At 46.0% G+C, this 230,686-nt stretch carries 186 protein-coding genes and 15 pseudogenes (1 of these 201 only partly in view); 35 read left to right on the forward strand and 166 right to left on the reverse strand.

The genetic code is table 11. The annotated features are described in order from the left end of the window. From QFZ77_RS30835 to QFZ77_RS30910, 16 genes and pseudogenes are all read right to left on the reverse strand, one after another. A protein-coding gene (locus QFZ77_RS30835; RefSeq protein WP_307445745.1) for an AraC family transcriptional regulator crosses the window boundary here: on the reverse strand, positions 1–1,790 show its 5' portion. The gene continues 472 nt to the left of window position 1, outside the view; 1,790 of the gene's 2,262 nt are visible here — the first part of the coding sequence; the start codon lies at positions 1,788–1,790; its stop codon lies off the left edge, out of view. 285 nt (positions 1,791–2,075) lie between these two features. Further along, positions 2,076–2,321, reverse strand: a complete 246-nt coding sequence (locus tag QFZ77_RS30840) for an ATP-binding cassette domain-containing protein (RefSeq protein WP_307445747.1) — start codon at positions 2,319–2,321, stop codon at positions 2,076–2,078. Continuing rightward, positions 2,314–2,649, reverse strand: a complete 336-nt coding sequence (locus QFZ77_RS30845) for an ATP-binding cassette domain-containing protein (RefSeq protein ID WP_307445749.1) — start codon at positions 2,647–2,649, stop codon at positions 2,314–2,316. Before QFZ77_RS30845 ends, QFZ77_RS30840 begins: the two co-directional genes overlap by 8 nt. Before the next feature lie 95 nt (positions 2,650–2,744). Then, positions 2,745–3,836: a GerAB/ArcD/ProY family transporter gene (locus QFZ77_RS30850; protein ID WP_307445751.1), complete on the reverse strand. Its 1,092-nt coding sequence runs from the start codon at positions 3,834–3,836 to the stop codon at positions 2,745–2,747. 13 nt (positions 3,837–3,849) lie between these two features. Further along, positions 3,850–4,995, reverse strand: a complete 1,146-nt coding sequence (locus tag QFZ77_RS30855; RefSeq protein ID WP_307445754.1) for a Ger(x)C family spore germination protein — start codon at positions 4,993–4,995, stop codon at positions 3,850–3,852. A gap of 36 nt (positions 4,996–5,031) precedes the next feature. After that, complete coding sequence (locus QFZ77_RS30860) at positions 5,032–6,477, reverse strand: spore germination protein (protein ID WP_307445756.1); 1,446 nt, start codon at positions 6,475–6,477, stop codon at positions 5,032–5,034. 216 nt (positions 6,478–6,693) lie between these two features. Further along, positions 6,694–7,140 (reverse strand): Dps family protein, encoded by a 447-nt coding sequence (locus tag QFZ77_RS30865; protein WP_307445758.1) that lies wholly within the window; start codon positions 7,138–7,140, stop codon positions 6,694–6,696. Between the two features lie 198 nt (positions 7,141–7,338). Next, entirely contained in the window at positions 7,339–10,419 is a 3,081-nt protein-coding gene (gene ileS, locus QFZ77_RS30870) for an isoleucine--tRNA ligase (RefSeq protein ID WP_307445760.1), read from the reverse strand. Between the two features lie 52 nt (positions 10,420–10,471). Next, a complete protein-coding gene (locus QFZ77_RS30875) occupies positions 10,472–11,560 on the reverse strand; it encodes a low temperature requirement protein A (RefSeq protein ID WP_307445762.1) in 1,089 nt (362 codons plus the stop codon). Positions 11,561–11,682: 122 nt separating this feature from the next. Next, positions 11,683–12,681, reverse strand: coding sequence for a type I glyceraldehyde-3-phosphate dehydrogenase (locus QFZ77_RS30880; RefSeq protein ID WP_307445764.1), 999 nt, complete (start codon positions 12,679–12,681; stop codon positions 11,683–11,685). Positions 12,682–12,730: 49 nt separating this feature from the next. Continuing rightward, positions 12,731–13,057, reverse strand: coding sequence for a hypothetical protein (locus QFZ77_RS30885; protein WP_307445766.1), 327 nt, complete (start codon positions 13,055–13,057; stop codon positions 12,731–12,733). Positions 13,058–13,076: 19 nt separating this feature from the next. Beyond that, a complete protein-coding gene (locus QFZ77_RS30890) occupies positions 13,077–13,775 on the reverse strand; it encodes a pirin family protein (protein ID WP_047675115.1) in 699 nt (232 codons plus the stop codon). A 20-nt stretch (positions 13,776–13,795) separates the two neighbouring features. Then, complete coding sequence (locus QFZ77_RS30895) at positions 13,796–14,071, reverse strand: GNAT family N-acetyltransferase (protein WP_157036601.1); 276 nt, start codon at positions 14,069–14,071, stop codon at positions 13,796–13,798. Then, on the reverse strand, positions 14,064–14,294 hold the full coding sequence (locus tag QFZ77_RS30900) for a (4Fe-4S)-binding protein (RefSeq protein WP_047675116.1): 231 nt from the start codon (positions 14,292–14,294) through the stop codon (positions 14,064–14,066). The genes QFZ77_RS30895 and QFZ77_RS30900 overlap by 8 nt, the downstream gene beginning before the upstream one ends. 177 nt (positions 14,295–14,471) lie before the next feature. Further along, positions 14,472–14,612: pseudogene (locus QFZ77_RS30905) on the reverse strand (flavin reductase family protein); the annotation flags it as partial. A 13-nt stretch (positions 14,613–14,625) separates the two neighbouring features. Continuing rightward, complete coding sequence (locus tag QFZ77_RS30910; protein ID WP_307445772.1) at positions 14,626–15,567, reverse strand: ring-cleaving dioxygenase; 942 nt, start codon at positions 15,565–15,567, stop codon at positions 14,626–14,628. A gap of 294 nt (positions 15,568–15,861) precedes the next feature. Here QFZ77_RS30910 and QFZ77_RS30915 point away from each other — a divergent pair, with 294 nt between their 5' ends. Genes QFZ77_RS30915 through QFZ77_RS30925 form a run of 3 tightly spaced genes read left to right on the forward strand, consistent with a single transcriptional unit; the run spans position 15,862 to position 17,890 of the window. Continuing rightward, positions 15,862–16,272 carry a heme-copper oxidase family protein gene (locus tag QFZ77_RS30915; protein ID WP_307445774.1) on the forward strand — a complete coding sequence of 137 codons (411 nt, stop codon included), beginning with the start codon at positions 15,862–15,864 and terminating at the stop codon, positions 16,270–16,272. Positions 16,273–16,309: 37 nt separating this feature from the next. Continuing rightward, the gene (gene cccB / locus QFZ77_RS30920; RefSeq protein ID WP_307445777.1) at positions 16,310–16,648 is read left to right on the forward strand and encodes a cytochrome c551; all 339 of its coding nucleotides are present in this window, start codon (positions 16,310–16,312) and stop codon (positions 16,646–16,648) included. A gap of 60 nt (positions 16,649–16,708) precedes the next feature. Then, positions 16,709–17,890, forward strand: a complete 1,182-nt coding sequence (locus tag QFZ77_RS30925) for an MFS transporter (RefSeq protein ID WP_047685738.1) — start codon at positions 16,709–16,711, stop codon at positions 17,888–17,890. Between the two features lie 113 nt (positions 17,891–18,003). Here the strand turns inward: QFZ77_RS30925 and QFZ77_RS30930 are convergent, their stop codons facing one another. Continuing rightward, positions 18,004–18,882 carry a LysR family transcriptional regulator gene (locus QFZ77_RS30930; RefSeq protein WP_307445780.1) on the reverse strand — a complete coding sequence of 293 codons (879 nt, stop codon included), beginning with the start codon at positions 18,880–18,882 and terminating at the stop codon, positions 18,004–18,006. Between the two features lie 85 nt (positions 18,883–18,967). Between QFZ77_RS30930 and QFZ77_RS30935 the strand changes: the two genes are divergently transcribed. Both QFZ77_RS30935 and QFZ77_RS30940 read left to right on the forward strand, forming a co-directional pair. Next, on the forward strand, positions 18,968–19,855 hold the full coding sequence (locus QFZ77_RS30935; protein WP_307445782.1) for a transposase: 888 nt from the start codon (positions 18,968–18,970) through the stop codon (positions 19,853–19,855). A 305-nt stretch (positions 19,856–20,160) separates the two neighbouring features. Next, complete coding sequence (locus QFZ77_RS30940; protein ID WP_307445784.1) at positions 20,161–21,045, forward strand: LysR family transcriptional regulator; 885 nt, start codon at positions 20,161–20,163, stop codon at positions 21,043–21,045. A 118-nt stretch (positions 21,046–21,163) separates the two neighbouring features. Here QFZ77_RS30940 and QFZ77_RS30945 read toward each other — a convergent pair whose 3' ends face one another. The 3 genes from QFZ77_RS30945 to QFZ77_RS30955 are packed head-to-tail and all read right to left on the reverse strand — an operon-like array spanning position 21,164 to position 23,459. Further along, entirely contained in the window at positions 21,164–21,358 is a 195-nt protein-coding gene (locus tag QFZ77_RS30945; protein WP_047685744.1) for a CDGSH iron-sulfur domain-containing protein, read from the reverse strand. 52 nt (positions 21,359–21,410) lie between these two features. Further along, complete coding sequence (locus QFZ77_RS30950; protein ID WP_307445787.1) at positions 21,411–23,243, reverse strand: amidohydrolase; 1,833 nt, start codon at positions 23,241–23,243, stop codon at positions 21,411–21,413. Positions 23,244–23,288: 45 nt separating this feature from the next. Next, entirely contained in the window at positions 23,289–23,459 is a 171-nt protein-coding gene (locus QFZ77_RS30955) for a DUF1427 family protein (RefSeq protein WP_084595459.1), read from the reverse strand. Positions 23,460–23,725: 266 nt separating this feature from the next. Between QFZ77_RS30955 and QFZ77_RS30960 the strand changes: the two genes are divergently transcribed. The 8 genes from QFZ77_RS30960 to QFZ77_RS30995 all read left to right on the forward strand — a co-directional run bounded on the left by QFZ77_RS30960 (position 23,726) and on the right by QFZ77_RS30995 (position 30,248). Continuing rightward, on the forward strand, positions 23,726–24,367 hold the full coding sequence (locus QFZ77_RS30960; RefSeq protein ID WP_307445790.1) for a hydrolase: 642 nt from the start codon (positions 23,726–23,728) through the stop codon (positions 24,365–24,367). Positions 24,368–24,634: 267 nt separating this feature from the next. After that, entirely contained in the window at positions 24,635–25,225 is a 591-nt protein-coding gene (locus tag QFZ77_RS30965) for a hydrolase (RefSeq protein ID WP_307449985.1), read from the forward strand. 303 nt (positions 25,226–25,528) lie between these two features. Beyond that, entirely contained in the window at positions 25,529–26,119 is a 591-nt protein-coding gene (locus QFZ77_RS30970; RefSeq protein ID WP_307449985.1) for a hydrolase, read from the forward strand. 116 nt (positions 26,120–26,235) lie between these two features. Then, the gene (locus tag QFZ77_RS30975; protein ID WP_307445792.1) at positions 26,236–27,129 is read left to right on the forward strand and encodes an S-layer homology domain-containing protein; all 894 of its coding nucleotides are present in this window, start codon (positions 26,236–26,238) and stop codon (positions 27,127–27,129) included. A gap of 12 nt (positions 27,130–27,141) precedes the next feature. Beyond that, positions 27,142–28,461, forward strand: coding sequence for a multicopper oxidase family protein (locus QFZ77_RS30980; protein ID WP_307445795.1), 1,320 nt, complete (start codon positions 27,142–27,144; stop codon positions 28,459–28,461). Positions 28,462–28,509: 48 nt separating this feature from the next. After that, positions 28,510–28,680, forward strand: a complete 171-nt coding sequence (locus QFZ77_RS30985) for a hypothetical protein (RefSeq protein ID WP_307445797.1) — start codon at positions 28,510–28,512, stop codon at positions 28,678–28,680. Positions 28,681–28,692: 12 nt separating this feature from the next. Then, the gene (locus tag QFZ77_RS30990) at positions 28,693–29,643 is read left to right on the forward strand and encodes a ring-cleaving dioxygenase (protein ID WP_047685668.1); all 951 of its coding nucleotides are present in this window, start codon (positions 28,693–28,695) and stop codon (positions 29,641–29,643) included. Further along, on the forward strand, positions 29,640–30,248 hold the full coding sequence (locus QFZ77_RS30995) for an alpha/beta hydrolase (protein WP_307445800.1): 609 nt from the start codon (positions 29,640–29,642) through the stop codon (positions 30,246–30,248). The genes QFZ77_RS30990 and QFZ77_RS30995 overlap by 4 nt, the downstream gene beginning before the upstream one ends. Before the next feature lie 331 nt (positions 30,249–30,579). Here QFZ77_RS30995 and QFZ77_RS31000 read toward each other — a convergent pair whose 3' ends face one another. From QFZ77_RS31000 to QFZ77_RS31010, 3 genes and pseudogenes are all read right to left on the reverse strand, one after another. Further along, a complete protein-coding gene (locus QFZ77_RS31000) occupies positions 30,580–31,503 on the reverse strand; it encodes a LysR family transcriptional regulator (RefSeq protein ID WP_307445802.1) in 924 nt (307 codons plus the stop codon). A 216-nt stretch (positions 31,504–31,719) separates the two neighbouring features. Continuing rightward, positions 31,720–31,992 (reverse strand): hypothetical protein, encoded by a 273-nt coding sequence (locus tag QFZ77_RS31005; RefSeq protein WP_307445804.1) that lies wholly within the window; start codon positions 31,990–31,992, stop codon positions 31,720–31,722. After that, positions 31,979–32,263: pseudogene (locus QFZ77_RS31010) on the reverse strand (fibronectin type III-like domain-contianing protein); the annotation flags it as partial. The pseudogene QFZ77_RS31010 and the gene QFZ77_RS31005, both read right to left, overlap by 14 nt. Positions 32,264–32,417: 154 nt before the next feature. Here QFZ77_RS31010 and QFZ77_RS31015 point away from each other — a divergent pair. Next, positions 32,418–32,693, forward strand: a pseudogene (locus tag QFZ77_RS31015) (IS5/IS1182 family transposase); the annotation flags it as partial. Positions 32,694–32,851: 158 nt separating this feature from the next. Here the strand turns inward: QFZ77_RS31015 and rbsB are convergent. The 9 genes from rbsB to QFZ77_RS31060 all read right to left on the reverse strand — a co-directional run bounded on the left by rbsB (position 32,852) and on the right by QFZ77_RS31060 (position 40,168). Then, positions 32,852–33,805 carry a ribose ABC transporter substrate-binding protein RbsB gene (rbsB, locus tag QFZ77_RS31020; protein ID WP_307445806.1) on the reverse strand — a complete coding sequence of 318 codons (954 nt, stop codon included), beginning with the start codon at positions 33,803–33,805 and terminating at the stop codon, positions 32,852–32,854. Between the two features lie 23 nt (positions 33,806–33,828). Further along, on the reverse strand, positions 33,829–34,785 hold the full coding sequence (locus tag QFZ77_RS31025) for an ABC transporter permease subunit (RefSeq protein WP_307445808.1): 957 nt from the start codon (positions 34,783–34,785) through the stop codon (positions 33,829–33,831). Continuing rightward, positions 34,775–36,283 carry a sugar ABC transporter ATP-binding protein gene (locus tag QFZ77_RS31030; protein ID WP_307445812.1) on the reverse strand — a complete coding sequence of 503 codons (1,509 nt, stop codon included), beginning with the start codon at positions 36,281–36,283 and terminating at the stop codon, positions 34,775–34,777. The genes QFZ77_RS31025 and QFZ77_RS31030 overlap by 11 nt, the downstream gene beginning before the upstream one ends. A gap of 14 nt (positions 36,284–36,297) precedes the next feature. Next, positions 36,298–36,693, reverse strand: a complete 396-nt coding sequence (gene rbsD, locus QFZ77_RS31035; RefSeq protein WP_056839153.1) for a D-ribose pyranase — start codon at positions 36,691–36,693, stop codon at positions 36,298–36,300. Continuing rightward, positions 36,690–37,355: a ribokinase gene (locus QFZ77_RS31040; RefSeq protein WP_307445815.1), complete on the reverse strand. Its 666-nt coding sequence runs from the start codon at positions 37,353–37,355 to the stop codon at positions 36,690–36,692. The genes rbsD and QFZ77_RS31040 overlap by 4 nt, the downstream gene beginning before the upstream one ends. Then, positions 37,306–37,623, reverse strand: coding sequence for a PfkB family carbohydrate kinase (locus QFZ77_RS31045; RefSeq protein ID WP_307445817.1), 318 nt, complete (start codon positions 37,621–37,623; stop codon positions 37,306–37,308). Before QFZ77_RS31045 ends, QFZ77_RS31040 begins: the two co-directional genes overlap by 50 nt. A gap of 1 nt (position 37,624) precedes the next feature. After that, positions 37,625–38,623: a LacI family DNA-binding transcriptional regulator gene (locus tag QFZ77_RS31050; protein ID WP_307445819.1), complete on the reverse strand. Its 999-nt coding sequence runs from the start codon at positions 38,621–38,623 to the stop codon at positions 37,625–37,627. 283 nt (positions 38,624–38,906) lie between these two features. Further along, positions 38,907–39,383, reverse strand: a complete 477-nt coding sequence (locus QFZ77_RS31055) for an extracellular solute-binding protein (protein WP_307445821.1) — start codon at positions 39,381–39,383, stop codon at positions 38,907–38,909. 104 nt (positions 39,384–39,487) lie between these two features. Next, positions 39,488–40,168, reverse strand: coding sequence for an alpha-L-rhamnosidase-related protein (locus QFZ77_RS31060; protein ID WP_307445823.1), 681 nt, complete (start codon positions 40,166–40,168; stop codon positions 39,488–39,490). Between the two features lie 162 nt (positions 40,169–40,330). On the opposite strand from QFZ77_RS31060, the gene QFZ77_RS31065 reads away from it, so the two are divergent. After that, the gene (locus QFZ77_RS31065) at positions 40,331–40,720 is read left to right on the forward strand and encodes a helix-turn-helix domain-containing protein (RefSeq protein WP_307445826.1); all 390 of its coding nucleotides are present in this window, start codon (positions 40,331–40,333) and stop codon (positions 40,718–40,720) included. Here QFZ77_RS31065 and QFZ77_RS31070 read toward each other — a convergent pair. The 4 genes from QFZ77_RS31070 to QFZ77_RS31085 form a co-directional block, all read right to left on the reverse strand. Continuing rightward, positions 40,686–41,054 (reverse strand): carbohydrate ABC transporter permease, encoded by a 369-nt coding sequence (locus QFZ77_RS31070; protein WP_307445828.1) that lies wholly within the window; start codon positions 41,052–41,054, stop codon positions 40,686–40,688. The genes QFZ77_RS31065 and QFZ77_RS31070 overlap by 35 nt on opposite strands. 271 nt (positions 41,055–41,325) lie before the next feature. Beyond that, positions 41,326–42,006 (reverse strand): DUF4405 domain-containing protein, encoded by a 681-nt coding sequence (locus QFZ77_RS31075; RefSeq protein WP_307445830.1) that lies wholly within the window; start codon positions 42,004–42,006, stop codon positions 41,326–41,328. A gap of 25 nt (positions 42,007–42,031) precedes the next feature. Then, positions 42,032–42,712: a cytochrome P460 family protein gene (locus QFZ77_RS31080; RefSeq protein ID WP_307445833.1), complete on the reverse strand. Its 681-nt coding sequence runs from the start codon at positions 42,710–42,712 to the stop codon at positions 42,032–42,034. 479 nt (positions 42,713–43,191) lie between these two features. Continuing rightward, a complete protein-coding gene (locus tag QFZ77_RS31085) occupies positions 43,192–44,130 on the reverse strand; it encodes an AraC family transcriptional regulator (RefSeq protein WP_307445835.1) in 939 nt (312 codons plus the stop codon). Positions 44,131–44,294: 164 nt separating this feature from the next. Here QFZ77_RS31085 and QFZ77_RS31090 point away from each other — a divergent pair. Next, positions 44,295–44,525: pseudogene (locus QFZ77_RS31090) on the forward strand (MFS transporter); the annotation flags it as partial. Positions 44,526–44,589: 64 nt separating this feature from the next. Continuing rightward, positions 44,590–45,438, forward strand: a complete 849-nt coding sequence (locus QFZ77_RS31095) for an aldo/keto reductase (RefSeq protein WP_307445837.1) — start codon at positions 44,590–44,592, stop codon at positions 45,436–45,438. 77 nt (positions 45,439–45,515) lie between these two features. Here the strand turns inward: QFZ77_RS31095 and QFZ77_RS31100 are convergent. The 3 genes and pseudogenes from QFZ77_RS31100 to QFZ77_RS31110 form a co-directional block, all read right to left on the reverse strand. Then, a pseudogene (locus QFZ77_RS31100) lies at positions 45,516–45,605 on the reverse strand (NUDIX hydrolase); the annotation flags it as partial. 103 nt (positions 45,606–45,708) lie between these two features. Beyond that, positions 45,709–45,918 (reverse strand): hypothetical protein, encoded by a 210-nt coding sequence (locus QFZ77_RS31105; protein WP_307445839.1) that lies wholly within the window; start codon positions 45,916–45,918, stop codon positions 45,709–45,711. Positions 45,919–46,451: 533 nt separating this feature from the next. Next, the gene (locus QFZ77_RS31110; RefSeq protein ID WP_307445841.1) at positions 46,452–47,030 is read right to left on the reverse strand and encodes a DJ-1/PfpI family protein; all 579 of its coding nucleotides are present in this window, start codon (positions 47,028–47,030) and stop codon (positions 46,452–46,454) included. Positions 47,031–47,417: 387 nt separating this feature from the next. Here QFZ77_RS31110 and QFZ77_RS31115 point away from each other — a divergent pair, with 387 nt between their 5' ends. Beyond that, the gene (locus tag QFZ77_RS31115; protein ID WP_307445843.1) at positions 47,418–48,329 is read left to right on the forward strand and encodes a LysR family transcriptional regulator; all 912 of its coding nucleotides are present in this window, start codon (positions 47,418–47,420) and stop codon (positions 48,327–48,329) included. A 173-nt stretch (positions 48,330–48,502) separates the two neighbouring features. On the opposite strand, the gene QFZ77_RS31120 is transcribed toward QFZ77_RS31115, so the two are convergent. Together QFZ77_RS31120 and QFZ77_RS31125 are read right to left on the reverse strand one after the other, a co-directional pair. Next, complete coding sequence (locus tag QFZ77_RS31120) at positions 48,503–48,982, reverse strand: hypothetical protein (protein WP_307445845.1); 480 nt, start codon at positions 48,980–48,982, stop codon at positions 48,503–48,505. 1,033 nt (positions 48,983–50,015) lie between these two features. After that, positions 50,016–50,153 carry a hypothetical protein gene (locus QFZ77_RS31125; RefSeq protein WP_307445847.1) on the reverse strand — a complete coding sequence of 46 codons (138 nt, stop codon included), beginning with the start codon at positions 50,151–50,153 and terminating at the stop codon, positions 50,016–50,018. Positions 50,154–50,641: 488 nt separating this feature from the next. Between QFZ77_RS31125 and QFZ77_RS31130 the strand changes: the two genes are divergently transcribed. From QFZ77_RS31130 to QFZ77_RS31140, 3 genes and pseudogenes are all read left to right on the forward strand, one after another. Next, positions 50,642–52,996 (forward strand): outer membrane protein assembly factor BamB family protein, encoded by a 2,355-nt coding sequence (locus QFZ77_RS31130; protein ID WP_307445849.1) that lies wholly within the window; start codon positions 50,642–50,644, stop codon positions 52,994–52,996. 137 nt (positions 52,997–53,133) lie between these two features. Then, a pseudogene (locus QFZ77_RS31135) lies at positions 53,134–53,259 on the forward strand (oxidoreductase); the annotation flags it as partial. 199 nt (positions 53,260–53,458) lie between these two features. Next, positions 53,459–53,806, forward strand: a pseudogene (locus tag QFZ77_RS31140) (AAA family ATPase); the annotation flags it as partial. Between the two features lie 599 nt (positions 53,807–54,405). On the opposite strand, the gene QFZ77_RS31145 reads toward QFZ77_RS31140, so the two are convergent. From QFZ77_RS31145 to QFZ77_RS31175, 7 genes are all read right to left on the reverse strand, one after another. Then, complete coding sequence (locus tag QFZ77_RS31145) at positions 54,406–55,308, reverse strand: hypothetical protein (protein ID WP_307445853.1); 903 nt, start codon at positions 55,306–55,308, stop codon at positions 54,406–54,408. Between the two features lie 287 nt (positions 55,309–55,595). Beyond that, positions 55,596–56,129, reverse strand: a complete 534-nt coding sequence (locus QFZ77_RS31150; RefSeq protein WP_307445855.1) for a DUF1572 family protein — start codon at positions 56,127–56,129, stop codon at positions 55,596–55,598. Positions 56,130–56,237: 108 nt separating this feature from the next. Further along, positions 56,238–56,774, reverse strand: coding sequence for a GNAT family N-acetyltransferase (locus QFZ77_RS31155; protein WP_307445857.1), 537 nt, complete (start codon positions 56,772–56,774; stop codon positions 56,238–56,240). Positions 56,775–57,201: 427 nt separating this feature from the next. Continuing rightward, positions 57,202–58,224 (reverse strand): aldo/keto reductase, encoded by a 1,023-nt coding sequence (locus QFZ77_RS31160; protein ID WP_307445858.1) that lies wholly within the window; start codon positions 58,222–58,224, stop codon positions 57,202–57,204. Positions 58,225–58,545: 321 nt separating this feature from the next. Continuing rightward, positions 58,546–58,938: a hypothetical protein gene (locus tag QFZ77_RS31165; protein ID WP_307445860.1), complete on the reverse strand. Its 393-nt coding sequence runs from the start codon at positions 58,936–58,938 to the stop codon at positions 58,546–58,548. 53 nt (positions 58,939–58,991) lie between these two features. Further along, entirely contained in the window at positions 58,992–59,501 is a 510-nt protein-coding gene (locus QFZ77_RS31170; RefSeq protein WP_307445863.1) for a GNAT family N-acetyltransferase, read from the reverse strand. Positions 59,502–59,840: 339 nt separating this feature from the next. After that, entirely contained in the window at positions 59,841–60,245 is a 405-nt protein-coding gene (locus QFZ77_RS31175; protein WP_307445865.1) for a hypothetical protein, read from the reverse strand. A 444-nt stretch (positions 60,246–60,689) separates the two neighbouring features. On the opposite strand from QFZ77_RS31175, the gene QFZ77_RS31180 reads away from it, so the two are divergent. The 3 genes and pseudogenes from QFZ77_RS31180 (at position 60,690) to QFZ77_RS31190 (ending at position 61,883) form a co-directional block, all read left to right on the forward strand. After that, positions 60,690–61,097, forward strand: coding sequence for a VOC family protein (locus QFZ77_RS31180; protein WP_307445867.1), 408 nt, complete (start codon positions 60,690–60,692; stop codon positions 61,095–61,097). A gap of 50 nt (positions 61,098–61,147) precedes the next feature. After that, positions 61,148–61,356 (forward strand): annotated as a pseudogene (locus QFZ77_RS31185) (SDR family NAD(P)-dependent oxidoreductase); the annotation flags it as partial. A gap of 377 nt (positions 61,357–61,733) precedes the next feature. Beyond that, a complete protein-coding gene (locus QFZ77_RS31190; RefSeq protein ID WP_307445869.1) occupies positions 61,734–61,883 on the forward strand; it encodes a hypothetical protein in 150 nt (49 codons plus the stop codon). Positions 61,884–61,895: 12 nt separating this feature from the next. Here the strand turns inward: QFZ77_RS31190 and QFZ77_RS31195 are convergent, their stop codons facing one another. From QFZ77_RS31195 to QFZ77_RS31205, 3 genes are all read right to left on the reverse strand, one after another. Beyond that, positions 61,896–62,366, reverse strand: a complete 471-nt coding sequence (locus tag QFZ77_RS31195; RefSeq protein WP_307445871.1) for a DinB family protein — start codon at positions 62,364–62,366, stop codon at positions 61,896–61,898. A gap of 169 nt (positions 62,367–62,535) precedes the next feature. Further along, positions 62,536–62,877 carry a hypothetical protein gene (locus tag QFZ77_RS31200; protein ID WP_307445873.1) on the reverse strand — a complete coding sequence of 114 codons (342 nt, stop codon included), beginning with the start codon at positions 62,875–62,877 and terminating at the stop codon, positions 62,536–62,538. A 43-nt stretch (positions 62,878–62,920) separates the two neighbouring features. Beyond that, positions 62,921–63,091 (reverse strand): hypothetical protein, encoded by a 171-nt coding sequence (locus tag QFZ77_RS31205; RefSeq protein WP_307445875.1) that lies wholly within the window; start codon positions 63,089–63,091, stop codon positions 62,921–62,923. Positions 63,092–63,703: 612 nt separating this feature from the next. Between QFZ77_RS31205 and QFZ77_RS31210 the strand changes: the two genes are divergently transcribed. Next, positions 63,704–64,597, forward strand: a complete 894-nt coding sequence (locus tag QFZ77_RS31210) for an SMP-30/gluconolactonase/LRE family protein (protein WP_307445876.1) — start codon at positions 63,704–63,706, stop codon at positions 64,595–64,597. A gap of 652 nt (positions 64,598–65,249) precedes the next feature. On the opposite strand, the gene QFZ77_RS31215 is transcribed toward QFZ77_RS31210, so the two are convergent. The 3 genes from QFZ77_RS31215 to QFZ77_RS31225 all read right to left on the reverse strand — a co-directional run bounded on the left by QFZ77_RS31215 (position 65,250) and on the right by QFZ77_RS31225 (position 70,493). Beyond that, positions 65,250–66,413: a serine hydrolase domain-containing protein gene (locus QFZ77_RS31215; protein WP_307445877.1), complete on the reverse strand. Its 1,164-nt coding sequence runs from the start codon at positions 66,411–66,413 to the stop codon at positions 65,250–65,252. A 1,411-nt stretch (positions 66,414–67,824) separates the two neighbouring features. After that, on the reverse strand, positions 67,825–68,502 hold the full coding sequence (locus QFZ77_RS31220) for a hypothetical protein (protein ID WP_307445878.1): 678 nt from the start codon (positions 68,500–68,502) through the stop codon (positions 67,825–67,827). 278 nt (positions 68,503–68,780) lie between these two features. After that, positions 68,781–70,493 carry a peptidase G2 autoproteolytic cleavage domain-containing protein gene (locus tag QFZ77_RS31225; protein ID WP_307445880.1) on the reverse strand — a complete coding sequence of 571 codons (1,713 nt, stop codon included), beginning with the start codon at positions 70,491–70,493 and terminating at the stop codon, positions 68,781–68,783. A 769-nt stretch (positions 70,494–71,262) separates the two neighbouring features. Here QFZ77_RS31225 and QFZ77_RS31230 point away from each other — a divergent pair. Further along, a complete protein-coding gene (locus tag QFZ77_RS31230) occupies positions 71,263–72,078 on the forward strand; it encodes a transposase (RefSeq protein ID WP_307445882.1) in 816 nt (271 codons plus the stop codon). A gap of 1,189 nt (positions 72,079–73,267) precedes the next feature. Here QFZ77_RS31230 and QFZ77_RS31235 read toward each other — a convergent pair. The 3 genes from QFZ77_RS31235 to QFZ77_RS31245 form a co-directional block, all read right to left on the reverse strand. After that, entirely contained in the window at positions 73,268–73,858 is a 591-nt protein-coding gene (locus tag QFZ77_RS31235; RefSeq protein WP_307445884.1) for a TetR/AcrR family transcriptional regulator, read from the reverse strand. A gap of 122 nt (positions 73,859–73,980) precedes the next feature. Continuing rightward, complete coding sequence (locus tag QFZ77_RS31240; protein ID WP_307445886.1) at positions 73,981–74,802, reverse strand: SDR family oxidoreductase; 822 nt, start codon at positions 74,800–74,802, stop codon at positions 73,981–73,983. Positions 74,803–74,909: 107 nt separating this feature from the next. After that, entirely contained in the window at positions 74,910–75,101 is a 192-nt protein-coding gene (locus QFZ77_RS31245; protein ID WP_307445887.1) for a hypothetical protein, read from the reverse strand. 342 nt (positions 75,102–75,443) lie between these two features. Here QFZ77_RS31245 and QFZ77_RS31250 point away from each other — a divergent pair. Continuing rightward, positions 75,444–76,646, forward strand: a pseudogene (locus QFZ77_RS31250) (IS110 family RNA-guided transposase). Positions 76,647–76,944: 298 nt separating this feature from the next. On the opposite strand, the gene QFZ77_RS31255 reads toward QFZ77_RS31250, so the two are convergent. From QFZ77_RS31255 to QFZ77_RS31290, 8 genes are all read right to left on the reverse strand, one after another. Beyond that, complete coding sequence (locus QFZ77_RS31255) at positions 76,945–77,604, reverse strand: methionine ABC transporter permease (RefSeq protein WP_307445889.1); 660 nt, start codon at positions 77,602–77,604, stop codon at positions 76,945–76,947. Further along, positions 77,594–78,622, reverse strand: coding sequence for a methionine ABC transporter ATP-binding protein (locus QFZ77_RS31260; RefSeq protein WP_307445891.1), 1,029 nt, complete (start codon positions 78,620–78,622; stop codon positions 77,594–77,596). Before QFZ77_RS31260 ends, QFZ77_RS31255 begins: the two co-directional genes overlap by 11 nt. A gap of 88 nt (positions 78,623–78,710) precedes the next feature. Next, on the reverse strand, positions 78,711–79,598 hold the full coding sequence (locus QFZ77_RS31265) for a MetQ/NlpA family ABC transporter substrate-binding protein (RefSeq protein WP_307445893.1): 888 nt from the start codon (positions 79,596–79,598) through the stop codon (positions 78,711–78,713). Between the two features lie 127 nt (positions 79,599–79,725). Next, entirely contained in the window at positions 79,726–80,940 is a 1,215-nt protein-coding gene (locus QFZ77_RS31270) for a threonine synthase (RefSeq protein ID WP_307445895.1), read from the reverse strand. Between the two features lie 77 nt (positions 80,941–81,017). Further along, on the reverse strand, positions 81,018–82,073 hold the full coding sequence (locus tag QFZ77_RS31275; protein ID WP_307445897.1) for an aliphatic sulfonate ABC transporter substrate-binding protein: 1,056 nt from the start codon (positions 82,071–82,073) through the stop codon (positions 81,018–81,020). 42 nt (positions 82,074–82,115) lie between these two features. Beyond that, on the reverse strand, positions 82,116–83,117 hold the full coding sequence (locus tag QFZ77_RS31280) for an aldo/keto reductase (RefSeq protein ID WP_307445899.1): 1,002 nt from the start codon (positions 83,115–83,117) through the stop codon (positions 82,116–82,118). Positions 83,118–83,129: 12 nt separating this feature from the next. Then, complete coding sequence (locus QFZ77_RS31285) at positions 83,130–84,005, reverse strand: ABC transporter permease (protein WP_307445901.1); 876 nt, start codon at positions 84,003–84,005, stop codon at positions 83,130–83,132. A gap of 29 nt (positions 84,006–84,034) precedes the next feature. Then, entirely contained in the window at positions 84,035–84,814 is a 780-nt protein-coding gene (locus tag QFZ77_RS31290) for an ABC transporter ATP-binding protein (protein ID WP_307445903.1), read from the reverse strand. A 419-nt stretch (positions 84,815–85,233) separates the two neighbouring features. Here QFZ77_RS31290 and QFZ77_RS31295 point away from each other — a divergent pair, with 419 nt between their 5' ends. Genes QFZ77_RS31295 through QFZ77_RS31310 form a run of 4 tightly spaced genes read left to right on the forward strand, consistent with a single transcriptional unit; the run spans position 85,234 to position 90,476 of the window. Then, positions 85,234–86,577, forward strand: a complete 1,344-nt coding sequence (locus QFZ77_RS31295) for an LLM class flavin-dependent oxidoreductase (protein WP_307449989.1) — start codon at positions 85,234–85,236, stop codon at positions 86,575–86,577. A 34-nt stretch (positions 86,578–86,611) separates the two neighbouring features. Continuing rightward, on the forward strand, positions 86,612–87,970 hold the full coding sequence (locus QFZ77_RS31300) for an LLM class flavin-dependent oxidoreductase (RefSeq protein ID WP_307445905.1): 1,359 nt from the start codon (positions 86,612–86,614) through the stop codon (positions 87,968–87,970). A 26-nt stretch (positions 87,971–87,996) separates the two neighbouring features. After that, entirely contained in the window at positions 87,997–89,349 is a 1,353-nt protein-coding gene (locus tag QFZ77_RS31305) for an LLM class flavin-dependent oxidoreductase (protein WP_307445907.1), read from the forward strand. Between the two features lie 38 nt (positions 89,350–89,387). Beyond that, the gene (locus QFZ77_RS31310) at positions 89,388–90,476 is read left to right on the forward strand and encodes an aliphatic sulfonate ABC transporter substrate-binding protein (RefSeq protein ID WP_307445909.1); all 1,089 of its coding nucleotides are present in this window, start codon (positions 89,388–89,390) and stop codon (positions 90,474–90,476) included. Positions 90,477–90,605: 129 nt separating this feature from the next. On the opposite strand, the pseudogene QFZ77_RS31315 reads toward QFZ77_RS31310, so the two are convergent. The 35 genes and pseudogenes from QFZ77_RS31315 to QFZ77_RS31480 form a co-directional block, all read right to left on the reverse strand. After that, positions 90,606–91,130: pseudogene (locus tag QFZ77_RS31315) on the reverse strand (nitroreductase family protein); the annotation flags it as partial. Positions 91,131–91,283: 153 nt separating this feature from the next. After that, positions 91,284–91,490 (reverse strand): hypothetical protein, encoded by a 207-nt coding sequence (locus QFZ77_RS31320; protein ID WP_307445913.1) that lies wholly within the window; start codon positions 91,488–91,490, stop codon positions 91,284–91,286. Positions 91,491–91,534: 44 nt separating this feature from the next. After that, positions 91,535–91,888, reverse strand: a complete 354-nt coding sequence (locus QFZ77_RS31325; RefSeq protein WP_373462782.1) for a sulfatase/phosphatase domain-containing protein — start codon at positions 91,886–91,888, stop codon at positions 91,535–91,537. Further along, the gene (locus QFZ77_RS31330; RefSeq protein ID WP_307445917.1) at positions 91,888–92,100 is read right to left on the reverse strand and encodes an ATP-binding cassette domain-containing protein; all 213 of its coding nucleotides are present in this window, start codon (positions 92,098–92,100) and stop codon (positions 91,888–91,890) included. Before QFZ77_RS31330 ends, QFZ77_RS31325 begins: the two co-directional genes overlap by 1 nt. Then, positions 92,085–92,384, reverse strand: a complete 300-nt coding sequence (locus QFZ77_RS31335; protein WP_307445919.1) for an ATP-binding cassette domain-containing protein — start codon at positions 92,382–92,384, stop codon at positions 92,085–92,087. Before QFZ77_RS31335 ends, QFZ77_RS31330 begins: the two co-directional genes overlap by 16 nt. Positions 92,385–92,444: 60 nt before the next feature. Beyond that, positions 92,445–92,810 (reverse strand): annotated as a pseudogene (locus QFZ77_RS31340) (sigma-70 family RNA polymerase sigma factor); the annotation flags it as partial. 818 nt (positions 92,811–93,628) lie between these two features. Then, a complete protein-coding gene (locus tag QFZ77_RS31345; protein ID WP_307445922.1) occupies positions 93,629–101,356 on the reverse strand; it encodes an InlB B-repeat-containing protein in 7,728 nt (2,575 codons plus the stop codon). A gap of 187 nt (positions 101,357–101,543) precedes the next feature. Further along, positions 101,544–101,900, reverse strand: coding sequence for a bacterial transcriptional activator domain-containing protein (locus QFZ77_RS31350; protein ID WP_307445924.1), 357 nt, complete (start codon positions 101,898–101,900; stop codon positions 101,544–101,546). Further along, positions 101,807–102,676, reverse strand: coding sequence for a response regulator (locus tag QFZ77_RS31355; protein WP_307445926.1), 870 nt, complete (start codon positions 102,674–102,676; stop codon positions 101,807–101,809). The genes QFZ77_RS31350 and QFZ77_RS31355 overlap by 94 nt, the downstream gene beginning before the upstream one ends. Continuing rightward, on the reverse strand, positions 102,649–103,494 hold the full coding sequence (locus QFZ77_RS31360; RefSeq protein ID WP_307445928.1) for a sensor histidine kinase: 846 nt from the start codon (positions 103,492–103,494) through the stop codon (positions 102,649–102,651). Before QFZ77_RS31360 ends, QFZ77_RS31355 begins: the two co-directional genes overlap by 28 nt. A gap of 130 nt (positions 103,495–103,624) precedes the next feature. After that, on the reverse strand, positions 103,625–103,843 hold the full coding sequence (locus QFZ77_RS31365; RefSeq protein ID WP_307445930.1) for a PAS domain-containing protein: 219 nt from the start codon (positions 103,841–103,843) through the stop codon (positions 103,625–103,627). A gap of 77 nt (positions 103,844–103,920) precedes the next feature. Further along, entirely contained in the window at positions 103,921–104,631 is a 711-nt protein-coding gene (locus QFZ77_RS31370; RefSeq protein ID WP_307445932.1) for an IS6 family transposase, read from the reverse strand. 68 nt (positions 104,632–104,699) lie between these two features. Beyond that, positions 104,700–105,032: pseudogene (locus QFZ77_RS31375) on the reverse strand (sigma factor); the annotation flags it as partial. A 164-nt stretch (positions 105,033–105,196) separates the two neighbouring features. After that, positions 105,197–106,720 carry a glycoside hydrolase family 43 protein gene (locus QFZ77_RS31380; protein ID WP_307445934.1) on the reverse strand — a complete coding sequence of 508 codons (1,524 nt, stop codon included), beginning with the start codon at positions 106,718–106,720 and terminating at the stop codon, positions 105,197–105,199. 46 nt (positions 106,721–106,766) lie between these two features. Beyond that, complete coding sequence (locus QFZ77_RS31385) at positions 106,767–108,380, reverse strand: response regulator transcription factor (protein WP_307445936.1); 1,614 nt, start codon at positions 108,378–108,380, stop codon at positions 106,767–106,769. Then, positions 108,358–109,149: a sensor histidine kinase gene (locus QFZ77_RS31390; RefSeq protein ID WP_307445938.1), complete on the reverse strand. Its 792-nt coding sequence runs from the start codon at positions 109,147–109,149 to the stop codon at positions 108,358–108,360. Before QFZ77_RS31390 ends, QFZ77_RS31385 begins: the two co-directional genes overlap by 23 nt. A 23-nt stretch (positions 109,150–109,172) precedes the next feature. Next, a complete protein-coding gene (locus QFZ77_RS31395; protein ID WP_307445940.1) occupies positions 109,173–110,129 on the reverse strand; it encodes a hypothetical protein in 957 nt (318 codons plus the stop codon). Positions 110,130–110,214: 85 nt separating this feature from the next. Further along, complete coding sequence (locus QFZ77_RS31400; protein ID WP_307449992.1) at positions 110,215–111,102, reverse strand: carbohydrate ABC transporter permease; 888 nt, start codon at positions 111,100–111,102, stop codon at positions 110,215–110,217. 53 nt (positions 111,103–111,155) lie between these two features. Next, on the reverse strand, positions 111,156–112,058 hold the full coding sequence (locus QFZ77_RS31405) for an ABC transporter permease (protein ID WP_307445942.1): 903 nt from the start codon (positions 112,056–112,058) through the stop codon (positions 111,156–111,158). Between the two features lie 66 nt (positions 112,059–112,124). Further along, positions 112,125–113,855 (reverse strand): extracellular solute-binding protein, encoded by a 1,731-nt coding sequence (locus QFZ77_RS31410; RefSeq protein WP_307445944.1) that lies wholly within the window; start codon positions 113,853–113,855, stop codon positions 112,125–112,127. Positions 113,856–114,041: 186 nt separating this feature from the next. Then, the gene (locus QFZ77_RS31415; RefSeq protein WP_307445946.1) at positions 114,042–114,257 is read right to left on the reverse strand and encodes a hypothetical protein; all 216 of its coding nucleotides are present in this window, start codon (positions 114,255–114,257) and stop codon (positions 114,042–114,044) included. 46 nt (positions 114,258–114,303) lie between these two features. Beyond that, entirely contained in the window at positions 114,304–114,495 is a 192-nt protein-coding gene (locus tag QFZ77_RS31420) for a hypothetical protein (RefSeq protein ID WP_307445948.1), read from the reverse strand. Positions 114,496–114,527: 32 nt separating this feature from the next. Next, positions 114,528–114,833 carry a hypothetical protein gene (locus QFZ77_RS38040; protein WP_373462783.1) on the reverse strand — a complete coding sequence of 102 codons (306 nt, stop codon included), beginning with the start codon at positions 114,831–114,833 and terminating at the stop codon, positions 114,528–114,530. Positions 114,834–114,854: 21 nt separating this feature from the next. Then, positions 114,855–115,289 (reverse strand): annotated as a pseudogene (locus QFZ77_RS38045) (TIM-barrel domain-containing protein); the annotation flags it as partial. Between the two features lie 325 nt (positions 115,290–115,614). Next, positions 115,615–117,984, reverse strand: a complete 2,370-nt coding sequence (locus QFZ77_RS31430) for a glycoside hydrolase family 95 protein (RefSeq protein ID WP_307445951.1) — start codon at positions 117,982–117,984, stop codon at positions 115,615–115,617. Between the two features lie 590 nt (positions 117,985–118,574). Further along, positions 118,575–118,901, reverse strand: a complete 327-nt coding sequence (locus QFZ77_RS31435; RefSeq protein WP_307445953.1) for a hypothetical protein — start codon at positions 118,899–118,901, stop codon at positions 118,575–118,577. 5 nt (positions 118,902–118,906) lie between these two features. Next, positions 118,907–119,071, reverse strand: coding sequence for a hypothetical protein (locus tag QFZ77_RS31440; protein WP_307445955.1), 165 nt, complete (start codon positions 119,069–119,071; stop codon positions 118,907–118,909). Between the two features lie 381 nt (positions 119,072–119,452). Further along, positions 119,453–119,767 (reverse strand): hypothetical protein, encoded by a 315-nt coding sequence (locus QFZ77_RS31445; RefSeq protein ID WP_307445957.1) that lies wholly within the window; start codon positions 119,765–119,767, stop codon positions 119,453–119,455. A gap of 201 nt (positions 119,768–119,968) precedes the next feature. After that, entirely contained in the window at positions 119,969–121,978 is a 2,010-nt protein-coding gene (locus QFZ77_RS31450) for a TIM-barrel domain-containing protein (RefSeq protein WP_307445959.1), read from the reverse strand. 259 nt (positions 121,979–122,237) lie between these two features. Further along, the gene (locus QFZ77_RS31455; protein ID WP_307445961.1) at positions 122,238–124,616 is read right to left on the reverse strand and encodes a glycoside hydrolase family 95 protein; all 2,379 of its coding nucleotides are present in this window, start codon (positions 124,614–124,616) and stop codon (positions 122,238–122,240) included. Between the two features lie 197 nt (positions 124,617–124,813). After that, a complete protein-coding gene (locus QFZ77_RS31460) occupies positions 124,814–124,981 on the reverse strand; it encodes a hypothetical protein (RefSeq protein WP_307445963.1) in 168 nt (55 codons plus the stop codon). 20 nt (positions 124,982–125,001) lie between these two features. Then, positions 125,002–125,925, reverse strand: a complete 924-nt coding sequence (locus QFZ77_RS31465; RefSeq protein ID WP_307445965.1) for a glycoside hydrolase family protein — start codon at positions 125,923–125,925, stop codon at positions 125,002–125,004. A 328-nt stretch (positions 125,926–126,253) separates the two neighbouring features. Further along, positions 126,254–127,810 carry a glycoside hydrolase family 43 protein gene (locus tag QFZ77_RS31470; RefSeq protein ID WP_307445966.1) on the reverse strand — a complete coding sequence of 519 codons (1,557 nt, stop codon included), beginning with the start codon at positions 127,808–127,810 and terminating at the stop codon, positions 126,254–126,256. 181 nt (positions 127,811–127,991) lie between these two features. Further along, positions 127,992–128,123, reverse strand: a complete 132-nt coding sequence (locus QFZ77_RS31475; protein ID WP_307445968.1) for a hypothetical protein — start codon at positions 128,121–128,123, stop codon at positions 127,992–127,994. Between the two features lie 303 nt (positions 128,124–128,426). After that, complete coding sequence (locus QFZ77_RS31480; protein ID WP_307449995.1) at positions 128,427–130,079, reverse strand: LamG-like jellyroll fold domain-containing protein; 1,653 nt, start codon at positions 130,077–130,079, stop codon at positions 128,427–128,429. Here QFZ77_RS31480 and QFZ77_RS31485 point away from each other — a divergent pair. Further along, positions 130,003–130,215 (forward strand): hypothetical protein, encoded by a 213-nt coding sequence (locus QFZ77_RS31485; protein ID WP_307445970.1) that lies wholly within the window; start codon positions 130,003–130,005, stop codon positions 130,213–130,215. The genes QFZ77_RS31480 and QFZ77_RS31485 overlap by 77 nt on opposite strands. 186 nt (positions 130,216–130,401) lie before the next feature. Here the strand turns inward: QFZ77_RS31485 and QFZ77_RS31490 are convergent, their stop codons facing one another. The 5 genes from QFZ77_RS31490 to QFZ77_RS31510 form a co-directional block, all read right to left on the reverse strand. Continuing rightward, on the reverse strand, positions 130,402–132,027 hold the full coding sequence (locus QFZ77_RS31490) for an extracellular solute-binding protein (protein WP_307445972.1): 1,626 nt from the start codon (positions 132,025–132,027) through the stop codon (positions 130,402–130,404). A 66-nt stretch (positions 132,028–132,093) separates the two neighbouring features. After that, positions 132,094–132,966, reverse strand: a complete 873-nt coding sequence (locus QFZ77_RS31495; RefSeq protein WP_307445973.1) for a carbohydrate ABC transporter permease — start codon at positions 132,964–132,966, stop codon at positions 132,094–132,096. Continuing rightward, entirely contained in the window at positions 132,963–133,922 is a 960-nt protein-coding gene (locus QFZ77_RS31500; protein WP_307445975.1) for an ABC transporter permease, read from the reverse strand. The genes QFZ77_RS31495 and QFZ77_RS31500 overlap by 4 nt, the downstream gene beginning before the upstream one ends. Positions 133,923–134,119: 197 nt before the next feature. Further along, complete coding sequence (locus QFZ77_RS31505; protein ID WP_307445977.1) at positions 134,120–135,556, reverse strand: response regulator; 1,437 nt, start codon at positions 135,554–135,556, stop codon at positions 134,120–134,122. Then, complete coding sequence (locus QFZ77_RS31510) at positions 135,549–137,318, reverse strand: sensor histidine kinase (RefSeq protein WP_307445979.1); 1,770 nt, start codon at positions 137,316–137,318, stop codon at positions 135,549–135,551. Before QFZ77_RS31510 ends, QFZ77_RS31505 begins: the two co-directional genes overlap by 8 nt. Positions 137,319–137,436: 118 nt before the next feature. On the opposite strand from QFZ77_RS31510, the gene QFZ77_RS31515 reads away from it, so the two are divergent. Further along, a complete protein-coding gene (locus QFZ77_RS31515; protein ID WP_307449998.1) occupies positions 137,437–138,063 on the forward strand; it encodes a TIM-barrel domain-containing protein in 627 nt (208 codons plus the stop codon). A 38-nt stretch (positions 138,064–138,101) separates the two neighbouring features. On the opposite strand, the gene sda is transcribed toward QFZ77_RS31515, so the two are convergent. From sda to QFZ77_RS31530, 4 genes and pseudogenes are all read right to left on the reverse strand, one after another. After that, entirely contained in the window at positions 138,102–138,272 is a 171-nt protein-coding gene (sda, locus tag QFZ77_RS38055) for a sporulation histidine kinase inhibitor Sda (protein ID WP_373462692.1), read from the reverse strand. Positions 138,273–138,284: 12 nt separating this feature from the next. Beyond that, positions 138,285–138,674, reverse strand: coding sequence for a carbohydrate ABC transporter permease (locus QFZ77_RS31520; protein ID WP_307445981.1), 390 nt, complete (start codon positions 138,672–138,674; stop codon positions 138,285–138,287). Further along, positions 138,667–138,845: pseudogene (locus tag QFZ77_RS31525) on the reverse strand (ATP-binding cassette domain-containing protein); the annotation flags it as partial. The gene QFZ77_RS31520 and the pseudogene QFZ77_RS31525, both read right to left, overlap by 8 nt. Before the next feature lie 218 nt (positions 138,846–139,063). Beyond that, positions 139,064–142,165 carry a glycoside hydrolase family 2 TIM barrel-domain containing protein gene (locus QFZ77_RS31530; RefSeq protein WP_307445983.1) on the reverse strand — a complete coding sequence of 1,034 codons (3,102 nt, stop codon included), beginning with the start codon at positions 142,163–142,165 and terminating at the stop codon, positions 139,064–139,066. A gap of 140 nt (positions 142,166–142,305) precedes the next feature. Between QFZ77_RS31530 and QFZ77_RS31535 the strand changes: the two genes are divergently transcribed. Beyond that, the gene (locus tag QFZ77_RS31535; RefSeq protein ID WP_307445984.1) at positions 142,306–143,145 is read left to right on the forward strand and encodes a helix-turn-helix domain-containing protein; all 840 of its coding nucleotides are present in this window, start codon (positions 142,306–142,308) and stop codon (positions 143,143–143,145) included. Positions 143,146–143,285: 140 nt separating this feature from the next. Here the strand turns inward: QFZ77_RS31535 and QFZ77_RS38060 are convergent, their stop codons facing one another. The 49 genes and pseudogenes from QFZ77_RS38060 to QFZ77_RS31780 all read right to left on the reverse strand — a co-directional run bounded on the left by QFZ77_RS38060 (position 143,286) and on the right by QFZ77_RS31780 (position 217,772). Continuing rightward, entirely contained in the window at positions 143,286–143,396 is a 111-nt protein-coding gene (locus tag QFZ77_RS38060; protein ID WP_373462693.1) for an RICIN domain-containing protein, read from the reverse strand. Positions 143,397–143,619: 223 nt separating this feature from the next. After that, positions 143,620–144,834 (reverse strand): type 2 periplasmic-binding domain-containing protein, encoded by a 1,215-nt coding sequence (locus QFZ77_RS31540; protein WP_307445987.1) that lies wholly within the window; start codon positions 144,832–144,834, stop codon positions 143,620–143,622. 655 nt (positions 144,835–145,489) lie between these two features. Beyond that, the gene (locus tag QFZ77_RS31545) at positions 145,490–146,380 is read right to left on the reverse strand and encodes a carbohydrate ABC transporter permease (RefSeq protein WP_047675180.1); all 891 of its coding nucleotides are present in this window, start codon (positions 146,378–146,380) and stop codon (positions 145,490–145,492) included. A gap of 28 nt (positions 146,381–146,408) precedes the next feature. Next, on the reverse strand, positions 146,409–147,365 hold the full coding sequence (locus QFZ77_RS31550) for an ABC transporter permease (protein WP_307445989.1): 957 nt from the start codon (positions 147,363–147,365) through the stop codon (positions 146,409–146,411). A 426-nt stretch (positions 147,366–147,791) separates the two neighbouring features. After that, complete coding sequence (locus QFZ77_RS31560) at positions 147,792–148,145, reverse strand: glycoside hydrolase family 95-like protein (protein WP_373462785.1); 354 nt, start codon at positions 148,143–148,145, stop codon at positions 147,792–147,794. A gap of 63 nt (positions 148,146–148,208) precedes the next feature. After that, complete coding sequence (locus tag QFZ77_RS31565; RefSeq protein ID WP_307445993.1) at positions 148,209–151,040, reverse strand: glycoside hydrolase family 3 protein; 2,832 nt, start codon at positions 151,038–151,040, stop codon at positions 148,209–148,211. A 95-nt stretch (positions 151,041–151,135) separates the two neighbouring features. Next, positions 151,136–152,101 (reverse strand): aminoglycoside phosphotransferase family protein, encoded by a 966-nt coding sequence (locus QFZ77_RS31570; protein ID WP_307445995.1) that lies wholly within the window; start codon positions 152,099–152,101, stop codon positions 151,136–151,138. A 211-nt stretch (positions 152,102–152,312) separates the two neighbouring features. Continuing rightward, entirely contained in the window at positions 152,313–153,833 is a 1,521-nt protein-coding gene (locus QFZ77_RS31575; RefSeq protein ID WP_307445996.1) for a glycoside hydrolase family 43 protein, read from the reverse strand. A gap of 327 nt (positions 153,834–154,160) precedes the next feature. Continuing rightward, the gene (locus tag QFZ77_RS31580; protein ID WP_307445998.1) at positions 154,161–154,976 is read right to left on the reverse strand and encodes an AraC family transcriptional regulator; all 816 of its coding nucleotides are present in this window, start codon (positions 154,974–154,976) and stop codon (positions 154,161–154,163) included. Positions 154,977–155,370: 394 nt separating this feature from the next. Then, positions 155,371–155,607 carry a hypothetical protein gene (locus QFZ77_RS31585; protein ID WP_307446000.1) on the reverse strand — a complete coding sequence of 79 codons (237 nt, stop codon included), beginning with the start codon at positions 155,605–155,607 and terminating at the stop codon, positions 155,371–155,373. Between the two features lie 282 nt (positions 155,608–155,889). Next, the gene (locus QFZ77_RS31590) at positions 155,890–157,419 is read right to left on the reverse strand and encodes a cellulase family glycosylhydrolase (protein ID WP_307446002.1); all 1,530 of its coding nucleotides are present in this window, start codon (positions 157,417–157,419) and stop codon (positions 155,890–155,892) included. Positions 157,420–157,528: 109 nt separating this feature from the next. Continuing rightward, a complete protein-coding gene (locus tag QFZ77_RS31595; RefSeq protein WP_307446005.1) occupies positions 157,529–158,176 on the reverse strand; it encodes an SGNH/GDSL hydrolase family protein in 648 nt (215 codons plus the stop codon). 45 nt (positions 158,177–158,221) lie between these two features. After that, complete coding sequence (locus QFZ77_RS31600; protein ID WP_307446007.1) at positions 158,222–160,324, reverse strand: beta-galactosidase; 2,103 nt, start codon at positions 160,322–160,324, stop codon at positions 158,222–158,224. Between the two features lie 47 nt (positions 160,325–160,371). Continuing rightward, on the reverse strand, positions 160,372–162,075 hold the full coding sequence (locus QFZ77_RS31605) for a cellulase family glycosylhydrolase (RefSeq protein ID WP_307446009.1): 1,704 nt from the start codon (positions 162,073–162,075) through the stop codon (positions 160,372–160,374). A 181-nt stretch (positions 162,076–162,256) separates the two neighbouring features. Continuing rightward, positions 162,257–163,960, reverse strand: a complete 1,704-nt coding sequence (locus QFZ77_RS31610) for a cellulase family glycosylhydrolase (protein WP_307446011.1) — start codon at positions 163,958–163,960, stop codon at positions 162,257–162,259. Between the two features lie 429 nt (positions 163,961–164,389). Next, positions 164,390–166,096 (reverse strand): ABC transporter substrate-binding protein, encoded by a 1,707-nt coding sequence (locus QFZ77_RS31615; protein ID WP_307446013.1) that lies wholly within the window; start codon positions 166,094–166,096, stop codon positions 164,390–164,392. 81 nt (positions 166,097–166,177) lie between these two features. After that, positions 166,178–167,071 carry a carbohydrate ABC transporter permease gene (locus QFZ77_RS31620; protein ID WP_307446015.1) on the reverse strand — a complete coding sequence of 298 codons (894 nt, stop codon included), beginning with the start codon at positions 167,069–167,071 and terminating at the stop codon, positions 166,178–166,180. Positions 167,072–167,082: 11 nt separating this feature from the next. After that, the gene (locus tag QFZ77_RS31625; protein ID WP_307446017.1) at positions 167,083–168,045 is read right to left on the reverse strand and encodes an ABC transporter permease; all 963 of its coding nucleotides are present in this window, start codon (positions 168,043–168,045) and stop codon (positions 167,083–167,085) included. A 273-nt stretch (positions 168,046–168,318) separates the two neighbouring features. Further along, positions 168,319–169,893, reverse strand: a complete 1,575-nt coding sequence (locus tag QFZ77_RS31630; RefSeq protein WP_307446019.1) for a response regulator transcription factor — start codon at positions 169,891–169,893, stop codon at positions 168,319–168,321. Then, a complete protein-coding gene (locus tag QFZ77_RS31635; protein WP_307446022.1) occupies positions 169,886–171,673 on the reverse strand; it encodes a sensor histidine kinase in 1,788 nt (595 codons plus the stop codon). The genes QFZ77_RS31630 and QFZ77_RS31635 overlap by 8 nt, the downstream gene beginning before the upstream one ends. A 448-nt stretch (positions 171,674–172,121) precedes the next feature. Next, positions 172,122–173,201 carry an alpha/beta hydrolase gene (locus QFZ77_RS31640; protein ID WP_307446025.1) on the reverse strand — a complete coding sequence of 360 codons (1,080 nt, stop codon included), beginning with the start codon at positions 173,199–173,201 and terminating at the stop codon, positions 172,122–172,124. A gap of 179 nt (positions 173,202–173,380) precedes the next feature. Further along, positions 173,381–177,538 (reverse strand): endo-1,4-beta-xylanase, encoded by a 4,158-nt coding sequence (locus QFZ77_RS31645; protein ID WP_307446027.1) that lies wholly within the window; start codon positions 177,536–177,538, stop codon positions 173,381–173,383. A gap of 313 nt (positions 177,539–177,851) precedes the next feature. Continuing rightward, the gene (locus tag QFZ77_RS31650; RefSeq protein ID WP_307446029.1) at positions 177,852–178,844 is read right to left on the reverse strand and encodes an endo-1,4-beta-xylanase; all 993 of its coding nucleotides are present in this window, start codon (positions 178,842–178,844) and stop codon (positions 177,852–177,854) included. A gap of 334 nt (positions 178,845–179,178) precedes the next feature. After that, entirely contained in the window at positions 179,179–180,684 is a 1,506-nt protein-coding gene (locus QFZ77_RS31655) for a response regulator transcription factor (protein ID WP_307446031.1), read from the reverse strand. Then, entirely contained in the window at positions 180,677–182,500 is a 1,824-nt protein-coding gene (locus QFZ77_RS31660) for a sensor histidine kinase (RefSeq protein ID WP_307446033.1), read from the reverse strand. The genes QFZ77_RS31655 and QFZ77_RS31660 overlap by 8 nt, the downstream gene beginning before the upstream one ends. A gap of 25 nt (positions 182,501–182,525) precedes the next feature. Continuing rightward, a complete protein-coding gene (locus QFZ77_RS31665; protein WP_307446036.1) occupies positions 182,526–184,043 on the reverse strand; it encodes a response regulator transcription factor in 1,518 nt (505 codons plus the stop codon). 126 nt (positions 184,044–184,169) lie between these two features. Next, the gene (locus QFZ77_RS31670; RefSeq protein WP_307446038.1) at positions 184,170–185,081 is read right to left on the reverse strand and encodes a carbohydrate ABC transporter permease; all 912 of its coding nucleotides are present in this window, start codon (positions 185,079–185,081) and stop codon (positions 184,170–184,172) included. A 13-nt stretch (positions 185,082–185,094) separates the two neighbouring features. Next, entirely contained in the window at positions 185,095–186,069 is a 975-nt protein-coding gene (locus QFZ77_RS31675) for an ABC transporter permease (protein WP_029193351.1), read from the reverse strand. Positions 186,070–186,141: 72 nt separating this feature from the next. Further along, positions 186,142–187,824: an ABC transporter substrate-binding protein gene (locus QFZ77_RS31680; RefSeq protein ID WP_307446041.1), complete on the reverse strand. Its 1,683-nt coding sequence runs from the start codon at positions 187,822–187,824 to the stop codon at positions 186,142–186,144. Between the two features lie 421 nt (positions 187,825–188,245). Continuing rightward, positions 188,246–190,483 (reverse strand): glycoside hydrolase family 88/105 protein, encoded by a 2,238-nt coding sequence (locus QFZ77_RS31685; protein WP_307446043.1) that lies wholly within the window; start codon positions 190,481–190,483, stop codon positions 188,246–188,248. A 10-nt stretch (positions 190,484–190,493) separates the two neighbouring features. Then, positions 190,494–192,245 (reverse strand): hypothetical protein, encoded by a 1,752-nt coding sequence (locus QFZ77_RS31690; RefSeq protein ID WP_307446046.1) that lies wholly within the window; start codon positions 192,243–192,245, stop codon positions 190,494–190,496. Then, positions 192,232–193,227 carry a sugar phosphate isomerase/epimerase family protein gene (locus tag QFZ77_RS31695; protein WP_307446048.1) on the reverse strand — a complete coding sequence of 332 codons (996 nt, stop codon included), beginning with the start codon at positions 193,225–193,227 and terminating at the stop codon, positions 192,232–192,234. The genes QFZ77_RS31690 and QFZ77_RS31695 overlap by 14 nt, the downstream gene beginning before the upstream one ends. Before the next feature lie 14 nt (positions 193,228–193,241). Next, complete coding sequence (locus tag QFZ77_RS31700; protein ID WP_307446050.1) at positions 193,242–194,114, reverse strand: carbohydrate ABC transporter permease; 873 nt, start codon at positions 194,112–194,114, stop codon at positions 193,242–193,244. 26 nt (positions 194,115–194,140) lie between these two features. After that, a complete protein-coding gene (locus tag QFZ77_RS31705) occupies positions 194,141–195,037 on the reverse strand; it encodes an ABC transporter permease (protein WP_307446052.1) in 897 nt (298 codons plus the stop codon). Positions 195,038–195,135: 98 nt separating this feature from the next. Continuing rightward, on the reverse strand, positions 195,136–196,758 hold the full coding sequence (locus QFZ77_RS31710) for an extracellular solute-binding protein (protein WP_307446056.1): 1,623 nt from the start codon (positions 196,756–196,758) through the stop codon (positions 195,136–195,138). Positions 196,759–197,022: 264 nt separating this feature from the next. Next, positions 197,023–199,254 (reverse strand): helix-turn-helix domain-containing protein, encoded by a 2,232-nt coding sequence (locus QFZ77_RS31715; protein WP_307446058.1) that lies wholly within the window; start codon positions 199,252–199,254, stop codon positions 197,023–197,025. Positions 199,255–199,751: 497 nt separating this feature from the next. After that, positions 199,752–199,913, reverse strand: a pseudogene (locus QFZ77_RS31720) (MFS transporter); the annotation flags it as partial. 231 nt (positions 199,914–200,144) lie between these two features. Then, positions 200,145–200,369, reverse strand: coding sequence for a hypothetical protein (locus QFZ77_RS31725; RefSeq protein ID WP_307446060.1), 225 nt, complete (start codon positions 200,367–200,369; stop codon positions 200,145–200,147). A 93-nt stretch (positions 200,370–200,462) separates the two neighbouring features. Beyond that, positions 200,463–202,787, reverse strand: a complete 2,325-nt coding sequence (locus QFZ77_RS31730; RefSeq protein WP_307446062.1) for a glycoside hydrolase family 95 protein — start codon at positions 202,785–202,787, stop codon at positions 200,463–200,465. A 41-nt stretch (positions 202,788–202,828) separates the two neighbouring features. Then, a complete protein-coding gene (locus tag QFZ77_RS31735) occupies positions 202,829–203,617 on the reverse strand; it encodes a helix-turn-helix transcriptional regulator (protein WP_307446064.1) in 789 nt (262 codons plus the stop codon). Positions 203,618–203,966: 349 nt separating this feature from the next. Then, entirely contained in the window at positions 203,967–205,517 is a 1,551-nt protein-coding gene (locus QFZ77_RS31740) for a carboxylesterase/lipase family protein (protein ID WP_307446066.1), read from the reverse strand. Between the two features lie 233 nt (positions 205,518–205,750). Then, positions 205,751–207,478, reverse strand: a complete 1,728-nt coding sequence (locus QFZ77_RS31745) for a type 2 periplasmic-binding domain-containing protein (protein WP_307446068.1) — start codon at positions 207,476–207,478, stop codon at positions 205,751–205,753. 43 nt (positions 207,479–207,521) lie between these two features. Next, the gene (locus QFZ77_RS31750) at positions 207,522–208,490 is read right to left on the reverse strand and encodes a carbohydrate ABC transporter permease (protein WP_307446070.1); all 969 of its coding nucleotides are present in this window, start codon (positions 208,488–208,490) and stop codon (positions 207,522–207,524) included. Further along, the gene (locus tag QFZ77_RS31755) at positions 208,487–209,410 is read right to left on the reverse strand and encodes an ABC transporter permease subunit (protein ID WP_307446072.1); all 924 of its coding nucleotides are present in this window, start codon (positions 209,408–209,410) and stop codon (positions 208,487–208,489) included. Before QFZ77_RS31755 ends, QFZ77_RS31750 begins: the two co-directional genes overlap by 4 nt. 215 nt (positions 209,411–209,625) lie before the next feature. After that, positions 209,626–210,288 (reverse strand): AraC family transcriptional regulator, encoded by a 663-nt coding sequence (locus tag QFZ77_RS31760; RefSeq protein WP_307446074.1) that lies wholly within the window; start codon positions 210,286–210,288, stop codon positions 209,626–209,628. Between the two features lie 115 nt (positions 210,289–210,403). Next, positions 210,404–210,631: a glycoside hydrolase family protein gene (locus QFZ77_RS31765; RefSeq protein WP_307446077.1), complete on the reverse strand. Its 228-nt coding sequence runs from the start codon at positions 210,629–210,631 to the stop codon at positions 210,404–210,406. A gap of 110 nt (positions 210,632–210,741) precedes the next feature. Next, complete coding sequence (locus QFZ77_RS31770; protein WP_307446080.1) at positions 210,742–212,556, reverse strand: glycoside hydrolase family 43 protein; 1,815 nt, start codon at positions 212,554–212,556, stop codon at positions 210,742–210,744. A 130-nt stretch (positions 212,557–212,686) separates the two neighbouring features. Then, positions 212,687–215,059: a glycoside hydrolase family 95 protein gene (locus QFZ77_RS31775; RefSeq protein WP_307446082.1), complete on the reverse strand. Its 2,373-nt coding sequence runs from the start codon at positions 215,057–215,059 to the stop codon at positions 212,687–212,689. Positions 215,060–215,099: 40 nt separating this feature from the next. Continuing rightward, a complete protein-coding gene (locus QFZ77_RS31780; RefSeq protein ID WP_307446084.1) occupies positions 215,100–217,772 on the reverse strand; it encodes a glycoside hydrolase family 2 protein in 2,673 nt (890 codons plus the stop codon). Positions 217,773–217,923: 151 nt separating this feature from the next. Between QFZ77_RS31780 and QFZ77_RS31785 the strand changes: the two genes are divergently transcribed. Continuing rightward, positions 217,924–218,772: an AraC family transcriptional regulator gene (locus QFZ77_RS31785; protein ID WP_307446086.1), complete on the forward strand. Its 849-nt coding sequence runs from the start codon at positions 217,924–217,926 to the stop codon at positions 218,770–218,772. A 109-nt stretch (positions 218,773–218,881) separates the two neighbouring features. On the opposite strand, the gene QFZ77_RS31790 is transcribed toward QFZ77_RS31785, so the two are convergent. The 8 genes from QFZ77_RS31790 to QFZ77_RS31825 form a co-directional block, all read right to left on the reverse strand. Beyond that, positions 218,882–219,166 carry a hypothetical protein gene (locus QFZ77_RS31790; protein ID WP_307446089.1) on the reverse strand — a complete coding sequence of 95 codons (285 nt, stop codon included), beginning with the start codon at positions 219,164–219,166 and terminating at the stop codon, positions 218,882–218,884. A gap of 65 nt (positions 219,167–219,231) precedes the next feature. Beyond that, positions 219,232–219,663, reverse strand: a complete 432-nt coding sequence (locus QFZ77_RS31795) for a LamG domain-containing protein (RefSeq protein WP_307450000.1) — start codon at positions 219,661–219,663, stop codon at positions 219,232–219,234. A gap of 19 nt (positions 219,664–219,682) precedes the next feature. After that, complete coding sequence (locus tag QFZ77_RS31800) at positions 219,683–222,841, reverse strand: discoidin domain-containing protein (RefSeq protein WP_307446092.1); 3,159 nt, start codon at positions 222,839–222,841, stop codon at positions 219,683–219,685. 378 nt (positions 222,842–223,219) lie between these two features. Further along, entirely contained in the window at positions 223,220–225,925 is a 2,706-nt protein-coding gene (locus QFZ77_RS31805; RefSeq protein WP_307446093.1) for a glycosyl hydrolase family 95 catalytic domain-containing protein, read from the reverse strand. A gap of 26 nt (positions 225,926–225,951) precedes the next feature. Beyond that, positions 225,952–226,899, reverse strand: coding sequence for a glycoside hydrolase family 43 protein (locus tag QFZ77_RS31810; RefSeq protein ID WP_307446094.1), 948 nt, complete (start codon positions 226,897–226,899; stop codon positions 225,952–225,954). A 16-nt stretch (positions 226,900–226,915) separates the two neighbouring features. Further along, a complete protein-coding gene (locus QFZ77_RS31815) occupies positions 226,916–227,839 on the reverse strand; it encodes a carbohydrate ABC transporter permease (protein ID WP_307446100.1) in 924 nt (307 codons plus the stop codon). 13 nt (positions 227,840–227,852) lie between these two features. Then, a complete protein-coding gene (locus tag QFZ77_RS31820; protein WP_307446101.1) occupies positions 227,853–228,824 on the reverse strand; it encodes an ABC transporter permease in 972 nt (323 codons plus the stop codon). Between the two features lie 81 nt (positions 228,825–228,905). Further along, positions 228,906–230,576 carry an extracellular solute-binding protein gene (locus QFZ77_RS31825; RefSeq protein WP_307446103.1) on the reverse strand — a complete coding sequence of 557 codons (1,671 nt, stop codon included), beginning with the start codon at positions 230,574–230,576 and terminating at the stop codon, positions 228,906–228,908. Positions 230,577–230,686: the final 110 nt, after the last annotated feature.

Below are 230,686 nucleotides of genomic sequence, written 5' to 3' on the forward strand. Positions count from 1 at the left end.
CTTTTCATGATCGAATAGATGATGTGAGTCAGCTGCAGCTTGCATTCCTCATAGCTTAGCTCCTGCATATGCAAGGTAAGCTCATCAAAATAGCCTTCAAGCGCCTTTTCATTCTTGAGCTGGACAGAGTGAATAACTTGCTTTAGCAAGGCTTCGTCGAGATCACTGTCTTTGCCTCGTTCATACCGCTCCAGATCTTCGGAGGTAAACACCCTGTCCTCATCATTTATGAATCTCATTAACGTTAATTCGTATAGCTGGGTATAAATAATTGGCAGGTTCTCCTCAACATCGAGTACTGAGCTGACAGCTGCATGCACTTCTAGCTTAAGCCATTGCCGTATCTGAACCCGTACGTCCTCAATCGCTCCGATTGCTTGTGCCATGTCGTCCTCTAAAGCAGGTGAGGAAATGAGCGCCACGATGTGATCGGTGCCGAAATCGACCGTTTCCGCTGCATACCCGTGATTCGCTAGGACTTCGGCCATAATGTTTCCCATGGCAAAGCGCAATAATTTTCGCGAAGCGAAATCATAATGCTCTTCGAAGCGTCCGTACGATTCTAGACGAATGATAGCCATTCGGAACCATCCCGTGCTGAGAATTTGGGTTTGGTTTCTAATAAACTCTTCAATCGGTTTGGAAGACTTCGAATTAAGAATCCATTGGCGTAAGAAATCATCTTTCACCAAAGCTTTGCTGCTCTTAATCGATAAATCCAATTGTTCGATCTTATCAACGAGTGAATGGAAACCGGAATGAATCCACGCCATCTCATTATTGGCATTCATTGTCTGCATGATAGGATGCTCTTTCCCTAGCTTGCTTTTTATTTGATGGGCCAAGTCACTAAGAGGCTTCAAGCTGCGATACGATTGCCAAAACAAGTATAACAGCAGGGTTAACAGCAGGAAGATCGAAGAACCAATAATTTCGATCCGGATTTTGGTTACCTTTGCTTGCCATAAAGAGATCGGCGACAAGTGATAAACATTCCATCCTTCGATAGGCAACCGTTCTGTCTGAATGGACCAGGTCTCATTGCCGGACTTCCATTTCCAGTTCTGTACTGCTGCTGATTTATCCATTTCCATTAATTCTTTCGTTAGCGCAGGTTCCGTATTACCCAGAATGAACTCCTTATTCTTGCCTTCAATATAAATTTTGTTCTGATCTTTCTCCGATATCTGCAGCATGTTCACATTTAACAATGGTTTACTGAACAGAATCGCTACAAATCCCTGATAGTTCTGATTAGGCCCGGCTGCCGGTACGACAAGGGCCAGAAACGTTTCTCCTTCCACCTCATGATTAACATACTGCAGATACGGTGTTTTTTGACCCTTAATGTAGTTCAACATGCTTTGGTCATAAAAATCCTGCGTCGTGTAGATACTTGATTCTGAGGTGTAGATTTGGTCAATATTGAAGTTTATTAAATAAATACCGTGAATGAAAGGTTCGCTGCTCATAAATTCCCTTACACTTGTCGCGGCTTTATTCAATGACAATGGGGAATAATCGTTCTTCTCCATGTTCATCCAGAGTGCAATACTTTCATCCGAATAGACTTTCAAAGCAAACTGACGTAATTTCTGCAAGGTAAATTCCGAGGTTTTAACAACTTGTTTCATTTTCTCTTGATTAGACTTGCCCATTTCATCAATTGCGTTTCGAGCGAACTGCTGACTCAGGAACATAGTGAACACTAAGGTGAGCAAGCTCACGGCAATGCAGGAATACAAAAATATGTTTAAATACATCTTCTTCGGCTTTATCCGGCTCCACATGGTACACCCTTCTTTCTCAATGATCCACAAAAACAATATGACAGGATTCCTATTTTGTCCAGTATGAATCTTACCAAAGAAGTGCGAATTTTATTAAATGAGCAGAGTCTATCTTTGCTAATAAAAAAAGACATCCGGTTGTTAGATGGATATATCTTATAAATCAAATAATTTATTGAAAACAAAATAACCGGAACCCTTATTTCTCAAGGAGTTCCGGTCTTATAAACACTAAACAACTTTTTATTGTTTATTACTCACTTCATTTAAATTGATGTTCAACTATCAAGCCAACGTTCGCGCAATAGCAATACGCTGCTGCTGTCCACCAGATAGCTCTGATGGAAAATGCTTCTTACGATCCAGCAAGTCCACCGCTTCCAGTGCATGTAAAATGAGAGGCTCTCTTTCCTTTTTGCTCATTCCCCGATAAATCAAAGGCAACTCCACATTCTCGTAGGCACTTAATCTCGGCAGCAGGTTAAAATTCTGAAAAACAAATCCAATCTTCTGATTATGAATCTCAGGCAAGTTGATAATCCTTAAGCAAGTTTATTGCTTGACCATCAAGGTCATAAACACCTTTATCTACAATATCCAAACACCGGATTATGTTCATCAGTGTGGATTTGCCGGAACCTAATGGCCCCATAATGGCTACGAACTCTCCTTGATCAATATCTAACGAGACATCATCTAATGCTTTAATCGTTTCCTCGCCTATCGTATAGTATTTACTGCGAGCGTCACCAGATGAACCGGATGCTTTCCTATTGTCTAATCGTTCGTCGATCCTCATATATGAACTCAGTATAGTATTTCTATCGTCGATATTTTGTTCAGACCCTCGGATTTCCAAATCCGGTTCATCCTCGATTCTCAATTGTCCAATGATGCATTAAATTAACGATTTGACTTCTTAAGACAACTACTGTATCGGCAATAGCAAAAAAGTTAATCACAACGAGTTCGAACGCGGCGAAAATGCCCAACAATCAACATGACAATAGGAAGCGCTATAATATTGATTGGAAATACATACTTAATCCACACACGATCTGCATATTCCATGACCGAAACTGCATTTAACGGGATAATCGATATGATGAAAAGAAAGGCTGCCACAAATAGGACCAAGCTCTTTGAGTTCTTTATGTTTAAGAGCTGTGCCGTTCCATAGCTATTAATAAAGAGATATAAGGATAATTTCACAAAAACACTGAAAATCCATATAAAAATAATCCAAACATCCATATTTTGTACAAAATCAAGAAATGAAATAAACCGAACCATCGTAAAATACGGGTAAAAAAGCTGTCCGCCCATCTTTGTTCCGAATGTGGTAATAACCATTATTGTCGATACAGTAACAAGAAGAGACGGAAACAGAATCGCCATCAATGCATACTTTAATGAACGTTCCGGCTTCAATAAAAAAGGTGTAATCATCATGATCATGATGGATTCACCGAGAAATGAGGCATTGTGTAAGGAACCCTTTAGTATCGGTAGCAATCCGGTATCTGCATAAACGGGCAAAAGCAGCTTAAGCTTTAAATTGGTCGTGTTCAATAGAAGGGTAAACACAATTCCCAAGACGATCAACGGACCTGCTATTTCACTAAACCTGGCTATACCCTCAATACCTCCTTTGTAATTGACGTAGATCATAGCTGTAATCATAATAATGGAAATGACCCAAGACGGAGTATCGTGAAAAAGCATTTGTTGGAGAAACTCCGACATGACCCGCAAAATTACAGCCGCGACCGTATACCAACCGGCAAAGTAAAGGAGACAGACTGTTCTGCCAACCCATTTACCCAAAATATGTTGACTGAATTGTACAATCGTTAGAGATGGGAAAAGTGAGCTTAGTTTTGTGACTGAATAAGTGATCGCCATACCGACAATTCCGGCCAGAATAAGAGAAATCCAAGCATCCTGGTTGGCTTTTTGAATGGTTGGAGCAATGGTCAACCAAATCGTCATACTAATTTCTACGGTTGCCATCAGCCAAAACAATTGCCAGTTGGATATCTTCATTTCAGCTCTCCTTTTATTGAATCAATCGTTTTCCTAAGTTTCCGACCCGCATAATTTGGATATCTACATGAACGGTTACCCGCAAGTTTGGAAAAATCCGATCCCAGTTGTCCTTTAATGATTTCCACTGATACGGGTGCTCTCTATGCAGCGCTTCCCCAAAACCGAAGATGTCTTGTCCGTACTTTTCCTGCACGATTTTTATCGTTTTTTCGATTTTTTCTTTCTCTTTTTTATTCAATTTTCGGTTGATATCCTTTAAAATTTCGGATTTGGAAAGGTCAGCACTCGATTGGCTCTCTAATAGCCTCCCCTTACCGGATAATTGGACTTCAACAGTAATTTTATCTTGGTTAATGTGAGTGATGATTGTACTTTTCAAGTTAGACACATAGAGTGAATACCTTCCACTTTCAAGCGATTGCGTTAAATACTTATCTTTCAATATCCCTTTAACCCATAACGATTGCATTGTTTCCATGCGCCCCAAAAATCCGGCCATTTTTAAGTCTTTGTTGAATACGGCCAGGGAATCGATAAGAAATATTTTTTCCTGGTTTTGCTTTTGCGGCGATAGCTTAATGACCGGCATAACCGGTCTTATCCCTTGACTGGTAGCATCTAAGAAAAAGTCCCGAAGAGCAACATCCCCAATACGGCAAAACTTATCCTGGTCAACTGCCGCAATAGCTGAAAATTGGCTAAATGGGCTGTTGATTTCCAACGCGTCTTTACCCTCACCGTCCTGTACGACAAAAATATCAGTCCTTAACCGCGTATCGGAATTTCTGGTGTATTGATCCACAATATCCTTAATCCCTCGACGAGCAAGATTCTCCCCGAAGAAAATGGCTCTGCGGTGCCCTATAAAGATCCTGCGCGGCAATTTCTCTTGTAATTTGTTGATGGTTTCAACTATACTCTTCCCAGTTGCCGATATGACAATATTGCCTTTGCCACTGGCCCCTTCCCCCCCTTTCTTTTTAAGAAATTGGGATGGAATTGCGATTTGGGCGCTGACTTGAATAGCTCCGTCTTTAGCCAGATCAGTTCCGCTTCCTATCCAGAATGCATAATCGTTAATCTCATTCCGATCCCAGCAGCCCGATAAAATTACGATTAGGAGGAATGCCGGTACGATCCGTTTGGTTGTTCGCATATGTATGAATCTCCATGTTCTTGGTAGATGGCATGTCTAACCAGGATTCTTCTTTACAAACCTCTTGTGCATCCGGACAAGCGTATCCTTGACCATATTGCCTGTAGAGGGCGCTACTGGCTTTAAATAAGGGACCCCAAACGATTTTAAGGTAACCAGGTGTATCAAAATCATAACAACCCCCATGGCAACACCATAAACTCCAAAAATTCCGCCTGCGAGTAAAAGCGGAAAGCGTATAAGCCTGAACGGAAGTGACATGCTGTATCTTGGGAAAGAGAACGAAGCGATACCGGTACCTGCCACAATCATAACAATCGGGGCTGATATAAATCCGGCTTGGACGGCTGCCTCACCGATGACCAGAGCGCCGACGATGCTAACTGCCGATCCTACGGCCTTGGGCAGGCGGAGTCCTGCTTCGCGTAATCCCTCAAACATCAATTCCATAAGAAACGTTTCCACTACGGTAGGGAAAGGAATCCCTTCTCTGGAGGCCGCTATACTCATCATCAGATTAAGAGGAATCATCTGCGGGTGAAACGTTGTGAGCGCTACATATAAGGAAGGCAGCAGCATGGATATTACGAAAAGCATCAAGCGGATAAACCGGACGGCCGTTACATACAGGAAGCGTTCATAGTGATCTTCCGCCGATTGAAACCCGGACCAGAAGGTCATAGGAACAACAAGCGCATTAGGAGAACCGTCCACTAGAATGGCCACTTTTCCTTCCATCAAGCTTGCGGCAACGGTATCAGGACGCTCTGTATTTAGGATTTGCGGAAATAAAGAAAAGGGATAATCTTCGATATACTCTTCGATATAACTGGCATCAAATATGCGGTCTGTTTTGATGCGGCCTATTCGATTTTTAACTTCTTGCAGCACTTCGTTACTTACATTACCTTCAACATAGGCTAAGACGATCTGTGTATTTGTCGTAGTGCCTATCCGAAACGGTTCGAATTTTAGACTAGGACTTTTAATTTTCCTGCGAATCATGCTGGTATTCGTCCGAAGTACTTCCGTAAAGCCTTCCTTGGGTCCGCGGATCGTAGTTTCATTCGAAGGCTCGTCTACAGTCCGCTGCTTATATTCATTTATATCTGCCAGCAGCGCATGTTCCCAGCCATTAACAAGAATGACCGTCTTCCCCTCCAGGATAGCTTCCGAAGCCTCGTTCAAACAGAATATTTGTTTAAAGCTCGATAACTCAGCCTGATTCAGGGCAACATCTACAGCTGATCCTTTATTTCCGTAAAGATCCGCTCTTAAAGCTGCTAAGGAGGGAATAATAGCTTGCTCCATAAGACTAGTACTTGTAAATCCATCCAAATATATGAGGAGATTTTGAACATTTCCATTCACATGCAAAGGGCGGAATAAGATGTCGGAGCAATTACGGAACACAGCTTTGAGCGCTGCTTCGTTAACAACAAGGCTTTTATGAACGGGACTGATTGGCTCTTCTGGTTTCATTATTGAATTATCACTCCGTATGTAATAATTTGCTTAGTATGAACCCGTTGTTGGAATAGTATACCAATCATATATAATTTCTGGTTATACCCTCTGAAAGCCCGATAAATTGTAAATGCTTGGTTAAGCATAAAAAAAAGAAGCTAAATCAGGTTGCTGCAGCATACCGATTTAACTTCATTTAGCATTGCACAAACACAAAACAATAAAATTCCTTTATTCAAGAAATGAATGCAACATCCAAACATGCTTTTCCAAGGATGTGTGAATCACCAGCAACATATCTGCGGTTGTTTCGTCTTTGAGTGATTCTGCTAAAGCCATTCCTTCCCTTAATTCTACAATCATAATTTCAAAATCATGAGCGATGGTTTTCACCATTTGATCAGCATTTTCTGTTCCGGCTGCTTCTTTCACAGAGGAATGGTTTAAATAGTCTACCATTCTCGCCATCGGCTTCCCTTTAATAGCCAGTACCCGCTCAGCTAAATCATCAAAATGAAGCGCTACTTCGTTATATAATTCTTCAAATTTGAGATGAAGCGTAAAAAACTGATGTCCTTTCACATACCAATGGAAGTTGTGCAGCTTCGTATACAGCACATTCAAGTTTGCGATTTGTTTATTCAATACTTCTTGCAGTGTAACGGTGGTTGTACTCATCCTATCTCGCCTCCAATATTTAATTCATTCACTCAGCATTTGATTTAACATAGTTCACCAACTTAATATACTGAAAATAATCTTCACGAACAATTCTATTTTTTCTATAAAATATATAGCTATAAACTATATTTCCTCTCACATCGATTCATTATGAACGTATAAGCAACGACTATTTGCCCATTGCCTCTAAGCCGGTTACTCAATTCGCAACCGGAAGGTTTTATCCCCAATCGGAACTATCTCCATTTCGTTTTCTTTAGCATATCTGACCTCAGAGAGTAATACATTGTCCTGCAATACATGATCAAATTGCTCCAACGCTTCTTTCAACGGAGCATCGACATCTAGAGTAAGGATCACTCTTTTTTCAATCGGTAAATCCAGCCTCTTGCGGTAATCCTGAATCGCGCGTATGACTTCACGTACAATACCTTCCTGTTCTAATTCCTCTGTTATCGTCGTATTCAAAGCAACATTGATTTGGTAACCGGACGCGGAAGCATAACCCTCTTTCCCTTGTTTTTCCACCAGCAGCTCATCCAATGAGATAAGAATTGATTCACCTGCGAGTGTGACTTCTAAGAAGCCTCTTTCCACCGTTTGTTTGGCCTCAGATGCAGATAGCTGTTTTAAATAGTTTTGAACGGGGCCGACGAATTTCCCGTATTTTTTGCCGGCAACTTTCAAGTTCAGTCTTAAATTGTAGTTGACGAAGCTGCTATCGCTTTGTTCCACTCGGATCGCTTTAACGTTGATTTCATCTTTTATGATATCCTCGAATGGGTTCAGATTAAATTCACGGTCTATCGAGACGATCAGTTCAGATAAAGGCTGGCGAGTCTTGATCCCCATTTCATTCCGGACGCTGCGTGCCAACTCGACAATTTGTCGTACGGTTTCCATGTCTTTTTCCAGCTCCCCATCAATAACATGTCCCATTACCAACGGATAATCAGTTAGATGGACGCTGCCTTCGCCGCCAAGGTTGCTGAAAATATCTTCGGCAATGAGAGGGATATACGGTGCAATCATCTGAGCAAGTGTTAACAGAACTTGGCGCAGTGTTTGGTACGCAAATACCTTGTCTTCTGTCATTTGGCTGCCCCAGAAACGGTCACGTGAGCGACGAATATACCAATTGCTAAGCTCGTCGACGAACGTTTCTATATGCTTTGCCGGGTTCAAAAAGTCATAAACCTCAAGCCCCTTCACTACGTTTTGCAAGGTGGTATTTAATCTCGATAACACCCAACAGTCTAATTCGTTCTTAGAAGTTTGCTGTGGATAGTCTTCGGGATTATATTGATCAATCGTCGCGTACAATGAATAAAAAGCATGCGTGTTGTTGATCGTATCAACCACTTTAGACTTTGCCTCGGCTACAATCTGCTTCGAAAACCTCTTGCTGTTCCACGGTGCGCTGTCAGAGAGCAGGGCCCAGCGAAACGCGTCCGCTCCGTATTCATCGATAATTTCCCATGGGTCAATGACATTCCCTTTGCTTTTGGACATCTTTAGACCATTTTCATCCAACACGTGTCCGGTTGAAATTACCGCTTTGTATGGAGATTTTCCGGTATACAATGTGGATACCGCCATCAGGCTGAAGAACCAGCCTCTCGTTTGGTCGATGCCTTCACAGATCATATCAGCAGGATACTGATCATTGAATAGCTTTTCATCACCGAACGGATGATGGTACTGGGCAAACGGCATTGAACCGCTGTCGAACCACACGTCGATCACTTCAGGCGTTCTTACCATGGTGCCTCCACAAGAGCAGTGTAATTTAACATTGTCCACATAAGGTTTATGCAGCTCCAAGTGCTCACTGATTGCTTCCACAGATTTTTCACGCATATCTTTATGACTTCCAGGCGCATACTCGGATGTGCAATCCGGGCAAATCCAGATGTTCAGCGGAGTACCCCAGTATCGATTCCGACTAATATTCCAATCCACAAGGTCTTCTAGGAATTTGCCGAAACGTCCTTCACGTATATGGGAAGGGTACCAATCGATTGTTTTGTTATTCTCGATCAACTGATCTTTGACTGCGGTCGTTTTGATGAACCAGCTTTCCATCGCATAGTAGAGCAGAGGCGATTTACACCGCCAGCAGAATGGGTAGCTGTGTTCATATCGTTCCTTCGAGAACAGCAGGTTGCGTTCGGACAAGTTTTTCACGATATCGACGTCACAATCTTTGACAAATCGTCCGGCGAAATCGGAGACTTGATCGGTATATCGTCCGGCCAAGTTCACTACGTTCACGAAATCCAATTCGTGCTGGCGGCTCGTACGGTAGTCGTCTTCCCCATACGCCGGTGCCGTATGAACGATGCCGGTACCATTCATATCGCTGACATAGTTGGCATCTACAATAATATGCCCTTTGTTCACGGTGATATAGGCGAAAGGGGGCTCATAAGCAGTTCCTATGAATTCCGAACCTTTGTGAGTAGATAAGATCTCAAAGTCCTCTTTGAAAACCTTTTCTGCAAGTTTTTTTGCAACCACATATACTTCGCCGTTTTGTCTTACTTTAACGTAATCAATGTCCCTGTTTATCGCCAGCGCCACGTTGGCCGGCAGCGTCCAAGGTGTAGTCGTCCATGAAAGGAAGATTTCTTCACCTTTCTTGCTTCTAAATTTCACGGTTGCACTCAAATCTTTTACGTCTTCATAGCCTTGCGCCACTTCATGAGAACTGAGAGTCGTTTGGCAGTCAGGGCAATATGGGCTGACGCGGTGACTTTTATACAACATCTCTTTTTTATGAATTTCAGACAAAATGTGCCAAACGCTCTCGATATAATCATTGGTCAGCGTAACGTAAGGAGCATCCATGTCAGTCCAATAAGCGATTGCTTCTGTAAGTTCGCGCCATTGCTTCTCATATTCGAACACACTACTTTTACATTTTTCAACGAATTCGGCTATTCCGTATTTCTCGATCTCTTTTTTTCCCGAAATACCCAACTGTTTTTCCACACCAAGCTCGACCGGAAGGCCATGTGTGTCCCATCCGGCTTTGCGGATAACACGGTAGCCTGACATTGTTTTATAGCGACCGATGAAATCTTTAATGACGCGTCCGAGTACATGGCCGATATGAGGCTTACCATTTGCGGTGGGAGGCCCTTCATAAAATACGAAGTTTGGGTAAGCTCCCCGGTTATCAATTGATTTGCGAAACGTATCGTTGTGGTTCCATTGATTCAAGATACGCAGCTCACGAGCCCTTGCTTTTTCTTTGACATCAACTTTTCTCATGTCTGCCATCCTTTCTCAATTTAAATATACTTTTGGAAACGCCCCAAAAAACTCAAGTCGTTAATTTTGCGTATACGATAAAAAACACCATCATCTCTCCGATGATTGCATAATTAGGTACATGAAAAACCAAATCCAACGCAATAAAACATCCAACTATCCCCAATAATATCCCCAAATGATAGTACTTCAGGCGTATGTGTTTGTGTCTATATCGGTGGAAAACCAGTGACGTAGAAAAAAAATAAAGCAGAACTGATCCAAAAATAAAACCCAACATGAATGGATAATTGAGTTGTTCCTTAAATAACAATTGGATCGAAGCAGCTATCATACTCATGGATAAATAAATGAATAGATGGCCATAAATTATCGTTTGGCCGGCAGTTTGTATTTCTTTGCTCACTTTCCTTTCAATATTATCAAAATATTGCCACCACAAAGCAATAACTAATATACATGTAAATGAGGCAAACAAAATGGATGGCAAAGTCCAATCACTTGACTGCAAAACAGCAAGTATACTGATTACTGATTCACCAAGAAGAATAAGTGTAAACAATGCAAAGCGTTCCAATAAGTGTTCGGTATGTGTGGGTGTTTTTACCAGGTACCGCCGGCCGATTAACGGCAGCATAATATCTACAGCAATTCCCGCATACAGAATCGCATAACGGATCCATGAGTCAAAGAAAAGCGAGCAGGAAGATATCATTATTCCAATCCAAAAGCGAGTCCCCAAATATCGAGCGGTCATTTGCTGGTGTGTGCCTATTGCTTTGTGTACCGTAAGGTATTGAATAGCTGTCAGTGCTCTCGAACCAATATAGCCTACAAAGAAGGGAATATAGAAGTGATCAAAATTAACGGATAGGCTTGCTGTCATAATTAAAACAAAGAATAGTTGCAAAAACATGAATATCCTTTGAGTAACGATATCTTGGCCAAAACGATTATTAAAGAGAGTTTGTCCTACCCACGCCCACCAGATTGGAATGAAAATTAAAACAAATTTGGTTAAGTATTCAATGGAAATGGTTCCATGATCGGTATGCAGCAAGACGTGGTTCGCTTTTGATACTGCTGCTACAAAGAGTAGATCGTAAAAAAGCTCCAACCAGGTTACCTTTTTCTCAACCATAACTTCAAAACTCCCTTTATTTGACTTCATGCTGTTCACTAAAACAATGAGAGAAAGGACTATCATTAATGTTCGATAGCCCCACGTGTAAAAAAAATTATATTTTCAATTTATTAGCAATTTCACTTATTTACTAGATAAGCCGCAACTTCAGCTAACCGTGAAGCGTAACCCCATTCGTTATCGTACCATGTCGCGACGGATAGGAGTTCCCCCTGTACTTGAGTCAATGGAAGGTCAATGATGGAGGAATGGGAATCACCTACGATACGAGAAGATGCCCATTCGCCTTCTAAAACATCAAGGACTCCCTTCAACTGACCATCTGTAGCGGCACTGCGGAAAATATCATTAACCTGTTGAATCGTACATGGCTTTTCCGTAACAAGGTTTAATTCAGCAATACTTCCGGTACGAGTTGGAATTCGGTATGCCTTACCCGTAATCTGTAAATCGTTCCATATGAATTTAAGGGCTCTTGCAGCTCCGGATGAAGAAGGAATGATATTTTCTGCAGCGGCCCATGAATCCCGTCGATCCTTCATAGGCTGATCCGTTAGAGATTGCGTGTTTGTATAGGAATGGACAGTCGAGAATAGACCATACTTGATCCCGAAGTTTTCTCTTACGATTTTGATGACTGGAGCCAATGCATTGGTCGTACAACTCGCCATACTAATGATCTTGTGCTTTTCCGGATCGAAACTATCCAGATTTATCCCTTTAAGCAATACAGCATCACAATCCTCAAGGCTCTTACTGGGTCCACTAACTAGTACTCTATTTGCACCACGATCCAAATGGACTTGAGCAATAGCACGGGTAACGGCACGGCCTGTACAGTCGATTACCAGATCCACATCCAAGGCCTTCCAATCTGGAACTTCTTTAGACGAATTGATAAACTGAATTTCACGTCCGCCAATAACCATAAGACCTTCTCGTCCCGAGACATCTTCTTTCCAGCGTTTATAGTTGGTGTCCACTTCGAAAAGAGCGGCAAGTGTCGCTTCATCTTTAATATCTGAAATAGAAACCGGAACGAAAAGTTGATCCTGCAAAGCGACTCTTAATAATTGCCTTCCAATACGCCCAAATCCGAATATTCCTATTTTTCCCATAGTTAACCTCCATAGATTGTTGAATAAAATTTTCTTAGCCATCCATGATTTAAATGCCAAATTCATCCGGAATATACTCGATCCGAGATTCGGCGAAGATAGTAAGCTGCTTGAGCGGTTCGTCGTATATCACAAGACCTTCTTTAACATAAAACCAAATTTTCATCGCTGGTTGATCACCATATTCCCGAAAAAGAAACACATTCAATTCTTGTTTCCAACGTAGAATCTCATGGATATCCACGTCCTGTGTAATGATTAAAGTAATTCTCCAACCCTGACCCATACGCATCACAGAATATTCCATAGGTTGTTGTTCGGTATGAATAAATGTCCTACCTCCAACCGAATGCCTAACCACAAGTACCTCTTTCATATAAGCCCTCCTATTCGTCTTATGGAAGGTCAATCAGCATTAGAAATGCATCTTCCACCGCCATGATGCTCAACTGAGACAAAGATTCGATTCGAGCCGTATCCCCTTCACCTAACCGAGTATTGTTCACTGTGATTCGTCCCTCAATGACGAAAAGAAATATCCGGCGTCCCTCTCCCTGCTGAAAGGTAATATCTTTATCTTTATCCAACCTGCTTAAATAGAGAGTTAGGTCTTGATGGATTTTAACCGTCTGCTCCGAACCCTGCGGATCAACGATGGGGAGCAAGGCATTCTTTAATTTCTCTGAATGGTATCGGCGGGTTTCATACGAAGGATCTAATCCCCGTTCATTTGGCATGAACCACAATTGAAGAATTCTCATCGGCTCAGTCTGCGAAGCGTTGTATTCAGCATGGACGACTCCGGACCCCGCGCTCATTCGCTGTACTTCCCCAGTTGTTGTTACCTCCATGTTCCCTAAATTGTCTTCATGACGGACGGATCCTGAAAGTACGATTGTCAAGATTTCCATATCGCTGTGCGGGTGGGCACCAAATCCTTTGTCGGGATCTACGTCATCGTCATTGCATACTCGCAAAACTCCAAAACCAGTGTTATTTGGGTCATAGTAATTGCCAAACGAGAAGCTTAATCGGCTCCGCAGCCATCCATGATCTACGTTAAACCGAGAATCAGCCGGGAATACTTGAATCATATTAGAACTCCCCTTTTCAGCTATTTTAATAATACGTCATCATAATCTTTATGTTGGTCAAATTGACTTTTGGCGAAAGGACATAATGGCATAATCTTTATCCCTTCCTTCCGAGCAAATTCGACTACTCGCCTAACTAATTCTTGTCCTACTCCTTGACCTCGCAGACGATCGGAAACAAATGTGTGATCTACGATTATGATTTCATTCCCAGTTGGAACATAATGTAATTCTGCCTCTCTTTTACCCTGCTCTTCTACATAAAAACTGTTCGTATCTTTATTAATTTCAATCATTATTGTTACCCTTTCTTATATATTGCAAAGCGCCACTTGGGCATTTATCAATAAGATCTGCAATTTTGTCTGCCGTTTCTTCATCTGCATGAATCCATGGTTTCTTATTAACGTTGAACACTCCTGGTAACCCTCTCACACAATTTGCCGAATGGAGGCATCTTCCAGAGTGAAAAATAACATCAATATCTTTCCCTTTATATATTTTGAATTCTTCATTCATTCCTATCATGCTCCTTTCGCCCTGTCATTTCATTCCGTAAATTAATTAACTCAACGGTACTTCTGAACCTTCAACGGCAGAACGAAAAAAACTGGTGAGTGATCGTGAGAATATCCGACCAATTACCAGTACTAAGCGAGTTTTAGGCCATGTAATTTTAATCTGGTCGTTTCATCGAAAATATTTCTCCCAACTTTGAGTAGGAGTCTCCTCTTTGGAGAGGGTGGTAACAAACGCGACGGGTCTTGGTATTATACTTCCGATTAGCAGCTTGTAGTTATCCCGCTCACTTTGAGTTGTCGGATCGATCGATATCACTAGGAATCACCTTTCATTTATCTGACACACGTACCTGAATAGGTGGTAATCCTTTTTCGATTTCTGCACGTTTAGCCTCAAACCATTCCGGAAGCATCAGTTTTTCACCTAATGCATCTGATTGCTCATCAACTGCAAAACCAGGTGGATCCGTGGCAATTTCAAACAGGATGCCGCCTTCTTCACGAAAATAAATCGCATTGAAATATTGTCGGTCGATAACGTCTGTGGGATGGAAGCCATGTTGCTCGACATGTGTTCTCCATGAAGCATGATCTTCATAATCCTTTGCGCGCCATGCAATATGATGAACAGTACCGGCTCCACTTATGCCCCACTCCATTGCCGCACTGTTAATATCAATAACATTACCAATACTCCCAGTAGATTTATAGCGGATAAAATCCCCCTCTTGGTCCACCTTTTGAAGACCCAAGACCTGCTCTAGTACATTCATCGTTTTTTCGGGAGCGGTACTATACAGGACAGCACCGCCAAAACCTTTGATAGCTTTATCTATTGAAACACCACCGAACGACCACTGACTCAAATCTCCTTCCTCGCGCTCTACAATCTCTAGCTGTAAACCATCCTGATCTGAAAATGTTAAGTAATTCTCACCAAACCTCGTCTTTATAGAATAAGGGACATTAAAGCTTTCTAGGCGCTCTTCCCAAAAATCGAGTGCACCTAAAGGAACGACATATGTTGTTATACCGACCTGTCCTCCACCAATACGCCCTTTACGACCAAGTTCACATGGAAAGAATGTGATTATGGTACCTGGACTACCTGCTTCATTACCGAAATACAAATGGTAAACATCCGGGGCGTCGAAGTTGATCGTTTTTTTTACAAGTCTCAGACCTAGTACCCCTGCATAAAAGTCCACATTTTTTTGAGCATTCTTTACAAAAGCCGTGATATGGTGAATTCCTTCTGTTTGTTTTTCCATTTTGTAAACACTCCTTGTATGATATTTAACTGTTTATGTCATATCATATTGAAATTATTCTTCATGAACAATTCCTTTATTTCTATATCATGTATAGCCCTAAACTATATCTTCAAGGGCGAAGCTAGTATAAGCACTATCTATACGATATATAGACAAATTCATATTGATAGTTGCCTATCATAGCTAATAAGATAAAGTTGAATAAACTTCCAATTGAAAGAAGTTTAAGTAATTAGGATAATTCCCGGCCGGATGAATTGTTCTTTCTATCATTAACAAGGAGGAAATTCTATGGGAGTACGTTTTTTAAAAATGGCAGTCGTTTATATTTTGGTTGGTATTAGCATCGGTATTTACATGGGTATATCACTTAACTTTGCATTAACGAGCGTACATGCTCATACAAATCTTTTCGGGTGGGCAACATTGGCTCTTTGCGGATTTACGTATCTTCGTTTTCCCAAAGCAGCAGAATCTCCTCTAGCTAAGTGGCACTTCTGGTTGCAAGGCATCGGCCTACCCATCATGCTTATCACCCTAACCTTGATGGCCCATGGCTACGCTCCAAATTGGGTTACAATGCTAAAACGTATTGGTGAATCTGTAGCTGGAACCGGTATCTTGATTTTTGCTATTAATGTTTTTACTAACGTGAATGCAAAGGACATTCCTACTAAACATCAGCATGATGTTTCCATGTAATACTCAAGTACTTTCTTAAAAGGCGGGTGTGAAAATAATGAAGGTAAAATATCTAACTGTTATGATTTCCATCATAACTATGCTTTTCGCAGCTGCTTGCTCTAAACAAGAAACCCCTACTTCAAATTCGAGCGCTTCGAGCACTTCAAGCGCTTCTATTAGTGACGGTGAACTACTGTACAAAAAAAGCTGCATTGCATGTCATGGCAACAACCTGGAAGGTGGAGTTGGACCGAAATTACAAAAAATCGGTTCTAAACTAAGTGTTGATCAGATTAAAAACCAAATTGTAAATGGTCGAGGTGGTATGCCTGCGGGAATCCTCAAAGATGAGGATGCTCAAAAAGTAGCCGTCTGGTTAGCAAAACATAAATAATCAAATGGAAAAAGCAAAAGAACAATCAATAGAACAATCAAAAGAACAAGGGGGATTATTTTGGCTAACGAACCGTTGGACAACTCGTCAAATTTCTCATTAATTACCGGTATCCTTTTCTGGTGTGCATTAGTTGTGGTATCTTGTGTGTATTTAACGATTCCATTAATAACGATTATTTCAGATGTATTCAAGGTGTCGTCTTCTCAAGCCGCTTGGGCCGGCAGTGCTTTTTCGTTTGCCTTTGCAGGTGGAGGTCTATTCTTTGGAGTTTTATCCGATCGTTATGGACGAAAAAAAATGATGTTATCAGGGTTACTATTGCTCACTGTAATAACTCCTCTAATCGGGAGTGTCAGCAGCTTTTCTTGGCTTGTTGCCCTTCGAGCCTTCCAAGGTTTAGCAGCGTCCATGTTCCCTCCGTCTGTCTTGGCTTATGCAATGGAAATGTTTCCGATAAAAAGAAGAGTAACCATTATTGGATTCATCAGTACGGCGTTTTTAATGGCCACTATCGTTGGACAAATATATAGCAGCTTTATTGTTTTGAACTTTAGTTTCTCTTATGTTTTCTATCTTCTTTTTGCAGTTTATTTAATATCCTTTATCTTAATTATCTTTTTTATTCCAAAAGACAAAACAAAGCAACCGGATGGCAGCTTCTTTTCTCCCTTTTTGCGAATAGGCGATATTTTTAAACGGAAGGGCTTGCCTCTTTGCTACATCATTTCTGCTACTCTCTTTATTTCGCTTGTCGGTTTTTTTACGACACTTGGAAGTTATTTAAACAGTTCTCTCTTCGGATTAAGTCATCAAGATATTCTATGGGTCCGTGCGGTTGGTATTATCGGAATGCTAGTAGCACCGTTTGATGGAAGATTGGTTGCGAAATTTGGAGTCAAAAACGTTTTATGGTGTGGATTGATCTTTGCTGGAATCGGCTTGGGTTTGTTAGGCCTCTGGGCGAACCTCATTTTTTTAGTATCGATGAGCGTTGTGTTTATTACGGGAATTGCTTTGGCTCTTCCCGCATTGATTTCACTAATTGGTCACATTGCGGGAGAGATCCGGGCGATCGCGGTTTCGTTCCACATGTTTATGGTGTTCATAGGTGCATCACTTGGGCCGATCCTTTCAATTTATCTGATAAATCACGGAGGCCATTTATTAGCTTTTGAAGTATTAGCTGGATTGTTGTGTTTAAGCTTGATTGTCCCCTTTTTGATTCGTATAGAAGAATAAAAAAAGCGCACCTTTGAATAGACTTCGGATAACCTAATTGGTTCTTCCTTTGTCTATCTGGGTGCCACATTATTGTTCAAAAAACTCGCAGCAAAATCTGCAGGTTACGCTAATTATAAATCTTTAGTGAATTCTGGAATATAATTAATAAAGGATCGGGCTGTATAAGGCATCAATTTATCTTTATGCATGTAAATCTTAACCTCACGAGTAGGTTTAGGATCAATTAATCGGATAATTTTTATATTTGGACAATTGTAGCTTTCAACAAGACGGAGGGACATAATTGTTGCCCCGACTCCAAGATGTACCATATTAAGCAAGGTTGATGTTGACGTTGTTTCTACATTTAAGAAAAGAGAAATACCTGTTTTATTTATATAATCATCAAGTTTTTTCCGGAGTTTGGTATCTTTAACAAACAATACATTTGGTAACTTTTCGAGCTCTCGAAATGGAATCTCTACTTTTTCTGCCCAAGGATGGTCTTTAGAAACCACTAAAGCTAGTTCTTCGTTGAATAAGTGGATGCAATCGATATGTTTGTTCGGTTCCAAATCGGCAGATATTCCGATATCGATTTTATTTTGCAGTAACTGTCCCGATGTATCTTCCATATCAACAAATTTTATTGAAATATTCGGGTACTCTTCATTGAATTGAACAAATCTTGGCATTAAATAGGTCAGATCACTAGGAAAGATACCAATGATCATCTCGAGTTTCTGACCATTTATTAATTCAGATGTTTCTATTCGGGAATCTTTAATAAGCTGCATTACACTAATCCCCTTCTCATAAAGGATTTTTCCAGCCTCATTAATCTCTATCCCTCTTCCGACTCGATCAAATAATGGAGTGCCAAATTCTTGCTCCAACACACGAATTTGTTGACTTAATGTGGGTTGAGAAACCATCAACACTTCTGCAGCTTTAGTGAAGCTTCCTTCTTTGCAGATCTGAATAAAATATTCTAGTTGTCGAAATTCCATTTACTCACCCTGTTCCATGAATATTTGATGTATACAAACTACGAATGACCAAAGTATTCGATAGGATCGTTGACGGAGGTTTTTTATGCCCTTACCTAAAAATCGAATCGTGCCTGATAAGAAAATATACTTCCGCACGGAACTGCAAAATTGCCCTCATTGCGGAGCAACCTTAAAGCGTAGTCATACCGCTTGGAAGAAAAATATCTCTACCTTAACCGGGGTTATTCAAGCTTGGAATATGGCCTATAAATGTACAAATCCACAATGTAATTATCCTAAAGCGTACTACAAATCCGCCGAAGCTGATCTGCTCTGCATGAAGCATACCTCTTATGGATTTGACGTTCTTGCTTTGGTTGGACAATTGCGATTTAAGCATCATATGACGATTGCTGAGATTACAGAGGAGCTAAATAGCCGAGGAATCACAACCTCGGAGCGAAACTCTCAAAGGCTTTACGAACGTTATCTAATGTTACTCAAGTCTAGTGTTACGGAACATGTCAAGAACGTCCTCAATCAAACCGTTAATGATCACGGCGGAATTATAATCTCCATGGATGGTGTCGAACCGGAGAAGGGAAATGAAACCCTCTATGTCATCCGGGAGATTTTTAGTGGCACCATTCTTGTCGCGGAAAATTTGAAAAGCAGATCCGCGGAAGAATTAAAGAAACTGATTCAACCTGTCATTGACCTCGATTTTCCGATCATCGGAATCGTAAGCGATTGCCAACAATCGATCCGAAATGTAATGCAATCCCTTTTACCCGAGGTTCCCTATCAGTACTGCCAATACCACTATCTGAAGGACATCGCCAAGCCTATCGTCGACCTGAACCGGAAACTGAAAACAGGTTTGAAGAAAAGCCTTCGCGGTATACGGGAAGTGGAAAGAAAGATCGAACAAGATGATTCTCCGGAAACCGAAGTGGCCAAGGATTATATTGCGAAAGTCCGATCTTTATAGTTGAGAAACGTTATTGTGAGTTAATTGGTCAGTCGTAGTATATAAATGATATAATATAACTTAAAGTTAATAAAATGAGAGTTAATCATAAGGGGCATACCAATTTTGTTATGACAATGGACATTAAAAAAAGATGACTCCCGACGAATTCAGGAGCCACCTTATGGCAGTATAGCACTGGGTGTTAGTTGTCGAAATTCCACTTACTCACCCAGTTCCATGAATATTTGATGTAATAAATGATATAATATGACATAAAGATAATAAAATGAAAGTTAATACATAAGGGGCATATCAATTTAGTTATGACTAATTGCCAAATACAATTATTTGTAAAAGTCGCTGAATCCGGTAGTTTCACAAAAGCAGGCCAAGAACTTAATATGACCCAACCTGCTGTCAGTCGTGCAATTCTTGCTCTAGAATCAGAGTTGGATGTAACGCTTTTTATCCGTGATCGAAAAAAGGGGCTGATGCTCACCGATATAGGAAATCGGATCCTTATTTTGTTTCGAAACATATTGAAAGAATTCGAGAAAGTTGAACAAGAGGTGGCCGCCGAGAAAGGGCTCGAAGTCGGAATGATCCGAATCGGAATATTTCCGACTGCTTCAGCCGTCATTTTGCCTAAAATCATTCGTGAAATTCGGGATAGATATCCTAATTTGAAGTTTATCCTTCATGAAGGAACAATCATCCAAATTAAAGAATGGTTGGTATCACGTATTATTGATATCGGACTGATTATACCTCCGAACGATGAGCTGAATATAATCCCCTTATACAATGAAGAAATGTTTGTAGTCTTTCGAGATGACCACCCATTACATAGCCGTTCTACAATCCAGCTTCAAGACCTGGATAATGAACCGATGATTTTTTGCAAAGGAGGTTATGACACATTTATTTTTGAACTTTTTGAGAAAGCCAATATAACTATTAATATAAAATATGCGTTCCAAAACGTTAACATCGTACTATACATGATACAAGAAGGACTGGGTTTGGCTATCTTACCAAAGCTTTCATTGTCAACGTTGCCGCCTAATGTTATAACTCGCAGCCTAGATCCTATACTGTTTAGAGAAATTAACCTGGCAGCTCCTTCATTAACAGAATCTTCGATTGCTGTAAAATTGTTTATCAAAACCATAACAGATCTCTTTCCGCATACTGGGGAAATTCAGTAACATGCAGAAGCCAAGAAAGAATAAAGAATAAGCTTAGTCCGGTTAAAGTCAACCGGACTAAGCTTATTCTTTATTCAACATCATTATCGGCTATCGGTTGATATTTCATTACGATTTCTTAAGCACGAGGTGCACTTTCAAACTTGCCTTTGTGCGTCAAATCACAGAAAGGTTTTTGACTTGATAATCCACAACGACAAAGAATGAAAGATTCTGTTGTCTCAAAGCGATTCCCTTCTGTATCCACCATTTCTACCTTACCCATTATTCGTAACGGACCGTTATCAATTACTTTAATCGTTACATCGGACATATATCCCAAACCCTTTCTATCTCGAATCTATTTATTGTCTCCAACAGTTCCATCAAAATACGAAGCAATCCAAGTCGCAGAAACCGGGGCCATGATGATGGTGATTGCAGCTATGATGATGATGTCCCTGTTGCGGCACATGCAGCCCAGTACCACCACCTCCATGATTGTAGGCATTATAGTAACCGCCATAGTAATTGTGTGGCGCCCAATCCGGACTGGCTTTAGGAGCTGGGGGCGACAGTTTTTGAAACTCAAACGTTCCATAAACAATCTTTCCGCCTACGACTGTAAGCACCGATTCGATGCGTTTGATTTCTTCATCTGAAACGCGGAAGAAGTTGTCAGACAAGATCGATAAATCTGCATATTGCCCTTCCTTAATTTGACCCTTCACGTCCTCCTCTTTCGAAAACCAAGCATTTCCGGTCGTATACATACGAAGTGCTTGGTAGCGATCAACTCGATTAGAAGCGGGGTACAAGCTTAGCCCACCAAGAGTTTTTCCAGTCACTAGCCAATAAAGTGCAACCCACGGGTTATAACTAGCTACCCTTGTAGCGTCCGTACCCACACCTACACGCAATCCGGCAGTAAGCATCTTTGTGATAGGTGGCGTGTTTTCGGCTGCTTCAGCTCCGTACCTGTCGACGAAATATTCCCCTTGAAAAGCCATCCGGCTTTGGACTGCAATCGAACCGCCCAATGCGACGACACGTTCCAAATCCTTCTCTCGGATTGTTTCGGCATGATCTAAAATCCAGCGTATATCTTTGAATGGAACTTCTTTATTTACACGTTCAAATACATCAAGAAAGCGCGAGATGGACTCACCATACGTTGCGTGGAGCCGGAATGGCCAACGACTCTGTACCAGATGCCGGGTAACCCCATATAAATCATTTTCTAATACAGCAGGCAATTCCGGACGGGGTTCGACAAAGTCTTCAAAATCAGCCGCGCTGTACACAAGCATTTCACCGGCGCCGTTGTGTCGATAGTAAGGGCTTCCTGTATATGGCTGCGACGTGGACGTCCATGATTTAAAATCGTCCAGTTCGTGATTTGGATGTTGTGTAAACAGGTTGTATGCCGTGCGGACGGTAATCTCCCCACGTTTGTCCAGTTCCTCATAAACTTGATAATCATCGGGGTAATTCTGGAAACCGCCGCCTGCATCAATAACGCTAGTAATTCCAAAGCGATTCAATTCCCTCATGAATAACCGTGTGGAGTTCATTTGATCATCATATGAAAGTTTTGGTCCTTTTGCTAGGGTAGCATACAGGATCGTTGCATTCGGCCGTGCTATAAGCATCCCTGTTGGATTGCCATTGCTATCCCGCTGAATTTCTCCACCTGGCGGATTCGGAGTATCCTTTGTATATCCGACCACACGTAAAGCTGCTTTGTTTAAAAAAGCTTGGCGGTATAAATTAAGTATGAATACGGGAGTATCTGGAGCTATTCGATTAATTTCATCCAATGTTGGCATCCGGCGTTCCCTAAATTGAAACTCTGTCCATCCACCTACAACCCGAACCCAATGTGGTGCAGGCGTACGGTCCACTTGGTTTTTTAACATACGCAAGGCGTCAGCCACCGATGGCACTCCATCCCAACGAAGCTCCAAGTTATAGTTCAATCCACCACGTATTAGATGCATATGAGAATCATTCAAACCTGGAATCAAAAGGCGCTTGTTCCCATCCACAACTTGAGTAGTTGGTCCTTTATGCCGCATAACGTCGGAATCGTTACCTACAGCGATGAAACGGTCTCCTTTAATAGCAACAGCTGTTGCGACGGGATTAATTTCGTCCATCGTCACAATTTCAGCGTTGTGAATCAATAAATCAGCCTCTACAATAGTCTCTTGCGGCATATTTTATTCTCCTTTAATGGTGATGGTATTAAAATAAATGATGATTTAACTATGATTTAACAGTAATTTAACCCACGGGATAAGTCGTTGTCCTAAAAACATACCGAATAGACCTATCAACCCCAACATTGGTGGTGCGGGAGACGGTATGCGGAGGGTCTGAAAAACAATCCCGATAGCGAGTCCAGTACCTAAAGCTAATAATACAGACCACATAAATATGCCTCCTTTCTTGTAGACCTTGGACTAATTCTATTAGCAAAACAAAGTATCTATCAATATGCTTTTCTCTATGTAACATATAGGGAGTACTTATATTTATGTAGACGAACGATATTATAGTTTCAAGCTATAGAACGTATAGAAAAAATAGAATTGATTGATATATCTCGTTTTCAATAATATAAAGGCATACGACGGACTTCATAACTAGTTATCTCGAAATGCCGTCGTAAAACAATAAAAGAAAGTTGGGATTCTATTTGTTTAATGACAAAAGCGATTTGCTGACTGCAGACAACTCTGCCGTCATCCTTATCGACCATCAACCACAAATGCTGTTCGGCGTGCAAAGTGCCGATAGACAGACCGTCATCAATAATACGGTGGGACTGGCTAAAACGGCAAAAGTGTTTAATGCACCCATCATATTAACTACCGTTGCGGCTGATACCTTCTCAGGTCCACTCCACCCGCAGATTCAAGAAGTTTTTCCCGATCAAAAACCTATCGATCGGACAAGTATGAATTCGTGGGAAGACGAAAACTTTTTAGCTGCAGTCAAAAAGACTGGCCGCAGGAAGCTTGTCATTGCTGCACTGTGGACAGAAGTATGCCTAGCTTTCCCCACAATATCCGCAATTAAGGACGGTTACGAAGTTTACATTGTAACCGACGCTTCGGCTGGAACCTCTGTAGAGGCGCATAATATGTCCATTCAACGTATGATTCAAGCAGGTGCGATTCCGGTTACTTGGGAATCTGTTCTTCTCGAATATCAACGCGACTGGGCTCGTCAAGAGACTTACGATGCTGTTATAGAAATTGCCATTCAACATGGCGGTGCTTACGGCGCGGGTGTATTTTATGCCCATACGATGTTTGGCGCGCACGAAGGGGCATAATGTTTGCCAAAATATAGACAAGTTGATAAGGTATCTGTTATTTCCATATAAAAGGAGCTAAAAACCATGAAAAAATTACTTACAAGCCGCACAGTAACAACACTTGCACTTTTAACTGCTGTCGTATCGACAAGCGCATTCGGATCTATGCTCGTTGCAAAGGCGGAAACGCCTGCTGCCACTGCCGCTAGCAAAGACAAAGCTGCCATTAAGGCAAAGGCGGTTCCGTCTCCACGATTGCTGACGCCAACGAACCATACGCTGCTTATGATCGACCACCAACCGCAAATGGCATTTGGTACATCGTCTATTAACATCCAGGAATTGCGCAATAACGTGACTGGTCTTGCCAAAGCAGCTAAAGCTTTCAACGTGCCAACCGTTCTAACTACTGTTGCTGCAAAGTCGTTCAGCGGACCGATTTTCCCTGAAATTCAAGCGGTATTCCCTGATCAAGAGCCAATTGACCGTACGACAATGGATGCCTGGGAAGATCAACGAGTTGTTGATAAAGTGAACAGCTATGGTAATAAAAAGCTCGTCGTTTCTGGTCTATGGACAGAGGTTTGTGACTTATCTGCTGTACTTTCTGCGATCGATCAAGGATATGAAGTATACATCGTAACCGATACTTCAGGCGGCGTATCAAAAGAAGCGCACGACATGGCCATTCAGCGCATGATTCAAGCCGGCGCAACACCAATCACATGGGAACAGTACCTGCTAGAACTGCAACGTGACTGGGCACGCTCCGAAACTTACAAAGCGACAACAGATATCGCCAAAGAACACGGCGGCGCATACGGTCTAGGTATTATTTACTCGCAAGAAATGTTCGGCGGTAAAGAGGGACATTAATCTCTAAGAGACGCGTTAGACAGATATAACGACCTTATAGCTGATATCTTAAATATATTTAATGTAAAGATTAAATTCATTAATAAAAGGAGCTAACTTAACATGAAAAAATTACTTACAGGCCGTACAGTAACAACACTTGCACTTTTAACTGCTGTCGTATCGACAAGCGCATTCGGATCTATGCTCGTTGCAAAGGCGGAAACGCCTGCTGCCACTGCCGCTAGCAAAGACAAACCTGCCATTCAGGCAAAGGCGGTTCCGTCTCCAAGATTGCTGACGCCAACGAACCATACGCTGCTTATGATCGACCACCAACCGCAAATGGCATTTGGTACATCGTCGATTAACATCCAGGAATTGCGCAATAACGTGACTGGACTTGCCAAAGCAGCAAAAGCTTTCAACGTGCCAACCGTTCTAACTACCGTTGCTGCAAAGTCGTTCAGCGGACCGATTTTCCCTGAAATTCAAGCAGTATTCCCTGATCAAGAGCCAATTGACCGTACGACAATGGATGCCTGGGAAGATCAACGAGTTGTTGATAAAGTGAACAGCTATGGTAATAAAAAGCTCGTCGTTTCTGGTCTATGGACAGAGGTTTGTGACTTATCTGCTGTACTTTCTGCGATCGATCAAGGATATGAAGTATACATCGTAACCGATACTTCAGGCGGCGTATCAAAAGAAGCGCACGACATGGCCATTCAGCGCATGATTCAAGCCGGCGCAACACCAATCACATGGGAACAGTACCTGCTAGAATTGCAACGTGACTGGGCACGCTCCGAAACTTACAAAGCGACAACAGATATCGCTAAAGAACACGGCGGTGCATACGGTCTAGGTATTATTTACTCGCAAGAAATGTTCGGCGGTAAAGAGGGACATTAATCGATTAGCAAGAGAAAATTCACGGAGCAAGATATTGCTTCGTGAATTTTTTCATCAATGAAATTGATTGGTTCGAATAAGTGTTAAATTCAAGATATTAGGAGATTACAAACAATATGAAAAAGCGTCTATCACTGCTACTTTCTTCAATAGTTGCACTTTCGATGTTTTCTTCCGTCGCATTCGGTAAAACATCAGATGACTTCACGGATTTGAAAGATCTTGATGCATCGACAAAAGTGAAATTTGATGCAATGTTCAGCGCCGGTATCTTTAACGGCGTAAGCGAGACCACATTTGGTCTAAAAGATGAAATGAACCGTGCGCAGTTTGCTAAAGTAGCAGCATTGATCATGGGTCTTGACATCAACATGGACCTGCATCAATCAAGCTTTACTGACGTTAGCATGAATGATCCGGCTAACGGCTATGCGCTTCCTTACATCGAAGCTTTGAAGGCTGCAGGTGTGACGGACGGCTATAGCGAAGGCACGTACAACCCGGCGGGTAAAGTATCCAAAGAACAGCTGGTGACATTCCTGGTCCGTGTACTTGGCAAGGATGCTGATGCCAAAAGCAAAACCTTCACAGACAAAACCGTTTCTGACTGGGCGCGAGGCTATGTAGCTCTTGCTCTTGAATTGAAACTTTTCCCGATTCCTGAAGGTAGTTTCGGTGGGGCATCCAACGCGACTCGCGATCTGCTTTTGCTTGGCGCCTACGAGGCGAAGCAGCAGCTGATGCCAGCCGGGGAACAAATGATTCACATTAAAGACTTTGCTTTCAATAAAAATGTCTTGACTGTGAAGACTGGCACAAAAGTAACGTTCATGAACGAAGAAGATGTCCCCCATACAATCGTAAGCGATGGGTTATTCGACTCACGCAAAGAAAATAGCGCTGGAATCAAAAAAGGCGAGAGTTATAGCTTCACCTTTGATAAACCAGGTGTATACAAAATCTACTGTTCCTATCATCCTTTTATGACTATCAAGATAACTGTTCAGTGAGGGTGCAATCCTATGAAAAAAATACTAATTGCAGTCGTCTTATTATCAGGCTTTTTACTGACAGGGAATTCATACATGCGGTCACCGGCTACAGTTATGGCGGCCGCACAACTTGAGCCTAACTGGACGTTTGACGATGTCGTTGAACAGATGCATCAGGATTGGATCGGCGGGACTGTGAAACCGGAAGAAATGACTGGACAAGTTCGAGAGTTTAATGTGCACATTGAAGAGATCGAACATGAGTTGACCGATGGCGTCAAGATCAAAGCATGGGCATATGGTTTAGAAGGGCAGCCTGCCACTGTGCCAGGCCCTCAAATCCGCGTCAAAAAAGGCGATCTGGTCCGAATTGTGATCAAAAACAATTCGACACAGCCGCACTCTTTACACCCACACGGTATTACCAGCGTAGATATGCTGAATGATGGTGTTCCTCACATCACAGGTAACTACATTATGCCTGGAAAATCTTATAATTATGAGTTTGTAGCCAAAGAAGCAGGTACTCACTGGTATCATTGCCATGTGCAAACATCCCTTCACCAGGATATGGGAATGTACGGTTCATTAATTATTGAAGATACCGAGAAGCCAAGCTGGGACAAAGAATTTACAATGATGCTGGACGAGTGGGACACTCATCGCGACCCGGCAAATGCAACTGCGAGACCAACCTACAATTACTTTTCCGTCAATGGCAAATCGGGGCAATCTGTTCCCGATATGGTGATTAAAGATGGCGAGATCGCTCGCATTCGCCTGATCAACGCAGGCTTTGAAGCTCATGCTATGCATCTTCATGGAACGCACTTTATCGTCATTGCGAAGGACGGATACAAAGTGCCTGAGCCTTATAATATGGATACTGTGAATATCGCTCCAGGTGAAACTTATGACGTCCTTGTAAAAGGACGGGACGGTGTATGGCCATGGCACGACCATAACTCCTTGGCCGCGACGGATGACGGCGTGTACCCAGGCGGCATGCTGATGCATGTACGCGGTTCAGGCGATAATAAGTTCAACCCAGATACGAAACCGACGTTAGTGTCAGTTGAAGGCCACATTCATGCTTCTGATGAACATGTGCTGACCACACATGGAGATCCTTTATTCATCAAAGAGAAAATGACCTACAACAGTGAAGAATGGCTCAATGCTTCTCCAGAACGAAGAGCACAGCTCCACGAGCAAAACATGGAATGGGGTCAATCTATCGCTGGCGTTTACAATACAGTTTCCGGCACATGGTCATTTCATGGCAATGTCAGTGAAAACACACAGCATATTGACGCCACAAGTGGAGCCCTGCCCTATCATCATCACTGATTAATGGGTGATTGATAAATGAAGCCATGAAAAGGAAGTAAATGAAAAGTGACACCAATTCAGGTAAACGAATGGCTGGACGAATACAATGATTATATGCTGCTCTATAAAATATTCGGTGATCAAACTTATATTGATGAAGCAGAAGAAATATTGAAGAGCATGAAAAAGTATGTTTGTAGAATGCTAATGCTTGAAAACTTTAAACTTACAGCATAGGAGGCATTTTTCATGTCAAAACAGACGACAGGTATCCATCACATAACTGCATTTGCAGGTGATCCTCAAGCAAACGTTGACTTTTACGCCGGAATCCTCGGCCTGCGCTTAGTAAAGAAAACAATTAACTTTGATGCTCCCGATGTATATCACTTATACTTTGGTAATGAAGCAGGGAGCCCAGGCACTATCATCACGTTTTTTCCATCGGCTGGATCACCCAAAGGGAAGATAGGCGGCGGCCAAGTCGGTATTACCACCTATATCGTACCTCAAGGTTCGCTAGACTTCTGGGAAAACCGTCTGATAAATTTTGGAATTACAGTTAAGAGAGTGAGCCGTTTTCAAGAAGATTATCTGCAATTCACGGACAATGAAGGACTGGGCCTTGAATTAGTTGAACGAAATGAGGGACCCAACAGCAAATGGGCATTCAATGGTATACCAGCAGATAAGGCGATTAAAGGGTTCGGAGGAGCTGTGTTGTACAGCGTCAATGCAGAGAGCACTATGGATACGCTGCAAAACATCCTCGGTCTGACTAAAGTCGCAGAAGATGGCGAGTACGCTCGTTTTCAGGCAACCGGAGAAATCGGCAACATCATTGACGTACCTCTTGCTAGCATGGATTGGGGCGAAGGTGGGGCTGGAACGGTTCATCATATTGCTTGGCGTGCAAACAATTTTGATGATCATAAAGAATGGCAAAAGGAAGTAATGCGCAAAGGATTCCGACCAACTCAAATTATTGACCGTCAGTATTTCAATGCCATTTATTTTCGTGAATACGGTGGTATTCTTTTTGAAATTGCTACAGATCCTCCAGGCTTTGCAAAGGATGAGCCTGCTGAATCGTTAGGCGAGAAAATAATGCTGCCAGATTGGTATGAGAAGCATCGTGCTCAAATTGAAGCGAATCTGATACCTATTCAAGTAAGAGAACTGGCGGGGGAACAGTCATGAAACATATATTTGAAAAAGGTACCAGAATGGATGTTCCGACATTAGTTCTTTTTCATGGTACAGGCGGAACCGAACGCAGTTTGCTTACTTTAGCCAAGCGAATTTCTCCGGAATCTTCTGTCCTAAGTCTGAGAGGTAATATATTAGAAAACGGAATGCCGCGTTTCTTTAGACGACTTGCCGAAGGTGTGTTTGATGAGGAGGATTTAATTTTCCGCACAAAGGAAGTCTACGAATTTCTCGATACAGCCGCAGCCGAATATGGATTTGATCGAGGCAATTTAGTGGCTATTGGTTATTCTAACGGAGCCAATATAGCAGGAAGCCTTCTATTCCATTATCAAAATGTATTAAGAGGTGCTATTCTTCATCATCCAATGGTTCCACGAAGAGGCATTAAACTACCGGATTTATCTGATACCCCAATATTTATAGGTGCTGGTACTAATGATCCGATCTGTTCTGCGCAAGAAACCGAAGAGCTTCAAAACCTGCTTCGTGAAGCCGGAGCATCTGTTGATGTACATTGGGAGCATTTTGGACATCAATTGACAACTAGTGAAGTGGATGCAGCCGCGGTTTGGTTTAAGGAAATTTTGTTGTAAATTTGTTTAGAGCATTCGATTTTAATAAAGTCTTATATGTTTTTGAATGGAGCGTTCATACGTTGTCTTCAAAAAGAAAAAGCGCTCCCGGATCGCACCCCTGATATCCCGCTCTGTTGCAATCGTTGTGGGCGTTGCTCGATACATAAACATGGAAACGAGTCTTCGCCTATTTAAAAGCTTTATTTTGGTATGGGTGTAACCCGTCAACGTGAGTCTAGAGCACGTGTCGATTTTAAGCTGTCTGACATACAATTTGTGCAAGCACACCCTCGATAAACTGAACAAACAAATACACATGCCAAGCAAGCTGCTTAATTTTTTTCAAACGTCACTCTATTTTTGGGCTAGTCTCGCCTCGGATAAATTGAATTATGAAATTGAGTCTTGCTTGCATTAGCATTATTTCAATAAAAGTTCGAACCGCAAGTTTTTGAAATGTATTTTTACGATAGCTAAGCTTTATTTCTCTTGTAGGTATAGGATCAGTTACTCGAATAATTTTTACTTTGGGATGGTTATAGCTTTCAACGAGTGGTAAGGATAATAATGCTGCTCCATATCCATGATGCACCATACAAAGAAGGGATGACGATGAAACTGTTACAACCGTTGAGTTTAAGGTCATACCTAATTTCATAGCATAAGAATCAATAATTTCCCGGCACATGGTAGATTGAAAAAACAATAAGGTATCTAATTGTTCTAGCTCGTGAAATGAAATCATCGCTTTTTCTGCCCAGGGATGGTTTTCTGAAACAATAAGTACCTGCTCTTCTTTGGTTAAGTGAATACTATCTATATGCTTGTTTTGTTCCGAACCCGTAGTTATTCCGATATCGATTTTATTTTGCAATAACTGTTCCGAAAAGTCTTCAGTTTCTACAAATTTCAGAGAAATATCTGGATACTGTTCACGAAATTGAGCAAAGTCTGGCATAAGATAGAAAAGATCACCTGGTAATACGCCGATTATAATCTCGCCTCGCTGAATATTTTTTAACTCATAGATTTCTATTCGAGATTCTTCAATAAGTTGCTTCACTGAAAGTCCCTTATCAAGCAGAATTTGCCCTGCCTTCGTAATCTGAATCCCTCTTCCGACTCTATAAAATAAAGGAGTGCAATATTCATCCTCTAACACACGAATTTGTTGACTTAAAGTAGGTTGGGAAACCATCAATACTTCAGCGGCTTTAGTGAAGCTTCCTTCTTTACATATTTGTATAAAATAATCTAGTTGTCTTAATTCCATTTGATACCCCATTTATATGATTATGAAATTACCTGTTAAGTGAAATGAAAGCATGCAAAAAGAACTATAACTTTGGAATGCGTGAACCATTCCCTTAAACTTCAGTACACATCATTCTATAAGTTAGCCTACTATCAATCAATATCAGTTTAACTATGTGACGTATAGGCATTGCTTATGTTTTCCATCTGCTTAGTCCAGTAACGAATGCGGCATTTAAGGATTTCGTAAAGAAAAACTTTCTTTCAACATGATCCCTTGAAACACTGCTTTGGCAATCTCTTCTTTTCTACCCTCGGTACGTTTAAGCGGCCATTCCATATTAGACTGTCCGCCTACTATCCATACTTCTCCTATCAAAATATCATCCAGCACAATCGTGTCTTCACTGCTAGAGATGGTCATTGTAAAAGGCCCGCCAGCTTGTTTAGGAGCAAGCTTAACAAACCATTGCCCCCTACCGCTTCTATCGATATCAACTCTCCGCAAAATTCAACTGAAACCTGAACCTTACCCTAAGCTGTATCCTTAATCTCAAACGTGTAGCTGATTCGTTTATCATTGGAAGACGATCCGACAGTACGGTCATTGCCCCCGCCTCAATTATCCATTTCATATCCACATCCAAAAACGCAAACTGATTCACTTTAATCATGAAATCAACGGTTTTCGTTTGCCCCGCTTCAAGCGCAATTCTCTTAAAGCCGGCCAGTTCCATATTGGGACGCAGCATACTTGAAACTTCATCGGTTACATAAACCTGTACGACTTCCTCACCATCCTCCTAAAGGAATCATTAGTCTGCTACTATAGGGACGAATTCGCTAGTGTGACCTGTCTTTTTTATTTTTTGGATGCTAGCCAGCTGGCCAACGTTTCAATTTCTTGCTTGTTCAGTTTATCTTTGAAACCACATGGCGCCGGAAGAGACAGTAATTGATTCCAGTTCGTTAACTAAGTTTCGTAAACTACGGCTAAAGAACCTGTATTTGTTCGACATGCTGATCAATAAGACCGTTGAAATCGCGATTGAAAAGGGGATTATTCAGAGCAAAGCGATTATGTCGATGCGACCATACGAATGCGCGTTACAATCAGAAATCCCCTCGAGAAATTTTGCAGACCGTTCCCGAAAGCAGAGAAAAGCCATCTACATGGCCAACGAATCCTTGAAAACCAAGTTCGGCGATTCCCTCCCTTTTGTACTTTAATAGGCCAGTCATGATTGGGCAACGCTATTTTAGTGAGGTAAACATGAATTCGAACATAACCTGCCCAAGAGGTAATAAGGCTGCCGCTTGAACCTGCGGCAGCCTCAACACAGCTTTGATGAAACATATACGGATACTTACTTTTTCGTGATCAATTCCAAATCTACCGGAATAAATTTCTCTACTTGTTCCCCTTTAAGCACTTTCAATGCTGTTTTCACAGCTGTATCTCCGATGGATGCCGGTTTTTGAGCTACTGTTGCTGCAAGTTTTCCGTCATTTACGGCTTTAACCGCGTCATCTGTAGCATCGAAACCAACTACTGCAATATTTTTACCAGAGGATTGAATCGCTTGAAGGGCACCTAATGCCATTTCATCATTATGAGCGAATACCGCCTGAATATCTTTATTTCCTTGTAGAATATTTTCCATAACGGAAAGCCCTTTTGCTCGGTCGAAATCAGCAGGTTGAGAAGCAATCACTTTTACGCCAGTTTTTCCGTCAACAGCATCATGGAAACCTTTTCCCCGATCACGTGCTGCCGAAGTTCCTGCAATCCCTTGAAGTTCTACAAGATTACCTTTGTCACCAAGGGTTTTCAAAATAAAGTCGCCTGCCATTTTGCCGCCTTTTACATTATCTGAAGCAATGTGAGTAACGACTGTTCCGCCATTGGCTGCACGGTCAACCGTAATTACAGGAATATTGGCCTTATTTGCAGATTGTACCGCAGTAACAATAGCATCGCTATCTGTCGGATTGATAAGAATTACGCTTACCTTTTTCTGAATTAAATCTTCAATACCGCTTATTTGTTTCGCTGTATCATTTTGAGCATCTACAACGACCAAAGTAGCACCAGCTTCTTTTGCCGCTTTATCCGCACCGTCTTTCAATGTGACAAAGAATGGATTATTTAAAGTGGAAACGGAAAGCCCAATTGTCATTTTGCCTGCAGCTGCTTTGCTATCGGCGGTAGCTGATGGTGCGGCAGTAGCTCCTCCCTCAATTTTAGATTGTGTCGAACAACCAGCCAGTATCAAGAACACCGCTACTACGGCAGATAATACGAGATTCATTTTTTTCATGGTAAACTCCCCTTTGATGTGTTTTATTTTCGAGCTTTTGATCGGTCTAACAATACTGCAATTAAGATGACTACCCCTTTAACCACCTGTTGATAAAAGGATGAAACATTTAATAGGTTAAGACCGTTATCCAATACACCAATAATCATGGCACCAATCAATGTACCGACAATCCAACCTCTTCCCCCAGATAAGCTGGTTCCGCCAAGAACCACAGCTGCAATCGCATCCAACTCAAACGCTCCTCCTGCTGTCGGCTGAGCGGAGTTAAGTCTGGAAGTTAGAATGATACCGCTAATTGCAGCTAATAGACCGCTAATCGAGTAAACCAAGATTTTTACTTTCGATGTGTTAATACCTGAAAGCCAAGTCGCCTCCTCGTTGCTGCCGAGTGCGTAGACACGTCGACCAAAAGTTGTATGTTTTAAAATGATATATAAAACTGCAAAAGCAATGACCATCCATATAATCGGCATTGGAATTTGCAGAAAATACCCCTTCCCTAATAAAGCGAAATCCTCTTTGAAGCCCGTGATTGGCCTTCCCTGCGTATAAACTAAGGTAAGTCCGCGGAATACTGTCATTGTTGCCAGTGTCGCAATAAATGGAGCTACCTTACCTTTCGTGATTAATAAGCCGTTGATCGCCCCCATGACCAAACCGCCAATTAGACCGATTCCTACAGCTAGCCACGTATTCATCCCGCTTGCCATTAAACCAGCCGTAAAAGCACTTGATAAAGCCAGTATGGATCCTACAGAAAGATCGATTCCCCCAGTCAGAATGACGAATGTCATACCGAAGGCAATAAGAGCATTAATCGAAATTTGACGAAGAACGTTAAAAATATTACCAACGGTTAAAAAGTCACCGTTCACTACTGACAAAATGACTACAATTAGAACCAATCCCAATAAAGACCCAAGACTCTGTATCTTACCTATTTTGGGTCTGCTTAAAGCTTTACCGTCAACCTGCATGTCGGTTCCCTCCCCCTGTTGCACTTAACATGATTTTTTCCTGACTTGCATCTTCTTGTGTAAATTCACCGCTTATTTTCCCCTCGTGCATGACGAGTATACGGTCACTCATTCCTAAAACTTCCGGAAGCTCGGAAGAGATCATAAGAATGGCTACACCTTGCGAAACTAGTTCATTCATTAGATCATAGATTTCTTTCTTAGCACCGATATCAACTCCGCGTGTAGGCTCATCCAATATCAATACTTGCGGATTCGTGGCCAACCATTTCCCGATTACCACTTTTTGCTGATTACCTCCGCTTAGAGAGCCGACCTTCTGCTCACTGTTTGGTGTTTTAATCAGCAGTTTTTTTATCATGGAATCCGATAGTTCCCGTTCCTTTGAACGATTCATGAAACCAAATGATGATAATATCTTCAAATTCGGAAGGGCTAGGTTGTCGTTTACTGAGAGGGGAAGGAGCAGTCCCTCATCTTTCCGATCTTCCGTGATTAAGCCAATACCAGCGTGAATGGCATCAATTGGTTTCTTAATTGAGACTGGTTTTCCGTTAATGGAAATCGTTCCACGATCAATAGACGTCACTCCGAACAGTGCTTTCGCCAGTTCTGTTCTTCCAGCACCCATAAGTCCGGCGATGCCTACGATCTCTCCAGCCCTTACAGATAAGGAAATGTCATGGAGCTTCCCTTTTTGAGTCAACCCGTTGACCGTCAGTTTTTCTTCTCCTAGGGTGACTTTTACTTTAGGAAAACGGTCTTTAATTTCCCTGCCAACCATCATTTTGACGAGATGATCCATCGTCGTATTGGCAATGTACTCGGTTCCAATATAATGTCCATCGCGCATCACCGTAACTTGATCGCAAATCCTAAAGATTTCTTCCATCCGATGGGAAATATAAATCATGCCGACACCCTTTTCCTTAAGGGAAGCGATGACCAGGAATAATGCCTCAATTTCACGGTCCGTGAGAGCCGCCGTCGGCTCATCCAAAACAAGAATTTCTGCTTTCATAGATAACGCTTTCGCAATTTCGACCATTTGCTGTTGACCTACAGAAAGCTCATTAACTAACGTACCCGGATCAATATTCAAACCCAATTGAGATAAATAACGATGAGACTCTTGTCTCATCCGTCTCCAGTTAATTAGCTTCGACTTCCCATAAGTGAATTCTCGGCCAAGAAAAATATTTTCCATGACCGTTAAATGGGGAACCATATTTAGCTCCTGATGAATAATAACGATGCCTAAGTTTTGCGCCATGGAAGGTGATGCAATATCGTAAACGTTTCCATTAACAGTAATGGACCCACTATCCTTTGTATAAATTCCACCTAATATTTTCATTAGCGTAGATTTACCAGCCCCATTTTCCCCCATCAACGCATGAACTTCTCCGCGATGCAGGGTAAAATCAACCTGCTCTAGCACCTTAACTCCAGGGAAACTTTTACTGATTCCCTTCATTTCTAACAATTTGGACGTCATTCCAATTCCTCCTTTCAGAAGATAACTCCAGCCTGAAGAATGACATTGGCATATGGAGTAAACTCACCTGTTCGTATGATTGCCTTAGCCTGATGAGTCATTGTCTTCAGTTCTTCATGACTCACCTCGTGCACAGTTACCCCGTTTAAGGAAGTTTCCATTTGCTTCTTTAGCTTTGGAGTTACCTGATCCATTTCACTTGCAATGAAAGCCTGCTCAACTTGCATTTCTAGAAGTACGGTTTCCAAACAATCCATAAAAGAAGGAACACCTTGTTTCAAAGCCAGATCAATTCGCTTTACGTGAGCAGGAATAGGCAACCCGCTATCACAAATGACAATCGTGTCGGTATGCCCAAGTTCACTGATCACCTTGGAAATTTCACTATTTAAAATTCCAATCTTTTTCATGTAGGTTCTCCCTTGGAATTTTTCGCAAACACTTCCACATCCTTCATGCTTGGCATACCAGCTTGAGCACCAAACTTAGTAACGGCTAGTGCTGATACCTTCGCTGCAAATGATACAGATTGTTCCAAGCTGTTTTGCTTGGCAAGCGAAAAAGCTAATCCGGCATTGAATGAATCCCCAGCGCCTGTCGTATCAACAACAGAAACCTTATAACCGGGAACTTTTTGAAGTTTCCCTTTTTCTAAAAAAGCGGATCCATCAGCCCCCAACGTCGTGACAACGTTGTTTGCTCCCCTTTGTATTATGCTTGTCATCGCAGTTTCCAATTCATCACCTTCCGCCTGAATCCCAGTAAGCAAACTCAATTCCGACCGGTTGGGAGTGATGTAATCTACATTCCTCAATAGTTCATCCGGCAAAAACTGAGCGGGAGCCGGATTCAAGACAACAGTCTTCCCAAACGACTTTGCCTTTTTCGCTGCATGAATAACCGTATCTAAAGGAATTTCCAACTGAAGAAGAAGGATGTCCGCATTTTGGATGATTGCATCATATCTATCGATATCGTCTGGCAGCAATTGATAATTAGCACCCGGAACAACCACAATGCTGTTATCCCCATTTGAAATAAAGATGGAAGCTATCCCCCGTTGCAGTGCCATCCACGAGTTTAACCGAGTTTCTACTGATCTTATTATCATCTAAAGCTTTCAGCAGCTCTTGACCAAAACTGTCTGTGCCGACAGCTCCAATCATTGTTGTTTTGGCTCCGAGCCTTGCAGCCGCTACCGCTTGATTTGCACCTTTGCCACCTGGTATGAACCGGGCGTTAGATCCAAGAATCGTTTCTCCCAGTTGTGGGTGTCTATTTGCTTCAATTACGATATCCATGTTTAAGCTTCCGATAACAACGATATGAGGTACCTTCAATTTACCCACTCCTCTTCGTAGATTCTCTTGGAATTAACGTGACATCCAGTTCATAAATTTGATCCTCTTCGATGGTGCCTTCGATCTTCTTAATTAAAATCCTTGAAACCAAAGCTCCCATATCATAGATGGGCTGTGCGATTGTCGTTAATTCAGGTTCTGTAATTTCGGTCATATTTATTCCATCGAATCCACAAACGGCTACTTGTTCAGGAACTTTAATGCCCATTCTATGCAAAGCTTTCAAGGCTCCAACGGCCATCAAATCATTTCCTGCAAATATAGCATCAATATCAGGGTGCCGGCGCATAAGTTCACCTGTAGCTTTTATACCACCGCTAATCCCAAAATCCCCTTGAACCAATAAGCTTGGGCTGAACCAATCAAAAGCTCTTACGGATTCCTCATATCCAATTAATCTCTCTTTGGCAGGGATCAGATCCTGAGGACCATAAATATGCCCGATTTTCTTGCTTCCTAATTCAAGAAGATGCTTTACTGCTAATCTGCCTCCCTCACGATTGTTCGAACGAACAACGCTGCAGGACTTGTTGGTAGGCGCTCGGTCTAAACAAACAAACGGGATGTTAAAAGACGCCAATTTGTCTACATCTTCTTGACCCAATGTATTGGATGCAAAAATAATGCCATCGATATTTTTGCTCTTTAATATGTCAATATAATTTTTTTCTTTACCAATTTGACCGTCAGAATTGCATAAAATGACGGTAAATCCATAAGTAGAAGCAACATCTTCAACCGCCCGGGCTAACTCTGGAAAAAAGGGATTTGAAATGTCGGGTAAGATTAGCGCAAATGTTTGTGTGCTTTTTCCAGCAAGCCCCCTTGCTACAACACTAGGTAAATAATTCAGTTTTTCAATCGCATGTTTTATATTCAGTTCCGTATCTGCGTTTACATATCCACTTTTGTTTAAGTAACGAGAGATAGTGGCAATAGAGACTCCGGCTAACTTGGCTACATCACGAATGGTTGCCATCCTAGTTTCACTTCCAACTTCATATTTATGGTAACGATACCTTATATTCATATTAAAGCCCATAATACCAACGTTTAATCATGTGGTACCGGTTACACACAAAATATATCACAGTTTATTTTCGTCCGCAAGCTAAATATTTTAACTCCCGCAAAAATCGGAAAAGCCGCAATATTACGCGGCTTCAGTTTATGTTTTCACCTTTTAATACCAAAAGGTACACGAAAAATTTATAAAATAAGATCGTGAAATCGTGCCTATAAACAGTAACTATTTCAGATGATCAATAATAGCAGCAATAATCTGCGATAATAAGAACGATGGGAAGTACTATAGCATAAACTGCATAGTAACTAAATAAGTATTTTTGGATCCATTCGATGTTATCTACTATAAAATCGGAGGTGAAATTGTTGATAACATCCGGACCTTCTCCTGCGGCAATCGCAACGTTCACCTTTTGAATGTAACCGGTTAAATCCCCGGGTACCCCCAAGTAGTTAATTGTAATATTCGGATTTTTGGCCATGAAATCTTTTGCGACCCCTTGCCAGAACGTATCTCTCTCCGGCGTTGTAGCTGCCGCCCAAAATGTAATCGTCGATTTCTTGCCTGAATCCTGCCCTGCAGCTGCATTAGTTGGCCCAGCACTGGCGCTGGCGTTTGATCCGGAACCGGAACCGTTGCCCCCGCAAGCTGTCAGTACGATTCCAGAAAGCATGACCGCGGCTATTCCAAGCCCCCACAGTCTTTTCTTCATTTCAATCATCTCTTCATACCCCTTAATTATTTGGCAAATCTGACGAGAAATTTCGTCTTGCCTTTAGTTTAGCGTGGGCACTCAAATTTCGACATAAGTTTTCTTTAACTCTTTGTCTGTGTCAAAGTTGGTTCAATTATAATCTTTCGATACCCTGGTGCTGCCATTCGTATTCCTAATACATAGGTAAGCCACTCTTTTACATGCCCCATCATGGCATGATTTCTTGACCTCACCATCCCTTGCCATAACTCCTCGTAATTCCAGTATTCAGGCAAAGTAGTTAATTTATTATCAACAAAGAACTTATAACTAGGCTGCGTATCATTCATAACCATTTTATACACAATATCGTTCTTCCCATACTTCCCGAGCGAAGCAAACACTTGTTTTAAGCCTACTTCGCCTGACGAAAGGTGATAATCACGGATTTGGACGGCTTCTACAAGTCGATTAACCGCAATCTCATTATTTTCTTCTAAAATGATGCCGCTAAATAGCACACATCCATAGCTTGTTTGACTACCATTACCATAAATGCGGCTTTCCGGTTGGTAGCACTCCGCATGCAGGTGAAATTGCTCCTTTACTTTTTCAGCCTTAGCGGCGAAATTCATTACATCCCCGGAATGCCCTGTCAATGCTGCAATCTTAGCCATCGTGCTCAGTAAGTAATAGTAAGCGCAATTTTCTACCAGTGTTACTGGGGTGTTTTCATGTAACTGCCCCCAGGCGATCAGTTGATCGTCTATAATTGTCTCTTTGATACCCAAATGATAGATCATCTATCTCTCCTACTTCATGATTCTCCAATCAGGGAACATCTCAGTTCTCTTGCGGACGGTACTTCGACCTATTTCTCTATCTTCGATAGCGATAATTCATTTGAAAACATTATAATGAGGCTTTACCGTGAAGTCTCTGCTCCCTGTATGGGTTCTACTACCATGCTTCAAACACTCTTAGCCCAGTTAGTCGTTGCCGTTTACAGACAGAAATTCGGAGAAATAGAAAAGCCGACAACAGAAGCTGCCGACTTTTCTAGAGTACTCCAGTACATTGAGAACCATTTATACGAGCCAATTACGCTTTTAGATTTGGCGTCATTATCACGGTGGAGCAGTCGACATTTGCAGCGCATGTTCATGCGGCATACCGGCCAATCCTTCGGTTCCTATCTGCAAAATTGTCGCGTCCAAAGGAGCTGTTCACTGCTTCGAGACTCCGATTACAAAATCACTGTAATTGCAGAGCAAGTCGGCTACATCGGAAGCTTTATCGTTCATAGATCGATCTTTCGATCTATCCCTTTACTGCGCCACCCACGATGCCTTTAATAAAATGCTTTTGCAAGATCAGAAAAGTAATAATTAACGGTAATGTTCCCAGCAAGATAGCTGCAAAAATCATGTTCCAATTATTATTGTATTGACCCGTGAAGGTGAAAATAGCCATCGGAATCGTACGACTTGTTCTTTCCTGTAAAAAGAGAAGCGGAACTAAAAAGTCATTCCATATCGAAAGACTGTTCGTAATAATAACCGAAGAGGTTACAGGTTTCATCAATGGGAAAATAATATTAAAAAACGTTCCAAAAGGACCACATCCATCAATTAATGCTGCATCTTCCAGTACGTTCGGCATCGCTTTCTTTAACTTAATAAATTTCAACTTCCGCAAATTGCATCCTGTACGTATTGTAGTCACTCGGGTTCAACCATAAATTCGTGCCGGTAACCTTCATATATCTGACTGATTGCAGGGTGAAACTTAAACTTTGAACGTTATACTCTGGTTACGCATCCCCCGTTTTTGATACCACGGTAGTCCAATTTATTGTAATAGAACCAGCGGCAGCCATGGACGAGATAATAAAGTTCTAGACTGCCGCCGTTTTATTGAACTAACGTTCCTTATCTCCGCTTTATCATTGATCTACTTTTTAAGCCTTAGCCTTTTCATGTTTCTGAATATATTTCAAAGTATAATGAGTCCCGCAAATATAGATCCCCATGATAGCTAGGTAATCTATTACAAACCTCAAGGCGGTTTCATCGAAGCCCCAATACCCAAATGGATTATAAATGAGCAACCTAGAACCCATATCTCTTTCAAAGGAAATTTGCACACCATAAACAACAATTAACACCGCCAAGAAACGAAACGCAATTGTGCGTACACGGCTGGTAGTGATGATTCCCGTCATTTTTCTCGCTGCATTAATAATCCTTCCCCACGAGATTCCTATATGAACAGCCATGAGTATAAATCCCCAATAAGCACTCAGAACATGTATCTGCCTTACGGTCATGTCATTATTTATCGGAATAAATGGAAATATGTCACGTGAAATTGGCACGGAACTAATCAGTGCAACAGCGATCGTTAATAGAAATAGCAAATTTACCGCCATGCTAATAATTTGTTGTACCTTGTACTTTCCCCTAAAAATCGTTTTATACCACCGTCGATTCAAGATATTGTGAACCATAAACAATACAAACAAGAAAACACCAACCAGTTCGTGGATCATATTTCCAGTAATATGATAAGCCATCGCTACCAACATGGATACTGTCATAATAAGGTCAATGACCAGCTTAATAAACATATTTGGATTCAAAAGCTTACCTCCATAACTTATTATCTTATGACTTTTTTTCGGATGATAGAGTAGCCATGTAATCTTTTAATGCATTTAACTCCCAATCTTCTAAAGGGATACCTGCAAGCCTCGATTCCGTATTGTTATCCTGCGATCCCATAAAAGTCTCAAGTTTGAAACTCTCCATTTGGTTGGATGTGTACACGAAGTCATCCCGCTCCTGACTTGCATGACAAGAAATGCAGCTCTCGATGTTTCTCTTGGTATTAACTGACTTGTCAGCAGTGAATGCCTGGTATCGCCAATCTCCGTTGCTCTTCTTTGGAGAGTTCTGATCGCCCCACCCAGTGCGCTTTTCCGAAACAAAAATGTCGGATAGTACTCCATCCCTGTATATCTCGAGAGTCAATGCGGTTCCGCTGGGGAACGGTTTGCCTGCTTTCACCGCTTCGATCGTTTCCTTACTCGCGTAAAGCAGCTCTTTGGCATTTCCACGAGTCACAGTCGTATAGAGTACGCCCTTATCGTAGTTCTCAGGGAGTTTAACTTGTTCACTGTCAGTTCCAGGAGGTTCCGCCTGCCGAGTACTGTTTGTCATGTCACTGTCAGTTCCAGACTGTTCAACTTGTCGAGTATTGTTTGCCATGTCGTTATTGTTACTTCCACATGCAGAGAATGTGAAGGCAGTAACTAATCCGAGGGCAAGTAATAATAACTTTTTCAATGTTTTTCCTCCTCCAAAATAAGCAATTACGGCTTCCTCAAAATTCCAAGATGAGCGTCCAGCGTTTTTGACCAGTATGTCCAAAATGATTTAGCGCTTGTTTCATGCGTAACCTTATTATGCAACAATTCAAAAAGGGATCGATATCCCGATTATCTTAAATGATTGCCTATTTCTCTTACATGAACGAACACTCATGAATTTGTGATTTTTATCACTAACTTTCGCAGTTGCATCTTAACCGGCCAAGGATGCCGCTTACCATTTCTTAAATGCTCCACCTATATTTAACTAATAAAAAAAACCAAATAGATTCCCCATCTGACATTGATGAGAGAGTTTCTACTTGGCCTTTTCTAGATATAGCTCGAACTAACTGCTTAAGGATAATCGGAGGAATTTCCGTGCCGTATCAGCAGTGTTACCGAGCGGTGATTTCCAAACCTATAGGCTGATTAAGGTGGATGTCAGAATGCCTCTCACACATTGGATACTTGCTCAGTAATTACCTGTGTCTGATCATATGTTTCCTTCAGACGCTTCATATCAGCTTTGGGAGGAAAACCAAACATGCGAGAATATTCACGGCTAAACTGAGATGCACTTTCGTAGCCTACCCGGTAGGCAACCTCAGAAGCATCCGCCGACTCCGTTAATAATAGGCGCCGAGCTTCTTGCAACCGAAGCTGTTTTTGGAATTGAAGAGGGCTCATAGCAGTGATTTCTTTAAAGTGTCTATGTAACGAAGAAATACTCATATTTGCTATTTCGGCAAGTTCTTCAATCCGTAAGAGACTGTCATAGTTATTCATTATTTGTTCAATAACATCTTTGATTTGATGGGTTGAGCTTCCTTCCATTACAATTTGCTCCAAAATAATCCCATTCTGACCTTGCAGTACCCGATAAAGAATTTCCTTCGTAAACAGTGGAGCAAGCACCGGAATATCTTTTGGATTATCAAGCAAACGAACTAACCTGATAGCCGCATCTAACAAAGATGATTCCATCTGGCTGACAAACATTGCTCGCTTAGGATTTTCTTTCGGATCAACTCGAATTTCAGACTCATGTAAAACCTCTAAGATTTGACTCGGTGTAAATTCAAGTTTGAAACCCAAATATGGAACATCGGGAGTGGCTTCAGTGACTTGGGCGGTAACTGGCAAGTGAACGGATGCAACAAGGTAATCGGCAGGACTGTATGTAAAGCGCTCCTGCGCTAGCCATACCTCCTTCTCCCCTTGAACTACCATACAAAAGGAAGGCTTGTAAACTCCGTGGCTTTGTCCGGCCGCATTCGAGACACGCATGAAAAATAAGGATGGAATAGCAGTTGGGTGAACACCGTCCTTTTCTGAATAGCGTTCAATGATTTTGGCGAGCTCTTTCTGCTGTTTAGTGATTATTTCACACATTTGATTCTCCTTGTTCTATTCTTTATAGTTCGATTATAGTCCATATTCATCTGTTATATAAGTGGTAGTGAGAGGATTAGGCAAACATTTGGCACGAATGGGATAACGGTCGCTTTGTCATCTGGTGAATAATAAGGATGTGAAAAGGAGGAGAATACATGGCAATGAGCAACACCTGGAAAATTTACATGCTGACCCTTATCAGCTTTTTGGTCGGTATGTCACAATTCGTGATCTCAGGCATTTTAGATGAGGTCGCTAATTCCGTCGGCGTATCGTTATCGGCGGCTGGACAGCTTATCACTGTATTCGCGCTTGCCACTGCAATTGGTACCCCTGTAGTCATGGTGACGACAGCGAAGATGGGGCGGCGTAAGCAACTGTTGCTGGCTCTTTATGGGTGTAATGGATAAGATCAAATCGATTTACAAATAATTTTAAAAAACTGGAGGATTTTATATGCAAAAAGTAATTTTGAACAATGGTGTTGAGATGCCTATACTCGGTTTTGGTGTTTTTCAGATTGCAGATCAAAATGAATGTGAACAAAGCGTTTATGACGCTATTATGGCAGGCTATCGGCTGATTGATACCGCTGCTTCTTATCAAAATGAAGAAGCAGTTGGCAGAGCGATCAAACGGAGTGGCGTGGCAAGAGAGGAATTATTTATCACTACGAAACTTTGGGTTCAGGATGCTGGTTATGAGCGCACAAAAAAAGCATTTGAAAAATCAATGGAAAGACTGCAATTGGATTATTTGGATTTGTATTTAATTCATCAGCCATTTGGCGATGTGCATGGCTCTTGGCGCGCTATGGAGGAATTGTATCGTGAAGGGAAGGTCCGTGCAATTGGCGTTAGTAACTTCCAGGCGGATCGTCTGATCGATTTGATTATTCATAATGAAGTAGTTCCTGCCGTAAACCAGGTTGAAACGCACCCTTTCAACCAGCAAATCGAAAGTGCAAAATTCATGAAAGAGAACAACGTTCAGATCCAATCCTGGGCGCCTTTTGCTGAAGGAAAAAATAACTTGTTCCAGAATGAGGTATTGGTATCCATAGCTGAAAAGGTTAATAAATCCGTTGCTCAGGTGGTTTTACGTTGGTTGACACAAAGAGAAGTCGTTGTGATTCCAAAGTCTGTTCGTAAAGAAAGAATTATCGAAAACTTCAATATCTTTGATTTTGAATTAAGACATGAGGATATGGAGTCGATTACTACGTTAGATACGAAACAAAGCCTGTTCTTTTCACATCGCGATCCTGAAATGGTGAAATGGATCGGTACCCGTAAACTTATATAGCAGTAGGAAAACTGCATAAAATTATTACATTTTTTATGTTCCTCGATATAGCCCAATTCATGAATAATTTCAGCTTCATAACCTGTTTCTTCCTTGATTTCACGTAAAAATGCAACATCAGTATTTTCGCCTTCATCTATCCCTCCACCAGGTAACTTGAATTGAATATTTCTGCCCTATAACGAAATAGGGCCGCCAAATTATCGGCAGCCCTACGTTATTGAACTAGGTTTACAATTATGACCCATACGACATTCCCGAAACTCTTTCTTATCTTTTTCTATTAATTCTTTCCAGCGACCTATAATACTCATCTGAATCATTTTGTTTAGATCCTTCGATAAAGTTAAGTATTTTTAAAAAAGCTATACCTGCAAATATTAAAATAAATGGAAGCATATAAAGTGAAAAGCCAAAGACGATTGTATAAGCAATGATTAAAACCACTATCAAAAATATTAGCCAAAACCACTTTTTCATAGGATTACCCCAATCTTGTAATAACTTCAACAACTTTCTAATTTCGTAATTTGATGTTGAATACAATGGTTTCATTAAGTTATATCGCTATCCTATAATACCATATTTAGGAATAAATCAGTGTAAAATTTATCAAGAATATACATATATCTTCACATCACATAACTGCCCGTCCCTCAATCGTTGGACTTTCCAGCTTACGTTTTGAATTTCATCTAATTTAACCTGTTGTTGAGAAAGGTTTTCAATTACGCATAACAATACAAGTTCTTGGCATCATTCGGCAAACGATATATGTTCTTGTCATTGGCTTTTGACAAGAACATATATCGTTAAAACAAAAAAAGCCGCAACTACACGACTTTTAAGCTTATATGTTCTTGTCACCCGAAAGTTGGACAAGAATATATATCCTTAAAAGACAAGAACATATATCCATACCCCTTATAAACCCCTTATATCCATACCCAACCGCAATTTATAAATAGAATAACCGCCGATTGGCGGTTATTCTTAAAACCTTAATTTCATAATTACAAAGCAATCTCAAGCCCCTGGCCGACAGGCTGAACCGTCTCCAGAACACGCTGGGTCATTTCATTCCCCATCAAAGAATCAATCACCCAAGCGGACAATTCTTGTCCGGCCAAACACCCGGCAGCCGTGCTGATGTTACCGTTATTTACAAAGCTCTCGTTAACGACCTCTACGCCAAACGCGGCTAACTGTCCGGCCGCAGTCGGATAAGTGGTAGCCCGCTTTCCTGTCAAATAACCCAAAGCTCCCAAGAGCAAAGCACCCGAACACATGGATCCGATCAATTGCCGATCCGGAGAAAGTTGAAATCGGCTTAGATAAGCCGGGTCCTTGAACAAGGGTTGCACCCCTCTTCCGCTTGCGAACAGGACGGCATCCAATGTATTCGCCTCCTCAACCATCCCATGCATGGGGATTCTTAATCCCGCCATAGACACATGCGAAGATGCGGTCCCCAGCAGCTTTACTTCCCAATCGGCGATACCACCGACCAATCGCACTCTATTCAACAAATCCCAAGGCAGGAACACATCAAGATCCGTAAATTCATCAAAGCAAATGATAGCTATTTTCATTTGTAAACAGCCCCTCTCACCTTTTTTTTGGGAAACGATACCAAATCCCTAGTATAGCGCATCTTTACGAGTTTACAATTCCCAATTTTTTTCTTTTTTTATAACAAAATTTCTATATAATTATCAGATGCTTCAAAACACTAAGGAAAACGGAGATTTTTTAAATGCTTACTGTTTTAAAAGAAAAGAAAAAACCTATGAACTACGCGACTTTTAAAATTTTCTCATGATTGCCGGCTTCATCTATTAACCTCCATTCCCAAGAAAATCAAACTGTGCTTTTGTTGATGATTACTTTACTACAGTTAAATTGATAAGAAAAAGACATATATGTTATTGTAGCAATATGATTTACTTATATCTTGAAAATTAGGTGATCTCGGAAATATGGAGTTTAGACAATTAGCTTACTTCGTTGAAGTCGCGAGATTGAACAATTTAACACGAGCGGCTGAACGGCTGAAAGTCGCCCAACCGGCGCTCTCGCAGCAAATCAGAAACCTGGAACGAGAACTTGGTGTAAGGCTGTTTAACCGCTCTGCCCGCGGTGTAGCGCTTACTGAGGTAGGAAAGATATTTTTTATTGGTGCAGAAAAAACATTAGCTGAGGCGGAACGGGCCAAAGATTCCGCCAAAGGATTCAACAACCAGCTAAGAGGGAAGGTAACTGTAGGTGCGCTAGAATCCGTAGTGCAAACCAGACTACCGCGAATGCTGGCAACCTTCGGGATTGAGTATCCGGGGATTAAAGTATTTATAAGGGAGAATACAACCAGATCGCTTCTTGAGGCACTTAAGAAGGGCGAATTGGATCTCGCTATTGCACATGAATGGGATGATAAATATTTTCCACAGTTGGAAGATTCAAATCCTCCGTCTGGAATTTGTGCGAAATCGCTGTATAATGACGAGTTAGTTCTTGCCGTTGCTAAGGGTCATCCATTGGAGAAACATAAAGCGGTTTCTATCCGGGAATTAAGGGAAGAATCGTTTGTATCTTTTAAAGAGGGATCGAGGTTACGTTCACTTGTATATGCGGCGTGCATCAGAGAGGGTTTTGAGCCAATCATTACCTACGAATGCGCTTCTCCGCGGATACTGGTGGCAGAAGGCCTCGGGATTTCGATACTCCCTAGGCTGATGGCAGAGACGCCAGGGCCATCTATTTCGATTATCCCACTGGATCTTCCTCTATCTCGTTCGGTGGCCATCTTTTCCTTCGAGGGACGTTATCTCTCGCCGGCAGCCGATATTTTTATGCGTTATGCAGAAAAGTATCTAGGTACGGGTATTCCATGAGGGGATAGACTCACACTCTCATCAACACTCCCGCACTTTCCCCAACAAATTTTTTATGGTAGGGTTCACCTTAACGGTCATAACGGCGAAAAAGCTACCTCGGCAGCTCCCTTTTTAGTTGCTATACTTATTACGCTATTGTTTCCGTTAGTTTAATACTCAATATACATGCTTTATGAAACTTTGATTTTAAGAGGCTGTGATTCGATTTCAAATTCATAGTATTTATCAACATGTTTAATTCTGAATTTTGCCTTTGAAACGACATCATAGTTTCCTGCTTGTAATATGAATTCATTATTTTTTGGATTAACATGCCCTTCTCCATCGTAACTATATTTCGCATCTGGCTTCAAAGACATCATTAATCCGATGTCATTAACGACTCGTAGCTTTACATCTTGCAGAGCAGGTTCACCATTATGATAAACAACATAAGTGAACATATCTGCACCATGTTCTACTTCCCATGAACTGTCGGAATTATTAACCAAAGTACCTTTTACAATAAAAAGTTCATCCGCTTGTAAATCTTTAGGTGCATCAACATTAATACTGAAAATCTTAGCATTTGGTATCGTCTCTATATCATTTTGACATCCAACAAGTGTAATTATTATGACTAATAAACTTACTAAAACATAACGTTTCATAAACATAACCTCCTTCTCATGAATATATAAACGAAATCATATTTAGAAAGTTGCTACCGTCCCATTTTCTTTTTTCACTATCCTGCTCGTTACTTCAATAGAAAAGAGGAGCTGCCACATAGCAAACTCCTCCACTATCGGTAACAATAGGTAAGCGTTTGATGCTATCTCCAGCTTTTCCCCTGTCCCACACGGAGCGTGCTAGTTTCCCAGCACTCCGCGTTCCCTCTAACTGAATTTACTAGATCATAAGTTCCTCGTTACTCAAGGATATGGACCGTTAAGTCATCCCAGTAGCTTGCACTGTGGCATCCATTGATGTCCCCACGTTCCTACCTGATCGGTGCAATTCACGCTTGGAAAACAATCTTTCTTTTCAGTTAGACTTGGGGCTGTTCCTCCACTCCCATTACAGGAGATTCATCAGTCGTGCCCCTACCCTCACAAGGATTATTGTATTTCGGCATGCGCCTTATAACAAATGTTTTGGGTAACAGCCCTTGTTGCAACGTCCCTTGCTTTCCAAGTCCCTTACATCCTAGCTATTCTTTCTGGACTTAGGTGCTTCCTCTAAGCCTGTGAGACCAATGCCGCCATTGTTCGGCATAGCGTATTTCATAGAAAAAATTTTTACTTTACGCCGCCCACCCCATCGTTTGATGGTACATATGTTTCCCTATGCTCTAACTTTAGACCTGTACATTCGGAAGTTCGTCAGTTCAGTCTGTTTGAACATTCTCACCATATCCAGTTTTTCAGCCACGCGGCATATCCGTTAGCATACCTTTTCTATTCGAATGGCTCTAGCCTTCGTTCTGCCGAATCTACCTGTACTTCACACCACATGACCTGTTAGTCATGACGCGCGCAGGAGTATTGGCGGAATGGTTTCGGGATACATGGTTCCGTCATTCCCATCCTCGGTTGTAAAGTTAAGATTACTCATTGTAATCTCCTGCTTTTCACGAAGTTAGTCGCTTATAGCAGAACTTGTCATACTTCTTCGTTAGTGCAACCTTCCTGTTCATTACAATCATTCGATAATAATGACTTCTCCATCCCTCAAAGCTTTAAAAAGAATTTTATTATCGATCATATATTCAACTGCTTTATCCATATCTTCAGATTCTCTATGATCTGACTTATAATGTGGGGCAATTACATAATCCAAAATATTTAATCCTTCCCAAATTGTTTGATATTGTGAATGATTCGCTATCTCTACGGTATCGAAGAAACGAAAACAAGGAAAGAAAAAGAGAACAACCGGAACGCAGTTCAGTCGGTTCTCCCTATCCAAACAAAAAGTGAATTTCATCTGTTTGCAATGTAACGAGCAAGAGGAGATTCCGCTTGATGTAGTAATGGATATGGACCGAATGGATGATCGGAACCCGACAGTTCCGCCACAATTCTCATGTGAACAATGTAATGGGGTCATGTATCCGGAGTATTACAAAGGAGTCCGGGGGTACGAGTACAGAATTACCGATATCCGCCCAACTTAAAAAGGACCTAGCGGTGGCTAGGTTTTTCTCATTGTGGCCTCTTGGAAACATTGTTAGCCTGGAGCATAAATACAAAAACTGTCAACGCACCTTGCTGGGCACATTTACATAAGATGATTAAAGCATAAAAACGGAGGTGTGTTGTTCAAAAATGAATTATAACAATTACTATAGAAATAATTCAATCATTACTTATGGGCAATATGTTCCTGTTACGGCCTACTCCGCAGATCATCCCATATATATTAATGGGGTGGATATAAATGGGGGAAGATATCCTGTTCTATTTTTCCACCCCCAACAAACACAGTATCCAATTCCTTATGTACCGATTACAGATGTTAATAGGGTAGGCGCTACCGGACCCTGGAATGCAAACCAAATAGTGGATCCACAATCCAGTGTGTTTGATCCATTAATGTCCGAAACTTATAAATTAAGACAAAGGGCAACGGAAATAGATGCTCTAACCAATACTGGAATCATAAGGGCCAATGAACTAAATTGGCAAATGCATTTTGGCGACCAGGGAAATACAAAATATTCTGATGCCACAGTGCCAGTGCAATTGACCTTAAGTACCAATCCTTTTACCAATGCTTCTTCCTTGTTTAGTGTGGACCAGAATCAACTGTATTCTGTAGAACGCATTGAGAAAAAAATTCTTTCGGCTACCGATTTGGCGACCAATCAAGAGAAATGGGTTTTTTCAACGGACAATAAGGATGCCTTTCTTGATTTGATCGCAAGAGATGGTGTCGTATACGTTTCCACCATGAATACACTTTATGCCATCCAAGATAACGGTACATCAACACAAACACTTTGGACAGTTAATACACTTGCCAACCGTCTGTTAATAGATCAAACCACATTGTACTATTACACCAGAGATACTGTGCAGGGAATCGCTGCAGTAGATACAAAAACAGGTCAATTGAAATGGAAATACAGCCTAAAAACAAACGAGCAGGTCGAGGGAGTTTTCGCTGCTGGCGGAAACCGGCTCTATGCCAATATACGGAATCCGGTTCAAATCACCTCGAAAATGTATGCATACGATGCAGCTTCAGGTACTGTTCTTTGGGCATTTGATGTGCCTGCTGGCAACCCCATCTATGGTAATCCTGTCTATAAGGATGAGAAGCTTTACATCGAAACGATCACAAATGCAGTAAGAACCATTTGGGTACTTGATGCGCCTACAGGACGGACATTATGGAAGTTTAACCCAACGGGGACCTATGTGGTGCAGCCAATTTCTGTAACGAATGATTCCTTAATTGTCCTTGATGAATCCAATGTCATGGCCATTGATAAAAATACAGGAACACAAAAATGGAAGACTATGTATGCGGATCAGGTCACTCTTGGTGGCTCTCAGACGATTTCTGGGTCAAGGGGAATGCTCGTGGCATCTGACAAAATTATTGTGGAAAATGCAAACAAAATCAAATTTTTCAATACTACAACGGGCCAGCTTATTTCTTCGTCACTTCCACTTTCCACTCCTACTGGCGGCATTGGCGTTCGGCCTATCGGTGTGATTCAAGACACCATTTTTGTAACAGAGTCCAATCAAATTCTTTACACCTATGCAGTGCCAAAGCCAACTCAGCCAGATACAGTAAAGCCGACGGCAACGATTAATTTGCCGGCTGTCAGTCCGCTTGCTGAAGATGGGAAACTTACGATTCCAGTGACAATCAGTGAAGATTCGGATATGAATGCAACGATCGTCGATCAAAGCGGTCTTGTGGTTCAAACCATTGGCGCGGGAAGATTTTTGAAGGGTACGGCCAATTTTTATTGGAATGGAAAAAATAGCCGGGGATTTAACGTAACCAGAGGTAATTATCATCCTGTTATAAAGCTTACAGACCTCGCGGGAAATGTGAATGTGTATGATGCGAGTGAAAAGGTGATTCAGGTGACGGCGGGGTTTGGGTTAACTTTAAAAAATTCCAACTTGCGCACAGCAGCAGATCCATCAAGTACCATCCTAAGAGTGATTCCTTTCGGATCCGAAGTGACCATCACAGGTGAAACAGGTGATTGGTATCAGGTAGAGTATCGGATTGTGAGCTCGGTGCTGAAAGGATATATTGCCAAGACGTTGATCAAAGTTCCATCCAACCAAGAGATTCTAAACATTTCAAGTGCCATAACCAGGACGAATGTCAATGTAAGAACATCAGCCGGAACGCAATACGGCACAAAAATAGTGCTCCCGATGAATACCGCTATCAAGATTATTTCTGCTTTAGGAGACTGGTATTTAATCGAATACCAAAAAGATACCATTTATATCGATCAGGGCTATGTGGCAAAATATCTTGTTACGCTTCCAACCGTATCTACTTTCATTTATACCGTTGTTGCCGGCGATACCCTCTGGAAGATTTCCCAAAAATTTGGTGTCACCGTCGACTCCATCGTCAAAGGCAACAACCTTAATATCAATCAGCCGCTTTATATTGGTCAAAAATTGACGATAGTAAAATAAATCCAATCCGTGGGGACAGTTCTAATGGCACAAAAGCCTACAGAACCGTCCCCATGTCTAATATCTTGAAAGATTATTGGCTTTGTTGAGAAGATAATAGTAAATATTCAAATTAAATAATAAGGGTGAGAAGCAAAATGATACGGTTTGGAATAGTTGGAACCAATTGGATTACGGATCGGTTTTTAAAAGGAGCTCTTAAAGTAGAGGGATTTTCATTAAATGCTGTTTATTCACGAAGTGAAGAAAAGGCAGATAATTTTCGCTATGCTCAAGCTAAATCAAAGCTTAATCGGGATAATTTCTAACAATTACAGGTCACGGAATGGCTTTCCGTACCCTAGTAGGCGAGATTGGGGACATTCCTCATGCAGCGCAAAGAACAAGAAGCCCCTGCTGTGTCCTACCGTGCTGTACGGAAGGAGACAGGTCATGTTTGAGACATTCTATGGGCTCCATCATTCCCCATGTCCGATGACGCTTATCTTGGTGGGGCAAAGTGAACTTTGGGATCGGTTAGGACTTCAAGCTTACGCTGCGATCAGGCAACGAATCGACTTGCAATGCAAGCTTCCGCATTATGACCTGGCACAGGTTGGGGATTATATAAAGCGTCATTTGACGTATGCTGGGGCTGAGAATGAGATCTTCTCGGATGGAGCGATTGAGGATATTTATCGGTTTTCTAGCGGTTCAGCTAGGCTCGTCAATAAAGTTTGTACACACAGTTTAATCTACGGTGCTCAGAATGGGCATCGCATCATCGATGATCACATGGTCAAACGCGTCATCCAAGGAGAATGTTCATGATTCCCCCTTTTTTTTAACAATCGACTGGACAGCTTGTCCGTCAGGGTTAGGACAACATACGCCGTCAATTGGCGGACAGTATGCTTTAGCAGTAACAATATTATGAAACGAGTAATCTATAATCTTATTATTTGTTATTGCTAGATGAATTGCATGTGGGTGCCATTTGAAGGATGGACATGTTACCACGCCCCGTTTCATTATGAAAATTATCCTCCTCATTTTACCATATGCTTCATTTAGCGTTAATCATAATCCCTTTAATGACCGTTAACGCGGAGAAGGCTAACGGATCCAATCTGCCGGTAGCCTTAATCTGATGTTATTGAACTTTCGTTCTCCGTCCCTCGGTTTTAAGGGTTTATCTCACGTATGCTCACTCCATGACTCGTTGATGATCCAACATGCCAAACGACAACAATACCGGTATTCAACTATTAACCTCCATGTTCCCTAATTTACGATGTACAATTTTCTTGTTTCGAATTGATGTTCATAAAACCGTTATTACTACTAATAAGGAGCATTGCAAACCATTTAACAGGAACCTCCAATAATATTTTTAAACTAAACTGCCCCTTCGTTGCCTACTATTGAAATTAAGATGCTGACAACTTCGAAATAATTTGATTTACATCTTCATCCTCGAGGTCATACCAATTCTCTCCATTGTTATATTTAATCTGTGCTTTCCCTTTATACAAGTTCAATTGGATTTCTTCGCCGTAATAATAAAATGTCATATTCAGCTCGGCAGCTAAAGTATTCTTTGGTTTTACACTTTCGCGTTTATTCGAATTAAAAAAAGCAAGAGCGACTGATCGTACTCGTCCAGCAATAAAAACATAGAATGTATCTTTTTCTCCAACCTTTATTAGACCGCTGTTTACCATTTTTGCAATTACTGGCTCATTTGACATATATGAAGGTCGATTCATAAACGCCTTTCCGAGCTGATAAGCATTATTATCGACTTCAAAATATATGCCAGGGTAAAGATCTTCAAATGTTACAACACCTTGTTGCACGATATTGACTTTTACTGTTCCATGGGGAGTTGTCAGTAAATACTGAATTGGTTCGATATCAGCTTGAGGTCCACTGCCGAGCAAAGCTTCTTTTTTTATAATAAACAAATTAGAAATGCTATTGAGAAGGACAGGTTCAGTAATTTTTATAGTTCCTTTTGAGTCATTTAATTCGATTTTTATATAATCCTGAGCAGTAGTAAAAACAGCCAATCTAGGATATATAACCGGAATAGGTTGTTCCGCAGATTGCTTAGACTCATTAGAGCTTTGTAATTCTTTGTATTTTACTTCTATCTCCTGGATTTGCGACTGTAATTGGTTGACTTGATCATGTAAAATCTTGTTTTCACTTTCAATGGCAACGTAAGAATTCTTATTGCTATCCGTCACGGCAGGTTTATTTCCTTCCATACAGCCAGTAAGAATCATTACAATTGCCATTATTAATGAAATATATAATGTATTTTTCACGCACTCTTCCCCCCATATATGACTATTCTACATACCATTCAGCGTAATAGATGCCGATTACCTTATTGCTTGGTGAACATAAAATAAACGTTTTCAAAACTCATCACTCCCAAATTTAATTCTAATGAGTTAGACGAAGCGCACTTGTAATAAGTTTCCATTTATAATTTTATTTCACGAAGATTATTTCATTAAACTGCCCATTCGCGAAATAGGCTGCCGCAATTAATTTCTACGGCAGCCTGTATTATTATTATGCTATAGTTTTCCGATAGTTGAATGAATGATCAATGATACTGTCCTGTTATGTGTTCATTCGAATCTTTCAGTAATTTGGAGAGTAGCACAATTTGCCCTGCATGATATCCGTAGTGTGCCGAAACCTGAACAAGAAGCCGACTGATTAATCTCACTTCATAGGTTTCATCTTCTGAAGCATTAACCCGAAGCATTCTGTTCCAATCCTCCAAGTCATAGCGGATTATGACTTCCCTTTTTAAATCCTCCTCAGACAATGCTGATAATATACTTGCCGATTCGGACCGTGTCTTCGAAAGAAGAATAATCAATTCATCCTTCGATATGCCGCCTTCAGAATTAAATTCTCGAGTACGTTCCCGAATGAAAGGTTTGTTTCCGATTGCACTTATGAGGTTTTGATATTCGTTTCCCGCTAAATGTAAGCAAAGATTACCTATGCTGTTCATGGAATCCTTCATTTTTTTCCAAATCAAATCATCATCAAGTTGGTTTATGCTCTTTATAATCCGATCGAGTTGCTTTTCCATGTCTTCGAGTACGTTTCTTGTCAGTTCTAGCATGATTATCCCCTCTTCATATTTTTTTATTTTTTACTTAAGTAAGCAAAATAAGAACCGCTGTTAAAGCGACTCTTTCACAAACGTTATCCTTTAGTTTAATAAAGCGTATTAAATTAACTCTTTTTTTTCAAACCATTCATTTTCTAAAATACTCATTTCCCACAGACTCCAGAATTCGTTCTCAATCTTTCTTGCTTCTCGAAGTAATCCTTCTTTTACAAACCCAGCCTTCTCGTAACATGCAATTGCAGAAAGGTTGAAACTAAACACACCAAGACTAACTCTGTGTAATTTTAATTCTTCGAAAGCAATATTTAAAACCTTTTCTATCATCAATTGTCCTATGCCTTGTCCTCTCTTGCTTTTTTCTCCAATCAAAACTTTTCCTATCCTTGCCGATTTATTTATCCGATCAATTTGTAAAGATATATGTCCAATAACCTCATCATTTTCTTCATGCATCACCCTATATATTAGGGTCTGACTAGCATAAGTATTAGCACTTTTAATGTAATTTTCCAATTGTTGTTCATCTAAAGGAAAGCAAAAAGTTTGACCTCCCCATTGAAGTAAAAACTTCGGTGAATCAATCCAATCAATAAGCTTTTTAAAGTCGGTACGTTCGAAATGTACAAGTTTTATCACTAAAATCTTTCCTCCCCATGCGATAATACGATGTATTGCAAGGTTTTCGAACAAGTTATTGAAAATAAATAGATGTTCCCCCGCTTGATATTTATTATACAAGTTAGAGAATAGAACAGATGCAAGATAGCAGAACAGATTACTGGGGCTAAGCTTCCCAAAGCACTTCCTGTGGAAGATTTTTTGAACGAAAGCTTCCGGCAATCTGTGAGCTACGTTGTTCATACATAAATAACAATAGGATCTCCCAACGCTTTTCATAGACGACTTCAACTATGCTGCCCTTTAGTTGAATAAAAACGAGCAGGCTGCGGCAGCACCTGCTCGTTGATGTTTTGTTTAAAAATCGTTCGCCGTTAGCGCAATTCCTTATTTTACGTTTCTCCGAATAGGAAGTTTAAAATAATACTTTGCGGATCCACCCCAATTAATACCCCAGAACTTCCGCGATTTGCGAATCATTCGTCATGGCAGTAAACCAATTTGGATACAAGGAAACTGGTCGCGTTATTTCATCCAGTCTCGTAACATCTTCGGTGCTCAACTGAAGCTCTACCGCGCGCAGATTATCTTCCAATTGGGCTAGTTTACTGGAGCCGACCAATACGCTACTAATGTGGGGCTGGGCCAGAAGCCAAGCCAGCGAAACTTGTGCCGGTGTCGCTCCATATACTCCAGCTATTACGCGAACAGTGTCCAAAATCTTGAAGCCCCATTCTTTGTCATGCGGCAGAAAGTCAAAACCGCTTAAGCGGTTTTGATCGTCATTCAAGTTCTCTTTGGTATATTTTCCGCTCAAGAAGCCGCCAGCGAGCGGACTCCAGACAGTTAATCCGATTTTGTTTCGGACCGCGAATGGAACCGTCTCATGTTCAATGTCACGGCCAACTAAGGAATAATATAACTGACCGTTAATAAAGGTCGCCCATCGGCGCTCACGCTGCATCGATACGGCTTGCGCCGCCTGCCAGGCCGGCCAATTCGAGTACCCGATATAGCGAATTTTCCCTTGCCGTACCAGATCGTTTAGCGCTTCCAATGTTTCCTCGAGCGGTGTGTATGGGTCTGTTTTGTGTACGATATAGAGATCTATGTAATCAGTGTTTAAGCGACGTAGACTAGCTTCGCAAGCTTCGAACAGATGCTTACGGGATAAGCCTGCTTGTACGAGCCCCGGACCGACGCGAAAGCCGCCTTTCGTAGCGATGACGGTTTCCTTGCGCCGGGAACCGAGCAGCCGTCCAAGCATCTCTTCACTTTGCCCGTCCGCATAACCGTCAGCGGTATCAAAGAAATTGATGCCCGCGTCTAAAGCGCGGTCAACAAGCTGCTGCGCGCCGCTTTGGTCCACCTTGTAGACACTGGGATTGTTCCCTGATCCGAAAGTCATCGCCCCGAATGCCAGCCTAGAAACAATCAATCCTGATTGACCCAATATTGCGTATTTCATCCTCTCTCCTCCTCGATCCCCCTAAATTGGAATACAAATCCAGTATATCAATAATGTAAACTGATAGTATGAGACTTAAGTCGATGAGTCGAAAGACACTGTCCATCGACTTATATTGTGCCTTCGATGGAGCCTCTCATTTTATTGATCTATCCTGCCCGGAATAGGCTGCCGTCACCGGAAGCCTTGGTACTAAAATATTATTGAGCTATCGTTGTCCGTTAGCTGAATGAAACGACTGTATTCGTAGAACGATGACCATGACCCAAGGGTTAATAATAGTGTTAGCATAGTTGCACTCGACATTGAGAATCTATATTATTATCCTTCAACTAATTGATAAAATCTAATGTCTCCTCTTTCTGTTTCAGCTATTAGTATGTCATTTCGCTCTTTGACACGAAAGATCTTTGTTCCGACTGCCAGTTTATTTGCTGTTCCGTTTTTAAAAGCTTTACCATTATTACTTTGGTGAGTAATTTCAGTTACTTGTATGTCTTTGGTTAATTTCAACTCGTCTACCCAAGGAATTCCTGCATTATAAATGGTGTCTTTACACATAAAAACATTAGCATTCGGATCCATTCTTAAAACTTCTTGTGCAGTTGGATTTCCAATTGTTTTAGTCTGTTCTGAAGTAATTAATATTTCATCTTTCGTGCACCCTGTTGTAATGAAACACATTAACAAAAGAATAAACACAACTATTCTCACGCACTTCCCTCCTTCAATTAAAATGATGGGGTAATATTCTATACATAAGGACGCTAGACGTTAATTGCAAATAAACGGACTTCTTCATCTGTATCCGCATATCTTATCATGCTTTCAAAATGCAACCCCAGTTTTTCTAATAGTTTGGCCGAAGCATGATTATCTTCAGAGGTAATAGCCACAATGCGTTTTAGTACTAAAACGCATTGTGCATAACTCATCACTGCGGAAGCAGCCTCAAAGGCGTATCCTTTCCCCCAGAACCTAGGAAGCAAAGCAAATCCAATATCTACATCTTCTAAGAAATCTCTTTTTACCAATCCGCAGATGCCGATCGGAATGCCTCCTTCCTTCAACTCCGTCAAATAAAATCCGAAACCCAAACGGGCATACATGTCTAGAGCTCCTTTTAAAATATAGTCCCGCGCATCATCGATGGTTCTCACGCCTCTATCGCCTATGTACTGGATCCAAGAAGGATCATTCAATAGCTCAAGGATAAAAGCGGCATCCTCTATTTTTTGGTGACGAAGAATTAGCCGTTCTGTTTCTAGTACTATCATGATAGATGCCCCCAAACGCTTAAAATAGTCTATGTATATAATTATAACAAAAAAAATCCGCCCAATCCCACAAGAGCGCTCTTTCTTTGCTTGCTGTTAATCTTCTCTTTACAGGTGCTGCTTGACGGCAGGCTCTTATTAAGCAAATCTGCCCGTTCGTTGAGAAAAGGCAGCCGATCATCGGCTGGCTGCCTTCATGCTTTACAGATTGAACTATCGTTTTTTCCGTTAGCGTAATGAGTTACCCTATTAACCGGGTTTTTACCACTTTATGGTCTGACAGTTGGCTAACTGTAGTACGAATATGATGTTATCTGATGTGCTATGAAAATGAACCATTCACTCATTAACAAACGCTCTATATCTAACTAGTACCATATCATCTTCCTCATCAAACCTATAAATAACCCAGTATCTTTCGTAATCCGTTTGCATTTCAGCAATCCTGTTATTGTAACAAATTCGAATATCTTCATTCAGTCTGTCAGTTTCGAGGTTATATCTGTCTAATATCTCTATTAAAATTCTAATGAGAACCTCGTCTTTAGCATTTAATATATCAATACTAAAAAGGGCATGGTCTGGAGTCATCATACATGAAAAACCACTTTGTTCGTTTTTGCTTATTACCCCAAATTCTATTTCCGGGTCTAAATTTGTATCAATCTTATATTCTTTAAAATTGCTAATAATATTCATCAGGCTTTCTATGGTTGGAACTGTTACTCTTTGTTCGTTAAGCATAGTAATCTCCTTTGATTTGACCTACATTTATTTTATTGTGTATTCAATGACCTGCTGTAGAATCCTGCCAGTTAGTTGTCGGGTGACAAGAAGATAGTCCGATTAATATCCGCCTAATTGGCGGTTTTTTTGTTTTATCGGATTATTTTCTTGTCATTTCTCAATGTCAAGAATATGATCCGATTGCCGAACCAGGCCAAGAATATCGTCCGATTGCCGACAAAGGGACATAATAAATATATGCTGGGTCAATCCGAGGAACGGGCAGAGTAGTTGAATCAAGAAAGTTTATAAAAAATGACATACACCAACTTAATTTTTTTGGTAAAATATACATGAAAGCAAGCCTCTCCTCGTCCTTCGGGCTGCGGAGCAGATGCTCATCCTGAACAATTACGGAAATTCTTCGAAAAGATTCTAAAAACTATATGAGGAGAGTGGATCTTGCTCACATCGCTTGAACACATGCAAATTCCTGTGCGTCATATGGACCAGGCCATCTCATGGTACACCGAACAGTTGGGGTTTCAATTGAGCAGCCGCGATGGCGACCGCATCGCTTTCCTCACCTTGCCGGATGGGCCGCTCCTGATGTTATGGCAAACCTTTGAGGATTCGACGTATGCACACTTTACAGTGAATGGGACAGATTTTCCGGTGTTGTTATACCGGACGATCCGGATTCAAGAGCTCTATGAACGCTTGACAAAACTCGATACCCCGATCCAACTGTATCAGGATGAAGGATTCGCCTGGGTGCTCAAATTTTATGATCCAGAGGGGAATTTATGGGGTGTCCTTCAATTTAACCCGTCTTCTGACAAGGACGACAATAACAAGAGTGCAACATAATATCCACGAGGCTGCCGCAGGAAACAATCGGCAGCCTCGTTAAAGCTATGACGGTCATCGGCAAGGATGTCGCGTCACACGGTGTACCGGAGGAGATTTTAGCGGAGCTAAAGGAAGGGGATCGTCGATGACTATCTTGTCAATAATGCCGGCTTCGGTTTGTACGGGACATTTTAATGTGGCTTCATTGGTGGCTTTTTTTCCGGGACCTATGATGTCGGTTTACTACGCGACGAAGCCGTATGTGCTGTCGTTCACTGTAGAACGACAAGAACATATATACTTTTGGATCCGCGCTCTGCGCGGCTTTTTTGTTTTATGGATATATGTTCTTGTCTTTTACCGAGGACAAGAACATATATCCATTGCCGATTCTAGACAAGAACAAATATCCTTAGCCGCTGAAGGTACCCCAAACTGCGGTAGCTTTGCTCGTACCTTTTTTACAGGCGAATTTGTGGACCGGCTAGCTGAACAGTCGCTCAACTGGCTGCTTGATCGGGGTGCTCGTCTTGCAGGCGGTCCCCGGTGGGGTTACGGCCACATACCATTTTGACGGCGATCTCGTCTCGTATGTGACCGATAGCGGGCACGGTTTACTGGTCTGCTTATGACCACGAGGGAACGCCAATCTTCATGAACTATTTAGTTCAGAAAACGGCAGCCATTAATGATACGCTGCCGTTTCTTCGTGTTTATTCAGCTATCGTTCCCGTTAGCCATCCATGCCGCACAAGCGCGGCACCACAGAGAATGAAAGTTCATCCGTTCTTTCATGGTAGTTGAAGAACAGATCCGTTATTTGAGGAGTCCTCTTCCAATTAAATTCGCCGAAACAGGTTCTCTCCCAATTTCCCTTGCCCATACAGATAATTGACCGATGTGATGAATTTCGTGGGCGATAACATGGCGTAGAGCCTCGCCATACTGAAATGTCTGTTCTTTACCTGTCAGCTTAACTGTCACCGTCCTGCGTTCCTGCGTATCGGTCCAGTTTGTAACGAAGTCACGGACTACAGGATGAAGTTTTCTGGATAGTGAGACCACGTTGTCGAGGCTCACTTGTCGTTCCCACCTATCCTCAATATCAGGGTGTCCTGTTAAATCACAAATCCAACTATATTCGACCACAATAACGTGAAACAGTGTCTGTAGAATTCCACCAACCCCACCGACCCGCGGTTTGAGCAATTCTTCTACTGAGATGGTTTCACACCAAGAGAACCATTCATCACGAACCTGCCAATTGTATTGAAACAGCGACTTCATTGAACGCCTCACTCTCCCTTGACGGGTTACTTCGTCACTGACCTGCAATTTCCTCTTTCGCAAATACCCCTTTAGCTTAATAAAACCAAGGAGCAGCTGTTCAGCAACATAACTGCTCCTTGGTTTTTTTCAACTATACTTCTGCGTTAGTTGAACTATCACTCTCATTCTAATCGATACTGTAAAAAGCCCTTAATCCGAGCCAGGCCTCGTACCAAAATGTTTTATGTTTTTGTGGCACCGTCACTTCAATTGCTTCGCCATTTTTAATGACATAGACCTTCTTGTTCTCAATCTGGAGCTTATCTCCAAACCCAAAGACAATCTCAAAACAATACTTTTCAAAACTTTCTTCTCGTGTAACCGACCATTCAGACTTTTCGATTGAAGATCTTTTTTTGATATCTACGTCCTCCTTGTGAGCCTCAGTTTTATAACATAACATAACAGCTCGATAGGTGATATTATGGCATATTCGCTTCTCCCACGATTTCTTTTGTAAGGGGGTCAATTAGGATGTTTCCTTCTACTCCGTTAAGTAGGTATCCAACCTTTCAATAATGAGTTAATTTGAACCAAACTATTTCAGTACCAGTTACAACGTAATTACTTTCTTCACCATGAAACACAACAGAAATAACTTCTTTTTTTGCAGAAGAATAACCCAAACAAGCTATTATAACAATGAGAATGAATATAATTGATAATTTTATTTTCTTTCTCATAAAGACCCCTTTTTTTAATGAACTTGGCAATATGATAATTTAAGAATGTAATTTCAGCCAATCAATGACTATTACCATTGTTATGTAAATGTTTATTTTACTCCGATAGTTGAGCCCAAACTACAAGGTTTACTAAAGTAAACTACCCGTCCCTCGGAGCGAAGGTAGTACCACTAGGCAGCTTTATATATTTAGCTCTCGTTATCCATTAGTTCAATAAACAATCCAACCTTTTCTTATGCTCTTGTTTTTATGAAATACAATTTCGGATAATAAAAGCGATATTGCCGATTGGGTAAGTTTTTAAAAATGACAATGTGTACAGATTTGCAACGTTCAAAATAATCATAACTGTCAAATTGATGGTAATGTACACTTTTGATTTACTCATGTTAGCGAAGATAGTTGATATGATAGCAGTGAGACAAGCTATTGTACCGTTCCAATACAAACTCTCTTTTTTAATCAATTGAATGAGAATTCGACTCTCGCCAAAGCCTCCCGAAAAATTTAGTTTAAAATTGACGACGAACATGTTTCCTGCATATCCTAAGAAAAAACTCATCCTGGGTCTTAAAGGAGAAATACATTTGGATATTGCAGGTAAAAGAAATGAAAGCTAATATTGCATCTAACGTATTTTATGATTTGTTTCCTCAGATCACCTGTCTCGAACAGGCGGCCACCGGATTTATTTTTACCGAGGGTCCAGCTTGGGATAAAACGGACGGCTCGCTTGTATTCAGCGATATTAAGGCAAACACGATTTATCGCTTGAAGGAGCAGGACCATCTCTCCGTAGTGCGGCGTCCAAGTGGAATGTCGAACGGACTGGCGTTTGACGCCGAACAGCGGCTCATTGCTTGCGAACATGCTGGTCGAAGGCTCTCTTTATATTCCCTGTATGATCCGATTGGACCGATCGTTACGCTGGCTGACCGCTATGAGGGAAAACGCTTGAACAGTCCGAACGATGTGATTGTAGCTTCGGACCGCTCCATTTACTTCACAGACCCCAATTACGGTTTAGTGAATGAATTGCAAGCACCGAAAGCGCAAGAGCAGTTGTTTCAGGGAGTCTACAGGTTATCTCCGTCAGGCAAACTGACACTACTGATCAATGACTTTGCTGGTCCTAACGGTTTAGCGTTATCGCCTGATGAACGAAAGCTGTATGTCAGCGACACGGAACGTCAGCATATCAGAGTGTTCGATCTTGATGAGCAAGGCCGATTGGTGTACGGCAGACTGTTCGCCAAGCTGGACGTGAGCAAGGGAGAGGGCGTCGCCGATGGCTTGAAGGTGGACGCAGAGGGGCACGTGTACTGCGCAGGACTGGGAGGAGTATGGGTGTTTGAACCAGACGGAAGCGTTATCGGATTGTTGAAGATTCCTGAATTAACTACCAATTTAACGTGGGGAGGAGTATTAGGACGGACCATGTATATTACCGCCACTTCCTCCGTATACAAGATACCCGTTGGGGTGACTAAAGCAGGATTTTGATCCGAAGCGAATAAGGAGAAGCTAGTACCCTTTCGAACCTGACGAATCCTACTACGGAAAAACGATACGCGTATCTCCTTTTGTTGGAGATACTATCACCTTATAAGGACAAGTTGGACTCCAAGTAAGCCCATTATATACGGTGCATGTTTATGAGAATTCATTATTAGACCTTTGTCAATGTGGGGAATTCCTCCCAAGTTCTACCCATAGTTCTTTAATGTCTCTAGGTAAAATCCCGAAATTCAACACGAATATGAGAAACAGAATCAAAAAAGCTATTAGTCCAACAATAATGCCCATAATAACTCCCATACATATACCCGTCCATAGTTCCCTATTAATTGGTATTCCCCAATTAACATTGAAAGTATCCTGCCAGTTAGTTTAGTCGCCGGGGCGGCCATCACTTTACAATCCCGCCTAACAAAGATTCTTCATCTAGAATAATTATCACTCCCACCCTACTAAAAAAGCGTTCACTCAGTAGAGTGAACGCCTAATTACTTCAAACTTTATTGTTCTTCAACACCTGTTATTTATCAGTGTCTCAATAAAGGAAGGGATTATCTAATTCGATGCTTCTCAGTTTTTGAATCATTTGCTGTGATTATGGCGCCAATGTATTCTCTCGCCACCGTTAACCCCGAACTTAGTCCAATGCCCCGTAAATGGCAGCCCGCAACCGGGGATGAATGAAGGGCTCAAGGCTCGGCAGTAGCTGCTGCATGTACACGACGGACAGTTCTTCCTTCGGATCGATCAACAAGTACGACCCGGCTAGACCGGCCCAGCCAAATTCACCGATCGAGCCGTTGATGCCGCCGGCTGCAGGATCGATCATGACACGGACCCCCAAACCATAGCCATAACCACTCATATGCGGCCAGTTGAAATCCTTGAGCTGCTGCGGACTTAAATGATTGGTTGCCATCAATTGAACCGTCTTGGGGCTAAGAATCCGCACTCCGTCCAGCTCCCCGCCCTTCGCAAGCAACTGCGCAAACCTGCTGTAATCGCCGATCGTCGAAAGCAGGCCGCCTCCGCCGCTTTCATGACGGCTTCCCGGTTGATAGCGGGTGTCCATCCTGGTATTAGGAGTAAGCGTGCCGTCTTCTGCACGATCGTACATGGTGCATAGACGATCCAGCTTGTCCTTCTGTATCCGAAATGAGGTGTCGGTCATCCCCAACGGATCCAAAATTTCCTTCTGCAGAAACTCTCCGAATGTTTGTCCGGACAGCACTTCGATCAATGCAGCCAAAACATCGTGGCTTGTACCATACTTCCAGTGCGTGCCGGGATCAAAAGCCAGCGGAACGGACGCCAACGCATTGGACAAAGCCTGCATGTCCACGGTCGCTGCAGCGTTCTCCATGAATGTACGGGTTTGCCGTTCGGTTTCCGTGCTGTCCCCACCGTATGTAAGCCCGGAGGACATCGTGAAAAGATCCTTGATCCGGATCGGACCCGCCGCAGGAGATAATGACTTGGCGCCATATTCGTTATATCGGTACACCTGCGGATTTTTGAACTCCGTCAGGTATTCCTCCAACGGATCGTTAAGCAGACAAAGTCCTTTCTCATAAAGCATGAGCGCCGCTGCGCAGGTAATCACCTTAGTCATCGAATAGATCCGGTAGATAGTATCCGGAGTGATCTCCTTCTTCTTCTCCAAATCCGCATAACCCAGGGTTTCCTGATAAACAACTTCTCCCCTCCGCACAACGGTACAGGCACAGCCGGCAGGTCCCTTTTCCATGACGCTCTTAAGCAGCGGAGTCAACCGTTCATTCATTCGATTACTTCGGTTCATTTTCCTATCCCCTCCCAGAAAACGTTTTCAACTATAATTATAACATAATCTTCCATAAGGATTAGAGCAATTCCTTTTTTCTCTCGGTATTGGGCGGGAGTCATCCCCATGAGCTTACTGAATGTACGAATAATTCCGGTTGAAGTTACAACATCATTCCGATTTAGAAGCGATCGCTTGTGTAATAATCTGATGCTACCATTAGACGTGATCGTTTGCGCCGATAATGATATGTTGACTGAATCTGCCCGGTAGCTGAGAAGGCCGCCGATCGTTTGAAGTCGGCAGCCTTCTCTTGATGTTATTTAACTAATGGTAACAATAGGTAAGCATTTGATGTCATCTCCAGCTTTTCCCCTGCTCCACACCGGACGTGCCAGTTTCCCGGCATCCGGCGTTCCCTCTAACTGAATTTACTAAATCATAAGTTCCTCGTTACTCAAGGATATTGACGTTTTGTCATCCTAGTAGCTTGCACTGTGGCATCCATTGATGTTCCCACGTTCCTACCTGATCGGTGCAATTCACGCTTGGAAAACAATTTTTCTTTTCAGTTAGACTTGGGGCTGTTCCTCCACTCCCATTACAGGAGATTCACCAGTCGCGCCCCTGCCCTCACAAGGATTAATGTATTTCGGCATGTGCCTTATAACAACCGTTTTGGGTAACAGCCCTTGTTGCAACGTCCCTTGCTTTCCAAGTCCCTTACATCCTAGCTATTCTTTCTGGACTTAGGTGCTTCCTCTAAGCCTGTGAGACCAATGCCGCCATTGTTTGGCATAGCGTATTTCATAGGAAAAATTCTTACTCTACGCCGCTCACCCCATCATTTGATGGTGCATATGTTTCCATATGCTCTAACTTTAGACCTGTACATTCGGAAGTTCGTCAGTTCAGTCTGTTTGAACATTCTCACCATATCCAGTTTTTCAGCCGCGCGGCATATCCGTTAGCATACCTTTTCTATTCGAATGGCTCTAGCCTTCGTTCTGCCGAATCTACCTGTACTTCACACCACATGACCTGTTAGTCATGACGCGCGCAGGAGTATTGGCGGAATGGTTTCGGGATACATGGTTCCGTCATTCCCATCCTCGGTTGTAAAGTTAAGATTACTCATTGCAATCTCCTGCTTTTCACGAAGTTAGTCGCTTATAGCAGAACTTGTCATACTTTTCCGTTAGTTGAATGAATGAGTGCTTATATGGCAGTTCTAAATTGGATTATTTCAATAGGTCAGAAATAGCATTTCTACTTGAATAATTCTGTCAGTTAACGGGGAGAGGTAGCCGTTCTTTCAGCTACCTTTATATTTGTATATAGAGCTATTGTTTCCGTTAGGTTGATGTTCGTCCTTAATCAACCGCGTATGATCATTCAGTTGATCTGCGAATCGATGCAATCCGCTTCATTAATGTTTATTGTATAATTTGCTATTCGCCCAAATCAAATCCCCATCCTTTTCTAGTGTCATGTAATCTATATCCTTGTCTGTGGGGTATAATCGCAAACGATCAAAATTGATTTTATTTTCATTTATGCCCGCAATACGATAAACTACGACTTCTTTACTTTCAATTTTTAATATCAAATCATCCATTATAAATACCGCTCTTTCAGGCATATCTTCAACATGATGCTCGGTAAAGCTCTTGATATCGATCCACGAAATAACAGAACGATGGATACCTGATCCGAATGAATAGGCATAAACGATTTCTAAAACCCCGTCTTTATTGACATCGTATGGCACAGCGCTTGTTACACCGAACCCGCCAAACCCATTGCCAATATGAACAGCCTTTTGATTCGTCACGATAAACGTTTCCGAGTTCTTATAATCATCTACAATTTTATAAAGCTGACACTTTGTTTGATCCCAAATATTAGAGGGAGTAATCTCAATCAGTTCAATATCCGTTTTACTCGATTGAGAAATATCTGGAGTTGCTAAAATCAGTTTTTTTGCTTCTTCAATCGATATCTTTTCTTTGGTTTCTTCAATTATTATCTTTTTGGAATCACATGCCGAAAAAAGAAAGCAAAAAATCAACATAGTAATAAGCCCCATTAGCAGCTTGTTTTTCATTTATATTTTTCCTCCAAATACAAATTATCTTCGTCATAATTATCCCACTACTCTTGACATCAACACAAAAACACTAAACTACCCAAAGCAGCATAATAAGGCTGCCGCTTGATCTCGCGGCAGCCTGTTGTTGTACATAGTTCTCCGATAGCTGAATAACTAATCGAACATCATTCATATAAAAAGACCTTTGGGTTACATTCCGGCAGCAAAAAACTTATAAAACTTCTCTTTCATTAATAAAGAGGCTACCCAATCAGAATAGCCTTTAGATGATTCTATTTAAACAACACCAAAATCTGATTTGGACCTGTACGTTTCATCACCCGATACCCTTGATGGGAAGCAGTCGCGATCCCTTCAGCATTCGGTTTACAATATCCACCTGCTTTGCAAATTCCATCATCACGTACAAGCAATTGCCCTAATAGACCAACTGCAACCCATTCTGGTCTTTCTGAACGCGGAAGGTATTCTTTTGTATGATCCCAATTAGTATTCAAAATAGGTTGCCTTTCCGTTCTTTCTGGAAAGATAACATTTCCTTCTTGATCCTTTTCTTCTGGAATGACGACATCATGATATTGGACCCTCCCCCATTCATCGGTGACGTATTTATGCTTCCATCTTAATTCTCCGCTGTTTCCTAATATTGCAGGAGTAGCGCTTGTAATACCCAAAAGATAATCATCTTTTTCATTCGCTTTTCGTATTTTCTCACTCTCATCATCAAAGGTCACGAAGTACCCAACATCAATCGGCTGTCCGTCCACCGCTTCAAACATTTCCGCATAGTCGGCATTCCCTGTAACCCATCCATTATCAGCAATCCCTGTTCCACTACTTAAAATTTTCGCCGCTAATGATCGATTCGTTGCACTCGTCCCGTTTGCAAGATGCCATGAATAAGCGTCTGTTGCATTTCCGAATTTACCCATGACATGAACACCTTCCAAAAAGTTCGCATCCGTCGATTGTCCCTCCGTGTGGGAGAAAAATCCGGAAGCAATCGTGCTCACTCCCTCCGCGTGCGAAGTGAATCCGCTCGCAATGCTAAGAGCGCCTTCTGCATGAGAGTTTTGGCCGAGCGATTGCGTCTGGTTTCCTTCGGCATGGGAAAGATCGCCGGAAGCGATGGTGCGTTGTCCCTCCGCATGTGAAAAAATGCCGCTAGCCACTGTCAAGTTACCTTCCGCGTGAGACGCTCTTCCGCTGGCTGTCGTCTGGTCACCTTCTGCATGCGAAGATTCTCCTTGAGCCATCGTACCCTGTCCCTCCGCATGGGAAACGAGTCCACTGGCTACCGTATTTTCACCCTCCGCATGGGAGGCAATGCCCGAGGCGGTCGTTAGATTTCCCTCTGCATGGGCATGTGAGTTCATGGCTTGTGTTCTCGAGCCCTCCGCATGAGAGGCGGTTCCACTGGCAATCGTACTAATTCCTTCGGCATGAGAAGCACCTCCGCTGGCAATTGTACTGCTTCCTTCTGCATGGGAAGCTCCTGCACTAGCGGTGGTATTGGCTCCCTCCGCATGGGCAGTAAGAGCATTCAAACCCGTTGTTGTGTTTCTCCCTTCGGTATGGGAAGCCTCCCCATTTGCCGTCGTAGCTTGCCCTTCGGCGTGAGAGGCTCTGCCGATGGCTTGGGTTCGCTTGGGTGTTCCAGCGATTGTGAATTCTTCACCTTCTGCATGAGAGGCCGTTCCACTGGCAATCGTACTAATTCCTTCGGCATGAGAAGCACCTCCGCTGGCGATTGTACTGCTTCCTTCCGCATGGGAAGCTCCTGCACTAGCGGTAGTATTGGCTCCTTCTGCATGAGAGGACGTTCCACTGGCAGTACTAAATCCTTCTGCTACAGAACATCCATTTGCAGGATCAACAACAATACAGTCACTACAACAAGGTGTTAATGCCATAATCCCTACTTCTTGTTCTTGATTCTCTTCCTGCTGATTTTCACTAGACTTCATCTCGTTTTGATCAGACATAAAATCAACCCCTCTTTGATTCAATCAAGATAGTATATGTATTGAAGAGAATCATGCATTGGGAATTTGAATAGATTACTAAAAATTCCATGTATGTTTAGGACCATCTTATTGCCAAGTATTTTATAAAATCACACTATCATAGATTTGAGTTATTCCACAAAACTGCCCGTCCCTCGGTTTTAAGGGTTTATCTCACATTTACTCACTCATTCGCAGGATTTCGTCGCCTTGTATAACAGCTGTACTCCAGAAAGTAAGCTTGTTAGACACCGTCGTTCCATTTTTGGATATGCGGGAACAGAAGAAACGTGTGGAACATTTCTCCAAGTGCTATTCTTCTGCACGCATACTCCACAATTTCCTTGGTGTTTACCATCCCATGGCTCAACGGGTCTTTGCCCTTACATTCCTTCGTTACACCTAACCAAGGCGTGGAGACCGATAGCGTTTAGCGGACGGGTCTGAAGCCCTTGCTGGGCAGTAGCTCGGTTCTCCGTGCTTTCTTTTTGAAATCCTGCGAATGAGTCAATCTATGTGATCTTTTAGTTCATTTTAAGCAGCTTGCTTAACGTTGGGGCAGTTTTCTCAGGAGAAAAAGTTTCTCCTTTTTGAACAATGCTAATGATGATTCGTGCCAGTTTTCCAAGCAGTTTAAATACTGACTGTTGCTTCTTCATATGCTTGATTTGAACATTATTCTCATGCAACTGCCGGAAACTCTCTCTACGCCCCAATTGAAGCGATATATCAGCGTTTACGCACAATCATGAACAATCGGGAGTCCTGGTCGAAGGACCTTGCCCACATAAAAAATCGAATGTTTCGCTGGATAGACATTAACTTCCCAGAATACGGAAAAATATTTAAGGATTGGACAATTCCGCGTTCGATTGCGACACTCAAGTCTTTTCCCTTACCGATAGATCTCAAGGCTCTATCCACTGAGGAGATCATTACAGGTTGGCGGAAGCATATGAAACGTGCCGGCGGTTCCAGCGGTCTACAGAAAGCGGCTCTACTTCTTGCTGTATCCCGTCGTTCCATTGGACGTACCACTTGCGAGCAGGAAGAAAGGCAAAACCTGAAGTACCTCCTTGAAGATTACGAGAAGCTTGCAGCAAGGCTGAAAGAGATTGAGCAGGAGATCCTGAAGTTGCTGGATATGATTCCCGACATCACTACTCCTCTACGCTCCATTAAAGGGCTCAGTACGCTCTTCATCGCCGCCATTTTGGCCGGAACAGGAGACCTACGTAACTATACACACGGCAACCAAATTCTTTCTCATGCCGGTCTAAATCTTGCAGAGGACAGCTCTGGTAAGCAAAAGGGTAAAATCGTTATCTCCAAACGAGGAAGGCGTCAGTTACGCAAGTACCTGTATCTCGCCGTAGTGCACCTAGTTACGAACAATCCGGCTTTCCGGTCATGGCATGACCACAACGTTCAGGTGAAGAAGATGAAGAAGAACCGCTCCATTTTCAAACTCATTGGCAAGCTCTCCCGTATTCTGATTGGGATTTCACGAAGTAAGGGTCATTTTGATCCTACAATTGCGATGCCTCTGCAGGAGGCAGCTTAAAGTCGCTTTAATTGCTAAGTCATCGCAACACATCTTTGTTTTTGCATGTAAGCTCATTCGCAGGATAAACAGCTATAAATAGCGCTGGCAGTACCGAGTGAAACATTCAAAAGGGCACAGACCCGTTGCTTAACAGCATCATCGGCCTCCACCTCTTGGACAGGTATAACGAAGGAATGTAAGGGCATAGACCCGTTGAGACATGGGAGGGTGAACCTCCAAGGGCATCGTGGAGAATAGCGCTCATACTGGATGAACATGGGAGATGGTACTTTCCCTCTGTTCCCGCATGCCTAAATTTCATAGAGTCTAGTAACTATCCCAGAAATTCAATCGGTACCACCATAAAAGGGGCAGATATCCTGCGAATAAGCGAGCATTAGCGAGAAAAACCTTTCATACAGAGGGAGGAATGTTTAGCCACACATGCGGCGCAAGCGCTGCACCACAGATGATGAAAATTGGTCGAAGAATCTGTCAATACTGCTACTATGGCTGGGAGAGGAAGGTCGATAAGCTATGGTGCCATAGAGCCCATCCGTTAGTCTGACTCCAACGACCACGGTGCATCGCAGATTATCGCTCCCTTAAGGGAAGCACCCATGGGAGATTAATCCTACTCTGGTTGCTGCACCAGCCTCATTTTTATATTATGTAACTCTTCTCGGGCACAGCCTTTTTTAAAAAAATCATTTGGCTAGGTCTACTTTATTATTGTCTTTTTGGGGTTTTTAGCGGATTTAATTTTCATGGGAGCTTAATGCCACCACCAGACTAAACGAATCATAATGCAATAGGGCTTAATTTCTAGTCCGTTAAAAACGGACAATGTTTGTGTCGCAAAACGATAATCGGATCAAGTTTGTGTCGCGAGCTGACGACACAAACTTGATCCGATAAATAAAAAAATCCCTAAGTTATAGGTACTTTATAGGACAATGTTTATGTCGTCCGACATGATGTGATGATTTGTCGGTTGACAAGAACTTGATGTCATAAATGACAAGAACATTATCCCATTCCCGACACGCGCGACGGCCCCTTTTTAAAGATGCCGAATTGTTCTTGACTCGCTTGAAGTTGACGAGAATAAGCAGTCCAATGGCGGCTATGCCCCACCCGTAAAAACAGAAGCCGCCCTCAAAGGTTGTTATCGAACTTCCTTTGAGGGCGGCTTTTGGTCATCTATCTACGTTACATCTCTAAGAGTTACAGCATTCCAACACGAACGGATTGCACCGCTGACGCTCTCACTGCTTAACTCGAAGATTCCGTGCAGATGGGCCTTCAGCATGTAAACAAATGTGCCGTAATGCATCTGCACCATCATTTTCGGATTCATCGGGATAAACAGCTTCTCCTGAATGGCTTCTTGATATAACTCGTTCATTGGCCCACACCATCCGCCGGTATAGACTTCTTGCTTTACCTCTTCGTAAATGTAAGGCGAGAACGAATACTGCTCAATAAATTGAAAGCCCTGAGGATATTGTTTCCCCAATTCGATAACCTGATTCCAACCGAATTCAAACTTTTCACGAATCGTTGTGCCCTTCAGCAAGCCTCCTCGCACATACTCTCCGTTAAACGTAACAATGGCTTTGTACAATTCGTTAACGATATCTTCTTTACTTTTGAAATAATGATAAATATTCCCGGTCGATACACCAGACTCCTTGGCGATAAGCGCCATTGAGGTAGCTTGTAATTCCTTTCGGATGATGATGTTAAGTGTTGTTTCAAGGACAGCCTGCTGCACCTTGTTATAGTTCTCAAACATTTGGTTATCCCGCTCCCACCATAAGATCGAATGATCATTCTAATCTAACATACACCTCATACAATCCGTAGTCAAGATTGTCAGATCGACCTGGCGTTATGACGAAGCGTTTCATAATGGGCTTACATATAATTCTTAGCGATCGTCTCCAAATATTCTTCAATGGACACAGAATTTCTAAGTGCCATCAGATCATTGCCTGCTGTTCCGATAACAGTGCGAAATTTATTGCTCTCTCCAGTCGCCAAAGCGGCTATGGCATCCACGATAATCTGAGGATCATCCAATGTTGAGCTGGATTCCGCATGATTCATTAAATTCTGCACTTTCGTCATCAGATTATCGTAATCCTGTATGTTATCATCTCGGTTCCAAGTGATACTGTTCTTGAAATTATTTCCTGTAGAACCTCCTTGCTCGATCAATCTAAGCTCGATATTCAACGGCTTCAGTTCGTAATAAAGACCTTCCGTCAGTCCTTCCAAAGCAAATTTAGACATATTATAGAGAGATCCGAGCGGCACCGCTGTCGTAATTCCCATGAAAGAGCTGATATTGATGAACATGCCTCCGCCATTGGCTCTGAAATGTGGTATAAATTTACGAATGACATTGATCGGTCCTCGCGTATTAACGGCGAATTGCCAGTCGATCGCTTCCTCTTGGGCTAATTCCAACGGACCGTAAGTCCCCATACCGGCATTATTGATTACGACGTCGATCTTACCGAACGCGGCTATGGCTTGATCTACCGATGTTTGAACTTCATGCACATTGGTGACGTCCAGTTTGAAAATTTTGATATTATCGTAACCGGTAAGCTCCGTTTCTTTGTCGGGTGTACGCATGGTTGCAGCTACGTTCCAGCCCATTTCAGCAAATCGAGTCGCCGTAAGTTTTCCCAAGCCTGAACTGGTTCCCGTAATAAAAACTGTTTTACTCATGTTAAAACCTCCAAATTATAAATTGAACATTCATTCTATACCAACTAAATGGTTTAGATCGAATGTTCATTCTATTATGATACAAGATCCGTTTTCTGTCAAATACTTCAGTCGCAAGCCGTTTTGACGACTGGATAAAAACGCATCCTTATTGGAAAAAATATAAAAGCACGTCTTTTCAAGCTGAATGGGATTTTTTGAGTCAGCCTATCATGCTTGTCATCAGGAGCCCCCATCCCGATTAGTTCCATAGGGTCAAATTCATTAACAATTTCTCTGATAGCTAAAAAATCACTCATATACTCCTTGGACAACTTCTTATTATTAATAACTACCAGCCCCCGATGCAAATTTTATGCTGAATTAATGGTACCACATATTGGAACTATTCTGCCCGTTCGTATTATGAGGTCACCAGATATTTCTGGTCGACCTCATTTTTTTGAGGCCGTAAAATATCGGTAGCCGGGGATCGAACGATTCTGCCCGTGGGACTTGGATCCCGAGAGCTATTCAATTCATCCCCCCTACTTGTTCAACCATGGTTAGGCTGGTTGGGACATGAATCCCGTATCACATGCGATAGTGTGGAAGACAAGAAGGTTAGGGGTTGCCGGTGAAAATACTACAGGAGTGATGTTATGAATCCAGTCATTGGTTTGGATGTATCAAAAGGAGAGAGCCATGCACAAGCTTTTTTAGACCGTGGAGTACCTCATGGGAAGATCTTTAGGTTTAATCATGATCTTGAAGGGTTAGCGTCTTTTCTAAATTATGTGAGAGGAGTGGAATCAGCTGCAGGGATGCGTCCCTCCATTGTTATGGAAGCAACAGGCCATTATCATAGCCCCGTTGTTCAGTTTCTGGATGAGCACCAGTATTTGAACATCGTCATTAATCCTCTAATCTCACATAACGCTAAGAAAACCAATTTGCGACGGTTGAAGACGGATGCCGCTGATGCCCATCTATTAGGGACGCTGTTTTATAAAGAAGAGTTTGAACCCTACAAAAAACGGGGTCAGCATCTCATGAACTTACGCTATCTAACTCGCCAGCATGAATCTTTAACGAGTATCTATGTCCAAGTAAAACTACAATTTCAGGCCATTCTGGATCAGGTTTCCCCCGAATATCATGGCGTGTTTGGTGACCTTTATTCAAAGGTTTCTCTTCGATTTCTGGCTTTACACCCAACGTCGAAAGAGGTCCTGGAACTGGATGAGAAGGAGATTGCTGCAACTATCGGGCGTCTTACAGGACGCGGCAAATCAGCTTTATGGTGTCTGGAGCGCGCTCAAATCTTAGTAGCAGCAGCAAAGCGAAATCCCTTTAAGGAGACGGCTTTTCCAAGTCATCTGATCTCCATGCAGCTGCTCATCAAATTGCTTCTTCAATACCAGGACCATCTAGCAGACCTTAATAAATCGATAGAGGCCCTAGCTGAAGCGTTACTTGAATATGATTTAATCCAATCGATACCCGGGATTGGCACTAAAATTGCTGCAACAATTTTAGCTGAGATCGGGGAAATCGATCGGTTTGATCACGCAAAGAAACTGGTGGCATTTGCTGGTATTGATCCAAGTGTTTTTTCTTCAGGCAAGTTTACAGCAACAATAAATAAAATAACTAAACACGGTTCCAGGAGGCTTCGTACTGCCCTATATCAAGCTGTACGATGTGGTATTCGCAGTAATAGAAATAAAAAACTAAGAGATTATTTTGATAAGTAGCGTGCTGAAGGAAAGCTGTTCAAAGTAGCGATAATTGCTTGTGTGAATAAACTCATCCACTGGATTTTTGCCATCTTAACTACTAAAGAAGCGTTCCGTTTAGATTAAGTAGCAAGAAATAGAAATATATGGAACTTTTTTCCGTGCTTTATGGGACGGTTCTTTCCCATGCACTTTTTTAAGTATACCACCTCATGAATCCGCCATTAATAATTAAATATTGACAAGCTATTAGCTGGAATAGCGGAATAGGCTGCCGATCTATTGCTGGCGGCAGCATCGTTGTGTTGAATTTATTAGACAGGTTTTTTAATAATAAAAAGAAACCGGTTACCTCGGCGATCATCGGTCCCTCGGGCTCTCCGATTAAATTGGTTTCGCTACAATGTAGGTAGATTTGTGACTTTTACTTCCTCAATCTCTTCGATATCCAATTTCCTAATGATTGCACGATCTGGACTATAAGAACAAGCAAAAGCACGGAGGTGTACATCACATCCGGTTCCCAACGCTGATATCCGAACCTTATTGCAACGTCCCCTAATCCCCCGGCTCCCATAACTCCGGCCATTGCCGATGCACCTATTAACCCAATCGTGGCAATCGCTAGTCCGAGAATCAAAGCTGGCCGGGCCTCTCTTAAGATAACGCGAAATATAATCTGCTGTTTAGAAGCGCCCATAGCCTGATAAGCCTCTATGATACCAGGATCGACCTCTAATAATGCTGTTTCCATCAAGCGTGAAATATAAGGCGCGGTGTAAAAAACAAGAGGGACGATAGCTCCTTTCACACCAATGGTCGTACCGACAAGCCATTTCGTTAAGGGGATAATGGCAACCATAATAATAATAAATGGTATGGAACGAATGATATTAATGACAGCATTCAGTATATGATAAACACCTGAATTTGCATAAAGATTACCTGGTCTTAGTACCACCAGCAGCACGCCTAGCAATAGTCCAATTACGCTTGAAATCACTAACGAATATCCGACCATGACAGCCGTTTCGTTGATAGACTTCAGATAAAGGTCTGCATCTTCTATTAATTTATTTAACATCTTCGATCACCTCAATCCTTAAGCCCTGCTCCTTCAGAAAACGTATACCGTTCTCAATAACAACCGGATCTCCCGTTAAATGCAATACCAATGTACCGAAAATTGTTTCTTTAATTTGAGTGATATTCCCGTAAATAATACTGGGACGCAAAGTAAATTTTGCTGTTAAGTCTGCCAGAACAGGCTCCGTCACAGAATCGCCGATAAATGAAGCCCGTATTAAGGTGCCTGCTCTCCCCGGATTTCGCAATTGAGTCCAAAGCATTTCCGGAATTTCCGTATCAAAAACACTTTTGATAAACTTGCGTGTTGTATCGGTTTGCGGTGCATAAAACAGATCGATAACCGAACCCTGCTCGACAATGCTGCCATTTTCCATGACGGCAACCCGATCGCAGATTTTTTTGATGACATGCATTTCATGCGTGATAAGGACAATCGTAATCTCGTATTTACGGTTAATATCCAGAAGCAAGTCCAGGATAGAGTCTGTGGTTTGGGGATCCAATGCTGAAGTAGCCTCATCGCAAAGTAAAATCTCCGGATCGTTCGCCAAGGCTCTGGCAATCGCAACACGCTGCTTTTGTCCTCCTGAAAGCTGACGCGGATAAGACTTTTCTTTGTCCTGAAGACCAACCACTTCGAGCAGTTCTCTTACTTTGGCTTCTATTTTCTTTTTTGGAACCTTTGCCAACTCCAGCGGTGCGGCTACGTTCTGATAAACGGTCCCTGATGAAAGCAGGTTAAAATGCTGGAAGATCATCCCTATCTTTCTTCGCATCATCCTCATGTCCTTCTCATTTAATTGCGACATCTCAACACCATGGATCCTGATGCTGCCTGAAGTTGGCTTTTCCAAATAATTGATGCAGCGCAAGAGCGAGCTTTTGCCTGCCCCGCTGTAGCCGATCACACCGAATATTTCACCTTTACGGATTTGAAGGTTGGCCTGTCTAACCGCTTCTACCCGTACTCCCTTTTGTTCAAATGTTTTACTGACATTTATCAAGTCAATCAAGATGTACCTCTCCTCTTATGCAATCATAAAGGCAAAAGGCCTCCTTCAATTGGAAAGAGACCTCTGTTTTTTCCATCAAGCGCATTACTTACCAAGACGGTACTATGTAGCTGCCGTATTTATCTAAAACAAGTTTCTTAACCTCTTCGGAATGGTAGGCTTTAATTAATCTTTGGTATACCGGTTTATCTTTATCGGCTGTTCGCACAGCTATAAGATTTACCCAAGGCGAATCTTTCGGTTCAATAAAGATTGCATCTTTAGTAGGTACAAAACCGTTATCCACAGCATAGTTCGTATTAATTACCGCAGCTGTAAGATCCGGCAGAGCTTTCGGAATGAAAGGAGCTTCCAATTCCTTGAATTTAAGCTTCTTCGGATTGTCTACGATATCGCGAACGGTGGCTTTAACACCAACACCTTCCTTCAGCTTGATCAATCCCGCACGTTCAAACAGAATCAAGGCTCTTGCCCCGTTAGACGGGTCGTTCGGCAATCCCAGCTCATCACCTTCTTTGATCTCCGAAACGTTTTTAATTTTCTTGGAATACAAGCCTATCGGAAAATTTAACGTATTAGCCAGCTTAACGATGTCCAGCTTGTTATCCGCCTTGAATTGATTGAGATAAGGCTCATGCTGGAAGGCATTAGCATCCAATTGGCCATCTGCCAACACTTTGTTCGGTTGAATGTAATCGTTAAACGTTACAATTTCAATTTCCAAATTGTCCTTCGCCGCTACCTCTTTAACCTTCTTCCAAATTTCTTCCTCCACGCCTGCGGAAATGCCGACTTTCAACTTCGCTTTCTCACTTGCCGGACTGGCTGCTGGCGAAGGAGCGGATGAAGGACTAGCGGCTGCTGTCGGCGCTGCGCTTACTGATGTTGCAGTTTTCGTTTCTACTGTTTTTCCACATCCGGTTACCACCAATATTACAATCATGGTAAAAATGGATATTAAATGCGATCTTTTCATACCTTTCCCACTCCCTTTATTCTCTGTTAATAATCATCTAAAAGAATTCCTTGTCGAAACCTGACTTCTCAAGCCTTCACCATTGATCTTTTGGTTCACATACCAGAATTCAGAATGAATATCAGGTTCAAATCCTTCTCATCGAATCCCCAGGTTCCAGAACTGGCACCGCAACCATGACGGTTTCCGGATACTTAATGCCACTGCCCGTGTTCAAAGCGATAACAGTCTCGCCCTCCTGGATCCAACCGTTTGCCCTGAGCTTACGTGCCGCAGAGAAGGTCGCCGCTCCCTCAGGACAAACAAACGCGCCTTCCAGGCGGGCGATGTTCTTTTGCTCCTCGAGCAACTCGGTATCCTCTATCGCAATGGCGCAGCCACCCGTCTTGTATATAGCTTCAAGAACAAGAAAATCCCCGAGTGCTTTCGGCACATTTATCCCAAAGGCAACGGTTGTGGAGTCAGCCCAGAACTGCGAGTCCGGCATCCCTCTCTCCCATGCCTTTACAATCGGAGCACAACCTGCCGCCTGAACAGCAACCAAACGCGGGAGCTTATCTTCGATCCATCCTAGTTCTACGAGCTCCCGAAAAGCTTTATAAATGCCAATGAGACCCACACCTCCACCTGTCGGGTACAAGATGACGTCGGGAAGCTTCCAATCCAACTGTTCTGCGATCTCAAGACCCATTGTTTTCTTCCCTTCGATGCGATAAGGCTCTTTCAGGGTCGAGGCATCGAATAAATCATAGTCATTCACCGCTTGAGCAACGATCTTTCCCGCATCGCTGATTAACCCGTTCACCAAATTCAGGTTCGCTCCTGAGACTGCGCATTCATTTCTGGTAATTACAGGTGCGCCGACCGGCATAACAATCGAAGAACGTAGTCCAGCTCTAGCAGCGTACAAAGCCCAAGCTGCACCGGCATTTCCATTGGTGGGCATAGCCAGCTCCTGTACGCCAAGCTCTTTCGCCTTCGAAACACCGACGGCAGCTCCGCGAGCCTTGAAGCTGCCTGTAGGGATTATCCCTTCGTCCTTCATCCAAAGACTGCCGATTCCCATGTCTAAGCCCAGACGGTTCATCGGTAGTAGCGGCGTCATCCCTTCTCCCAGCGTTACGACGTTTTCCGGTGATGTGACGGGCAGCAGTTCATGGTAACGCCATAAATTTGAAGGTCTGACTGACAAATCCTTGGATGTCAGTTGATTTCTCAAGCTTTCCAAGTCGTAGTCCACCAATAATGGAGAGCCGCACACACATAATTGATGAACTTCATCCGGACGATAAATCTTTTGACATTTAGGGCAATGCAGATGGGTTAAGTAGCTGAATGGCATTCAATATCACATTCTCTTTTCTTTGTAAAATATTAAAATCTGTTTTTGACCCCGAAAAATCTACGGAAGACAATTTTTCATTTTTTCTCCGATTTCAATTCCTGCAAAGCTTTTTCAATATAGCTGTTATCCACTACTTTGGACGCTTCGACTTTCCCTTTTAATCCTCCGACTGACTGAAGCAGCTCCGCTGTATTCTGCTGGGTTTTTATAACTTCCTGAGTGATCGGAACATTTGCAGGCTCGGAGTTCTCCAATACCCGGCGAATCGTTTCTTTATCCTGTTTTTTCAATTTGGCGTATAATTCAATGGCTTCATCGACATGTTCTAGTTGCCACTTCGTTGCTTTTTCCGTGACTTTCAGATACAACACGACAAGTTCCGGATGTTCCTCAGCAAAATTGGTGCGAACGATTTGAAACCCTGGACTGTATGACTTGACCGCATTTCCGTTAGCAAGAACTCTGGCGCCGTTTTTCAACACTTGAACGGATTGAAAAGGTTCCCAAATGGCCCATGCATCCACCTTCCCGGTTTCAAATGCTGGCTGAGCCTCATCAGGCTGTAATTGAATGATTTTCACATCATCAGGTTTAAGTCCGCCAAATTCCAATGCTTTATACAGCAAACCATAAGAGCTGCTTGCCTTGGCTACAGCGATTTGTTTACCTTTCAAGTCCTGGATCGTATTAATTGGGCTGTCTTTCGGGACAAGTATGGAATCTCCCTTTTCACCAAAACTGGCTGTTGCTATCTCCTTGAATTTTATATCTGCTGCTTGCCCTGCTAATACAGGTATATTCCCTACGCGTCCAAAATCCAGCCTGTCTGATGCAATAGCTTCAAAATAAGCAGGCCCGCTTTGAAACTCTACCCAGTTAACTTGTGCGCCAACTTTTTTAAACTCTTCCTCAAACCAGCCCTTTTCTTTAGCAGCAAGAATTGGCCAAATACTTTGCTGAATACCGATGTTTACAACCAGTTGATTTTTGGCTTCATTGTTCTTGGCGACTTCTTTCGGCGCTGCGCTTTCCAAATTTTTCGTCGTTGGTTTACCAGCTCCACAGCCAGCAAGAATTCCCAATCCTATCGTAAGTACTGTCGTAAGTACGAGCCCTCTGAAATTTCTCATTCTGTAGCCCTCCTGAGTTGTTTAGTAACAATAAAGCTGATCTTATTTTACAACCAACTCCGGTTGAACACCGTTCGTGATCGCATCGATATCTCTCAATTCATCTGGACTAAGCTTCTCACCGATCGCAGACAATGTTTCTGTAATGTGATGAGACTTGGAAGCCCCCAAAATCGCGGATGTAATACCTTCTCTGCTGAGCACCCAATTCAGCGCAAGCTGAGCAAGTGTCCAGCCTCTGCGTTCCGCAATAGGCTTTAACTGCTCTACGATGCGGAAATTCCGCTCCTTTTCGAGCAATGTGTGAAGCCGCTGTTCGCCTGCTGCTCCGCGCGATCCGGCAGGCGGCTGCGCGCCGAAGCTATACTTGCCGGTCAGCAATCCGCGTCCAAGCGGACTATACACGATAACGCCTACGCCTTCGGAAACGGCAAAAGGCAGCAAGTCCTGTTCGATACCGCGAGCGATCAGGCTGTATTCCGGCTGTACGCTTTCAAAGCGCTCAAGCCGCAACTGTCCTGAAATACCGTGCGCCTTAGCAATTTGCCATGCGGCATAATTCGAGCACCCGATATAGCGCACTTTCCCTTGACGAACAAGGTCTTCTAACGCACGTAGCGTTTCTTCAAGTGGCGTCTGTTCATCAAATCGATGCACTTGATACAAATCAATATAGTCTGTTTGCAGCCTTTTCAAACTATTTTCCACCGCGCGAAAAATGTGATACCTGCTTTGGCCCGCATCATTAGGACCGAGACCCACTCGGCCATGAACTTTGGTCGCCAGCACGATTCGGTGCCTGCGCTCGCCAAGCAGATGACCGAGAATCGTCTCCGACTCACCGGTTTCAAGCGGGTTGCCTTTATCCATACCCGAACCGTAAACATCAGCCGTGTCAATCAGCGTAATGCCCGCTTCAAGCGCAGCATCAAGCACATCAGCTGACTCTTTTTGGTCGATCCAGCGACCGAATGCCATCGTTCCAAGGCTCACTTCGGAGACATTTAGTCCTGTCCTGCCTAATTTTCTTTGTCCAATTGTCATTGTTATCTCTCCTTATCCATTAAAGCTATCGCGCCATTTCAACAGTTTTTTCTCCAAAATGCGAACCAAAGAATCCGAGCCTTTTCCAACGAATGCAAAAATCATGATACCCACAAATACGACGGCCGTCTGAGAAAACTGTCTGGCATCCATAATTAAATACCCTACACCTTCGCTGGATCCCATTATCTCTGCGACGACTAATCCCAGCCAGGCTACGCCGATTGATAAGCGCAACCCGAGCAATATATTGGGCAGTGCCGCAGGAAGCACCAGTTTGGTGATTTGCTTGAACTTGCTAAACTCCAGAACCCTTGCCACATCAAACAGCTTGGAATCGACATTGCGGATCCCTAGAAACGTCTGCACATAAAGCGGGAAAAAAGCACCTTTGGCAATAAGCAAAACTTTGGAGAATTCGCCAAAACCGAACCATAAAATGAAAAGCGGAGTTATAGCCAAATGGGGAATGGTTCGAAGCATTTGTACGGTTGGATCAACCGAATGCTCAAACCTACGGAATAAACCAACGAGTAATCCGAAAATAAGCCCCAGACTTCCTCCGAGCAAAAATCCGACTGCGGCGCGCCAAATGCTGATTTTCAAATGTTTGAACAGTTCACCGCTGATCAGCAAATCGTAAAATGCCAGCCATATTTCAATTGGAGTCGGCAGCAGCGTCTTCGAGATCATGCCTGTAGAACCAAAAATCTGCCAAATGATCAAAACGGTAACCGGAAGGACAGCCCCTCTCGCGATAAGCTGCCATTTGGTTTCTGTTTTATTCGTTTTCAAATTTCTTTCAACTTGCGGAGACGCAGGAACTTCTTTTGATGTTTGCTGGACGAGACTGTTACCGGTTCCCGCTGCTAGCTCTGCTTGATTCATATCCGGATCCCTCTCTTTCGTGAAATGATTTAAATGCCGGAGCTGTCGATCAGCTCCAATTCCTCGATTCGTTCGAACTCGTTCAGCACCAATTTCCGAAGCTCTTGAAAAGAACTGGACGCTTTCTTCCTTGGGTAAGGGAGGTCGACAGGAATAATTGTTCGAATCGTCCCAGGTCTTGCATTCATTACAACGACGCGTGTAGCAAGGAAAACAGCTTCATCGATATCATGTGTGACAAGCACCATAGTCGTTCGATTAGCCTCCCAAATGTTCAGGGTAACCTCCTGGAGATGAGAGCGGGTAAAAGCATCCAGTGCGCCGAAGGGCTCATCCAATAACAATACCTTGGGATTACGGAGTAGCGCCCTGGCGATCGCCACGCGTTGCAACATTCCTCCTGACAGTTCACGAGGGTACGCCTTCTCAAATCCTTTCAGCTTAACCAATTCAATGAGCTCATCCACCCTTTTGCGGACTGCAGCGTCATTCAAAGATAAATCTGCTGCGATGTTTGCTTCGACCGTTAACCATGGAAACAAGCGATGTTCCTGGAAAATAAACCCTTTATCAATACCAGGCTTGGTGACTTGCTTTTGTTCCAAAAGAACTTGACCTCCGTGATCCGTGTCCAATCCAGCAATAATTTTAAGCAGTGTGCTTTTCCCACAACCGCTCGGTCCGATAATGGTAATAAATTCTCCTTGTTTTACAGTCAACTTGATGTTGTTGAGCGCTTCTAATCTTGTGCCTTGAGGCGTATGAAACCATTTTTGCGGTAAATCGATATCTAACGAAATTACACTCATAGAAGTTTCCTCCTTAAATTTGGCGTAAATGGCTCACCTGGCTAACACATTTCTCCTTCAGGGATTAAGGAAATAAAAAAAGACCCCCCTGCTCCATTCAAAATGAACGAGACGGAGTCTCCAGTGGTCTGGTAGACTTTGATTTCATTTTAATACTTTAATTCATATCGTTTTACTTGGATTTAAAGCGATCATATCACCAGTCGTTCAAGTTGGTCAACAACAATTTCCAAAAACTTGTTATATTAAAATCCTTATATTTCCTACTTGTATAATCGGATTAAACCTGCTAACATGACTTTTAACAGCCCATTAAGCCTATTGGTCCACCAAAGGCTCCCTTGCTGCCAGCGTTATTAACTGGTATGCAGGCGGAGTCTTTTTTATTTATTCAACTTGTAAAAAAGGGAGGGAACGGGATGACAAAACAAACTCGTCAAATGCATTTGAATCTTTTTCTTTCCAGTATGGGGCATCACGAAGCCGCCTGGCGACATCCAAGCTCTAATCTGAAAGGAGTCCATGATTTCAATCATTATCAGGAGCTCGCGCGTAAAGCCGAAGCTGCCAAGCTGGACTCGCTTTTTCTCGCTGACCGCTACGCAACTTCACCAACGGCGGTCCAATACGGCGCTCTTGGCGGTTTTGAGCCGCTCACACTATTGTCGGCTTTAGCCGTCGTGACGAAACGAATCGGTTTAATTGCCACCGTTTCCACGAGTTTCAATGAACCCTACAATGTCGCCCGCCGGTTCGCATCATTGGACCACCTTAGCCAAGGCCGGGCCGGATGGAATATCATCACCTCGGGTACGGATAGCGAAGCGCAAAATTTTAATCTCGAGCACATTGCCGGTCACCAAGAACGATATGAACGAGCCACAGAATTTGTGGAAGTCACGGCAAAGCTTTGGGATAGCTGGGAGGAGGAGGCCCTGATCCGGGACAAGAAAGCCGGTATTTATGCGGACAGAAATAAGGTGCATGAACTGCATCATAAGGGAAAATTCTTCTCGGTTCGGGGGCCATTGAATACAGCGCGTTCACCGCAAGGCCGCCCGATTCTCGTGCAAGCAGGCTCATCGGAGGACGGCAAGGATTTTGCCTCTCAATGGGCTGAGGCCATCTTTACCGCACAGCAAACATTAGAGGATGCGCAGACATTCTATGCTGATGTCAAAGCCCGTGTGCTTCAGCACGGAAGAGAAACGGAGCATGTGAAAATTTTGCCCGGTATCTGCCCGATTATCGGCAAAACCGAAGCCGAGGCGAAAGAGAAAGAAGCCGAACTGCACGAACTGACGAATCCGGCATACAGTCTGCTCCAACTCTCGAATCGGATCGGCATTGACCTTACCGCTCATCCTCTGGACGCACCGCTGCCGGAACTTCCCGACTCCAGCAAAATCCCCGGCCATCAAAGCCGCACGAAGCTGATCCAAGAACTGGCCGGTAGAGAGAAGCTGACGATCAGGCAGCTGCTGCTGAGACTGGCGGGAGGACGCGGTCATAAGACGATCGCCGGTACGCCGAAGCAAATTACGGATGAGCTGGAGGCATGGTTTGTCAGCTATGCGGCTGATGGCTTCAATATTATGCCGCAGCTGATGAACGGCGGACTGGATGATTTCCTGGAACAAGTCGTCCCCGAACTGCAGCGGAGAGGCCTGTTCCGCACTTCTTATACAGGCACCACCCTTCGTGATCATTATGGCCTGCCTTTACCTGCCAATTCATTCGCGAAGGCGAGAGTATACCATTGAACCAATCAACCTACTTGTAAATGGAGGCTATTACATGAGTAACAATCCTCAGCGTCAACTGCATCTCGGTGCATTTTTATTTCAGGTCGGACATCATGTAGCCGCATGGCGTTACCCCGATACGGATGCACACGGCATTCTAAATCATGACTTTTATGAGAACTTTGCGAAAACGGCAGAACGAGGCAAGTTCGACATGATCTTTCTCGCCGATACATTAGCGGTTATCGACCGGTACCGAACCAGTATCAAACATACCGTCACAGTGAGGCCTGAACCGCTCACCTTGCTTGCTTATTTGTCCGGTGTGACGGAACGAATCGGGCTTGCTGCCACAGTATCAACAACCTACCACGAGCCCTACAATCTGGCACGGGAATTTTCTACGCTCGACCATTTAAGCGGAGGACGCGCTGCGTGGAATGTGGTGACTTCGGGACGAGATGAAGAAGCCCATAATTTCAGCAAATTGAAGCACCCGGATCATGATCAGCGATATGAGCGGGCGCGCGAGTTCGTCGATGTCGTCACTGCGCTGTGGGACAGCTGGGAAGACGACGCCATTATCTCCGATCGCGACGCCGGCTTGTTTGGCAATCCGCAAAAGGTTCATGAGCTCCATCATCGGGGTCCTGAATTCTCTGTACGTGGTCCCTTAAATCTGCCCCGCTCTCCACAAGGAAGACCGGTTATTATTCAGGCGGGAGCGTCGGATACCGGACAGCATCTCGCCGCCCAAACGGCGGAGGTCGTCTTTACGGCTTGGCAGACACTCGAAGAAGCGCAGCGTTTCTATGCCAGCGTCAAATCACTTGCCGTTCAGTACGGCCGATCTCCGGATGAAGTGAAAATTATGCCTGGGATCTTCCCTATCATAGGCGCGACGGAAGAGGAAGCCAGAGAAAAAGAAGCGCTGCTTCAGCAGCAAGTGTTACCTGCAGTCGGATTATCGATGCTGTCCGCATCGCTGGGTGTCGACCTGACCGGCTACCCGCTTGACGGACCGCTGCCCGAGCTTCCCGAGCTGGAGCAAATTAACGGAGGCAAAAGCCGCTTCCAGCTCGTGGCGGACATGGCCCGGAGGGAAAACTTGACCATCCGGCAGCTCATGTACCGGGTGACGGGGGCGCGCGGGCATCGAACCATATCTGGTACTCCGGTGCAAATCGCCGATCAATTGGAGGAATGGTTCACACAGGGAGCCTGCGACGGTTTCAATATTATGCCGCCCTATTTGCCTGGAGGCCTTGAGGAATTCGTAGAGAAGATCATTCCCGAGCTTCAAAAACGCGGGCTATTTCGTACCGAATACACCGGTACTACGCTGCGTGAGCATCTGGGTTTAGTTCGTCCCCCAAGCCGTTTCGAAAGCAATGCCGCTTCCGGGCAATAACACATAACAAATTGGAGGAATCATTCATGGGGAATAAACAGAGACAGCTTCATCTGGGGGCATTCATTTTCGGAGTCGGTCATCATGTCGCTGCATGGAGATACCCGCACACCGATACCGCAGGTTTGTTGAAGTTTGACTTTTACCGAAAATTTGCGCAAACGGCCGAGCGCGGTAAGTTCGACATGATTTTTATCGAAGACATTCCTGCCTTACCGGAGCATTTGGACACAGCGGTTAAACACACCGTGCCGGTCCGGGCTGAGCCGCTCATGCTTTTGTCTGCACTCGCTTCCGTCACCAAGCATATCGGCCTTGCCGGCACCGTATCTACCACTTACAGCGAGCCCTTTCATGTCGCGAGGAAATTTGCGTCACTTGATCATTTAAGCAGAGGAAGAGCGGCATGGAACGCGGTAACCACCAGTATGGAAGTGACCGCGCATAACTTTGGCCGCGACCAGCATTTGGATCATTCGCTTCGTTATGAACGCGCGAAAGAATTCGTCGATGTGGTCACTGCACTGTGGGACAGCTGGGAAGATGAAGCTCTAATCATTGACAAAGCTTCCGGCATTTTCGCCAACCCGGACAAAGTGCACAGCATCGATCATCACGGAACGCATTTTTCCGTCCGCGGTCCTCTGAATGTGCATCGCTCCCCGCAAGGACGCCCCGTTATCGTGCAGGCCGGGTCCTCGACAACCGGTCAGGCTTTTGCTGCACAGACAGCGGAAGTTGTATTCACGGCTTGGCAAACGTTGGATGAGGCACTAAGCTTCTATTCCAGTTTAAAAAGCCAACTCCCCTTATATGGCCGTACAGAGAGTGAGTTGAAGATTTTGCCGGGGATACTCCCTATTATCGGAGCTACGGAAGAAGAAGCCAAGGAGAAGGAGGCCGCTCTGCAAGAGCTCGTTCACCCGGCGGTTGGTCTCTCGATGATATCCGGGATTCTGCGGCATGATCTTTCCACTTATCATCTGGACGGAACGCTCCCCGATCTGGTGGACTCCACGGGTATTAACGGGGCAAAAAGCCGATATCAGCTTATTCTCGATATGGCGAGGAGGGAGCAGCTATCCATTCGGCAATTAATCGCCCGAGTAACCGGCGCACGCGGGCACCGTACGATTGCCGGGACACCTGAACAGATCGCCGATCAACTCGAAGCATGGTTTTTGCAAGGGGCCTGCGATGGATTCAACATTATGCCGCCTTATTTACCGGGAGGTTTGGAAGAATTCGTCGATCTGGTCGTTCCTGAACTCCAGCGACGCGGATTGTATCGTACCGAATATACGGGCCGGACGCTGCGCGAACACCTTGACTTAGCTAAACCGATCAATCGTTTTCAGAAAGCCTCAGTCTCCTCTTAAAATAACTAATTAAAAATTTCAAAAGGGGGTTCTTCATCATGAAAAAGCAAACATGGTTTTTCAAAAGCTTATCCGTCTTAACCATTCTCTATTTGGGGCTGGTACTAACAGCATGCGGAAAAACAGCGAACACATCCGCCGGTTCGAATACGCCTGCTCCTTCACTTGCAGCATCTTCCACACCCAGCAGTCAAACTGCAGCGGATGCTAAGCCCAAAGAAAAAGTAACCGTCAATATCGGTGTACAGGGCAAAACCGGCATCCTCGTCTACGCCCGGGAAAACAGATTTTTCGAAAAAGCCTTTGCAGCTGTTGGAGCCGAAGTAAAATGGAACGAATTTGCCAGTGGCCCTCCCCATTTTGAAGGATTGGCTTCAGGAAGACTCGATTTCGGAAGCGTCGGAGGAACGCCGGTCATTTCCGGCCAAGTCGGCGGCTTAGATTTCAAAGCCATTGGCGTCACGGGAGACGGTAAAAAAGGCAATATGATCATCATTCCGAAAAATAGTCCGATCAAAGAACTAAAGGATTTGAAGGGCAAGAAAATCGCAGTAGCCAAAGGCAGCAGCGCTTATAATTTCTTATATATGGCTATCGATAAGGTCGGTTTGAAAGGCGACGACATTAAAGTGATTCAGCTTCAACCCGATGAAGCCAGACCTGCTTTGGATAGCGGCGCGATTGATGCTTGGTCGATTTGGGATCCATATGCGACCACTGCCGTCTTTCAAACCGGCGCTAAAATATTGGTATCCGGTCAAGATTTGAATATCAATGCTCCCGGCTTCTTGATTGCAAGAACCAAGTTTACCCAGGAACACCCCGATCTCACAGTGCTCTTCCTGAAAACTTACGAGCAAGCCCGCAAATATTACTTAGATCATCAAGACGAAGTTGCAGACGAATTTGTCAAAACGCAAAAGCTTGACAAAGAGATCATCGTCACTGTTTTGAAAAACTCAACACCTTTGCTATCACCGATCACTGCCGAATACGCCAAAGCCCATCAAGAGCAGGCCGACTTCCTTTATTCAGTAGGGGCGATAAACAAAAAACTTGATACTTCGCATGTATTGGAAAGTAAGTTTGTTGAGCAAGCGCTCAAAGAGCTGGGCACGCAGAAATGAGAATCGGCTCCGCATTTAGAAGCAGAGAGTTTCAATGTAAGAAAGAACCGTCAGGGAAGATCTCCCGACGGTTCTTTTGGTTATATCCATCAATCCACTTAATATTCATTCCGATTATTTCAAATCAAATCATTGATCATGCAGAAATGACCGCAAATGATCTCTTTTTCTGGAACGAAGCCGTGCGGCCATTTCTTTGGACCAATCGGAATCCCGATTTCCCCCTGTCCGCGTTAGTAAAAATTCCCGAATGGCTTGGTTGTAGGATTCAATTCCAGCCGCATACGATTCCGTTGAGTACCTTTCATGATGAACAATCGTTTCAACCGGCAGACGAGGTCTTTGTGTCAGATGCTGAGCCGGGTATCCGACGCACATTCCATATACGGGATAGACACACTTGGGCAGTAACAGCAACTCGGATATCTCCTTTGGTTTATCCCGTATTCCGCCGATATAGACGATACCAAGGCCTAGCGATTCTACTGTAACCGCTCCGTTTTGCGCTGCCAAAGCGGCATCGATCGTTGAAATCAGGAAGATCTCCGTCGAATCGGGCAGCGTTAGTTCCTCTACATCATATAAACTGGCGGCAATCTGCAGACGTCTAATGTCAGCGCACCATACGAGGAATACCGGACATTCATCGATATAGGGTTGATTATTAGCATGCCCTTTTTCCCCTTTCTGTTCTTAGAACTGGTTTGTCAATTCCGATTGTCATACCCTGACATAAATAAACCGAAACCCTGATTTAAGGATTCCGGTCTATTTAGCCCAAGTAGAATATACTCAATCCTTCATCTGTTATGGCTTTCTTTTATACGAATATGCAGTACTGTTATCAAACTGTTCCTGCCAATCCGGAGCGGCAATTCCCGAAACGCTTCCTTTCAACAAAGGGTCTTTCGTACGGCTCATCCAAGCATCAACCTTAGACCTTAGCTCTATAAGAACTTCCGCATACTCTGGAAGGTTGGCAACGTTACATTTTTCAATCGGATCCTTCTCCAAATCGTACAACTCCTCCGGAACGTTAGGAGCGTAATACTCATCTCTTACGACAACTCCCGAAAGATTCGATGAATATCAAGCGGCAAGTAAACCGACGGGCCATCCTCAAAGTTACGGATATATTTAAATTTCCCTGTCCATACACTCCGCATAGGGTGATATTGGTCATGCCAGGTAAGCTCAGAAAAGGAATGATCGCGGGTTGGCAGATTACTTTCCGCAGGTTTCAATAGGTTCAAAAAGCTGTTTCTATCAATCCCTTGCGGGACATCTGCTCCAATAAATTCGAGGAGAGTCGGCATTAAGTCTACGTTGCATAACAGTTGATTTACAACCTTACCTCCATCCATACGCCCAGGATAATACATGACTAGCGCTGTTTCCAAACCAGCATCCATCAAAGTACCTTTGGCTCTCGGGAAAGCGATACCGTGATCGCTACTCGCTGCCGCTGTCCACCAGACAGCTCCGAAGGAAAGTGCTTCCTGCGGTCCAGTAAATCCACCGCTTCCAATGCATGAAATACAAGCGGCTCCCGCTCTTTCTTGCTCATTCCCCGATAAATCAAAGGCAGCTCCACATTCTCATAAGCACTTAATCTCGGCAGCAAGTTAAAACTCTGAAAAACGAAGCCAATCTTCTGATTACGAATCTCAGCAAGCCCAGAATCCTTAAGACATTTATTGCATGACCATCCAGATCATAGATACCTTTATCTACAACATCCAAACACCCGATGATGTTCATCAGTGTTGATTTGCCGGAACCTGACGGTCCCATGATTGCCACGAACTCTCCATAATCAATATCTAACGAGACATCGTCTAACGCTTTAATCGTTTCCTCGCCCATCGTATAATACTTACTGGCATTTTCAATATGAATTAATGTCATAACCTTCACCTCCATTACTTGCACATCGTCCAAATAAATGAAGTATCCGATTCGTAACCCTTATCGTTTCGCCTTATAAAACTCATGATACAGTTTCATCAGCGCCCTCTTCTCAATCCGCGACACATAGGAGCGGCTAATGCCCAGCTCCTTCGCAATCTCTCGCTGCGTCCGCTCTTCACCGCCAAGCTCCAGCCCAAACCGGCCAACGACGACTTCCTTCTCGCGATCGTCCAAGATTTCCAAGTTCCGATATATTTTACTCTTCTCTATCTTGAGCTGAACCTTATCCACGACATCATCGGCCTCCGTGCCGAGAATATCGATCAACGTGATTTCATTCCCCTCTTTGTCCGTTCCGATGGGATCATGCAAGGAAACATCTTTGCGCGTTTTCTTCAGCGAGCGCAGATGCATTAAGATCTCTATTTAAATGTCATAAGTGTTCATTTGACACTTCTTAGATACATTTGGAGCATTACTTTTCATAGAACCTTTGAATTGATTAAATTTTTAGATGCTTAACATTAATTTTAAAGAAATTGAAGAAAATACTTCTTACCTAACCTTTAGTTTTTGAATAACTCAAACCAAATTAAAATAGATGTAAAAGAAATCTTTCTCCCCCGACACAGTAACACTGGAAACCTATTTTTCTCCGCAACTTTATATACGAACAGCCGCTGAACTCTACTAACGTTGCAAGCGGAACAAGCAACGGTAAGAGTACATCATTTATTGGGAAAAGAACACCTCCCTGCATCCTATCAAAGAAGTATTTAAGGATTAATAACCCTATCCTCAAAGAGAATGGGGATTATTTTTTATTTAGCATTTGTTTATTCTTACTTTGATGAGATTTTATTCAAATTTATGGAAGCGTTGCTTGGTGTACACAACCTTTTGACGTCCCGAACGGGTGCTCCGTTAACCATGAGCAGGTGTCAGACGAGAGGCTTAATCCGAAGGAAGCTGATTGCAGTTGAAGAACGGCTTGATTAGCGAAAACTGCCAGTCAATGCTCAAACCAAAACTTATACATTTTCACTATCATGGAGGTAACCGGGCTGACGAAAGAGGAGATTGAAAAATTAAATATAAGCACTGTTGATTTATAGCAAAAAAAGGGACTATCCTCCGGCAATCATTCATGCCTGCGGATAGTCCCTTTTCCATTCGTTCATCTGAATTTTTTGCTGCCGATCAATTTGGCGCTCAGCGATAGCAGCCCCGCATCAGAACCACTACGGTTTCGCTTGTAAAGCTCTGAGAATGACCGTGACCGCTTCTGCGCGGGTCGTGTTCACTTTCGGTTTCACTGTGCCGTCTTCATAACCGTTGATCAAGCCTTTGGCTGTCGCCGTTGCAAGAGCCGTGCGTGCCCAGTCGGATATTTCGGCGCTATCCGGGAAGTTGACGCTCTTGTCCGTCGCAGCCAGCTTGGCGGCGCGAACGACGATCGCCGCCATTTGCTCGCGGGTAATGAGATCGTCCGGCCCGAAACTGTTATCGCTATACCCGGCAATAATGCCTGTCGCTGCGGCAGTCGCAATCGCGCTCTTGGCCCAGTGGGTTTCCGTATCGGCAAAGGTTTTGCCATCTTGCGCCCCAAGATGGAACGCTTTGACGATGACGGTCACGAATTCCGCTCTTGTGATGTTCGCATTCGGCTTAAACGTGTTGTCTGGATAGCCTTTAATCGCGCTGAGCTTTACCAGTTCCAGCACGTTCGCTTCGGACCAATGTCCTTTGATATCGGCAAAGTCCGCTTCGTTCGTTTGCGGCTGCGCGGTCTTCGCTTTATCCGATACCAGAACGGCAAATTTCGTAAAATGGCTCACCGATCCGGATGCCGTCCCGTTCGCTTCGTCGACTTTCAGGATTTCCAATGTCACCCATTTATGGGTTTGTTCATTCAGCCAATATACGCCTGCCGTCGACTTCGCAAAGTCCGCCTTCGTCTTGTCGAAAGGTAGTGTAATAACGACCGGCTTGCTAAAGTCGCCATCCTTATCTTTCTTGATCTCGTACACCTCGCTGACCAATTGCAAAGCGCTGTCTACGGGCAGGATCGAGATGTCGTTCACTTTATCTACCGTAACTTGAATGTTGCTAGCCATCGCTCCGGCCGGAACTTCGATTGTGACTCCGTTCAGCGTTATCGTTCCCCCGCTGGCAGCCGCAATCGTTGCGGAGTTAGTTGCGGCACCGTCGCCGCCACCACTTGTTGCGGTTGTGCCTGTGGTCGTAACCGTCGTATAGATGACAAATTGGGTAAAGTGTTTCGTCCAAACCACTAGGTCATTACCCACCGTAATTTTCTTGTCTCCGCCTGCGGCAATTTCGCTGTCTGCCGCTGCTTGGGTGTCTGCGGATACCGTGCCCGTGATCTCGGTAAATACGCCATTTCGTACAAAACCGACCTGTTTGCCCTTTTGGTTCGGGAAGAGCAAACGCACCGCCTTATCGAACGTTAACGATACATCCGTCGATCCGATTTCAATGACGGTGCTCACGGTGCCGCTATTGACCGTTACGCTGCTGTTGCTTTGCACTTGCGGCAGCTTGATTGTGCCGTCCCAATTGGCGGGAGCCGTAATTTTCGTTCCGTCTGGAATCGTTACACTCACATTGCCCAGAGTGGTAGCCGCTTGCACTTCCACTAACGGGAGCGTCGCTTCTTTGTTCGATCCTGCCGTTGTCGTTGCGACCGCAATCTCGGCATTCGTTACGCTCGCAGGGACGGTAATGGATACAGGTTCAGTCGTCACCTGAATCGGTGCAGTAGAACTGGCCGTTATCGCTTCGGCTCTAGTCACGTTCACGGTGTACGTCTGCGTGGTCTTTCCGTCTTGAGCCGTTACTGCCACGGTGATCGGATTGTTACCCACGCTCAGGCTGATCGCCCCCGACGCTTGCCCGCTCGTCACTGCCGTTCCGTTCACCGTCATCGTCGCATTGCTATCCGATATTGTTGGCGTCACTGTCACCAACGTTACACCGTTCGCCACGCTCGCTTTGTAGGAAAATGTACCCGGATCAAACGACGGACTCAACGTTTTTCCTGATACTGCCATACTGCTCAGATTCGCATTACTGGATGCGCTCGGTGTTGCGGATTTCGGTGTTGCGCTGACTTCGTTGGAGAAGTTGCTATTTCCTCCCGCGTTGCTCGCCTTTACTGCGAAATAATAGGTCGCGCCGTTCGTCAGCCCCGTTACCGTGTAGCTGTAGGTCGCGCCGCTCACTGTCGCTATGGGGGATAAGCCATAGGAGCCGGAAGCTGTTCCCTCATATACACTATAGGCGACTGTTTCTGATACGCCGTTCCAAGTTAACGCAATTTGCCCATTCCCAGCTATTGCTGTAAGCCCCGTAGGCGCCAAAGGTGCTGAGGATGGTGCTGAAGACACTGCCGCATTGACGGTCAACTTGGCTACGTTGCTTGTTGCTGTTGCTGTTTTGCTACCTGTCGCACTAGTGTCGGTGTTGGTCACCACGCAGTAGTAGTACGTCGTCCCGGCAGTTGTGGTCGGTACTGCATATGATGCGCTCGTCGCCCCGCTGATGAGCGTGCCTCCGCTGGTGCTGTTCGTGGTGCTGCTGTACCACTGATAGCTAAGCGAGGCTCCACCGCTAGCTGCAACAGTCAGGGTGGCGCTGCCTCCCATGTTTACCTTTTGATCCGTCGGCTGGGTGCCGATGCTCGGCGTGGCCGCGTTGGTCAGCGCGTTCACCGTTACCGTGGCTACGCTGCTCGTTGCCGTGGCCGTTTGGCTGCCCGTCGCGCTGCTGTTCGTGTTCGTCACTACGACGTAGTAGTACGTCGTTCCCGTCGTTGTTGTTGGCGCTGCATACGATGTGCTCGTTGCGCCGCTGATCGATGTGCCGCCGCCATTGCTGCTGGTCGTGTTGCTGTACCACTGGTAGCTCAGCGTTCCGCTGTCGCTCACCGTCGCCGCTACGCTCAGAAGCGCGCTGGCGCCTTCGTTCACCGTTGCTCCCGTCGGCTGCGTGCCGATGCTCGGCGTTGCCACGTCGGTCAGCGCGTTCACCATTACCGACGCCGCACTGCTTGTCGCCGTCGCCGTTTGGCTGCCCGTCGCGTTGCTGTTCGTGTTGGTCACAACGACGTAGTAGTATGTCGTTCCCGCCGTTGCCGTCGGCGCTGCATACGATGTGCTCGTTGCCCCGCTGATTGCTGCGCCGCCGCTATTGCTGCTGGTCGTGTTGCTGTACCACTGATAGCTCATCATTCCGCTATCGCTCACCGTCGCTGCTACGCTCAAGGTCGGGCTGCTCGCCCCTTCGTTCACCGTTGCTCCCGTCGGCTGCGTGCCGATGCTCGGCGTGGCCGCGTTGGTCAGCGCGTTCACCGTTACCGACACCGCGCTACTCGTCGCCGTCGCCGTTTGGCTGCCCGTCGCGCTGCTGTTCGTGTTCGTCACCACGACGTAGTAGTATGTCGTTCCCGTCGTTGTCGTCGGCGCTCCATACGATGCGCTCGTTGCCCCGCTGATTGCTGCGCCGCCGCTATTGCTGCTGGTCGTGTTGCTGTACCACTGGTAGCTCAGCGTTCCGCTATCGCTCACCGTCGCTGCTACGCTCAGAGGCGCGCTATCGCCTACGCTCACCGTTGCGCCCGTCGGCTGCGTGCCAATGCTCGGCGTGACCGCGTTCGTCAGCGCGTTCACAACAACTGCCACCGCATTGCTCGTTGCCGTCGCTGTTTGGCTGCCCGTTGCGCTGCTGTTCGTGTTCGTCACCACGACGTAGTAGTATGTCATTCCCGCCGTTGTCGTCGGCGCTGCATACGACGCACTCGTTGCGCCGCTGATTGCTGTGCCGCCGCTATTGCTGCTGGTCGTGTTGCTGTACCACTGGTAGCTCAGCGTTCCGCTGTCGCTCACCGTCGCTGCTACGCTCAAGCTCGGACTGCTGTCACCTTCGTTCACCGTTGCGCCCGTCGGTTGTGTGCCGATGCTCGGCGTGGCCGCGTTCGTCAGTGCGTTCACCGTTACCGCCACTACGCTGCTCGTTGCCGTGGCCGTTTGGCTGCCCGTCGCGCTGCTGTTCGTGTTCGTCACTACGACATAGTAGTATGTCGTTCCCGCCGTTGCCGTCGGCGCTGCATACGATGCGCTCTTTGCACCGCTGATCGCTGCGCCGCCGCTATTGCTGCTGATCGTGTTGCTGTACCACTGGTAGCTCAGCGTCCCCCCGTCACTCACCGTCGCTACTACGCTCAAGGCCGGGCTGCTCACGCCTTCGCTCACCGTTGCTCCCGTCGTCTGTGTGCCGATGCTCGGCGTGGCCGCGTTCGTCAGCGCGTTCACCGTTACCATCGCCGCGCTGCTCGTCGCCGTCGCCCTTTGGATGCCCGTCGCGCCGAAGTTCGTGTTCGTCACCACGACGTAGTAGTACGTCGTTCCCGCCGTTGACGTCGGCGCTGCATACGATGAGCTCCTTGCGCCGCTGATCAATGTGCCGCCGCTATTGCTGCTGCTCGTGTTCCTGTACCACTGGTAGCTCAGAAATCCGCTGTCGCTCACCGTCGCCGCTACGCTCAAGATCGGGCTGCTGGCGCCTTCGTTCACCGTTGCTCCCGTCGGCTGCGAGTAGATGCTCGGCGTTGCCGCATTCGTCAGCGGGATCGCCGTAACCGTGGCTACGCTGCTCGTTGCTGTTGCTGTCTTGCTGCCTGTAGCTCCGCTGTTCGTGTTCGTCACCACGACGTAGTAGTACGTCGTTCCCACCGTTGACTGATACGCTACAAGTGATGCGCTCGTTCCTATGAAGATAATCGGTGTGCCTCCGCTATTACTGTTGCTCGTGTTCTTGTACCACTGGTAGCTCAGCGTTCCGCCGTCGCTCACCGTCGCCGCTACGCTCAGATTCGCGCTGGAGCTGACGTTCACTGTTCGGTTCGCAGGCTGCGTGCCGATGCTCGGCGTGGCCGCGTTGGTTACCGCGTTCACCGTAACCGTGGCTACGCTGCTCGTTGCCGTTGCCGTTTGGCTGCCCGTTGCGTCGCTGTTCGTGTTCGTCACCACGACATAGTAGTACGTCGTTCCCGTCGTTGTCGTTGTCGTTGGCGCTGCATACGATGCACTCGTTGCGCCGCTGATTGCTGTTCCACCGCTATTGCTGCTGGTCGTGTTGCTGTACCACTGGTAGCTCAGCGTCCCCCCATCACTCACCATAGCTGCTACGCTCAGAGACGCGCTGTCGCCTTCGTTCACCGTTTGGTTCGCAGGCTGCGTGGTAATGTTTGGCGTTACCGCATTTGTCATTGTCCACTTCGCGTACAGCGTCGTATCCGCCGTAATCGGAGTATTGAAATCGAATGCTGTGTTCAAACCGCTGTCGCTGTACCATCCGCCGAACGTGTACCCGGTCTTCGTCGGGTCGGCAGGCCGGGTCGCCTTGCTGTTATAGTTCACCGTCTGGCTGCTCACAGGCGTACCGCCATTACTGTTGAAGCTTACTTTCTGTGCAACAACAATAAAGCATGCTTTGACAGAACCAGGCGCAGGATCGCTGAACGTACCATTACCACAAGTGAAAGCACTGCTAAAATCCCCATATGTATAGTTCACATTCGAGCCGTAACGCACATGCACTGTGCTGGAACTCGCAACACTGCAGGCATCCTGCTCAAAAGCGCAAAATGCAAGATTAGCCGAGCTCACTGCAACCGCACTTGCCGCCCCGTAACTTCCGTCCTTCGTCGTTACTGTGATGAAAGTTATTCCGGCGCCCACCGGCGTCACAACGCCACTGCTGTCCACCGTCACTACCGACGTATCGCTGCTCGACCATATCACATTTTGGTTCGCTGCGTTGCTCGGCGATACGGTTGCCGTCAGCGTAGCCGTGCCGCCCCCCACCATCAGCGTCAGCGTGCTCTTATCCAGCGTCACTCCTGTCACCGGCACCGCCGTCCACTTCGCGTACAGCGCCGTATCCACCGTAATCGGAGTATTGAAATCGAAGGACGTGGTCAGACCGCTGTCGCTGTACCATCCGCCGAACGTGTACCCGGTCTTCGTCGGGTCGGCAGGCTGGGTCGCCGTGCTGTTATAGTTCACCGTCTGGCTGCTCACAGGCGTACCGCCGTTACTGTTGAAGCTTACTGTCTGTACAAGGATAAAGCATGCTTTGCGAGAACCAGGCGCAGGATCGCCGAACCTTTTATTATCACAAGTGAAAGCACTACTAAAATCCCCATATGTATAGTTCTCATTCGAGCCGTAACGCACATGCACTGTGCTAGAACTCGTAAAACTGCAGGTATCCTGCTCAAAAGCGCAAAATAAAAGATTAGCCGAGCTCACTGCAACCGCACTTGTCGCCGTGTAACTTCCGTCCTTCGTCGTCACCGTGATGAAAGTTATTCCGGCGCCTACCGGCGTCACCACGCCGCTGCTGTCCACCGTCGCTACCGACGTATCGCTGCTCGTCCATGTCACATTTTGGTTCGCTGCGTTGCTCGGCGATACGGTCGCCGTCAACGTAGCCGTACCGCCTCCCACCATCAGCGTCAGCGTGCTCCTATCCAGCGTCACTCCTGTCACTGTCACCGCCGTCCACTTCGCGTACAGTGTCACGTCGACTGAACCTATACTGATCGGGGCACCTGCCACGTAATCCGTTCCGGTTCCGTCCGCCTTCGTATTCCAACCCGCGAACGTGTAGCCCGTCTTCACTAGGCCTCCCGTGTTGCCCAGAACCGGGGCCGTATCTCCCGACTGATAAGTGGTGCTGTTCGTCGGCGCGCTTCCGGACGTAGCGACGTTGCCGTCATACTTCACAGTGTATATCATTGTAAGTTTCATGACGGTTGCTTTATTGCTGTTACCCCCATCCCTATACACAACATAGGGCGTGCCTCTGCTGTCTATCGCTATCGATGTATAAGTAACCTTGCCTGCCGAGAAGCCCTCACTGCCTACGGTCACCCAATTGCTCCCATTGTATTTCTTCACGGTCGCTTTATTGGAGTTCTCATTATCATTATATACAACATAAGGGGTGCCGCTGCTGTCTATCGCTATCGATGTATCAGTAACTAAGCTTGTAGAAATACCCCCACTGCCTACGGTCACCCAACTGCTCCCATCGTATTTCATCACGGTCGCTTTAAAGGATTGCCCATTTTTATATGCAACATAAGGGGTGCCGCTACTGTCTATCGCTATCGATGTATGAACACCGTTACCTGCCGTGTAGCCCGCATTGCCTACGGTCACCCAACTGCTCCCATTATATTTCATCACGGTCTGTTGAAAGACGTACATCACAGGACCACTATATGCAACATAAGGGGTGCCGCTGCTGTCTACCGCTATCGATGTAAACTGAGCTATATCTGCCGAGAAGCCCGCACTGCCTACGGTCACCCAACTGCTCCCATTGTATTTCATCACAGTCGCTTTAGAGGAGATCCCATCCTGATATACAACATAAGGGGTGCCGCTGCTGTCTATCGCTATCGATGTATAATAAGCCGCACTTGCCGAGAAGCCCGCACTGCCTACGGTCACCCAACTGCTCCCATTGTATTTCATCACAGTCGCTTTATTGTAGTTGTTCCCAGCATCGCTATATACAACATAAGGGGTGCCGCTACTGTCGATGGCTATACTTGTATACATTGCTTCACCTGCCGAAAAACCGGCGGAGCCTACATTCACCCACGAGCTTCCGTTATATTTCATGACGGTTGCTTTATTGCCGTAAGCATAATCCCTATACACAACATAAGGGGTGCCGCTGCTGTCGATGGCTATACTTGTATAATCTGCATTACCTGCCGAAAAACCGGCGGAGCCTACATCGAACCATTCTTCAGCCGCCGCTTGGGCAACCATTGGCGCGCCCATATAGTAGGCTACGCCTGACAAAAAAATCAGCATCCCCAGCATGAAACTTAATAAGTTACGATTAGTCTGCTTTACTTTTCGATTCATTTTCCTCTCACTCCCCATCTATAATAAATCAATATTAATATTCTGGTATCCAACACCACCGACGCCCCCTATTATATCCTTTATAAGTCTACTAAAGCCAACTAAAAGAATAATGAAAGATTCGGCCATAAATAGAAAAAAAACGCGTAGCATCAAGCCTTCGCGTTTTTTTAATTGACGTCATTATTTATTTTTTGTCGGAAAATCGGCTTACCAACAACTCGTATAGATGAATCATTTCCTCGGACGGACGAATGCCGAGCTCCCGGCTGAGTAGCCGAACATAATCGGTATACAGAGCGGTCAATCCTTTTTTGTCCCCGGTCTGCTCGCGTATCGTCATAAGATGACGTACAACAGATTCGTCCAGCGGATTGCGCTCGTTCAGCTTGAGCAGCAGCTTGGACGCAGCGTTCATATCCCGCAAGGAAATAAGCGCTGCGGCAAGCTTTACTGAAAACGACGCATACAACCTTGCATAGCGCTCCATCTCGTAAGTGGCCCACACATAGGCTTTGTCCCCGAACAGATCGCCTGTATACATCCGTTCGATTGCAGCGCCCTCTCCACATTCAAGGCGTCAATGGATTGCAGCTTCTCCGCCTGCTTTTCAAATTCCACGTAATCGATAACGGGATCCTTCAATTCGAGCGCGTAGCCGTCGTTCTCCGAGCGTAAAGCCTCGCGCATGCCAAACGGTTCCAAAGACTTACGAAGTTGATACACAGTCGTATTCAGATAATTCTCCGCATTGACTTGATCCATGCCTCCAAAAAAGTCTTTAATTAGCCTCGAACGAGAAATACGGCTGCCACGGTAAAACAGTAAATAGGCGAACAGCTCTGTGCATTTTCGCGAGATCCACTTCACTCGTCCCGCTTCATTGCTCACAACAATGTCTCCGAGCGCTGTTATGACGATCCTCCCTTGGTTCTGGGAAGCTGGAGCCTGTAGTGATGGCGAATGGAGAGCCCTCCAGTTCGTGAACCCACGATGTACCGTCCGCTTCAGCCTTTCCTGGGAAACCGGCTTAACCAAATAATCCATCACGGACAGTTCATAAGCTTCCAGGGCGAAATCCTTGTGGGAAGTGACGAAAACAACATGCATGAGAGAGTCAGAAGCACCCAACTTTGCGGCGAACTCCATCCCGTTCTCGCCTTTCATCGAAATGTCTACGAAAGCCAGGCCGATATCGGCGTTCTCACTTAAGAAGGAGGCTGCGGACAACGCATCCGTAAAAGCGCCCGCAACGTGGACCCCGGGTAGCTTATCCAGCATTTTGTGCAAAATCAAATGCATCGCCGGCTCATCGTCCACCAAAATTCACTTTCATGCGTCTCAGCCTCCATTCCATCGTCTAATGAGTTTCTCCCGCCAGTCGATCTGGGCAGAGTGAAGGAGAAGGTCGTCCCAACTCCGGGTACGCTGTCAAACCAAAGGCTGCCGCCATGAATGCTAACAAACTCACTGGCAAGTACCAGTCCGAATCTCGCATTCCCCGGATCGTCTCCGGTGGCTGACACCTTGAAGAACGGCTCGTCCAGACGCAGCACTTCCGCCGTCTTCTCGTCGATTCCCGCTCCATTGTCGCTTACGGACACGACGATCCGATCGCCTTCCAGAACGGCTCCGATCTCAATCACCCCGCCGATTCCAGTAAACTTGATCGCATTTGAGAGCAAATTTCGCAGAATGAGATCCAGCATCTCTTTATCCGCGCTAACCGTAAGCTTCTCGTCAATTCGCTCGGTCATCCGAATTTGCTTCATGACTGCCTTCGCTCCCGCAAGCGACAAAGACTGACGGACGACCTGCTGCAAATTCCAGCCTAATGGTCGAAACACGACTTTCCCTTTCTGGCTGCGATACCAGTCGAGCAAATTCTCGACGAGATGGTACGTGCCTTGCACTTGTCCCTGGAGCTCTCGGAACAATTCGGCATGCTCATCTTCGGTGGAAGCAAGCTCCTCACCCAGAAGTTCGGTTAGGCTGACGAGGAGAGCGATCGGATCGCGAATGTCGTGCGCAACGAGGGTGAACATCTTGTCCTTGAACGAGTTCAACTCCGATAGCTGTCTTGCGCTCTCGCGCAATCGTGCCTCGTTGTCCTTCAATTCTGTAATATCATTGAACATCAACATTTTTCCGATCGGAGTGCCCGAATCGTAGATGAACGATAAGCTGCAGTTATAGTGCTTGTTGCGGTTTGCATGGAATCTATGGAACGGGAAGCGTTCGTCTCCGGTGCTTGCAGCGCGAATGCGTTCAATCAGTTCCGGACTGGAGGGCAGAACCTCCCCGACATAAGCGGGGGTAATGCTTTGTTAAACCGAGTTCCGGAAGCACCTCTTCGGCCGCACTGTTGTAACTGACGATTTGATCCTCATAATCAAGCAGAATAACTCCATCCCGAATCGTGTCGAACACTTGAGTCAGCGCAAGCGGTGTGAACCGAAGCAGATTAAACCGCAAAATCCCCCACACGTAGATGACACCCGACACAGCGGGTTTTGGTGCAACAATTAAAATCGATCAAAGATATCCGCGATTTCGTTGTTTGATTATGCTGTCAAACCAACCAATTTGTTGATTAATTCAACTGAAGAAAGGACAGACGAATGAATGCATTCGACCTGCCCTTTCCTTAGCATATGCATGACTTCGATTCCCGCGATTGTATATTCTGCAGTTTCAAAAGACTTGAATCCCAGCATTGGTTTTATGATTTTCTTTATAAATCGATGATCTTGTTCAATAATATTGTTAAGATATTTCTTTTGTCGTAGTAATGTTTCTTGTTTCATAGCCTTCTCGTCCTTTAATTGCTGAACTGTGATTGGGTACGCTGGGTTTTTATCGACGGTGATCACGCGTGGCAATTGATTGTGTGTTGAAGTCAATGCTTTCTTGAAAAATCGCTTACCTGCGGGAGCATCTCGATTTTCAGACAACATGAAGTCAATCGTGTTTCCTTTTGAATCTACTGCTCTATAAAGATACTTCCACTTTCCTTTGACTTTAATATAGGTTTCATCAGTCCGGAAGGAATCGTTTGTTGGCTTTAAATAGGGCCGAATTCGTTTGTCAATTTCCGGCCCAAACTCATGGACCCATCTCATGATGGTTGTATGAGCCATCCCAAGACCTCGTTCTTCCATCATCTCCACTAGATCACGATAACTTAGGCTATATTTCAAATACCATCTTACTGTTAGCAAGATAACTTCAGATTCATACTGCTTCCACTTAAACAAATCTAATTCAGTTTCCAACGTAATTGCCCCATCCCATGAAATCATTTCAATCATGTTATCATGTATTAGAGCTTTGCACCACAACCATAGATTTTGCTCTTCTCTATCTTCAACTGCACTTTATCCACGACATCGTCCGCTTCCGTCCCGAGGATGTCGATCAACGTAATTTCATTCCCCTCTTTGTCCGTGCCGATGGGATCATGCAAGGACACATCCTTGCGCGTTTTCTTCAACGAACGCAGATCCATAAGGATCTCGTTCTCGATACATCGAGCCGCAAATGTCGCCAGCTTCGTTCCTTTGTTCGGCGAGAATGACTCAATCGCTTTGATCAGGCCGATGGTCCCGATTGAGATCAAATCCTCGAGATCTTCCCCTGTATTGTCGAATTTTTTGACATTGTGGACACGAAGCAACGTAGATTTCTATCGATAGAGGGACTTCCATCAAATAAAAACGACAGTTCATTAATTACGGCCAGTAGACAGCACAAAAGCCCCGATCCTGCAGAAGCAGGATAGGGGCTTGAATAGCTGGTATACCAATACCTAGCTTAGCTTCTGTATAGTACTTGGTCTTCTTACCGTGCGTTATTATCCACCTTGGTAAACCGAAAAAAATCAAAGTCAGCATGCCCACCAATATGTCTGGAAGCATAATTAAACAACCCAATCCGGTATCCCATAAAATGGTCCAGCGTATATTTCATTTTAAGCGAGCTGCCGATTTGATTCCATTCTTCACCGTTTGCTGAATAGTAAAAGCTTGCAGTATCCATGCTATTTTCAAAATCGAAGTGAATTTTCAAATAAATCAGGTTGTCTTCATATTGAAGCCACTCGACCGATTTTTCAACGCCGTCGCCTTGATTGATACACATCACAACATAGCGGTTGCCGTTCGCTTCAACTTGAATGCCGACTGTTCCAAAGTTGTTTTGGAGCGCAACCATACCCGCGTGATCTCCCGACCTCATTTGAGTTACATCCATCACTGTAATTCCGATACACCCAGGTCCTTCCGTCCGTTGCGTCAATGTATTGCGGGCTAATAAGACACTACGGGTTATATTCCCCGTCACTAAACGCAACCAGCCTCGCCGCGCGGTCACCGACCATAGCCCATTATCCGGATTATGATTCCACTGCCAACTTAATGCCAATTTATTTTCTTCATACTCGAACTCATCGCTGATCACCAAAGAATTAGAGCCCGAGCTTGGCAACTGCGCTTCAAATTTCATTGGCGCCTTTCCATCCTTCCCGATGACCGGCCAATCGTCCACCCAAGAAACTGGCAGTACAAAGGGAATTCTACCCACAGCATCATGATCTTGAAATAATACGGCATACCACTCATTAGCCGGCGTGTCGACAATGCCTCCTTGAGCGATACCATTATTGAGGTAGCCCATGTCGTCATCTAGAATTACTTTATGTTCATAAGGCCCCAAAAGCTCCCGTGAACGATAACAAAGCTGTCTGCGCCGCCGGTTTCCGGTATTGGGCCACTCTATGAAGAACAAGTAATAATAACCGTTCAGCTTATACGCATGGCATCCCTCGCACCGCAGCCCGATACCGTCTCGCTCCGTCTCGAAGAGCCGTTGATTGATGCCGTCAGATTTTACCGCCATCACATCAGATGTCAACTCAGTAATATGGACATTCCCGTTTCCGTGAATGATGTAAACGCGGCCTTCGTCAAACAGCAGACTCGGATCATGATGGATTCCTGCAATTACAGAGCGGTCCCATCCCCCGTTCTCAATATCTGCCGTCCTGTAAATGTAAAACTGGTTCATATCATTACTTGAGAAGCACACATAAAACATGTCCTTATGATAACGCAAACTTGCGGCCCATGATCCTTTGCCGTAAATGCCTCTTCCGTCCAGCAAATTGTGCGCATCGTTATTCTCTATGGTATCGTAAACGTAGTTCACGATTCTCCAATCCATCAAATTCTCAGACCTCATAATCGGGCATCCGGGCATCGCATGCATGCTTGTGCTAACCATATAGTAAGCGGTTCCCACTCTAATAACACAAGGGTCCGGAACATCCGCCCAGATGATCGGATTCGTTATCGTCACATTCCCCATCGCCGCATTCTCTCCTTATGCGCCATATCAGTTGGCGTGATTGCTCTTATTTCCTTGCAGTCTCACGATATTCCACAGGAGTCACACCGGTAGATTTCTTGAAAAACCGAGTAAAAGAGTGCGGGGTTTCATACCCTACCTGCGCGCCTACCTCCGCAATCTTCAGCTCGTCCCTCTTGAGCAAAATTTTGGCTTTCTCTATTCTAATTTCATCAATATACTCGGATAAATTGACTCCACTTTCCTGTTTAAAAAGCCGCGATAAATAGGACGGATTGAAGTGAATCACGCTAGCTAAACGTACGAGAGACAAGTCCTCACCAAGATGCTCCTCAATATACGAGCGTACCTTCTCTATCACCTCAGCTGCTCTGTTACGTTCTACACTCAAACGAAGATCGAACAAGGATTCTGCGATCTGTTTCAAAAATTCGAAACTATCTTGCCAAGATGAGTGCCTATCTCTTTGCATGAGCCCGATTGTTCCCACTTTATCGTGCAGCTCCCAACGATTAACGTAGGACAAGAAGAAGAGAGCAATCGTATAATACAACTCCAAGGCAAACGGTCCCCCATTCCCGCGTTCATCGAAAGCCGTTTCCGTGAGTTCCTTGAACAGATGGAGAAATCCTTCTCTATTTCCACTTTCAAGATAAATCGCCAATGACTCCGCCTTTTCCCTCAGCGTCCTAGAGTTGGCCGATGTTTCAATCGTTTCCAAGTTGACCGTTTGTATCATCTGGGAGCCGTCTCCCGCTCGCCAATACTGCTCACTTCTAATTCGATCGTACATCTCTGAAAGCTGCTTCCATTCACATGTATCGGCGCAGAGTGTAATGGCAAAAGTGATTCCCAGAGATTCATGACAAGCACGCTGCATAAGCTCGAACTGTCCTTCTAGAAAGTTTACCGTACGAGCATACGCCTCAACCGTTCCATCGGCATACTTCGGTTGAACGAGCCAGACGAGGCTGCCGTAATGATCAATGATTCCAAGACTATCTGTGCGTTCAGCCAGAAATTTCTCTGCCAAGAATTTGACTGCAAGTGCTGCTTCCTGACTTTCAGCAAAGGAATAGTGCATGTTCGTACGCTGCAGGTCACCAACCGCTACGAGGATGGGCAAAGCTGGATCAAGAGCAATACCCAATTTACGGAAGTCAATTTCCAAAGCCTCCGCTGCTCGCGTCCCCTGAAGCAAATAGCGGAAATAGTTGCCTTGAGCAAGCGTTTCGAGTGTGCTAAGTTTCTCACTCGATTGCTTGATGAGATCATGGAACTTTAAACTATTCTCCAATTCATGTATTGCATCTGTAACCGCCTTAATAATCTTATCGTACTCTTCACTTTTCAGGAGATAGCTAACCCCGGGAGTTTGAATCGCCTGGTAGACATAATCAAAGTCATTATATCCGGTCAAAAAAATGATTTTGCAATGCGTCCAACTACTACGTATGTTTCTCATTAGCTCCAGGCCGTCCATCCCGGGCATACGGATATCGGACAACACAATGTCCACTCTCGTAGTGTTCATCCAATCCAGCGCTTCTTCACCGGAATAGGCTTTATACAAATCAAGATTCAAATTCAGTTGGCTAAATACGTCAAAAAGCCCATCTGTAATGATTTCCTCATCATCAACGATCAGCATTCTGATCATAGATCTCACCCCCTTTTAAGGGAATACTAATGGTTGCTTGCAATCCGCCGAGCTCACTTCGACTTATTCGCAGACCATATGCTTCACCGAATGTGAGTTTTACCCTGCGGTGAATATTCACCAAACCTGTCGTCTCCGTTTGCTCATCATCGTTATCCAAGGTATCCGATATACGCTGCAAAGCTTCATCCGTCAAACTTTCACCGTTATCTTCCACCACAATGCGGATTTCGGACTCTGCCGTCTCGAAGCGTATGACAACACATCCGCTGCGTTTCATTTGTTCCAAGCTGTGTTCAAACGCATTTTCAATGATGGGCTGTACAATTAAACGTGGCACTGACACCTGCTCTATTTCCGGTGGGAGAGAGTCGAATTGCACCCGGATACGTCGCGAGAAGCGTAGTTCCTGAATCTCTGTGTACATCCTGGCATGGTGAATTTCTTGTCTCAACAATACTTCGTCAGAAGCATTCCGCGTAACGAATTGGAAATACTCGCCTAGCTGCGTTGCGAACTGTCCGATACGTTCGACGTCTCCAATCTTTGCCATCGTTCTCAGAATAAAGAAGCTATTGTATAGAAAATGTGGATTAATTTGCGATTGGAGTTGCTTCAACTCTGCCCGTTGCGTCATAATTTTCTGCCTGTAGACTTGATCGATCAAAGAACGAAGATTTGTGACCATCTGGTTAAATCTGCCATACAAGTATCCGAGCTCATCCTTAGACTCATGCTGAATGTTAACGTCAAGATCACCATTCTCCATACGCCGAAAGCTTTTTACAAGCGTTAACAACGGTTTGTGAATAAATTTATAAGTGGAGAAAGCATAAATCGCAATGATGAAAAAGCAACGAGAATAAATAACCATGCCCATATATAAAATTTGTCCAGCGGCTTTTTAATCATCTGTTCTGGAATAAACCGGTAGATAGACATGCTTAAATAACCAGAGCTTGCAATTGCGGTATAATAGCGGTTCCCCGAAATAGTGAAGGTTTCCGTACTTTGAAGGGGGGTTTCTCTTATTTGCTCAATGGTTGCAGTTACATCCTGCTCTAAGTGCTTTAATGACCCACTCGTGAGAATGACACCGGATTTGTTCGTTGTCAGCAGAGTTCCGCTACCGGGATATGTGTTGAACTGGCTTAGCGCCTCCTGCAATCTCTCTTGATCAAGTTCGATTTCAATGATAAACAACGGTTGATTCCCATTGGTCACACTTTGCTTTGCCGCACTTAAAAATAATCCACCCTTCCACTCAACAATCTGGTTATTCCTGCTGCTTAATTCCGAGCGAAAGCCATTATACCGCTCGGTATTAAATTCACTTGGACCATATGCGGAAGAGATCGTTTTGGATAGCAGATAAATATGAGCACTTACATTTTTAATATATGGACTGCTGTTTTGAATCGCGTAGAGCCGTTTTCGAAGTGAGTTAATTTTCTCAGTACGTTTAAAAACATCCATCGTATCCCAAGTCAACGTCAGTTCGTTGAGATCCTCATCCTCAATTACGCCATACTGCAGCAGCTTCATCCGTTCAACTTCTTTCTCAAGATCGGTTATATAGAAGGTTAGCTGGGAAACCGCCGTTTTGGAGATGTCTTCGCTTGCCGTCTGCACGATCCAGTGATAGAGGTAGACACCAAATAAAATGATTGGCAGCATGATAAGCAAAAAAGTACTGAGCAGCCGAAGGAAAATCGTATTTCGTATAGAGAACGGTTGACGGTTGATCAAGGCACAAGCCCCCAACTTTTTTCTTCCATTATAGCCTGAACCCTATAAGTTTCGTAAGCATTTTCGTTAGGAAGCAAGCCACCCTTCACCCTTTAACACTTCCAAGTACAATCCCTTTAACAAAATACTTTTGCAGGAATGGGTACGCCAAAATGATGGGAAGGGAGCCAAGGAATATCTGCGACGCTTTCAGCGTTCGATCGGAGATGAGTGCCAAATTCATCGCCTCGTCGCGAGACAGGTTAGTTAAATTTTGTTGAATGACAATTGTCTGAATATAACTTTGCAGCGGGTAATGGCTAGGGTCTCCCATAAGAAGAAGTCCATCAAACCAACTGTTCCAATGCTCCACCATGGAGAATAGAGCAAGGGTTGCAAGTGCGGGCTTGGATATCGGAACATATATTTTCCAAAGTGTTGTCCAGTAGCTAGCGCCGTCCATGACAGCCGCCTCCTCGAGCTCTTTGGGCACCTCGCGAAAAAAGTTCAGCAATAATACAACACTGAAAACGGGAACTGCTCCCGGAAGGACAAGCGCCCAAATCGTATCAAGAAGATTGTACTCTTTAAGCGTAGAGTACCAAGGAATTAAGCCCCCGTGGAAAAGCATCGTTAAAAAGAAAACCCAAGCGTAAACCATACGCAGGCTAAACGCCTTCGTTTCTTTGGATAAAGGAAATGCAACCAGGATGGTTAAAATCAAATTTAGTGGTGTACCGATCGCAATACGCTCCAAAGACACCAGCATGGATTGCCAGAACGCTTCCCGGCTAGCTGTATATGTATAGGAGGCCAATGTAAAATCAACCGGCCACAATTTCACATAACCTGCTGCTGCAGCAGTACTTGAACTAAACGAAACGGCGACGATATGGACTAACGGCAGTACACATATTATGGATACCAGTATGAGGAAGGTAGTATTCAGAACGGAAAACCATTCGAGCCGCCTTCGACTCGTAGATACCCGCATATATGCGTCAGACGCAGATCTTGATGATGGCTGTACCATTGTTTTCCCTCCTCTTAGAAAATTCGATATTTCGCAAATCGATAAGCAACAAAATAAGAGCCCGATATCAGGATAAGCGAAACCAATGATTTAAATAATCCAACCGCAGTTGCGACACCGTATTGGGCATCTAATAATCCGATCCGATACACAAAAGTATCCAGAATATCGCCGCTTTGATACACTTGCGGACTATACAAGTTAAACACTTGATCGAATCCAGCATTTAACAGCTGCCCAAGGCTTAAAACAGACAACAGAACGATGACCATGCGCATTCCGGGAAGGGTGATATGCCAAATCTTATGCCAACGGTTAGCACCATCAATCGTAGCAGATTCGTACAAACCGGGATCTATGCCGGTTATAGCCGCTAAATAAATGATGGTTCCATAGCCAAAGTTTTTCCAGATATCGGATGACACCAGAGTAAATGGAAACCAATGATTGTCCCCAAGGAAAAATATTCTCTTAAGTCCGAGCGAATCAAGCAATTCGTTAACAATACCGCTGGAGGGCGATAAAATATCGATGAGTATGCCGCCAAGAACGACCCACGAGAGAAAATATGGTAAATAAATGGTCGTTTGTACACTTCTTTTGATGACTTCATTCTTCAATTCGTTGAGAAGAATGGCAAAAATAATTGGTACGATTAAGCCTAGAATAAGCTTTAGACTCGAAATAAAAAGGGTATTCCACAAGACCTGATTAAAGCTAGGCAGGTTCATGACATATTTGAAATTATCCAAACCGATCCACCGCTGATCACCGAAAAGACCTTTTGCAGGAATGAACTTCTGAAATGCGATAATGATTCCTGCCATGGGGACATAGGAGAATAGAATAATCAGTACCAGTCCCGGTAATATCATCAGATGCAACGGAAGCTCTCTCCATATTTTCCTGGTTCCCATATCCATCCTCCATCATTTGAAGCAAAATAAGCAGAGGAAGGAAGACCACACCTCCTCTGCCCATTGCTACTTCTTCGTTTTTACATACCAGTCATTTACTTCTTTCGTAATCTGATCTCCGCCCAACTTCGCCCAATCTTTCACAAATTTATCAAATTCATCGACAGATCCACCCATAATGATTTTGGTGTACGTCTCATTCATTAACTTTTCCAAAGTAGACTTACGCTCAACCATGGTAGGCGTAGGTGCTCCGACAAATTTATCCATAAGGAACTGATTGTTTTTATCGTACTGATCAACGATCCCCTCGGAGCCTTCCGGACCGTAAATCCGCTCCCATCCCCATAATGCAAATCCTTCCTTCGTTGCTGACTTGTAGGCATCTAGTTTACTTTGAATGGTTTTGGCTTCCCCTTTCAAAGTCGAGAAGTCTCCGGCTTTACGAGCTGCATCGATCGCTCTGTATGCTTCTACGTTCTTTTTAACCGGAGCTGGAGTGACCGGAGACAGCTGCCACACACTTTCCGCTTCCGGAGGTGCGTAATACTTGTCAAATTCCGCCGTTGCGCCAAAGTTTTTCTCCAGATGAAGATTAAACAATTTGATGACCGCTTCAGGATGCTTGAATCCCTTTTTTACCGCAAAAAATTTGGTCGTACTGAATTTCAGAGGAACTTTCGGAGTATCTCCGGATTCCGAAACAATCGGAAATGCGCGCCATTGTGAATTAGGCTCATTGTTCTTATTTAATTGTAATGGCCAAATGGAATTCCACTGTTCGCCGTATTCCATTCCGATCTTTCCGGAGGCGATTTGCTCGGATACTTTGCCTCCATCTTTTGTACCGAACTCCTGGTCCAATTCACCGTTTTTGAACATGTTCTGAAGAGATTGAAGCGCTTTCTTGACTTCCGGCTGAATGCCGCCAAAAACCAGATTACCGGAAGCATCCGCCAACCACATATTCGGATAAGCCTTGTAGCCGGCCATGAACCCTTCCAATCCCATGGCTCCGCCCCATAAGGTCTTGGTTAACCCCAGTCCAAAAGTATCTTTTTTCCCATTGCCATCCGGATCGTTTTCCGCAAATGCTTTCGATATCGCCTGCACATCTGCCATCGTCTTCGGAGGCTGTAAGCCTAATTTTTGAAGCCAATCCGTACGAATCCAAATAAACATAGCGCGTTCGAGCGAAGAATCGACCTGCGGGATTGCCATCAGTTTGCCGTCAATTGTAACTGCATCGAATGGACCGCTCCCCTCCTGCGATAAAATTTGTTTGGTTAACGGAGAAGCATACTTCTCATATAAGGCCGTCATATCTTCAATTTGATCGGAGTCAGCTAATTGCTTCAATTGCGTTGCGTTAACTGGAATTACGTCAGGCAGATCACCGGAAGCTAACGTTACATTTAACTTCTGTAGATATTGTTCCGAGGTATCGTTACCCTTTACGACCCAACTGTTTTTAATGTTGATGCCCAACTGATCCTTATATAAGCGACTCCAGCGGTTATCTTCGAATGTCTCGCCTTTAAGCACGCCAAGCACATTATTTTCTACAACATCACTGAGATTTCGTACGAAAGATACATCGATTGGCGGATCATACTTGCCAAGAGGGTCTGCATTTGTAACTTTCACATCACTTGCACCAGCAGTGCTTACCGCTTCTTTTGCAGCCTCTTTCTGTCCGGCCGCCGGTCCGTCTTGGTTACTGCATGCAGCTAAGAAAGTAGAAATGACTAAGAACGAAATGGATAACGCTTTCACTTTATGCTTTTTTTGTTTCATGAACATCCCCCAGTTCCTGGTTTTAAAATGCCTCACAGCGATGTTGCTGTGTTATGTACTCATTATAAAATCCATAAAAGAAGCGAGCAATGTGCAACTCTTTACTTTACTTACCTGTTGTTGTCATCTTGTAAGCGCAAACATCATGTGGCAGACCAACGCAGATTCTTTAATATTTCCTCCTTTTTAATGGATTAAGGTCTGTCCCCAAACTGAGACAGACCTCTCATTTGCAAGGATACCTCGGATGATACGGTGGTATATCACTAAGCACTGCATTATAATTCGAATTTCCCCTTGGTTCGTATAAATCATCCACCATTCCTTGGTCTGACGATTCCAAATGACTACAGGATCTGCCGCACCGTCATAGAATGGATCCCTAAATAATGGCGATTTCATTCCTTCTCCACTCCCAATATAAAGTATGTTCGAACGTCATGTGCACTTACTTTGCTCCTGCAACCTCATAACAAAATTGGTCTACATCAATATAACCCTGTTCACTCTCGCAGTTATCTCCGACTCGAATGACATCCGGATCGCTATAATCTCCTGGCAAGACAGGATTGACATAGGTGCCGTCCCCCTGATCTCCCCAAGCTCCCTTCTTCGATAACAGATTGTAGTTATCTTCCATAACAGGGTCATCCTTTCCGTTCTAAAAGAATATTATATTTTTCCGATGAGATACTCTTGTTTTCCGTCCCGTAAAAATACCGGAATCGTGCTTAGTTGAGCTTCAACATAGATGGTTTGTCCGCCTTCGAAGAACCTTCCTGTACGTGCATCCGTCCATCTTGCACCTTCAGGCAGATACACCTCTCTCGATACGGTGCCTTCATAAAGGATTGGGGCAACCAGCAGATCCGGACCATACAGGTATTCATCTTTAATATCCCAAACCTTATCGTCCTTCTGGAATTCATAGAAGAGCGGCCTCATAACCGGCGCACCTTTTTCATGAGCTTCTTTCATCAACTCACGGGTATAATCCCTTAAGGTCTCCCGCAATTCAATATATTTAACCAATATAGCGTAAGCCTCATCCCCAAAACTCCATATTTCGTTGTTTCCGCCGGTATTTAATGCTTTGCTGCCGTCTTTTCTGAATACTTCCTTGCCTCCACTGCGATCGCCATGCAATCTCATAACAGGACAGAAAGTCCCCCATTGGAACCATCGGATCAGCAGTTCACGGAATTTGGGATTGTCCGGGTTATCTCCTGAAAAGCCTCCGATATCCGTCGTCCACCAAGGGATCCCCGCCATGCCCATATGAAGGCCTGCAACGATTTGTTTTCTGAAATCTTCAAATGAAGAATGAATATCTCCCGACCACACTAATGCGCCATATCGTTGGCTGCCTGCCCAAGCGCAGCGAACCGTGTTTACGATTTTGTCCTGTCCTTCCGCCTGCATGCCGTCGAAAAAGGACTCAGCCGACTGTGTCGTCCGCGCTTTGTACGCGAGACTTTACGAGTTCCATTTGTAAATCTCGATCTGTACATTTCAGCCCCGCCAGAAATTGAAAACGTTTACTAATTCCATTATGCTGTCGGATTTAGCTCCGGTCTTTAGACCTCTTCGGAAATTGTTGTGCTTCTTCAAATACAAATAGGGGCTTTCCAAGAGATAGCCCCGTTAAAGAACTTGTTTTTACACCTTTTAGAAATGCCGCGGGTTTGCATTGCCTACGCTGACCGCCATCTGCTCCGATGGCATGGACGGGGACGGCTTGCAAACCGGGGTCCCAACGTTACATATATGAAGGCTTAACCGTATAAATAAACCCGGGCTCCGTATCGAAAGCGATCGTCCCGTATGCGTTGCTTTCGAACGCAACGGTTCTGCCGTCCGCTTCCACCTTCAGCGGAACTGAAGCCGTAACACGGCAAGGACCGCCGAGAAGCGAACGAATCTCTGCCTTTACGAGCGCGTTGTTCTCCCAGGCAAGACCGATCTCAAAGCCCCCTCTTGCTCGAAGTCCTTTGACTGAGCCGGTTTCCCATGCATTTGGAAGAGCAGGCAGCAGACGGATGGCGCCGGTATGAGACTGCATCAGCATTTCGGCTACGCCGGCCGTTAAGCCGAAATTCCCGTCGATCTGAAACGGCGGATGCGCGCCGAACAAGTTCGGATAGACGCCGCCGCCTGTGACGCTGCCCACATCGGTGTGAACGAGATTCAGCACGTTCCCGATTAGCTGCAAGGTGCGGTTTCCGTCGCCGAATCGTGCCCACAGGCTGATTTTCCACGCGAGGCTCCAGCCGGTGCCGATATCGCTGCGCCGTTCGAGCGAGCGCTGCGCCGCTTCGAACAGCTCCGGCGTTGCCTCCGCGGTCAACTGACAGCCCGGATAAACGCCGAACAGATGCGACACATGGCGATGCTGCACATCCTGATCCTCGAAATCAAGAAACCATTCCTGAAGCTGACCGTATTTGCCGATCTGATACGGAAGCAGCCTGGACCTAGCCTCCGCCAGCTCCTCCCGGAAGCTATCGTCCATTCCAAGTATATTCGCCGCCTTGATGCAGTTCGTGAACAAGTCCCAGATCAGTGCATGATCCATCGTCGCCCCTTTGCTGACGGCAGCCATTTGGCCGTTCGGTAATACAAACTTATGCTCGGGGGAGGTGGATGGCGATGTGGCCAGCCGACCGTCCGGTTCCTCCTGCAGCCAATCCAGGCAGAAGAGAGCCGCTTCCTTCATGATCGGATAGGCGTTGTCACGAAGGAACGACGTATCTCCACCGAATGCATAATGCTCCCACAGATGCTGGCTTAGCCAAGGACCGGCCATGAACCAGCTCGCCCAAACGGGGTCCCCGTTGCCGAAGTCTCCTACCGGCGCGGAATGGCACCAGATATCGCTGTTGTGATGCGCGACCCAGCCGCGGGCGCCATAATTGATGCGCGCGGTTTCCGCCCCTGCCTTGGCCAAATTGCCGATGAAATCAAGCAACGGCCCATGGCATTCGGCCAAGTTGCACGTCTCCGCGAGCCAATAATTCATTTCCGCGTTTATATTTAACGTATAATTGCTGCTCCAGGGCGGCCGTGTTTCCTTATTCCAAATTCCCTGTAAATTCGCCGCCTGCGTGCCGGGCCGGGAACTCGCGATCAGCAGGTACCTGCCGAATTGAAACAGGAGTTCCACCAGTTTCTTGTCCTTCACTCCGTATTCGGCAACGCGTATGTCTGTCGGTACGTCGCCAGGAATGTCGGATGACCCCAAATCAAGGGTAACTCGATCGTATAAAACGCGATAATCGGCAATGTGAGAGGCATAAAGCTTTGAATAAGTCTTATTAAGAGCCGCGTTCAAGTGTCTCTCTGCGATTTGGGAAGGGTCGACACCCTCCGCTGCCGGATTACGGTCAAAACCATGAAAGCTCGTTGCTGCGCTAAAAATGATGGTCGCGGTTGTAGCTGATTCGACATGCAGTCCGTCATGATCGGCATAAGCGCGGCCATCTTCGGTCTGAATAGCAAGCCTTCCATCGAAGCGTGTGCCGGATTCGCCGTAGCGAATCGGATTGTTGGTCTGATAGTAATTCGGGTCGACATGGACCGGAGCCCTACCTCTCATCACGATGTGTTCGCCCTCGGGACCGGTTTGATGCCGGAGCGGACTCCATAGCTTGGCCGTAAAGTTCAGCATGCCGGGACGGTCCGCCTCGATCCGCATAACAAGAGTTTGATCCGGGAAGGAAATGAAGCAGGTTCGGGTGTATGTGACTTCCCCGATCCTATACCGAACCGATGCGGCCGCAGTCTCCAGATCCAGCAAACGTTCGTACTGTGTGACATTATCGCCGTGATAAAAGTGTACGGTCAAATCCCCAAAAGGCATATATGATTGCGTATAAGGACCCATCGCTTTTTTGCAAAGAGCGTCCGCTTCCTCATTATTCCCTTCATTAATTAGACGGCGAATTTCAGGAAGCGCCTTCCGGGCGTTCGGGTTCGTCCCATCCTTCGGTTCCCCCGACCATAGCGTATCCTCATTCAGTTGCAAGCGTTCGGTCTCGATCCCTCCGAATACCATCGCTCCGATACGGCCGTTTCCTAACGGAAGCGCCTCTGTCCAATAGGATGCAGGTTTCGTGTAATTCAGCTTCAAATGATTCGCTCCTCTTCACAAAAAAGTTGCCGCTAACTCCTTCCCATACAGAGCCTGTAGCGGTACATACTTCAATTTATTCTCAACCCTACTTCCTCATGGAGTTCGAGAAAGATATCGCGGGGCTCCTCCGTCAATATGTTAAGGAAAAAAGCCTCAATGAACCTTTATCTTCTGACCCCGCCATGCAATCTTTATTTTAACATTATATTTTATTCATCCTATATCGTAATCTAGCATTGATATACTGTTTTTTGATATTTACATATATTCAACCCTCTAAACGCCGAATCCCACGCTCAATTCTCTGTAAGACAGCTTCAGCGGAAGCCAATTTCCCCTCTAAGCTGGAATCCCCAACCACTGACTCTTTTCCTGAGAGAATTCCCCCAAGGACAGGTCTCGCATCCCCTTCCGTAACTCTTCCATCCTGAAAAAAGAAGAGGTTTCCCCCACAGATTTCTTAATATATCCTTTTCATTTCCAATACATTAAAAATAAGCAAACTAATTAAAAATGACGAATCTGGCCACAATAAGTTCCATTTCTTCAACATCAAGGAAGCAGGCCGGACAGAAAAAGAGGCCGTCCTATGCTAGCAAAATGGTGTTGGAGAACACCGAAATGATTTCATTATTCATTAGGATCATCGATAAGTCGTCATTCGTACTCAGGAAGGTTTGAACCGTCGGACTGTATAGCAGTGATGTCGAGATTCCATCCATGTCTGAATAGAAGCTCTCCATTTTATCTTCAACCTGAAGCAATATTTTACTAACGGAGTCCGTAACCTTCTTCTCGATAATGCGCTTTGCAATCGTGTTCGAAATGACAAATAAAATCAAAAGAATGACCAGCATTATCAAGATCAAAAAAAGGACTTGCTTGATAAGGCTAAGCTTGCGAAATCGACCCATGATTTTCATTTCCTCTTGTATTCTTTTACCACTCGGCAACCACTTTCTTCCGCCATTGCCCTGCGGTTTGCGTAAATCTTCCACCATTCCTTGGCTTCTCTGTTCCAAATAACGACCGGATCCGCTGCTCCGTCATAAATAGGGTCTCGATACAATGGCGTTTTCATCATAGCCTCCAGTGTGTGTTCGTCATTTTTAGGATATAACAGGTTTGAAGGAGGGGATTCCAAGCAGGTTTTATTCTGATTGGAATGACCTTGTTTCCTTCCAATCATTTGTTCACTAAACTTTAACGGTGATCGTCACGCCTGCCGAGTTAACCAGCACGGCGCGGTACTCGTACACTCCCGGCACCTTGCCGCTCACATCATCTTTTACCGTATATTTGAACCAATCCGTGGTATAAAGAGAAATATCATCGGAAATTCGTACCCAGTTCGTATAGTGTTGGATGCTATTTGAGCCCCATCAAAATGCGGGCCATTGTATAGACGCAAATAGCCGGGCCTTTCCGTTAACGACCATTTGTCGGCTCGCGGCTGGTTCCATTCTCAATGCAGCTCAAGCACCGCCCGGTCAAAATCGTCATTCGTGGAAAGAACCGTCACGGAATGTCCGTTTATGGGCTTCCTGTCTCCCCATACCATCTCCCCGGAATCCGTCTGGACAAGTCCGCCCTGATTCGGCTCCCGTTCTACTTCCATGCCGTGCGTATGTCGATTGTAATTGTATTCCAAGCCAATGCTTGTCAAATCATTCACAACTTGGCCGATCATTCTCCAATTCACCAGATCTTTGGAATGCAGTATTGCCACCGAAAGTCCGGACACGCCGTTCTTGTTCCGGACTCCCGTTGGTTCATTCACTTCCGCTGCATTCTATTTGTTCATCTCTTAACATTGACATCCCGGATAGTCCATTATCTTTTGACTACAGTATAAAGCAAGCGCTTTCTCGGAGGTATGTCGGCGGCTCGCATCTCTTGAATAGCAGAAAGCTTCCGAATGTATATAGGTTCGGAAGCTTCCTCTCATTATCATGGCCTTTCGTCTTTTCCTATTCGAATATTAGATTTTTCCGATGAGATGCTCTTGTTTTCCATTCCGTAAAAAAACCGGAATCGTGCTTAGAGGAGCTTCAACATGAATGGTTTGTCCGCCTTCGAAGATCCTTCCTGTACGTGCATCCGTCCAGCTTGCACCTTCAGGCAGATATACCTCTCTGGATACGGCGCCTTCATAAAGGATGGGGGCGATCAACAGATCCGGACCATACAGGTATTCGTCTTTCATATCCCAAACCTTATCGTCATTCTGGAATTCGTAGAAGAGCGGCCTCATAACCGGCGCCCCCTTTTCATGGGCTTCTTTCATCAACTCACGGGTATAATCCCTTAAGGTCTCCCGCAATTCAAGATATTTAACTAATATCTCGTATGCCTCGTCCCCAAAACTCCATACCTCGTTGTTTCCGCCGGTATTTAATGCTTTGCTGCCGTCTTTTTTGAATACTTCCTTGCCACCCCTGCGATCGCCATGCAATCGCATAACAGGGCAGAAAGCCCCCCATTGGAACCAGCGGATCAGGAGCTCACGAAACTTGGGATCGTCCGGGTTACCTCCTGCAAAGCCTCCGATATCCGTCGTCCACCAAGGGATCCCCGCAATTCCCATATGAAGGCCTGCAACGATTTGTTTTCTGAAATCTTCAAACGAAGAATGAATATCTCCCGACCACACCAAAGCGCCATAGCGTTGGCTGCCTGCCCAAGCGCAGCGAACCAGGTTTACGATATTCTCCTGTCCTTCCGCCTGCATGCCGTCATAAAAGGTTTTGGAATAGCGCTGCGGATAGATATTTCCGATTTGAACATTAGGTCCCATAGCGTAGCGGTAATTATCAAAGTCATACACATCGTATTCAGGTTCTGCTTCATCCAGCCAGAAGATCTTGATTCCATGATCATAATAATTCTTCTTGCATTTGGACCATACATACTCCCTGGCTTTCGGATTTGTAGCATCGAAATAAATATTGGCGGGGAACCATTCCATCATGGCAACCTGGACTCCCCGTTCCGCTTTAATCAAATAACCCTTTTGCCGCATTTCCTCAAAATTTTCGCTATAGCGGTCAATCTGCGGCCAAACCGAAACCATCAGTTCGATTCCCATGGATTTCAGCTCATCCATCATGGCCTTCGGATCAGGGAAAAATTCTTCCTCAAATCTGAAGTCCCCCTGTTTGGGCCAGTGGAAAAAGTCAACGACAATGACATCGATCGGCAGCTTTCTTCTCTTATATTCCCTTGCAACCTCCAACAGCTGTTCCTGATTATAATATCGCAGTTTGCACTGCCAGAAGCCAAGTCCATATTCTGGCATCATGGGGACGGTACCCGCCGCTTTTCCGTACGCGGCTTCGATTTCTGCCGGCGAATCGCCTGCCGTTATCCAATAATCCAACTGTTTTGTGCTTTCTGCAACCCATTCAGTCCGATTATTGGCGAAGTTCACTTTTCCGATCGCAGGATTATGCCATAAGAAGCCATACCCTTTGCTGGAATATAAAAACGGAATACTTGCTTGGGAATTACGATGAGCCAACTCAAGCGTGGAGCCTTTCAAATCAAAGGTTTCCTGTTGGTATTGACCCATACCGTAGATTCTCTCACCATCATTTCCGGCAAAGGAAACCGTTAATTGATGATCCCCACCGATAATCGGCTTGAATGCTCTTGACCGAAGCTTCAGCGCTCCGCCGACGCCTATTTCTTGAAGCAATAATTCACCTTTATCATTGTAAAAGGAAATTCGTCCCGGGGTATCCCACCATGACTGTCTGACCACCGCTTTTATCTTACCGTTTTGAATGGAAGCCGTTTCAGCTTCATGATCGATCTTTATTGTTGCTTCCACTTCGCCACCAACAGGCAGCAAGGCATAGTCCGTATCCAGGATTTCGCCCATCATTCGGGAGCGGATCCGTAAACTGTTTTCACCCCAAGCTTCAATTTGTAAGGTTTCTCCGTTGTACTCAAAAATCAGCTTCCCATTCCCTGCAGTAAAAAATTCCATGCTTATCCCCTTCCGCAAAAGCGTTTTTATGTTTTTCATCTGTCTTTTATATGCAGCGCCCTGAATGATAGGACAAGAAATATTATTATATAGGCGGGAAATCAGAAGGCTGGGGTAAAATTCATCATTATGTAACTGCTGTCATTGAAACGTGTCACCCCAAGGGTTTCGGGTGCGAGCTTCTGATCACCTCACCACGGCGAATCGGGAGGCCACTTGACTGCCGGACGGACGCGCAGTCAGGGATAGACACAAGTCTTCAAACGGCCGATACTACGTACCGTTTTCCAGCTTCAGCATGGAATCCGATACAACCGTTCTCTTCTTGAGAATAATGTGCTTCTTCGCCATCCTGCGTAATCCTGACCTTTTGCTTGGCGAGGACTTTGCAGGTCTGTGTTATGGAAACGGCGATTTCCGCCTTTGACAATACGCCATTCTCCCACTCAAGATCGACCTCATACCCCCCTCTGCCCCGCAAGCCTTTGACATATCCGTCTTTCCAGGCATCGGGCAACGCCGGCAGGAGTTCCAAGCAGCCTTGATGCGATTGCAGCAGCATCTCTGCAATCCCCGCTGTGGCGGCAAAGTTACCGTCGATTTGGAAAGGAGGATGCGCGTCGAACAGATTGGCGTAAACACCGCCTCGGCCACGATGAATCGAATCTTCTCCCTTAACGAGCGACAGTAAAATCGAGATTAACCGCTCAGCGCGGTTGCCGTCCTTGAATCTTGCCCATAGGCCGATTTTCCAGCCCAGACTCCAGCCCGTTCCCCCGTCTCCCCTTATTTCAAGCGATGTCTTCGCAGCTCGGAACAGATCGGGAGCAGACTGCTCCGTAATCAGACGCCCCGGATAAACTCCGACAAGATGAGAGACGTGACGATGATGGACATCTTCCTCCTCGAAATCTTGGAACCATTCCTGCAATCGACCGTGCTTGCCGATTTGAAGTGGCAGCAGCTTTTGCTTCTTCTCTGCCAGTGTCTTTGCAAAATCTTCATCAATCCCAAGCAGGTTCGCAGACATGATGCAGTTATCGAAACATTCGCCGATCAGAGACAGATCCATGGTCGTCGCCGCGCTTACGGCATGGCGCTTATCGCCAACCACGAACTTCATCTCGGGAGAGGTGGAAGGCGAAGTAATGAGATAACCATTTTGATCTTCGATGAGCCAATCCAGACAGAATAACGCCGCTTCCTTCATGATGGGGTACGCCGTATCCCTTAAAAACCTTTCATCCCCGCTGAAGGCATAATGTTCCCATAAGTGCTGGGTCAACCATACGCCTCCCATCGGCCAGTACGCCCATACCGGGTCTCCATCGCCATAATCGCCAATCGGTGCCGTTTGGGCCCAAAGATCCGAATTATGGTGCGCCACCCACCCTCTTGCGCCATAATTCGTTTCGGCCGTCTTCCTTCCATTCACTGCCAATCTGCGGATAAAATCAATCAACGGCTCGTGCAATTCCGCCATATTGCAAGACTCTGCCGGCCAGTAGTTCATCTCGGCATTGATATTAAGCGTATAGTTGCTGCTCCACGGCGCACGCGTTTCCTCATTCCATATGCCTTGCAGATTGGCAGGCTGGGTTCCCGGACGGGAGCTTGCGATCATCAAGTACCTTCCATAATGGAACAAAAGCTCCACCAGCCCCGGATCGCTGCTACCAAATTCGGCAATTCGCCGATCGGTCGGCATATCGGAGGAAGCTTTGGTCTCCCCGAGAGACAAGGCAACTCTGCCAAACAGCTTGTGATGATCCTCAAGATGCCGGTTTCGAATCTCCTCATACGGCTTAACGCGAACAGCCTGGATGGCATCCGTTGTGATTTGCCTCGGATCCCGTTCGGAATTGCTCGCGCCAATGCTTGCGTCAAAGGAGGTGGCCGCGCTGAAAACCAAGGTCGCGCTGGTCGCTCCGACAACGTGCAAACCGTCCGTATTAACCTTGAACGTCCCGCCTTCATGCACCACAGCCAATCCGCCGTGGAACTTCAAAGCTTTTGATGACTCAGGCGCGCCGTAAACAATGGGATTTTCCGAGTTGTAGTAGCTGGGCCATACTTGCTCAGGAGCTGTACCGGATATCATATATTGTTTTTGATCGGCATCAAAGGACGATGCATAATGAATGGGACTGTCCAGCCAGGCCCGAAAATCGAGCATCCCTTCCTTGCTCGACGTCAGACGCACGACAATGGATTGATCGGGATAAGAAGCGAATGTTTCTCGGGTATACTGAACGCCGCCAACGTTATAGGTAACCGTCACGAAGCCGGTTGACAGATCAAGCTTCCGGCTGTATTGGTGTTTCACATCGCCATGATGCATCACGAAACGCAAGTCTCCGAAAGGCAAATAGGATTGCGTATAGGGACCCATCATTTCCTTGCAGAGACGATCCGCTTCCTCATAGTTCTCTTGGGCAATAAGCTCTCTCACCTTCGGCAACACTTCTTTGGCCCCCGGATTATTCCAATCTTTAGGGTAACCGGACCAAAGCGTGTCCTCATTCAATGCAATGCGTTCTTTCTCAACTCCGCCAAATATCATCGCGCCAAGTCTTCCGTTTCCAACGGGAAGGGCTTCCGTCCAATAAACGGCGGGGGACTGAAATTGTATTTTCATGGTGATTTCCTTTCCTTCTATTTCAGAATTTTACTCGTTGTTCATACCGAATAATCGAAACGATCTCAGGTTTGCAGGCACCTTTGCCAGTAAAGCTGTGAATAAGATTCTCGCATAACGGCAAGCATTCGGGGCGAGCAACTCGTACACGTGCCGCCAATTCCCCAGAAGGTCGCTTCCGACCAGAATAGAATGCCTTACTCGTCGCAAGCGCGGGTAAAAACCGGATCCCAGAAAGGCAGCTCGGGCTGCATATATATGCATTCCCGGTCTGCCGCTTCGAATTCAGCTTCAGTCGGGCACCAGGAGTGGAAGCGGTAATGGTGGTTAATGCCATACTGCTTTGCCGTACGGAATAGCTGCACCTTGGCACTGCCTGTCCGGCTTACTCGCAGGTCGGAGGCATAAGCTTCAGTTCAAACGGCCGGTCTCGGTCGCATACCAGCTTACCGTCAACAACGTCCAATTGGGCTACTTGTATGGAGGAACGCCGTGTACCGTAGGTGTAGGAAGGAGGCTCTTGCCCGGTTAATCTCTCCGGATGGGTGAAATAAAAGATATATGCTTCGTCCCCTGAGCAGACTACATCCGCATGCAAGCCAATCGTGCCGTCATCTTCCCTCGAGCTTGGCTGATCGAGAATGAGGCCGTTCCGTTCCCAGTTGATCAAATCATCCGATCGGTATACACCTTGCCCTCTCCACTCGTCCACGATTAACCAATAATATTCTTTGAACCGAAAGACATTAGGCCCTTCATGTCCCCGTCCCTCGATAATCAGCCCTACACGTTCCCAATGGTATAGATCCTTGCTGTCGGCGGCGTAGGTGTTGTTGTCTTCTTTGAACCACATTCTGAACAGGCCGTTAGGGAGACGGTAAATACAAGCATCTATAATATTTCTCTCGCTGATATCCAGCCTGGACTGAAACGTCCAATTGAGGAGATCCGGACTTGTATAATGGAGCATGTCCGCCCGACCTACCCAATCCTCAGGTACCCCTTGAATATAAGAGACATATATATGGTAAATGCCTTCATGCCAGTAAATCTCAGGCGCCCAGAACGTATTTCTTCCCCATTCGATGTCCAGCCCCGGGAGCGTTCCCCGGTAAACCCAATCGTTCCCGTCTTTGGATGAAGCAACGCCGAGATCAGTGCCGTGCACCCAGGCAAACCGGCGATCTTCCGCCGTTGCCCTGCGGTTTGTGTAAATCATCCACCATTCCTTGGCTTCTCTGTTCCAAATAACGACCGGATCCGCTGCTCCGTCATAAATAGGGTCTCGATACAATGGCGTTTTCATCATAGCCTCCAGTGTGTGCTCGTCATGTTTAGGATATGCTTATATTACTTAATCAAAAACCGTTGTTGCTCTAACGTCATGTGCCGTAATACTTCAAGCCGAAATGCAGTCGGCCAAGCCACCAGCCATTGGGACACTTGGAACGTATTCTACCATCGGGTATGATAGAACCCCTCGTCTTGACTGTCTCTTTCCATACTGGATTGCCGGTCAATTCGGCGAGCGCAAACCAATCTACCACGAATGCGAGTCCCTACGGATCGATGTGATGATGCTGCACGGATACCGCCGTTGGTCATGGTCGACGAGCCGCCGCTGGGGCTATTGTGGCTTATATTGCTCCTGCGACCTCATAACAAAATTGGTCTACATCAATATAACCCTGTTCACTCTCGCAGTTATAGCTGTATACCCCGATCCGATCTCCCCTATAATTCCCCCACCCCAACTGATAGGCGTCTCCAAAGCTCGTGAAATGTACCCCATCGACGCTATATTCGAAACGGTTGATTCCGTCTAAGTTCCACACAGACCTTAACCATAGGGTGCAACCTGATAATTCCGGCCCCCACGCAATCGTCCCCGAATGGTTAAACTTCAGAACCCTTGTTCCATTCTGTTGTTGTACGCCAATCTTGCAATAGGTTTGTGCAAAATGGCAAAGCCCCGCTTCTTGCCCGTCTGCCATGCCGCTGATCTCTATTTTTACGGTTGCTGTATTGTGAACGGTTCTAAACGCTCTTTGCGAAATGATGTTGCTTACGGTAAAGAAACTGTCCTTATCGATGGGTTGGCATGCGTATAGACGCAAATAGCCGGGCCGTTCCGCTAACGACCATTTGTCGGCTTTCGGCTGATGGTTCCATTCCCAATACGGCTCGAGCACCGCCCGGTCAAAATCGTCAGTTGTGGCAAGAACCGTCGCGGGATGTCCGTTTATGGGCTTCCTGCCTCCCCATACCATCTCTCCGATTCCGTCGCCGTCCGTATCGTTTCCGATAATCGGCCATCCGTCAACCCACGTTACGGGCAGCAAGTGAAGCGGTCTCCCCTCGTACTCGCCCGTTCCTTGATGCGAAATGAAATACCAATCACCGGAAACGGTCTGGACAAGTCCGCCTTGATTCGGCTCCCGGTCTACATCCTTGCCGTGCGTATGGATAATCTCCTTCTCCTCGTAGGGCCCATAAATATGTTCGGCCCTTAACATCATAACAATTCTGACTTCAATGCCTTCCCTACGGTGAACCTCGCTGTGGAAAAAATAGTAGGTTCCGTTTATTTTGTAGAGCTTATTGGCTTCGCTCCCTTTGTGCTGATGAATAATCGTATCGCTGTCATGCAATAGTTCTTTGCCGTCTTCACTTAATTTAAATAAATGGATATTATAGTTATCGGCAAAATTAGTGGCAACAAAGTAGCCTTGTCCGTCATCGTCCCAAAACGGACAGCAGTCGTCCCAGCCGCTAACCTCCCAAACTTGATGAAGCGGTTCCCAAGGTCCCGCCGGATCGGCAGCCGTGCTCATAAACAATCCTTCATCGGGCGTGAAAAAATACACCCAATATTTATCTTTGTGGAATCGGATGGCGCCTGCCCATACTCCTCTGCCATAACGGTTCATCCGATTGTAATTGTATTCCGGGCCGATGCTTGTCAAATCGTCCACAACATGCCCGATCATTCTCCAATTCACAAGATCTTTGGAATGCAGTACCGCCATCCCCGGAGAGCAATGCAATGTAGAGGAGATGCAGTAATAATCATCTCCGACTCGAATGACATCCGGATCGCTATAATCTCCCGGCAAGACAGGATTGACATAGGTGCCGTCCCCCTGATCTCCCCAAGCTCCCTTCTTCGATAACAGATTGTAGTTATCTTCCATAACAGGGTCATCCTTTCCGTTCTAAAAGAATATTATATTTTTCCGATGAGATACTCTTGTTTTCCGTCCCGTAAAAATACCGGAATCGTGCTTAGTTGAGCTTCAACATAGATGGTTTGTCCGCCTTCGAAGAACCTTCCTGTACGTGCATCCGTCCATCTTGATGTTCGCCTCAGGCGATTCAGTCAATAATTACCTGATCGTACGTGCTCTCCATGTCTTTGTTTAGAGAGTACAGCAGATAATAACGTCCATTCACAACCCCGCGAAATGACTGTGGGTAAGCTTGTTCATCGTACAAACAGAATCTCACATCTTAGCCCCCTTACTCTTGATGTGCTGGAACTTCTCACGTAACTCTAATCACTCTCGGTTCCCGGTAGGGAAAGTTGAACAATATATATCGAAAAATAATGGTAACCGAATACAGCGGTCCTGACGTATAGGTATTGGCGTAATTTTCCTTTTTCGTACATACGCACAATTTCCGACACATTAGTCATAAGTATCATTCAACGGATCAGAATAAAGCTCCACCGCCGAACCAATGACGGAAAGTCCGGAACACGACGTGCATGTTCCGGACTTCCTCTGGTTCATTCACTGTCGCTGCATTCTACTCGTTCATTACAGCCGCTATTTCCTGATCGGTTAAAGCAACGTTATAGATGCGGAAGTCGTCCACCCGTCCGTCGAGGTACGGATTTGCGGAGAATTGCGAGCGGCCGATCCAGTTCTGCGTGGTAACGCCAAGTTGGGAAGGTCTGATGTTGATGTTGCTGCTGCCTACCTTCTGGCCATCGACGTAAAGCGTTCCCGTAGCGCCGTCCAGGGTTACGGCCACATGATGCCAGCCGCCGGTTGGCATCGCCGCAATGCCGTCGATGACTTGCTCGCCACCGCCGTTTTTGATCCCGACACGGATGACGCCGGTTGTCCCGTTTTGCGGCGTCAGGTAGAAGTAGTTGTTCGTTCCGAGACCGAAGTCGAAGATGCGGCTCCAGTTGCTCACGGTGTCCAAATTCACCCAGGCTGCTACAGTAATTGCCTTAGCGCTGGAAACAACGCCTGCTGGCAATGCAACATATTGGCTTGTTCCGCTCAGGTCCACCGCGTTGCCCTTAATGCCGGTTGTCCAGCTGGCGCCGCCTGTCAGGGTGCCGTTCCAGCCGTTGCCGGTCACATCGGAGGCCGTCGTTCCGCTCGCTTCGTTAAGCGGAAGCTCTGCCATCGGCAGCACCGTTTGCCCATTCGCGAGATGCATGATTTGCGATGCGGACATAGCGCTATTATAGATCCGGAAGTCGTCCACACGTCCGTCGAGATACGGATCGGTGGCGTATTGGGAGCGCCCGATCCAGTTTTGCGTGGTGGCTCCCATATCGGACGGTTTCAGGGTCATGCCGGTATTGGTGCCTACTTGAACTCCGTCAACGTAGAGGATGCCTGTCGAGCCGTTCAAGGTGACAGCTACATGATGCCAGCCTCCGGTCGGCAGCGCCGCCTGCCCGTCAATGATTTGTTCGCTTGAATTATTGTTCTTGATCGCAAAGCGGATTTTGCCGTTTGCTCCGTTTTTCGGCGAGAGGAACATATAGGTAGACGATCCGGAACCGAAATCGAAGATCCGATTCCAGTTGCTCACCGTATCCAGATTCACCCAAGCCGCTACGGTGATCTTGTCATCGCCGGAAACGACGCCCGTAGGAAGAGCGACATATTGGCTCGTTCCGCTCAGGTCTACGGCATTGCCGCTCTTGCCGGCCACCCGGCTCGCGCCGCCAACCAATGTGCCGTTCCAGCCATTGCCGGTTGCATCAATTGCCGTCGTTCCGCTAGTCTCGTCAAACGGCAGCTGCGCCATAGTCAGGGTATCGCCTGTCTCTCCGAATACCTTGAACTCTTTAATGCTGGCCGTTACGCCGCTCGGCAGTCCAGTCACGGTAACTCGGACATAGCGGGCGGTTGCAACAAAGTAATCGTATTGAACCTGGCTAAAGTTGCTATTACCGGTCTTGTTGATTTTTGTAGTCCAGTTGACATTATCATTGGACACATCAATGGTATACTTATATGCTTGACCGTCCTGTGCCCACATCACCTGGGTACCGTTATTGATCGTCAAGCCTCTGCCAAGGTCTACCGTCCACGTATGGCCGGTTAACGCATCAGCGGCGGTCCAACTCGTCGATGTGTCCCCGTCGTTTCCGCTCGAAGCCGGATTTCCTGCCGCCGAGCTATCCGCCGTTGCGGTCTTGCCAAACGCCAGATCGGTCGGGTCTCCGAATACCTTGAAATCGCTTATACCGGCGCTAACGCCGCTTGGCAGTCCGGTAACCGTAATTCTGAAATGGCTACCAGAAACGCCATCAGAAGAGACAAGACTCTGGACCGTTTTTTTCTAAACTGACTTTTAACCATATGATCACCCCTTCTTTGATGAAAAACTAATTTTAAAACGCATACAAAAAATCCGGTTTGATAATCCCCCTTTCCCTTATGCTTATCAGGAACAAGAGAAGCTTCACGAACATGATGCGTATGGTTCGGAAGCTTCTTCGTGTCACTGAACTGTCATGAAAAAGGAGTTGTTACTTGATACCTCTCTTGGCTACCTCATCGTTCACTTCTTTGATGGCTTCAGGCACACCTTTGGAGTCGTAACTCTTAACAATTTCTTTCCACTGGGCAATCGGATCCCCTTTGCCCAAAATCACTTTAATGATGTCATTCTGGATATCGGGGTCTAGAGCCGCAAACTTGTTTTTAGCTGGAGTCGATATCGCATTGAAATCAAAGTTGACAGGCATCAGCGTATTTTCCTGTTTATAGCGATTCCACGTTTCAATTTGCAGCTTCAGCAGTGCGGCTCCTTCAGGATCGGAGCTTACCACTTTTTTGCCCTTATACAGGAGGGGGTCCCATGCGGCAAGCCAAACCAGTTTTGACGTGATCGGGTATTTGTCGGCGAGCGTTTCACCGGCTTTCAACAGGGAAACGTATTGTCCATTTTCCACTTTATAATCGATATTCTCGATTCCGTTAATCCCCAGGATCCTATACTCGTCAGACAGCATGTAATCCAACACTTGGAGAGAACGTTTGAATTTATCATCGCTAATGGTACTTGCGAAAAACGTATTGGACCAGAAAGGCGCTCCCGCAGTCGAATAGCGCTTTCCGTCGGCCGCAGGCCAGATGTTCAAGTAACCCATTGCTTTCGAAGGGCTGACGCCAGGATTCGCTTTTTTGAATGCGGATACTTGTTCATCAGTCACGCCTTCCATGCCATAAAGCGCAAAGCTTTGGCCGGACAAAAACTTGTTGGTGCCGTCGGCGTCTTTCTGGATGGCAAAGTCCTTGTCAAGAATACCTTCCGAATAGAGCGTGCGAAGCTGCTTGATACCCGGATAGGCTTTCTCGGACGTAAAAGCGGGAATCCACTTGCCGTTTTCCTGGGTCCAGTTATTGCTAAACACCATTTCGGGGAAGCTTCCCAAGAATTGCGTTAACAGATAGCCTTTCGAATTAATCGTCAAACCGGTGACACCGGGGTGTTTCTGTATGACTGCTTTGGTCATGGCCAAGAATTCGTCAAAGCTTGCCGGTTCCTTGGTAAATCCGGCTTCCTCCGCCCAATCCTTCCGATAACGGATGGGCCTGCCCAGCCTGCCATCGCCGATATCCTCACCGCCAAAACGCGGAACCGCATAATATTTCCCATCCACTTTTAACGGCTGCAAGGCCGGTTCCACAGCCGGACTGGAAAAGAGCTTTTTCAAATTCGGATACGGGCTCAGATCGTCGGGGAGCGGCTTGATGACGCCTTGCTTGGCCCAGGTTTGGTACAACCCCATATCAACCTCGTTGGCGAACATGTCGGGAAGCTGCTTGGACGCTGCCCATACCTTTGCTTTCTCCTGCCAGTCGTTCCAGGTAATCTGCACCGGTTTGATCGTGATGTTGAATTTCTTGGTCAAATCGTTGTAAACGGTGTCATTTTTTGCATTTGAAGCGTTAAAGCCTGTCTCAATGTCCCATACTGCAACGCTGAGCTCCAATGGCTTGCTCATTGCCGTATCATCTGGCTTCTGTGATGCGTTTGACGTTACGCTTGGGGTATTTGTCTTGCTCTCCTCTTTGCTGCAGGCGGATAGCGCCGTACCTGCAAGCAAAATCAAAGCCGAACATGCTAATGCTCTTTGTTTGGACATCATTTTTATAAACCCTCCTTGTATTTTTGAAGCTCAGGATGTATATAATAACGGCCGAAGCCACTATTATCATTCTTTGACGGAGCCAATCATAACTCCCGCATTGAAGTGTTTCTGCACGAATGGATAAACCATTAATATGGGAATGGCGGAGACGATGATCATCGCTGACTTTACCGATTCCGGGTAAACGTTTTGCATTTGTGCGGCTAACTGTTGGCCTGCCGGGTTGTTGATCGACTGACTCAGATTGGTTATCGTGTCTCTTAATACAAGCTGCAAGGGATGCAAGTTTATATCGTTGATAAACAACATAGGAAGCCACCATTCATTCCAGCGATCAACCGCATAAAACAAGGACATGGTCGCCATGATCGGCAACGAAACGGGTATGACGACGCGAATGAGGATACTAAGATCGTTAGCCCCGTCAATTTTGGCCGACTCCTCAAGAGCAGGATTGACGCTTCCGAAGAAGTTCTTCATCAGGATGAGGTTGAACGCGTTTACAGCCGCCGGCAAAATCATGACAAGTAAATTATTCTGCAAGTGCAGACCTTGAATCGTCAAATAATAGGGAATAAGACCGCCTGAAAAAAACATCGTAAAGATGATGCAAGTAAGGATCACGTTTCGGCCAGGCATCGAATTCTTGGATAACGCGTAAGCGCCTGTCGTCGTTACTACCAAATTTACCAATGTGCCTAACACGGTCACGAAGACCGATATAAGCAAACCTTTGACCACCTTGCCTTCATGAAAAATATATTGATACGAAGAGAGATCAATGGATCTCGGAAACAACATGACCCCTCCCGCTTTCCTGTCTAATATGGTAGACAAGGACAGAACGAGCGTTTGATAAAACGGGAATACAGCCGCGATCGCGCACAGCCCCAGGATGATCGCGATCAGCGCATTAGTAACCGATAAGCGCTTCAATAGAGGCCCCCCTCCTTCATAACATTCTTCACAAAAAAGTTTGATCCGAAAAGCAACAAGCAACTGATGACGGATTTCAGTAAACCAACCGTAGTGGAATAGCCGAACCCCGTTGCGTCTACAAAAGCGCTGCGATACACGTAGGTATCGAGAATATCGGCGCGTTCATAAACGGCCGGGTTATACAAATTGAAGATCTGGTCGAACCCGCCATTCATAATACCGCCGACGGCCAGAATAAGCAGAATAGCTGCCGTGGTACGAATCACTGGCCATGTAATGGCCTTCATTTGTTGATAACGGTTTGCGCCGTCTATGGCCGCCGCCTCATAAAGCTCGGGATTGATACCCGCGATGGCTGCCAGATAAATAATGGAGGACCAGCCTGCTTCTTTCCATATGTTCGACGTGAACAGCAGCGCCAGAAAACTTCCGTCGTGGATCAGGATCGTGTTTTTTCCCCATCCGAATAGCTGCAGGATCTGATTGAGCACGCCCTGATCGCTCAGGATACTCGTTATGATTCCGCTTAACACGACCCAGCTGATGAAATGCGGAAATGTAAATACGGTTTGATAGATCCGCTTTAATTTACCGTGTCGCATTTCATTCAGCAGGATCGCCAGCAGGATCGGGATCGGAAATTCGATAAGCAAACGCCCGAAGCTGATCAACAAGGTGTTGTTGAACGCATGCAGGAATTTCGGATCGCCCAGCACATCCCGAAAGTTTTGAAAGTTATTCCAGGGACTGTTCATGATGCCCAGAGAATAATTGAAGTCCTTAAAAGCCAAGATCACGCCGTACATAGGCACATACGCGAAGATCAGAAAGAACAGCACGGTTGGAAATACCATCAAGTAGAAGTACTTATGACGGACGATTTCCTGCCATTTGCGATTGGTTTTTCCCTTCAAACGCCCCTTGTATTTCGCGTGACTTACTGTATTTTGCATACCCCTCTCGCCTCCTATCTCGTCTATAAATCTATTGTAAAGGAAACGCTTCCATAGGGGTATGTCGTTAAATTAGTGTTATTCTTGTATTTTTCATGTAACTTTATGTCGAATTGGAGGAGAAATTGTCTTGCACCTAATTCAAGTACAAGTTTTCGATAAGGAATACAAAAAAAAAAAAAAACGGCCTCCGTTAATTAGGAGCCGGAAATATAGCCGTTCTGACTTTGGTCGTAACGATAGCTTCTTGGCGGACTGCCCATCATTTTTTTGAACATTTTACTGAAATAAAAATAATCCTGGTATCCTACCTGATCCGCTATATCGTTGATCGGAATGGACGTAGTTCTGAGCAACACCGAAGCGCGGTTCATTCTAAGACCGGTTAAGTGCTCGGTAAAGGTTTTATCCAGTTCTTTTCTGAATAATTGCGAGATATAATTCGAGTTTAAGTTGAATTGTTTACTTAAGCCCTGAATTGTAATGTCCTCGCCAAAGTGCTCGTTGATGTATTCCAGTATGGCAGAGAATGTATGAATGCGTCCAGACTGCATGGAAACATGCTGTTGATCAGTCTGCTCCCCCCGGAACAATCCCTTTAAATAATCGATCATATCCCGGACATCCTCAAACTGATCTGCCAAGTGTTCGAAAGAATAGAGGTATAAATCGTCCGAATCCATACCTTTTCGACTTAACTGCGTAATGCAATCGTTATACAACAACAGGGCATGCCGGATATTCAGAAGACCGCTCTGGAACATGGATAACAAGGAATCCATATGTGCGTTGAACGTCTGGTTATTTCCGTCTGTCGGCACTGCAAATGCCGACTTCGTGTCATTGGTTTTCCATGATTCTTCCCATGTGAAGATTTCGGCTAAAGTGAAATATTGATAGGCTTGAAGCTCTGCATCTTGGATAGCCTGTGTAAATCCTTCCGTATCGACACCCCGTTTGCTGAACCCGATTCCTTTTAAGAAATGACGACTTTCAGAAGCAAATTGGGTCATTAATTCGGTCGCATCACTGTCAGCCATCACGTATATAAACTTGCGATAACCGATACGCAACGTAATGCAAGGTGTTTTTTCATTGATCGGAAACTTGTCCCTTCTCACTGTAAGCATGATACGCAAATCTTCTTTTCCGGAACTTGTCATGCCGGCCAAAGCTAACTCACGCTGCAATCTGCTGGTTGCTTCTGGCGTACCGTTCTCGATCAAATCAAGTATTTCGCCTTCAGGCAACAGACGAAGGGTGTCTAATTCACGCTTGATCTTTTTAAGATACCCCATGATTTCCATCTCGTCGAAAGGTTTAAGGCAATAACCGGATATGTTATTCTGGATTGCTTTCTGCACAAGAGCAAATTCCGCCAGTCCGCTCACGATTATAAATTTGGCGGATATACCCGCATCGTCCAATCGTTTTTTCAGTTCCAGCCCGTTCATTCCGGGCATCCGGATATCGGAAAAAATCACGTCCGGTTGAATATGTTTGACAGCTTCCACTGCCTCCTCCCCGCTAAGCGCATATCCGACAACTTCATAGCCGCAGCCCTTCCAATCCACCGTCGCTATCAAGCTTTCTATAACCAGTTCCTCGTCATCCACAATAAAGACTTTATACATGACCTTCACCCCTAACCGGTATTGTAAGCGAGACCGTTGTTCCGCCTTCAAGCTCGCTCGTCATCCTGATGCCGTATGGTTCTCCGAAAATCATGCGGATTCTTTTATGGACATTTGCCAGTCCGATGCCGGATACGGAATCGCCATCAAGGCCATCTGTTGGCGATAAGCATTCCATTGTATTATTAATTTCCTCTAACTGTTCCAAACTTATTCCTGTACCGTTATCATTAACGGAGAGATACAGGTTCTCCCTGTCCCTATAGCCTTTTATCACCAACACACCAGTTTGTCTGAGCGGCTCAATGCCATGTTTGATGGCGTTTTCCACGATGGGCTGCAAGATCATTTTAGGGACAAGACATGCGAGGCATTCCGTAGGAATATCGTATTCCACATGCAAGCGTTCGCCAAATCGGATTTGATGAATGAAGATATAGTTTTTTATGATGATCCATTCTCTTTCCAAGGAAATCATATCAGGTCCCTTGATACTGTAACGGAAAAACATAGCTAGCGCCTTTGTCAGTTCGAATATTTTCGAAGAACCCTCTCTAGCGGCAAGACCTTTGATCGATTCCAGCGTATTGTATAAAAAATGCGGATTGATTTGGCTTTGCAAAAAGCTGAGTTCCGCTCTCCGTTTAATCAACTCCGACTCGTAGAGGACACGCTTGCTTTCCAGCAAATGATCCGTCAATTTCTCAATTTCCGCCAACATTTCATTGAAACGTGAAGCCATAATAATCATTTCCGCATAACCATCTACATCGATTCGTTTGCTGAGATGGTTTTTTTCCCCGAGACTCACTTCTCCCATCAACCTCATAAACTTCTTCAAAGGCAGCAGAATGTTATTGCTCACGAACAGAAGAGGTATAATCATCAATACGAGTGCAATTGCAACCATGATAAGCTGCTGTTGACGGATCACATTAAGACCTTGAAGGAGCACATGATTCGGCATGGCAATAACAATTTCACCGTCCATATCCGGAATAGCTTCCCTCTGAATCATATATAGACTGTTATGATTCAACAATCTATCTTTGGGAATCGGCTCCCCAAGTTTACTTGAATCATCATTCGTATAGAAGAGCCTTCCGTTACGATCAGCCATGTAGATTAAGGCACCCTCGGGTAAATTGACAGGGTTGCCGTCGCCAAAGAGCAGTCGATTGTCGATTATCAAAAGCAGAGTTCCAAGTTCACTATTGACGGCCTCAAAATCAGTTGTTGAATAGATTGGCACTCCCGCAACCAACACCGGCGTTGTAGTATAAGGTAAATCGATCATTTTAAGCCCCAAAAAATAGGACAAGTTATCTCTCGGAATTTCCCTGGAAATTGCTTCAATTTGAGCCGAATTGGCCAGGAAGTTGAATACGGCGCCGTTATTTTCAACCAGTGCAATATCCAAAATAGCCTTTTTCATTTTCCTCATATCTGACAAATAAGCTTTTAACTGGTTGAACATTTCTAACTTTTGGACTGGATTTTTTTCAGACAAAAAATTTTGTACGGTTTGTCCGTTATAGGCAATCGTTTCCATAATTCTTTTAACATCATTACTATTCGAAGAAATGGACTGGTTCAGTTGCGAAATAACACCTTTGATGTAATCGCTGTTATTCTTCTTTACGACATTGACGGCACGGTAATAATTCACAGCCATAATCGAAATCATAACCATAACAATTAATAAACCCAGTAAAGATAACTGCATCGTGATGGGAAGTTTTTTCAAATATGATCGTTTCATGTGATATGTCCTTTTTTTTCATTCTGTATTTGGAAAAAATTGAAAAAGTGCGCCAAACCAAGGATAATGGTATCTGCGAAGAAACCCATAAACCTTGAGAGGAGCACCTATATGTTGAATAGTAAACGATAATAATCCTCAAGTAAAGAGATACCAGAATTTTCACCGTAGTGGTAGCCGACCCTCTTCAAAAACCTTTTATGACGGAATGCAGGCGCAAGGACAGGACAATATCGTAAACCTAGTTCGCTGCGCTTGGGCAGTCAGCCAACGATATGGCGCATTAGTGTGGTCGGGAGATATTCATTCTTCATTTGAAGATTTCAGAGAACAAATCGTTGCAGGCCTTCATATGGGAATGGCAGGGATCTCTTGGTGGACGACGGATATCGGAGGCTTTGCAGGAGGTAACTCGGACAATCCCAAATTCCGTGAACTGCTGATCCGATGGTTCCAATGGGGGACTTTCTGTCCTGTTATGAGTTTGCATGGCGATCGCAGTGGAGGCAAGGATGTATTAAGAAAAGACGGCAGCAAAGCATTAAGTACCGGCGGAAACAACGAGGTATGGAGTTTTGGGGATGAGGGTGAAGGTGCAAGTTGGACGGATGCACGTACAGGAAGTATCTTCGAAGGCGGACAAACCATTCATGTTGAAGCTCTTCTAAGCAAGATTCCGGTATTTTTACGGGACGGAATGCAAGTAATTCCAGACGTTAAAGCAGTTTACGCAGCATTACATTGAACTATGTGCGACCTTCAGCAGTGATGCTTACCGCTCTTTCAATGCGCTCTCCAAGCAGGGATATGAGCAGTTTCAGTTTTTTTAATATTTTCTTCAACTTTCCGCCGATGAATTTGGTGTTGAATCATTTCAATAAATTCAGTGTCTAATTTTAGTTTCGTAGCTTCATTTAACATATTTAACAATTCTTCATTCGATAATGACCACACAACTTGTCATCTCTATTTGAAATCGCCTTCAAATAATATTATTCTTTGTTCTTTTAATGCTCCTGCGGTGAGTCCACTAACAAATTGTTTCTGAGCTAACAGGTAGGCGGCTACAACAGGAAAAGTTCCGAAAAACACGAAGGCAAACATATGACCCCAATTGGAAGAATGAGGACCTATTGCGGTATAAATGCCTAATGTAATGGTATGAACCTGCCCGATCAGGAGCGGTGTCAGGAAGTCATTCCACATCGAAAGCCCGATAAAGATTGCTGTTGTTGTACATGGTTTAAGTAGAGGAAATATGATTTGCCAAAACGTTCTGAGTTGTCCAGCCCCGTCAAGTGCTGCCGATTCTTCCAATTCTCTTGGTACTGACTGAAAAGATATCTTCCCCCTCATCTTTTCGATAAACGCCAGTCAAGATCTTCATGAGAGTTTATTTCCTGCTCCGTTTTCTCCAACCAGAGCATGAACCTCGCCGGGGAGCAATTCAAATTTGCAGTTGTTTTATGCATGCACACCGGGAAAATGCTTTTCAATTCCTTCCATTAGCATTAGCGGTTTACTCATCTTATCTCTCCCCCATTGCTTTATACTTGCATTTTAATTGTCTTTCCGATTAGTTGAAATTGATTATTTTATTAAAAAATATTCTCTGAAAAAAAGAAACCGTTCCTTCCGCAAATGGTAGATCGTACTCCCATTTTAGTTAAGAACGGTCTCTTACAATTATTTCACTACTCAACCTTTACAATTTGCTATTGCTGATTATACCCGGGGCCTGCTGTTCAATCCATGATCTCTAAAGTGATCTTGTAAACATAGATGCCCTTTTCGATTTTATATTCATCGTGAATATTTTTGGTCCAACCGTTGTCTCCGCCAAGACCTGCATGTTTGTAATCGATATGAAGGAAAACGGAATCGGATGTGCCAAGCTCATCTTCATAGGCGGCATTGTCATATTGTCCGATGCTGTATGGATGAATATCAAAATGGAAGTGACCCGCCGAGGTAACTTTTACCTTGCGATCATCCGCAGAAACATATAGATAACGGACATCTTCCTTGCCTCCGCATTCAACCGGTACGATGTAGGGAACATGTTGTTCTTCAACAGAGCTTTCATATATACCAACGAAGGCAGACGTTTTACGGTCCGCATAGTTTTCCCATGGCCCGCGACCATACCATCTGATATTCTTCCAGGCAGCAGAGAAGTTAAAGTTTAGGCCGATTCTCGGAATCGTATCGACATTGGCATTATTCACGACAGTGTTGGTAATTTCAATCCCTTTGCCGCCAATTGCATAGTCAGTTCGTGTTTCAATGCACCCATGATACAGAGCATGAACCTGAATGATAACGGAGGCAGGCGCAGCATATACCCGGATACGCATGATCTCTTTCTGATTGGAGTCCAGCCCAAGGCTTCTCCAATCATCCGCATAGTTCAGCGTCTCACCAGGTATACCAGCGTCTATCCCCGTTGGCGGGCGATAGAAATTGTTAGCTCCGCCCGTAAAGTAGTCCCGGTTCTTGTATCTCACAGAAATGAACTCTGCCGTTTCTTTCGAGAAGACTACGTTCGTATTTTCATTATGAATATGAATTCGATCTGCAGCTTCTTCATATACCAGGCTTCCACTTTCAATATCTCCGGTATGAATTTCATAAACGGAATCATTCAACTCGATCTGGCATGCATACATACAGGTTCCCTTATTTGCATAATAGGTGTCCTCGTTCAGATAAGAATAGAAATTCAGGTACGCTTCTCCAGAGACCTTGGTTGGATCATATGGTGCCTGAACACTGTCCATAGATCCGGCCGGCGTATTCAATTTGGGTAATGTACCGTTTTCGACAACCTCCCCGTCGCAAACAAGTTCCCAACCGATGTCAAGGTGGCTTAAGTCTCGATGCGTATAATGATTATATATTCGATAACTTTTGTTGCCATGAATAGGATAAGGCCGTTCAAAGTAATCGATCTGGACGGGAGACTGAACATATTTGATTTCATAGGCAGCCGGTTTCGGTGTTAAATCCGGAAATACAATACCGTTCAGGCACATATCGGGCGCAGCATCCATAATCTCTTCTTGGAATGCGCCGCCATAAACATATTTTTTGTTCCCGGATTCATCAGTCCTAACAAGCGCTTTATCCTGGAAATCCCAAATAAAACCGCCCTGAAACCGTGGGAATTTATGAATAAGGTCCCAAAATTCCTTGAAATTCCCGTTGCTGTTGCTTTTCGCGTACGCATATTCGCACATAATAAACGGCCGCAAATCTTCGCAGTTGGCCATGCAATCCAGGATCCAATCCTTCTGAGGATACATAGGTGCCACGATATCTGAAATATTGGCCGGAGGATTCAAGGACTCATACTGAACATATCTTGTTTTATCATATTCCTTCATCCAGCCGTACATTGCGGCATGGTTCGCTCCGTAACCGGATTCATTTCCCAGGGACCACAGAATGATCGAGGGATGATTCTTATCTCTTAGCACCATCCGTGCTGCACGTTCCATATAAGCATGCGTCCATTCGGGAGATGCGCTCAACTGGCCGCCGATGCCATGAGTTTCGATATTGGCCTCATCCACTACATAAATGCCCAATTCATCACAGAGGTCGTACCATTCGACTGCATGCGGATAGTGACTCGTTCTTACCGCATTGATATTAAGCGATTTCATGATCTTAATCTGCTCACGCATATACGCCGTTGACACCACGCGCCCGGTTTCGGGACAAAACGCATGAAGATTCGTTCCACGGATGATGAGACGTTTGCCGTTTATTTTCAATATCCCGTTCTTATCGATGCTAACTTCGCGAAAGCCGACATTTGAACTCTCGATGTCAACGACATTTCCGTCAGGGTCGATCATTTCCAATACCAATCTATAGAGGTAAGGAATTTCGTCGCTCCACAATTGGGGACTATTAATGGTTTGTTTGGCCTTCGCCGCATAGTTGTCTTGCAGGTAGGATCTGCAATCCGCAAACTTCGGCGTTTCAAATTGCGCGACCAATTTTTGATCGTGATCGTATAGAGACAGGCGCGTATGAGCTTCCCCGTAACAGCTTGCTTGATGATTAGGGTAAACCGTTACGGCTAATTCGGCATTGTCGTATTGACCCGAAAAGAGCGTTTCGATTTTATAATCATGAATGCGCATTCGCGGTTTGGCATAAATCAGAACATCTCTGTAGATCCCCGATAGATGCCAGTAGTCCTGATCCTCCAGATAAGTACCGGCTCCAAATCGCATCACCTGAACGGCTAAATGGTTCTGTCCCATTTGGATGTAATCCGTAATATCGAAAGAAGCGTTAAGCTTGCTGTCCTGCGAATAACCGACGAGCTTCCCGTTTAACCACAGATAAAAGCAAGATTCCACGCCGGCAAAATCGATAAATAGATCTCGGTCTTTAAAATGTTCGAGAATTTCGAACGTGCGAACATAGCATCCGGTAAGGTTATCCTCTGGCACATAAGGCGGATTCAAAACAAATTCATCTTTCTTCAGTTGAATTTCATGATGAGAGTCCGCCCCCTTCTGTGCAAAGGGATACTTGATATTGGTGTACACTGGTTTTCCATATTCGAAAAGCTCCCAGTTGGAAGGAACCGGAATATCATCCCAACGGGACACGTCATATTCAGGATGATAGAACTCATCGGTTACCACGCCTGGAGACGAAAACAATTTAAATTTCCACGAGCCGTTTAAGCATTTTACATATTTGGACGTTCTGCGATTGCCGCTTAGCGCCTGTTCTACAGTTTCGTATACTCCGTACGGCTCATGCATGGGGTAACGGTTCTTTTGAGTGATATGCGGATTCTCCCAGTCTCTGTTCGGCTTCATACGTTTTAAATAATCCCCCCATCAATTGTTCTAATTGGTTGTACTATAAAATCGATATCCTTATAATATAAGGATAAGTCTTCATATGAAATGTTAAGTCTGGTAATTCATTTATCCATTTTGGTAGGTGTAGCGACGATATGAATTACGACGATATAAAGGAAAATGATGTTGTATACCGGTGTATCGGCGACGATTTCGACCAAGGCATTTTGTCATGCGGCTTTATGAGAAAATTAACGGCAGAGCGTTCCCAATATGACTTTAAGATCGGATATTACAGCTGTTTTTTGATTCTGCAAGGCAGTGGACGATATATCTCAGAGGACGGTACCGTTATTCCGATGCAAGCGGGGGATCTGGTTCAGCGTTTGCCCGAACGTTTGCACTCCACCGAAATCGAGCCAAATGGGGAATGGATAGAGTTTTATATTAGCGTAGGTTATCCTGTCTATCATTACCTAATAACACTTGGAATTATTAATTCCGATAAAGAGGTGCAAGCAACGCAGGTTACGAGCGATTTTGTTATTGATTTTGCTGCCTTGCTAAACAACCTTAAAGGCGCTGCAGATGAAAGGCTTCCCTATTTGCTGATGAAAACACAAGAGCTCATTATCCGATTACATGGCAGCGTTCATTATACGCAGAGAGAGCACAATGATCCTAAAATGTCGAAGGCTTGCCAACTAATCGGCGGCTCTAATGATATCCATTATGATATGAAGGAAACTGCAGCAGCCGTAAATATGGGCTATGAGAATTTCAGGAAGTTATTTAAAGCCACGACCGGGATTTCCCCTCAGCGATACCACATCGAACATTTAATGAAACAGGCAAAAATGATGCTCCTCTCCGGACTCCCCATCAAACATGTAGCCGTTAGTCTTGGTTATGGGGATATTTACTCCTTTACCAAACAATTTACTAAATCGGAAGGAATGCCTCCAGGACGTTATATTCGTAACCGCCACAGGTGACAATACTTTACAGCCAATATAGGCATTTCGCTCAGAAAAAAAACAAATAACAAAGTCCCGAGAAACCGGGGCTTTGCCAACAATCTGAAACCGCTCCGAAGAGCGGTTTATGTTTCTTATCTGGTCACCGATCCAGGATTCTAATTAACTTTGGATAATTGCCACATTTGGTTATTGGTGTTATTATCCGACCATTCGATGATTTGCGCTCCATCTGTTGTGGAGGCGCCGTTTACATTAGCCAAGAGCAAGGGCGTCCGTCGCGATGCGGAGTCTGGAGGAAACGGGAGGCAAGGAGAAAGTCCCCCTATTTATGAGCAATTTTCATTCCGGAAGTAATGATAAAACAGCAGGCTGATCGTAAAAATTCCGTGAGCCAGTTATGCTCACGGAATTCAGATTTCACGAAGCTTAATCGTTTCAAGTAATTTCGATGGAACATTCGACAGAATAGTCGCATTCCATCTTTGTTGATTACTTTTTCAACGCCGCACCGACCGTTTTTTCGTATTTGTCGACTTGCCACTTGACAACGTCGTCGTAGCCCAAACCTTTGGCTTTCGTGATCAATTGCTGTTTCAGGCTGTTAAACTCGTTATCATCCTTCGCGAACATCAACTTCCAGGAATATTCCTTGATGACTTTGCCCACTTCGCTGTTCTTCTGCTTGATGTCGGCCGGTTGCTCCGCCGGCGCTTCGCTGCTGGAGTACTCAGGTGCCACGGCAACTTGGTTGTTCTTGACGACGTAATCTCTCACCGTCAGCGCACCCATAGCGTCCCGCCAACTCTTCGTGACCGGATCCGGATTATGATTCAAATACGAGGTCCACATCGTGTAATCATACGGTTCCCCAGTTTCCGGATTGATCATAGACTTGGAGATCGTCGCGTTGTTGATTTGGTTGACGCCGTCCTTGTACAGCCCGCCGCCATATTCGTCAGGCATATTGACGGAGTTGGTGATCGCTTTGTACCCGAAATCGGTCAAAGTCGGCTTGCCGTCCTTGATATCCCAAATCAAGCCCTTCGGTCCATAGCTGGATACCATGACGCCCTCCGGCGTATACAGCCAGTTAAGGAATTGCATCACGCGCTCCGGATACTTCGTCTTCGCGCCAATGGACCAATACCACGTGCCGCCCTGTGGTTTAAACCCGACGGATGACATTTTCTCATCGCCGAATGGCACGAACGCGAAACCTTTGCCTGCAGACGTGTGCTCCGTGGTGTTGTAATTGCTGCTTACCCAAGGAAATTGCGCGAATAGAATTTGCCCGTCCTTGTACTTATTGGACACGTCGGAGAACTTCTGCGTCAAGGAGTCCGGATCAAGCAGTCCCATCTTATTGGCATCAAAGAAGAATTTCACGCCTTTCAAGTAGTAACCGTCGTCATCGAGCAAGCCTTGCCATTTCGCTTCATCGGCCTTCGTCAGGATCAAATCAGCTTTGTTGAATCCGTCCCCTGTCCCATAGCCGTATAATGCAGTTATAGACCCTACGTTCATTGAACCGGACCCGTCCCAGTCCGACCACAGCGAAAATCCGTACGTAGGCTTGCCACTATCGCTCTTCGGACTGAGCTGCTGCATTTGCTTGAGGACGGTCAGATAGTCGTCCAACGTTTTGATTTGCGGACTGCCCAGCTTCTGGTACAAGTCCCAGCGGATCTCGGGGCCGAATGTCATATCGGCCGTTTTCGCTCGGGCCGCTGCCGCTGCCTACGTTATGCCCTATACTGTAGATCGCCGTGCCGCCGCCGAATTGCTTGCTGCTGGCTTCAAGCGCTTGGCCGGCATATTTTTGAATGTCTTGGCCGTATTTGTCAAGCAGCCCGTTTTTCTTCCAATCCAACAGCAGGTCAGCTTTGATCGCATCTTTGACGTTGATTGCGACCTGGATATCGCCCACATCGCCCGAGGCCAACATCGTAGCCTCTTTTTGCTGGCCGCCGCCGATAATGTTTAATTTGATATTAAATTTGTCCTTGATCACCTTCGCAAACCAACCCGGTTGATTCCCGGCATAATTGGCCAGGTTCGAGAATACCGTCAACGTGATTTCCTGCTGCTTCGAAGGATCTGTGCTTGCGCTCGATTGCGCCGGTGAATCTACCGCGGTTTTGCCGCCGCTGCATGCGGACAATAATACAAGCACGGCGCTCATCGAGACCGCGGCCGCTATCCATTTTTTCCCTCTAATCATTTGTTTGTTAACCTCCTTGTCATGTACCTGCATAGTCGTACTTTTTCATTGCGGTCAAGAAATGATTGCTGACATCCCCTTGACAAATACAATACAAGCCAACAACGTCCCGCCTCACCTCCTTTGCTAGTTTCAAATTCAGCCCTTTACGGCCCCGATTAAGATGCCTTTGACAAAGTATCGTTGGAAGAAAGGATAGACGAGCAATATCGGGATGACGACAACCATAGAAACCGTCGTCCGAATCGAAGTGGCAGTCTGCATATTGGTCAAATCCGCATTGATTGCCCCTCCGGTGGATTTCATCAGAGTTGCCAGCGATGTCGCTTCGTTTAAATAGCGATACAGGAGAAATTGCAGCGTAAACAGCTTCGAGTTCGTGATTAGGAACAACGTGTCCTGGAACGAGTTCCACTGACCGATGGCCGAGAAGATGGCGATCGTGGCCAGAATCGGTGTGATCAAAGGCATGACGATCTTCAAGAAGATCGTGAAAAAGCCCGCTCCGTCGATTTGCGCCGATTCCTGCAGGGCGATCGGCGTCGACTCGATGAACGTTTTGACAAGGATGATATTGAACGGAGCAACGATCCCGGGTATGACATAGGCCAGGAAATTGTTTACCAAGCCAAGCTTGAGCATGATAAGGTACCATGGAATCAAACCGGCATTAAAATACATGGTCACGATGAGGAACCTGTACCAGAATTTGCGTCCCCACATTGCGTTTTTCGTAAACAAGTATCCGAGAAATCCCGATGCAGCCACGGTCAACAATGTGCCAATTACAGTGCGTCCTATAGATACGAGCGCGGCTGTACCCAGTCCGGGAATTCTGAATACATCAATATAGTTGTTTATATGAAGCCCTCGCGGGTAAAACATGATGAGGCCTCTGCTGCTCAAGTCGTTGTTGCTAATCGTATTGATGAGCAAATAATAGAACGGAAAGAAACAAACAAGAGTGAAAAGGGCAAACCACGTATAATTCAGGATGTCAAATATCGTAATCTTTCTCATCTTTCCCATGTCGATACTCCTCTCTACTCAAGATGACTTAGATGACGCCTTCGCCGCGAACCAGCTTCGACAAGCCATTGGCTACATACAGCAGGAACAAGCTGATAATCGATTTGAGAATGCTGACCGCCGTCGCGAACCCGAAGTTGGAATTCACCACCCCGATGTTGTATACGTACAGATCAAGCACCTCAATATGATTCATGTTTATCGCGTTAGAGAACACATAATATTGCTCGAGTCCATTATTGATGAAGTTCGCGATTCCCAATATGAGCAGCACGAAGAATGTTGGTATAATCCCGGGAATCGTCACGTGCCACATCAGCTGGAAACGGTTTGCTCCATCCACTCTCGCCGCCTCATACAATTCCTGATCAATCCCGGCAATCGCAGCAATGTACAAGATCGCACCCCAACCGAGACCTTTCCATATGCCCCACAAGGTCATGGCCAGCCAGGTATGGTTGTCCGATGCCAGCAAACTCAGCGGGCGTTCTATCAGATGCATGCTCTTCAGCAAGTTGTTCAGGAAGCCGTTGTCGACAGAAAACAACATGAATGCGAAGGAGTACACCAATACCCAACTGATAAAGTTCGGCAGCGTTGTAAGCGTCTGCACGATTTTCTTAAACGTCGGGCTCTTTATTTCCGCCAGGAAAATCGCGAAGATGACCGGCAGAACCGAAGTCAGAATGCCAAGCGAACTGATCACGAGCGTGTTGCGCAGAACCCTGAGGATTTCCTGAACCTGAGTCGGATTCGACACCAACGCTTTAAACCAGCCCAGGCCCACGAACTCGGTTTTGGACAGTGGAATACCGGGCCTGTAGTCGTAAAAGGCATAGACCCAGCCGTACAGCGGCAAATATGAGAACAAAAAGACAAGAACAAGAAAAGGAAGAGCCATAAGAAATAATTTATACTTATCTTTAAGTTGGAAGCGCTTTCTTGAAACTGGGGAATAGGTTTGTTTAGACAAGTTTGCGTTCATGTTTCTCCTCCCGCTATTAAATAATTTTTCTATCATTTGCTCACTTTTACTTGGATTTTCAAATCGGCTATCTTAGGAGGTCTAGAACTCCTGCTGGTATGACATTTCCTATCAACTCTCTCTCAGCGGTGGAACCTGCTTCAGGTTTTGTTCCACAGATTCATTATGCGGGCAAACTCTCAACCTCTTTGTTTCGATTATAACGAAATCGTTTTCATCATAATACCCGATAAATTTCACTTAAAATCCAGCCATAATTAGTGTTTTTCCGTGCCGGAAAATATTGAATCATGCCGATCCTGATAGATTGTATATCTGCGCGGCAGGGTAAACACTCTGGCATGAAGTTCCTGCTCAGAAAAGGGCTTGGTCAGGTACTCATCACCGCCAGCCAGCAAGTCCTCGGTCTTATCCATGGTACTGGATTTAAAGTAAGGCAATTCTATAGCGCATATTTTTCTGCGCGTGGAATTCCGCGCTTCCGTAATCTGTCAAAGCTGTCTCTATAGGAGCTCCATCCTGCCCGTATACGACATGCTTCGCCGCATGCGGAACGCGGAGCCTGCAAACGCCGGCATGGCTTGTCACAAGCTCGGCTTCCCGCAGCTTCCCAACCGCCCAGCGCAGATCTGCGGTATACCCGCCCCGCCCACGCAGGCCTCGGACCGTGCCGTCCGCCCACGCTTTGGGAAGCGCAGGCAACAGATGCAATTCGCCGACATGGCTTTGCAACAGCATCTCCGCCGGTATGTCCAAACACCATTCCGCCAAGACGGCCATTGCAGATCGGGAGCGCCTCATTCCAATCGGCTGCGGGCTTCCGATATCACAAGCTCATCGCGTTCATTCCAATGTCTCCTCTCGTATAACTCCGGTTTGCGGAAGGAAACGGAAGCGGCTCAGTCCGATATCCCCGACCAAACACAGATAGACAGTGCGAACTCCCGACGCCTCGTCCACCTTGCAGGCAATTGTCTCCCACAATTGCTGCCCCCCCGTATCAGGAACAGTGCATGTTCCGATAAGCGAACCGTTTGGTGCATCCAGTCTAAGCTCGATTCTGCCGCCTTCCTTGCCGGACATACAACGGGCTTCGAAGCCGCTGATCCCAACGCTGAAATCGGCATCGTCAAATCGCAGCCAGCCTGACTCGCCCGACAACCGGATGCAGCTCCCGCCTTCCCGGCATTCGTCAAGGTAGACGCCATCGTAATCATCATAGTTCACTGCCGGTGTTTCCTTGATTAAATCGCGCGGAGGCACGGTTTCGCCGTCTACCGCCAGCTTCTTCTGCACGCGAATATCTCCCGACGAGCCCCCGATCATGAGCGTATAAGTACCGGACTCGATGCAATAAGCGTCTCTGGTCACATCCCAGAACGCCAGCTCGGAAACCGGCACCGTAAAGCAGATGGTCCGCTTCTCTCCGGGAGCCAGATGGATGCGCCGGAAGCCCTTCAGCTCTTTGAGCGGCCTCTGCACGCGGGACGTATCGGCGCGCACATACAGCTGGACGACCTCTTCTCCGGCCATATCGCCCGCATTCTCGACCTGCACACTGACCGAGATGTCCTTGTGTGAGCCGGCACGCTCCAGATTCACTTTCAGCTCATAGTAACGGAAGGTCGTATACGACAACCCGTAACCGAACGGATACAACGGCTCTCCATCAAAATATTGATAGGTGCGCTTCCCTTTCCTAATATCATAATCCATGATATCGGGCAGCTGCTCTACGGAACTGTACCAGGTCATATTGAGCCGTCCCGCCGGGTTATAATCGCCGAACAATACGTCCGCCAAGGCGTTCCCAAGCTCTTGGCCGGCATGTGAGGAATACAAGACGGCCGGAATGTGCTTATCGACCCAGTTCAGGGCAAACGGGTAGCTCCCAATGACGACGACAATCGTGTTGGGATTTACCTTGTATACCTCCCGAATCAGCCTCTCCTGGGAAGCGGCTAGCGTCAAGTCCGGGCGGTCGATCTCTTCCTTCCCGTTGATAAGCGGGTGGTTCCCGACGATAACAATCGCTGCATCCGACGCTTCAGCCACCGCAACCGCCTCCTTCAGACCGTCCTCGATAACCTCTTTGCGCAAAGCCCCGCCTTCATCGCCGGGCAGCGACACAGGGCTCCCGTTCCAGCTTGCGAGCGACATCGTCCCATCCTGCCCCTCGACAGGTTGAAACACCTCTTTGACGAACCAGCCCCAAATGTCTTCAGTCGAAGCGGTCACGGTCCTATCGTCGGTCGTCACATATTTGCCGTTCGAGAGCGCCTTCAGCGTGGCGCTGCCGAAGCCCCAGTCGGTCATCAAGAACGTCTCGGCGGAATCGGCAGCTGTCCGGTCCGCCTTCAATGCACCGTTCTCGTCCGGCGCAATCCCTACATATTTTCCCGTCACAGCGGAACGAAGGCGCACACGGTCGCATCCGTCGGCGAAGACGACGGAACCTTTGCTCATTTTGGCCCGAATGCCTTGCAGCGGAGTGACCTTATACGGATGGCTGCCGGAATACCAATCTCGGCATACCGCATCTCCGAGCGGCCCTATCACGGCGACTCGCTGTACGGCATCCCGGTCGAGGGGAAGCAGTTGATGCTTGTTCTTGAGCAGTACGACGGATTCACGGGCCGCTTCCAGGGAGAGAGTCGCATGCTCCGGCTTGCAAACCGTGTCATCCGGCATGCCGGCATACGGATTGCGCTCGTCTGGATCGAATTCGCCAAGCAGGAAGCGCACCCGGAACGTGTTGGTCAAAGCCTGGACCAGGTCGCCATCCTCAAGCAGCCCCTCGGCGAGCGCCTCCCGTATGGCGGCGCAGGTAATCTCGGCATCGTCCGTGATGCTGTCGATGCCGTTCTTGATCGACGCCACGACAGCTTCTTTATACGTCTCAAAATAATGGTGATCCTTCACGAGGCCGATCAGATCTCCTGCATCGCTGACGATAAAGCCGTTCATCTCCCACTCGCCTTTGACGACCCGGAGCACATCGGGATGGAGAATGGCGGGCGTCCCGTTGATCGAGTTATATGCAGTCATCATCGACAGAGCCCCCCCATCGCGGAAGGCCGGCTCAAACGCTTTCAAATAATATTCCCGCATATTGCGCGGGTCGATGCTGGCGGAGCAGTGCCCCCGATCCTTCTCGTTGTTGTTGCCGAGAAAATGCTTCAAGGTCGCAATCGCTTTGCGGTAAACGGGATGCGAACCCTGAATGCCCTTGACGAGCGCGGACGTGAGCTCACCCGTCAAGTGCGGGTCTTCCCCGTACGCCTCCTCTGTCCGGCCCCACCGCGGGTCCCGCTCCATATCGACAGTCGGCGCCCATAGTGTCAGGCCGTTGCGCGCGGGGTCCCGCTGATAAAACACTCTGGCCTCATCGCCGATAACGGAACCGATCCGTTCCAGCAGTTCCGGGTTCCAAGTGCAGGCAAGGCCGATCGGTTGCGGAAATGAGGTCGCCTCCCCCAGCCAAGCGATGCCGTGGGCAGCTTCGGTACCGTGCTTGTATGGTTTCACCCCCAGCCTCTCGACTGCGGGTTGATTTTGGCACATGAGCCCAATTTTCTCCTCGAGGGTGAAACGGGACACCAGATCGGCAACACGGTCTTCGATTGCCAGATCTTGATTCTGAAACGGTAAAGCTACTCCCTTAGCACTTGTCATCGTCGCCAAACCTCCATTTTAAGGTATTTAGAAATCATCTTAGCTCAATCTGCCGTGGTTGCCGTGGCATGGAAATGGCCCAATTGCTCGGGCCTTTAATCGCGACCGATCCCAAGGAGACGTTCCCAGCCTTCCGCAAGATTGTTGCGGGCCCAATTCCAGTGGTCTTTGTTTTCATATTGCCGGAAGGTACATTCAATCCATAAGATCAGATCCAGATAAAAATCGTACATCACTCTGCGCCGTTGCTGATTTTGGGTTGCGACGGCCAGCCCATAGCCCCTTGAGAACCCAACGGATCGGTTGAAGCGGCCGAAATAAACCTCCATCAGCGGGTCGCCCCAAAGCGCTCTTTCGAAATCGATCAGCCCTGTTATTTCCCCATTCTCGACAAACACATTTCCATCCCATAAATCCCAATGCACGAGACGGGGCTGTACGACTTCGTGCAAAGCATCCAGATGCCGTTCAATTTCCGATTCGATAACCGCATCGCCCGCAGGCAGCTCGACCCCAGCATCTCTGGCATCAGCCAGCACGCCCCGGATCATCTGTTGAAAAGCTTCCGCCCATGAGTCATTCCACGATTCTTGCTGCAGGAAATATCCGAATTTCTCCCCTTGCACTTCATTGATCATGCGACTATAGACGCCAAGCTCGAATTCGATCGCGTCCTTCTCTTCCTGGGAAAGCGTCTCTTTGATTTTGTTGTAAGGAACCCCCGAAAGTCGCTCCATAATAAAATACTCCGCATTAATCAAGGTGCATGTATCGTCGTGTGCGAGCACCTTGGGTACAGGCAGCGTTCCGCTGTTGTCAAACAAGCGTAGCGCCTCAACTTCCGTGCGCATCAAGTTTGCCTCATAGCGCATCATTTTTGTTCCCTTGAACGGCGCCACTTTTAGGATAACGTCGCGGTCGTCGCTTGTGATGATCGCGTATGCGCTGTTTGCCCACCCATCCGTTAATTCTTTCGTTTCAACGACCCGGCATCCGAAGGCTTGGTGAATTATTCGTTCCATATCACTGTCTATCAGCTTGGGTTTAATATTACTTTCCATATTATTTGTCCAACCCTTTCATAAATCTAAAATCATTCCTTAATGTTTCAAATCGACCATCACTTCACTTACATTCCTTGATAGTTTTTCAACATCCACGAGAATGACCCTATGCAAGAGAAGCCCCTTTTCCTGCATAATCTAAGAATAGGAAAGGACGCTCCCAAGCCGACTCTTGGGCTAAATCCTCCATATTTCCACCCAAACAGACCTATTCGATATGAATCACCGGCTTATAATCAAACCAATCAAAAAGTGCCGGCGTACTCTGTCCTGTTTCGCAAACGGCATACATCGCAATGACTACTCCCGTAAAGCCGCCTGCTACCTCAGTTGAGAGCAGATGCGTTTCTCCCGAGCCCAACTCAAGGACATCGGATTGATTTGGCTGAATGGAGAAAACAAACCATTCCGGCCTAGCCTCAATCTTTAGCACGACCGGGCCCGCTGCGCATTCGTGCGTATGCTCCGTTCTCAATGATCCCACGGTCCGCCGTAATACGATCAACTTGCGTCCTTCCTTGAACTTTACGGCAAGATCATAATGATACTTTTCGTTCATAAATACGGTAAGTCCGGCTTCCTCACCTTCGCTTTTCGGTTCGAAATCTAGTAGAGCGGCTATGTTGCATGACAAATGGCGCAGACGCCGGCCCACAAAGGCGGGGGCGCCGGCATCGTCGAGCGACACCATATTCCCACGCAGCACCAAATTTCCCGGACTTTCGTGGAGCGACCAGCTTTCCGGAGTCGGATTCCGCAGAAACACCCAGTCAAAGCCTAGCGTTGTTTCATCAAAATCATCTCTGATTGCCTTATGCGGCCACCGGACTTCCTGCAGCTGAGGAGCCTCCATAACGGACTCGATACGCCCGCCGTTACCGATGATCGGCCAGCCGTCATCCGTCCATGACACGGGCGCCAAAAAAGTCTCTCTGCCCAGATGATGCCGCATCGGATAAGAAACAGGCCTGATTCCCAAGAAAACCGCCCACCAGCTGCCGTCATGCGCCTGTACCAGATCCGCATGCCCGGTTGCGTGTATGCTGGTCTTCAAGCTTCTATGAGACAAAATCGGATTATGGGGACACGCTTCATACGGTCCATAGGGGGCGCTGCTTCTCGCTATCGTCGCCATATGGCCGTATTCAGTTCCGCCTTCGGCGATCAGCAAATAGTAAAATCCGTTGATCTTGTAAAGATGGGGAGCTTCCGGGTACGCTCCGCCCGTTCCCCTCCAGATCAGACGGCTCTCAGTCAGCATGCTTCCGGTCAATATGTCAATCTCGCATTGATAAATGCCATAACCTTCATTGCCGTCGCAAGTGGATTGAAAGTATACACTGCCGTCTTCATCGAATAATAGAGAAGGATCGATGCCCTTCTGCGCGACAGGTATTTGATCGGACCAATGACCGTCCGGCTGCCTGCTTCGAACAAAAAAATTGCCGACCCCGCTCACATTCGTCGTTACCATATAGAACCAGCCGTCGTGATGGCGGATCGTTGGGGCGTAGATTCCTCCCGAGAGCCAAGTGTTTCCCAATGGCAACTGCTGCTCGGTTGTGAGGCAATGTCCGATCTGGCGCCAATTGACAAGATCCTTGCTGTGAAATAGGGGGACTCCGGGAAAATATGCAAAAGAGCTTGTCACCAGGTAATAATCATCCCCGTTCCGGCAGATGCTCGGATCGGGATAAAAGCCGGGAATAACCGGATTCGTATACTGCATTTGGATTTCTCTCCTTGTTGTGGGTCTGATGTAAAAGCATATTCATCATTATTTATATAAAAAAATGAAGTTTTGAGATACCTACGAAATTTGTGAATTTTTCATAGAATAATTAGATATTACAACTGAGGTAACATCTACATCACTCGCTCCGCAAAGCACCTTACTCCCTCGCGTTCGCAGCCTATGAAATCCGGCAGCACCAGACTGTTTGCGGATATGGTTTACTTTCACTCTGAGAGCAAGCATCATAAAAGATAATCGCTGTATGCCAAATACTTAAAACTCCAGAAAATAATAGTGTTAGCATCATCATTGCGTCAGAATCTACATCGATTTTCTCATTTCCCTTCTGAATTGTCCGGGTGAAACCTTGTATCGCCTTTGGAACAACCGATAAAATGATCTAGACTCCATACCAATATTTTCTGCCACCTGCTCAACAGTCATTTCTTCGGTTTCAAGCAAACATGCCGCCTGTTCTAATTGAACTTTCAAAATATATTGATAAATAGAGTGACCCAGTTCGTTCTTAAATAATTTATTTAAGTGCTGCGATGTATAACCAACCATTCGAGAAATCTCGTCTACCTTAAGTTTACTTGAGTAATGATCGTAGATAAAATTCACTACTTTCTGAATTGTTAAATTTGGATTAATCGTAAATACGTGTAATCCTATGGTTTGAAGTTTAGCTTCTACTAACAAAGAATAAATGATCTCAGAAGTCTTTAACGATCTGTCTCTGTAATCTTCTGACATACATAGCGCATCTATCAACTCTAATATTCTATCTGAAGAATTCACAATTACTGGCCTGTTCATTTTTAATCGAAATTGCAATAGGAGCATAAGGTTACAATCAAATCGTACTGTCGCAATCTCCCACTTTTCATCTAATGACTTATATTCAAAACTTATACTAGGCGTAATAATGACCAACTGATTAGCTTGAATTACAAATTCAGGCTGGCTATTTATTCGAAATAGTCCTTTCCCCCTTAAACAGAATATAATCTCACAATGACTACTCTCCTCAGTAAAATAACCAACTGGGTTGCGAATATAGCCTGCTGCGCTTAGTCGAAATGGAAGTGACAAATTTGTTTGAGCTATCTTTGAGAATAAGTCTTGTGAAATCAAATGGCCCCCCCCTTTATGAACTTCACTCTATCTGCTACACAACATGCTGACTCCCATAAATTTTTTCTTTATTGTTAATTCCCTAAGACAATTGATAACGCTTACATTTCACCAGATTCATATACAGCATTTGGATTTCTCTCCTTGTTGTGGGTCAGATGTAAAAGCGTATTCATCATTATTTATATAAAAAAATGAAGATCTGAGATACCTACGAAATTCGTGAATTTTTCATAGAATAATTAGATATTACAACTGAGGTACATCACTCGCTCCGCAAAGCGCCTTGCTCCCTCGCGTTCGCAGCCTATGAAATCCGGCAGCACCATGTTTGCGGATATTCGGACGGATGACGTTTGGCCGGCGGCATGCCCGGGCGCATCGTAGGCAGGCACTAATGTCGCATCCATATTATTGGGGAAGCTGTCGCCCGCAGCGAGTGTCGTGATCGTCCACGAAAATACCAGATAATGCTCTTCCGGATTGTGATCTCGGCGGCATCGCTCCAGAACGTTTCTCCCGGTAAAACCATCCTGGACATAGACGAATCGAACATTACCGGGATGCTTCCGTCGGGCAATTTCCCGCCGTCAGCGATGTAAGCCGCCTCGATTCGGAGCGGTCTGCCCATGTAGATAATGCGCTTCTAACATTTTACAGCCAGTCCCGCAAGCCTCTAACAAAGCGTCAAGCTTCAATATCCCTCAATGGAATAAAAATCCAATCTTGGAATCCCGCCACCATTCCATATCTTCATCGCTCTGGTAGACATGTTTAATCACCCCCTTTAAAGAGATAAAGAGCAGGACTTCACAGTCGCTGCTCTTCCGTTCCTCCCGTTTTTCAGGGATTCACAAACTGCCACTGCAGGTTGGTACTGGCATCGCTGCTCCACTGCTTCAAGTCGGAGCCGTTAGCCGTATTGCCGCCGCCATCCAAAATAAAGACCGGTTGAAGCATTCTTGATCCTGTAATTGCCTCCGTATGCTTCCAAATTCCATCGCTGGTTGTAGCTGTCGCTGCTGCTCCACTGCCCGCAAATGGAGCCGTTAGCGGTACGGTACATACCGTCAAGATACAAACCTGTTGCAACATTTTTTATTTTGTAATAGCTTCCGTAGAATTCCATCACCCATTGCTGGTTGCTACTGGCGCTGGTACTCCATTGGCCTGCATTTGAACCATCTGCGGTACGGCCCATGCCGTCAATATACAAACCTGTGGTCACGTTCTTCATTTTAGAAGTTTTCATGACACTCATGATCGCATCAATAATTCCTTGCTGTGTGATCGTATAGGTAGACCTGTTAAACAATCCAAAACCATAATTTCCATTCCATCCATTATCCCAAATAATCGGTACCGAACCGTATTTCCTGGCTGTTGCGCTTACCGCTTTTGCAAATGCCGCACGATACGTATTATTCGTTGAATCATAGGCCATTTTATCTATGGAACCGAATTCACCGACGACCACAGGATATCCTTGGGTTACGAATTTATCATACGTAGACTTCAGTTGCGAATCCAAATAATCTTCCTGTCCCCAAGTGGATTTTTTCGACGTGTTGGTAGCTGTTGCTCCCCATTGGGTTATGGTACCGGATTCCTCACCGCAGAAGTCCCAAGGCGAGTAATAATGAACGGATATCATGATTCTTTTTTCAGAACTCGGAATCGCAGTTGATCTGTAATTGTCTGTAGGAAGCGCAAAGCCATAATTGCCTACTGTATAATCAATGCTGGTATTCCAGCCGGGAATCAGAAGCCATCTTGCGCTATTGTTTCCTCCGGTTTGTCTTACGGTATCTACAAAGATTTGATTATAAGCATTAAGATTTGAATAGTATGTGGTGTTAGGCGTTTCCCACGTCCCATCAAATTCTTCGTTCATGGATTCAAAGATCAAATGCTCATCATAATTGACAAACGTATTAGCAATCTGCTGCCAGACTTTTTGATATTTGGCCCTGATCGTTGTTTGATCGTTTGAATTGACTAGCAGCCAAGAACCGGGGACTGAATTGTACCCGTCTCCATGAATGTTAGTAATGACATACAAGCCTTCGTTGTAGGCATAGTCCACGACTGTTTTCACTCTGTTCAGCCATGCAGAATCAATCGTATAATTCGGTGCACTCCCTATCTTATTCAAATACGAAACAGGGATACGGATTGTTTTAAATCCTGCTGCTTTTACCCTTTGAATGAACGCCTGCGTGACATTAGGAGTGCTTTCGCTGGGTGTACCGTTGGAACTGAGCTCAAGCTGGTTTCCCAGATTCCAGCCCGCCCCCATTTCAAAAACAATTTGCGAAGCATTCAATTGCGTGAAATCGGCTGTTTCTGCAGATGCTGACGGAATCCGACCGGAAATGACAGTTGTAAACACCAATACCATGGCTAACAAAAAGATCCTGAAAGACTTTACTTTTGACGACATAAATAACACCTCCGTCTCTTATTTTTGGTTCATTTTAAACGAGTTCAACCAAAAAACTCCCAACCGGTAACAACCTTGTTCATCACCTCCGTTCCATTAAGGTACACTTTCAGCGAATGGCAAACGGGCTGTTCTGAACGATGGATAGCCATTCGCGGGCAATGAGTTCATGGCCGACAGCCGTTGGGTGAACGCCGTCCCATATCCAATAGGCGGCATCCTTGCCGGACGAAGCCTTGTCGAACGCCTCTTGTAATGGAACGAATACCGCATCGTATTCCTCGGCCAACTGACGAACGATACGGCCGTAGTCATCGATCCGTTTTCGCCACTCCTCCCATTTTTCCTCCGTACACCCGACTTTCAATATAAACGGCTCGCACAGCACTAATCCTGCGGAAGGCAACATCTCCTTCGTTTCCGCCAGCAAATGCCTGTACGCTCTTTCGAAACGGTCGCCTGAACAACCCGAAAGGATCCGCCAGGCGTCGTTGACGCCGATCAGGATGCTGATCAGATCCGGCTTTAAGCTGATCGCATCATCGTCCCAGCGGGCGTATAAATCCGAAACCCGGTTTCCGCTGACACCCCGGTTGATGAAATGCGGTTGGTTGCGGGCCAATTCGAAGCCGAGCTTGCTAGCAATGATAAAAGCGTAGCCGTGTCCCAAAATGTGATTGGGATCCTCGTTGCTGTCCCGGTTGCCATCGGTTATGGAATCGCCTTGAAACAGAATCGTTTGTCGTGTTGGATTCATGATTGATTTTCCCTTCATTCTCGGATAAGGTTCTATTTCCCTGACCTAGCAGCTGGTTTCGGCAAGCTCTACAATCTCTACGGCGTATGGCTCCATGTCAAGCTCCGGTCCGATCCGTCTCTCGCTGAGAATACTTGGATAAGCTTGACTTAGCGTTACAGTTTGCCGCTTCCGCGAAAGATTCAATAGGAACAAATATCGCTTCTCTCTCTTCTTGCGAACCGAAATTTGAACGCCCTCCGGCAGATCGGGGAACAGGCTCGCACCCGCTTCTGCAGCGGCCTCCCGGAAAAAGTCCAAATAAAAGCTCTCCTCGGCAACCGTCCCCAAATAATACACCTTGCCGCTTCCAAGAGAATGAACCGCAGCGGCCGGTTTGCCGGCGAAGAAATCGTCTTCGTACCAAGCGATCGGTTCCGCGTCGGAAAGCTCCAAAATATCGCACCATTGCATGCATGTGTAGGTCTTCCCATTCTTCGACCGAATGGTGTGGACGTCTTTGCCTATCGGGTCGTATTCCGACACATACACTCCGGCCGCTTCAGCCAGCGGACCGGGCAGCGGCTCCATCCGGCAAACATTGTTCATGTTTTTAACGCCAGTGCGATTCGTTACAATCAAGGTAGCCCCGTTCCGGACACAATCCTCGAGATGGCCTGCCACGCTGTCATCCAACAAATAGAGAGATGGGGCGACAATTAGCCGATATTCGCTTAAATCGGCTGTCGTATTCACCACATCGGTCTGAACGCCCAGCTTCGTCAATGCGCGGTGATACAGCTTCAGATTGTCGAAATAATCCATTCCCTCCGCCTGCGGCTGAATCTGAAGCGCATTGTATTGATCGTGCGAATGGAGAATGGCCGCTTCGCCATGCACCTCCGATCCGGTCAGCAGCGGAGAGAGACGGTTCACTTCCCCGCACAGCTTGCTATACTCCTCGAACCGGCGGCCCGGAATGTTGCTATGGTCGATCAAGCCATGCCAGAATTGCTCGGCGCCTACGGAAGCGCTTCTCCACCGGAAATGCACGAGGGCATCGGCACCGCGCGATATGCACTGCCAGGCGAACGCACGTATAAACCCCGGCTGCGGCGTTCGCCACATCGGGAACCAACAGCCTGGCGGGCCGCTGATCGTTTCCATGATCCAGAAGTTCCCCCTCTTAATCCCCCGGGTTAAGTCCAGCGTCAACGCCCCGCCGTATCCGCTCGTATCCGACTTTTCCGGACTTGTGTTCGGATAATAGTCAAGGGAGGCAAAGTCCAGCGAGTCGCACAGTTTGTAATAGTCGAGGGACATCGGGTAGCTCCAAATATTATGGGTCACGAAATGATCCGGACACAGCTTCCTCAGAAGATTCACTTGCAGTTGTTGAAAATCGACGACAGAATCCGTTTCGAACCTTTTCCAGTCCAGTAAATAAGACGGGTTTTTGAAGGAGGTACCGCCCAGCGGGGGCTTGATTTGCGGCCAACTGCTGTACTCCCCGCTCCAGACGACGGTGCCCCATGCGCGGTTCAGATCCTCCAAAGATCCGTACTTGTCCGACAGCCATTCTCGGAACCGCTCGCTGCAATTGTCGCAATGACACTCGTTCAGAGCAAATTCGTTATCAATCTGCCATCCGGTTACAGCCGGATGCTTCGAATAATGCGAGGCAAGCTTATCCACGATTTTCTCCGAGTAAAGGCGCATGGAGGGACTGTTGTAGCAACGATGTCCGCGCACACCGGGATATCGCGGATGCAGCAAGGCATCAACCGGAAGCACGTCCGGGTACCGCTCCACCAGCCAATTCGGCGGCGTGTTGGTCGGAGTTCCGATCACGACCTCGATGCCGCGTTGATGGAAAACCTCTATCGCATCGTCCAACCATGCGAAATCGTATCGCCCTTCCTCCGGCTCCAGACGCGACCATGCAAATTCGGCTAACCGAACCAGACGGACTCCCGTCTGCCGCATCAGATCCGCATCCTGATCCCACATGGCGCGCTCCCAGTGCTCCGGATAATAATCTACACCCATTTTCATCATAAGCTGCCCTCCACCGATTGCTAAGCTAAGCAATGTTTCATTGTAAACCGTTGTTTCCCGATTTCCGCACAAATCCTTATTTCGGCAGCAGAGAGTCCTGTCCCTGCGCACGGGCGCAAGGCAGGACTCCTTTTATCCCGAAACGATCGATTCTTGCTCTACGATGCTGTGCCCGTAATGCTCGTGCCGTTCTTCGTAATCGTGTACTCGATGATGGCGCCGCTCCAGAAGTGAAACTTCAGAATCACCGTTCCATCGTTCACTTCATTGAAGAAGCCCTGTGTAAGAGAGATTTCATTTGTAGCATAAGATGGTTTGAATGTCCGGTTGAACTCCTTGAACGAAGTCCAGTTATGCGGACCGGCGTTGCCCCCTGCAGCGTAAGTGGCCTCCATCGTGGCAAGACGGTCGCCGTTGAAGGCAGTCGGAATCGCAAAATTTGAAGTGGTGCCTTCCACATTTTGCAGCACCGGCGTGTCATTGTATAAAACATGGAAAGTCCAATCGGCGCCTTTGTTGAACCCAGCTTTCAATACGGCAACCTCGCCTGGTTCAGCCGATGCGGTCAGCTTGGCGACATAACTTGCTTTGAGAGTCAGGACTTCGCCATTCAGCTCATAGTCCACGCCATTGACCAATTCGTATTTTCCATTTTTGATGCTGGTTAGAACATTGCCGTTCAAGTTCAGATGGACTACGGCGTCCTGTTCCTGAGCACCTTTCTTGACAAAAATCAGATCGGATTCGCCAGTGGAAGAACGGCTCTTCAAGCTGGCCATGATCTGATTGTAAAGCTCAGGATCGTTCCACTGAAGCGTTCTGCGGTCAAAACGCCCGCCGTTGTCCCACAGCATAAGTGCAAATTTGTTCTCTACGGATTTAGAGGTGAAATACTCGATAAACTTTAACATCTCGCCATGCTCGGGCACACCTTCTCCGGCATCCCAGCCGAGCAGTCCGTATTCGCCTACGATAACGGGAATTCCTTTCGATACGAACGCATTAGATACATTGTCAATCAATGTATCGACATCCTTAATCGTGTCGGCCTCGAGCTTCGGGTAGCCCGCAATATTCACACTGAACGGCCAGAAGCCGTAAAAATGAACGGTCACGATCAAATTCGGATCGTTCAGCTTGGCAATCGTGCTTGCAAGCGAATCCACACGCACTTTCTCGTGATTGCAGTATAACGTCGGCAGCACAAGCGGACGATCGGCATTTGCGCCTCCCGACGCTCTTACAAGATGGACGAAGGTTGTGTTGATCTCATCAAGAAATGCGAGCTGCGTCGTTATATCAACGTTTAAAAATTCCGGTTCGTTGATGCTTTCGAACATCAGTTTGTTGGAACGATTCTTGAAGCGGTCGGCGATTTGCGTCCATACCGCGGTATATCGGGCCAATACTTCGTCATGATTCGTAGGCATCGTTCTGGCCCACATCCAAGCGTCATGGTGAACATTGATCATGACATACAGTCCCTCTTCCAGCGACCAGTCGACGACTTGCTGAACTCGGTCCATCCAGGCCGGATCGATCTTATAATCCGGTGCGTCGCCCATCCGCCCGTTCCATGTAATCGGAATACGGATACTTTTGAAGCCCTGCTTCTTAATTTCCTTAATGAATTCTTTGGTTACGCGCGGGTTACCCCAAGCCGTCTCATCATTTTTTGTTGGATCAGTCGTATTAAATGCATCAAATGTATTGCCCAGGTTCCATCCGGGCTGCATTGCGCTGACATAAGACTGCATTTTGGTTTCTTTCGGGGAAGCAGCGGCCGAGCTGACGGGTGAAAACAACGCCAGCAGCAGGGCAACGATCATTGCGACCGACAGATATGATCTTTTTGAGCGCATAGAAATTCTCCTTTGGTTTCATAATTTAGGCTTCCACTGTACACGTGTTGCTTGGCGGACGTTACTTGGGTGTGCCAGTGATTCGGCCACCTTTGGACGTAAGCTGATAATAGTCAAGTAAGCTCTGCCGCAGCGCGCAGGCGCTGGACAGGACTCCCTTTTTCCCCAATCAATTCCGGTTCTACGAAGCTGTGCCCGTAATGCTCGTGCCGTTCTTCGTAATCGTGTACTCGATGATGGCGCCGCTCCAGAAGTGGAACTTCAGAATCACCGTACCATCATTCACTTCTTTGAAGAAGCTTTCTGTAAGAGCGATTTCATTTGTAGCATAAGAAGGTTTGAATGTCCGGGCGAACTCCTTGAACGAAGTCCAGTTATGCGGACCTGCATTGCCCCCTGCAGCGTACACGGCTTCCATCGTGGCTAGACGATCGCCGTTGAAGGCAGTCGGAATCACAAAATTTGCGGTGTTGCCTTCCACGTTTTGCAGCACCGGCGTGTCATTGTACAAGACATGGAACGTCCAATCGGCGCCCTTGTTAAATTGGGCTTTCAATACGGCTACCTCGCCAAGTGAGGCCGATTCAGTCAGCTTGGCGATAAAACTTGCTTTGAGGGTCAGCTCTTCGCCGTTCAACTCATAATCTTTGCCTATTTTCAACTTATTGTCTCCGGCACGGATACCGGTCAAAATATTGCCGTTCAAGTTCACATGGACTACGGCGTCTTGGGCCGGCGCACCTTTCCTGACAAAGATCAGATCGGATTCGCCAGTGGAAGAGCGGCCTTTAAAGCTAGCCATGATCAGGTTGTAAAGCTCCGGATCTCTCCACTGAAGCGTATTGCGGTCAAAACGCCCTCCGTTGTCCCATAGCATCAGGGTAAGTTTGTTCTCTATGGATTTAGCGGTAAAAAACTCCAAAAATTTCAACATCTCGCCATGCTCGGGCACACCTTCTCCGGCATCCCAGCCGAGCAGTCCAAATTCGCCTATGACTACGGGAATTCCTTTCGATACGAACGTATTATATACATTGTTAGCCATTGTATCGATATCCTTAATCGTGTCGGCTTCAAGCTTCGGGTAGCCCGCAATGTTTACACTGAACGGCCAGAAGCCGTAAAAATGAACGGTAGCGATCAAATTCGTATCGTTCAGCTTGGCAATCGTGCTTGCAAGCGAATCCACATGCTCTTGCGAGTTATTCGTAAATAACGTCGGCAGCACTAGCGGACGAACGTCATTTTTGCCTCCTGACGCTCTTACAATATGGACGAAGGATGTGTTGAACTCATCGAGAAACGTGTGCTGCGTAGCCACATCAACGTTATCAAATAACGGTTCGTTGACGCTCTCGAACATCAGTTTATCGGAATGATTCTTGAATCGGTCTGCGGTTTGCTTCCAAATCGCATTATATTGAGCCAATACGGCGTCATGATTCGCCGGCGCCTTGCTGACCCACATCCATGAGTCGTGGTGAATGTTGATCATGACATACAGTCCCTCTTCCAGCGACCAGTCGACGACTTGCTGAACCCGGTCCATCCAGGCCGGATTGATCGTATAATCCGGTGCGCCTTCCATCCGCCCGCTCCATGTAATTGGAATACGGATGCTTTTGAAGCCCTGCTTCCTAATTTCCTTAATGAATTCTTTGGTTACGCGCGGGTTGCCCCAAGCCGTCTCATCATTTTTCGTCGGATCAGTTGTATCAAATGCATCAAATGTATTGCCCAGGTTCCATCCGGGCTGCATTGCGCTGACATAAGACTGCATTTTGGTTTCTTTCGGGGAAGCAGCGGCCGAACTGATGGGTGAAAACAACGTCAGCAGCAAGGCAACGATCATTGCGACCGACAGATATGATCTTTTTGTGCGCATAGAAATTCTCCTTTGGTGTCATATATTTGGATTGATTCTGTAGATGTTTTGCTTGCCGCGTATTTACTGATGCACGCCTGAATATCCTCCTCTGCTTGGAATAATGGGCACTGCTGTCTTTTGAGGAAATCAATTCTCAGAGACACTTGTGACTGCACTTCGATGTTGTGTTTTTCATGCACCTCCTCATTGAACGCTTTATGTAAGCGGTGACATTTTTATTTTAACGATATGGCGTTTGTAATAATACTTCATAAAATCATCTAAAAATCATGTGGAAATTCAATATTTTGGATGCTTTCCTGTAAAATAATGCGCCGATATGAGATAAGGGACCGCCCTCCATGGCGGCCCCTTATCAATCGGTCGGTTCAACAAGCCGACGTTACTTAATGCCGCTGTCGGCTTTCAGCTTGACTTTGTCAGCTTTTACTCATTCCAAAGCTTCACACGGTCTTTCACCAGCTTGGTGAATTCCTGATTCAGCTTGTTAACGCCGGCTTTTTCCAGATCCTTCATGAAGTTGTCCCATACGGCATCGAATTGGTCCGGCTTCGCCAAAATCGCTTCTGGAATGCGCTTCTTCATAATGTCTTCGCACTTCTGGAAGAGGACGTTCACTTCGGAGCCGCTTTCCATGTTGATGTTCCATGCCGCGCCCCACGGTCTAACCGGGAATTCCTTCTCGGACGGCCACAGATCCTTAAAGTTCTTGATTTTGTAAGCAGCCAATGTCTCTTTGTCCGCTTGGGTGTATTCCTTCTCGATTTGTTCCGGGAAGACAGTGGTGTAATAGTTACCCGTTGGGTCCTTCACGCCGTCACCGTAGCTCGGTCCCATTCGGTACATATCTATACCGGTAGTTTTCTTGAAATTTTTGTTGTCATTGATCTTCATCTTCAGAATGTCGTCCAGGATGACGCGCTTGCCGTTCTCCACCTTGTAATGCTTGCCTTCAATCCCCCAGTTGACCAACACTTGCCCTTCATCAGACGCCAGAAAATCCAGGAACTTGATGATGCGAACCGGGTCTTTGGCGCTCTTTGTGATCGAGATGCCGGTACCAGCCAAGTACCCGGTATCTTGGAAGTCATATCTCTTGTAAGTTTCATTCAAGGTAACCGGAAAGTGGGCGTAGGTTTGATCAAACTTGCCCTCTTTCTTCAGCAATGCTTCTTCATTGGCGTAGTCCCAATCCGCATCGATGAGTCCCAGAACGCGGCCGCTGGCAACCTTCGCCTTGTACTGGTCATACTTCTGCACGAAGCTCTCCGGGTCAAGCAAGCCGATGTCGTTCATATGGTTCAGCCATCGGAAGTATTCCTTCTCCTCCGGACGCAAGTAGTGGAACTTCGTCTCATAGGTTTTCGGATCAATGTAAAATTCACCTTCATCCGGCGCGCCTGTCGTGGCAACAGCGGGGTTGGTGGTGGTAATTAAAATTTGCCATTCCCCTGCGTTCAGGGACAAGGGGATGATCGGCTTGCCGTCGGCTGTGGTCGGGTACTTGTCTTTGTAGGCTTTGAGCGCGTTCTCGAAATCCTTCACCGTCTTGATTGGCGGATAGCCAAGCTCCTTCACCACGGCATGCTGCAGCTCGAAGCCGGCGCCTGCCTTGAAGTACTGGTTGTTTACCCCAGCGGTCGGCAGGACATAAATGCCATGGTCATCATTGCTCCAACGCAGACGCTTCATGTATTCTCCATATAGCTTCTTGAGGTTCGGCGCATACTGGTCAATGAGCGGCGCCAGATCGATCAAAGCGTCGGCGTCCTTCAGCTTGCCCGCACTGCCCTTGGCCGCAACCATATCCGGATAGTCGTTGCTTGCCACCATCAGGGAAAACATATCATCATTGCCGCCTACCGGGAATTGCGCCTTGACGGAGATGCCGGTTTTTTGCGTAATGAGTTTGCCGACTTCGCTCTGCATGTCGTCCCAGAGCGGATTGTTGTCGCCAGCAGCGAAACGGATCGTCATGGGGGTAAGAGCTTCTTTGGACGATTCGGATACCGATGGTTTGGACGATGCCGCAGGACTGCTTGTACCATCGGAATTCGGCTTGCTGCAGCCGGTGGCCGCCAACAAGGCGACGACCATCAGAACGCTTGCCACTTTCGTTGTGTTGACTTTCATGAAATACTGCCTCCCTTTTATTCGTTGATAATTGAGGTAATGATTATATGGGACAGGTTTCCCTGGACTTACCGATGTCAGTTAACTCTTGACCGCTCCCAGCGTTATGCCTTTCACGAAGTACTTTTGCAGGAATGGATATACCAAAAGGATCGGAGCGGTGACGACCATGGTGATGGCCATCTGGATCGATTCCGGCGAAACTTCCGCCAAGGACTGCTGCTTGTTCGGGTCGTAGATATTGCCGCCGTTGTCCGTCGTGAGCAGAACCTTGCGGAGCTCGTATTGCAAGGTCGTATACTCCGGCTTTTGTCCGTTATACAGATAAGTGTCGAACCAAGAGTTCCAATGGTTGACAGCGATGAACAGCGCGATGGTAGCCAGCACCGGCTGGCACAAGGGAAGAATGACTCTCCAGAAGATGGTCCAGTCGTTCGCGCCGTCCATCTTCGCGGATTCCAGCAAGGCATAAGGCAGACCATTAATGTAGGAGCGAACGATGAGCACGTTCCATACGCTCAAGATGCCAGGGATAATATAAACCCAGAATGTGCCTAGCAGGTGCAAGTCGCGAATCAGCATATAGCCGGGAATCAAGCCGCCGGAGATGTACAGGGTCATCACGAAGATGGCGGTGAACAACCGCCTCGCCTGAAACTCCGTCTTGCTCAGGACGTAAGCGACCATGGAGGCGGACAAGACGCCGACCATCGTACCCAAGACCGTTCGGATGGTCGAGTTGCGAAATCCGGTCAGCAGTCCCTCATATTGAAAGATCGTCTCGTAATTCCGGATAGTTAACACTCGCGGCCATACGTGGATGCTTCCTTTGACGGTATCCGCGGAATCGTTGAAGGAAATGGCCAACACGTTAATGAACGGATATAAGGTTGCAATCCCGATCAGGATCAGGATGACATACAGGGAGATGTCGAATAAGCGGTCGGCTGTTTTTTTCTGCACAAGCCCTTGCACTGTGATTCCTCCTAAATGATCGTTTCTTTGGTGAATTTTTTATAGATGGCATTGGCCGTAAACACCAGGAAAATACTGACAACGGAATTGAACATCCCGATTGCGGTGCCGTAGGAATAACGGGACATCTGGATACCGTATTTCAAAGCGTAAATATCAAGCACCTCGGAGTAATCATTGACCAGCGGATTCCCAAGCAAGAACTGCTTCTCGAAGCCGATGCTGATCAGGTTGCCGATGGACAGAATCAGCAGTACCATGAAGGTGGGGCGGATTCCCGGCAGCGTAATGTACCACATCCGACGGAATCTTCCCGCGCCGTCCACAGTCGCCGCTTCGTACAACTCCGGGCTAATCCCGGCCATGGCCGCAAGATAGATGATGGAATTCCAGCCGGTTTCCTTCCACATATCCGCCGATGTGACGATTCCCCAGAACCAGGTGGGCTTCGCCATGAACTGGATCGGATGGTCCGTAATGTGAAGCATCATCAGCAGTTGGTTCACCGCACCTCCGTCGGTGGAGAGCATCTTGCTGACCAAACCGGCGACAACCACCCATGAAACAAAGTGGGGCAAATACGAAACCGTCTGAATGGTCCGCTTGAACAACTGCCCCCGCAATTCATTGATCAGCAGTGCAAAGATAATAGGAACGGTAAATCCGACAATAAGCCCCATAATACTCATTGCAAGCGTATTCCGCAAAACCAGATAGAACCGTTCGTCCGAGAACAATTCGTGGAAGTTGCTCAATCCCACCCACTTCTGTTGCAAAATATTCTTGCCAGGCTTATAGTTCTGGAATGCCATCAACCAGCCCCATAATGGAACGTAGTTGAATATAAGCAACCAGATGATGAAAGGCAATGACATGAAATACAAGTATTTCTGTTCCAACATGGTGTGAATGAAGCTTTTCTTTCGTTTTATCGCCGGAAGAGTAATGACAGTTTTTGTTGTTAGCGGTTGCATCCCGGTTCCTCCTCCTTCTCCTTCTCCTTCTCCTTCTCTCTCTTGAACTTATTTTAACGCACCCGGCCTGACGCCAAAACCCGAGAAATTCGACAATAAATCATGTTAAAATATGCGTTTTCAATGCATTCAAAAAAAGAAGGAGGCCCCTGGCCCTCCTCCGGAACATCTATGGCTATTCGTGCGAAAACATCTTGAAGGGAGTGCCTTTGAACGAAGATGGGGACGCTGTATCCTATCAAAAATCGACATGCAGAACATGGCTGCACGGTTTCACCCCGAAGTGGTTTTGGTCGGCTTCATCTTATAGCGGGACGGCGATTCGCCTATATACTTTTTGAATTTCAAATGGAAATAATCGGCGCTGGCATACCCGACACGCGTCGCTACCTGGTGCACCTTGAGCCCGCCGGCCAACAGATGTTTGGCGTTCCGGATTCGGACTTTGTCCAAATAGTTGTGAAAGGTCTCGCCCGTGAAGCTTTTGAACATCTTCCCCAAGTACCCGCTATTGTAATTGAATAACCCGGCGAGTGTCTCAAGCTTTAAGTTCTCAGCGTAATGACGCTCCACGAAATCAAGAATTTGCTTGATGGCAGACTCGCTGCTGAACGTGCTTATACGCTCCGTCAGTCCGAGCAACCTGTCCTCAAGCATCTGACGCAACGACCGAAGATCAGGCTGCTCATAAATTTCTGTGACTATCGAAAGGGCATCTTGTGCGGCGGTGAAGGCGGTATCACTTGTCTTCGACAGCTTGGTCAATGCGAGCGATATCCATTGCGAGACAGCTGTTTTCATCGCTTGCTCCGCGCCGTCGTACGCGGCGATCGACTGCCCCCCTTCATCCAGAATGCGCCGAACTGCGTCCTTGCTGCCGATATCGAGCGCATAAAATAGCTTATCCGCCAAAGCGTTTATATCGGGTCCAGTCGGCTCGCCATCTCTTGCGCCATTAGCGGCAAGGTTGAGCGGTGGACGCTTAAGGATGACCCTCCGTTCTCCGCGGAACAGGAACTCTTCCTTCAGCAGCCTGACAGCCTGCGAATAGGATAGACCGATGTCGGCGAGCTGATGCACCGGTTCTCCCGCCGCTGCGGAGAAGCCGCCGTTCAGTTCCAGAAGCGATTCCTCCAAATCCAGATACATCGAATTGGCCTGTAGCTTATTTGGCGCCCTCTCATTCAGCAGAACGCCTACAAAGGGCTCTGCGGCGAATACGATGCCTGTACCCGACGACTCAAAACGCTCTGCCAGCTTTCTCTTGACTTCCGCCCGACCGTTTACATGACTGCCAAGCGGCGGATGCAGCTTCAAGAGCATTACCCGATACGAACACCAATCGAGTTCCGGCTCCTTCAGCTGTTCCATCGCCGTACGGTGTCCCTCCTCATCATACATTAGCAGCGATACGATCTGATCCTCGAGCTGCTGCGCCGACGTCTGTTCCTTTTTTTGCAGCGATCCGGAGGCCTCTCTCAGCACTCCGCCGATCCTGTCAAGCTCATCTTCGAATTCATCCGTATCTACTGGCTTGAGCAAATAGGCGTTCACTCCCCATGAAATCGCGCGCTTGGCGTACGAGAAATCAGCATGGCCGCTTAAAATGATAAATTGGCATTCCTTATCGGACTTGCGAATTTCTTCGATAACTTGCAGCCCGTCCATCCCAGGCATGCGGACATCCATGACCATAAGGTCGGGCTTCAACTCCTGGTGCCGGAGCATCGCTTCCCGGCCGTTGCCCGCCTCCCCGATCACCTCGAAGCCGTGCCGCTGCCAGTCGATAATCGCCTTCAAGCCTTGGCGTATCGCTTTTTCATCGTCTACGAGAATAACTTTATACATGTGAATCTCCTCCAATCGGTATCATGAAATTAATTTCCGTCCCTTCATTTTCCCGGCTGACGATGCGGAGTCCGTATTGCTCTCCATAAGTAAGGATAAGCCGCTGATGCACGTTGCGCAGGCCAATGCGGTGATTCTTTCCATCTTCGGGGTCGTCCAGCGAGTAGATCAGCGCATTCAACCTTGCTTCCGGAATTCCGGCGCCATCGTCGGCAACAGTCACATACAAGGCGTCATTCTTAAGCTCCGTACGAATCCGTACGAAGCCCGCCTCTTCTTTATTCTCGATCCCGTGAATCACTGCGTTCTCCACCAGGGGCTGCACGACGAGCGGCAGAATCTGGATTTCGCTTGATGTCGGGTCGAGCTCAAGCTCGTAGACAAGGCGGTCATCGTAACGGAATCGTTGTATGGCCAAGTAACATCGGACCATATCCAGCTCTTCACCAAGTTTAATCGTACCGCTTCCGATCTCGAGGCTCTTTCGCATCAGTTTCCCAAGCACCCTGACGATGTCGGCAATATCCGCACTCCCCCGCAAATGAATCTTCATCCGCAGCGACTCAAGGGCGTTAAACAAGAAATGGGGATTGATCTGGCTGGCCATCATTTTCAGTTTGATTTCTTTCTGCTTGAGCTCCAGCTGCGCTTTTTGTCGGTTCGATTCGGTCACTTCCTCCATCAACTCGCGGATATTGCCGACCATATAATTGAATTGCCGTGACAGCTGCCCGATTTCGTCGTCACCATCAATCACTGAGCTGGCACGCAAATCGCCTAGAGCCACCTTATTGATTTGCTTGCTCAAACGAAAGATGCGCTTCGACAACAGGGAGGAAAAAATATAGATGAACACCAAGGCGATTAACAAGCTCATGATGATAATGAATAGTCCGAACATGCTGATCCGGTTCGCTCCCTTAACGATGCTTTGCACCGAAAACACGGATATGATTTTCAAGCCGTTACTACTCACGTCCGGAATGAGGGACTCTATAATGAGCTTCGACGTTTTCCCGTTGTAATCGATTTGGTACGTGCCACTCGGTTTCTCCAGCATTTCCTGGGTGATGTGAAAGTCGCGAATATGCTTGCCCACGAGGTCCGTGTTTTTGGCAGCATCGATATATCCGTTCCCATCGATGACCATCGTATCGAACTGCTCTTGCCTCAGAATTCCGTTCAGCTGCGTTGGGCTGATATCGATGACGAGCACGCAGGTCGTTCTGTAATTCGGAAAATAGACGCGACGCACGAGGCTCAGGTAAGCACTATCGCCTTTCGTTTCGTCTCCGATGTAATACCATCCGATTTTATCCGAGTTCTTTATCGTCGCTTTGTACCATTCCGAATTCGCAATCGACGGCTCTGGCTGTAAATAGTACCAGTTATTCAGCAGCGTCGGATTATCCACGTACAACCGGATGTTGGCGATTTCTTTATACAGCCGCACGTATTGCTCGAACTCCCGATATTCTCTATAGGCCTCTACAACAGAATAGTTCGATTCGTAACGCTTATTGACGAGAACTTCCAATCGCGGGTCCGTCGCCAACTTATTAGAAATCTCGATCGACAGTTTCAATATCTCGCCGATGCGTGTCTTCACCTTCTCCACGTCGTTCGACGTTTGCTGGACCGCATCGTTAAGTGCCGTCTGGCGGAGCGATTGGGTCAGCAAAGCGCCCACGATCCCGACCGGAATAAAGACGACAAGGATGAATGAAATGATCAACTTCTTTTTCATGTGAATGTTGTTTGTTTTGTCTATCCACTTCATAAGCACCTCGCCCCCCTTTTTTTTGATAGCGTTTTCAATTTGTGAAATATATTAGTTTCATGCTTCTGCTATAGGGCTATATAATTATAAAAAAACTTTCGAAAGCATCCCACCCGGTGGATTCATCGAAATTTCATGTGAAAATTAGATATTTTTATCCTAACACAAAAAAATCGACGTTGCATTATGGCCCGCCTGCTTACAGTACAATAAATACTTTTGGTTGGATGACAAATAAGTTTTAAAGTGCAAGAAAACAAAGCTGCCGCACATGGAATCCACATGCGGCAGCCTTCCTTCTATTCCTTGCAAATGAAGCGCCGAACTGCAGTCGTCCCTCGAAGCGGTGATGGCCATCATCCGCCCTTGAAGGATTCCACGCCTGCCTATAAGTTCTGCTTAGGGGAACGGCCCTGCCCCAGATCAAGACCTCCCTGTATATGTTCAGTTAAAATGAATGGAGTGTCAACCTGACAACAGATGGCTTTTCATGCTCTTCACATTTCCCAAAAGATAACCGGATAAAATTATATGCACCGTTGTTCCATACATTGAAATCATGAACACCATTCTTTAGAAGGACCTGGTAATAATCACCTACAAAATCACCCGCAGTGTCCGTGAGCCCCTCAACCGATTTGGCATAGCTGCCATTTGCTACTCCGTCTGAATCGCCACAGGTGGTATATAGCAAATGAAGATTATGGACGCATGATGTGAGACTGACTCCAAGAGTTATGCCATCACTCGACGTAGGAGCGTTTGAAAAAGCTCCGACATAAGCGAACAAATCTATCATGCCTGGCGCGAGCACAGTCTTATCCAACCCGTTGTTCCAGGGACTCTCTGTGCAGGTGATTCGCGTCGAATCATGTCGGTAACCGCCGAGGATCAGATTCAAGGCTTGCATTCCCCCCATCGAAAGCCCGGCGATCGCTCTGCGCGTGCGGTTATATATGATTCCCTCACGTGAAGTGACTGTTATATCTGCGTAGGTTTTGTAGTTTGATTCTATAAATGGAATCAGATCGTATCTCAACTCATAATCGAAGTAATAGAATCCCAGCATATTGGTTCCTTCGGAATTGAAGGAGCTATCCGTCCAGTCGTACGCGCTTCTTCCGTTGGGAAATACGACGATCAGCGGATCGATATCGCCGTTTACAATAAGATTGTCAAGTATATTGCAAATGATAAATCGTCCGTCAACCTTACCGTTACTACTTAACCATTCAAATTGATCCCCGCCTACTCCATGAAGCAAATACAATACATTATATCTAACAGTAGTGTCGTTTGGGTCATAACCCGCAGGCAAGTAGACGTTGCATTTCTTCAATATGGCATCTCCCGCAACGGTTTCTCTTCCTGCTTCACTGATCTCGATGTTCCGATCCGTTACCAGCTGTCGAGAAAAATGAATATAGTTGCCTACCTTATAGGAAACCTCCTGAACCGTACCTTGAAGCTCTTCATTAACTGACATAAGATATTTGGAAGGCACTGCCGTCACATTCATGCTTTTCATGGATCATTATTGTCCCTTCGGATATATATTTTTTCCACATTAAGATTAAGGAATCCCTTAGAATTATAAAAACGGCTTAATTTACGCCACAAGGTTACCCCCTCTCCGGAAGCCCCAAAACAAAGCTGCCGCACATGAAATCCACGTGCGGACAGCCTTCCTTCTATTCCTTGCTGGCGTTATTGCACCTGTTGAGCATCCAAAATCCTAATGATGATAACCGCCGCTTCTGCGCGGGTGCTGAAAGCCTTCGGCTTCAGCGTACCGTCTTCGTAGCCGTTCAGCACACCTTTGGCTGTCAAAGCCGCAAGCAATCCTTTGGCCCAGGCGGAGACGTCGCCGCTGTCCTTATAGTCCAAACCGCTGTTGGCAGATGCCAATTGTGCGGCACGAGCCAGGATTGCGGCCATTTGTTCCCGGGTGATGTTGTCATACGGGCCGAAGGTTCCGTCCTCATAGCCGACTACAATCCCTAGGGCGGATGCTATTGCAATTGCATCCTTCGCCCAGTGGCTGACGGTATCGGAGAACCCAGCTCCGCCTGTTGCCGTCAGGTGGAAAGCTCTGACGATTATGGATACGAACTCGGCTCTTGTTACAGCTGCTTCAGGCCGGAATGAACCGTCTTGGTAACCGTCGATCACACCGGCCTTCACAAGGGCTTGGATCCCTGCTTCGGCCCAGTGTCCTTTAATATCGGTCAAGGCCGGAACCTTGAACGATGCGGACTTTTCTGCCGCCAATACTGCAAACTTGGTGAAGTGTGTCACGCTGCCGGAAACGGTGCCTTTCTCCCGGTCGACCTTAATGTCGTCCAGTTTGACCCACTTGTCGGTTTCTTCATTGTACCAGTACAATGCCACCTCATGTTCATCATCCAACAAGCCAGTCTTGAACGGCAGGGTAATAGTGACTGGTTTCTGGAACGCTCCTGCCACGTCCTTAGTAATCTCGTACACATCTCCGGCTAGCTTCAATTGCGGGTCGTTATTCAGCTTCGAAGGATCACTCAGCTTTTTGACGACCACGATAACGTCTTTGCCAATGGCTCCGGCCGGCAAATCAATGGTCGCCCCATTTTGTTCGACCTTGCCGCCCTTTTGGACGTCCACTTTAAAGAATTCGTCCGGTGTGGGGCTCGAGGTAGAACCGGTCTGGGACGGTGCAAGCTTCGGCTCAAACGTCAGAACGCCGAATCTCGAGGTATTCTGATAGGATTGACCTGACGGGTCGCTCCATGAAAATACGCTTTCCCGGCTTCCACTGTCCTGAGCATTATTGACTTGGAGGTCGAATCCGATCATGGTTCCTGCAGCAGGAGTGATCGTATCCAGCGCGATTGCCGTTTCTACAACGTAGCCTCCATCAATGAGTTTGGTGGCCGATGTATAGTTGTCTTGGGTTGCATGACCGCCAACGGTCTTCACATTCTTGAAGTTGATTCGGTATTGGCCGTCGTCGATTTGGTAGCTATCCGTTTTTCCGTTGTTTTGGTCAACGAAGATTTCAATCGAATCCTGCTCCCATGGGTTCGCGTTAGCATCGTTCAATTTGCTATCTTGCACGACGGCATAAACATAAAGGTTATGTTCATCCCACATCGTACGGATTTGAGCTTTGGCGACTGCGTTGTTATGTTGTTCTACCATGACGTTGGTGGAATAAACCGGTGCGTTCGCCCACGTGCTGTCCAGTTCACCGTCGATGGTGGGGGTTCCGTAAACAGCTTTTCCCGCCTTGGTAGCATCCATATAAGTCAAGACCCCGTAACCTGCTGTATCGCTGTCTTGGACGTTCCGTGGATCGCTCCAGGAAACGATGACGCCGTTGCTGCCATGCTCCGTACCGTCATTAGTTCCCATGTCGGTCACTCTTACGTCAAACTTCACTTGCTTGCCTAAGGTGCCTGCCAATGGGATCGATGCTTGCAGTACATAACCGTCGGTGGTTTCCGTAATATGAGCATCATTTCGTGCGAATGTATACTTCTGGATTCCATTGTTATCTACGAAGAGATCGATTTTATCCGTTGCGGTTTTGGTACTGTCTTTGACTGCTACACGGGCATATAGGTTATGGTCATCCCACAACGTTTTCACTTGAGCCTGCAGCGTACCTGCTTGTTGGGTCTTGATTGTCGGAATCGTATTCCAAACCGAATCTGAAGCGTTTACAGGTGTACCTTGAGCTGTGAGTGCTGTTTCTGGAGTAATGGGAAGATGAGTAGGCGTTACCGTCTTTACTGCCTCGATCATTCCCCAATACGCGTATTTCGCTTGATGCTTCACGTCAAACGGAAGTGGGGCATCTTTACGGATGATATTATTGAAGTTGTCCAGCCAAGTATGATCGTCTGCAATCCCCCATAGCGTAACATTGCTGATCCATCCGTCAGGATTATATGCTGGAGTGTTCGGGTCGGCATGTTTGCCCTCGTTGTCCAGTCGAACCAGCTCTTGGAACAATTGTTTGTAGCGGTACCCTTGTTTAATAAGCATGTTCTCGTCAAAGCTGGTTGTTGAGCTACCCGTATAAACGGAAACGTCAAGCTCTGTGATCTGATTGTCGAATCCGGCTTCTCCGAATTTCCGGATGGAATCGGAAATTTGTTCGATAGAGGGGCCGCCGATGCTGATGTGCGTTTGATGGCCTACACCGTCAATCGGAATTCCCTCTTTTCTCAGCTTCGTTACCAAATTAAACAAGAAATCGCGTTTGACCGGATCCTGCGTACCATAATCGTTGATATACAGCTTAGAGTTCGGGAACTCTTGCCGAGCAACTGTGAAAGCTGTTCGGATGAAGTCCAGGCCAGTCAGATTATACCACTCGCTCTTCCGCATGCCGTCCGCCTGTCCCGGATCAATGACTTCGTTTACAACATCGATGGCATTGATCGGTACTTCCATGTCAGTGAAGTGACGCGCAACGGTTTGGATATAAGTCGTGAGACGCTCCAGCACCAGCTGTTTATTCTCAGGTGTTGCTGCAAGCGGCTGGCCTTGGGCGTCCTTAAACATCCATTCCGCAGCCTGTGAATGCCAAGCAAGAGTATGCAACCGGAAATTCATATTGTGATCCTTGGCATACTGTGCAGTCTTGTCTGCTTCCGTCCAGTTCCATTGCCCTTCTGTCGGTTCCAGAGAGCCCGGCTTTGTGGCGTTCTCGGCGACGATGGAACTGTAGTGATAATCCAGAAGTGTGTGGACATCGGAAGTAAGCTGGTCGCCGGTCACCGCAGCACCGATCTTGAAGTTGTCCGCATAGACGTCCTTCAAATGATCAATATCCGTTTGAATCGGCTTTGGTCCGGCTACTTGGCCCACATTGGACAAATCGAAATCGTCCATATAGAAGGATCTTGCATCGCTATACTGGTCGGCTACTTCCACGTATGCATTCAAAACAGTCGGAGTGCTTGTTAACGTGAACGTGCCGGTCAACTGTACCCATTGATCAGATGTCACCGTCACGTTAGATGAAACATTGGCATAAGAACTGTCACCGCTTTGTACAGAGAGCCGCAATACAGTGGGGGACTGCCCCGAAGCCATTTTTACCCATGCGGACAAATTGTATTTGTTGCCCGCAGACATATCCCCCAGGACGTTAAGCAATGGTCCGTCATATTGCTTTGTTACCATAGTCAGCAAGCTCGCGGAGCCGCCTACGGTGTGATTGTCAACCGACGATATGCCAATATTGCCGGATCCGTTCCTACGTACCCATTCCCCCTGCCCGTCTTCAAAAGTAGATTGGATCCCCGGTTGATCAATCGACGTGACGTCCGTTAGCGAGACTTCATCAATATAGAGATCCTCCGTCGTGGTGGAATTATTCGACTCAACCCATATTTTGAACCCCGTGGTATCGCTCGGGAGCTGGTACCCCTTCCATTCAAAGGTGGTCCATTCTGTGGAACTAACCGATTTATCCCCTACCAGCCAAGGATATTGGTTAGTCAGCGAGACGGCGGCGACATTAGAAGCGATATGAAAGGTGTCGGTTCCTGCTCCGAGTTTAAGCTTCAGCGATAAATCGTACGTATGCCCGGGTTTCGTCAACGAAGTCAAATCCAAGAACGGGCTGCTGCTACTTGCAGCACGGTTCGTCATCACCAAGGACTTGGATCCTTCGGAATATGTTGCCGACGTTATGGCAACGCTTCCGTCCCCCTTCCAAGGCACCTTTACCCAGCCGCCTGTTTGGCCATCCTCAAAGCTTTGGGACAAAACCACCGATCCGCTGGCTGCTGCCTCCAAAGGTGCTAGCAGCTGGGGGGCGATCATCCCAAACAGCAGCACGATTGCCATCCATACATTCATTTTCTTTCTCACAAGCATCCTCCTCTTTCTTGCAATCGCTTACAATCTATTCCAATTTCATTTTACAACTTAGGTAATTGGCTTCACATACTCAAAATAAAGAATAATCCCCCCTCAATTATGGCGTAGAATGTATTAAACATTAGCCCTCTTACTAATAAAAAGAAATCGTCCCAAAAGGTCATAAATTGACCTACGGGACGACCCCTTTGTCGATGACTTCCTGCTCCGTCTTGCTTAATTCCACCAGCCGGCTGACCGTCACAAGCTCATAGCCCTGGCCTTGGCCCCCGGAGCGGCGATGACGCTTCAGATCCAAAATTGCTTATCTGATTACACGCCAGAATGCTTGTTTAGGCTGAAATTCCCCATCGAACAGAAACGGCCAATTCTTTCGGCCGCGAACTGGGAAGTTGTCCAACCAGGTATAGTTGTCAGCCGCTCCCCAGAACGTTACCGACGTAATGACATCCCGATATTCCTTAAAAAGCCCGAAGATTTCCTCGTACCGCTGCAGCTGCAGCTGCACCATTTGCTCGGTGGGCACCGTCAGATCGGTCCTTCTGTCGTCAAAGTGGAACATGGAAAGATCCAACTCGGTGATGTGAAGCTCCAGATCGAGGGATGCGTAAAGCTCGATCGCTTGCCGGATTTCATCCAGGGAAGGACCATGGATGTTCCAATGTCCCTGCATGCCGATTCCGTGGATCGGAACCCCCTTCTCCTTCAAGGAACGGACGAGATTATAAATCTTATCCCGCTTGACCGGCTCTGTCTCGTTGTAGTCGTTATAGAACAGAAGCGCATTCGGATCGGCTTCATGTGCTGCCTCGAAGGCATAGCGGATATAATCCTCACCGAGAATCTCCAGCCATTTGGTACTCCGCATCACCAGTTCCGCCTTATCTTCGATCGCCTCATTGACCACGTCCCACGCATAAACCCTCCCCTTGTAACGACTGGCTACCGTACGGATATGCTCCTGCATCCGTAAGAGTACCAGTTCTCTGCTGGCTGGACCGCCGGAAGGGCTTTCAAACACCCAATCGGAGGTTTGATTATGCCAGACCATCGTATGCCCCCGGACGGCAATCCTGTTCTGCCAAGCAAAATCCATTATTTCATCCGCCGCCTCAAACGTATACCGATCTTCCTCAGGATGGATCTCCTCGAACTTCATCTGGTTTTCCGCGGTAATGCTGTTATAATGCCGGGCGATGAAATCCCCCTCGGATCGGATGGTCTTCGTGCTAACGGCGGCCCCGATTCTGAATATTCCGTTAAAAGCCTCGTGCAAGTTCGGTACCTTGTTGTTCATGGATTGGCAAGCCTCCTCATCATATCCTGTTTAAACAGGCCATCTATGTTATATGATATAGAATCTGAATACTCTTACCATTCACAGATTAAAGGTCTCTCCCCCCTATTCTTAAAAAGCATTAACAATTGGATGCGATGTTTCCAGTCACACTCATACAAGGATAAACGACTCCGTCGTCCTTCTAGGACGAGCGCGTTTGTCAAGACTGATGACGCGAAGTGTAATAAAACTTATAGTTTCTTATCTACGCAAATAGACGTGTATCTCTTAGAAAAGAAATACACGTCCTTCGTAGAAACGGCACAGACTGTAGGATTCACTCCCTGTTCTTTTACGCTTTGCTTAATTGTCTATACACGGCGGGCTTGTCGGACACACGTTTTTCAAACTCTTTGAGGAAATGATGATAGTTAGCGTATCCGATCTGCTCCGCGATCACGCGAATCGTTTCATCCGATTCACAGAGCATTCGCTTCGCCTCATGAATGCGCAGGTCATGAATATACTCAATCATGCCTACGCCGCACCTCTTCATGAACGCTTGGCCTAAGTAAACCGGGTTCATAAAGAACCGTTCTCCGATATCTTTAATCGTTAGCGTTTCCCGATAATGTTCTTGGATATAACGCTCAATAACCCGAAGGGGATGGCCCGAGAATTTGTCTTTATGCTGCTTCAACTGGCTCAAATACTGCTGCATATATACCTGCAGGGATTCCTCCACTTCTTTTAAGGAACGATGCTCCCTTCTCAAAAAATCGCGAACACGAGGCAGTGCCTCTGAATCGATGCCCATTTCCCGCATGACGGCAGCGCTCTTCAGAACAATGCGGATGACCAACAAATGGACGACTTCCCGAGCCGTTTTGTTAGCAGACAGCATCACAAACATTTGTTTAATCAGCTCGCCAATCCGTTTCACCTGAAGCGCCTCGATCGCAATGTGAATGTCGTCTACGATAGAAACCGCATGGAGGTCATAGCTAATTTGCCTGAGATGAATCGTTTCGTAATCGAGTGGACCCCCTGATACATGAAAGAAATGATGCACGGATGCCTCTAGAGCACCTGCATACGAATCTGCAATATGTCGGAGGGAGTCCACCCGTGGTCCTATCGAAAGACAGCATTCGATACCGCGCTGACGAAGATCTTCATATACATGTTGAGCCCACTCCTTGATATCAGGGACAGACGGCATGACAAGCCCCTCCTGATTCCCAAATAAATCAATGGGATAAACTTTCTGCGACTGTAAGTACCTCGCATCCAGTTCATGCTCTGTGCCGCTCAACCATTCGAAATGGATATACCTCCATCCCTGATCTCCTAGTACCAAAGGATTCAGTATCTCACCTACGGTCTCGTCCGTTGCCGAAATTTCTCCCCTAATTATCTGAGCAAGCATAGTCGGTACAAGACGATTAGCAACAAGGTCATTTCGTACCTTTTGCTGTTCTCGGTGCTGCAGCTCCTGAATAACAAGTTGAATGATAGCATCCCATTCCCTATCTAAAGCTGGTTTAAGCAAATAATGCTTAACCCCGTACCTCAGGGCAGATCGAGCGTATTCGAAATCGTTGTACCCGCTTAAAATAATGAATACCGGATCACTGCCTGCTTTTTGCACCCTTTCAATCAATTCTAAACCGTCAATCACCGGCATCCGAATATCTGTTACCACGAGATCGGGCTTGCAGGCTTCAATACAGGCCAATGCTTCTTCGCCATTCTCGCACATTCCCACAATTTCAAAGCCAAGCTCTTCCCACTCCATCATGAGTCTTATCCCTTCCAAGGCAAAAGGCTCGTCATCAGCAAAAATAACTTTATACATGTCCAATAGCCTCCTCCTGGTTCTTGATGAGACTCAAAGGGATTTGAATCGTAACACTTGTCTTTTCGAAGGGGATACTTTCAATATGGAAGAGAGAACGTTCTGCGTAAAACAGATTTAAGCGGCGGTACACGTTGCGAAGTCCGATGTTCTTGCCGTTGTCTTCTCCCTTAAATAGACTCTGAACAATCTCATCCAGCTTCGCACTGTTCATACCGATTCCGTTATCTTCGACCTTCATGAGCAAGTTCATTCCTGCTCTCTCTACAGATATTCGAATCCTGCGATTCCCTTTAACCGATTGAAGACCATGCTTGCAAGAGTTCTCTACGAGCGATTGAATACTCATCTTTGGGATCCGATACGCGAGAACAGATTCGTCAACGGACAATTCATAGTGAAACCGATCTTGGAATCGGAATTTCTCGATCTGGAGGTACATTTCGGTAAAGCTTAACTCTTCTTCTACGGTTACCAAGTCCTCTTTCCAGCTTAGCAGCCTTCTCAGAATTTGGGACAAGTTTTGTATGATTTCCGTCACATGCTCATAGCGATATTTCTTACAGACTACGAGAATCGCGTTTAACGTATTGAACAGGAAATGAGGATCTACCTGACTTTGCAAATATTTCAGCTCTGCCTGCACGCGTTCGAGCTCCAAATCTTTTTTTTGAATTTCGAGTTTGTATACGTCAGTGATTAAATTGCGTATTTTGCCTGTCATCAGATTAAAGCTGCGAAGAAGATTGCCGATCTCATCTTTCCCTTCATACATCGTGATGGGTTCAAACCTCTCGTTTTTCACCAATTGCATATGTTTGGAGAGCTTTCTTACCCGGAAATTAAAGGAATGCATAATGATATAAATCAATATCGTCGGAATAATCGTAGAGATGAGTGTCAGCCATATAAAAAAGTGGATAACCCCTTTCCTCTCCTCCGCGATTCGACTTCCCTCCGGAATCCCGATCAGCCGCCAGTTAAGCATGTAACTGGCGGTACTGAGAGGACTGACGAAGCTATTCCCAGGTAAGCCTGCCAGCTGATTATCGCTAGATACAGGCAGGATCTGCAACAGAGGGTCAACACCTTTAAATGTACCTGCTGATTCCAAAACAAGCTGATTTTCCTCATCCACGAGCTTGATTTGCAAGTAGTCGTGTTCTTTATCAAACAGCTCCAGCAGCTTATCCATCCGAATATCGATGCGCAGATATTTGGAGAATGCCATAAGGTCAGGGAAATTGTCCAGCTTCCGACTAATGCTGACATATACCAATTTCTCCTCGGGATTCATGGGATTCGTATCCAAATAAGCGGTCACTGTCACCTTATCTTTCTTTTCGTTCATCTTCTGGTACCATTTACTCTGCAGATCACTGGGCTTAAGCACAAAGTAACTTCCACCATTGGATAGCGTTGGGTTAGAGGTATACACGCCAATCCAAGATATATATGGGTAAATATTCGGATACTGACCCAATTTATCTCGGAGGTAACGATCGTATTCTTCGTAATAGGCGACATTATCAGAGTACGTATATTCAAGCATTTCATTAAAGACACGGTCAGCGGATACGGCGTTGCCAATCACGACACCTTCGTTCACCATTTGCATGATTTCACTTCCGACCCGATTCAGGGAAATTCGCAAGTTGTCCATCTCTCTACGTTCCGTGTTTTTGCTATCCTGCATGTAAAATAAACCGTTTATACACAAAATGGGAAGCAGCACACACATCAAGTAAATGATCAGAAACTTGAATTTCAGCGGAATATCATTAACTATACTTAACAGCTTCCATCTCCGGCTCATATGCGATCTCCTTGTCAGTTGTAGGTCATCCCTTTTTGTAGGCAGAGGGTAACAGGCCGGTAAGTGCCTTGAACTTGGTTACGAACTGTTCAGAATCTGAGTAGCCGACACGATTAGCGACATCGGATATTTTCAGTTCTTCACGACGAAGTAATTTTTTGGCCTCGTCAATTCGTACGACATGTAAATATTCATTGAAGGTGAGGCCAACTTGTTTCTTGAACCTCTGGCCAAAGTAGGCCGGATTCAGCCGAAAATGCTCTGCGACATGCTGGAGTTGCAGCTTTTCGCTGTAATGCGATTTGACGTAGTCTTCCGCTGCGGATATGACCGCATCTTGCCCTATGCCTTTCTTCAGGCCAATCCACTCTGCAGCTTGCAGGAATTCCCGCATGACCTTGCGTTCCAAGAGGCCAAGATCCGTTGGCACGTATGAAGTGAACCAATCCGGGGCCCACACATGCTCACCTCCGGATTGGGTAACAACCTTAAAAATTTCGAGCTTAATGTTGCCTAAATAAGCGCTCAGCCAAGATCCGGAGACGGACTGCCTCGAAAGAGCGATGAATAAGTGGTGCACGTGGGCTCGCACCGTTTCTGGACACCCACTCCCGACGGCAGCTAGGATGGATTCCGTCATTCCAACAAAGGCAGGCAGCGTCTCCGCTGACCACTCTCCTTGATAGATGTAAATCCCTTCCGTTCCAGAAGGGAACTTGCACATTTCGGCCAAAAGTCCCTCACGGAATGCTTCTTTTAACGCATGTGGTCCCTTGTGTTCGCCGCTTACCGAAAACGAGAGCGCTCTGCCCCAGTTATTTCGTATACTGGCAATTAACTCTGTAATCATTGCGGGAGAAAGATCGCGCTGCTCTGGCCCCGAGACCAGCAAGAATCCATGCCGTTCTTTGCCTACCCCAAATGGAAGTAATGTCGCTTGAGGAAGCTTGATCCTATCCACAATAACCTGTATCAGGTCCGATTGGACATGAGCCTGAACGTCAGGTTCAAGTAAGATGCAGCGGAAGCTTGAACATTCATGAAGATCTAACAAGGCGTTTGCTTGCTCAATCCATTTCTGCCTGATTTCTCCCTGCAATAACCTTGAAATCGTTTCCAATCGTAAGCAACCCAAGACAGCGCTTTCGTACTGGCTGTGAGCTTCACGCTCCTGGATCGTATTCGCGACCGCTTCAACCGCAGTTATAAGCTCCGCTTCAATTAAAGGCTTCATCAAATAATTGGCCACACCATGTCGCATAGCTCTTTTGGCATATTCGAAATCCGCGTATCCGCTCAAAATAATAAATTTCATTTCAGGATACAGGCAGGAAGCTTGTTCAATCAATTCCAAACCATCTATGACAGGCATTCGAACATCCGTCAGCACCAAATGAGGCAGGGTCGACGCCATCATGGCTAATGCGTCTTCGCCATCCGGCGCTTCCCCGCATATTTCAAAGCCTAGCTTATTCCAATCAATCATTGACCGCAATCCCTCTAGCATGTAGGGCTCGTCATCGGCAAACATGACCCTTAACATGGGAAACACCTCATTTCAGGGAGTAGATATGTCTATTATAAAGGAAAGGATCTGCCTAAATAAAGCAAAAACCGTCCCAGCTCCGAGCTGAAACGGGAAATGATTATCCTCATGGTTTATTCCTTCTTACTCTTTGACGCTTCCAAGGTTCATGCCGACGATAAAATACTTTTGCAGGAAAGGATATACGAATAGAATCGGAACCGCCGCCACAATCGTGATCGCCGAACGTATGGAAGCAGGCGTAACCATGGCCTTCGTTTGATTTGTGTTTGCCCCTGCCATCAGACCGGGATCGTTGTTGCTGCTCATCGTTGATCCAAGCAGCTTCATCATTTCGTACTGAAGTGTACTCAGCTTCAAATCAGACGAAGCATACAGGAACGTATCGAACCAGGAATTCCAAGAGCCAACTGCAATAAACAAGGCGATGGTCGCTAGTACAGGCGTACACAGCGGGAATATGATGCGTATAAATATGGTGAAATCACCGGCTCCGTCCATTTTCGCAGACTCAACCAAGCCTGATGGAAGCGTTCGAATATACGTCCGAATGACAATGAGATTAAACGCATTCACCATTCCTGGGAGTACATACACCCAGAAGTTATTCAGAAGCCCCAGGCTTTTGATCAGAAAGTAGTTAGGAATAAGACCTGCATTAAAATACATCGTCAACACAAAAATTAAACCGATGATTTTACGAAAGATATAGTGGGGCTGTGCTAGTGTATACGCTAGCATGGTGGTAAGGAATACACCTATAACCGTCGCTGTAATCGTACGAGCGACTGAAATCCACGCCGCATGGTAAATCGTACCGGAAAGGAAAATCGCCTTATAATTTTGCAATGACCATGAACGAGGCCATATATAGATGCCTCCCCGAAGCGCATCATTTCCCTCATTGAATGAAATCGTTAGTGTATGAAGGAACGGATATAAGGTTACTATAGCAAGAACGAGCATGAAGATGCCGTTAATCGTATGGAACAGAATCGGCTCCATCCGAATTCTGCGCGCAGTTGTTGTTCCCATCGTCATCTCTCCTTTATATCAACCGCTCTTCACCAAGGCGCTTGGCGGTAGAATTTGCAATTAGAATAAGGATTATGCTTACAACTGTTTTGAAAATACCTGCCGCAGTGGCCAGCGAATAGTTGCCTTGAGCAATCCCGTACTTTAGAACGAAAATATCAATCGTTTGCGACCAGTCGACGACCAATCCATTGCCGAGCAGGTACTGAATTTCAAAGCCTGCATCCAGAATATGCCCGATGTTCATGATTAATAAAATGATAAATGTCGACTTGATCCCAGGCAGTGTGACGTAAAGGATCTTCTGGTAACGGTTTGCACCGTCGATCCCAGCAGACTCATACAGCGACGGATCGATCGAGGTGATAGCTGCAAGGTAAATGATGGTATTCCATCCCACCTCTTTCCACACATTAGACAAGCCCACAATCCCCCAAAAATATTTGCCCTGACTAAGCCACATCACAGGTTCATTAATGAGGTGCAGCTTCATCAACAACTGATTAATGATACCATCGTCGACGGATAGCGAAGTCGATACAATACCCGCAGCAATGATCCATGACAGAAAATGAGGTAGATAAGAAATCGTTTGGATGGACCGTTTCCAGAAACGAACTTTAATTTCATTCAGTAATAGAGCTAAAATAATGGCTGTTGCAAAGCTAAGAACCAAATTGATCATACTCATAGCAAGCGTGTTGCGAAGCACGGTCAAGAACGTATCATCTTGAAAGAGAAATTTAAACTGCTTCAACCCCACCCACTGCTGTTTGGAAAATTTCAAAGCCGGACGATAATTCTGGAACGCCATCAACCAGCCCCAAATCGGTACATAATTGAAAATCAGAATATAAATCACGATGGGAAACGACATCAGCATTAACTGTTTTTGATTTTTGAGCGTCTTCCAACTTAAACCGACGCCGATTTCCGGATCAATTTTTTGCTTTTTCGTTGGTCTTTTGGACAGTATGGTCTCGGCCATCGACATTCCCTCCTAGGAAGTAAAGCGGAGAAGACCCTGAGTCTCCCCCACTCTACTACATGTTCTATTTTCTTATTTGCTGCCCCAATTCTGAATACGCCAGTTAATTTGTTCATTGATACGATCTTCGTAGGCTTTGAAATTGCTTTTGGAAATCTGTTCCACATATTCCTTCCATACACCTTCAAAGTCATCCGGTTTGGCCATAATAGCTTTCGGCAAATATTTTATGGCAAGGTCGTTCAGCTTCGTATTGGCCACTTTGGCTGGTGAACCATCCACCAGATCAATGCTCCACGCTGGGTAGTATACGGGATTTTCTACAGGTGATTTGAAGAACTCTGCCCATGTCTTATGGTTGTATGCCTTCAGCACTTCCTGATCCTGCGGCTTTAAGCTGTCAAAGAATTCCTGTGGCTGTGATCCCGGATCTGTTGCATTTCCGTCACTATACGTCCCTTGCATCTTAGGCAGGCCACCAAAGAACCCATCCGCTTTATTCGCTAGCTTCCATGTATTATCGTCTGCTTTCGCGCGCTGTTCAGGCGTACGGTAGAACTTACCATCCTTTACCTCATAATCCTCGCCTTGAATACCCCATTGGAGTGTCTTCTGCCAATCTTCGGTCATTAGTGAGTCAAGGAATTTGATGATTTGAACCGGATCCTTGGCTTTCGTCGAAATCCCGAATCCGCGGTTGATGTTCAAAACTGGACGGTCACGATAGTACTCTTTGGCACCTGGATATAAGAGCGGGAACCCTACGTATGTGCTGCCGAATTTACCTTGTGATTTCAAAGAATTTTCTCCATCGCCAAAGTTCCAGTGCTGGTCGAACATCCCAATGACGCGGCCACTGGCAATTTTAGCTAAGTACTGATCGTAGTTCTGTACCAGTGCCTCTCTATCCATCAAGCCTTGCGCATTGATCTCATTCAGCTTCTTGTAATAGGTCTTGGCAATATCCTTGTCCGCAAAAATTTGCGCTTTCCCGTTTTCGACGATAACACCACCGTCATTTGGGTGACCAGCTAAATGCTCAGGCGGATTAAGCAGCGGGAAGTTTCTCCAGTCGAAGCTCAACGTCTCGAACCCGATCATATCTGGATGTTTCGCTTTGTATTTCGCAATGATATCGAAATAATCGTCCAACGTTTTAGGAGTTGGATAACCCATTTCCTTCAGGACATCCTTTTGCAGGTAAAAGCCTGGTCCTTCATACGAGGTATCGTTAACCTGACCACTGAACACGCCGTAAGCTGGCAGAACATAAAGGTGACCACTTGCAGGATCCTTGGCCTGATTCAACACGGAGGCATAGTGCTTCTTCAGATTCGGTGCGTACTTGTCAATCAGGTCCTCGAGGGGAATAAAAGCACCGGCCGCAATTAGTTTATCATCCCCGGACATAATATCCGCATAATCACCGCCGGCAATCATAACGCCCATCTTCTGCTGCAGGTCACCGACAAGAAACTCCATTTTTAGGCTAACGCCAGTTTTATCTTTAATCATCTTGTAGATCTTGTTGTCAGGAGTCGGCTGTTGACCAGGGCCACCAATGAACACAGATAATGTAACTGGCTTGATCGCGTCGTTTTTCGTTGCTGCCGGACTTGTCTGACTACCGCTAGGTGATGCGGTGCTATTCGCAGCATCACCATCCTTCGAGTTGCTGCAGGCTGATAGTGTCAGTCCTAGTGCCAGAACGGGTACCAATGCTGCTAAAGCGTGCCGTTTTACTTGTTTAACCATTTTCTAGTCCTCCCTTATTGTCTCCATGAAGATGCATGATCCTTTTAGGCCAAACACTTATTTACTTACACTATTTATTATACCTCTCAAGAATGCGCTTACAATTCACAGAATATAGGTCTTACCCCTACGAATTACAGTCATGTAAATCTAATGTTCGACTAAATAAGTCAACCCATCTACGGCTGTTTACTTCAAGCAAGGTTGTCCTTCCGCACCCACAAGGATCGGCCTCCCACCATTTTGAGCCTATTTAAATCATTCGTCAACAAAGGCAATGATTAAGCATTTCCCTACAGCATCGACGAAGTTATTGACAATAAGGAAAACCTAGCGGAAGATCATCGCTAGGTCCTTTGTTGTGCTATGCGATACGTTTTGTGCATGGGGAGGGAATTGGACATGGGGTTCCAACCGTTAATCAACATGATAAGTACCCCTTCAATTTCGCGACTTCAGTTCCGGCCAGCATCATAATGCCAATTCCATGATTATCATTAGTTACCGTACGAAGATCCTCATTGTAATATTCGGGATGAAACGCATATCTAGAGCCGCTGCACACACCGTGTACGTTGCCTTGGCGGTCTATGGCGATTCGGCTTAGACCGTTCCAAGCTAAAATGGCAGCCTCCGCATAACGATTTGGTTCGCGAAGCCAAGAAAAACGGACGCCACGAGCAAAAGCATAGGCAAACATCGCAGTGCACGACGCTTCCAAATAGGTTTCGGAAGCATTCAACACCTGATGCCATAGACCACTGTCCGATTGCAGGACTAAATAGCCTTCACACAGCTCATTAAAAAATTCGAGCAGCGCCGGTCGGTTTTCGTGCGTCTCCGGCAAAACTTCCAAAACCTCCGTCAAGGAGAACAACACCCAACCGTTTCCACGACCCCATGGTATGCCTGTTGCACGCCCATACTTAAAATCATAAACATGGGACATAATCTGCTGCTCCGGCATGAATAAATAATTTCTAAATTGTAAAAACTGCTTTGCCGCTTCATCCAGCGCACGGGCATCACCCGATATTTCAGCGTAACGGCGCAAGAACGGCGTACTCATGTATAAATCATCGGCCCACATGGTATCGTCTGAATATTCCCCCAGACACGTTCGGTAAAATGCTCCGTCCTCACGACGTTCCAGCTTATTCAGCATAAAGTCCGCGATCCGGGAGGCCACAGGTAAAAAGGCGTTATCGCCGCATTCCCGGTAGGCTTCGAGCATAGCTGAGCCGAAGGAACCGCAGTTGTCGAGCATTTTCATCATAACCAGCTGCTGGTTGATAGCGGGAAAGCCATATTGCTCAGCGTCCCAGAGAGAATACTCGAACATATCCGTACATGCTTGAACGTGTTCCGTGGCATAACGAATCATGTCCGGTCTATGGAGAAAACGTCCTGTTTGAAGCAACCCGTAAATCGTAACACCGAGCGGATAATCCCAACGGGCATAATTGGTCATTGTGCCTACTGTCCATTTGTTGCTCAGCATAGAGTTCTCATAATAAGGGCGAATCCAAGCATGAGGAAGGTCCAACCGCCAGTAAGCGTAATCTGCCTTTTCCTTCACTTCTCTTGTTGTAGCATACAAACGGTCAGTTCGCTGCAAATCGCTTAGCTCGGGTTCCGCCTCCGCTTGGAACGGTCCGACATACAGCCAAGCCGCATCTCCTGATCCATGCACTTGATGGGGAGCATATAGATCAATGGGAGCGCCGCCTATGGAAGCCGTTAACGTATAACCCCAAACGCCTTCACCGCAAATGCTTTTCACAAGCAAATCGTATACTCCGTTAGATAACGGAAACTCAAATGCATAGTGGCCGGCCTTATTTTCTTTCACCGTCTCTTTTCCGTTAATCCATACAGTAATGGGTCCCGAAGAGGTGATAACCATATTCACAGGATGACTTCCGGCTAAATGCTGACGAAAACGGGTCCAAGCAAAAGCAAGCTTGCCCGACTGGCGGCCATACATTCTTTCCAAAGAAGGAAGCTCACGTTCTTCCTCGTTCCACTGGGACTCGGGAAACCAGCTTAAACCACTGTTTTGTTCATAAGAAAGCAGGTCAGGCAGCGCGGTTTCATCCGGCACAACATCCTTGTCCACAGGAGCGGAGAATACCCATCCCGCCTTTCCTTGTCTTTCCTTAAACGGAGCCAGTACGTTCAGTATGCGGACCTTGGCTTCGTCCGATCCAATCAAACAGCCAAAGCCGGCTGGCGTATGCTTCATTTTGATGAACAAGGTGTTCCAGCCTTTTGCAAAGGTGACATTCAGCTTCACACTTGCGTCTGGACTCATCTCGTCTATGACATTGGAGCGATAGGTTAGACTGCCGTTAAAAAAGAAGCGGACCGGACCCAGGCATCGGATGATGATATCCAGATTCCGCTCCTCATCGCTCCAAACAACGCCTGCACCATAGGCCCATTGCCCTGGCTTGGCGCTTGGAAACCGCTGGCTAAGGTCGATCTCATACAGACCTTCCTTATTTTGCAGCACGCCTGATTGATGAAATGTACGGTAGACAAACCCGGCCTGGGGATTGGCCCCGATGTACCGCTGCGCCAGAACCTTCAGGATTTCGGCGTCATTGTCGCCAAAGCGGAAATGGGCGCTTTCTTGTTCTTGAAAATAAACAGTCATGTTATCTCTCCTAACCATTCGAAGCAGCGTTTGGTGAAAGCCGAATATTGAATGTATGATCGATCGGTGTAATCAGATTTACCAGAAGCATCTGACAGCCCCTCGGATAAACCATATTGCGGATGGCTGTTGACGAATGCTCAGAAGCAGCACCATCTATTTCAATCCAATATCCATTATTCTCGTATCTGACACGTCCATTGCGCCATATGATTTTGTCTTCCCCGACAAGCTCACAGCCATCGGTATGCAGCGTCCCTTCCGCTCCGAAGAGAAAGACAACCTGTGTTAACACATCCGCCGGCTTGTCTGACCGAACACGCAGAGTCCACCCTTCCTTGGTCTCTGCCGCTTCAACGAAGGTCTCATGCGTCTGTTCATGGGTCATGGACCGTTTGTGATGCGGAAGCAGGTACCACGGGCTTAGAGATTCCGATGCAGCTTCCGGAAGCTCCGCCTTCGGGACTGGGCCATAATAGCCCTTTTTCCCTTGCGCATTCAAAAGGTATGCGCCATTCTGTTCCCGCAGCTCCTTGAACTTGATCGGGCCCGGCTCAAAGTTGGAGCCTAATTGAACGCCTAACAGCCTGGCATGGCCGTGCCTTAACGCAAAGAAAGAGGTTGCCTCCGTCATGACGGTCGCACTGGTTTTGCCACTCCGGTGTCTAGCCACCGGGGCGCCGAATTCCGGGTGAAAGCTGCTGTGCGAGATTTTACCGTTATGACCGGCTTGCTCCATTTTGGATAAGTACAGGGAGCGATTGAAATCGCCATTGATGATTTTACGGTACTCGGTAGGAAGCTCCACCGGTTGCACTGAGCTCTCCCGCAAAGCCGGATGAAGCAAAAGGTTTAGCATGGCGTTGTTCGGAAGGGCGCCCGGATGGGTAATCGCTTCGCCCGCCAAGCTGGCCATGGCCGCAAACAAAGGATCCCGGTCATGGACCGCCATGAGCTGATAAATGGAATAATAGTCGGCAAGCGTGAACTTTTGACCAAAATCTTGACGGCCCGAATAGTCCGTCACGATCTCGCCGTCAGGGTGAACCAAATACATCATCATCCTCAGATTAGCACGCACACTCTCGAGCAGCTCCGGCCGCTCCAGATACCGAGCGGCATAGTAAAGATTAATGTCGCTGACCGCGTTATAAATACCGTTGCTGCGCTCCGTCCATTCTCCGTCCGGAGTGATGTCCAACCCTTCGGACAACCATTCCGAGGCGCGTTCCTTGAGCGCTTCGATGCCATAGATATCGTATAAGGAACCGAGGGCTGAGCAGATCACCCAACGATGATTAGGCGTATGAATGCCGCCTGTCAGCAGGGCAGGAATCGTCCGCTCCAGAAAACGATGAACATCAGCTGCAACGGACTCGGCCGGCTGCCATTCACTTGACGAGAGCAGCTTATAGATTTGGGATAGCCCTACCACGTTGAAGGCTGTATCAGGCGGCGAATGATAATTGGTCCAGCCCGGTGAGATGGTGCCGTCATCATGCTGGAAGTTCAACATAAAACGCGACAGTTTTTTCAGTCGTTCCAACAGGATGCTGTCGTGATAATAAGCGGAATCCGGATTGATTAGGGCAGCTGCCCATAAACCCATAATCATTAGAGAATTCGTATGACTGGGCCAAGGGATCCCTGTTGCCGGATCAACAACGCCTCCGAAATAGCGGCTTTCGTTATCCAGCACCTGACGATCGAACGCCTCTTGCACCCATTGATCGTTAATCTTCACTAGCTTATGATAGACCATACGTTTTACCCTCTTTCTCCATGGACGCCAATCCAGTTTGCACTTCAAGTTTATCCAGCAATATCCGATGACTCTGTTCAATATCGTCTGGTGTGCAAGCGGCTTTCAGCTCATAAACTTTAATAGGAGCTGCAGCTATGATAGGAAGGAACCTATCAAAATACGTCATATCCCCGCTATGCAAGTACGGGCACCAGTGATCCGATAGTTCGATCGTCTCATGGATATGGATGCCTACAATTTTACCAATCATCTCATTAGCTTCGCGTGCGTTATCGTAAAGTCCCATTCGTTCCATCATGATGCCATGCCCAATGTCGTACCAGAGTCCAAGCGGCGCTCCAGCCAGCGCATCTATGATAGTATTTGCCTCTTGAAGTGTCGGTATTTGATTGCAGCGTGATCTGGTTTCAATACCGAATTGAACCTTATATCCACGTTTAACAGACTCGTCACATACTTCTTCCATACTTCTCTGAATGTTGCGTATATAAAATTCGCTCAGCGCTTCCCGCCGCTCGATCATTTTCTTCCACAACCCGCGATAAGCGGGAGAATCCGGACCTTCCGTCTTATAAATGGCCTTCAGCTCGTGATCAATATTATACTCAAAGGGAACTTCACCCGGATGAACGACAACGGCTTCTGCACCGTACCTATGGGCATATTCAGCGGAACGAAGGAGCAATTGAATAGCACGTTGGCGCCGTTCCTCGTCTTCGAAGCCGAGAAGGACCGAATCCGTTCCATAATCCGGATCGGCCACATGCGGAAACGTATTATGGACACTGGAAATGCCTATCTCACCGCGTTCGATCATGGGCTCGATCGTCGTAAGCATGTCCTTCGTCACGTTATAATTCAGTTCTACCTTCGAAAAGCCAAGAGAACGAATCTCCTCGATCATTGAACGGCCGATTGCATGTTTCTTGATATTCCAACAGGTAGAGAATGAAAAAGGTGATTTATTTATCCGATTCATGCTATTCTCCCCCTTTACTCTTTAACCGCGCCCAACATAACTCCGGAAACAAAATAGCGCTGCAGCCAAGGGTATACGATGAGAATCGGAACTGTAGAGAATATAACAGTAGCGGCTTTTAGACTCTCAGGCACAACAGCCTGTACTTGACTTCCTTCCATTCTCATCATATCGTTGACCTGGCTGTTTTGAATCATTTGAAAGAGCTTCAATTGGAGCGGATAAAGCTCGGGTTTTGTAATATACATTAACGCATCTTGAAATCCGTTCCATCTTCCCACCGCGTAAAAAAGACTCAGTGTGGCCAGCGCCGGCATGGACAAGCGCAAGGTAATCCGCCACAGCATGCCGAAGTAGCTGCATCCGTCTATTTCCGCAGATTCTTCCAATGCCTTAGGGATGCTATTAAAGAAAGAAATGAGAATGATTAGATTAAATGCACTGACTAAACCGGGCAGCACCATAGACCATACGGTGTTCAGCAGATTCAAGCTGCGCATTAAAATATATTCCGGTATCATGCCTCCGCTAAAAAACATGGTAAAAATGATGATCACCATAAGGATTTGACGACCCTTAAGCTCTTTCTTCGATAATGGGTACGCGGCGGCGATGGTCATGATCATACACAATACCGTACTTAGCGCCGTCAAGAAGATCGTAAAGCCCAAGGAACGAATCATCGCCATATTCGTAAACACTTTCTTGTACGCTTCCAAGTTCGCTTCAAGCGGCCATAAGGAAACTTTACCGGATGTAATAGGTGTTGTTCCGCTCAAAGATACCGCAATAATATGGATAAAAGGAATAAGACAGAGCACTACGCTCACTGCTATACATGCAATAAAAACTGTATCATAAACCCGGTTTACTGCCCGTTCATTCATCGTACTGACTCCCTTCTACAGCTCACTTAAATAATGCCGTCACCAGTCAACTTTTTGGAAGCGAAGTTAGCTCCAATCAAGAAAATCAACCCTACGATGGCCTGGAATAATCCGACCACGGTCGCCAGTGTATACTGTCCGGATTCAAGTCCGACTCGATACACGAACGTACTTAAAACTTCCGAATAATCACGGACGATCAGATTTCCGATAATATACGGTCGGTCAAAGCCGATGGATACCATATGGCCTAGATTAAGAATCAGCAGCGTTGCCACGGTTGTTTTGATTCCCGGCAGCGTGATATGCCAGATGCGCTTCATCCTTCCCGCTCCGTCAACCTCGGCTGCTTCAAATAATTCCTTGTTGATTCCCGTTAGGGCTGCCAGATACAGGATCGTTCCCCACCCCGCGCTTTGCCATACCCCCGTTAATAAATAGGTGAGCAGCCAGTAATTTTTATCCGATAGAAACGGGATGGATGGATAGCCCATACCGGTGAGTATGTTGTTAATCATGCCGGAGTCATTGCCGAAAACTTGGTAAACGATGCCGCCGATAATGACCCAGGATATAAAATGGGGAATATATAAAATCGTTTGGGAAAGCTTCTTAAACCATACGACCTTTATTTCGAACAGGATAATAGCCAAAATAATCGGTGCCGGAAAAGATACCAGAAGATCAAGAAAATTCAGCATAAACGTATTTCGCAGCGCCTTAACAAAATCAGGATTTTTGAATACTTCCCGAAATGCCTCAAAACCTATCCAATCACTTCCGTTAATCCCTTTGAAAAAATTGAAATCCTTAAATGCAATTTGCACGCCATACATCGGTCCATATTTAAAGATGAAAAAGTAAACAATCGGCAATGCGACTAAGGCATACAGCTGCCAGTATCGTCGAAGGTATACGTTCATATTAGCTGCTTCCTCCCCTAACACCCAATCTATTAAAATCAAAGGAGCGCCTACTTCACGCTCCTTTGATTTGGTGCAACCGCGGGCTTAACCTCCGGTTACTTTGTTTGAATTTCCTTCCATGCAGCTTTACGTTCGTCAAGAACCGCTTGGCCCCCGCTGGACATATAGCCCTTCATCATCGAGTCGAATACGGCTTCGAATTCATTTGGCTTCGCCATCGTTGCTTTTACGATCAGTTCTTCCGCCTTCGTTAGCAAGGTTGTTCCGTATTTGCTTTCCGCATCAATCGGGCGAGGCGTGTTGACTTGTGCAACCCCATCCGTATTGGAGATTTCAAGCGCTTTTCTAGTGTCCGCTTGGTATCTTTCCGGGAAGTTCTTCACAAAAGCTTCATCGCTTTTCTTTTGAGTATCCAGAACCAATCCGTTTGCAAGGATACCAAGGTCGCCACCGCTAAACGTGTTATTTTTTGCTGCTGGAGCTGGGTTATCGATAATTACAGGAATTCCATTGCTGTCAAGATTATAGTTTTGGCCTTTAACACCTTTCAGAATCGTCAACAGGTTGTCGCCGGTTGACATCCAGTCCAAGTATTTAACGGCTTCGACAGCATTTTTGCTGGACTGTGGAATCATGATATACATCCCGTTTGGAGCAGAGATCGGCTTCGTATGTTTTCCATCTTTATTGGTGTAGGAATCAACAGGAGTCAGTACTGCTGTCGGAACGTTCTTTTTCAGGGAATCATAGGTTCCATCGTTATAGAAGATGTTAATGTTATCCTCGCTGAAAAAGCCTACTTTACCGTTCGCGATATCTTTAACCAACGTTTCCTTCTTTTTATCCAATGCGAAATCCTGGCTCATCAATCCTTCATTGTACAACTTGTTCATAAACTTGACAGCTTCCTTAAAGCCCGGCAGAAGAATTGGATAATCACGGGATGCCAGGGTTTGCGTTTGTTCGAAACGGGTTTGATCGCTGACATTATCGATAAAGGACCAGATGAGCGGCTCATACTGGGCTGGAGCAATGCTCATGCCAAGAGGAACCACTTTGCCGCCTGTTGCTCCAGGGTCCTTTTCTTTAAATGCCTTTAACACGTTATACAGCTCATCCGTCGTATTTGGAGCCTTCAGATTCAGTTTATCCAACCAGTCTTGGCGGATGAACGAAGCATACTTGCCTGTTGTCGCACGTTTGGCCGGAATCGCATATTGCTTCCCTTTGAACTGGCCGATCTTCATAATATCATCGCCAAGGAACTTGGAGAGATTCGGGCCGTATTGCTTCACCAAGTCCGTGACCTCTGTCAAACCGCCTTGGGAGGCATACTTGTTGAAAGTAGCTTTATCATAAGTAATCACGATATCGGGTACATCCGTGTTGCTGGCCATCAAGATGTTCAGCTTTGGTACTTCTTCACTTCGCGGAACCGGAACGAAATCCACGTTAATGTTGTTCGGCTTACCGAAATTATCCTTAATATAATTGGTAAGAAATGAATTCGTGATCGTTACACCTTCCGGTGGATTGCCACGATCCCAAAGCTCTACTTTCAGGTTGCCGGCTTTGGCTGGCGCACTGCTGCTTGCCGGAGCTGCGCTCTGGCCTGCCTGCTCTTTCTTATCAGAAGAACAAGCGGTCAATACGGTCATGCCTGCAAATAACATGGAAAGACTTAGTACGGCGAACTTCTTCGTTTTTCTTTTTTGCATGAATGCCTCACCTTACCCACTTTTTAAATTTGTTTTAGAGCTCCGAAGCCGATCCCGTTTGTGGAACTGCCTCTGGAACACATTATTGCGCTTTTATGCTGACTTCGACAATAAACTAGTTTCACATGATAAACTTCAACCGTTGGAAACTCAAAGAAGGCGTGAATAAACTTTTTTCCCGATAAACCAAAAAGCCATTCGCGGTCAAAAAAAAACTTATTCCGCTCAGAATGAACCATCACTCTGGGGAATAAGCACCTTTTTTTACTTTTTCTCTGTATTTTTCAGTTTACGGAAATCCCCAGGCGTTACACCAACAACCTTCTTGAAAACTCTGCCGAAAGTAATAGCGTTGGCATATCCCACGTTCATGGCGATATCCTGGATCGTGTCGTTGGTGTTTTCAAGTAACGACTCTGCCCTATTCATCCGGAGATGTACAAGAAAATCAACGAATTTCGTATTGAATTCTTCTTTGAATAAGTAGCTGGCATACTTTCCGGAAATTTGGAACTGGTCGCTCAGATGCTTCAATGACAGATCTGGGTTGGCATAATTATTCTCAATGTACTTTTTGATTTCCTCAATCAAGGCCCTGTAGCTCTTGGATTCGTTCACCGATACATAAGTCTGAAATAACTCCGTCAACCAATCCGATACAATCTTCTGAACTTCATGAAGACTGGAGGCCTGCACGACGGATGTCCACATCTCATCCCACTGCTGCCCCTTAAACCTGTTTGCTAAGGTGTCAGATAACTCTCCGACCTCCCGCTCCAGTATCTTCATCAAGGTTTCAAGCTGCAGGTGAATTTCTTCATTTCTTAAATTATCATTAACAAAAGACTGAAAAATGGCATCCAGTCTTAACCGCCAGCCATCTCCCGCCAATCGGAACTCCCGAACGAACTGAGACATGGACTGAAAATATTGATAGCTATGAAAGTGTGATTGTTCAGGCAGCTCCTCGCTCATGACTACGGCTTCTTGCCCAAGAGACAGCTTATGACGGAGGGCGGAGTCGGCAGCCTGATACGATAAGTAAATCTCTGCCGGTTCCGTCACGACAGATCCGATCCCCATCGTTAATGAAATGCGCAAATGTTCATTTATCCAACTATGACACTTTTCACCAACGGCTCTGAGTACAGTTTTGTCGGGAATATCCTCTTTCATACTAACTATCGTTCCCAGCTTATCACTGCTTATCCACTCGAACCAGCCGCTCATATGATAGTCATTGATGATTTCATTCAATACGTTCATCACTGCGTATTTCAGAATATTTTGATCAGAGAGGGAGAAATTCTGTTGAAATTGACCATAGCGGTTCAATTCGACGATAAACACCGTGAATCCTTTAGGCTTTGCATCGCCGGCGAAGGGCCTCATTCTCTCGATACGTTCGCTTAGGTCCTCCATACGTTCGCCTTCAATTAAACCGCGGAATAGCTGTCTGCGAAGGACATGTTCATTATTCCGGCGCTCCTTCTCATAATCAGTGGTCTGCTCAATCAGATTATCCAATGCATAACTGATCACTGTAAGGTCGTCCTTTAAAGTGAGCTTCGCGTCTGTAATTGGTAGTTGGAGAAATTGCAACCGGTTCATCATCTTCGTAATAGGCCGATAATTTCGCCTTGTCATATAAAAGATAAACACCATAGCACCAATAATGGTAATGATTCCAATTACAATCCATATATAAGAGATCAAGGATACCCAAGAAAATAATTGCCCAGCCTGAATACCGCTTTGAAATGTCCAGTTCAGGTGTTTCGAATGAATGGTAGTTAGCACTTTGTCCTTTTTCAGATAACCGCTACCCAAGAATTCAAACACCTGATTACCGCTTTCATCATATACGTCGAGATAAGAAACGTTCCCGCTTAGGAGGCCGTTGATCATTCTTTCTAGTCTGTACTTGCTAATATTAATAACCATCATCCCGTCCTGGCCAAATGGAATTGGCAAGGATCTGCTGAGGGAAAAAACGGGCACTTGACTTTGCGTATTCGCTTCCGGATACTTGCGGACCTTACTCCAGCCACGGCTTTCGGGCTCCTTCAGCCTTTGGCGAAGGAAGTTCGCGTCAGCGAAAGCGTTAAGCTCGACAAGTCCGCTCTGTGTAAGCACACTGTCTCCTTGCTTACGATAAATATAAATGGAATCAATTAAGCTGTAATTGTTTATTAAGGTATTCATGTTGTTTACTACATCATAATAACGTTCGTTCGACCTTGCATCAGTGGACGGATAAAGAAAATCGTTATAGGAGTTCTCCAGTTCCAGCTCTTGCAAAACCTTCATCTCCATTTCACTCATCGTGCGATCAACGGTGTCCACAATATAGCTTGTCGATATACGATTGGCTTTGGAAGTTTCACTTCTAGAGATATCATTAACAATAAGAAATGACATGAAAATGAGCACCGTTACCGTCAGAAGGAAGATCGGCATGTATATTAACAAAAATTTTCTCGAAAACGTATTCATTTAAGTCGTCCTCCTTCTGACTCCGTAATAGGTAATAACTAAAGTGATCGGATTATTGACAGATTAACGGTAGAACAACAAGTATGGAACGATGTCACGGTTTGTTAACATTCAACAATTAAACCTAACAACATCGTTTCCTCCGGTACGCTCTGAGAGAGCTCTCGAATTTATTTATAATACTATAAACTTAACGAGATTGAAATGTCACGTTTTGGCAAGTTCGTTTGTTTGATTGGGCATAATATTTACAAAATCCAGAGAGTGCGAATGCAAGAAGCAACTTATGGAGATCACCCCTAATACCCTGCTGGAGTTTGGGAAGGACATTTCGCAATTATTATGATGCTTTTACAGAAAAAATTGAAGCGAGGGTATTATTCCTCGTCACAAATGTTTTATACAATGCGAACACGAACACGTTCTGGGAACCGAACATCATGGCTTTAGCCATCTCGACCGGTTCACTCGGCACCGGAGAGCTGATCAAATACGCATGGCAGCAGCATGAGCCCAGTAGCGAACGCGGATAGTTTCAAACCGTTCTGCAGATACATCGGCAAAATAATCATACTTGATAAGATGATCATCATACACGAAAGCACAAGAAGCAGCCCCACGATAAACATAGGGTACTTCAAGACGCGCAAGTTCATCATCGACAACCCTGATTTTATACTTTCTGATATATTAAGAAAAAAAACCGTCAGGGCATCCTGACGGTCCTTTTGCGTGAAAACCCATACTTTTGTGCATGGGGAGAGATGGATGTGGGGTTCCAACCGCTGTTGAAGTCGTGTTCTTTGAATTTATTATGCGGTATAAACACGACTTCAAAGGCGGTCCACCGCAAAGCGCCTTTCCACCCTCACACCCATCCCTCTTCTGTTCTACTTTGAACTGCCTTCAACTTCTTTTTTCCCCATTCGGGTTTCAATCCCAATCACAAGGGGAAGATGCGTGTTGCCGTGCAGATTGTCAAGCACATCCTTCCCCACCGCCAGAGGATTATTAAAATAAATCTCTGTCGAAAAGTTTGGCCAGTTCGAGTATGCTCGTATCGCCTGTAATCTTATATAAGCTGCAGAGGGAATCAGCGATCCCTCCAAACTCATTCACCGGATTTACCTTCGTACAGCGGAGAATCCCGTTTTCCTCGAATTCCAACGTATTGAGCGTAGTATTGGTTGAACGATAATAACGAAACCTCAATTCGCGGGCTTGGATTCTGCCTTAGCAAGTACATGAACCGCAGTCCCTGCCTCCGCCTCAAACGAATAGGTTGATGCGTCGAGTTGCGTTGGCTCATAAATCTCCCCTTCAATCCATAATTGGATGGGCAGATTGCAACGAATACGATACACCCCTTTATAATCTGGCTTCAGATCAGCATGCTGTAATTGACCGTCCTTCCATGCCATATCTACCGTTACCGCACCGCGGGCGCGAAGCCCCGTTACTTCACCATTGGACCATGCATTAGGGAGAGCTGGTAACAAATGAATGGCGTCAGCATGGCTTTGCAGCAGCATTTCCGCGATACCCGCAGTCCCGCCAAAATTGCCGTCTATCTGAAACGGCGGATGGTTATCGAGAAGGTTGGGCAATGTGGAGTGCTTCAAAAGGGCAGTTACATTTTCGTATGCTTCTTCCGCATCTCCCAGCCGAGCCCAAAAATTCACAATCCAGGCGCGACTCCAGCCTGTATGTCCGCCTCCGTTTGCAAGTCGTCTCTCAAGTGTCCGGCGAGCAGCAGCACTTAGGCTTGGTGTCTTCTCTGGAGTGATCTGTGTTCCCGGGTGTAAAGCGAACAAGTGTGAGATATGACGATGTCCTGGCTCCACTTCCTCATAATCTTCAATCCACTCCTGTATTTGTCCATGACGCCCAATCTGGGGCTGTGGCAGCTTATCCATTGTAAGTTTAAGCGTTGTCAAGAAGTCCATATCCGTCTCTAACTGTTCACCTGCCGCTAGACATGCGAGAAACAATTCGCGAGCAATCTGGCTATCCATGGATGGCCCATAGCAAAGCACGCCCGTTTCCCCATTCGGCAATCTATATGTGTTTTCAGGTGAGACAGAGGGGCAAGTGACAAGCACTCCACTAGGAAGTTCGACCATATAACCAACAAGAAAAGCAGCCGCTTCTTTCATCATCGGGTAAGCACGTTTCAGAAATGCCTCATTCCGCTCGAATTGATAATGTTCCCAAAGATGCAGACATAACCATGCAAGACCTAGGGGCCAATATGTCGAGGGTAGATAAAGATCCTGCGGTGCGGTATCCGCCCAAATATCAGTATTATGATGGGCAGCACTGCCACCGCAACCATACATGACTTGAGCGGTTCGGCGACCGTTTGGAATCATCCGTTCGATCAATTCAAAGAGAGGCTCATGGCATTCGGATAAATTGCAGATCTCAGCCGGCCAATAGTTCATTTGCGCATTAATGTTAATGGTAAATTTGCTGTCCCAGGCCGGTAACATATCCTTATTCCAAATCCCTTGCAAATTCGCAGGTAAAGATCCTGGTCTGCTTGAAGCAATAAGCAGATAACGGCCATACTGAAAATATAAAGCTAGAAGTTCGGGGTCTTCAGCTCCAGCTTTCATCCGTTCCAATCGTTTCGAGGTGTCTTGTTCCACAGCTTTGAATGCAGCATCAAGCCTTAACGACGTCCGCTGAAACAGTTTACAATAATCTTCAATGTGGGCTGTTAATAAGTCGATATACGTCCGTGAAGCAGCACGCTTGGCATTTGCAAACGATGCGGATTCAGGATCGGACTCTCGAAAATCCGTGGCGGCGGAAATGACCAATGTGACGGCATCGGCATTGGTCACGACCAAGTGCTCCCCAATCGTACGCATTTGGCCTCCCTCTGGTTTGCACATCAACACACCGCAATAGTTAACACCTCCGCCACTATTGCCGCTCATTATGATCGAATTACCTTCTTCTGTGCGGATATGGTCTACGTATCGGAACCTTTCCCTTCCCATCCTTGCCGTAAAGGAAATTTGGCCCGGCGTATCAGCCGTCAATCGAATCACAATCGCGCCGTCCGGATAGCTCGCAAAGATCTTGCGACGATAATGAACCTTACCCGCCTTAAAGGAAATACTGACCACTGCTTCTGATAAATCGAGCTCCCGTTCATAATTGATGACTTGGTTATCGTCTAATGTTTGGAAATGAAGAAACAGATCGCCGAGCGGCACATAATGACGCTGGGTTTCAGGGATCGCAGTTAAGGCAAGCGAAGCGAGGGACTCGGCTTCTTTGAGCTTCCCCTCAAAAATGAGGTGGCGAATTTCCGGAAGATGTGCCAAAGCATCCGGGTTATGCCGATCCCTTGGCCCTCCATACCATAAGGAATCTTCATTAAGCTGCAATCGTTCGGAGCATGGCCCTCCGAAAATCATAGCTCCCAGCCTTCCGTTGCCAATCGGAAATGCTTCGTCCCAATGCTTGGCTGGGGAGCGAAAAAATAGTCTTTCTTTGTACTCTAAACGTGCTTCACTCATGATGATTGCCCCTTCACTTTACAATCGTATTCTATTTTTAATCAGCGCCTCTCAACAGACGCGCCTTCCATCTGCTTGTGAAACTTTCTTGGTGTAAAGCCCGTAATCTGCTTGAATTGACGGCAGAAGTGCTCCACATTGTTATACCCGCAGCGTAAAGCGACCTCCGCGATGGATAGAGAGCCGTGCAACAAATATTCCTTGGCTTGGCGGATGCGGCTTGTAATCACGTCATCCATACAAGAAATCCCGAAAGTCTTCTTGTAAATTGTCTGCAAATACCCAGGACTGATGCGGATAGAGTCGGCCATTCTAGGAACCGCCCAGTCCTGGCTAGGATTACTGTAAATGGCGGTCCGAAGCGATAACAAGTTGTAGTATTTGGGCGTAATTACTTCTTGAAAGTAAGATTCCAGCAGCTTGTTAAACAGGGTTCTCAGTAAGCAGTCAATGGATGATTCTTTATAATCTTTTTGAAAAGAGTGTTCGCTGACGAGAAGTTGGAATATTTTGTGGCAGTATTCAGGGTCATTCAATGAAAATGGCACTCCGAATGGAAGCGATGTTTCCGTAACATACGATTCGTTGGATTCGAAACGAATCCAGTCGTTCTTATATTGTTCCGCGCAGGCCCGGTAATAAATTTTTTGATGGGGATGGTATAAAACTCCACTGTGTGCTGGGTACTCCTTCAATTCTTCATTGACCCAGAACAGGGCAGGTGTATGGGTCACGACAAGCAGCCAACAGTTATGGCCCTCAGGGATATCGAACACAAAATTGCTTGCGTGCGCGGCATCATATTCAACATAGAAAATGTTGGTCATCATGATCCTCCAGTATCAAAAAAATGACAATACATCAATTATTTTTATTAGCATATATGACTGTTTGAAAACAGTCAACGAAGCAACACCATCATCGTGAGCGTCCAAAGCAGTGATAGTAATGAAACGTCATCCGATTCCGCAATCGTTAAAGAGACCTTGGTTGAAAACCAAGGTCGTCTCGTAAGCTTGGTCGTAAACCTCGTTAACGCCAAAGGCGGTCTTTACCTTCACGAACATCGACCGCTTATTGAAATGAGAAGTTTGCCGTTTTTTTGAACCTCAATGTCACCCTCTTTGGAGATCAGGATATAGCTGCCGAATTCCAGTTTCATGGAACTTCCTCCCCTAGTCAATCTATCCTACCGTATACGAATTCAACGGATTTTCTCTTGAAATATTGTCTCACGAGAAGCTGCATCATATCGCTGGGTTGTTCCCTGGAAAACTCGGCTTGATCCACGAATCGCATGCCGTACGGTGCCTTTGGCGTATAAGGCTCCCACCGTGGCAAGTCCTCTCCCGTAGAATCTTTGCCGTTCGGATCTCCACAACGAATGAAGTTCGCCCAGTAATTGCACATTTGGCGGGCAAGATCGTAATGTTTGCCGACGAACGGCCTCCAGCATTTGGCGAGGGTCTCGAAGAAGAACCAGAGATCCACCGAGTGGAACGTTCCAGGGTTATCCCAACCCGGGATTCCTGCATCGAAATTGTAATAGTAAAGCGGGAGATTGGCGCCGGTATCCGCATTGGCCTGTCCGGCAATCCGTATCGCGTATTCGATGCCACTTACCGAAGCTTTTTTCAAGACCTCATCGAAGTTGCCTGACGGAAATCCGCAAACCTCAAGAAATTCATTAGCATCGTCGCCGAATAAGTTGACGGCCAAGTTCTTGATTTCGTCCAGCGAATCGGCCTCCGGAGCACTGAAAAACTCGGATGACGTATGGCCGAACATCACCGGTACCTGCAAGCGCTTGTTTTGAAGGAACAATTCGAACGCGCCGCCAACACTGAACTTATTGTCGACGACGGTGCCCCAGAACGCCTTGTACTTCAGCATCTTGTCTCGGAGAGAAACCGCATCCAGCTTCCGGGCTTCCGCAAGCGAGGAAATGCCGAGAAATTCGAAGAATTGAACGCCTTCCTGTTCGGCTTCCGTGATATCGCGCAGAAACCTGGGCGTGCGGACTCCTGGGTAGAGCTCCGTGAATACCCCGCTCTGCACGATCGCTCTCTGAAAGAGGCCGTTGTTCTGCGGTGAAGTAAGCTGGCTCATGACGCTTCCGCCGCCGGCAGATTGTCCGCCGATGGTGATGTTCTCCGGATCGCCGCCGAAAGCAGCGATATTGCGTTTGACCCATCTTGTAGCAGCTTGTTGGTCGAGGTGGCCGAAGTTCGCGGGAGTTTCCGGCGATTCCGCCGTGATTTCAGGGTGGCATAGAAATCCGAACACGTTCAGACGATAGTTGATCGTAACCACGACGATGCCTCTTCGGGCGATGCGTTCCCCGTCAAACTCCATCTCGGCCGTATGACCGACCTGCAGGCCTCCTCCGAAATACCATACGTACACCGGCAGCTTTTCATCGGCACGGTTAGCCGGGGTCCACACGTTAAGGTAGAGGCAGTCCTCGTCCATGGCGATGTCCGGTTCCACGGCCCATTCCCGGGTATAAATATTGTTGTCGTCGATTTCTTGTCTGGCCTGCATCGAGACAGGCGCGAATTCGTACGCGTTGAGCACGCCCTCCCAGTCTTTGACGGGCTGCGGAGCACGCCAGCGGTTCTCTCCTACGGGCGGAGCGGCAAACGGGATCCCTTTGAAACTTGTGATCCTGGGGTCGGCTGCCGGCAACCCTTGTACCAATCCGTTTTCAACGTTTACGACTCTAAGCATGCTTGATTTCTCCTTTCATTAAGCAAACTCGTTCCACGAAAGCGTTCAACAAGGGTCTGTAATAGATCATCGACAGACTGTGTATTTGTCTAGAATCAGAAAATGAATGAGGGATATATAAGATCATACATATCCCTCATTCATAAAAAAATTATTATTTTTACTTTTTAGCTAATGCATCGGCACGCATTTTAATAATCTTTTGCGCTTTTTCCGTATCCACAGCAACTACATCATTCCAGCCGAGGCCTATCACATCTTTCTTCATCATTTCCCAAAGCTTGTCGAACTCTGCTTGATTCTTTGCGAATACCATTTTCCAGAGATGTGTTCTTTACATAGTCAGAAATCTGGCTGCGTTTATTTTTAATATCTGATGAATCGCTTCCTAAACTTGTATTGATATTGGGGACGATATCGATCATCTTATGTTTCAAGTAGTAATCTGTTGCGTTTTCTGCATTATAAGTGTTCTGCCAATCCGTCGTTAGCGCTGTCTTGTTCGCTTCAATTGTTGGGCTCCAGTAATTGCTGTTATAGAACTCCCCTGTCTTTGGATCTTTGGCAAAATCGCTAATGATCATCGTGTTGAGCTTACTTTGTCCGTCCTGGTATCCGCCGCCTCCGTACTCTTCCGGAACAGGTGTATTTTTCTGGAATGCGGTTTGACCCACTTCGGTCAGCTTAAACTTGCCGTCTGCCGTCTTTTCGTAGTTGAAGCCTTCAAATCCATTCACATAGTAACGCAGGCCTTCAGGAGAAGTAGTCCAATCCATGAATTCCATGATCCGATCGGGATCATTGGCTTTGGAACCGATAGCAAAAACTCTTCCATTGCCGTAATAAGCATCGCTTGCCTGAATAATGTGCGTGTCAGCGATCGGAACAGCAACATTCCCGTCACCTTTTTTACCTCTTTCAATTGAATTGTAGAACCCTGTTTCCCATGAATACCACAAGAGAAGTACCTGCTTGTTGGTCAGCTTTTCGGAAACTTTGTTCCAATCCTGGGTTGGTGAGTCAGGGTCAACCAAACCCATCTGATTTGCTTTAAAATAGAATTGCAGAATCTTCTTGTACATACTGTTGTCATCGATGAGCGGAACGATGTCGCCTTTTGCATTCAACTGGATGGTGGTGGTTCCTTCTGGCTGCTCATAACCGTACCAATTGCCTAACCAGCGTGCATTTTCCATAGTGCCTCTGCTGTCCCAATCCTTCCACAAGGTGATCGGAGCGATCGGTTTACCGTCCGGAGTCTTGGGATATTTCTCATGCATTTGCTTCAGTACATTTAAAAGATCATCCAAATTGTTCAGCTTGGGAGCCCCAACTCCCTTGAAATAATCCCAAGGCATTATTGGGCTTGAGTAAGGGGTTTGTTCCGAGAATGTCGTTGGAGAAGTATCTGCCTCAAAAGTCGGCAAAGCATAAATCTTGCCATCCGGATTTACTTTTTGAAATGCTGCATTGAAAGGTTTGAAATGATTATCCACATATTTGGACAGGTTCTGCGTATTCTTGATCTTATCCGTGAGATCCATAATCAGACCGGCTGGAATTAATTCTTCTAACTGACTGTTATTGACGATCAGGAGATCGCCCAAATTTCCTGCTGCCGATCTTGTCTTGTATAGCTGATCGCCGGCAACCTGCGGAGCAAGAATGTTCAATGTGATATTGAACTTATCCTTAATAAGCTTTCCATACCACCCTTTCTGCTCGCCTTGATAATTTGCTGCATTGTCAAAAACGGTAATGGTCAGCGGTTTACTGTGATCTATCGCTGTACTAGCCTTGGATATAGCTCCAGTACCGGAGTCTGGTGACTTACTTGGTGCCGTTGATGCAGCCTTATTGTTAGATTCGCCTCCACAGCCGGTCAATGCTACAGAAACCATGAAGAGGCAAGCAAACAACATCAACATCGATTTTTTCACTGCTTTACTCCGCTTACTCATGTTCAACCCCCCATATTCTTTCAATTTATTATAACGGTGTAAGTTATCCCTTCACTGCACCGATCATAATCCCCTTTACAAAAAATCTTTGGAAAATCGGATAAACCAACAAAATAGGCGCTACAACAATAATGGTCACCGTCATTCGAATTGAAGTAGTGGTTTGCTTTGTTGCCAGACTTGTTATGGCTGTCGAACCGGCATTCTGCAGGTTTACCATGCTGGATATGGAACTTGCCTGATTAATATAGTTATATAGAATAAACTGCAAGCTATATAGTTTGCTCTCCGTAACCAACAACAACGTATCCTGGAAGGAATTCCACTGATCCACTGCCGCGAATATGGCAACCGTAGCCAATATGGGCTTACAGATGGGCAACATGATTTTGAAAAAAAGGGTCATGGTCCCGGCCCCGTCGATACTTGCCGCATGTTGCAATTCCTTCGGCGTTGATTCCACGAAAGTCTTTACAAGAATGATGAAAAACGGAGCTACGATTGTCGGCAGAATATAGGCCAAAAAATTGTTTGTCAGATGCAAAGACCTCATTGTCAAATACCACGGAATAACCCCGGCATTAAAAAACATGGTTAAAACCGTATAGCGATACCAAAATTTTCTCCTCCACATATCCTCCTGGGTAAACATGAATCCCAAAAAGGCGGAAGCCCCTACCGTTAAAGTGGTTCCGATCACGGTCCTTCCTACAGATACAACGGCTGCATCCCACAACCCCGGTATTTTAACCACATCCACGTAGTTATGGAATTGGATTTGCATCGGGTAAAAGATAACATCACCTTTGGCACTGATATCGTTTGCACTTATCGTATTAATAATGATCGAGTAAAATGGATATACACAAATAAGCGCATACAGGGAAAACAGGAAATATATTAAAACAGTCATCATTTTGTCTGTTGGGCTGACCTGGACTTTAATTTTTCTAGTGAGATGGCTGCCAGGCACTTTATCATTCGGCGCCAGACCTACTGCTGTATCACTCATACAATACTCTCTCCTCTTAGTCTTTTTGATAGTCCGTTTACAGAAAAGAGAAGTACAACACTAATCAAGCTCTTTAGCATACTGATCGCGACGGACACGGAATAGCTGCCGCCCCCCATTGCCAGGTTGTAAACATATAAGTCTAAAGCCTGTATGGAATCCTTGTTAAATGCATTTTGAAATACGAAATATTGCTCCAAGCCATTATTCAGAAAACTCGCAATTTGCAGCATCAACAAAACAAAATAGGTCGGCACCATACTCGGCAATACGACATGCCAGATCACCCGCATTCTTGTCGCGCCGTCTACATAGGCCGCTTCATATAGAGAATCATCTATACTCATAATCGCCGCTATATACAATATGGCTGACCAACCCAATGTTTTCCAAGTCGTCCACATCCACATCATAATCCAAACATGGTCGGAGTTTTGAAGAAGTAATACCGGGGAATCGATAAATCCAAGTTGTTTCAAAAGGCCGTTGACTATACCTTCACTAGAGAACATTGAAAATGCCAGTGAATAGACCAATACCCAGCTGATGAAGTTCGGCAAGGTTGTTACCGTCTGTATAAACCTCCGGAAACGTACGGATTTGATCTCAGTCAGGAATATGGCAAAAATCATTGGAAGCCAGGAAAATAGCAGATTCAAGCCACTCATCCCAAACGTGTTCTTGAGTATTTGAAGCGTTTGATCGATCTTTACTTGGTTTTCGACCAAGGTATGAAACCACTTCAGACCAACAAACGGCGATTGGGACAGCGGAATCGGCGGCGTATAGTCAAAGAATGCATAAACCCAACCATATAGCGGGTAATATGCAAAGATACCAAGTAAAACCATAAAAGGCATAATAAAGAGGAATTTCATTATTGAGATGCTTTTCTTGCTATATTTTTCTATTCGTACCATGTCATGCCCCCTATTTTATATTCAACGTATTTATTGACAAATAACGATATCCCAAAAAAATATGAAGTGCCGAAATGGCAGTTTCACTCTACTCCAGCGCAAAAGGTCATGGATGAATTTGAGGACGTCCCTTGTGTTGATAGCGTTTTCATTCGGTTTCATTAAAACTATTATAAGATATCATTTTTTTCAAAACAATGACCTATTCTCATCGATTATTGATCTATTCTCATATTGCTCGGTGAATCACGATGATGGCATCCGGTGTATCCTAGTTCTTTCTTGAATATTCGGTTAAAATGTTGTGACGTGTATCCGAACCGTTTAGAAATCTCGTCAATCGTTAATTTGGCCGCATAATTCTCATGAATATAGTCGAGCACCTTTTGCATCATCTTGACTGAATATTGCTGCAGGTACTGAAGCGAATTGCTTTGCATTTTGAGCTCCAAAAGCAGCGAAAAAATGATTTCCGAGCTGCTATAGACGGTTTCTTCTTCTCCCCACTCCCTCCACAACAGCTCAATGAGCTCCATGATTCGTCTTGAGGAACGTAAAGCCAGTGGTTGGTGATGACGCAATTGGAATAGGTTCAAAGCTGAGTGGCTGCAATAGAAGCGGAGAACCGCCGCATCCCATTCTTCATCTAAAGCTTGAAACTCTAGCATATGTCCTGGCTTGACAATAACGGCTTGATCCGGATGCAGTTGAAAAGATTGTTCGTCTTGAATGCGGATAACCGCTTTACCGACTCTTCCGATCATCAATTCATAGAACTGCGGTACAGCCGACCCATCTGTAACAAATTGCTTATTTAAACCGATTGCGCACAGTCTGAACGGATGATAAATACGTTGGTTGTTGCAAAAAGCGTACATACGATTCCCCCCAGATGATTTTCTAAGCCCCTGTAACAACTTTCAGAACACACATGTAAGTGCTTACATTTCGGAGTACGTCTGAGTGATGATAAGCTTTCCAAATGCAAGCGCTTCAACCCCTACTGTATTTGGCATGCAGCCTCTCGTATTCGGAGCGCGTAACCGGCAATACGGCCCCATGCCTCGGCTTGGTTGGCAGCGCGAAATCCGCAGGCATCGTCCATTCGCCCGAATCTAGATCGGTCGTCTCCAGCGGTATATACCCTCTTAATCCATACTCGTCAATAAATAAGTACCATTTATCCCCTTGGGGCGAACGGATCATGAACGGATCGCGCACGCCTCTCTCCCCTAATTGAGAAGCTCGTTCCCGATAAAGGAGAGAAGCGGAACGAAAGCGAACCTTTCCTATTACGCCTGAATACTTGGGTTGGGGCTACATAGCATCCTCTACAGTTTCACCTGTTGCATCAACCCGTCTTCGCCAAAGTTGAGGGGGTCTATGCAAACTTCGCGGTGATAGCCTTTTCCTTGTGTAAACCTTGTCAGTGGCGTGACGAACCGGTGATAAGCAATCAAATACTTATCTGTGCCGGGCTCCTGCAGAATCGAATGATGAGCGGTGCCGAGCATGTCCTTGTCCTTGTTTTTGAGAAGTACTGGGTAGCGGTAAGTTACTGGACCGTAAAGATGCTCCGCCGTGCCATAGTTCACGTGGTAATCCTCGCTGCCGGTGTCATCGCAGGACCACGTGAAGTGATACTGCCCGCCGCGCCTCAGAACGGTGACCGCCTCCCGGAAGTCGTGCAGTCCGACAAGATTCTTCATCGTATCCTCGATGACGCTTACCATATCTTCGCCGAACTGTACGATTGCAGGGTGTGCATTTCCAAACAGCATGTAAGCCGTACCGTCATCCTCAATAAAGACGGATGGGTCAATGGTCTGGCCCATGGCGATACCAAGACGCTTCATCTGTTCCATGGTAATAAGCGGCTGCGGCTGCGCGCGAAATGGGCCTGCCGGAGTCTCGGCAACTGCAACACCTATGGCGCACTCTCCGCTTTCCATTTTTCCGCAGAAATAATAGTAATATTTATCATTTTTGCTGGCAATGGCCGGAGCCCATGCGCTGCCGACAGCCCAGGGTACATCTTCCGTCGCAAGATCCAAAATCACGCCTTCGTCTTTCCAAATCCGCATGTCAGCCGAAGAAAACGCATGAAATTGCGTGCCCGACCAGCCCGTGAAGCCGTCGGTTGTGGGATAAAGGTAATAGCAGTCGCCGAACTTCACAAGATCCGGGTCAGCGAATTGTCCGGGCAGCACCTGATGGCCGTCGCCAAACGCCACCAGAAGGCGGCTGCATTCATCAGCGGTAATAGGGAGGACTCCGCCATGGCGTTTCTTAGTTTTCCCCAAATCGAACGACCCTTCCGGCAGAACCCGGAATTCTCCGCTTTCAAGGTCGGAGGTCAGCAAGGGGAGGTAGCCCTTTCCTTCCGCAAAGCGATCCACAATAAGGCACCACTCCTCGCGGTCGTTCAACTTGAAAATTTGCGGGCCTTCCACACCTAACAATTCCTCCAAAGCCGGAGCGGACAGATTGGTAAAGGAGTCTTTTTCCAGTGATGTGCCTTTTTCGACCCGGATATTCTTAGTCGTTTCATCCTTGGAATAACGGTAGTAGGTACCATTTTGGGCAATGATCGTGGTATCAATGATGTGGTTATCCCGTTCAATATACTTTTCAGGCGCTGTGAAGCTGCAGAAATCCCTGGTACGGGCGCTATAGATCTTTTGTTTCCGCTCTATTTCCTGCGGCTCCTGCGTCGCGGAGGCCCAGAACACGAGGAATTCGTCCGCGGCTTCGTCATAAATGGCCTCCGGCGCCCAGACGCAGCCGGCACCTGGTACGCCAAGCGTGACTGCCCACGGTGAAGACCAGTGCACCAGATCGGCGGATTCCCATACGATAATGTCGCGGCTTCCGGCATTCACCGCAGTGTCCCAGCCCTTTCCGTTTGCAATGCGGAGATCCGTGGCAATTAGATAAAACTTGTCCTCCTTAGGCGAGCGCACGATAAACGGATCCCTCACGCCCTTTTCCCCTAGTTCCGAACGTAGAACCGGTAAGCTCGCGTTCAGGTCTTTCCAATGCAAGCCATCCTCACTATAAGAGAAATAGACCTGTTCACCCTCAAGCTGCTCCCCGATAAAGTGTACCAAAAGGTAACCTGAATATTTGCTGTTATATACTGTCAAAATAAAGTCCTCCCCTTTATGGAATTTTCGATTCGTTCCATTTTCCTCTCCGCCGCCTCAACCTCCATTTTGGCACGAAAGTGGATCATTCATATGATGTCTGTCTGCGAGGGTTTAAAGACAAAAGTCTTCAAACGGTCGATACCACGTAACGTTTTCCGCTTTCAGCATGGAACCCGATACAGCCGTTCCCCACTTGAGAATAAGTAATTACTTCGCCATCTTGCGTAATCCTTACGTTCTGCCTGGCGAGCACTTTGCAAGTCTGCGTTTTTGAAGCTGCGATTTCCGCCTTTGACAATGCGCCGCCCTTCCACTCCATATCGACTTCATAGCCTCCTCGGCCCCGCAATCCTTTGACAAAGCCATCTTTCCAGGCATCGGGCAGCGCCGGCAGGAGTTCCAAGTATCCTTGATGCGATTGCAGCAGCAGCTCTGCGATCCCCGCTGTGGCTGCAAAGTTTCCATCGATTTGGAAAGGAGGATGCGCATCGAACAGATTGGCATAAACGCCGCCTCTGTCATGATTAATCGGTTCGTCACCCTTAATGAGAGTCAACAAATTCGAGATTAACCGCTCTGCGCGATTGCCGTCCTTGAATCTTGCCCATAAGCCGATTTTCCAGCCCAGACTCCATCCCGTTCCCCCGTCCCCCCTTATTTCAAGCGATGTCTTCGCAGCTTGGAACAGATCGGGAGCAGAATGCTCCGTAATCAGCCGCCCCGGATAGACCCCGACAAGATGAGAGACGTGACGATGATGGACATCCTCGCCTTCGAAATCCTGCGACCATTCCTGCAATTGACCCTCCTTGCCGATTTGGAGCGGCAGCAGCCTTTGCTTCGTTTCCAACAGTGTCTTCGCAAAATCTTCATCGATCTTCAGTTGTTCCGCCGCCTGGATACAGTTTTCGAAACATTCACCGATCAAAGATAAGTCCATGGTCGACGCCTCGCTTACGGCATAGTGCTTGTCGCCGATCACAAATTTCTGCTCCGGAGAGGTCGAAGGCGATGTAATGAAATGTGCATCTTTATCTTCAATGAGCCAATCCAAACAGAATAACGCTGCTTCCTTCATGATGGGGTACGCCGTTTCCCGTAAAAACACCTCATCCCCGCTGAAGGCATAATGCTCCCATAAATGCTGGGTCAACCAGGTGCCGCCCATCGGCCAAAACGCCCATACCGGGTCTCCAATTCCAAAATCGCCGACCGGCGCCGTCTGGGCCCACAAATCCGAGTTATGGTGCGCCACCCACCCTCTTGCGCCATAATTCGTTTCCGCCGTCTTCTTGCCGTTCCGTGCCAACCTGCCAATAAAATCAATCAAAGGCTCATGCATTTCCGCCATATTGCAAGACTCTGCGGGCCAGTAGTTCATCTCTGCATTAATATTAAGCGTATAGTTGCTGCTCCACGGCGCCCGCGTTTCCTCATTCCATATGCCTTGAAGATTGGCAGGCTGAGTTCCCGGGCGGGAGCTTGCAATCAACAGATACCGTCCGTAATGGAACAGAAGCTCGACCAGACCGGGGTCGCTGCTGCCAAATTCGGCAATTCGCCGATCGGTCGGCATATCGGAGGGGGCTATGCTCTCCCCCAGAGACAAGGCAACTCTGCCGAACAGCTTGTTATGATCGTCAAGATGCCGGTTTCGAATCACCTCATACGGCTTACCGCTAACGGCGTGGATGGCATCCGTTGTAATTTGCTTCAGATTCAGTTCGGAACTGCTCGCGCCAATGCTTGGATCAAAGGAGGTCGACGCGTTGAAATACAATATCGCGCTAGTCGCTCCAATCACGTGCAAGCCGTCCGCATCAACCTTCATCGTTCCGCCTTCATGCACCGCAGCCAACCGCCCCTGGAACTTCAATGCTTGCGTGGTCTCCGAGTCTCCGTAACGAACGGGATCTTCTATATGGTGATAACTTGGGGAGACGTACTCCGGCGCATGGCCGGATATGACGTAGTGTTCGGACTCATAGGACGAAGTGAATCTTAGCGGACTATCTAATTGGGCCCGAAAACTGAGCTGTCCCGCCTTGCTCGATTGTAACCGCACGATAATGGCTTGGTCGGGATAAGAGGCAAATATTTCACGGGAATACTGAACGCCTCCAACGGAATAATCGACTGTAGCGATTCCCGCAGACAGATCAAGCTTTCGGCGGTATTGCCCGTATACATTGCCATGATCCATAACCAGATGCAAGTCGCCGAATGGCAAATAAGATTGCGTAAAGGGACCCATCATTTCCTTGCAAAGCCGATCTGCTTCCTCATACTTGCCTTGCGCGATTTGCTCTCTCACCTTCAGCAAGACTTCTTTCGCCCCCAGATTATTCCAATCACTAGGGTAACCGGACCAAAGTGTATCTTCATTTAAAGCAATGCGTTCTTTCTCGACACCGCCAAAAACCATCGCGCCAAGTTTGCCATTTCCAACAGGAAGGGCTTCCGTCCAATAAACGGCGGGGGAATGAAACTGTATATTCATGGTGATTTCCTTTCCTTCATCTCAGAATAAATGTTGGTGTTTACTCGTTGTTCATACCCAATAATCCAAACGATTTCAGATTTGCAGGCACTCCTGCCGGCAAAGCCGTGTATAAAATTTTCACGTAACGGCAAGCATTCGGGGCGAGTAACTCGATCACGCTATCAATCTCTTCTCTATTATTGCGATAATCAAGCAATGTACTCCATCTATTTCCGTCGCTGGACCCTTCAAGTACAAACTGATATAACCCTCCGCAATCAAACTCCAGCTCGACCCGTTTCGGATACTTGACCCCCTCCAAATCGAGCGTCCAACATTCCCCGGGGTTTATGCTGCTAGCTCTCCATGAAGTGCTCGGGTCGGCATTGTTAGCATTGCTCTTAGCAAATCCTTTGGCTTCGCTGCTTGCTCGAGTTGGCCGATGCGTAGCGAGATCGAGCATTTCTATGCTGAACCTGGATTTATCCTGATTGCCCGTCTGAATCCGAGGTATCGTCATGTCCGGCTCCATTTCAGTGCCATCACCAACCGTTGTGACAAGCAATGCCGCTCCTTGCAAACCGGGCGAAGTCGCCGCTATGACCGTTTCGCCCGCATAATAAGAACGGAACGTAATAGCCCCTAGTCCTTCAATGATGGTGAGTCCCGATTCGGCGTTTATGAATTTAGGATCGTAAGACGGGAATTGGCCGGGACCGGATATGATCGTAAGCGTTACATCGGCAGTTGCATCCACCCGCTTCCCATTTATATCTACCAGTTCTACAACGAGCTGAGTATCGTCGGTGCCATCGTTCTTTATCGTTGTTTTGCTTCCTACACCAACATATAATTTGATCTTATTAGGCGTTCCCGGTTTTGGCCATTCCGGTTCGGAGCTGCCGGGAGCAGGCGGCCGGATTCCTAAATAGGCAAGGTTATGATCACCTGCGCCCGCTTGTTTGGCTAAATAATTAAACCGGTACCAATACCAACTGCGCAAAGGGAGCCGATTGTAGTCGATAATTCCCATATGCCCCATATCGTTTGCCAGACTGCCATGATGGAATCCGCACCACACGGCTTGACCGCTGCGCCATTTGGGAGCGGCAAAACGATACGGAGCGGCTTGACTTGCCGAGACGTGATCGTAGAACGGACGATATTTTCCGGGCCGATCCATCACTTCGCTTCCATATTCGGAAATGACTTGCGGGCATTCCGGACGATCCGATTCCGGATCATCGACCCGCTCATCGCCATCCCACTTCAGATAGAAGCCTCCGCCGTCCCCGTTCAAACCAGCAACATCCGAAATCTCCGGCTGGTCCAAATTCCACCTTTGCCCGCCGCCGGCTGCCGCTTTACGTGTCGGGTCTTCCTCGTGCGATACTTTCACCATTTTCTTAATGAGATCAATCGCCTTCTCCTTGACGGATTCATGGCTGAAGAACGGCTCATTGCACATGCTCCATACGATAATGCTTGGACGATTTCGATTGATGCGGATCATTTCGCTCAATTGCTGAATGGCGCTTTGTTCGAAGCCCTTTTGGTGCGCTTCCAGTACCGGATAAGCGCTGCACTTCCCCCAATGTGTCTGCTCTCCCGTGTCGCCAGCCGTTCCGCCAATTCCCCAGAAGGTCGCTTCAGACCAGAATAGAATGCCGTAGTAGTCGCAAGCGCGGGCAAAAGCCGGATGATGGGGGTAATGGCTGCCCCGAATGAAGTTCATTCCCGCATCCTTGATCATTTTGACATCGCGGTAAATGGCTGCTTGGGTAACCGCATCTCCCCAGCCGGCCTGATCCTGATGAACGTTCGCCCCGTTTAAATACACATGCTTGCCATTCAAATAAAATCCTTCGTGAGCCGTCCACTCCATCCATCGGAAGCCCATCTTATCCTCATAAACATCGGTAACGGCTCCATCAGCGACTACTTCGGTTGAAATACGGTAAAGGTACGGATCTTCCGGACACCAAAGTCGCGGATTCAGAATCGGTTCGCTAACGGAATCAAACTGCTGCACCCCGCCGGCCCTCACGTTATGCGTACTTTCCATTTCGGTCAGCACTTGACCTTGATGATCTGTAACGATCGTGCGAACCGTGGCCAATTTGTCTGTGCCCGAATGGTTGATGACCTCCGTTTGCATCCGCACCTTCATTTGCACATCATCATCGCCGGAAGCGAGCAAGGGAGTGGAAACAAACGTACCGTTCCAAGCGACATGAAGAGGCTCCGTTACGGTTAAGCTTACATCCCGATAAATGCCGCCGGAGAAAGTATGCTCCCCGGAACGCGGCGCAATTTGACCGTTCCATTCGTTATTCACGCGAACGGCAATGACATTGTCTCCTGGGCGCAGAAACTCGGTGATATGGATACTGAACCCGGTATATCCGCCTTCATGCATACCGGCCAAGCTGCCGTTGACATATACTTCCGCTATCTGGAACACGCCTTCAAACTCTAAGTGAACGATCTTGTTGTTGTCCCAGTCCGAATCCATCTCCACATGTTTACGGTACCAACCGTATCCGACATACCATTCGTTTTCCATAAAGTAAGGGATGCTGAAAGAATGGGGCAGCCCGATATGACTCCATGCGGCATCGTCATAATCCACTTGTTCCGGCCCATGATCGCTAAATCCTTCCCAGTCTCCGCGAATGAACTTCCATTCCCTGTTGACATTGATTATTGTCCGAAGATCTTTGTGTCCCAATCTTATCACTCACTCTCAAGATGATTAAAACGTATATCCAATAAAACAAAATTACTTTCCATGTTGAAATTATATCCCACAAAATCTATATTAGAAATAATAGAATATTACGGACAATATAACTAAACTACTTTTTGGGAGTGCTTCTGTTATGAAACGCGAATATTTTTTGCCCCAATTCGATGAGCTAAACTTTTTCTGTTTTCCTCATTCCGTCGGTCGGTATACATGCCCCGATCATCATAACGTCCGTCGAGAGGCTGGAGTAAGAGATATCAGCTTGCATTTAATAGTAGGCGGCAAGGGATATATCGAATTGAACGATACGGTCTATACGCTAAAACATGGGGATGCATTTCTTCATGTGCCGTTTCAAAGGATGCGCTACTATACTTCGGAAGATGATCGGTGGGACATCTATTGGATGCAATTTAACGGAAGCAAGCTGACGGATTTTTTATTGGAGAGAGGCTTTCACGATTCGGCAATTTGGTTTATAAAAGATATTGAGCCGTTGGAACAATCCTTTCTTGAATTGCTGGAAGAGATTGAAAGGAATAATTTTTCGCGACCAACCAAGCTCTCTTCGTTAACCTATTCGGTGCTTGCAGAATTTACAAGCAACGCCATTCCATTCTCCAATAGAAGGGGAAAAGAAAAAATCGACCGAATCATTGGGCTCCTTCCTATCATGCAAAAAAACTCGCATCTCCCTTTTGTCATGGAAGAGTGGGCGGAACAAGCTGGACTGACTCCCAATTATTTCTGCAGCCTTTTCAAAAAGGTAACCAAGATGACTCCTCTTGCCTATATAACGAAATGCAGGATTCTAAACAGCAAACAAATGCTGCTAAGCAGCCCGAATATGCCAATCAATCAAATTGCAATGGCATCTGGCTATCCCAGCGCAAGTTATTTCAACAAAATATTTATGATGATGGAAGGCATCACGCCAAGTGAGTTTCGAAAGAATCATTCGTATCACGAAGTGGATTCTTAAAAACCGTGATTCCCGTCACATTGCGAATCAATTCATAAGAACTGCCCCTGAAATCATTTCAATCTCAGGGTCAGTTTTGTTGCTATTGTTTTCGAAATCGCCGCTTTACTTAGGCCGGATTCAAGATGAAATTATCAAACGCAATTCTTGTGACCGTACAGTAACCGCCGATCGTTGCGGATGTAGAGTTTGGTCCAGTCGTAAAGGTAATCGTCATGCTGTGAAAATTATTATCGGAAGTGATATTTTGGTTGATCTGGGTGCCGCCGTAATCCTTCACATAAGCGTAGCCTTGACCTGTACCCGATACGCCTTTGCCATCCACCGTCAACGTGTACGTCGTATTAGGAGAAAGCCCGGTTATCGTTTGCTCTACGTAGTTGCCCGGGTTCAAGAGCTCAACGCCGTAACCGCTGTTGTTTGCAGCCCACCTGTCGGAACAGCCGGAACTACCGAATTCTACTCGTTCATCACAGCCGTTACTTCCGCAGCGGATAAAGCACGATTATAGATGCGGAAGTCATCCACTCGTCCGTCGAGATAGGGATCGCTGGACCATTGCGAGCGTCCGATCCAATTCTGTGTGGTGGCGCCGAGTTGTGATGGTCTAATGTTTACGGCATTGCTGCCTACCTGCTGGCCATCGACGTAAAGCGTTCCCGTAGTGCCGTCCAGGGTAACGGCCACATGATGCCATCCGCCTGTCGCGATCGCAGCGGCTCCGTCAATGGTTCTCACTGCTGAACCGTTCTTGATCTCAAAACGGATGCCGTTGGTCGCGTTTAGCGGCGTCAGGAACATATATTTGGATGTTCCGGAACCGAAGTCGAAGATCCTCGACCAGGTGCTCACGGTATCCAGATTGACCCAGGCCTGTGTCGGGCTACCTATTTATAGGTTGCGCCGCCTTCTATTGATTGGAAGTAATGATGACAGACGAAATGATATCGTTGTTGCCGGTGTCACCCATGGCTGGATTGTCCGATGTAATCGTCCAGGATGTGCCGCTGAATCCGTCATCACTGTAAGCGACGACCGTAAACCCAGCAGGTACACGGATGGACGAGATGCTGTTATCGGCGATTCCTGCCGCCTGCATTTGGGCAAGTGTATATTGACCAGGGTGAAGCGTTACGGCATTTCCTACATAGTTATAGTGCTCATAAAACGTCGGTCCGGCGGACATTACCTTGATAGACGAAATCATATCGTTGTTGCCACTGGCAATCATACTTGGATTGTCCGATGTAATCGTCCAGGATGTGCCGCTGAATCCGTCATCACTGTAAGCGACGACCTTATACTCGGCAGGTACGTGGATGGACGAGATGTTGTCATTTGCGATTCCTGCCGCCTGCATTTGGGCTAGCGTGTAGTTGCCCAAGTCCAGCGTTACGGCCTTTCCTCCATATTGAATGTCCTCATAAACGGTCGGTCCATTAAACGTTCCAAAAACCTTGAAATCGTAGAAACTGGCAGTAGCACCGCTTGGTACTCCAGCAACGGTAATCCTGACATACTGGGCGGTTGCAACAAAGTAATCGGATTGGACTTGAGCAGTATTTCCATACCAGGTCTTGTCAACTTTCGTGGTCCAGTTGACATTATCATTCGATGTTTCAATCTTATATCTGTAATAGGAGTCAAGCTTCTCCCACATCACTTGAGTATCGGTAATCCACTTGCTTGATCCAAGATCTACCGTCCACCAGTGGCCCGTATTCCCATCATTCGCACTCCAACGGGTCGTCATAATCCCATCGTTCCCATTGGAAGCCGGATTGGTCGACTGCGAACTGTCCGAACTTACGGTCTTACCCAACGCCAAGTTGACCGGGTCTCCAAAGACTTTGAGATCGTAGAAACTGGCCGAAGTACCGCTTGGCAACCCGGTGACGGTTATCCTGACATAGCGGGCATTATCCGTAAAATAATCGGTTTGAACCTTTTCCGTATTTGTATTATTGGTCTTGTCAACTTTTAAGGTCCAATTGGTATTGTCCTTTGATGTTTCGATCTTATACTGGTAAGCGACACCGCTCTTTTCAAAGCTCACCTGGGTTCCATAGGTAATATTCTTGATGTAGCCAAGGTCCACCTTCACCCAATGACCAGCAGCTCCATCAGCAGCAATCCAACGAGTTATCGAGTTACCGTCGACTGCTCTAGAAACTGGAATTCCTGTAAGTGTGCTATCCGAACTGGCGGCCTTGTTCTCCGCCAGATTAACTGTTTCTCCAAGCACCTTAAAATCGTAGAAGCTGGCCCAATTACCGCTTGGCAATCCGGTCACGGTAATTCTGACATACCGGGCAGTACCCACAAAGACATCGTTCTGGATTTGATCCGTGCTGGTATTATCGGTCTTGTCAACCTTTAAGGTCCAATTGACATTGTCATTGGATGTTTCAATCTTGTATTTATAGGCTTTGCCGATCTGTTCCCACATCACCTGGGTACCACGGGTAATATCCTTGCTTGCGCCCAGGTCCACCGTCCACCAATGGCCGGTATTTCCATCATTGGCGGTCCAACGGGTCGTTGTGCTGCCGTCGTTCCCGCTGGAAGCCGGGTGTCCTGACTGCGAACTAGACGCACTGGCGCTCCTGTTCAACGCCAGATTGATTGGAGCCGGCGATGGAAATTGCGGTATTGCTTCGGGTACAGGATCTCCGGAAGCAATAAAGTTAATGTTGCTGGTATTGCCGTTCGTAGTAAAATTCCCTTGAGCGGCATTCGTAATGACCGTTCCGTTCATTTTTAAATTTTCAAATGTTATATTTTGAATCTTACGGGTGGAATCGTAGCCTTCAATCGGATTACCGCCTGTACCACTGCCGGTATAGGAGAGATTCTTGAAATGAACATTGTTAATTCCACGCCCAGGGCCATAATCCCAACTTTTGGTCTGCATAACTAAAAATCGGCCTTCTCTGGTATCATCGATCCGAATGTCATTGAAGTTAACATTCTGGATCAGATTCCCATCCGCGGAAATAAACTGTATCCGCTGTCCACCATTGTATATCCAGAGGTCCAGATTGGAGAAAGTAACATTTTCTATTGTTTGCCCGCCGCCAGGCGCCCATGTAAAACCATGAGTACCCATATTGATTGGACGAGCAAAATCGGGCATCAGAATAGAGTTCGTTACCGTAATATTTTTGGTATCGCCATACCAGATTCTTCCGCCATTAGCGCGCGCATTATAGATCGCGACCGAATCATCATGACTGCGTATAAATGAATCATTGATGGTCATATTGGTAGAGGCAAATGTATCTATCCCATCCCCCCATTTATTAGAGCCATAGGCTTTAAAGTTATTGATTAGAACATTGGATGAATTTCCGGCATTTATCGCGCAACCGCCGCCATCCGCACTGCCGTAATTACTCACGATGATCCCATCAACCGTGATTTGGTTCGAATAGTCAATAGATATAGCTCTTCCCGCAGGACGGTCAAGTACACCGCGGCCTATAACTTTGGCATTGGTGGCATTATCCAAAATAATGCCGCCTTGGACGACCGCTCCGCCAGCAATATAAAGCGTCTTGCCGCTAGGCACGGTATAGTCCTGTTGATAAAGACCGGGACCAAGATAAATGACATTCGGGTCACTAGGGCTTGGAGGATTGACTTCCAATGGATTTGCAAAGATCATTAAATGCTTATTTACATTCCCGTTCACTTCTACAGAGAGCTTCATTGGACCAGATATGGAAAATGTCATCGTATTGCCGTTGATGTTAGGGGTAATCTCCGTGTTTAAACCACGAATTCGAGACGATGTAATCGTTCCTATGTTATAGGTCACTGACATCTCGACCTGACCGTCCGTATCGAAATAAACAAAGGAAGCATTTGTTTTCGTAGGATACCCGACAGTGTTTCTATACTCATCCAGATCCTGCCAGACTCCGCCCGTTTCCCGTACTTTCACCGTATAATCGGCGTTAAGGGGGACACCCGCTGGGGCAGGGTATACCGTTAATGTCGTAGCCGCCTCAACTTTTGTCGGAAAGTTAAACGTCATTGGAATGAATGCGATTACAAACGCAAGCATAAAAGAAAACAACCTGGACATTTTATTACTACTGTTAAAAAACAAACTTTTACCCATGCTTTCAACCCTTTCTCTTTTTGAGTGTTCTATTCGGCAAATATATAAAAAACCTAAATCCATTAATCACCCCTTTCACATGAGCATTGAACCTTATAAGCGCCGCTCCGTCTGGAGGGTTTGGATAGGTAACCAATGTCGTGCAGGTGGCATGTACTTCTGCGGGAAGACTAAACGATAGCGAACCCGAATACTGTAAGCGATGCCAAAAGAATGGATAACTAACTTGATTTTTGCCCTCACCTCCAGACGTAGTATAAAATCAAACGACATATCCGCCTTGTATGCCGTTTGTTTTTTATACTTCAAACCTGTTATCTGTCAGACCAAAGTAAATTCGATTGTGACTTCTGTACCGGAATTCAGCTTCAAGAGGATATACTTGTCATTCCCATCCTCCAGTACCGCCGCTTCTTCTCCGTTGACCAGTGCTTTCGTCCAAGGAATACCCGCTTTGAATTTGATTTCATTATCATCTGCAGCCGATATTAAAGTAACGCATAGGATGTTGGATGTCAGGTTCCAGGATAAGTCTCTGACCTCCGCCCGGGTTCTTGCCATCAGCCCTTGAATGGACCCCGCTTTCCAATCGGCGGGCAGCGCCGGAAGAACCTCGATTTCCCCGGTATTCGAGAAAAGCAGCGCTTCATTAACGGCTCCCACTGTGCCGAATAACGTATCCGTGCAATAGCTTCTGTTTCTTCGGTTTGTGTCGTGGTCTGTCATCAAGGAAGTGTAGTAACCGGAATCCGTCATCATCGGCAGCAGGGAAGAGACGACCTCGTTGCCGTTTTTTAATCGGGCGCAGACCAGTGCCTTGTGCATCCAGCCGTGCCCCGCTGTGGCGTCGTGCGTATTGTATTTATTTCTGTTCTCGAGAGCGATATTCGCAGCTTGAGTCAGCTCCATATTATTCTGCGTTTCATACGCAGGCCATGCCGGGTAGAGATGGCTCAAATGACGATGGTTGTTATTCTCGGTGTATTCATTCATCGCCCATTCGCGTAATGCGCCATCCTGATCCAGCTTATAAGCCGGCAGCAGCTCCAGCAACGTCTCCCACCTGGCTACTGCGGCGGCAAACCCTTCGCGCTTTACTGCTTTCTCTATGGCGATGACCATATTCAATCCGTCCCGTGCCGCAGAAATGTCCATGGTGGCATTGGCCGTAATCGTGCTGTTGTAACCGATCGGGTTATTCTCCGGCGAATAGGTGGGGATGAGCAAATATTTCTCGCCCGGATTCAGCGCCGTCTTGCCTTCCTCATAGCGGGCATTGCCGTGTATGTCCGTAAAGTACTCCGGCGTACATAGCTGCTCCCAGAAGTTTGCCTGTTTTGTCAGCAGCGGAAGCAAAATATCCTGCTCCAAATCCAGGTATCCCTGTTCAATCAACCGACTGAATTCCTCATCCATCATCCCCCCATCCCTTACATGGAGCAGCGGCTTCAGATCGTGGATCCTCATTTTCTCATGGATGGGAATCTGGCGGTTGCCGTAACACTGCCAATACTCGAATATGGGAAGCAGGCACCAGCTTGCCCCTGCATTCCAATATTGAAACGGGAAGTCATTGTCGTATTCCACATGCATTGCGCGGTCGATGTCCGAGTTGACCGACACCTGCAGCGCATCATGCATGCCGTAAGACATTCGCGCATTGTATTCGAAGTCCGGCGTGTTTCTCAGGAAGAATGTAATGTATCCGAGCTGCGCCAGCGTCAAGTGGCCCGTATTCATGGCTGATACCTGCAAATTCACGTTCGCGTCGAGCGTATAGATAGCACGCCAGCCAGGGTTCCACTCTCCGGTCCACATCCCGTACAGCCGCGGTGCGCTTGAACCGCTGCAGCATATCATGGCATTTCGTCCCTGATTGTACACCTGCTCCATAAAAGCATGATTGATTCTGGTTGGGGATGCCTTTTGCGTGTTTATTAACGCTTCGTTGTCTGCGCCCTTGTCATCCTCATCCCCCGAAAGAGAAAAACGTACAGCGTTAAACTCCTCGGCATGTTTCGCAGCATGCGGCGCAAGAGCAGCGTTATAATCGAAATGACCGGAAGGGTCTTTATATTTTTCCGCTGCGGAATTCGTGTTTTCGATGAGTTCGTCAAGGAGGGCATATTGCGCCGTTCCGGCAAAATCCTCAAAATCCCCCATGTCGAAGGTCCGGTTCGATTGCGTGATGAGATAAACAGCGTCGGCTTCGATGACTTGAATGCCGGGATTTTGCACGTCCCCGACGTTCATCGGTTCATTCGTATCGGCGAGCTGCACGATTTTTTTGCTTCCGTTTATGACGATTATACGCGTCAGGCCTGCATATCCTCCGTCAATCAGCTCGCTGCCCGGATAAGAAGGATAATGGGCAATCTGGGCGATATAGTCGGCATTTGGGTCCACCAGCTTTTTGTATCGGAGAGCCCTTGTCTCGTCATTGACCCTGTTCATACCCGAAATGTCATCAATAGAGAACAGCATATTGATTTTTGCGCCCGCAGTGGATTGTTCGATCTTCGTAATCGACACATTGTCTTCTCTGGATGTAAACGAGGTTCGGATCCACTCACCCCATTCATCGGTATAATGCACGCCGGTTTCGGCCGTCTCATAATTGGTCCATCTTGTATAATCGGATACGGTTCCCTTATTCGTCATGCTTAGCCTGAGCTGGTGACCTGGATGGTAGCCGTAAAAAAAGGTTCGCTCTCTCCTGGTACCGTCCGGAAATGTAATGATCCATTGATCATTTTGGTTAAAAACATTCCGTCTGGCATCCTCAAGCTGTCCCGTTAATTCTTCCGGAATCTCTCTTGGATCCGGGGACGGAAAGTTGTACCACATGTATTGGAAAATAAAGCTGTCCGTATACGGCGATCCGGACGTGACGTACCCGTTCTCACCGTTTCCGCTAACCATACCGTCCCGCCACGCCTCTACGGGATTGGACGCTGGAACCTCCGTATAGGTATTGGCGTAATTTCCTTTCAGGTACAGGCGCGCTGTTTTCGATTCTTTCGTCATTATGATTCTCCTTGTGCTTGATTTAATTATAGGTCCCTGCCGTAATGGGTAAGCAATCGCTTGTAATCGGAGCACGTAAGCGGCATAACAGACCCATGACGCGGCTTGGTTGGCAACGAGAATTCCGCAGGCATCGTCCATACGCCCGAATTCAGATCCGTCGTTACCAGCGGCAGATATCCTCTGAATCCGTACTCATCAATGAATAAGTACCACTTGTCTTCCTCATTGGACTTAAACACGATCGGACCTTCGCCGCGTTTCATCCATTCCTGCCCGATATTTTCCCGGATCGGGGTAAAGTTCGGATCAAAGAACGAATTCCCCGTCTCCTGGAACACACTGGTAAGACCTTCTTTCTTGGAGAAGCGGAATATCCTTCCGCCTTCCTGAATCATCGTCGTATCAATAACAGAAACCCCGTAGTCGATATAGACCTCTGGCTCCGAAAAATTCACGAAATCCTTGGTCCTTGCAACCAGCATGCGGTGATACCGGCCTTTGTCGCGTTCTGCTTCCTTATCTCCAAGCATGGAGGCCCAATAGACGAAATATTGCTCCGAATCGGCATCGTAGAACGCTTCCGGCGCCCACACGCAGCCCGCATCCGGAGGCGCGACTTGGGCCATCCTCTGCTCGGACCAGTGTATCAGATCCTGCGATTCCCATATCAGGATGGATCGGCTGCCTTCGTTTACGGCGCGAGACCAATCCCCTCCTCCTCCGTGCGCCTTGAGATCCGTCCCCAGCAAGAAGAACTTGTCTCCATGAGGCGACCTGATGATGAACGGATCTCGCACGCCCTTTTCTCCCAGTTGCGAGACAAGAACAGGCTTACCGCCATTCAGTTCCTGCCAATGCAGCGGATCGTTCCCCTGACTTAAAGCAAAATAGATTTCCTCTCCACCGCCTTGGCCCTCATCGTCGGTAAAATAGACGAACAGATACCCGGCGTATATTTCCTTAATGGTCATAGAAAATCCCTCCAAATTAACCTTTCACCGACCCGAGCAGAACGCCTTTGGCAAAATACCGTTGCGCAAATGGGTACATAATAATCATGGGAATTGATGCGATGACCATCGCCGACAGTTCGATCGTCTGCGCCGTCACCAATCCTGAACCTTTAGCGGAGTTCAGCAACTCGGCCACTCGCATATTGGTGACTGAAAGTGTGTTTTGCATTTGCTCGGCCGCAGAGGAAGTCTGCAGCAATCTCAATATCACATACTGCAGCGTTTGCAAACTGTTGGATTGCGTGAAGTATAACGTTGTCCCGTAGTCATTCCATACACCTACTGCCGCGAAAACGGATAATGCGGCCAAAACCGGCTTCGATAGAGGTACAACAATTTGGAGAAAGATTCTAAATTCACTGGCGCCATCCATTTTTGCCGACTCGAACAGGGAATCGGGAATCCCCTTGTAATTCGCGTTGAGAATGATTACATTGAAAAAACCGGCAAACAACGAAGGGATAATATATACCCAATAGCTATCGTACAGCCCCAACCAATTGATCAGCATAAAGGAAGGAATCAGCCCGCCGCTAAAATACATGCTGGTAAATCCAATGACCGCATACCACTTCTTCCCTTTCAAATAAGGCCTAGAGAAGGCGTAGGCGAACAGCGCTGTGTACAAGATGGACACGGACGTAACGATGACTGTCCGCGACACGGTGATCCATGTCGCCAGAAGCATTCCACGATCCGCCAAAACGGTTTGCCAGCTTGCCCATGTAAATTGCCGGGGCCAAAAAAATACGGGTCCCCGAATCAAATCCGCCCCCCCGTTCAAGGAACTGATGACCGCATACCAAAACGGATAGATGGTCAAAAACATCAGGACAATCATGATCAAGATATTCGATATATTAAAAGCACGTTCTCCTAGAGACTTGCCTCCAACCATAATGCACGCCCCCTTAGAAAAGACCCGACTGTGTCAATTTTTTTGATGCAACATTGGCTCCGAGCAGCAGCAACAACGCAAGCACCGACTTCATCAAGCCGATAGCCGTCGCCATAGCAAATTGGAAATTCAAAAGACCCGTTTGATACAAGTACGTATCGATCACTTGGCTGGCGTCTATGTTAAGCGTATTTTGGAAAACGTATATCTGGGTAAAGTTGTTGTTCAGCATGCCGCTTACAGCGAAGATAAGCAATATTGCAACCGTCGGCATAATCTCGGGAATCGTTATGTGCAGCATGCGTTTAAAACGGCTCGCGCCATCAATTGCGGCAGCCTCGTACAAGGACTGGTCGACGCCTGCGATAGCAGCCAAATACAGGATCGCTCCCCAGCCTATATCCTTCAACAGACCTGTCACAATCGTAAGGCCCCAGAAATAACTCGGATCGCCCAAAAATTGAATCGGCTTATGCACCAGGTGGAACTCCATCAGCAAATAATTGACGATGCCGTCTTGGGGATTCAGCAAAGAAATAAATAACCCGCCGTAGATAACCCATGATAAAAAATGCGGCAAGTAAGTGACGGATTGAATCAGCGATTTGAATTTGGTGCTCGTGATCTCGTTCAGCAGCAAAGCGAATAAGAGCGTTGCCGGCAGCCCCACCAAGGAGCCGAGCAGGTTGATTCCGATCGTATTCTTTAACATCGGCCAAAACTGGAAATTGTCGAAAATCATTGTAAAATTTTCAAAATTGTTCCACTCGCTTGTAAAAATCCCTTTAAGACCGGTAAACGGGTCGTATTCCTTGAATGCCATCAATAGACCGAATAACGGAAAAAAATTAAATATAGCAATAAAGAGAACTCCCGGCCAAAGCATTAACTTCAACTCTAGCTGTGTTCGCAGATCGTGCCCTAGAACATGCGCTTTTCTTTTTTTTACGCCATCCAATCCGACGCGTACAGTGACAGTCTTCATCCGTATGTTCCTCCTCCTAGCCTGTTAAATGCGGATAATGCCAAAGTGCGGGCACTTTGGCACTATCCATTGATTCATATATTACGAATTGACGCCTTTAAGCGTTCTGCCACTTTCTTGTTGACTCTTATGGAACTGCTCATTATACTTGGCATCAATTTCGGTCTGACCCATCTGCTTGAGCTTGCTGATCATCTCGTCGTAGGCTTTATTAAACGAAGCCTCATCCTTGGCCAATACCATTTTGGAAATTTGGGCATGTTTGTAAATATCGATTTGCGCCAGATCGTTCGCCATTTTGCTGCCGGCCGGTATTAAATCGCCAGGCCACACCAAATCTGAAGCATCAAACAGAACCGCCTCTCTCCCCATCGACTGAGTAATCTGCAAGCTCATCAATTCATCGGCATTAGGAGGCGCTGCCACGTGGTCATTAAAAGCACCATTGGCGAATGGCCAGAACATACCAACCCCCGTTTTCGGTCCATCCTTGGCATCTTGAATCCCTTTCTCGGTTTTGATAACAAGACCGTCCTTCAGGGTATAGTGCTCGCCTTCAAAACCGAAATTCCAGAGCAATTGACCTTCATCGCTACTCATAAAATCAAGAAACTTGGCAAGGCGTTCCGGATTCGCGGCCGTCTTGGAAACGTAGGTTTGCATCCAGCCAGTACCTACTAATGAAAATGTTTGATGAACAGGTTTCGTGTTCTGATTCGAATGGATCGCTCCAGCCGACACCCATTTCGTACCTTTGGGATCACCGAGTCCTGCATTCGCAACATTCCCGATAAAGCAGAACACGCGCCCCGACATTGTATTCGTCGACATAGCCTTATCATCCATCGTCATTTGCCCCGGATCAAAGTAGCCTCCCTTAGCTGCCTTGAACAGAAATTCCAGCGCATGCTTCGTTTCCGGAGCAAAATATGAATCCCGGTAATTGCCATCCTTATCTACCAACATGGTGCCAAAGCTGTCCTGAAGTGTAGGCAACGTACCACCCCACCAGGTCTTGCCGTTGATTTGCAGCGGAATAACAGGCACGCCATCGACCTTCATGCTCTTGACTTTTTCAAATGCAGCAAGCACGCCATCTTCGGTTTTGAGATCATTAACGGTCAGACCGGCCTCTTTCATAAGCGTCTCATTGAACATCACATTATTGTTTTGGCCGTATTTAGCTCCATCGGTTCTAACATCGCTTGACGCCGGGTACGTTTTTACTAGGTCAGGAGAGCTAACATGGCTCGGTATCGCATACCAGGCGCCATCCCGTTTAATCTGCGCCTTCATGAGGTCTTGCGGATATTTCGTCAGCAGCGGCAAAGAGGGAGCATACTTCTTCAGAAACTCATCCAATTTCCAGACTTTCCCTGAACTAATCAGTTTCTTTTCCAAAGTGTCGTCCGTGAGCGTAATGAGATCTGGAAGAGGATCTGACGTCGCGAGCATCAAGCTGAGCTTCGTGCCGCCATCCTGCGCCGGAATGTTGAAGTCAAACGTAAGTCCGGTCTTTTGAGTAATGGCCCCTTCGACGCTTTTCGGATCGGTGTTCCATGGCGTAGGCGCATTCCAGAAGCTTGCATCCGAAAACCAGGTTGCCTTAACCGGCGCTGCCTGAGCCGTTGTTGCTGCTGACGACTCTTTCGGCGTGTTGCTGCTGTTGTCGCCCGATTTGGAGGAACTGCAGCCTGACAGCGCTATAACGCCTGACAACGATAAAACTGTAAGCATTTTCAACTTCTTCATACTTGCTGATCACCCCTGTAATGTATCTTGGTTGGTACATGTTTATCATAGCCTGAACTTCCGAACTGGCATATGTTCAACTTTTTTTTTATTTTGGTGCAGATTTTTGT

This window comes from Paenibacillus sp. V4I3, from assembly GCF_030817215.1.
Taxonomy (GTDB): Bacteria; Bacillota; Bacilli; order Paenibacillales; family NBRC-103111; genus Paenibacillus_E.

Bases quoted from the DNA above. Each gene is read 5' to 3' on its own strand.
- QFZ77_RS30850 (WP_307445751.1), bottom strand. From the start codon at position 3,836: ATGAAGATATCCAACTGGCAATTGTTTTGGCTGATGGCAACCGTAGAA.
- QFZ77_RS30855 (WP_307445754.1), bottom strand. From the start codon at position 4,995: ATGCGAACAACCAAACGGATCGTACCGGCATTCCTCCTAATCGTAATT.
- QFZ77_RS30860 (WP_307445756.1), bottom strand. From the start codon at position 6,477: ATGAAACCAGAAGAGCCAATCAGTCCCGTTCATAAAAGCCTTGTTGTT.
- QFZ77_RS30865 (WP_307445758.1), bottom strand. From the start codon at position 7,140: ATGAGTACAACCACCGTTACACTGCAAGAAGTATTGAATAAACAAATC.
- ileS (WP_307445760.1), bottom strand. From the start codon at position 10,419: ATGAGAAAAGTTGATGTCAAAGAAAAAGCAAGGGCTCGTGAGCTGCGT.
- QFZ77_RS30875 (WP_307445762.1), bottom strand. From the start codon at position 11,560: ATGGTTGAGAAAAAGGTAACCTGGTTGGAGCTTTTTTACGATCTACTC.
- QFZ77_RS30880 (WP_307445764.1), bottom strand. From the start codon at position 12,681: ATGGGAAAAATAGGAATATTCGGATTTGGGCGTATTGGAAGGCAATTA.
- QFZ77_RS30885 (WP_307445766.1), bottom strand. From the start codon at position 13,057: ATGAAAGAGGTACTTGTGGTTAGGCATTCGGTTGGAGGTAGGACATTT.
- QFZ77_RS30890 (WP_047675115.1), bottom strand. From the start codon at position 13,775: ATGATTCAAGTATTCCCGGCTGATTCTCGGTTTAACGTAGATCATGGA.
- QFZ77_RS30895 (WP_157036601.1), bottom strand. From the start codon at position 14,071: ATGATTGAAATTAATAAAGATACGAACAGTTTTTATGTAGAAGAGCAG.
- QFZ77_RS30900 (WP_047675116.1), bottom strand. From the start codon at position 14,294: ATGAATGAAGAATTCAAAATATATAAAGGGAAAGATATTGATGTTATT.
- QFZ77_RS30910 (WP_307445772.1), bottom strand. From the start codon at position 15,567: ATGGAAAAACAAACAGAAGGAATTCACCATATCACGGCTTTTGTAAAG.
- QFZ77_RS30915 (WP_307445774.1), top strand. From the start codon at position 15,862: ATGGGAGTACGTTTTTTAAAAATGGCAGTCGTTTATATTTTGGTTGGT.
- cccB (WP_307445777.1), top strand. From the start codon at position 16,310: ATGAAGGTAAAATATCTAACTGTTATGATTTCCATCATAACTATGCTT.
- QFZ77_RS30930 (WP_307445780.1), bottom strand. From the start codon at position 18,882: ATGGAATTTCGACAACTAGAATATTTTATTCAGATCTGCAAAGAAGGA.
- QFZ77_RS30935 (WP_307445782.1), top strand. From the start codon at position 18,968: ATGCCCTTACCTAAAAATCGAATCGTGCCTGATAAGAAAATATACTTC.
- QFZ77_RS30940 (WP_307445784.1), top strand. From the start codon at position 20,161: ATGACTAATTGCCAAATACAATTATTTGTAAAAGTCGCTGAATCCGGT.
- QFZ77_RS30945 (WP_047685744.1), bottom strand. From the start codon at position 21,358: ATGTCCGATGTAACGATTAAAGTAATTGATAACGGTCCGTTACGAATA.
- QFZ77_RS30950 (WP_307445787.1), bottom strand. From the start codon at position 23,243: ATGCCGCAAGAGACTATTGTAGAGGCTGATTTATTGATTCACAACGCT.
- QFZ77_RS30955 (WP_084595459.1), bottom strand. From the start codon at position 23,459: ATGTGGTCTGTATTATTAGCTTTAGGTACTGGACTCGCTATCGGGATT.
- QFZ77_RS30965 (WP_307449985.1), top strand. From the start codon at position 24,635: ATGATCGACCACCAACCGCAAATGGCATTTGGTACATCGTCTATTAAC.
- QFZ77_RS30970 (WP_307449985.1), top strand. From the start codon at position 25,529: ATGATCGACCACCAACCGCAAATGGCATTTGGTACATCGTCGATTAAC.
- QFZ77_RS30975 (WP_307445792.1), top strand. From the start codon at position 26,236: ATGAAAAAGCGTCTATCACTGCTACTTTCTTCAATAGTTGCACTTTCG.
- QFZ77_RS30980 (WP_307445795.1), top strand. From the start codon at position 27,142: ATGAAAAAAATACTAATTGCAGTCGTCTTATTATCAGGCTTTTTACTG.
- QFZ77_RS30990 (WP_047685668.1), top strand. From the start codon at position 28,693: ATGTCAAAACAGACGACAGGTATCCATCACATAACTGCATTTGCAGGT.
- QFZ77_RS30995 (WP_307445800.1), top strand. From the start codon at position 29,640: ATGAAACATATATTTGAAAAAGGTACCAGAATGGATGTTCCGACATTA.
- QFZ77_RS31000 (WP_307445802.1), bottom strand. From the start codon at position 31,503: ATGGAATTAAGACAACTAGATTATTTTATACAAATATGTAAAGAAGGA.
- rbsB (WP_307445806.1), bottom strand. From the start codon at position 33,805: ATGAAAAAAATGAATCTCGTATTATCTGCCGTAGTAGCGGTGTTCTTG.
- QFZ77_RS31025 (WP_307445808.1), bottom strand. From the start codon at position 34,785: ATGCAGGTTGACGGTAAAGCTTTAAGCAGACCCAAAATAGGTAAGATA.
- QFZ77_RS31030 (WP_307445812.1), bottom strand. From the start codon at position 36,283: ATGACGTCCAAATTGTTAGAAATGAAGGGAATCAGTAAAAGTTTCCCT.
- rbsD (WP_056839153.1), bottom strand. From the start codon at position 36,693: ATGAAAAAGATTGGAATTTTAAATAGTGAAATTTCCAAGGTGATCAGT.
- QFZ77_RS31040 (WP_307445815.1), bottom strand. From the start codon at position 37,355: ATGGCACTGCAACGGGGGATAGCTTCCATCTTTATTTCAAATGGGGAT.
- QFZ77_RS31050 (WP_307445819.1), bottom strand. From the start codon at position 38,623: ATGGCAACCATTCGTGATGTAGCCAAGTTAGCCGGAGTCTCTATTGCC.
- QFZ77_RS31055 (WP_307445821.1), bottom strand. From the start codon at position 39,383: ATGAAGAAAAGACTGTGGGGGCTTGGAATAGCCGCGGTCATGCTTTCT.
- QFZ77_RS31060 (WP_307445823.1), bottom strand. From the start codon at position 40,168: ATGATCTATCATTTGGGTATCAAAGAGACAATTATAGACGATCAACTG.
- QFZ77_RS31065 (WP_307445826.1), top strand. From the start codon at position 40,331: ATGCTTCAAACACTCTTAGCCCAGTTAGTCGTTGCCGTTTACAGACAG.
- QFZ77_RS31085 (WP_307445835.1), bottom strand. From the start codon at position 44,130: ATGTGTGAAATAATCACTAAACAGCAGAAAGAGCTCGCCAAAATCATT.
- QFZ77_RS31095 (WP_307445837.1), top strand. From the start codon at position 44,590: ATGCAAAAAGTAATTTTGAACAATGGTGTTGAGATGCCTATACTCGGT.
- QFZ77_RS31105 (WP_307445839.1), bottom strand. From the start codon at position 45,918: ATGAAAAAGTGGTTTTGGCTAATATTTTTGATAGTGGTTTTAATCATT.
- QFZ77_RS31110 (WP_307445841.1), bottom strand. From the start codon at position 47,030: ATGAAAATAGCTATCATTTGCTTTGATGAATTTACGGATCTTGATGTG.
- QFZ77_RS31115 (WP_307445843.1), top strand. From the start codon at position 47,418: ATGGAGTTTAGACAATTAGCTTACTTCGTTGAAGTCGCGAGATTGAAC.
- QFZ77_RS31120 (WP_307445845.1), bottom strand. From the start codon at position 48,982: ATGAAACGTTATGTTTTAGTAAGTTTATTAGTCATAATAATTACACTT.
- QFZ77_RS31130 (WP_307445849.1), top strand. From the start codon at position 50,642: ATGAATTATAACAATTACTATAGAAATAATTCAATCATTACTTATGGG.
- QFZ77_RS31150 (WP_307445855.1), bottom strand. From the start codon at position 56,129: ATGCTAGAACTGACAAGAAACGTACTCGAAGACATGGAAAAGCAACTC.
- QFZ77_RS31160 (WP_307445858.1), bottom strand. From the start codon at position 58,224: ATGAAATACGCAATATTGGGTCAATCAGGATTGATTGTTTCTAGGCTG.
- QFZ77_RS31170 (WP_307445863.1), bottom strand. From the start codon at position 59,501: ATGATAGTACTAGAAACAGAACGGCTAATTCTTCGTCACCAAAAAATA.
- QFZ77_RS31175 (WP_307445865.1), bottom strand. From the start codon at position 60,245: ATGCTTAACGAACAAAGAGTAACAGTTCCAACCATAGAAAGCCTGATG.
- QFZ77_RS31190 (WP_307445869.1), top strand. From the start codon at position 61,734: ATGAACTATTTAGTTCAGAAAACGGCAGCCATTAATGATACGCTGCCG.
- QFZ77_RS31195 (WP_307445871.1), bottom strand. From the start codon at position 62,366: ATGAAGTCGCTGTTTCAATACAATTGGCAGGTTCGTGATGAATGGTTC.
- QFZ77_RS31205 (WP_307445875.1), bottom strand. From the start codon at position 63,091: ATGAGAAAGAAAATAAAATTATCAATTATATTCATTCTCATTGTTATA.
- QFZ77_RS31210 (WP_307445876.1), top strand. From the start codon at position 63,704: ATGAAAGCTAATATTGCATCTAACGTATTTTATGATTTGTTTCCTCAG.
- QFZ77_RS31215 (WP_307445877.1), bottom strand. From the start codon at position 66,413: ATGAACCGAAGTAATCGAATGAATGAACGGTTGACTCCGCTGCTTAAG.
- QFZ77_RS31220 (WP_307445878.1), bottom strand. From the start codon at position 68,502: ATGAAAAACAAGCTGCTAATGGGGCTTATTACTATGTTGATTTTTTGC.
- QFZ77_RS31225 (WP_307445880.1), bottom strand. From the start codon at position 70,493: ATGTCTGATCAAAACGAGATGAAGTCTAGTGAAAATCAGCAGGAAGAG.
- QFZ77_RS31230 (WP_307445882.1), top strand. From the start codon at position 71,263: ATGAACAATCGGGAGTCCTGGTCGAAGGACCTTGCCCACATAAAAAAT.
- QFZ77_RS31235 (WP_307445884.1), bottom strand. From the start codon at position 73,858: ATGTTTGAGAACTATAACAAGGTGCAGCAGGCTGTCCTTGAAACAACA.
- QFZ77_RS31240 (WP_307445886.1), bottom strand. From the start codon at position 74,802: ATGAGTAAAACAGTTTTTATTACGGGAACCAGTTCAGGCTTGGGAAAA.
- QFZ77_RS31245 (WP_307445887.1), bottom strand. From the start codon at position 75,101: ATGAGTGATTTTTTAGCTATCAGAGAAATTGTTAATGAATTTGACCCT.
- QFZ77_RS31255 (WP_307445889.1), bottom strand. From the start codon at position 77,604: ATGTTAAATAAATTAATAGAAGATGCAGACCTTTATCTGAAGTCTATC.
- QFZ77_RS31265 (WP_307445893.1), bottom strand. From the start codon at position 79,598: ATGAAAAGATCGCATTTAATATCCATTTTTACCATGATTGTAATATTG.
- QFZ77_RS31270 (WP_307445895.1), bottom strand. From the start codon at position 80,940: ATGCCATTCAGCTACTTAACCCATCTGCATTGCCCTAAATGTCAAAAG.
- QFZ77_RS31275 (WP_307445897.1), bottom strand. From the start codon at position 82,073: ATGAGAAATTTCAGAGGGCTCGTACTTACGACAGTACTTACGATAGGA.
- QFZ77_RS31280 (WP_307445899.1), bottom strand. From the start codon at position 83,117: ATGACAATTGGACAAAGAAAATTAGGCAGGACAGGACTAAATGTCTCC.
- QFZ77_RS31285 (WP_307445901.1), bottom strand. From the start codon at position 84,005: ATGAATCAAGCAGAGCTAGCAGCGGGAACCGGTAACAGTCTCGTCCAG.
- QFZ77_RS31290 (WP_307445903.1), bottom strand. From the start codon at position 84,814: ATGAGTGTAATTTCGTTAGATATCGATTTACCGCAAAAATGGTTTCAT.
- QFZ77_RS31295 (WP_307449989.1), top strand. From the start codon at position 85,234: ATGACAAAACAAACTCGTCAAATGCATTTGAATCTTTTTCTTTCCAGT.
- QFZ77_RS31300 (WP_307445905.1), top strand. From the start codon at position 86,612: ATGAGTAACAATCCTCAGCGTCAACTGCATCTCGGTGCATTTTTATTT.
- QFZ77_RS31305 (WP_307445907.1), top strand. From the start codon at position 87,997: ATGGGGAATAAACAGAGACAGCTTCATCTGGGGGCATTCATTTTCGGA.
- QFZ77_RS31310 (WP_307445909.1), top strand. From the start codon at position 89,388: ATGAAAAAGCAAACATGGTTTTTCAAAAGCTTATCCGTCTTAACCATT.
- QFZ77_RS31325 (WP_373462782.1), bottom strand. From the start codon at position 91,888: ATGGATGCTGGTTTGGAAACAGCGCTAGTCATGTATTATCCTGGGCGT.
- QFZ77_RS31335 (WP_307445919.1), bottom strand. From the start codon at position 92,384: ATGACATTAATTCATATTGAAAATGCCAGTAAGTATTATACGATGGGC.
- QFZ77_RS31345 (WP_307445922.1), bottom strand. From the start codon at position 101,356: ATGAATCGAAAAGTAAAGCAGACTAATCGTAACTTATTAAGTTTCATG.
- QFZ77_RS31350 (WP_307445924.1), bottom strand. From the start codon at position 101,900: ATGTATACAGGCGATCTGTTCGGGGACAAAGCCTATGTGTGGGCCACT.
- QFZ77_RS31360 (WP_307445928.1), bottom strand. From the start codon at position 103,494: ATGTTCAATGATATTACAGAATTGAAGGACAACGAGGCACGATTGCGC.
- QFZ77_RS31380 (WP_307445934.1), bottom strand. From the start codon at position 106,720: ATGGGGAATGTGACGATAACGAATCCGATCATCTGGGCGGATGTTCCG.
- QFZ77_RS31385 (WP_307445936.1), bottom strand. From the start codon at position 108,380: ATGATCAGAATGCTGATCGTTGATGATGAGGAAATCATTACAGATGGG.
- QFZ77_RS31390 (WP_307445938.1), bottom strand. From the start codon at position 109,149: ATGGAGAATGGTGATCTTGACGTTAACATTCAGCATGAGTCTAAGGAT.
- QFZ77_RS31400 (WP_307449992.1), bottom strand. From the start codon at position 111,102: ATGCGGGTATCTACGAGTCGAAGGCGGCTCGAATGGTTTTCCGTTCTG.
- QFZ77_RS31405 (WP_307445942.1), bottom strand. From the start codon at position 112,058: ATGGGAACCAGGAAAATATGGAGAGAGCTTCCGTTGCATCTGATGATA.
- QFZ77_RS31410 (WP_307445944.1), bottom strand. From the start codon at position 113,855: ATGAAACAAAAAAAGCATAAAGTGAAAGCGTTATCCATTTCGTTCTTA.
- QFZ77_RS31415 (WP_307445946.1), bottom strand. From the start codon at position 114,257: ATGAAATCGCCATTATTTAGGGATCCATTCTATGACGGTGCGGCAGAT.
- QFZ77_RS31420 (WP_307445948.1), bottom strand. From the start codon at position 114,495: ATGGAAGATAACTACAATCTGTTATCGAAGAAGGGAGCTTGGGGAGAT.
- QFZ77_RS38040 (WP_373462783.1), bottom strand. From the start codon at position 114,833: ATGAAAGAAGCTCATGAAAAAGGTGCGCCGGTTATGAGGCCGCTCTTC.
- QFZ77_RS31435 (WP_307445953.1), bottom strand. From the start codon at position 118,901: ATGGGTCGATTTCGCAAGCTTAGCCTTATCAAGCAAGTCCTTTTTTTG.
- QFZ77_RS31440 (WP_307445955.1), bottom strand. From the start codon at position 119,071: ATGATGAAAACGCCATTGTATCGAGACCCTATTTATGACGGAGCAGCG.
- QFZ77_RS31450 (WP_307445959.1), bottom strand. From the start codon at position 121,978: ATGGAATTTTTTACTGCAGGGAATGGGAAGCTGATTTTTGAGTACAAC.
- QFZ77_RS31455 (WP_307445961.1), bottom strand. From the start codon at position 124,616: ATGAAAATACAATTTCAGTCCCCCGCCGTTTATTGGACGGAAGCCCTT.
- QFZ77_RS31465 (WP_307445965.1), bottom strand. From the start codon at position 125,925: ATGATGAAAACGCCATTGTATCGAGACCCTATTTATGACGGAGCAGCG.
- QFZ77_RS31470 (WP_307445966.1), bottom strand. From the start codon at position 127,810: ATGGAAGATAACTACAATCTGTTATCGAAGAAGGGAGCTTGGGGAGAT.
- QFZ77_RS31490 (WP_307445972.1), bottom strand. From the start codon at position 132,027: ATGATGTCCAAACAAAGAGCATTAGCATGTTCGGCTTTGATTTTGCTT.
- QFZ77_RS31500 (WP_307445975.1), bottom strand. From the start codon at position 133,922: ATGCAAAATACAGTAAGTCACGCGAAATACAAGGGGCGTTTGAAGGGA.
- QFZ77_RS31505 (WP_307445977.1), bottom strand. From the start codon at position 135,556: ATGTATAAAGTCTTTATTGTGGATGACGAGGAACTGGTTATAGAAAGC.
- QFZ77_RS31510 (WP_307445979.1), bottom strand. From the start codon at position 137,318: ATGAAACGATCATATTTGAAAAAACTTCCCATCACGATGCAGTTATCT.
- QFZ77_RS31520 (WP_307445981.1), bottom strand. From the start codon at position 138,674: ATGAGGGGGAAGATATCTTTTCAGTCAGTACCAAGAGAATTGGAAGAA.
- QFZ77_RS31530 (WP_307445983.1), bottom strand. From the start codon at position 142,165: ATGAAGCCGAACAGAGACTGGGAGAATCCGCATATCACTCAAAAGAAC.
- QFZ77_RS31535 (WP_307445984.1), top strand. From the start codon at position 142,306: ATGAATTACGACGATATAAAGGAAAATGATGTTGTATACCGGTGTATC.
- QFZ77_RS31540 (WP_307445987.1), bottom strand. From the start codon at position 144,834: ATGACATTCGGCCCCGAGATCCGCTGGGACTTGTACCAGAAGCTGGGC.
- QFZ77_RS31545 (WP_047675180.1), bottom strand. From the start codon at position 146,380: ATGGGAAAGATGAGAAAGATTACGATATTTGACATCCTGAATTATACG.
- QFZ77_RS31550 (WP_307445989.1), bottom strand. From the start codon at position 147,365: ATGAACGCAAACTTGTCTAAACAAACCTATTCCCCAGTTTCAAGAAAG.
- QFZ77_RS31560 (WP_373462785.1), bottom strand. From the start codon at position 148,145: ATGGCCGTCTTGGCGGAATGGTGTTTGGACATACCGGCGGAGATGCTG.
- QFZ77_RS31565 (WP_307445993.1), bottom strand. From the start codon at position 151,040: ATGACAAGTGCTAAGGGAGTAGCTTTACCGTTTCAGAATCAAGATCTG.
- QFZ77_RS31570 (WP_307445995.1), bottom strand. From the start codon at position 152,101: ATGGAAAGTAATATTAAACCCAAGCTGATAGACAGTGATATGGAACGA.
- QFZ77_RS31575 (WP_307445996.1), bottom strand. From the start codon at position 153,833: ATGCAGTATACGAATCCGGTTATTCCCGGCTTTTATCCCGATCCGAGC.
- QFZ77_RS31585 (WP_307446000.1), bottom strand. From the start codon at position 155,607: ATGGGCAGACCGCTCCGAATCGAGGCGGCTTACATCGCTGACGGCGGG.
- QFZ77_RS31590 (WP_307446002.1), bottom strand. From the start codon at position 157,419: ATGTCGTCAAAAGTAAAGTCTTTCAGGATCTTTTTGTTAGCCATGGTA.
- QFZ77_RS31595 (WP_307446005.1), bottom strand. From the start codon at position 158,176: ATGAATCCAACACGACAAACGATTCTGTTTCAAGGCGATTCCATAACC.
- QFZ77_RS31605 (WP_307446009.1), bottom strand. From the start codon at position 162,075: ATGCGCTCAAAAAGATCATATCTGTCGGTCGCAATGATCGTTGCCCTG.
- QFZ77_RS31610 (WP_307446011.1), bottom strand. From the start codon at position 163,960: ATGCGCACAAAAAGATCATATCTGTCGGTCGCAATGATCGTTGCCTTG.
- QFZ77_RS31615 (WP_307446013.1), bottom strand. From the start codon at position 166,096: ATGAAAGTCAACACAACGAAAGTGGCAAGCGTTCTGATGGTCGTCGCC.
- QFZ77_RS31625 (WP_307446017.1), bottom strand. From the start codon at position 168,045: ATGCAACCGCTAACAACAAAAACTGTCATTACTCTTCCGGCGATAAAA.
- QFZ77_RS31630 (WP_307446019.1), bottom strand. From the start codon at position 169,893: ATGTATAAAGTTATTCTCGTAGACGATGAAAAAGCGATACGCCAAGGC.
- QFZ77_RS31635 (WP_307446022.1), bottom strand. From the start codon at position 171,673: ATGAAGTGGATAGACAAAACAAACAACATTCACATGAAAAAGAAGTTG.
- QFZ77_RS31640 (WP_307446025.1), bottom strand. From the start codon at position 173,201: ATGAAAAGCATGAATGTGACGGCAGTGCCTTCCAAATATCTTATGTCA.
- QFZ77_RS31650 (WP_307446029.1), bottom strand. From the start codon at position 178,844: ATGAACAACAAGGTACCGAACTTGCACGAGGCTTTTAACGGAATATTC.
- QFZ77_RS31655 (WP_307446031.1), bottom strand. From the start codon at position 180,684: ATGTATAAAGTTATTTTTGCTGATGACGAGCCTTTTGCCTTGGAAGGG.
- QFZ77_RS31660 (WP_307446033.1), bottom strand. From the start codon at position 182,500: ATGAGCCGGAGATGGAAGCTGTTAAGTATAGTTAATGATATTCCGCTG.
- QFZ77_RS31665 (WP_307446036.1), bottom strand. From the start codon at position 184,043: ATGTTAAGGGTCATGTTTGCCGATGACGAGCCCTACATGCTAGAGGGA.
- QFZ77_RS31670 (WP_307446038.1), bottom strand. From the start codon at position 185,081: ATGGGAACAACAACTGCGCGCAGAATTCGGATGGAGCCGATTCTGTTC.
- QFZ77_RS31675 (WP_029193351.1), bottom strand. From the start codon at position 186,069: ATGGCCGAGACCATACTGTCCAAAAGACCAACGAAAAAGCAAAAAATT.
- QFZ77_RS31680 (WP_307446041.1), bottom strand. From the start codon at position 187,824: ATGGTTAAACAAGTAAAACGGCACGCTTTAGCAGCATTGGTACCCGTT.
- QFZ77_RS31685 (WP_307446043.1), bottom strand. From the start codon at position 190,483: ATGACTGTTTATTTTCAAGAACAAGAAAGCGCCCATTTCCGCTTTGGC.
- QFZ77_RS31690 (WP_307446046.1), bottom strand. From the start codon at position 192,245: ATGGTCTATCATAAGCTAGTGAAGATTAACGATCAATGGGTGCAAGAG.
- QFZ77_RS31695 (WP_307446048.1), bottom strand. From the start codon at position 193,227: ATGAATCGGATAAATAAATCACCTTTTTCATTCTCTACCTGTTGGAAT.
- QFZ77_RS31700 (WP_307446050.1), bottom strand. From the start codon at position 194,114: ATGAATGAACGGGCAGTAAACCGGGTTTATGATACAGTTTTTATTGCA.
- QFZ77_RS31705 (WP_307446052.1), bottom strand. From the start codon at position 195,037: ATGAACGTATACCTTCGACGATACTGGCAGCTGTATGCCTTAGTCGCA.
- QFZ77_RS31710 (WP_307446056.1), bottom strand. From the start codon at position 196,758: ATGCAAAAAAGAAAAACGAAGAAGTTCGCCGTACTAAGTCTTTCCATG.
- QFZ77_RS31715 (WP_307446058.1), bottom strand. From the start codon at position 199,254: ATGAATACGTTTTCGAGAAAATTTTTGTTAATATACATGCCGATCTTC.
- QFZ77_RS31725 (WP_307446060.1), bottom strand. From the start codon at position 200,369: ATGAGTTTGGAGGGATCGCTGATTCCCTCTGCAGCTTATATAAGATTA.
- QFZ77_RS31730 (WP_307446062.1), bottom strand. From the start codon at position 202,787: ATGAGTGAAGCACGTTTAGAGTACAAAGAAAGACTATTTTTTCGCTCC.
- QFZ77_RS31735 (WP_307446064.1), bottom strand. From the start codon at position 203,617: ATGATGACCAACATTTTCTATGTTGAATATGATGCCGCGCACGCAAGC.
- QFZ77_RS31740 (WP_307446066.1), bottom strand. From the start codon at position 205,517: ATGCTTAGAGTCGTAAACGTTGAAAACGGATTGGTACAAGGGTTGCCG.
- QFZ77_RS31745 (WP_307446068.1), bottom strand. From the start codon at position 207,478: ATGAGTAAGCGGAGTAAAGCAGTGAAAAAATCGATGTTGATGTTGTTT.
- QFZ77_RS31750 (WP_307446070.1), bottom strand. From the start codon at position 208,490: ATGAGTGATACAGCAGTAGGTCTGGCGCCGAATGATAAAGTGCCTGGC.
- QFZ77_RS31755 (WP_307446072.1), bottom strand. From the start codon at position 209,410: ATGGTACGAATAGAAAAATATAGCAAGAAAAGCATCTCAATAATGAAA.
- QFZ77_RS31760 (WP_307446074.1), bottom strand. From the start codon at position 210,288: ATGTACGCTTTTTGCAACAACCAACGTATTTATCATCCGTTCAGACTG.
- QFZ77_RS31775 (WP_307446082.1), bottom strand. From the start codon at position 215,059: ATGAATATACAGTTTCATTCCCCCGCCGTTTATTGGACGGAAGCCCTT.
- QFZ77_RS31785 (WP_307446086.1), top strand. From the start codon at position 217,924: ATGAAACGCGAATATTTTTTGCCCCAATTCGATGAGCTAAACTTTTTC.
- QFZ77_RS31800 (WP_307446092.1), bottom strand. From the start codon at position 222,841: ATGCTTGCGTTTGTAATCGCATTCATTCCAATGACGTTTAACTTTCCG.
- QFZ77_RS31805 (WP_307446093.1), bottom strand. From the start codon at position 225,925: ATGACGAAAGAATCGAAAACAGCGCGCCTGTACCTGAAAGGAAATTAC.
- QFZ77_RS31810 (WP_307446094.1), bottom strand. From the start codon at position 226,899: ATGACCATTAAGGAAATATACGCCGGGTATCTGTTCGTCTATTTTACC.
- QFZ77_RS31815 (WP_307446100.1), bottom strand. From the start codon at position 227,839: ATGGTTGGAGGCAAGTCTCTAGGAGAACGTGCTTTTAATATATCGAAT.
- QFZ77_RS31820 (WP_307446101.1), bottom strand. From the start codon at position 228,824: ATGAAGACTGTCACTGTACGCGTCGGATTGGATGGCGTAAAAAAAAGA.
- QFZ77_RS31825 (WP_307446103.1), bottom strand. From the start codon at position 230,576: ATGAAGAAGTTGAAAATGCTTACAGTTTTATCGTTGTCAGGCGTTATA.